A 230,686-nucleotide genomic window follows, 5' to 3' on the forward strand; every position below is an offset into this window, starting at 1 on the left:
TTGCAATAGGTTTCCCGAACTCCAATGGATTTTAAGAAAGACGATCACAATGTCATTTGTTCCGGTTGCCGCCGCCGTTCTGAATCAGTGGGTCCGCATTCTCGGTGCGCTCGAAAAGAAGATCAACCGGCAAAGCTTTGAAACATGGCTGAAGCCGACACGCTTCTCCCACATCACAGACCGCACGCTGTACGTGCGAATTCCCTCCGCCGAGTTTGAGCATGTCGGAGACCGCTATGCCGATCTCATCAGCGAAGCAGTCGACAATCTCGGGCTGGAGCTGGACCAGGTGATCTTTCAGGTTCCCCCTCCGGACCCTAACGCCGCGCGTCTGCGCGAAGATGGCGGATTCGCTCCGCAGCCCAGCCACAGCCTGAACGCTCCCCGCAGCCTGCGCAACGGCGCTCCCACCGGCAACGGTGTCGGGCCGGAGCAGTCACGCTTCGACTGGAACACTGCCGCACAGCTCAATCCGCGCTACCAGTTCGACAGCTTCGTGATCGGCAGCGGCAACCAGTTTGCCCATGCCGCTGCCCAGGCCGTCGCCGAGCGCCCCTCGAAGGCCTACAACCCGCTGTTCGTCTATGGCGGCGTGGGTATGGGCAAGACGCACCTGATGCAGGCCATCGGGCACCAGGTGAAGCTGCGCCAGCCGCATGCGGCAATCAGCTATGTCTCGGGTGAGAAGTTCACCAACGAGATGATCAACTCGGTCCGCTACGACAAGATGACCGGCTTCCGCGACAAATTCCGCACCGTGGATGTGCTGCTGATCGACGATATTCAGTTCCTCGCCGGCAAGGAGCGTACGCAGGAAGAGTTCTTCCATACGTTCAATGCGCTGCACGAGTCGATGAAGCAGATTGTGATCGCCTCGGACCGCCCTCCCAAAGAGCTGGCGGACTTTGAAGACCGTCTGCGCTCGCGCTTTGAGTGGGGCCTGGTGGTCGACATCCAGCCGCCCGACCTCGAGACCAAGGTTGCGATCCTGCAGAAGAAGGCGGAGCTCGAACAGACTGTTCTGCCGATGGATGTGGCTTTGTTCATCGCGGGTAACGTACGGACCAACGTGCGCGAGCTCGAAGGCGCCCTGGTACGTCTGATCGCGTGGTGCTCGCTGCATGGCGTGGAGATCACACTGCCGACGGCGCAGCAGTGCTTGAAGCAGTTCATCGACACGCAGGTACGCAAGATCACGATCGAAGCGATTCAGCGCGCTGTGGCTGAGAACTTCGGCATGCGCGTGGCGGAGCTGAAGCAGAAGAACAACTCGCGGCAGATCGTGGTGCCGCGGCAGATTGCGATGTACCTGGCCAAGCAGATGACGGAGGCCTCGCTGCCTGAGATCGGTCGTCAGTTCGGCGGCAAGCACCATACGACGGTGATGCACTCGATTGCGAAGATTGATGAGCAGCGCAGGAATGATAAGGATCTGAATCGTACGGTGAACAAGCTGATGGAGACGCTTGGGTAGTAGGAGATCGTCGAAGAGCAAAGGCCGCCCGGGTGGGCGGCCTTTGTGCGTTGTGGGGGCAGTTAGGTAGTGCGTGGCGTGGCGCGAAGCGCGTTCTGTGATGTTTCAGCATCACAGGGACGGAGGGAGCAGGGGCCTTCAGGCCCCTGAAATTAGAGGCCCAACGAGAATTGGCCTTTAGGCCCGGGCCTTCTTTCGGCTGCGAGCAAACGGCCCGGGGCTGAAGCCCAATTTTTGCCTGGCCCTTATTCCGTAGCCTAAAGGCTACGGCCCCTCCGTCTCTGCGACGCTGAAGCGTCACAGAACGCGCTTCGCGCCATTAAGTGACACTCCCCAAGTCTCAAATATTGCTCCATCTTTCTTTTCTTGATGCGTTCTGCTTTGCCTTAAAGCGATTGCCGTTATACCCAGCGCCACGCCTTGCCGCCCCCTCCAAGCCGCCTCCTCGAAAACCGTACCAGCTCTTCCACACTTCAACATTCGTATCCTAGCTTTCCACTTTTGCGCTGCCTGCGCGTTGGGGTGTGGGTAAAGTGGGTAGCGTTATCGCCTGTGTTGATGCGGTTCTGCGCGCGCTACGCACATTGCGTACGAGAGTCTTCCGGGGTGGCTCGACAGGGGTTGTGCAGAAAAGGGAAAACCATGGACCTAACCTCGGGGCTGTACCCGGTCGTCCGCATTGTTCGATTCCGGGTGGCTAGTTTTGGAAAGCTTGTGGACCCTGCAAGTGATGATCCTGAAACACTTCGCCCCGATATCCACTCTTCCACCCACAACGAGTACTACTACTAGTAATTCTTTCCCTTTCACCTAGTTTTGTAGAAGCGTTCTCGGCGAGCCTCCAGCAGGGTGGGTAGTTCGAACGAGAGCCACACCCTCGCCTCTTCCCCCTTGCGCCAGCATTCGTGGTCAAGGCACTAAACGAGAGTTCGGGCGGGCGTTTTTGGCCGATGTCCCGTCCCCCACAAAACGTCCCGGGATATTCACACCGAAAAGCGCTCGCACGAAGGGGCCCATTCGCCCTAGAATCAAGGGAACCCACGCACTCCGCGCGAAGGTGTAGCGAAAGCGGAGTTTGCAACTGGGTGAGTGCGCTATCAGCAAGGGAGAACCCTGACCGTGTCCACCGCCACCATCACGCCTGACGTCGCAGCGCCTACCGGCAATCTTGAGATCACCGTCTCGCGCGCGGAGTTGCTGCGCGAGCTTACTGCCGCGCAATCCGTCGTCGAGCGCAAGACGACGATCCCCATCCTCTCGAACTTCCTGTTCGAAGCCTCCGACGAAAAGCTCACGATCACCGCGACCGATCTCGACCAGTCGCTGAAGACGAGCTGCGTGGCGAAGGTGAAGAAGGCCGGCGCCTGCACGATCCCTGCCCGCAAGCTGTTCGATTACATCAAGCTGCTGCCCGAGGGCGACATCTCGATCAAGCTCATGGACAACCACTGGGTGCAGATCCGCGCAGGCCGCTCGAACACCAAGATGGTCGGCATGGCACGCGCGAACTTCCCCCAGGTGCCCGAGTTCCCCGAGGTCGGCGTGTTCAAGATCAACGCCGCCAGCCTGAAGAACATGATCGCGAAGACTATCTTTGCGATCTCGAACGAAGAGTCGCGCTACACGCTGAACGGTGCACTGCTGGTGCTGAAGGCCGAGTCGATGGCGATGGTAGCGACCGACGGTCATCGCCTGGCGCACATTGAGAAGCTTGGCGAGGCCCTGGAAGGCATCTCGGGCGAGAAGAAGACCCTCATCCCCCGCAAGGCTCTGGCGGAGCTCTCCGGGCTTCTGGGAGCGTCGGAGACGGACTTCGTGGAGTTCGCCGATGATGAGCAGTCGCTGTTCTTCCGCATTGGTGGACGCGTCCTGACCAGCCGCAAGCTGACCGGGCAGTTCCCCAACTACGAGGCCGTGCTGCCGCGCGACAACACGAAGTTCGTCATCGTGCGCTCGGAAGACCTGATGTCGTCGATTCAGCGCGTCGCCCAGTTTGCGGACGAGCGTTCGGGCGCGATCAAGATTCGCCTGGAGCAGAACGAGCTGAAGCTCTCGGCGCAGTCGACGGATGCGGGCGAGTCGGAAGACATCATCGAGACGCCGTACAACTACGATCCTCTTGTGGTCGGCTTCAACAGCTCGTACCTGGTGGACTTCCTGCGCGCGACCGGCGTGACCGGCGAAGTGCGGCTGGAGTTCAAGGATGCGCAGTCAGCCGGGCAGATGCGGCCGGAAGATGGCAACGAGGATGTGAAGTACCGCTACATCCTGATGCCGATGCGGATCTGAGCACTACGCGTGCTGCGAGACGCGCTTCGCGCAAAAAAGGCCCGCTCCAGGAGCGGGCCTTCGTATTTCTTCTACTGGATCTGCATCGTAGCAGGAGGACTCTCGCTATACAGCGGTTGGAGAATCCCGTTCGGCGATGTCTTCTTCGGGCTCCGCGAGATACAGGCGTTCTTCATCCGCGTCGTATTCGAAGAGGTGCGCGTAGCGGCCCCAGTCGATGAGCGTTTGAAACTGCTTCTCCGCTTCTTCATCCGAGAAGTGTTCATCCAGGATGTCCAACAGAAACTCTTTGCCGATACGCCCATCGCGCTTTTCTTCCAGCACTCGCAGGACGGTTGCGGTGAGAGGGACTCGGCTAAGAAGCTGTTCCTTGAAGATCTCATGGCTGCGGTGAACGCCGGCGGTAGCGAACTCTTTCCCTGTGTCCGTGAGGATCACATCGCCTTCCGCAACGCTGGCAAAGCCGAGGAGAGCCGACGCATCGACGGCCGGCAACAGGTCGTCGATCTCCAAGCGCAGATCATTTGCGAGTTGCGGCAGGTCCTCGCGTCCACCGCGATCATGGATGATCTCCAGCAAACCGCTGATGCCTCCCGAACGTGCATGCGGCAGCATCGGGAATCGCTTCGTTGGCTTCGCGGTTGCGGCGGGAATCTCTTCTACCGCGGCTTCGGGGTTCGTCATCACCGTATACACGTGATCCACCAACGCGCGAAAGCGAGGTCCGTTCTTATCTCTGGGGCGTGGAATGTCGACTCGGACTTCTCCGCGAATACGCCCCGGATTTGTGCCGAGGATCACGATTCGATCGGCGAGGAGGATGGCCTCCTCGATGTTGTGCGTGACCAGCAGAATGCTCTTGGAGGGGAACGAGCCCTTCTCCCATAGATCGCTGATTTCACCGCGAAGGTTCTCCGCGGTGAGGACGTCGAGGGCGCTGAAGGGTTCATCCATCATCAGCACATCCGGCTTCATGACGAACGCCCGGGCGAAACCCACACGCTGGCGCATTCCACCCGAAAGCTCCTTCGGATACGCGCCTTCAAACCCTTCTAGACCGACCATCTGCAGGGCGTGCATGGCTTCCTTCTCCGCGGTCTCTTTGGAGACTCCCCGGGCAGTCAACCCAAGCTCGGCATTTTCCTGGACGGTCAGCCAGGGGAGCAGTGCGAAGCTCTGAAAGACCATTGCGACGTCCGGGTTCGGTCCCCGCAGGAGAACGCCGTGACGCGTCACGGTACCAGTGCTCGGTTCAATGAGCCCCGCCAGGATACGCAGCAACGTGCTCTTGCCGGAGCCGCTGCGCCCCAGGAGCGCTACGACTTCACTGGGGGCAACGTTGAGCGAGACGGTCTCAAGAACTGTCTGCTCGCCTCCCGCAGAGAGAGGGAATGTCTTCGAGACCCGTTCGGCCGTCAACAGGGTTGTGGCTTGTGCCATGTTGCTTCTCCGATCAACTAAGTTGGAACCGCGTTTGAGCCAGACGATAGAGCGGCTTCCACAAAATACGATTCAAGGTGACGACGAACACGCTCATCAAGCTAACGCCGAGTACGATGCGCGGCCAGTCGCCGACCGAGGTTGCATCAGCGATGTAGGCGCCCAGGCCTGCGGCCCTCAGCGTCGTGTGTCCCCAGGAGACGATCTCGGCCACAATGCTCGCGTTCCAGGCTCCGCCTGAAGCGGTGATGGCGCCCGTGACCCAGGAGCCGAAGATGCTTGGGCCGATGAGGAACTTCCATTTGCGGAAGCCGCGAAGGCCGATGCTGGTGGCCATCTCGCGCAGATCGTTGGGGACGGACTGCGCTCCGCCAATGACATTGAACAGCAGATACCACTGCGCTCCAAGGGCCATCAACAACATGCTGCCCCAGTTCAAGTGGATACCCAAGCGGATAAAGATGAGCGTCGCAAACGGAAAGAGGAAGTTCGCTGGGAAGGAAGCGCAAATCTGTACCAGCGGCTGAGACAGGCGCGCGAGCCTGGGATTGAAGCCGATGGCAACGCCGATGGGGGTCCAGATAAGGGTGCTCAAGACCAGCAGCGCCAGCACCCTGGCTCCGGTTGCCAGCCCGAGCAGAGCGGCGTGGCCGACCTCGGCCATGCCGACGCTTGAAAGGATGAAGCGAACGGCGGCAACGATCATCCCCAGGGCCAGTAGCGAAACCACGACGTTGAAGACTCTATCCGCGGTCTTCGACGGGCTCGTGTGCCCCGGGTGCGGCTTCACTCTCGTGAGGTTGGAGAACAGCCGGTCCAGCCTGATCAAAGACGGGCCCAGGATGCATTCAAAGAGCGCAGGAAGGGATGCGGCGCGCCAAAGGTCAACGACCCAGAAGCGGCGTTCTTCGCCGGCACTCAATTCGAGCTTGTAACGATCGGCGATGGTGACCAGCGGCTTCCAGAAGAACTGGTCGATCAGCAGGACCAGAATGATCATCGTCACAACGGCCCAGGCGACCGCGTGCAGGTCGCGCGCGGCAATGGCGGAAGCCACATACGAACCCAGCCCGGGGAGCGTGTATTGCCGGTTCAACACGCTGATCGATTCGCTGGCAGCGAGGAAAAACCATCCGCCGCCGAAGCTCATCATGCCGTTCCAGACCAGGCCAATCACGGAAGAAGGCAGTTCCAGCCGCGTAAACCGCTCCCACTTGGAGAGGCCGTAGAGCGTTACCATCTCGTCCATCTCGGCCGGAACCGTGCGGAGGGACTGGTAGAACGAAAAGGCCATGTTCCAGGCCTGGCCTGTGAAGATGGCAAAGATGGAGGCGGCTTCGAGACCGAGCAGGCTGCCCCTGAACATCGCAATAAACAAGGTCACTGTGACGGAGAGGAAGCCGAGCACCGGGACGGACTGCAGGATATCCAGCAGCGGGATGAGGACCTTCTCCGCTCGCCGGCTTCGTGCGGCGGCATAGCCGTAGACGAAGGTGAAGAGGGTTGAGAATCCCAGCGCGATGAACATTCGTAGCGTAGAGCGAGCGGCGTAATTCGGAAGATTGCGCGGGTCCAGACTGATCGTTGGAATGACATCCGGCGGACTGAACTTGACGAGCGATTCAGCGCCTACTCGCGCGGCGACATACAGCAACACGAGTGTTCCGAGGCCAACGGCGATATCGGCGGCAGCGAAGGATGGTTGCGACTCTGATTCGGTCCGAAGGCCAAGGCCGAACTGCGGTATACGGGAAAACTTCACGGCCCTGTTGACCTTCCTCTCCAAATTTGCTCGGTGCGTCGGAAAAGGATACCAAAGCCATGTTGCGTTACCGCAAAACGGGTCTCACGCGAAAGAAGTGATACAAACTCTAGCCCCGCAGGGGCGGCCCCATCAAAGCCCAGGGTGAAACCCTGGGTTACAGAATCTCTATGAGGGATATAGCCCTGAAGGGGCGATCTATCGCGGGTGACTCGATAGGTCGCCCCTTCAGGGCTCAGCATCCTCTTAGCACCTTAACCCAGGGTTTCACCCTGGGCTTTGATGGAGCCGCCCCTGCGGGGCTAGAGTTTGTGCCGCTTCCTACTCTCTTTATCTCACTTGAAAATTGCTATTGCATCTCTACGGCACGCTAGTAAAGTCACGTGCTCTGAGCGGAGCACCTCACGCGAGGCGCTCCGCTCAGGATGACGATTTTGTGGGGGATGAAAGCAAGTGGCTAAAGAATATTGACGGCCCGCGCAGCCAGGAGAGCTACCGTCGTGAAGGAGATGAGCGCCTGGATCATCACCATGACCTTTGCCCAGGGTGACAGAACGGGAGTATCGGTGGGCGAAAAAGCCGTGCTGGTATTGAACGCCAGAAACAGGTAATCGATAAAACCGGGGCTCCAGCATTGCTCCCCCATGACTCGTTTCGACTTTTGATCGAGGGTCATCTGCGGAAACAGAAAGGCTCCATCGGTATGAACTCCGCGCAGTTCGCGTGCACGAGGCCCTCCCGCATCCAGACGCCAGTACCACGATGCGAAGACGAGAATGTTCGTGATCCATAGGGCAGCAGCGGAGATCAAAAGCTCTTTCGGCGTCTCCTTATGCGAGGGAAGGGCCAGCAGAAGAAGTCCCAGGGACCAAACCATGTCCACGGTCACGATGGAGACCATCAGATACCCCAGGACCTGGTTGAGACGGTTATCTCCATGAAGTCGTGCCAATACCGTGGGAATTGCAAGTACTGCCACGACAGGAATCAGTAGCCAGGCCGGCCCGATGGATAGAGACTCCGGCAGGGCCAGACGCAGGCCTCCGACAGCAAGAAGAGCTAGAATTGCGGGCCAGCGTGGCTCCAGATGGATAGAACGCGTTGTCATCAGGGTGTCTTCATCGATAGAACGTTTAAACCGGCCGGGACTGATCCTTCATCCCGGCACATGGGGAGAACTGAGTTCATCTTATTTGAGACAGGTGGGATTGAGACCGCGAAGCACATCGCTAAAAAAAGCCCTGTTCACGACGTTTTATCGTCATGAACAGGGCACCTAACTTGTAGGGAGCAGTTAGGAAACAGCGTTCTTCGCTATTACCTGCTTATAGAACTCCGCGCTTAACTTAGGCGTCCGCTGCTGCGTGGCGAAATCGACATAGATGATGCCGAAGCGCTTCTCGTATCCATCGGCCCACTCGTAGTTATCCAGCAGGCTCCAGAGGAAGTAGCCTTTGACCGGCACGCCCTCCGAGACTCCGCGCTGAAGCTGGGTGAGGTAGTTACGCAGGAACATGACGCGGTCCGTGTCGTAGACCTTGCCCTCAGGTGTGAGGTGGTCGCTCGACGAGGCGCCGTTCTCGGTGATGTACATCTCCTTCACCTTCCAGACCTCGTGGACCAGCTTCGGTCCCCAGTAGATGCCCTCAGGGCCGACGTTGAGCCAGGGGCTGAACATGTGGGGATAAGAGCTGGGAGGAGGCACGACGGCGTAGCCCTTCTCTGAGCTGTCCGCACGAACATACATGGGCTGATAGATGTTGATGCCCACGAAATCCAGCGGGCTGCGAATGATCTCCATCTCTTCCGCGGTGAACTTGGGAGCGTTTCCTCCAAGGCGCTTGAGGTAAAGGTCCGTGTAGCGTCCCTCCTGTACCACGGTGAGGAACGAAGCATTCTCTTCGCGCAGGGCCTTGTGTGCGGCTTCGATGTGTTCCGGCGATTCGACGACCGGCGTCGTCGCGGAGATATTCTCGGCGAGGCCGACCTTGGTGCCGGGCTTGACCGTCGCGCGAATCGCTCGCACGGCCAGGCCATGGCCCAGCACGACGTGGTGGTTCAACTGCGCGAGACGCTTGTCGTCGAGCTTGAGACCGGGCGCGTGCCTGCCTTCCCTGTTGCCTACGTCGACGAAGGTGCGCATCTCGTTCATGGTCATGAAGTGGTGGACATTATCCGAGAGCTTGCCTGCGGTGTAGCCGGCGTAGTCGGCAAAGGCCTTGGAGGTGTCATGGTTCTCCCAGCCGCCTTTGTCTTGCAGCGTCTGGGGGAGGTCCCAGTGATAGAGCGTGCAGAAGGGCTGAATTCCGGCTTCGAGAAGAGCGTCGGCCAGGTGATGGTAGAAGTCCAACCCCTGCGGATTAGGGGAGCCGGTGCCGGTGGGGAAGATGCGCGACCAGGAGACCGAGAAGCGGAAGGTCTTAAGCCCCAGACCCTTCATGATCTGGATATCTTCCTTGTAGCGGTGGAAAAAATCGTCGGCGACATCGCCGGTATCTCCGTTGTGGGTCTTGCCCGGAGTGTGCGAAAAGGTGTCCCAGATGGAGGGCCCGCGGCCAGCTTCGTGGACTGCGCCTTCTACCTGGTAGGAGGCGGTTGCCGAACCCCAGAGAAAGTCGCTGGGAAAGGTTCGGGTCGTCCCGGCGGAGTGCGTTGAGGGGGCTGGGGCGCCTTCGGTTGCGAATCCAACACGAGGTAAGGAGAGGGCTGCGGCGGAACCGCCCAGGATGCGGGCAAGGGTGCGGCGAGAGATGTTATTGAACACAGAAGCTCCAGGCTGCAAAATTCTTTAGTCAGTCAATCACAGCAATCAAGTGAAAAGCCAACGAGCCGCCGATCCGTGAAGGCTATCGGCGGCTCGCCGTGTTTCCAGTCAGTATTCGTCAGCTTAGAACTGTAGTTTCAAAGCGAACTGATACTGCCGGGGGGTGTAGTTCGGATCGGTTTGCGTAACGGTACCGAAGGCCGCATTGCCAAAGGCCTGGTTAGAACTGTTGTTATTCGCGATAAAGAAGTTCGGCGTGTTGGAGATGTTGAAGGTTTCGACACGGAACTGCACGTTCACAGCTCCCTTGATCGGAAAGTTTTTGAAGAGTGAGAGGTCTACGTGGCGGAAGTCGGGACCAAACAGCGAGTTGCGCTGCGTGCTTCCAACGGTTCCGAGGGCTTGAGGAGCGAAGGCTGTCGTGTCGAAGAACTGCGTCAGGGTCTTGTGGCTCAGACGGGCATCCTTGATCTGGTTGGGACGATCCGCTCCACCGCTGTTTTGCGGGACAGCGCGGTTGTTGAAGCCGTGCGGTACGCAGTGGTTTTGGAGGTCGCAGTCCGGAGGATTGTCGAGGCCGCTGCCGGATTCGGTGATCGAGAAGACCTTTCCGCTCTGCCATGCCGTGATGATATTGGTCTGCCAGCCGGAGACAAGGGCCTTCTTGATGCCGGTGAATTCCTTTCCGTACTGCAGTTCATAGTTGAGCGAGAGGGCGAAGCGGTTTTGGATATCGGTATCCGATTTGCCGTACTCGATCTGGCGAATGCGGGTCGGGTCAGCATGAGCCCAACCCTGGTCGCCTTGCTGGGAGAAGCTGCTGATGTCGGCCAGAGCCTTGGCCCAGGTGTAGTTTGCATCGAAGGCCAGTCCGTGGGTAAAGCGGCGCTGGAAGGAGGTCTGCAGGCCGTTGTAGTTTGAGACACCCTCGCTTTGGATAAAGCTCACACCGCCCAGATTGGGAAGCGTAGCATTCAGCGGACGATTTGCCCCGGCTGGATTGGTGAGGGGGTTGAAGGGCTTGGGCTGGTTGATGTTGTCGATCGACTCCGGCAGGTGCTGGCCGATGTTGCCGACATAGCCGATGGTGAAGACATTGGCGCCAACCTGCTGCTCAACCTGCAGATTGAACTGCTGGATGAGAGCCGATTTGAAGTTGGGGGCTTCGGCTACGAACCCGAGACCGGGAATCGTGGACAGGTTCGCGATCTGGGCTGCTGAGGGAGGTGCGGGAGACGGCAAACCCTCATTGATGGTTCCAGGCGCGTTTTGAAGTGCGCAATCGTCGTTTTGACCGGCAAATTGATTCTGGGCCTTTTCGATCTGGACGGCGAGGGTGGACTGGCAGGAGGGGCTGAAGACGGAGGTGAACGGGGCGTTCTTCAGATCGGCGTTCGAGGTGTAGTTGCCGGGGAAGAAGCTGAGACCGTAGCCTCCGCGAAGGACGAGTGAAGGCGTCATGGAATAAGCGAAGCCGAGGCGAGGAGCAACGTTGGAGTGATCGGTCGGAATATTTACCTGGGAGTTGACGCCATTGACACCGGCGATCTTCAAGGCACTGGATACGTTTCCGGCGCTCAGGGTGAGCGCCTCCGGGAAGTCGAAGTTCGAGATATGGTTATGCGCTTCGGTAAAGGGAGTAAAGACGTCGTAGCGAATGCCAAGGAGCAGCGTCAGCTTCGGGCTCACCTTCCAGCTATCCTGCGCGAAGCCGCTTGGCTCGTAGCTGCGGTAGTCGGGAGGGTTCAGGTTGAAGTTGCGGGTCTGGCTGTTGAAGGCGCCGACCAGGGTTGAAGCTAGCTGGTAGCCCTGCTGCGTCCTCTGGTCAGAGTTGGTGTCGCTGGGCAGATTGAACTGGTAAAAGCCGGCGGCAGAGGCACTCTGCACGTTACGGGCCTGTCTGCGAAGGAAGGCCGCGCCGAACTTGAAGTTGTGGTTTCCTTTGGTCCAGCTCAGTGTGCCGGAGTATTGGAAGGTGTTGTCGATGTCCTGTAGGGGAACATAGGCGCCGTCTCCAATATCGCCGAAGGGGCCGACGTTGATGGGGGTCAGGGAGTTGGCAAAGGGACTAAAGGCGGTCATGCTCGCATCAAAGCCAACGGTCTGGTCGGCATTCAGGCCGTAGTTGAGTGGGAGGGAGAGGTTGTTGATACGAGAGAAGGCTGCCCGGAGATCGAGCAGAAGATTCTGGCTAAAGATGTGCGTGTATCCGAAGGCATATTGCTGGGCTACATCGGTTGCCGGACCATCGAAGTTGTACCGGCCGCCGCTGATCTCAAGACCATTCACAGTTCCAAAGTTTGGAGGCGTGAAGGTATTGACCTTGTTATACGCAAAGCGCCCGAAGAACAGGTTCTTGTCGTTGAACCTATGGTCGACACGGGCATCGTACGTATTGGAGTTCTGCGTTTTGTTGGGGCTGATGATGTAGTTGTTGGCGAGTGAGCTGTTGGTGGGAGCTGGGAAGAGCTTAAGGTAGTTCAGAGTGATCGGATTGATGGGAAGGCCGGCCGTTCCGTTGGCTGCCGAGAGCAGCGACTCGGGGCTGTTGCCTGCGCCGATGCTATTGATGTCGTTGTACTCTTCGATCGTGGGCACCGTGCCGGAGTAGGTAACACCCGTAACCTGACGGAATCCTTCATAGTCGAAGTAGAAGAATGTTCTATCGTGGAAGATGGGACCGCCGATGCTGCCGCCATACTGATTCTGACGCAGTTCGGGCTTGCTTCCGGTGTTCTGAAAGAAGTTGCGGCCATCGAAGATGTCGTTGCGGAAGTATTCGTAGACCGAGCCGTGGAAGTGGTTCGTTCCAGAGCGGGTGACGATGTTGATAACGCCGCCTGCCGTACGGCCGACTTCTGCAGCGTAGCTGTTGGTCTGGATCGTGATCTCTTGAATACCTTCGACGTTCGGCTTGACGCCGATGGTGCCGATCACGCGTTCGTTGTCGTCGACGCCGTCAACGACCCAGTTGTTGAGTGCTTCGTCCTGTCCGTTCACGGAAAGGCCATCGGCATTGCTGCGGCGATCGTCCGGGCGGCCACCACTGCCGAGACCGTTGCCGGCACCTTCATTGGCACCCGGGACAAGATCTACGAGCTGAACGAAGTTGCGTCCGTTCAAGGGCAGATCCTGCACGGCTTTTGCTGTCACGGTCGAACTGACGGTGGCGCTGTCGGCCTGGAGCAGGGGAGTCTGGGCCTCCACGGTTACGGTCTCTGTTGTGCCGCCGGTTAATAGACGGACGTCGGCGCGGGCGCGATCACCGGCTTCCACAGCCAGGTTCGACGTCGTCGAGGTCTTGAAGCCGGATAACTTCACCGTTACGGAGTAGCGGCCGACCGGAAGCAGGGTGAATTGGAAGTCGCCGCTCGTATTAGTCACGTCCGTGCGCTGACTGTTAGTGTCGAGGTTCAACAGCGTGACGTTCGCGTTGGGAATGACCGCACCTGTGCTGTCGGTGACGGTTCCAAGGATGTCGGCGGTGGTCAACTGGGCATGCGCTGCCCCTGATCCGAAGAACAATCCGCCGATCAGGATCGTAAGAAGGATGAGCAGGCGTCCTGCCTGCCGGTGGAAGTTCTCGCACTGGCCTGTGCGGCGTTGCGTAAAGGTCGTATTTTCGATCATGTCGTTTCCTGTCTCGAAAGTCATGGGTCTCTGTTACTGAATTAGAGGCTGGAGGGTTAAATAGATGGGCGTTTCCCTTACGGGTTCGCGACATCCAAAGAGGGGCTTTTGGTTCGGCACGGATCATAGGACCCGTTTCTGTACCTGTATAGGGTTCATCTGGTATCTCACCGGAAGGTAAAGAGGTATTTGCCCGCAAACTCGCACTTTTTGAGGAAAGGTAAAGAAGAGGTAAAGAGAGCTATTGTCAGGGGTATAGGGGTTGGCCTATGCTGGGCAGCAACTTTCAAGAGGTATACCGATGAATCCTGTGGCCGACGAGACCAGCGTTTGGATCCCAAGGACGGAGGAAGACAAAGAGAAGGTCAGACAACAGATGAACCGTCTGTTGGAGACGAGCCATTTCAAAAACAGCAGGCGCTACCCTTTGTTATTCCGCTTCATCGTGGAGGAGACGCTGGAAGGCCGGGGCGAATTCCTGAAGGAGCGCCTCCTGGGTGTCCGCGTGTTCGAACGCCCGGCGGACTACGATACGGCGTCGGACCCCATCGTGCGGGTTACCATTGCCGAGATCCGAAAGAGGATCGCACAGTATTACCACGAAGAGGCGCATGAGTCGGAGATGCGCATCGAGTTGATGCCGGGCCGGTATGAACCTGAGTTCCGTCCCCGTAAAGAGGCCGGCTCCGACCAACATTCGATTGCCAGAGTGGCTGCCTTCCTCACAGACATCCAGGCTGCGGAAAACGCCGCTTCAGAGTCGCAGGCTGCTGCTGTAGCTACGGCGAGATCAGGCCGCAAACGCCTGGTGCTGTATGTCGTGGGAGTAGTGGCTGTACTTCTGGTTGCCCTGGGCGCCGGGTTTTTCTGGCGCGGGATGCACCCCTCCGCACTCGACGCTTTCTGGGGACCGCTGCTGGCCAATCGCCGGACGGTTGTCTTCTGCCTGCCGATGGAAGTTGAAAAGTCAGGCTCTCAGACCGCCGCCGCTGCCGGAATCCTGGTCCAGGACCCAGCAGCGACACCGAATCATCCCAACCCGCCGGTTGCTCCCGTGTCCGACACGCCTCTGACCTCCAGCTTTCTGGCACACGAGACCCTGGGAGAAAACATCGTCTTTTCGGATGCCCTGGCTACGCTGCGTATCTCTAATTTTCTGGCGGCGCACAATCGTGAATCCAACTACCGCCTGAACACGACGACGACGCTCGACGACCTGCGCCAGGGACCGGTGGTGCTGATCGGCGGCCTGGACAACCAGTGGACGCTGCGGGCGATCGCTCCGCTGCGTTACCGGTTCTCCGGAACGTACCAGGAGGAGTACTGGATCTCCGACGCAAAGAACCCTGAGATGAAGGACTGGGGTCTCGACCTGAAGATCCGACTCGCGGACGCGAAACGCGATTTTGCGATCGTCGCGCGTATCCATGATGAATCCACCGGACAGGTGGAGGTGATCGTGGCTGGAATCGGAATGAGCGGGACGGCCGCCGCCGGCGAGTTTCTGGTCGATCCACGACAGATGGAAGAGCTTCGCCGCCGTATCGGCCCAGGGTTTCAGGACCATGACTTTGAGGCGGTATTGAAAATGGATGTCGTGAATGGAATCGCGGGCTCGCCGAAGATTTTGACCGTGGCTGTCTGGTAGCGCGTTTTTGTTGTTTTTGTTTTTGCCTTTGCTGTTGTCTTTGCTTTTCTGGTTGTCATTCCGAGCGCAGCGAGTGAACCTACTGTCTCCCGTTCTTGGTTCGTACTGCCCAGAAAATAGGGGCGAAAACCACAGGGCTATAGCTTGCACTGACAGTAGTTAAAAACGGGAGGAAGCAGGTTCACTCGCTGCGCTCGGAATGACAACCAGAAAAGCAAGAACAAAGACACGCGATGAAACGGCATTGGCCTATAGTTCTTAGACTGGTTCCAGGAGAATCGCTCTAAGAACGCACACGATGGAGATCAAACATCTACGCTCATTTCTGGCCGTGGCGCAGGCGCTCAGCTTTACTGCTGCCGCGCGCAAGCTGCATCTGTCGCAGCCCGCGCTGAGTGCGCAGATCCAGGCTCTGGAGGCAGACGTTGGCGTGGCGTTGCTGGAACGCACGCGCCGCAGCGTGCGCCTGACTCCCTCCGGTGAGTTCTTCCTGCGCGATGCCGAAGCCATTCTGAAGATGGCGGAGGAGGCTCGCGCCAATGCCCAGCGCGTTGCCGCAGGTCAGGCCGGGCATCTGAAGATTGGGTTTGTCGCGTCGGCTGCGCTGGAGATCGTTCCTTCCATCGTGTTGGCCTTTCGGCGCAGCCATCCGCGCGTCACGCTCGACCTGCTGAACATTCGCACTACGGACCAGATCGCACTGCTCGAAGAGCGCAAGCTGGACGCAGGCTTCCTTCGTCTGCCCGCCGGCAGCAAGGGTCTCAGCATCACGCGCATTCACCGGGAGAGATTTGTGCTCGTCGTGCCGAAGGGCCATCGACTGGCAAACAGCAGGCCGTTCACGCTGAAGGAGCTGGAGCACGAACCCTTCGTCGCCTATGCCCGCAAGTGGGCGCCGGGGTTTTACGATCACTGGATAGGCATGTTCATCGCCGCAGGCTTCAGCCCCAGGGTCGTCTTCGAGGCGGGAGAGATGGAGACGATGCTGGCGATGGTCGGCGCGGGAGGCGGGATCGCCGTGGCTCCGCAGGGGCTGGTGCGACGCCAGGTGCGCAGCCTCGTCGTTCGTTCTCTGCCGCAGAAGGCCCCGCTCTCTGAGATCGGTCTGGCGATGCGTTCAGGCAACACCGATCCGCTCGCAGAGGAGCTGCTCCGCATCGCTATCAAACTCGATAAAAAGAGCGCCAGCGGCAGGTAGTCTGTGGAGCAGGATTGGTGCACTCATGGCTTTTGTTTTCCGTCTCCCCACAGAGGCGTCATCCTGAGCGAAGCGTCCCGGCTTTTGGGGACGCGGAGTCGAAGGACCCCGAGGGCTGCTATCTTGCCCAAGCCTTTTGAAGCTTTTCTATATCAAGCGTTCGCGCTCGGGCTTTCGTGGTGGGAAAGGTCCCGACGGCATGGGCGAGAGAAAGTCCCTCGGGGTCCTTCGACTGCGTACCTCGCAAAAGGCGCGAGGCGCTTCGCTCAGGATGACGATTCTGTGGGGGAAAAACAGAAGGCAAGCAGCCTAGTTCTCATAAATTTTGCTTATCTGTTTTTACTATCAATGTGAACCAAACATACGATTGGACAAATAACCAGGGTGAGCCTTGAATCAATTTCAAGGAGCATTCGACCATGCAAAACGAAACTGTAGCGATGAAAGAAAAAGAGCCCGTTAGCCGCCGTTCTTTTCTGGGCTCCGCAGCCGCCGCCATCAGCGCCGGAGCTGTTATCTCCGCGCCCTTCGCCTTCGCCCAGAGCAGGAGCGAGATCTTCAAGGGCGAACAGGATCATTCCGCCAGCAATCCCGGGCCGGTTAACAAAGCTATCGCCGGACAGAACGGCTCCTCCGAGCTGCCGCCCGACACCGACAAGGGCGACGTCAATCCCTTCTGGTACTCGTTCGATCTCTCGCATCGCCGCGTGCAGGACGGCGGCTGGACGCGCCAGGTAACGGAGAAAGACCTGCCCAGCTCCCGCGACCTCGCGGGTGTGAACATGCGGCTTACAGCCGGCGGCTATCGCGAGCTGCACTGGCACACCGCCAACGAGTGGGCGTTCATGATCTACGGCAACGCGCGCGTTACCGTGCTGAATCCCGACGGGACGATCTTTATCAACGATGTAACGGAAGGCGATCTCTGGTACTTTCCCGCAGGATTTCCACACTCGATCCAGGGCCTCGGGCCCGATGGCTGCGAGTTCCTGCTGGTGTTCGATGAAGGCACATTCTCCGAGTATCAAACCTTCCTGATCTCGGATTGGCTGGCGCATACGCCGCCCGAGGTGATCTCCAAGAACTTCGGTCTGCCGGAGTCCGCGGTGCGCAAGCTGCCGGACGATGAGTTGTACATCTTTCAGGGCGAGGTCCCCGGTTCTCTCGAGGACGATAAGAAGGCAGTGGGCGGCAAGGCTGTGGAGTCGAAGATCGACTACACCTTCCGCATGAAGGCGATGAAGCCCACGCTTGAAAATGCAAGCGGCGACGTAAGGATTGTGGACTCCAGCCTGTTTACGCCCTCGAAGGCGATCTCCGGCGCCCTGGTGCGCATCAAGCCAGGCGGAATGCGCGAACTGCACTGGCACCCGAACGCCTCCGAGTGGCAGTACTGGATTAGCGGCAGCGGCCGGATGACGGTCTTCGCCTCGTCGGGCAAGGCGCGCACGATGAACTTCAATCCGAATGATGTTGGCTTTGTACCGGCGGTGGCAGGCCACTATATCGAGAACACGGGGACGGAGGACCTTGTCTTCCTCGAGCTCTTCAGGAGCAGTTACTTCGCGGAGTTCTCGTTGAACCAGTGGATTCGCCGCCTGCCGCTACAGATGGCGGAGGACCACCTGCACCTGAGCGAAGGGGAGATCGAGAAGATTCCCAGTACGAAGCTCGATGTTTTAGGTAGATAAAGCTTTTCGTCGTTGTTTGTTTTTCGTCGTCATCCTGGGCGGTACGCGAAGGACCCCCGTATTGGCACGATGCCACTGGAGCGAACGCTGCTTGCTGGCTAGCATTGTTGGTCTGGGGCGGCCTAAACGGCTGTGCCCCTACCAATGCGGGGGTCCTTCGCCGATGGCTCAGGATGACGACGAGAAACAGACAACGGCAACAACCATGCCACTACAAATCACTTCCGAAGGCCGTTTCAAGCCTCTCGGATTCTGCCAAGCGTCTACACTAGAGATATGCCCGTCCCCGCCAAGTCCGGAGGCTCGATGCAGCGCATCCTCAAGTTTTCGCTTGCGCTGACCCTGCTCTATATTCTTGCAACACTGTTCTTCGGCCTGCGTGCGCATTCGCTCGCGCTGATCTCCGAAGCCGGGCACAACGTCTCCGACTTTCTTGCGCTCGCGCTCAGCTTCGTCGCGGTTTATCTGCAGACGCGGCCGGCAACCGATGAGCGTACCTTCGGCTACCAGCGTGCGGGCGTTCTGGCGGGCTTCGTTAACGCGCTCAGCCTCCTGGTGCTCGCCGTCTGGATCGCCGTTACGGCACTGCAGCGATTCTTTCATCCGGTCACCGTGGAGCCGCACCTGATGATGGCCGTCGCCGCTGCCGGCGTCGTCATGAACGGCGCGATCGCCGCGCTGCTCTGGAAGTTCTCCGGCGACGTCAACATCCGCAGCGTCTTCCTGCACATGCTGGGCGACACGCTTTCGACCGCTGCCGTCATTCTCGGCGGCCTGGCCATTCTGTTCACGCATCAGCAGTGGATCGATCCCCTGCTCTCGCTGATCATCGCGGCGATGATCCTGTGGAGCTCGTGGGGCATCGTGCGCGAGACACTGCACATCCTGCTCGAAGGTACGCCGCGCTCGCTCGACCTCGGAGAGATCCGCGCCGCCATGCAGGGTGTGGAGGGCGTCGTGAACGTGCATGATCTGCATGTCTGGAGTTTGACCTCGCAGTCGCATGCGCTCTCCAGCCACGTACAGGTCATCGAGATGCAGCTCGCCGAGAGCGAAGCCGTGCTGGAGCGGATCAATCACCAGCTACGCGATCACTTCGGCATTCATCACTCGACGATCCAGATCGAAGTGACCGACTGCCCCACGGTCGATGGCTGCGTCTCGCCGCCGGAGCCGGATGTGATCGACGGCCACTCGCACCATCATCATGGGCCGGGTGGGCATCATCATGGTCATGAGCATAGTCACGCGCATTGAGGCGATGTTTTTGTCTTTCGTCTTTCTCCGTCATCCTGAGCGGTACGCGAAGGACCCCCGCATTCTGCACCATGCCTGATCGAGCGAACGCTGCCTGCCAAGCTTCGGTTGTTTAGACCTGTGCCTGGCCGAGATGCAGTGGCGGACCCCAATGCGGGGGTCCTTCGCCGATGGCTCAGGATGAAGACGAAAAGCGGGTGGTGCTATTGCCCGGGCTTCAGCGTCCGCTCAAAAAACTTCGCCGCCGCTTCATAGCTCGCGAGCCAGTCGCGATGCAACAGAAAGTCATGCACCTCATCAGGCAGGATCAACTCTTCGACAGGCACACCGCGAGCGCGCAGGACATCGGCCAGCACCGGAGTCTCGGCGTAGGCGACTTCGGGGTCGTCATCCCCATGAATGAAGAGCACGGGCGAGCGCCACTGATCCGCCGCCGCAATCGGTGAGCTGCTGCGAGCCTTTAGAGAAATCGCATCTTTCTCTGCATTTGATCCGCGCAGCCACTTGGCAGCGTCGTCTTCGAGGTTCCAGTCGTGGACTCCGTGAAAGTCCACTCCTGCGGCGAACAGGTCGGAGTTACGCGCCAGTGCCAGGGCTGTCAGGTAGCCGCCATAGCTCCCACCCCACACGCCGATGCGCTTCACGTCGACATCGTCGCGAGAGCGCAGATAGGCAGCGGCAGCGAGCACGTCGTTGTATTCCTTCGCCCCGGCGGCTCCTGAGTCTTCGCACTGGCGAAAGTCCATTCCATAGCCGATGCCGCAGCGATAGTTCACCGAGAGCACGATGAATCCGCGCGAGACGAGGTACTGGTTCATGGCATAGGCGTTGGAGTAGTAGTCCATCGCCGGATAGCCAAGCAGCATCTGCCGCTCAGGGCCGCCGTGGAAGAAGACGATGGCGGGCCGTTTGCCTATCCTGCTCACCAACTCTGGTTTGAACAACTGCGCATGGAGAGCAATCCCATCCGTCGAGTGCAAGAGCACCTGCTGCGGCGTGACTAACGTAGCCGGATAGCTTTGCGGCAGAGCGCCAGCATGTAACGCCGCAAGTGTTCCATTCGTAGCCACCAGCACAGGGTGCGAAGGCGTACGCGCATCGGAAGCAATGGCCGCAATTTTGCCGGTGGAATCCATCTGAGGATGTGTCTCAATTCCGCTGCCGTGAGTAAGCGCCATCGGCTCTGCGTTCGCGTGAACAAGATCGATCTTCCAGAGATGACGGCGATCGGCATCGGTGGCGTTGGAGGTGTAGAGGATCGTTCGTCCACCAGAATCCAACGTGGCATCTTCCACCTCGAAGGCTCCAGGAGTAAGAAGACGCGGCTGCGAACCATGCTCGTCAAGTTTTGGCGACTTGTCTTTGCTAGTAATTTGTATCGAGTAAAGATGCACCCAGCCATCCGCTTCACTGAAGAAGAGCAGCTTGCTACCTACAGTCCAGAACACATGCGGGCCGCCGCTTGAGAGGTGAGGCAGAACACTCCCGCGCTCGTTGGGCTTCGGCGAGTAGAGAGTATGCGCTTCACCGCTGGCGCCATCCGCAAGCTGAATTGACCAGGGATACGCGGAGGTGCGGTTGGTCGCGAACTCCGGAACCTCTGTAAACGGCTTGCGCAGCCAGGCAATCTGTCTGCTGTCGGGGGAGAAACTCGGCGCGAGATCGCTGCCGGTCGAAGGCGCGAGAAAGCGGAGTGTGCGCGTGCCCAGATCGAAGAGGCCGATAAAGCTGTGGTCTTTACGGCGGCTGACGAAGGCCAGCAGCTTGCCATCCGGGGAGAGCGTGAGGGAGCTCGCGGAGCCACGGTCGAAGACAAGCTGATGTGCAGCAGTGGGAGCCGTGAGATCCGCGCTCCAGATCTGGCCTCCGCGCAGGAACAATACGCTTCGCCCATCGCGCGAAAACAGAGGGGCATGGCCTTCGCCAAGCAGCATGGGCTGCTGCCCTGCGGCGAGCGGTTGCACCCACACTTCGACCGGGGTGGGCCTCTGCAGGTGTGCCGGGTTTGCAGGCTTGCCGCCGGCACCGTTCTCCGCGCCGCGGTTGTAGGCAAGGCTGGTGCCGTCAGGGGACCAGGCGAGGCCGTCGATGTCCTGCCCATCGTCCTCGGTGTAGGTCGTGATCTGCCGCGCAGCCGCCTGCGGTCCGCCTACCCAGATATTGCGGCGTCCTTCGGCGTTTTCTATCCAGGCAAATTGCGTGCCGACTGGGGCTGCGGTAAGCGCGAGCGCATAGGGCGCGCTGAGAATCTGCTGTAGGGTAAAGACTTGTTGGGCTGGTGCCGGACTTGTGGCGGCCAGGCTTGTGGCGACAAGAATCAACGCAAGAGGAAACAAGCGGCGCATACGGGGAAGATTATCAGCGGATAGGCCGTCGTGCATCCAATTCATGTAAGGGGCGTATGCCATGTCGCAGAGCCATGTTCAGGACCACATCGAACTGATCGCGAAACATGAGCAGGAGTTTCTCTCGCAGCGGTCGCGCGCGGTGCGGGCCAGTGACGCCATTGCGGGATTTGTCGGCAGCCTCTCCTTCGTCGTGGGACATCTTTGCGTGTTTGCGTTGTGGATCGGGTACAACCTTCTGCCCCATACCCGGCACTTCGATCCGGCTCCGTTTTCTCTGCTGCAGACGTGTGTTGCGATGGAGTCGATCCTGGTGGCGAGCTTCATCCTGATGCGGCAGACCCGCCTGGGCCGCCGCTCGGATGAGCGCGACCACCTGATGCTGCAGATCCTGATGCTGACCGAGAAGGAGATCACTGCCGTGCTGGGCATGGATCGGCATATCGCCAACGAGATGGGCTTGAGCCGGGAGGCCAATACCAAAGAGGTGCGCGAACTGAGTCAGGACACGTCGATTGAAGATGTGGCGCAGACGATTCGAGAGAAGTTGCCGGAGAAGTGATGGGGTGACGTTTGCTATCTCAACCTACCCAAAACCTTGTCATCTCGACCGAAGCATGACGGCTCTATGTCATGCGGAGTGGAGAGACCTGCAGTTTGCCTGTGCGGGTGATATTGCCTCCATGGGCAAGCCTGCAGGTCTCTCCACTGCGGCGCAAAAGAGCGCCTTCGGTCGAGATGACAGCGTTTGGGGTGGTCTATTTAAAAGTAAAGAGCAGTCGTTTTAAACGACTGCTCTTTACTTCAATCTCTCCGCTGTGTAGACGCAAAGCCCAAATCAGGCAGCGACTTCTGCACGCAGCCGCTCCGCCGTGTAGTGTGCGATCAACGCGTCTACCGTCGGCTGCAGCAGGCCTTCCATCACCATCGCAAGCTGATGGTTCGTCAGCCCGATGCGGTGATCGGTCAAGCGGTTCTGAGGGAAGTTGTAGGTGCGGATCTTCTCGCTGCGATCGCCTGTGCCGACCTGTTGCTTGCGCTCCTTGGCCTGAAGCTGGTGAACACGCTCTGCCTCGACTTCATACAAGCGCGCGCGCAGAACGCGCATGGCCTTTTCGCGATTCTTGATCTGCGACTTCTCATCCTGGCAGCTCACGACCGTGTTGGTCGGCAGGTGCGTGATGCGGATCGCCGAGTAGGTCGTGTTTACCGACTGTCCGCCGGGGCCGGAGGAGCAGAAGGTGTCGATGCGCAGGTCCTTAGCCTCGACCTTCACGTCAACCTCTTCAGCCTCGGGCAACACGGCTACGGTGATGGCGGAGGTGTGTACGCGGCCCTGGGTCTCGGTCGCGGGAACGCGCTGCACGCGGTGCACGCCGGACTCGTACTTCATCTGCGAGTAGACCTTGTCGCCTTCGAATATGGCCGTCACGTCCTTCAGGCCGCCCACGTCGGAGTCGGTCTGGGAGAGTACTTCCACCTTCCACTTGTGCTGCTCGGCGAAGCGCAGGTACATGCGGAAGACTTCGGCGACGAACAGCGAGGCCTCGTCGCCGCCGGTGCCTGCGCGCAGTTCGACGATGACGTTCTTATCGTCGTTCGGGTCCTTGGGCAGCAGCAGTACCTTCAACTCTTCTTCCGTGGTGGCAAGCTTCGGCTCAAGTGTAAGGAGTTCGTCCTCGGCCATAGCGCGCATCTCGGCGTCACTCTCGGTGAGCATGGCTTTGGCTTCGGCGACGCCGTCGCGCAGCTTGCGGTACTCGCGGAACTTGTCCACCGTGGGTTCCAGGTCGCGATGCTGCTTGGCGACGGTCTGAAACTTCTTCTGGTCGGAGACCAGGGTGGGGTCGCCCAACTGGCGGCCGAGGTCTTCGTAGCGTTCTTCAATCTGGTCAAGGCGGTCGAACATAAGGCGGCTCCTCCTGCGAGGGCAGGGATTAGGGCACAGGGATTAGGGATTAGAAAACGAAACAGAGCGGGTGGGCGCAGCTAGGCAAAGTCGTGACGAGGAGGCGTCACGCGGGAGGTGCTCACCGAATTTGTGCCTGTGCGAAACATGTCTATTTAGATGATACAGCCGCCGTCAAGGGTGCGTAGACGTGGTATCGGTATCGGCTTTGAGGCCAGGACCTGCAAGGATCGTAGTTGCTGTTGCCTGTTTTTCGCCGTCATCCTTCGCGTACCGCTCAGGATGACGACAAAAAACAAACAACGGCGGAAAACAGGTAACAACGAAACCAGGCAAAGGCAAAAGGTTGCCCCGGAAGCTACTTTGACAATGTCTTTACAAATACATGACATCGCAAAACCCAACTCTCACGCTAGAATGGCAGTAGAGAAATGGCGATTAGCGAATTCCATTCGCCCGGCCTGACTTGCAAGTGCAGACCATCCTCTCCCGGAGACTAACTTTCTTGAATCTGCGCCTCCTTCCCGCATCGTTCTCCTTCCCTATACGCAAACTCGCGTTTGCTGGTTTTGCCCTCGCCGGTCTGCTCGGCCTGAGCCTTCCTGCCTCTGCTCGCAGCACACGAATGCACATGCACTCACGCGTACTGGCCTTCAGGCCGGTGGCCCTGCTTTCTCCTGGAACCCTGCCCGAGGACGGCGAAAGCCTGCCCACGGCCGGCCACAAGTACGAGTTGAAGCTCTACCATCTGCACACCGGCGAGAGCATCGACGTGGTCTATCGCATCGGCAATGTGTACATTCCTGCCGCGATGGAGAAGCTCAACCACTTTCTGCGCGACCACCGGACCGAGGATGAGAGCCACTACGATCCCCATGAGTTCGACCTGTTGCACAACCTGCTGGCCCGGCTAGGCCGCCCGCAGGGCATGATCGACGTCGTCTGCGGCTATCGCACCCCGGAGAGCAACGAGTACCTGCGCACGCTTAGCGCGGATACCGGCGTGGCCAAGCATTCGCAGCACATGGAGGCCAAGGCGATCGACATCCGCGTGCCCGGCATCCGTACCCGCCGCCTGCGCGATGCTGCGCTGAGCCTGCAGGCCGGGGGCGTCGGCTACTACCCGATCAGCCAGTTTGTGCATGTCGACGTGGGTCCAGTCCGCCACTGGACATTCTCCGGTCATGGCGACAGCTAGGCCCGATTGATCCAACCTTGCACCTGAGGCCATAATGCTTCATGACGACCTCTACCAGCTTCCTTCCGGCCTCTGAGTTAGTTTCAGCAGAGTCTGCGCAGGCCGTTCTCCCCCGCGGATGCACCTTTACCGAGTCCGACTGGCGGGCGCTTGCGCCATTCTGGTACCCGGTCGCCTTCTCGCACGAGGTCGGCAGCCAGCCCTACGCGGCGACTCTGCTTGATGAGCGCGTTGTGGTCTATCGCCTCTCCGACGGCAAGCTGGCCGCGGCACGGGATATCTGCCAGCATCGCGGCGTTCCGCTGAGCATGGGGCACGTCGAAGGCGACGAGATCATCTGCAAATATCACGGGCTGCGCTACGACCGCGAGGGCCGCTGTACCTGCATCCCCGCGCATCCCGGCGGAGCGATCTCGCCACGCCTGCGCCTCCAGATGTTTCAAGTGCAGGAGCGCTATGGCCTGGTGTGGGTGCGGCTGGTGGACAACGGACCGCTGGCATTGCCGGAGATGAACGAGTGGGACGACCCGGCTTACCTGACGGTACTGCCCAACAGCGTTCCGATTAAAGCCGCCGCAGGGCGCCAGATTGAGGGCTTCCTCGACGTCAGCCACTTCGCGTTCATCCACACGGAGAGCTTCGGCGAGGCAGACAACACGGTCGTGCCGGACTATCCCATCACGAAGACTCCGGCTGGGTTTGTGGCCGATTACATCAGCACGGTCAGCAACTACTCGCATGGGTACAAGCACCTGAACCCGCCGGACTTTCTCTGGCGCAGGCGGTTCGAGGTCTACTACCCCTTTACGGCAAAGCTCACGGTCTTCTTTCCGAACGACGGCCAGCTCCACATCATGAATGCGGCGTCGCCGGTCTCCGCGCGGCAGACGCAGCTCTTTGTGCCGATCTGCCGGAACTTCGATAAGGACGCTCCGCTGCAGGCGACGCTCGACTTCAACCACCAGGTGTTTGCGGAGGATATCGCGATCGTGGAGCGGCAGTGGCCGGAGGATCTGCCGATCGATCTCCAGGAAGAAGCGCATTTCCCGGCGGATCGCAGCTCGATTGCCTATAGAAAGGGACTTGCTGCTCTGGGTCTGGGGCGCAGTTATACGGCGTAGAAGGTGTTTGGTGTCACTCCTGCTGTTGTCTTTGCTTTTCTGGTTGTCATTCCGAGGCGTAGCCGAGGAACCTGCTGTCTGCTTGGATTGTCCATGACTTTCGCATGGCAAGAACGGAAGGGCACGGTTTCAACCGTGCCAATAGAAGCGCAACAGCACGAGGAGAGATAAAAGAACGGCTCTACGGCATGGCAGAAGCCATGCCCTTCCGTTCTTGCCTCACGAATAGCAGTGCACGCGACCAGCAACGGGCGATCCGTAGAGTACTTATGTAACCCCTCGGGCCCCGCAACAGTCCTATATCTGTACAACGACCCACGGAGGTCTCCATGTCCCGCTTCAACCTGCTGCGAAACTCGATGCTCGCTGTTCTGCTGGCTCTTTCACTCTGCGCTGGATGCAAGGCGGCCGACAGGCCCCCTGTTCCCGCTCCCACCACTGACGTTGCTCTCGCGACTACCGCAGGAAAGCAGAAGGCCATCTTTGCGGGCGGCTGCTTCTGGGGCACGCAGACCGTCTTTGAGCATGTGCGCGGCGTGCTGGCTACGACCGCCGGTTATGCGGGCGGCTCGGCCTCGACGGCAACCTACGACCAGGTAACGACGGAGACCACCGGCCATGCTGAATCCGTCGAGGTCGTCTACGACCCCTCGAAGATCACCTATGGCCGGCTGTTGCAGCTCTTCTTCTCGGTGGTGCATGATCCGACGCAGCTTAATCGCCAGGGGCCGGATGTAGGAACGTCCTACCGGTCGGCGATCTTCACGCTGAACGACGATCAGCGCCGCATCAGCCTGGCCTACATCGCGCAGCTCAACGCCGGGAAGATCTTCCCCAAGCCGATTGTGACGGAGGTTACGCCCTCGAAGGGCTTCTACCGCGGTGAGGACTACCACCAGGACTACGCGCTCAACAACCCGAACAACCCCTACATCCTGGTCTGCGACCGTCCCAAGCTCGAGGCTCTGAAGAAGGAGTTTCCCGAGCTGTACGTGCCTTACAAGGGCAAGTAATCAGATGGACGATGCTCATTTGAAATAGATGAGAGAGCAAGCACGAAACTAAGCCCGAAGGGGCGACGCTATACCAGCCCAGGGCGTAGCCCTGGGTAGAAGGCATCACGAAGAGCAGAGGGCTCAAGGCCCGACCTATCGGTAATACCACGATAGGTCGGACCTTCAGCCCTCTCTTTCTTGCTATGCACAAAACCCAGGGCTACGCCCTGGGCTGGTATGGCGTCGCCCCTTCGGGGCTTAGATTTGTGCCTATGTTGGATGAGTATGCTCTATAAGAACTTGCTCGCAACGTTAATTCACTTGTTTCTTCGGCAGCTTCCACGTAGGTTTAGGTGTCATTCATCCTTCACGTTAAGGCTCTTCCTATGCGGCGTCTGCTTGTGTCTTCTCTTGTAGTTCTTTCCGCCGTTGGCGGTCGTGCCGTTGGACAACAAACCACTGTTCCGGCAGCTTCAGTACCAGTAGCTTCAGCAATAAGCTCCCCTGTTGCCCCTGTGGCAGCACCGGTTCGAGTAGCAGACCCTACAGCTCCTGACGCCTCGGGCAGGTACATGCTTCGCGAGGGCGAAGATGTGAATCTACAGTTTGCGCAGGACCTGAGTTCCAAGACCTCATCCGAAGGCGACCCGGTAACACTGATTCTCGCCGACGACCTGAAGGTGGGCAACGTGGTGGTGGCGAAGGCCGGCGCGAAGGCGTTTGGCGAGGTAACCAAGGCGGAGAAGTCGGGCATGATGGGCAAGGCCGGCGAACTGAATCTGCGGCTCGATTACATGAAGGTAGGCGATACCAAGATCAGATTGCGCGGCACCAAGGGTAAAGAAGGTGAGAGCGGAACGACCAGCGCCGTCGTTCTGACGGTGCTCTTCGGGCCGATCGGCCTGATCAAACACGGCAAGAATGTAGAGATCAAGAAGGGCCAGGCATTGCACGCCTACATCGGAGATGATGTTGCGGTGTTTCCGGCGAGCTAAAACTGGCTCAAGGCAATAAGCCGTAAAGCTGAAAAGGCCGAAGACTGCGGCGAGGGTTTGTTTCCTCTCTCCGCGGTCTTCGGCCTTCTTTCGTGCAGGAGTTTCAGTTACTGCTTGCTGACAGACTTGGAGTGCGCATCGGCGGAGTGCTTGTGAGCCTCTGTCGAGTGCTCATGGGCCTTCTCCGAGTGCTCGTGAGCGGCCTTGTGATCGCCGCTTTCGTGGTGTTCCGCTGCCGCGTGGTGGGCCTTGGCCGCGTGCTCATGGTGTTCTGCTGCCTTCTTGTGCGCTTCGTGTGCCATGGTGTGAATCCTCCTGGGACCTCTGGAGAGTTGCCCCAGACCGTCTGAGTCGGATGCCCGGACCGGGGTTGTGCTGCCGGGCGAACGTTCACCGAGGATTCACTGCCTGTTCGCAAACGCAGAAAACCCCTCTTCTCGGGATTGCTAAGAAGAGGGGTTTTCAGGAAGTGACTGGATCTGGAGCGTTCAGGGATTAGCGATGACCGCCGCCACCACCACCGTGGAAGCCTCCGCCTCCACCGCCGCCATGGAAGCCGCCGCCACCGTAGCCGCCGTGGAATCCACCGCCGTAGCCGTAGCCACCACGGTATCCATAGCCGCCTCGGAAGCCGTAACCACCGTAGAAGCCATAGCCGAAGCCGTAGTACGGATAGCCCCAGCCCCAGTAATCATAGGGTCCAAAGCCGTAGCCATAGCCGTAGTAGGGGTAGCCGCCATAGCCATAGTCGCCACCATCGTCGCTACGATAGCGAGCGTAGTTAGGTACCGGCAGCAGGTCGGCGCGAGCCTGGTTGGGATCGTTTTCGACCGAGCGGATGGGCTGTGAGCCGAAGGAGACCTCGTGGTTCTCCTTCACCTTGACGCCCTTGTCGGTGGCGTTGGTCTGGTGGGAGTAGGCGCGGGCTTCACCCTTGAAGACGCGGACGGTGTTGGTGTCGGCGTTGAAGGTGTAGATGCCGTCCTTTACCAGCGCGGTCTGTCCGCCCGGCAGGTCGACGAGGATCTGGGCGCTGTCCGCGGGGTGGAAGACGCTGACGTTGGCGAGACCATGCTCCAGACGGAGCTCGGTGCCGCTGGCGTCGGCCGAGATGGTACGAACGGCGGTATTGGGTCCGACACGAACCAGAACGCCGGGCATGACGCGGGCGCTGGCGGTGCCGTCGGTGGTCTCAAGGGATTGGCCGCTGCCCAGGTTGTGGGCGCGGAAACCGTTGGGGACCGTGCGCTGGATGGGAGCCGCCTGGTTCTGCATGTAATTGGTAGGGGGTGGTGCAGGAGCACTATCGGGGTCAGCCGTACCCGTATTCTGCGCCAGCGACGTGGCGGCAGATGCGGAGAGCATCGCCAGGGCAAGCAGGAGAGTTGAGGACCTTTGCATCATAAAAACCTCTACTGAGTTAGATGCGGATTGGTTAAAAATGTTTCGGTACGCGCTGTTGCGGGTGCAGTATGGTTTGTCATTTGTTTGTCTATCGCGAGTGTTTTGTCGACTTTCCTACAAAATTGTCATCTCGACCGGAGGCGGCGTTCTTTGCCGCCGTCCATTCGACTTCGCTCAGGACGGAGAGACCTGCAGTTTGCTCATGCGGGCGATAGTGCCTCCATGGGCAAACTGCAGGTCTCTCCGCTACGTATGACATAAAGCCGTCATGCTCCGGTCGAGATGACAGCATTGGGGGAGATCCGAAAAACACCTACTTACCAACCCCAACCGAAAAGCAGTGTCGTCTCTACGACATCAAACCGCGCCACCCAGCCAACTTCAACCCGGCGCAAGGTAGGGAGAGTGCCATGAGAGTTCGTCTAGCTGTAAGCTTCTTCATTCTGGGACTGGCCCTTACACCGGCAGGAGCGCAGCAGCGGGGCGAGGCCACTCCTGCGGCGATGGCCGCGTGTGGCCCGTCGAGTGCCAGCTTTGAGGTGAAGTCCGACAAGTCCCAGCAGCCCGCGCCGCAGGTCCCTTCCGGCAAGGTCCTGGTGTACCTGTTCGAGAACATCGCGAGGGCTCCCCTGAGCGGTGCGCTGGTGAGAGTGGGGGTGGACGGCCAGTGGGTGGGCGCGACTCTGAACGAAACCTACCTGACCTTCCTGGTCGATCCCGGCATCCATCATCTGTGCGTGCGGGCCCAGGGAGCGGCTCCGTCTCTGGCGGAAGATGGAATAGCCCTGCGCCGGTTGAACGCCCAGCCGGGCGAGACGTATTCCTTCCGCGCCCAGGTCTTGCGCTCGGAGGGCTCCGGCATCACCCTGCTGGACCCGGTGGACGAAGACCAGGCCCAGTTCCTGCTCCAGACCTCATCCCGGGCGATTTCGCATCCGAAGTAGCGCGGGCAGGAAGTTGCAATAGGCAGCGTATTGCGGCGTTATCATAGGGGTGCGCCACCCGGGAGGGCATTGCATGGGAGAACTGAATCGCATCACGCAGAACCCCGCTGTTATGGGCGGCAAGGCCTGCATCCGTGGAATGCGCGTGACGGTCGGAATGGTAGTAGGGCTGATCGGCTCCGGGCGGAGCGTGGATGAGGTGCTCACAGCGTACCCATACCTTGAACGTGAAGATGTGCTCCAGGCCCTTCGGTATGCGGCCTGGCTTTCAGAAGCGCGTGAGGTCGTGCTAGCCGAGGCATGAAGCTGCTTATCGACATGAATATGTCTCGGCTTTGGGTGGAGATATTGAAAGACGCAGGCTTCGAAGCCGCGCATTGGTCGTCGCTCAGGATGGCGAACGCTCCAGATTCAGAGATTATGGCCTTTGCGAAAGCAAACGGTTATGTAGTCTTCACGCAGGATTTAGATTTCGGTCTCCTTCTAGCTACGACACTTGGCGAAAGGCCGAGCGTTGTTCAAGTTCGTGCACAGGATGTTTTACCGGACACGATCGGCAAACAGGTCATCGAGGCCTTGCAGCAGATGATGACTGAGCTGGCTGAGGGGGCGCTGGTTACCGTCGATCCGAAGAGAATGCGACTGCGGGTATTGCCTTTGCGGTCGAGAGACTAAAAGCCCTTTTGCTGACGCAGTCGTGCTTCGCCGATAGCTCGCATCTCAGAGTCGAGATGCAGGGCACTCAGCTGTCACGGGTATATTTTTGAACCGCTCCAATAAACTGGGGGAGCTGACGATCGAATACGGAGTTTTCTAATGAGGAATATCGGATTTTCAAGCGGCGCTTTGGCGAAGGGTGATTTTCAGGAGGCCTTGAGAATGCTTGCTCCTCACGATCCCCCCTGCCTGGAGCTTTCGGCGCTTCGGATGGAGGAGGTCGCTCCTCTCGTGGAAGCGTTGCCGACATTGGATCTGGCCCGGTATGCCTATCTGTCGTTTCACGCTCCAGGTCGATTTACAGAAGAAGAAGAAGAGGAAGGTCTGGCCGATCTTCTGTTTCAGCAAATCCCCACAGCCTGGCCGATCATCATGCACCCCGACGCGATCTTCGACTTCGGGCACTGGCGCGGCGCTTTGGGAAACATCTGGCCATCGAAAACATGGACCGACGGAAGCCCTGCGGCAGAAACGTAACGGAGCTAAAAGGCATCTTTGCTGAACTCCCAGAAGCCTCGCTCTGCTTCGACATCGGTCATGCCCGCCAATACGACTCTTCGATGACAGAGGCATTCCTCATCCTTTCAACCTTTGCGGAGCGACTGGTGCATGTGAGCGAGGTCAACAGCGAAAGCCAGTATGACCCCATCTCTTACGGAGCCAAACTCGCTTTCCAGCAGGTGGCAGAGTTGATCCCGCAGTAGATTCCAATCATCGTTGATGAGCCGCGTGCCGGAAGACAAGATAGTGAGCGAAATAGAAAGTGCCCGGGAAGCCCTCACCGTGGCAATCAAACGGAACGATCAAGAGGCCGATGGGATGTCTAAATCCATTTTGGGGACGCTTCAGGCAGCCTGAAGTGGCGGAAGATGGAATCGCCCTGCGCCGGTTGAACGCCCAGCCGGGCAAGACGTATTACTTCCGCGCCCAGGTCTTGCGGTCGGAGGGCTCCGGCATCACCCTGCTGGACACGGTGGACGAAGAACAGGCCCAGTTCCTGCTCCAGACGTCAACCCGGCCATTTCGCACCCGAAGTAGGGAAGCTGAATTCCGCAGACTTTAGACAGATGCATTACTCATGGCCGATGATCAACACCTCAAGCAGGGATGCCGGTTGGCGCACTCTTGCCCTCAACGATTTGGGTGGCAAGGAACCCGTGGCCACCCACTCATGTGCAAAGGACGTGCATGAATGGCACCCAGCAAATTGGATTGTGAGTCCAACGAAGCGATCCCACATATACTGAGCTCTAAGGAATGGTATGCCGACAGTCATCTCCGAAAAAGCAATTCAAACCCGAAAATACTGGATCAATGAAATTAAAAAGCTGAGCGGCGACTTTGGCGCGGATTCGACTCGTCTATTTAGCGAGCTCGAGTCAGAACTTGAGGTATCGGGTGGTCAGGGTCTCAGAAGCCATCTACGACTCTGTGGAGCCATTCCTGAAACCTACAACCATGATTCCAGTGAAGAGAAGTTGTATTCAAAGTACACTGACATATTAGCTAGTTTGGCGTTTACTCATCTTGGGGTTCGCTCTGTTGTTTTGGTGGAGCGTGGAGACGCTGCTGATGTTGAGTGTTTCGCCGATGACTATGAGTTTGTAGCCGATGCGAAGGCATTCCGTTTGAGCCGTACGGCTAAGAATGCGAAAGACTTTAAAGTCCCTTCCATGCATAAGTGGAAGTACCACCGTCAGCATGCAATGGTTATCTGCCCTTTGTATCAAATGCCCTCCAACTCAAGTCAGATATATCGACAAGCAATTAGTGATGACGTCTGTATCCTCTCTTTCTCCCATCTGTCGCTATTAACCGCATTCGCCGAAATCGCTTCACCAAACGAGGCAAGGCGGCTTTTAAAGCAGATCTTCAAGGTGATAGCAACTCTTCACCCTTCAAAGGATGCAAGCGCTTACTGGAGGGCCATAAACACGACGTTTCTTGATTTCGACGATCGTCTCAAGGATCTCTGGCGCGAGGAAAAGTTGGCATTCGTTGAAGCACTAGCAGACGCTAAGCAGGAAGCGTTAGCTTGTCTTTCCACCGAGCGCAGTCGAATTCTCAGGATGACTCATGCTGAAGCAATCCAGGCACTTGTTAAATTTCGCAAATTAGACGCCAGAGAGAAATTGATTAAGTCATTTTCAGACAATGGCTTAATGGAGATAGCATGAGCGTAACGTATAACACCATACTTGAGGGTGACTCGGTTTCTCTTTTAAAGGGAGTACATGATTCCAGTATCGATCTGATTTTGAGTGACATACCTTACGGGATTGGGGCCGATGACTGGGATGTGTTACATGACAATACTAATTCTGCCTATCTAGGCTCTAGTCCTGCGCAGGACAAGGCTGGGGCGATTTTTAAGAAGAGGGGAAAACCTCTGAATGGATGGTCGGAGGCAGATCGTGCAATCCCGAAACAATACTACGACTGGTGTCTGACATGGGCTCCTGATTGGTTGAGGGTTTTGAAACCGGGTGGGTCAGCGATTGTCTTTGCTGGAAGGCGTCTCTCACATCGCTGCGTTGCGGCTATGGAAGATTCCGGCTTTACATATAAAGACATGCTTGGTTGGCTTCGAGATCGTGCAGCTCACCGCGCACAGCGCTTGAGTGTAGTGTTTGAGCGTCGCGGGGACTTTGATAACCGAGACAAGTGGGAGGGGTGGAAGGTTGGGAATCTAAGACCTACTTTCGAGCCCATTCTGTGGTTTGTTAAGCCGTATCCTATCGGCAAGACCATTGCTGATAACGTGCTTAACCATGGCCTCGGTGCGTTCAACGAGCGAGCCTTGCTCAGATACCAAAGTCAGCCTAATAACGTGATTGTCTGCGGTATGGAATCAGGTGAAGGTGGACTACATCCGACGCAAAAGCCTGTGCGACTAATGCGAGCCTTAATAGAGCTAACCACGATAGAAGGCCAACTAGTTCTCGACCCATTTTGCGGGAGCGGCTCTACATTGGTTGCAGCACAAGCGAGTAATCGTCAATTTCTGGGTTTTGAGCAGGACGCCCATTTTTGCGAGATCGCGCGCGAAAGACTCGACGACGTTCCTTTATTCAGAGATGCGATAGCGTAATCGTAATATTGCTGCTATTACGAAAGGGCGCGAGCTTTAGCTCGCGCCCTTCTTGAAGCAGATTCCCTGCGGGAATGACAGAAAGAAAAACAAAGACGATTACTGCAGCAATGCCCCATTCTCTGTAGGGCTCTTCGGGTCTTCCGGTGGGATGACCATCGCTGCTGCTACCTTGTCGTCGGTGTCGAGGTCCAGGAGCTTGACGCCCATGGTGGCTCGTCCTGCGGCGCGGACGCTCTTGGTGTCGATGCGGATGATCTTGCCGAACTGGCTGATCACCATCATCTCCGTCGTGTCGTCCACCAGTTGAATGCTGGCGACCTTGCCGATTTTGGGCGTGGACTTCATGTTGATGACGCCCTTGCCGCCGCGGGATTGCAGGCGGTAAGAGTCGACGTCTGTACGCTTGCCGTAGCCGTTGTCCGAGACCGAAAGGATCAGGCAGGGCGTCAGGCCGAGCTTCTCGTCGAGCTGCTGCAGCTTGGCCGCTGCGGCCTCCGAGATCACCGGAGCACCCAGTTCGCCGGGTTCGGCGAGCTCCAGGGGCTGGGCTGCGGCGCTCTCGCCGGCTTCGTCGAGAACAGCTTCCACCTGGGCAGTGAGCCCGGTTTTGGCGGCCAGTTCGAGACGCTGCTTGTTGCGGGCCTCGTTCGAGGGCGTAACCGCCGCGCCGATCACGTAGTCGTTCTTCTTGAGCGTGATGCCGCGATTGCCGAAGGCCGGACGGCCCATCGGGCGCAGGTCCTGCTCGTTGAAGCGGATCGCCATGCCGTCGTGCGTCGCCAGGAAGATGACCTGCTCGCCGTCCGTGATGCGGGCGGTGATGAGCTCGTCTTCCTTGTCGATGCCGATGGCGATGATGCCGCGCGCCATGACGTTCGAGAAGTCCTTGAGCGCCGTCTTCTTCACCGTGCCGTTGCGCGTGGCGAAGAGCACGTACTTGCCCTCCTCCGCCAGGTCCTTGACCGGCAGAATCGTCACAACCTTCTCGCCCGGCTGCAGGTCGACCAGCGAGGCCATCGCCTTACCCTTGCCGGCGGCGCCGATGTCGGGAATCTCGTAGACCTTGAGCCAGTAGACGCGGCCCGAGTTCGTGAAGCAGAGCAGGTAGGCGTGCGTGGAGTCGATGATGAGCTGCGCGACAAAGTCTTCCTCGCGCGTCTTCATGCCCAGACGTCCCGTTCCGCCACGGCGCTGCTGGCGGTAGGTGGAGATAGGCGTGCGCTTCAGGTAGCCGGTGTTCGAGACCGTCACTGCCACCTGCTCATCGGCGATCAGGTCTTCGAGCGTGAGCTCGGTCGACTCGTCGAGGATGGTGGTGCGGCGGGCATCGCCGTACTTGTCGCGGATATCTTCGAGTTCCTTGATGATGACGCGACGGAGCTTCTTTTCCGACGCGAGAATCGATTCGTACTCGGAGATATTGTCGCGAACCGCGCGCAGCTCGTTCAGCAGTTCGTCGATCGAGAGCTGCGTGAGTCTGTAGAGCTGCAGTTCCAGGATTGCGTCGATCTGGCGGTAGCTGAGAATCAGTGTTCCAGCCGTATTGTTCGAAAGCTGTGCCGAGACCGAGCCGCCGGTCAGGTCGATGGCGTACTTTGCCGGATCGAGCGTGACGCCCTGCAGTTCGGTGCCGCGCAGGTTGATGCGGCGGTTCGAGAAGTAGCTGAACAGGTTCTCGCGGGCATCGGCGCGGCTGGAAGACTGCCGGATGATGCGGATGACCTGGTCGAGATGGTCGAGCGCGATCTGGTAGCCGAGCAGCACGTGCTCGCGCTCGCGGGCCTTGTTCAACAGGAACGCGGTGCGGCGGCGGACGACGTCGATGCGGTGCTCGATGAAGGCCCAGATGGCCTCGTTGAGCGGCAGCTCCTTCGGCTGGCCGTTGTGCACGGCCAGGAAGATCATGCTGAAGCTCTCCTGCATGGAGGTGTGCTTGTAGAGCTGGTTGAGCACGATCTCCTGCTGCGCGCCGCGCTTGAGCTCGATGACGATACGCATACCGTCGCGATCGCTCTCATCGCGCACGTCGGAGATGTCGTCGACGATCTTCTCAGTGACCAGCTCGGCGATGCGCTTGATCAGGTTCGACTTGTTGACCTGGTACGGGATCTCGGTGCAGATGATGGCCTGACGGCCGCCGGTGATCTGTTCCATGCCGCACTTGGCGCGCATCATGAAGCGGCCACGGCCGGTCTTGTAGGTCTGGACGAGGTTGCCGCGACCGTAGAGGAAGCCGCCGGTCGGGAAGTCCGGACCCTTGACGTGCTCGAGCACGATCTCGAGGTCGCTGCGGGTTTCGCCCTTCTCCTTCTGCAGGAGGGCGATGGTCGCGTTGAGGACCTCGGTGAGGTTGTGCGGCGGGATGTTGGTCGCCATGCCGACGGCGATACCGGTGCTCCCGTTGACGATCAGGTTCGGGATGCGCGCGGGCAGAACGGTCGGCTCGGAGGTCGATTCGTCGTAGTTTGGGGTGAAGTCGACGGTATCGGAGTCGATGTCGGCGAGCATTTCACCCGCCAGGCGGGTCATGCGCGACTCGGTGTAACGCATCGCGGCGGGTGGATCGCCGTCGACGGAGCCGAAGTTGCCCTGGCCGTCGATCAGAGGGTAGCGCAGCGAGAAGGGCTGGGCCAGGCGGACCATGGTGTCGTAGATGGCGGAGTCGCCGTGGGGGTGGTAGTTACCCATCACGTGTCCGACGACCTTGGCCGACTTGGTGTACTTCTTGTTGAACTGGAGACCCATCTCCTGCATTCCATAGAGGATGCGGCGATGAACTGGTTTAAGCCCGTCGCGGACGTCAGGCAAGGCGCGCCCGATGATGACCGACATCGAGTAGTCGAGATACGACCGGCGCATCTCCTCCTCGATGTTGATGGAGTTCATGAACAGCGCACCGGGTCCGGTGGGCGTGGTGGGACCGTCTCCGCCAGCACCGCCCGCAGGGGGAGGATTATTGGAGTTCGCATCCTGGGGGCTGGGAGGAGTTTGGTCGGGTCCTAAAGGCAATTGCGGGTTCTGATCGTCTGGCATGGGCAATCTCTATTATAGCTGGCTGGGCGGCCGAGAGAGGGGGCGGGGAGGATGCCCCGGAGATGCGCTGGATTGGCTTTTTCTGTGATTCCCTCAAAACCGTCATCCTGAGCGAAGTGTCTCGCGCTTTTGCGAGACACGAAGCCGAAGGACCCCGAGGGATTTGTCTTACCTCTGCTTTCCACACCTTTTCAACCGCGAATGCTGGGGTGCGGGTTCGAGGGTTGGAAAGGTGCGAAGAGCACCGGCAAGATAAACGGTTTCGGGGTCCTTCGACTCCGCAGCTCGCCAAGTGCGCGAGCTGCTTCGCTCAGGATGACGCTTTTGGGGGGACAACAGGGAAAGGTAAAAACAAAGACAGATCAACCGCATGACTTACCGCTTTTTCTCATGCGCAGGATGCATCGGGACGTTTACACTCACAAGCGATGCAGACACTGACCGAACTCAACGACCAATTTGGCATTCCCCATGTGCTCGTCTTCGCAGAGGGCAAGGGCGGACTGCTCTGTGCGCAGATCACGACCGAAGCCTGCACGGCGACGCTCTACCTGCAGGGCTCGCACCTGGTGCACTGGCAGCCCGCCGGGCAGAAGCCGGTGCTGTTTCTCAGCGACCGCTCGAACTACGCACCGGGCAAGGCGATTCGCGGCGGCGTGCCGGTGATCTTTCCGTGGTTCGGCGCACGCACGGGCGCTCGCACCGACGGCCCGATGCACGGCTTCGCCCGGACCCAGCTCTGGCAAGTAGCGTTCGCGGCTGTTTCGGGCAAAGACCTGCACCTGACCCTGACGCTCGGGCCTACCGACGAGAGCCGCGGGCTTGGCTACGACCACTTCCGCGTGGCTTATGAGCTGATCCTGGGCAGCACGCTGACGCTGCGGATCAGCGTCGTCAACCTGGACCCGGAGGAGCATGCCGGGACGCCGATGCACTTTGAAGAGGCTCTGCACTCCTACCTCGCGGTCGGCGAGCCGGAGCACCTGCGCATCTACGGCCTGGGCCAGACCGAGTTCCTGGACAAGACCGACGGCTTCAAGCGCAAGAAGCAGACCGATGACGTACTGACGCTGCATGAGCAGACGGATCGTCCGTATCTGAATACAACCGCGACGGTCACCGTGGAAGATCCGGACCTTGGCCGCCGCCTCGTCGTGGCCAAGCAGGGTTCGAAGACGACGGTGGTGTGGAACCCGTGGTCGGAGCTGGCGGCGAAGATGTCGGACTTTCCGGCCGAAGGCTGGCGCGGAATGACCTGCATCGAGACCGCGAACGCCGCCGAGAACGGCATCACCCTGAAGCCGAAGGAAGCGCATACGATGGAGGCGAAGATCTCGGTCGAGCCCTTCAGCGGCAGCGCGACGGAACGGACTCAGTAGGCGTGAAGATGAGACCACTGATTCTTGCCTCGGCCTCGCCGCGGCGGCGCGAGCTGCTGGCGCAGGCCGGCTTTACGTTCGAGGTGCGCGCGGCGGACATCGACGAGACACGCCACGCGGGCGAGCAGCCCATGGACTACGTGCGTCGCCTGGCGCTGGAGAAGGCCCAGGCGATTGCGGCGCGAAACCCCGGAGCTGTCGTGCTCGGCGCGGACACGACCGTCGTGCTGGAGGGCGAGGTGCTGAACAAGCCCGTCGACCGCGACGATGCCGAGCGCATGCTGCGGCTGCTTTCTGGCCGCACGCACCAGGTGCATACGGGGCTCGCGGTGGTAGGAGGCTCTGGGCACCAGTCGCACGTAGAGACAACCGATGTTGTCTTCCGCGCGATCGCGGAGGAGGAGCTGACGGCCTATCTGGCTTCGGGCGATCCCATGGACAAGGCGGGAGCCTATGGCATCCAGGGCTATGCCGCACGGTGGATTCCGCGGATCGAGGGCGACTACTTCAACGTCGTTGGATTGCCGCTGGCTGCGGTGGTACGGCTGTTAGGGACGGTCTCCTCAGAATACGGCGAAAGATGAACTTTTCCACATGGATATCCAGAGGTAGTCTTTTTGGAACATCCCCCGCAAAATTCAGCGGACTGCAACATTCATTCGATACGCTAACCTTTATGCGACTTAGCTTCGTCATACCGGCGTACAACGAAGAAGCCTACCTGCCAGCGTGTCTGGAATCCATTCTCGGTCAGATCCAGGGCCTCGAAGGCCATACCGAGATCATCGTCGTCAACAACGCCAGCACCGACGCCACGCGCGAAGTCGCGCTCCGCTATCCCGGCGTTACGGTCGTCGACGAACCCCGCAAGGGCCTTACCTTCGCCCGCCAGGCGGGCTTTGCCGCCAGCTCCGGTTCGCTGATCGCCAACGTCGATGCTGACTCGCGGCTCACACCCGGCTGGGTCTCCAACATCCTCGCCGCGTTCGATGCCGAGGTTCCTGCCGGCAAGCGTCCTCTGGCCGCCTTCTCCGGCCCGATCCTCTACTACGACCTCACACCCCGGCAGCGCGTTCTCGTACATGTCTTCTACATGACGGCGTGGATGACCTATGCGATGAACCGCTACATCCTGCGCGTGGGTTCGATGGTGCAGGGCGGCAACTTCGTCACCGCTCGCTGGGCGCTGGAGGCGATCGGCGGATTCAACCTCGCGATCAGCTTCTATGGCGAAGACACCGACATCGCGCGCCGCCTGAACGATGTGGGCGAAGTCCGCTTTACCTTTGCGCTGAAGATGTTCTCCTCGGCACGCCGCCTGAAGAAGGAAGGCATGCTGACGATGGCCGCGCGCTACTCGATCAACTACCTCTGGACGACCTTCTTCAAACGGCCTTATACGCATACACATATCGATATCCGGGAACAGCCGGAAGGGTAGGGTGGCCTTTTGGCCTCTTCCTTAGCTGTTGTCGCTTTTGCCGTTGCACTTGCTTTTGCCGTTGTCGTTGCTCTTGCTTTTCTGGTTGTCATTCCGAGCGTAGCGAGTGAACCTGCTTCCCGCCCGCTGAGGCTAAACTGTTCGCGATGCAAAATCGTGAGTATCAGTTCTACGTCTACATTTTGAGTAGCAGGTCGCGCGATCTCTACACCGGCATGACGAACAATCTTCGTCTCCGTATCAGCCAACACCGCGAGATGAGACCTGGAACCTACACTGCCCAATACAACATTCACCGCCTCGTATACTTCGAACGGTTTCAGTACGTCCGCAGCGCGATTGCTCGTGAAAAGGAGCTGAAGGACTGGACGCGCGAGAAGAAGATTGTGTTGATTGAGAAGGTCAATCCGACGTGGGAAGATCTTGCGGCGAGCTGGTGAAGCTGGCATTGTTGCTGCTCCGGGCGGGAAGCAGGTTCACTCGCTGCGCTCGGAATGACAACCAGAAAAGCAAGAGCAAAAATAACGACAAAAGCAAGAACGCGGGGCGTGGCAAACAATTGCAGAACGCAAAGTAAAAGCGGCCAGCAAGGGTCAACAACCCCTCACCAGCCGCTCTATTTCTCTTCCTGAAGCTAAACCAGTTCCAGTCCCTGCCGTAGATCGTTCACGCCGGGGAACGCGAGGCTTAGCGGAGCCGATACGCCGCGCTTGCCGAACAACCGCACCAGCTTGATCGCATTCGTGATCGCTGCCGGAGGCGCGCCGCCGACCCAGAGTTGGCTCAGTTGCCGCATCTCGCCGTTGGCATCCGGATGGAAGACCCGGTCGTCCCACTTCTGCCAGCCCGGGAGGAACTGCGGGAAGTCGGTAACTGCGTTCAACGTGGACTGCAGGATACGCTGCTCCCAGCGCTCCTGGTACTGATCCATGAAGTGAACGTGGCTGCGGCGCTCGACGCGGATCTCCTCGACGAAGTCGTTGAAGTTGGTCGCCGTCGTCAGGTTGATGTTGGCGTTCGGCTCCAGCCCGTGGCGGTCGCCGCCTGAGATCAGCAGGTAGCCCAGCTCGCGGCACATGCGGCCGACTTCGCGGTTCTCTTGAGCGTGGCGCAGACCGTTCAGCTCCAGCGCATGGATGCAGCCGCGCGCCTCGGAGAGAAACCGCTGGAGTTCCGTGACATGTACCGGGCCAACCTTGTGCAGATCCCACAGCGGATGGTTGCAGACGATCAGGACATGCGGTTGCTCGTGCAGCTCGCGAAGCATCTCGATCAGCTTGGCGTCGTTCGGCGCTGCCGTGTAAGCTTCGAGGCGGCTCATCCACTCCGTGCCGGTGCCGCTGGGCAGGTTGTGGATGCCGAGATGGAAGACCGTCTGGCCGTAGGGAGCGGACCACTCAACCGACATCGGAATGTGTCGCGACGAGGGTACGGCGCGCAGCAACAGCGTGCCTTCGAGCGTGTCATGGTCGGTGATCGATACCAGCGGATACAGGCCAAGGCGCTGAATCTGCTTGGCTTCCAGGTCATAGGCCATGCGGGGCTGCAAGGGCGGACGCCAGTTGGCACGGTCAAAATCCAGCTTGACGCTATATCTTTCGGAAGCTCTCTTTTCGTAGAACGAGAGAACGCTGCCCATGCCTGGCAACGCTACGCCCATCTTGTGGATAAAGCCCAATGTCTCCTCGGAGCAGCTGGTATGGCTGTGCAACGAGACGCCTGTTGTGAAGGCTGCTGTAGCTAGCGGCTGTTTCCAGTTGGTCGAGACTTTTGACTGAGCCTGCATGGTAGCTCCTGGCGGCTATGACATTTTTAGTGCTGTACCAAAGCTTGCCAGCGAAATGCGAATGCACCGTAATCAGAGCAATAACAGACGTTCAATTTGTCGAAATATGTGCCGAATTATGTACCTTTTAGCGCTGGCTCAGGGGTACCTTTTTATTCTTTTAGCAGACCCGCCGGGCTCAGGAGCGAATTCCGGGCGGTTATCAGTCTCCCGGGGTGGGTGCTGTCAGCTTCAATTCGCCTGTGTTTCGCTTTCCCGTAGGACAGATATCCAGCAGAGGACAGGCCTCGCATCGGGGTTCGGAGAACGTACAGAGCGTCTGCCCATGCAGCTTTACCAGCGAGTGGTGCTCATCGAGCATCTCTGCATCCCAGGTCTCGGGTACCAGGCGCATCAGGCGCTCTTCGGTGATCGCCGCGTCCGCGCGGGGAACGACACACAGCCTTTGGACTACCCTTAAGTGGTTGGCATCAATGGAGATCGCCCGTCGCCGCAGCGTGCTGAAGTTCACCACCGCCGCCGATACCTGCGGTCCCACGCCTTCGAACTGCTCCAGCCACGAACGAATCTTGTCGGTGCGATAGCGGGCGAGAAAGTCCAGGGTCAGGGAGCCGTAGCGCTCGGTGATGCCCATCAGCGCGGCCTTCAGGCGCGGGGCCTTCACTTCGGGAAAGGTGACGACTGCAATCGCGCGCTCAATCTCGGCGACCGTGGCGTCGCGGACTGACTCCCAGTTTCCGGGGCCAGCCTGAAAGTAGCGCTCGAGATCACGCATTACCTGGTGAGCCGAAGGAGTCTTGGTGCGTCCGGCCAGAAGAGAGTAGATGAACTGCGTCAGCGGATCCCACGGCTCGCGCGGCGCGGGCTGTCCGTAGTGGCCCAGCAGCAGACGGTGGATGTGGGGCAGACGGTCTGCCTCCTCGGGCGTAAGAGGCCGCCGCTGAGGGGTCGCCGGATCGGCTGGTTCGTTGAAGAGTTCTGCGATCACCCGTTCCTTGTAACCCCCAACTGATGTCCTTCGCTCGTCGCCAGCCCCCAGGCCATGCGCGGCGTGTTGTGTGCGAGGCCTACCGAGCCATCCGGTCCCATCAATATGATGCCGCCGTGTCCGCCGAGCCTCTTATAGAGATAGGAGATGGCGTCGGTCGCGGCCTGTTGCGGGGTCGATCCCGCGGCGACGCGGTCCACCGCCCACTTGCCCAGCACCAGCTTCATGATCGGCTCGCCCCAGCCGGTCAGGGAGACGGCGGCGCTCTCGTTGTCGGCATAGCAGCCGCAGCCGATCAGGGAACTGTCGCCGACGCGGCCCGGGGCCTTCGAGAGCGTTCCCCCGGTGGAGGTGCCCGCCGCGAGGTTGCCGTCCGCGTCGATCGCTACCGCGCCGACGGTGTCGTGCGAGTGGAGCGTTGGGTCGGTTACCTGGAACTCTTCCGGCAGTGCGCGTATGGCTGCGGTCATTGCATCGGTATCGACTGCAGCCTCGCCACTGAATGTTGTGTCCCGTCCGCCCGCGGCTTCGGCACGCTGAAAGGCCATCAGCCGCTCGCGCTCGCGAGGGACGATCAACTCGGTGTTGTCCACGAGCCGTATGCCATGCTGCGTCGCAAACCGTTCCGCTCCGGTGCCGACGAAGTACACGTGCGGCGATTGGTCCAGCACCAGCCGCGCTGCTTGGATCGGGTTCCGCAGGCGCTCTACGCAGGCTACGCCGCCGGTGCGCAGGTTGGCGCCGTTCATCAGCAGGGCGTCGAGCTGCACGCGACCATCGCGGGTCAGGAACGAGCCGCGCCCGGCGTCGAAGGTGTCGTCGTCTTCCATGATGGTAACGGCGGCTTCGACGGCATCGACGGAGCTGCCACCACGCGAGAGTGCATCCCATCCGGCACGCAGGGCGTCGCGAATGCCGTTTTCATGGGCGGCAATGGCATCGTCGGGCATAGCCCATGCGCCGCCGTGGATCAAAAGGATAGGAGAGCGTTTCGTCATCGCTCTGTGATTGTAATTTGGCGCGTGTGTGCAGCGTTTTTGTGGGGGCAGGTCCGGGGTAGAGATTGAAGGTCATGTATCTCGAGCCCAGACTGGGATAGAAGCGAGTCTTGATCTTTAGGGCCAAGGGCCCGTTTCATCCCAGCCTGGGGTGGAGCGGCGCAGCGAGCGGTTTTTAGCTCACTGCAAGCGTAGCCCCAGGTAAGGAGCCAAAGGGAAAGCAGAGGGCTGTAAGCCCGATTCATAGTGCCTGCACAAAAGATGAGTCGGGCTTACAGCCCTCAACTTTTACTCCTGCGCTAACCTGGGGCGTCGCTCCCCAGGCCACCACGCTGTCGCGTGTTGACCCTGGTTCGCTTTGCCCCAGGCTGGGATGAAACGGGCCCTTGGCCCTAAAGATTAAATTGGGACTTTTCTGCAGCCTGTTTAGTCCGGGCATGACAGGACAAATACGAATGGGCTTCAGCCCCTGGGACAAGTCTTCCTATCTTTTGGCATTTCTGCCTGTGGAGAGAAGAGCTTATCCCAGGGGCTGAAGCCCCATTGATCAGCTGCCTTGAATGTCCGGGATAAAGCCCGGACCTATCTCAGAAGCAAAGACAAAAATACTATCTCTGATTCGTCAGGCACTACCTAACAGAGCGTTTCGTCATCCTTTTCACTTACTCCTGAGGCTCAGTCGAAATATACCAGTCCTGAGTTTCCGGTCCGAGCGGCCCGTTCTCATTTGTGTAGCTACTTAGCGCTCCGATAAAGTTGGCACCCTTCGCGAGAACATCCAGCTCCGTCGTTGCTCCGCTCGGAAGGCTGGGTGGATCGTAGATAGTGCTCGTCAGCGCCGGTCCCCAATGGCCATTGAAAGATAGCCACTGAGCTGCTGTTGCGTTGTTGTCGAGTAGAACAAGCTGGCTGGTATTCTGCCACGGCGTCCAGATAACTCCGTTGGAATAAAAGTTTGTTGGCTTGTGGTACACGGTGAAGGTTCCAGTATTGGCCGTATTGTCTACTACCTTTACCCAACTTACCGGAGGCAGCCCAGGCGAGTTCAGAATGATGTCATTAACCTGAATGCCGGCAGTGGGGTAGTTCGCATGACTATCCCATCCCGAATAAACAATAGGATGAGTGCCATCAAGTGGCGGATCTGTCACCCACTGGTTTCCACTGTGCTGGCTGTAGAAGACACCGATAAGGCTGGATTGATCTTCTGTAATTCTTACCGTAACGTGCTCCCAGTCGCCATAGTGCAGCGCGAATCCTGCCCAATCCAGGTTGTACGGTTCGGTCTTGAAGTTGGTGATGACACCTACCTGAAACGGCTGAAACCCATTCCACGTATAGAACAGGAAATATTTGATGTCGATATAAGTGCCGAAATCAAGGACCTTGACGTAGACAGGGGAGTTTACCTGTCCCATATTCGCATTACTCGAGGCAACGGCTGCATCTCCGGACTCGAAGTCGTTGGTGGGCGTGGGATAAACGCCGTTGGAAGGTACAAGGTAGTTCGTAGAAGTAGTATTTGCCGCAAGGCTTGCCGGAGTAACTGCAGTCGTGATGACATTCCCATTGGAGTCCACCAGATTGGACTGGCTGAAGAAATTCTCAACCGACGTGGGATGGTTATTATCGTAAGCGTTGAGATAAATCGTAGGCGCGTATTGCTGAATGGTGCTTAGACTTACTGTCTGTGCATGGGTTTGTGTAGTAGCCACGACGGAGGCTGCGAGCGCTAGAAGGCGCAGGAATTGCTTTGACACACTTGACATAATCTTCTCCCGGAGTAGGTATCGAGTAGATCGAAACAAACTGTGCGTGCCGCTAATATTTTGTATTTTAGGAAGGGTATCGATAGCCCGGCATTAAGCCCGGCATGGATAGCTAGTGGATAGCTGATAACAACAGGTTTTATTGAGTTGGGGCTGAATCATCTCTGCGAGTCCCTCTTTCCTGTGATCCGAAGCTATTATTAGAGCGCTGCAGGGAAAGATATGTGAATACCTGGATAAAATCAGGCGCAGCATTTTATGCTCAATGAGAATGGTGTTTCAGTTAGAAACTGTCTGGCTGGTTACCCATGATAGTTAGTCGTGTTTTCCGGGTAACTGAGCAGTGACCATCGCCAGTCCTGCAAAACCGGTCTATCCTGCAATTCGATCTGTATACAGTGGCCAAAGGCGGTAATTAGGAATTAGGTAGTGTCTGACGAATTGGAGATAGCGGCTTTTGTCTTTGCTTCTGAGATAGGCCCGGGCTTTAGCCCGGGCCTATCTCAGAAGCAAAGACAAAAGCAAAGGCGTAGTCGTCGATTCATCAGACACTGACTATGCCTGTACCAGCTTCCACGCATTTCGAGACCAGCGATAAAACCTACTCTGCCTGGGCGATCATCCCGGCCAGCAGCGCGGTCCGTTCCACGAGGTGTGCCTTCACTACATGCTCGTGTGCCGCATGGGCTCCGGCTCCGACCGCGCCCATGCCGTCGAGTGTCGGCACACCGAGCGCCGCGGTAAAGTTGCCATCGGAACCGCCTCCGGTCGAGGCTTCGTCCAGCACAAAGCCCATCTCATCGGCCAGCTTCCTGGCGAGATGAAACAGCGCTTCGGTTCCCGCCTTGCGCTCCATGGGAGGCCGGTTGATTCCGCCCGTTACTGTCAGGCGGCAGGCCTCGTCCGTGACTGCTAATCCGCGGAAGAGCTTCTCCACGCGCGCTGCGTCGTCCGCCTTCGCGATGCGCACGTCCACCTCGGCGGTACACTCTGCGGCAATTACATTCGATCGCGTGCCTCCGGTGATGACTCCCGGGTTTACCGTCAGACCCTGGCTCAGGTCGGTAAATCCGGCGACCGTCTGTACCAGCCGCGCCATCTCCAGTACCGCAGAGTGTCCACGTTCGAAGTCCACGCCGCTGTGCGCCGCCACTCCCTGAACCTTCAGCTCGTAGTTTCCGACCCCTTTGCGCGCCGTCTTGTAGGCGAGTCCCTGCGCGGGCTCCAGCACGAACACCGCAGAGCACTCCTGAGCGATCTTTTCAGTAATGGCCCGCGAGATCGGGCTGCCGATCTCTTCGTCGCTGTTCAGCAGCAGCGTCACGGGTCGCTCCGCTCCGAGTGCCTTTACCGCCATCAGCGCCTCAAGAGCCATGACGACCCCGGCTTTCATGTCCACCACACCCGGCCCGAAGATCTTGCCGGCGTCTTCCTTCCAGGGCATCTTTGCCAGCGTCCCCATGGGCCAGACGGTGTCCAGATGTCCGAGCAGCAGGACGCGTCCGCGCTGACTCTTAGGAGTCGGCCCGAAGCGCAGCTCCAGCACATCGCCAAATCCCTCCTGTGGATGCCGCTGGATCTCGCCGCCCATCTCCGCCACCCAGGCTGAGACCAGCGCTCCGGCGCGATCCACCGCGGCCTTATCCTCGCTGGGAGACTCGACTTCAACCAGTTCCTGCAGCCGACGCAGCAACCGCTGCTCATCCGCCGCTACCACCTTCACTATGTCTGACATCGTCATAACTTCTACGCTATCGCGTTCAGGATGGTTTTGGATTGGATAGAGATCTCGGACCAAGACGATGGTCCAAGGCCACGAGCCCATAGCTGCAGACGAGGAAGGTAACAGCGATCGCAAGACTGCTGAGCATGGTTTGTTGCCAACCGACGAGACCGGGATCGAGGAATGGATAGGGATACTTGTTAGTTTGAGCCCCACGGATCAGGGAGTAAGCAAGGTACGCGAGCGGGTAGATTGCCCAGACGAGTGGATGTGACCACGTAAGCTGGCCTTTGGGCGTGAAAACAATCCAGAAAAGGGGAACCAGAACTGGAGTGGCCATGTGTAAGAGCACGTTAGCGACTGCGGAGCCGCCGGCGAGTTCCGTTTTACCGTGAAGGAGCAGGGCGTAGATGATGCCAACGAGCAGGATGGAGAGCATGGTGCCGGCGACGATCCAGGACGCCCGCATTTGAGTTCGGCTTGCGAGTCCGGCAAAGACGACGGCGACGAGCAGATTCGTGAGAATGGTGAAGTATGCGAAGACAATCCAGAGCGTGAGCGAAAAGGAGTGATTGATCTGGAAGGTGCTAACGAACTGGAAGGCGAGTCCGAGCGACGCGATTGTGGCAATGCATCCGGCGGCTGATCGACCTACGGTCCCAAAATGCATCGTGGCTATGCTCCGCGCATAGTGTAACTGCCCGCTATAGCCCGCCACGAGCCAATACAGAGGGGATGAAAGGGCTTTACCGGCACGGGCCTTCTCATGGAAAGGGTGCATGTGCAAGCCAGCAACCGGCCTTGTACCAAACTCCTCAACTGTGTCTAATTAGACACACCACAGCGCCCTGTTCCCGGATGTAGCCTGTGGTTCTGTTACAAGAATCAGGGAACCGCACCTGCCTAACGACGCCCAATTCGAACAGACCATCCATAGTCCACTGGATTTCAGCGGTATTGGCCTGCATTCCGGCGCGGAGGTCACGATGCGGCTCGTTCCCGCGCCTGCCGGTTCGGGCATCGTCTTCCGCCGCACCGACCTGGATAACTTCGAGATTCCCGCCACCGGCCGCAACGTCGCGAAGGTTAGCTATGCGACCTCACTGATGCGCCAGGGCGTGTTGATCTCGACGACCGAGCACCTGCTCTCCGCGTTGATAGGTCTTGGTGTCGATAACGTCATCGTTGAGGTCGACAACCTCGAAGTCCCGATTCTGGATGGCTCGGCCCGGCCTTACGTGGCCGCGATGCTCGGTGCGGGCCTCAAGCGTCAGCGCCGCAAGCGTGAATATCTCCGCATCCTGAAAGAGATCGAGGTTCGGGAGGGAAGCAAGTTCATCGGCGTCTATCCCGGTGAGGGCTACTCGATCCACTACACCATCGACTTCCCCGAGCCCATCGGGCACGAGACCTTTGTGGGGGATCTCGAAGCCGGGGACTATTGCAACCTGATCGCGCCCGCGCGCACCTTTGGCTTTCGCGAGGATGAGCCCATGCTGCGCGATATGGGTCTGATCCGCGGTGCCTCCGACGAGTGCGCCATTATCATCGGTGGCGGCGAGGTACAGAACGGCCCGCTGCGCTTTGGCGATGAGTTCGTACGGCATAAGGTCCTCGATCTGATCGGCGATCTCGCTCTTGCCGGCCGCCGCATCTGGGGACGCGTTGTCGCCGAACGTGCCGGCCATGCCATGCACACCGCGCTGGTGCAGCGCCTGCTGCGTGACCGTTCGGCCTGGGAGCTGGCGCATCGCTATGAAGAGCCGGTGGCTGCGGCCAAACCGGCTGTTATGCCTGTGGGCGCTACGCTGCAGCCTTCGCACGCCTGAGTCTTCCGCGGGGCTATTTCGCGGACGGCGGCTCATCAGCGCCAATCAGTTCCCAGATTCGAGCGAGATGATGATCGTCGTGCTCGGCGACAAAGTACAAATGATCTACGAGCCGCATCGGTGTCTTCAAGCGCGGGTGGGGAATGGCTTGGGTCAACAGCGAGGCATCCAGCTCTTCCACCCGCTTCAGCAGCCGTTTTCTGGCCGTGCGGAACTCCGTCAAAATCTCTTCCAGTGGGCGCGCGTTGTGATTCGCCTGGTCGGTCTTTCGGTTCTGCAGGTCGGTCACGGTAAGCTGCTCGCTGGCTGCGACGTAATCCTCCACGCGCGCCAGCCACAGGGGTTCGAGATCGACGAGGTGACCGGCGTGTTCCTGGGCCGACCACTTTTTCTGCGCCTTTTCGGTCAGGCTTTTGTGAGAGTGGCCACGAAGAGCCTCTTCCAGTCTGGCCGGGGTGCCACGCAGGCGGGCGCGCAGATTCGGATGCAGCTCGACGGGAAATGAAAACTCAAACTTGCGTTCAAACCAATCTGGCACTTGACTCATGGGCTCCACCGATCGAAGAGATAGCTCTCAGTAGATATCTTGCCACTTGGGACAAACGAAGGCAGGTTTGCCAGTGATCCAAAAGACACGTAGCGTCGAAGAGGTACCAGAACGGACAGGAACAACCGCATGACCGCCGCTATCGCGCTGGGCTCAAATCTGCCGTCTCCTTTCGGTGACCGCGCCGCTAACCTGCAGGAAGCCCTGCGCCGTCTCGAAGCCCTCGGCCGAGTTACGGCGGTCTCCAGCTTCCATGACACCGATCCCGTGGGTTACGAAGATCAGCCGCGTTTTCTGAACGCCGCAGCGCTGCTCGAAACCGAGCTCTCGCCGATCGATCTATTGCATGGGTTGCTAGCGATCGAACACGCCATGGGTCGCAACCGCGAGAATGCGCCGCCCAAAGGCCCGCGAGTCATCGATCTGGATCTGCTGTTGTCTGGCGATGTCGTTCTGCAGACGCCCGAGCTAACGCTGCCGCATCCGGCGATGCACGAGCGGCGCTTTGTTCTTGCGCCGTTGGCCGAGATTGCACCAGAGATGCAGCACCCTGAACGTCACCGAAATATTGCCGAGTTACTGGCAGACTTGCCCAGTCTCTGAGAATATTGACACTTTTCATTTTGAAAAGTATTTTCAAGGGAGTGACAGGTCTTTTGAAAGCAGCTCCATGCACATTGTTACCGAAAAGCACCTGAATGGAGCGTCAGAGCAATATTCAGAAGCTGCCAAAGAGGTTGCAGCTTGGCGCAAGATTGCCAAGGCGGCGCGGTGGCGGAATTTCCTTGAAGTCCGGCAGGTCTTTAAGGATGCAGACGATGTTGGTGGCTATGTGATCTTTAACATTCGCCAGAATCGTTATCGTCTGATCACGATCATTCACTACTCGCGAGAGAAAGATGGCAGATCCACAGAAGGGCATATTTACATCCGATCTTTCTTGACGCACAAGCAATATGACAATCGAGCGAACTGGGATAGAGGGGTTCCACGATGAGTACAGTACTGGCGAATCCGGCTGAAATGATTCGACAAGGGGCACCACACCTTATTCACTCGGATGAGGAACTCGCGGAATACACGGAGGCGCTCTTCGATCTCACGGCAAAGGCTGCTCCCTCCCCTGAAGAAGAAGAGGCAATCGAGCTTCTGACGCTTCTTATAGAACGCTACGAGATGGAGCGCTACCCTGTACCCGACGCTGGCCCTATCGATGTGCTGCGATTTCTTCTCGATCAGAACGGGCTTTCACAGCGAGACATCGCTGAAGATCTTGGCAGCGAAAGCACAGTATCGCTCGTTCTTTCAGGTAAGCGCCTTCTGAATCGCGATCACATTATGCGGCTCAGCCAGCGTTTTCATGTTTCACCGGCGGTTTTCTTTGGAACAACGTAGAAGAAAGCATGGCTACGCGTTCTGCCTTCGGTAACGGGCGCGAAGTCTGCTGTTACTTCTTCTCTTCGTGATATTCCTGCTCGGTATTGATGCCCCACACCGCAGCCTTGTCCACGTGTCCTGCCGCGATGCCGTCCACCACGGCCATCGCCGTCAGCATCGAGTGGTCCTGGTTGTTGTACTTGTGCATTCCATTGCGGCCCACCAGAAACAGGTTCTCGAAGCTGTCGGTAAACTCGCGCAGCTCGTTGAAGCGGTCGTAGGTTCCGAAGTACGCCGGGTAGGTCTTCGGCACGCGCACCACGTGCGAGTCTGTCACCTCGCTGGTCCGCAGGATTCCGATCTTCTCCAGCTCCTTTGCGGCAAAGCTCTTTAGTTCTTCGTCGGGCATCGACCACAGCGGATCGGTGTCGTAACAGAAGTACTCCAGCCCGATCCATACCTTCGTCGGGTCGGAGACCATGTAGGGTGACCAGTTGTTGAAGATCTGCAGCCGCCCCAGCAGAACGTCGGGCTCCTGGATGTAGATCCAGGTGTCCTTGATCAGCCCGCCATCGGGCTCGCGCACATCAAGCTTGTTCGCGAGCACACCCACCGTGATGAAGTCGCGATACTGTAGGCCGTCGCTGACCTCGCGCACGTTGGCGGGAACATCCACGCGCAACGCCTGCACCAGCTCGCGCATGGGCATGGTGGAGATAAAGTAATCGCCTTCGAACCGCTGCCGTTCGCCGGCATCGTTTACCGCCTCGATGGCGACGACACGTGAACCTTCGACGAGAATCGCGTCGACCTTCCACTGCATGTGGATCTCGCCGCCCATGGCGATGACCTTCTCGGCGACGTGCTCCCACAACTGGCCCGGGCCAAACTTCGGATACAGGAACCGCTCGATCAGCGAGGTGTCTGTGCCTTTTTGTGCGACATCGCTCTCCGCGCTCTTCGGCTGCGCGCTGAAGGCCTTCTTGACGAAGTGCTTCAGCGCCGTCGTCAGCGAGAGCCCCTTGATGCGCTGCGCTCCCCACTCGGCGGAGATCATGTTGCACGGCGTTCCCCATACCTTCTCGGTGTAGCTCTTGAAGAACGTGAGGTAGAGCTCCTTGCCGAAGCGGTTGATGAGAAAGTCTTCGAGGCTCTTCTCTTCCTTGATCGGGCTAACGCGGCTCATCACGTAGCTATAGCCGATCTTCACCATGCGTACCGGGCCGAGATTGGCGATCGTGTTGCCGGTGAGCTTGATGGGATAGTCGAAAAACTTGCGCAGGTAGTAGATGCGGCTCTTGCGCGGACGTACCAGCATGACTAGGTCGTCGGACTCGGGCGGCGGGGCGACGACGGTGGCTGCTACCTCTTCTTCGGTAGCGCTCTCTTCTTCTTCGTCATCGCTTTCTTCCATCTCAGAGTGCAGCGGTCCCATGCCGCGCAGAGGCGGTTCTTCCGGAAGATGTGCGGGAACGGCGACGGTACGTTGTTTGCCCTGGTAGCTGATATCGACGCCGGTAGGCGCGGCGTCGGCCAGATCGGGAGGCATCAGGTCCATCCACCACTGCATCACGCGGTCGCTCTTGGAGAAGAAGCGGTGCCCGCCGATATCCATGCGGTTGCCCTTGTAGCGAATGGTGCGCGAGATGCCGCCGATCTCGCCGCTGGCTTCCAGAATGACTGGCTTCACGTCGGTCTTGCGCAGAAGTTCCAGTGCCGCTGTAAGTCCTGCCGGCCCTGCTCCGATGATGATTGCCTTACGCGCCATGCGCTTTCTCTTGCTCCAAACACGCATTCCGCGTCGAATCAAGCTTATCGCATGGGTGCTGGGCTGGCGAAAAACAAGCAACGACAAAAGCTCTCGTGGAAGCAGAGCAAGGATGGGAATTCGGTACGGACCATGTGCCAAAGGCGCGACCCCCTATATATCAGGGTTCATTTCCCCATCCACAAAACCGTCATTCTGAGCGAAGTAGCTCGCGCACTTTGCGAGCTACGTAGTCGAAGAACCCCGAAACCTTACGCGTTTGCCCCAACCCTCCACACCTTTTCTACCCCGAACCCTCGTGCCCCAGCCTCTGTGGTCGGAACGATCCTAGCGGCAGAGGCGAGACAAACTCTTCGGGGTTCTTCGACTGCGCGTCTCGCAAAAGCGCGAGCCGCTACGCTCAGAATGACGATTTCGTGGAAGGGTAAAGACTTGGAGCAAGATCATTCCCGCATCGCACAATTCTGCCGTGCGATGCGGGAACTCCGCTTACGCCTCGCGGTTCTCCACCACGAACTCCAGCACGCCCTTCTTGTCCGCTTCGACCTTCACGCGGTCGCCGTGGAGCACGCGCCCGTCGAGGATCCGCATCGCCAGCGGGTCCTGTACCAGGCGCTGGATCGCCCGCTTCAGCGGCCTTGCTCCATAGGCGCGGTCGTAACCTGCCTTGAAGATCGCAGTGCGCGCCGCGTCCGTCAGGGTCAGCGTAATGCGGCGGTCTGCGAGCATCTTCTGCAGGTCCGCCAGCCGCAGGTCGACGATGTGCGTCAACTGGCTCTCGCCCAGCGGATGGAAGACAACCGTGTCGTCCACGCGGTTCAGGAACTCCGGACGGAAGTGCTTGCGCAGCTCTTCCATCACGCGGTTCTTCGCCTCTGCGAAGCCGTCCTCGCCCTCGGCCCAGGCGGTCGAAAGCTGCCCCGCGCCGAGGTTCGAGGTCATGATCAGCACCGTGTTCTTGAAGTCCACGGTACGGCCCTTGGAGTCGGTCAAACGCCCGTCGTCGAGCACCTGCAGCAGCACGTTGAAGACATCCGGGTGCGCCTTCTCGATCTCGTCGAACAGCACCACAGCATACGGCCTGCGCCGGATGGCCTCGGTCAGCTGTCCGCCCTCATCGAAGCCAACGTATCCCGGGGGCGCGCCGATCAGCCGTGCTACGGCGTGCTTCTCCATGTACTCCGACATGTCGATGCGTACCATCGCCTGCTCGTCGTCGAAGAGAAACTCCGCCAGCGCACGCGCCGTCTCGGTCTTGCCGACACCGGTAGGACCGAGGAAGATGAAGCTTCCGATCGGCCGCTTCGGATCGCTGAGACCCGCACGGGAGCGGCGAATCGCATTCGCGACCACTACCAGTGCCTCGTCCTGGCCGACCACACGCTCGCGCAGACGCTGCTCCATCTGCGTCAGCTTCTGGACCTCGCCTTCGAGCATCTTCGCGATAGGAATGCCCGTCCACTTAGAGACGATCTTCGCGATATCCTCCTCGTCAACCTCTTCTTTCAACAAGCGCGAGGCGCTGTCGCCCGACTTGGCGTCGGCAACACCGGCGTCCTGGGTGGCGGTCAACTCCTTCAGCTCACGTTCCAGCTTCGGAATCTCGCCGTACTGCAGCTCCGCCGCGCGTTGCAGATTGCCCTTGCGGGTGGCGTCTTCCGCCTCGAAGCGCAGGGCTTCCAGCTTCTGCTTCAACTCCGCCACCTGACCGATGGCGCCGCGCTCTTTCTGCCAGCGAGCGCGCAGACCGGAGGCCTTCTCCTGCACCTCGGCGAGCTCGCGCTCGACGTCGTGCAGACGCTCCTTCGAGTTCACGTCGTCCTCACGCTGCAGGGCTGCGCGCTCGATCTCGAGCGAGGTCGCCCGCCGTTCCAGGTCGTCGATCTCCACCGGCACGCTGCCGATCTGAATTGCCAGCGCTGCCGCGGCTTCATCGACGAGGTCGATGGCCTTGTCCGGCAGGAACCGGTCGCTGATGTAGCGATGCGACAGCTCCGCTGCGGCTACGATGGCCGAATCCTTGATCCGCACCTTGTGGTGCGTTTCGTATCTTTCCCTTAGCCCGCGCAGAATCGCAATCGTGTCTTCGACGTTCGGTTCTCCGACGAAGACGATCTGGAAGCGCCGTTCCAGCGCCGCATCCTTCTCGATGTACTTGCGATACTCGTTCAGCGTCGTCGCGCCGATGGCGCGCAGCTCGCCGCGTGCCAGCGCCGGCTTGAGCATGTTGCTCGCGTCGATGGAGCCCTCGGCGGCGCCCGCGCCTACCAGGGTATGCAGCTCGTCGATGAACAGGATGATCTGTCCGTTCGACTCCTCGATCTCCTTGAGCACAGCCTTCAGGCGGTCTTCGAACTCACCGCGAAACTTTGCGCCCGCCAGCATCGAGCCCAGGTCGAGCGAGATCACGCGCTTGTCGCGCAGGATCTCCGGCACGTCGCCCTGGAAGATGCGCCGCGCCAGACCTTCGACGATGGCTGTCTTTCCAACGCCGGGTTCGCCGATCAGGACGGGGTTGTTCTTCGTGCGCCGCGAGAGCACCTGGATCACACGCCGAATCTCCTCGTCGCGCCCGATCACGGGATCGAGCTTGCCGCGCCGCGCCTGCTCCGTGAGGTCCTTGGCATACTTCGCCAGAGCCTGGAACTTGCCCTCGGGATTCTGGTCGGTCACACGCTGCGAGCCGCGCACGGCCTGCAAGGCCTTCAGGATCGCCGTATGGTCCGCGCCAAACGCAGCCAGCGCGGTCTGCACCGGCTCACCTTTGCTCGCGCTTAGTGCGAGCAGGAGATGTTCTGTCGACACGTAGTCGTCCTTGAAGTTCTCCGCTTCCTTGAACGCGCCGTCCAAAACCTTCTGCATCGCACTGCCCAGCCCCGGCTGCGCCGCTCCCTGCACCTTCGGCAGCTTGTCGATGGCGGCATTCACCTGCGCGAGCAACTGCTGTGCTGGCACGCCGACTTTCTCGAGCACCGGCAACACCACTCCTTCTTTGTCTTCCAGCAGGGCCGCCATCAGGTGCAGCGGTAATACCTCAGGGTTGCCGTTTTCGGCGGCATGCCCCTGCGCTCCCTGGATCGCTTCCTGCGACTTCACTGTAAATTTGTCCCACTTGATAGCCATTTGCTCTTTCCTCCATCAATCTCTAGTAGCTCTCGAACTCTCAGCCCGCGAGCTCAACAAAACCTCTGTCATCCCATCCTTGGGCCGTATCCTACTCTCGACACATGCCCGAGCCGAACTCCCATCCCTCGCAACCCGAAACTCAATCCGACCGGGAACTTCGCGCTGCCGGGGAACTGCCTGTGGCTATGCTTCTGGCCTGTACCGGCGGCGGTCTCGATGCCTTCGTCTACCTCAACCACGGCCACGTCTTCGCTGCTGCCATGACGGGCAATGGCATCTTCCTTGGCGTCGCTGTACTGCAGCACAACTGGGCGCAGGCCGGTCGCCACCTGGTACTGCTCGCCTCCTTTGTCGTTGGCGTCTTCAGTTCCAAGGCGCTTGCCGGCACTCTCAAGCGGCACGCCATCGTCATCGGTCTGCTGGGCGAGATTGGCATGCTCTTTCTCGCCTCGTGGTTGCCGGGCTCGTTTCCCGACGGCGTCTTCGTGCCCATGCTCGCGGTGGTTGCCGCGTACCAGACGGCCAGTTTCAGAACCGCCGATACCTACTCTTACAACTCGACCTTCATGAGCGGCAATCTGCGCGCAGCCATCGAAGGCCTCTACGATGCCTTTACTCCCAGCCATCGCGAGACAGGCCTGCGCCAGTTCCGGAAGCTGGCGTTGATCGTCGCCAGCTTCCTGGCAGGGGCGATCATCGGAGCCATTCTGGCTCCACGCCTGTTCAACCACACGCTGTGGTTCTTCGACGTGCTGCTGCTCGTCGTGCTGGCGTTGGTGATACGCCACAGCCGGGATATTCGGGAAAACTCGTAAATTGCTCATTTAGCAAGAGAATCTAAAAGGTGTGAACCGAAGTCCACGCCGGCTCACGCATTCTTTAGACGCAACTATAGCACTATGGTTGCAGAAAATGTGATAGCAACTAACTCATGTTTGGATTAGCGCAAGTAGAAGCCTTCCATCCGTTCGGAGCTCCCAAACTCGCCGCTCATCCGCTGACTCACCCACTGGAGCACCTGGGTTCGACGTAAGGCAAGATTCGTAGCTAGTTGCACCTCTGAATCGCTGCACAGACTTACGATCTTTGTCCCCACCAGCAGGTCACTACTCTCTTTACCAGCAAGCTGACGCACATATTCTTTGGCTTCCTGCGCTTTCTCAACGGTCTCCGCAGCGTAGAGCCCGCGATGGACTCCCTCGGCCCAGAAGCGATAAAAGCATTGCTCGGCTACAGAGATAGCCATATTCAAATCATCGACGCCGATCAGTTTGTCGTTGCGAAACACCGTCTCCGGTTCCTTTACGGTCTCACCGGCGATCCTGTAATCGGCTGTCATCGTGTCACCGACGGTTGGCAGAAAGTCATCCACCCGCAGTACCCAGCGGAGCAGCCGCAAGGGTTCGAGAGATAGCCATACAGTGTTGATCTGTTCTATCGTCCAGTGCCCATCAGGCAGTAGCAGCAGATCGCGCTCGGTGTCGCCGAGGCGGTTGTAGAGTCCGTGCTCGCGCAGAGTCTGCAGATGTCGGTGACGTGCAGTAACCTCAATGCCTTCTGGGAGCTCTTTGGTCTGAAGAAAGACCTCATGACCGGCACGTTCGGTCAGTACCGCATGCAACAGGGCCAGTTCGGCGAACTCGCGTCGCAGTTCCGGACCTGATGGCAAGGGTTGGGGGTTGTTCTTCTTCTCCGGCGTTCGGGTGAGATAGCTGAGAAGCAGACCCATCAGCACAGCGGCAATCACGACAACGCTCACTCCTGCGCCCCCGGCACCCAGAAAGCCGAGATAGGCCACAAAAAAGAACAGCGGTAGTAGAAGCAGGACGAACTGCCTCAACTCCTTGCGTGCTCGTCGATCTTTGTGTGCGCGCCGCAGGGCAACCCTGCCGGAACGCCACGTCTCTCGGTGGAATAGCCGCCGCCAATAGTTGTTCGAAAACAATCGCAGAAAAAGGGACCGCATCGGATCTCAAGCATATCTGGACGTAGTTGGGGATGTCGTACACGTTCATGAACTGTGGCACGCACAAGCGCTTGAATGTACTCTAATTTTGCAACGCACTATCCCTTACCTACCTCATCTGCATAGGAAGTGTTGAAGTGCTGTTTGGCATGGCGAGGAGCATGATGGTTTCCAATCCTATGAATAAGTTCAGCCGGAGGCGTTTCTGCGCCGTTTCCGTAGCCGCCGCCCTTTCAAGCCAACACCTCGCGTGGGCCGCCACGAAGCAAAGCCCGTTTGCGATGGTGTCCGCGGCCGACCATGACCGCGTCCTGCGTCTCGCCGATCACTGGCTGCCGGAAGCTCCGCAAACGATTACGTCCTTTCATTCCTCCAGGAGCCCCGCTGGCCCGCACGACTTCTTCTCCGAGGCCGACTACTTCTGGCCCAACCCGGCAAATCCGGCTGGTCCCTACAAAGAGATCGACGGCAAGAGCAATCCGGACAACTTCCAGGACCATCGCCGTGCAATGATTCGCCTGAGCCAGGCGATGCCCGCGCTGACTGCCGGGTACGTCCTCACGAAGCGCAAGGACTACGCCCATGCGGCTGCGGCGCACCTGCTGGCATGGTTCGTTACGCCAGCCACGCGGATGAAGCCCAACCTCGAGTACTCGCAGGGCGTACGAAACGGAGGCCCAACGGGCCGCAGCTACGGCATCATCGACACGCTGCATCTGGTCGAGGTCGCCCGTGCCGCCGGCTTCCTGCGGAAGTTTTTCACCCCTGCGGAGTGGGCCGACCTGCGGAGTTGGTTCCGTGACTATCTCCTCTGGATGAAGACCAGCGAGAAGGGCATGCGCGAGCGAGATGCGACTAATAATCACGCCATCTGCTGGGCCCTGCAGGCGGCGGAGTTCGCCCACCTTGATGGCGACGAAGACACCCGCGCGGAGGTTCGCGAGCGCTTCGAGACGGTGCAACTGCCGATGCAGATGGCGCCTAATGGCAGCTTCCCCCGCGAACTCGCCCGCACCAAGCCCTACGGGTACTCCATCTTCAACTTCGACGCGGCGGCGGCGCTCTGCTGGTCGTTGGGCCAGCAGGAGATGGTTCGCTTCTCGCTCCCCGATGGACGTGGGATGTGCAAGGCCGCGGAGTTCCTGGAGCCGTACCTGGCGGACAAGGATAAGTGGCCCTACGCGCACGACGTGCAGCACTGGGAGAGTTGGCCGGTCCGCTCGCCGGGGTTGCTCTTCTGTGGCGTGGCGTGTGGACGCGAAGAGTACCTCGCTCTCTGGCGCAAGCTCGATCCCGATCCTACCGATCCCGAGATCATTCGCAACTATCCGATTCGCCAGCCGGTGCTGTGGGTGTAGCTATAACTTCTTCATTGGGTGATGAGATTGCTCACGGACAAAAGCGGGTACCCCTACCAATTTGGGGAGTAGGGGAATATTTGCGTTCCTTGTGGTTTCTATACCAAGAGCGGTCACAGGGGTAAGCGATATCTCGGTCGCCGAAGCTCTCTCTGCTTCCATTTTGCAGCTCTGCGGTTTCCGTTCGAAATGAATTCGCTACCTGTGTCGACATCGGGGCTACCCGTAATGAGCGGTTTTGTCGCACACAGGCCTGCCCTAAGAATCTGTCCAGGAGTGGAACACCACGATTATGTCTTTCGTTTCAAGAAGCTCGCGCTTCCTTTTAGCAGCAGGTCTCATCACCGTCTCCAGTTCACTCTTGCGGGCACAACAAAATGAGCCTCAAAAACCTGACAACAGTATTTTGTCGATGATTCAGCACTTTTCAGAAGATGCTCCCGGAGCGTGGACCGCAGACCAATTGACAACCATGGGCCGTATTCGCGATGCGGCGCTTACCGATCCCTATGCCTATAACGAACTCGACCACCTGGCCAACAACATTGGGCCGCGTCTGGTGGGCTCTGTCCAGGCGCAGGGGGCTGTCGACTGGGTGGCGGAAGAGTTGCGCACGCTTGGCGCGAAGGTCACGCTCGAAAAGACCATGGTTCCCCATTGGGTGCGTGGGGAAGAGCAGGCCTCTCTCACGTCATGGCCTGGAGGAGTTCCAGGTACACAACAAAAAATAGTGGTGACCGCCCTTGGAGGGAGTCCGCCTACGCCGAAAGAGGGGCTTACAGGCGAGGTCGTGGTCCTAAACAGTTTTGCCGAGCTAAAAGCTCTTCGTCCAGGCTCTCTGAAGGGTAAGATCCTCGTCTTCAATCGCCCCTTCGACAAGGAGCTTGCGGCAGCGGGGCAGGGAATCGCCGCCTATGAGCAAAGCGTCTTGTACCGAGCCCTGGGGCCCACCGCAGGCGGTGCTGCAGGCGCTGCTGCGGTACTAGTCCGGTCCGTCGGCAGTGCGGACTTCAGGCTGCCACACACAGGTGAGACTCTCTATGCGAAGAATGTGGTTCAGGTTCCGTCGGCAGCTCTGGCTGCTGAGGATGCCGACCTGATTGCTACCCTGGCAAAACAAGGACGACTTACCTTGCACCTGACCTTGACGACTCAGATCCTGCCGGATGTGCCAAGTTACAACGTCATTGCCGACTGGCCGGGAACCGAACATCCCGAACAGATCGTCATGGTTTCGGGCCATTTGGACTCCTGGGATCTGGGCACCGGAGCGATTGACGACGGAACCGGAATCGTCATGTCCATGCAGACGATTCACCTATTGGCGAAACTTGGAATCCACCCTCGCCGGACAGTGCGATTCGTTGCCTGGATGGGAGAGGAGTCGGGTGCACAAGGAGCGCTCACTTACGCCCACGATCATGAATCGGAGATCGGTTCGCACGTGGCTGTTCTGGAAGAGGATTTTGGAGCTGACCACCCCATTGGTTTGACGTTCAGCGGAGCAGCCGCCCTCAGAGGATATCTGGCGCCTCTCGCGAAGGTCTTAGACCCAATCGGTGCGAGCATGATCACTCCGGGCGATGAAATTGGCGAGGATGTCGCGCCGCTGATCAGTAAAGGCGTACCGGGATTCACTGCAGCCCGTGATCCACGTTTTTATTTCCAATATCACCACACGGCAGCCGACACCTTTGACAAGGTTGATCCCAAAAATCTGGCCGCAAGCGCAGCGGTTATGGCCGTTACCGCGTATGCGCTGGCGGATGCTGAGACCCCGGCACCTCGGTGAGGATTTGCCAAAGCGCCTCCAGGTCTTGTGCCCGGTCCTGTCAGAACCGGGCACAACAGGTTTTACGGCGTATGGCAGCTTACGGCACAGGGACTTGCAGCGAAGGGTTTACCACCAGCTCTTTGGGAACCTTGAATAGGGACGTCAAGATATCCTTAGTTGCATTCACGGAGACGCCATGGCCCGCTTCGCACGAATTTCTTCCGTCGCCCTCAGTTGCACGTTGCTTGCGTCTTCCTTTGCAGTTGCCCAGACGCCACCTGTAACCGCCCCACACGCGATGGTCGTCACGATTCACCATGACGCCACGGACGCCGGAGTCGAGATCCTGCGCGAGGGCGGCAATGCGATCGATGCGGCGGTTGCCGTCGGCTTTGCCCTGGCGGTGGTGCACCCGGCGGCCGGCAACATCGGTGGCGGAGGCTTCATGCTGATTCGCCCGGGCACCAAAGCTCTGGCTCACGGACAGCCGCACTTCCTCGACTACCGCGAGAAGGCCCCCGCCGCTGCCGGTACCAACATGTATCTCGACGCGCAGGGCAATGTTATTCCGAAGATGAGCACGGTCGGCTCCAAGGCCAGTGGTGTTCCCGGCACCGTCGCCGGTCTCACCTATGCGGAGAAGCAGTACGGCCGGCTGGGCCTCGCAAGGGTCATGCAGCCGGCCATCAAGCTCGCGCGTGACGGCTACGTGCTCACCGAAGAAGAGGCGCACACCCTGCACAGCGGCGTCCTCAGCCAGTTCCCGGCGTCGTACCGCATCTTTCAGCGGAACGGCAGGTTCTACGAAGCCGGAGAGCGCTTCCGGCAGCCCGAGCTCGCACATACTCTCGAACGCATTGCCACTGATCCGGAGGATTTCTACCGGGGCAAGATGGCCGCTGAGATAGCCGACTTCGAGAAGGCCAACAACGGCCTCATCACTGCGCAGGACCTCGCGATGTACCAGGTCAAGGAGCGTACCCCGCTGGTCGGCCACTATCACGGCTATGAGGTGCTGACCTCGCCTCCGCCCAGCTCCGGCGGCATCGTGCTGCTGGAGACGCTGAACATCCTCAGCGGCTACGACCTGCCCAAGGTCGGGCCGGACCGCAGCCCGGCGCAGATTCACCTCATCACGGAAGCCTTCCGCCGTGCCTACATGGATCGTGGCGACTACCTCGGAGACCCCGACTTCAACACCATGCCGCTCGCGCAGATGGCCGATCCGAAGTACGCCGAAGCCTGGCGCAAGACAATTGACCCGACCAAGCCTTCGCCTTCCGCAACGCTGGTGCGTCCTGCAGGCTTCATGCCTGAGCCGCCGCAACCCGAGGCGCAGCCGCATGAGTCGCCGCAGACTACGCACTTTTCTGTCGTCGATGCCGACGGCAACGCCGTGTCGAGCACCTACACGCTGAACTTCGGCTTTGGTTCGGGCGTCACCGTCGACGGCCTCGGATTCCTGCTCAACGACGAGATGGACGACTTCGCCTCAAAAATGGGCGTTCCCAACGGCTTCGGGCTGATCCAGGGGCCGGCCAACGCGATCGCGCCGGGCAAGCGCCCGCTCAGCTCCATGACACCGACCATCGTCAGCGAGCCTTCGAGCTACACCTATCACAAGCTCCTGGGCCACACGACTTCGTCCGTGGTGCGGCCCGGCAAGCTGCGGCTTGTGCTCGGCTCGCCCGGCGGTTCGACGATCATCACCACGGTCGCCAATGACCTTATCAGTGTGCTCGACAACGGCCTCGATGTTCAGGCCGGAGCAGATGCACCGCGCTTTCATCATCAATATCTGCCGGACGTGCTGCAGTTCGAGAAGACCTTTCCCCAGGCTCCTATCGCTGCTATGAAGGCCGCAGGCTATGTCACGAAGCGCGAGGCGGAGTTCGATGAGAAGAGCGCCGGCCAGTGGGGAGACAGTGAGCTGATCGCCGTCGATCCCAAGACCGGAGTGCTAATGGGTGGGCAGGACAAGCGGCATCATTTCGGCAAGGCTGCGGGGTATTAGGGCGACGACGTTTCGCTGTTGTCTTTCTTCCTTTCACAAGCTTTGTGGAAAGGCCGGAAAACCTAAATACCCACCCATGCCACCATAGACACAATGAGCTTCTTCAACCTCTTCGGAAAGTCCAAGTCCTCGACGCCCAAAGCGGAACCTACCCCCAAACCTACGCCACCGCCCGCGACCCAGGAGACCGTAACCCTTCCCGCAGGCTCCCTCCTTCAGCGAGCCCCGGAGGTCGCACCGGGAAAGCGCCCCGAAGACACCCCGGCCACCGTCCGCGCCTATGACGAGTTCGGCCGTGAGGTGCTTATTCCCGTCGAGGCCTGGCGTTCCAGCGTCCTGCCTGCCGCGCTCGAGAGAGTGAAGGACGATCCCAACCAGCTCTACAACCTTATCGTCGACGCCCTTCAGCTTCGCCTCGCCTCCGATATGCTTCCCGCCGCCGAGCGTCTCCATGAGATCGACCCTCTGCCCGAGCGCGGAACCACGATCTACGGAATCGTGTTGATGGAGAGCGGCGACCCGCTTGCCGCGAGCCGTCTCTTCGAAAGCTATCTCGCCGAGAAGGGTTCCAGCGGTGTGATCCTGACCAACCTCGCCAAGGCGCAGACCGCCCTCGGGCAGGAAGCGGAGGCCGAGGCGACGCTCTGGCGTGCGCTCGAAGCCGATCCTAACCAGGAGAACGGACTCGGCTGGTACACCGCGATGGCCCGCGATCGTGGCGGCGAGGAGGCTTATCTCGAGGCTATGCACCGCGCCGCCGACCTTCCCTCGGCGTGGCGTCCGCAGGTCTGGCTGGCGCGAGCCGCTCTGGAGCACAACGACGTGTCGCAGGCTATGACGTTCTACGGGCAGGCGCTCGAACGTGCCGGAAGACCGGCTCCACTGGTGCTGCTGCAATCGATGAGCGGCGACCTCGGCCAGACCGGACACCTCCGCGAAGCGCTGGCCCTCACGCGCCCTGCCTACGAGGCGAAGACCCACGGTCTCGCCGTCGGCAACAACCTCATCAAGGCTTCGCTGGACCTCGGTGAGATCGGCACGGCACGGGCCATGGTCGAAGAGCTCTACACATTGAACCATCCCGACTGGGCCGATAACCTCCACTTCTGGGAGATGGAGATTCGCCGCAGCGAACTCGCCCAAAATGGACTCCAGCCTGAATCCTTGCCCGAGCCCAGGGTGACGACCTACAGCATCGAGGGTCCGGTCTGGTTGCCAGGGAACGCACCCTCGCGCATTCTCTTCGCACTGCCCGCACCGCGCCGCGCCAAGGTGGTCTTCCTCGGTTCGAGCATCACCGGCCAGCAGCCGCAGCAGTTCTTCGCCGGCCAACTCCCGGATGCGCCCGGACGCCTCAGCCGTGCGCTTCCTCTCTTCCTCGCCGAGAGTACGTTCCTGCATCTCGGCCTCGACACGGACACAATCATTCCCTGGGTAGAGCGCGGCGGGTTCGCTGTTGTTTCCGCTCCGTGGGGCGAACAGGAGTCCGTAGAGTACGCACGCAAGACGAACTCCGATGCGGCGATCAGCGTCCACATCCACTGCGTCGAACAAACGGCAGAGGTGACGCTGCGCATCCTCCGTGCTCAGCCTGAATCCGCTGAGCCCGCAGTCTTCGCGGAGTTCACGGTACCCTTCAGCTTCGAACAGGCTGGCACCGGCGCGCTGGGAATCTGGTCGCAGTTGGCGAACAGGCTCGTGCAGCTCTTTGGGAACACGCCTGCGGCGGTCGAGCCTTCGCGCTACACGCTGCCCGCAAACAATGGCCTTGGGACCTATCTGCTGCGGCTGGAGCAACTGCTGGCCGTACGCTGCGCAGGCAGCGAGGATGAAACGATGAACTCCCTCAGCGGCCTTCGCGAGATCGTACGCGGCGAGCTGGATCTTGCGCTCAGCACTCCGCATAGCCTGCCCGCGCGTCTGATCCTGCACGAGACCTTGTTGCGGCTTCGCGATCTGCAGCCGCATATCGCGGCCGAGTTCCGTCAACCCACGGAGCTGTTGCAGCAGCGGTATTCGCTGCCGGACTCGCAGGCGAATGCGATTCTTGAGCGCCAGTTGCGGGCTATCTATGGAGATGGAGATACAAGCGAAGGCGTTTAGTTGTTGCCCGCTTTTGCCGTTGTTTGTTTTTCGTCGTTGTCGTTGCTTGTTTTTCGCCGTCATCCTGAGCCGTAGGCGAAGGACCCCCGAATTAGTAGCGGCACAGTCGCATGGGGAACACCCAGGCAAACGCTGCTGGGGCCAGGAAGCTGCGTTCGCTCAAATGGGCATCGTGCAAAATGCGGGGATCCTTCAGCTACGCTTCAGGATGACGACGAAAAACAAACAACCTCAACCATGGTGCGCGATATACGTCGCATGAATCTCGTTGCGCAGGCGTTCTGTCAGCGCCTCGGCATCACGTGTGGTCATGCCGATCGTAGAGATCGGCTCGCCGACGATCAGCTTCAACGGACGCGGACGTAGCGCATACACATGGATCGGCAATAGCTCATAGGTACCTACAAGCGTTAGCGGAACGAGCGGCACCTGGGCCTTGATGGCCAGCCACGCGGCGCCGGCGACCATCGTCTGCAGCTCACCCGTTGCGGCGCGGCCGCCTTCGGGAAAGATCACCAGCGGCATCCCGGCTTCCAGTGTCTTGACGCCGCGGCCGAGGCTCGTGATGGCCGAGCGCGCGGAGCTCTGGTCGATGGGCACCTGTCCTGAACGGTCGAGATACCAGCCGATGAATGGGATCTTCCATAGCGGAGCCTTCGCCAGGATGCGGAACTGGAACGGCAGCTTCGCGAAGAGCACGGGGGTGTCGTAGTAGCTGAGATGGTTGCTGGCGTAGACGGCGGTCTTGTGTGTCCGCAGCCGCTCGGCATTTTCGAGCGTAACCGGCGAGAGCGCGACCCGCAGCAACACGCGCGCCCACTGGCGGGCGATGAAGTGCTGCTGGCTGCCGTCCTTGTCCCACAGGCCGCAGGCGAGCGAGATCGTGCCGAAGAAGATCGTCGCAATCCCGACCAGCGGGATCAGCAGCAGGTACGAGAGCCAGCGCAGGGCGAAGGGCACGGGTGAACGCGGCGCGGGTTCGCGTTCCGTGTGTTCTTCAGGCTGAAGGGTTTCATTGGCTGCTGGCATCTATGGCTATGCTAAACCGGGTCGTCGTGATTACACCAAACCTCGCAGAAGGCCCGTGCTTTTGCTTTTCTGGCTTGTCATACCGAGGCGTAGCCGAGGAACCTGCTTCCTCCCGCTCTTAGCTCGTACTACCCAGAAAACATGGGCAAAAAAGCAAAGAGCATGGCCTGTGCCGACATCGTTAAAAACGGGAGGAAGCAGATTCGCTCCCCTCCGGCTACGCTCAGGGTCGGAATGACAACCAGAAAAGCAAAGACCAGAACGACAACTACTCCGCCAGCACCAATGCCCTCAACTCACCCACAAGAAACACCGACCCGGTGGCCACGATCACGCCCTCAGGCGGTGTAATCGCCTCGGCCTGGGCCAAAGCTCCAGGCAGATGCGGCGCGGCATGGGCGGGCACGTCGAGCCTGTGTGCTGCAGCGAGCAGATCGTCCACGCTGGCCGCGCGGGGATTCTGAATCGGCGCAAGAACCACGTGATCGCGCACCCGTGCCGGATCGCCTGAGGTGGAGTCGAAGAGTGGCAGCAGTACCTGTGCCATCTCATCGATCTGCTTGTCGGCGAGGCAGGAGAAGATCAGAGTGCGGGGCATGGCTTCAGGCAGCTGCGCGAGCGCGGCCCGCAGCGTCCACGCTCCGGCGGGATTGTGGGCGACATCAAGCAACAGCGGAGCGTGGCCCTTGCGGGAGGGAATCCACTCCAGCCGTCCCGGCCACTCGGTAGCGCGGACACCCTGCTCGATCGCCGCATTCGAGATCGCGAAGCCGTGGTTCGTCCGCAGCTCGATCGCCGTTGCCACAGCCAGCGCAAGGTTGCGCTGCTGATGCTGGCCTGCCAGTGGCGAGTCGATATGCAGGATCTCGCCATCGATGGAAAGATCGTAGCGATTGGGCGCCAGCGGCGAACTGAGTCCCCTGAACCCTGGGCCCTGAGCCCTATGCCCTGTCTCCAGTTCTCTCGGCGGCAGGCAGCGCGCGGCATCGACCCCGCGCACGTTTTTGGCAACCGCGATCTCGCCGATGACGGCATTGGCTTCGGGATGCTGGGAGAGCGTTACGAGCACGCCATTGTCGCGCAGGATGCCCGCCTTTTCCGTGGCGATCAGGGTGAGCGTATCGCCGAGGTAGTCGGTGTGGTCGATGCCGATATCGGTAATCACCGAGATCAGCGGCTCGACGATATTGGTCGCGTCGAGCCGGCCTCCGAGGCCTACCTCCAGGATTGCGAGCTCGACCTTCTGCTCGCTGAAGTAGAAGAAGGCAGCGGCGGTGAGGATCTCGAAGAAGCTGGGATAGTGCGGCAGCGAGCCAATTTCGACCAGAGCGTTGGCGGCATTGTCGACGCGCGTAAAGCTGTGGGCGAAATCGTCGTCCGCGATCTCGGCGAGTTTGTCCCCGGCGGAGAGGCGGATGCGTTCGTTCACACGCAGCAGGTGCGGCGAGGTATAGAGTCCCGTGCGCAGGCCTGCGGCATTCGAGATCGAGGCCAGCGTGGAGGCGGTCGAGCCCTTGCCGTTGGTGCCTGCGATCAGCACCGAGGCGAAGTTGCGCTGGGGATTACCAAGCGCTTCCAACAGCGCACCGATGTGGTCGAGTGAAAACTTGCGGGGCGGGCCGCCGGTCTTGTCCGTGCGCAGCTCAGGGCCCATGGAGGCTAATTGGTTCAGTGCTTCGGGGTAGGTCACAGTTTCTCCAGCCTTTTAGATGTCGTTCGGTAGCGTAGCGAAGTATTTGTTTTGTCGTTGGTCAGTGCCGCTGCCCGTGTGATTGCTGCTCTTGCTATTGTCGTTGCCCTTGCTTTTCTGGTTGTCATTCCGAGGCGCAGCCGAGGAACCTGCTTTCTCCCGCTTTTAACAGCCGTCTGCACAGGCCATGCTCTTTGAGCTTGCCCATATTTTTCTAGGTAGTACGAGCGAAGAACGGGAGGAAGCAGATTCGCTCGCTGCGCTCGGAATGACAAACTAGAAAAGCAAGAACAAAGGCAAACCTTACCCGCTCTGCGCCACGCACACCCGCCCGCCCTTACCACGCAGCAACAATCCATCGCTCCGCCCGCTGAAGTATCTAGCGGTCAGGGAGGTGCTATCGAGGTCTTCGACCACTCGCAATCCGGCCAGGGCGAGCTCCGTAGCCAGCGCCTCCGGCGTAAAGAATCGCTGAAACGGTTCACCCGACAACGCGACACGTTCGGACATCGAATCCAGCATCTGCTGCTCCACCGGAGGCAGGACCTCACGCGGCTGCGCGTAGTCGAAGATCACCTGGCTGCCTGCGGCAAAACTACCGAGCAACGTGGTCGTCGCACGAAAGGCCTCCAGCGTGAGGTACGGCACCACGCCGAGCCACGCGGTCACCGTCGGCAGGGTGCTGTCGAAGCCCGCGGCGTGCAGTTCTTCCGTCAACGACTGCCGCTCGAAGTCGACCGGGACAAACTGCATCGTCTCGGGAATCGCGATGCCCGCGGCAGCCAGGCACTCACGCTTCCAGGCCTGCGTCGCGGGGTGGTCGACCTCGAAGACCCGCACCTGAGGATGAGGATTGCGATAGGCAAAGGTGTCGAGCCCCGCCCCGAGAACGAGGTACTGTCGCGTGCCGTTGGCAGCAACGCTGTGGGAGAGCGTATCCTCCGCCAACCGCGCCCGCGCAACCATAAAGGCTCGCAACGCCGCCGAAAAGGGGCGCTTAATGCTGTTGGGAGTGCGGTTCAGCTCTTCGCGGTGCTCCGGCCCGAGGATGCGCACGGCGAGCGGGTCGTCAAAGACCAGCGGAGCGTCATCGTGGATCTGGTGTGCGGCGCGGCGCAGGGCTACGCGTAGTGCGGTGCGTGATGGCTGGGCTTCGTGCATGGCTTTGGTACTAAGCCGGAGGCTGCGTGTTGTTGCTCGCCGTCATCCAGTCCAGCGTCTTCGCCAGGTAACTCTTCAGCTCCTTGCGTGGCACGATCGCGTCCAGAAACCCGTGCTGCAGCAGGAACTCAGAGCGTTGGAAGCCCTCGGGGAGCTTCTGCCGGATCGTCTGTTCGATGACGCGCGGGCCTGCAAAGCCGATCAGCGCGCCCGGCTCGGCGATGTTCAGATCGCCCAGCATGGCAAAGCTCGCGGTCACGCCGCCGGTCGTGGGGTCGGTCATCAGAGAGATGTACGGAATCTTTTCGTCGTCCATTCTCGCCAGGCCTGACGACACCTTCGCCAACTGCATCAAGCTGGCGATGCCCTCCATCATGCGCGCTCCGCCGGAGGCCGAGATGATGATGAGCGGATGCCGCGTCGCCAGCGAACGGTCGACGGCACGGGCGATCGTCTCTCCTACCACCGCACCCATCGAGCCGCCGATAAAGCCGTATTCCATCACTGAGAGCACCACGTCCTGCTCGCCGATCCTGCCGACGGCGTTGATGATGGCGTCGTTCAGGCCGGTCTTCTTCTGGGCCTGCGCCAGGCGCTGCTTGTAGGGCTTGAGATCGGTGAAGTTCAGCGGATCGGTCGACCGCAGGTCAAGATCGACCAGCTCGTAACCGGGCTCGAGCAGGTTCTCAATGCGGGAGCGCGCGTCGAACTTGAAGTGGTAGCCGCAGTGCGGGCAGACCTGGAGATTGCTCTCCAACTCGGCCTTCCAGAGCGTCTTGCCGCAGTTGCCGCACTTGGTCCAGAGCCCCTGGGTGCGGACCTCGTGGTCCGGTGTGGGGACGATCTCATGGGTATCGCGCTTAAACCAACTCATCGGCGGGTGCGGCTCCTTCGTGGCTTCCAACCTACGATTGTATCGAAGCTGGCGTTTTTAACGCACAAGAGGCTGCGGTTTCATGGAGGTACGAGGGATTCCCGCTGCAATTCACATCCACTTACACTTCCATGCGGTAGCCTGTATAGCACATGAAACAGGGAATCTCGACTCACGTCTTTCTGGCGCAACGCCTCACGCCGGGGTTGCTCGATGCGCTCACGCGCGGTGGCGCCACCGCCGTGGAGGTCTTTGCCGCACGGCATCACTTCGATTACGCGGACCGCGGCGCCGTGCGTGAGTTGGCCAACTGGTTTCGCTCCAACAACGTCGACGCCTCGCTGCATATGCCGCTCTTCAGCAGCGACGAAGACTCCAACTGGAGCCGCCACACCGCACCTGTCATCAATCTCATCGACCTGAACAAGTCCACGCGCATCGAGGCCATGGACGAGGTCAAGCGCGCTCTCGAATCCGCCGAGCAGATACCGTTCCGCTCCTGCGTGATCCACCTCGGCCTCAAGGGCGACCGCTGGAACACGCGCGCGCTCGACGATTCGATGACCGCGATCGAACACCTCAAGGCCTTCTCCTCGCCGCTTGGCATGCAGTTGCTGCTCGAGAACCTGAACAACGAAGTCGCCACCCCGGCGCACCTGGTGGAGATCGTTCGCGCAGGCCACTTCGACAACGTAGGCTTCTGCCTCGACACCGGCCACGCGAACCTCGTGGAACCGCAGCCCGAAACCCGCGACCAAGAAGCGAAAGACGGCATCGCACAGGCCTTCGAGGACTTTGGCGACCGCATCACGGAGCTGCACCTGCACGACAACCTCGGCAACCGGCCCGAAAACGGCAAGGACGAGCACCTCTGGCCGGGGAGCGGAACGATTGACTGGGATAGCGTCGCGAAGCGGATTGCGGCACTCAAGCAGCCTCCTGTGGGCATCCTCGAGATCGCTCATGAGCTTGGCGAGGATATGAAGCAGATCGAGACGGAGTTCCGGGCGGCTTGGAAGAAGCTTGGGGTGGTGGCGCAGTAATAGCCGTTGTTTTTTTGTTTTTGCTCTTGCCTTTCTGGTTGTCATTCCGAGGCGCAGCGAGTGAACCTGCTTCCTCCCGTTCTTCGGTCGTATCACCAGAAAGCACGGGTATCACTAAAAGAGTGCAGCATTGCCGGAGCATTACGCATGTGCCGGCATGGGCAAAAAACGGGAGGAAGCAGGTTCGCTCGTTTCACTCGGAATGACAGCCAGAAAAGCAAAGGCAACGGCAAATACAAGCCACCGCGTAAACTAGACATCTCATGTCCACCGAAATAAACCCCGCTCCCGTCACGACCATCGCCACCCTCGGCCAGCACGAAGGCCAGACCATCACGCTCCGCGGCTGGCTCTACAACCTGCGCTCCTCGGGCAAGCTGCTCTTCCCGACCTTCCGCGACGGCTCCGGCACCATCCAGGGCATCGTCCCCAAGGCGGCGGTGGCGGAAGAGGTCTTCGAGACCCTCAAGAACCTCACGCTGGAGTCGAGTGTCGTCGTCACCGGCAAGGTCCGCGCCGATAGCCGCGCGCCCAGCGGCTTCGAACTCGACGTCGAGAATGTCACCGTGACGCAGCGCATCGCCGACGAGACACCCTACCCTATCTCGCTCAAGGAGCACGGCGTCGACTTCCTCATGGAGCACCGCCACCTCTGGCTGCGCACCCCGCGCCAGTCGGCGATCCTGCGCGTGCGCGCGACGATCATGCGGGCGGCGGCGGAGTACTTCGACACCAACGGCTTCATCCGCACCGATCCACCGATTCTCACGCCCAATGCCTGCGAAGGAACCAGCGAGCTGTTCGAGATGGACTACTTCGACGACGACAAGGCCTACCTCACGCAGAGCGGCCAGCTCTATATCGAAGCCACGGCGCTCGCGCTGGGCAAGGTCTACTCCTTCGGCCCGACCTTCCGCGCGGAGAAGTCCAAGACCCGCCGCCACCTCACGGAGTTCTGGATGATCGAACCCGAGGTCACCTACCTCGACCTCGACGGCCTGATGGGCCTGGCCGAGGGCTTCCTGACGCACATCGTCACGCGCGTGCTCGAAACCCATCGCGCCGACCTGAAGGTGATCGGCAAAGAGGTCTCCAAGCTGGAAGCCGTTGCCGCCCCGGGTGAGTTCCCGCGCCTCAGCTACGACGAAGCCCACCAGATGCTGGTCGAAGCCCACGCCAAGGGCCTGATCGAAAATGCGCACACCTACGGTGACGACTTCGGCTCGCCCGACGAGACCTATATCTCGAACCAGTTCGATAAGCCGGTGATGGTGCACCGCTACCCGGCCGAGGTAAAGGCCTTCTACATGCAGCCTGATCCCAACGACCCGACCAAGGCCCTCTGCGTGGACGTGCTCGCGCCCGAAGGCTACGGCGAGATCATCGGCGGCTCACAGCGCGTAGACAGCTACGACCTGCTCAAGTCCCGCATCGAGCAGCACAACCTGCCGCTCGCGGCCTTCCAGTGGTATCTCGACCTGCGCAAGTACGGCAGCGTTCCGCACTCGGGCTTCGGTATGGGCATTGAGCGTGCCGTTGCGTGGATCTGCGGGTTAGAGCATGTGCGTGAGACGATTCCGTTCGCAAGGACGCTGAACAGGATCTACCCATGATGAGTGACTACGCCAATCCACCCACTCCCGAAGTGCAACCATCGCATCGGGCAGTGGGCGGATGGCTGCTTTACTTCTGCATTGCGCTCACATTCCTCGGACCGTTCAAAATGGTCCAGATGTTTCAGACGTCAGAGGTCTGGTACATGATGATGATCTATGCCATTCTTGCGCTTACGAGCTTGGTGGCCGGTGTCCTGACTTGGTCCAGGTCAAACGCAGCTTTTCCGTGGCTTAGAATTCACTTGCTGGCACGCCTCTTCTATGGCTTCCTGCAGGTCTATTTCACCCTTCAATACTTCCAACATCCAAACCTCGGTCAGTCAAAAGCCATACAAGAAGCCTTCTACTCCATGATCAACATCTTGGCGTCGATTGCCATCTTCCTCTATTTCCGTATCTCTTCGCGCGTCGACGAAACCTTTGGCAGAAATATTTAGTTAGTGTTGCGGACCTGCAGGCTTATCGCGTTTTGCGACAAGCGCGCATTCATGTCACAGCTCAAGCCGCTCTCGCCTATTGTCTGTGTCTTGCATAAATCGGAAGGGCAGGGTTTCAACCCTGCCACAAATCCCGTGGCGAAGATATCTACCTCGCTGCCGCAGGCCAGAGTGAAGGCGAAGCCGGAACGACTAATCTGCTTTTTGTCGGGCGCTCACGGTGTATTCTGAGCGCCTATGATCCGCCGCTGCCTCCTCGCTGCCGCAATCGCTCTAACGGTTACTTGTACCCTCGCGTCAACGCAGCTCATCCCCACCACCCTGCATCTACCCGAGACTAACGTCAACATCTCCATCCACGTCACGCTCCAGCCCGGTTTCGACAAATCCTTTCACGCGATCCAGTTCCGCATAGACGGCCGCACCTACCGTCTCATCGCGAAGAGCGACCTCCAGTACCTCAGCAAGCCAGAGGGCCCAGGCCTGCAACCTGCCGATCCCATCCGTGGTCTCGTTCTCGATCGTTCACGTCTCTTCTTCCTCGCGCACTACACCTCTGAGGCCAAACCTCATACTCTCCTCTTCTTCATTGGAGACGCCGGGGCCAGCGATGCCGCGCCTGTTCTTGTCGTCGGCTTTCACGAAGATGGTTCGCCCTACAAAGTCCTCGAGCTCGATCAATTCGACACCTCGAACTTCACTCAACTCGAAGATGGTTCGCCAGTCATCATAGGTAAAGCCACTCTCTCGCAAGCCTACTCAGAGGCAAGCAAGGATTCTGTCTACGCCACCACCTACGATCCCTATGCGATTTACATCGTTCACCCGAACGAACCTGCCGAATACTCTCTTGTTGAATCCAAGCGCTATAACCAACTCCATTACGTTTGGGCGGGAACGAAATCGCGAGAAGACATCGCCGTAGTCTTCCACGATAAGAATCACCATCGGCCTTACATCGTCCCGGCGAAGGATCTCGGTAAGGTCTTTCCTAAAACGCAATAATCGTTCCATAAAATAAAACTAAATATTTCTATGAATTCACTTGCCTTTTTCCTGAGTAACTGGCAAAGTAACATCTGCGTAGGAGCAGCCCGATGAAATATCAATCGCACAACACGATGCGTAGGTCCCCAGAGAGAATAAGTCTCTGCGGCGATCGCCGGGCTTTTTTCTTAATCTGGTCCTAGCCCTCGGCGGACGATCCTACGCACAATCGCACGCATAACTAGATCTACCGGGTGGTGAAAGAGGACAGGTACTTCGACTGTCACTCGACCCATACCACTGTCTTCGCTGATTCCCCCGGTAGTCCTGTCAGTGGCGCACTTTATGGCTACTTCTGGCAAATCCGCAAGGATTGGGTTCGAATCCCATCTGCCATGACGGATTATTCCCTGACAGGAATGCGCTTCTCGCGCAGCCGCGGATCTGCGTCTGCACGAGAGTAAGTTCCAGTGGTGATAGAGACGAGTTACTTCCACACCTAACTACGCAGGCCCGGAAGGCCTGCCGGAGAGAAAGACACTGTGGAACGGAGGCGTTGCCTCGAAGCACAAGGTTCCGTAGTTGCACTTACTCCGAACTCGTCTCGGTAGTTCCCTGGAATACGCATCGTTTGCGATAGAGAAAAGTTTGGCCGGTGGCGCAGAGAACAGTTACTTCGCCTATGACGCAGATGGTCGCAGGTTCGAGCCCTGCCACGGGTGTAAGTCCGTGTAGCTCAGTGGGTAGAGCATCTAGTCTGTTCTCGATTTATTCCCCGGCCAATAACCCGTTCCAGCGAGAGGGCTGGTTAGAAAGAAGAGCTTTGTTATGGGCAAGGCCTATGTCAAAGGCGGCACACCGGTAGGTTCGGTGTCGCTATGCAGAACGTGTACGAGTGCGCAGATCATGACCGGCTATCGCGAGTCGGAGTTGATTACGATCTGCGACAACGTTCATCCCAACATCGTAGTTCCGTTCAATATCTATGAGTGCACGGGTTACTACGACAAGAATCGTCCCAGTTGGGACGAGATGAAGAAGCTCGCTATCAATGTGGCTCCCGGTCCTTTGAAACCCGTAGGTTTCAAAGTCGGCATCGGCTTCCGCGAAGCAGCGGTCACTGTCGGAGAACCCGATGAGGACGAGTACGACGATGACGATGATTAACACCTTCGCCGGTGGCGTAGGTAACAGCTCCTTCGGACTAAGGTGTTGCAGGTTCGAATCCTGCCACAAGCGCAAGCTCGTGTAGCTCAACTGGCAGAGCACTTGGCTATGCTGTTGCCACTTTGTTCCCCGGCGATTTTTGTAAGTGCACTTTATAAGGAGGTGCGTGATGAAACTGAACATCCTGAAGTTTGCCCATCTCGCTCGGCCCCGCACCCATGAGGGTGCGCCGGCTGTAGCCATCACCCCGGAGCTTGCGCTGCGGCGCAGCGTGCTCGCCTGCATGCTGTGGGAGAACGAGTTCTATGAGGACGGCGTCGCCATCGCGGGACGCATCCGCGAACTCGTGCCGAAGGTCGCGGCAGAAAAGGTTGCCGCGCTCGCGGTCGAGGCCCGCACGGCGATGAAGCTGCGCCATGCGCCGCTGCTGCTCGTCCGCGAGATGGCGCGCCACGCCACGCACCGCGCGTTTGTAGCGGAGACGCTGGCTCGCGTGATCCAGCGTGCCGACGAGCTCGCCGAGTTCGTCGCAATCTACTGGGCCGATGGCCGTGCACCTCTCTCGGGGCAGGTGAAGAAGGGTCTTGCAGCGGCGTTCCCGAAGTTCGACGAGTACGCGCTCGCGAAGTACGATCGCGCGGGCGTTGTTCGGCTTCGCGATGTGCTGTTCCTGTGCCACGCGAAGCCGCGAGATGCGGAGCAGGCTGCGGTCTGGAAGCGGCTGGTCGATGGTGAGCTTGCGACGCCCGATACCTGGGAGGTCGCACTCTCGGCCAGTGCGGGCGACAAGCGTGCGCACTGGGAGCGTCTGCTTGCAGAGAACAAGCTTGGCGCGCTCGCCCTGCTGCGCAACCTTCGCAACATGAAGGCTGCGGGAGTCGACGAGAAGCTGGTGGTCTCAGCTCTCGGCACGATGAAGACCGATCGCGTTCTGCCCTTCCGCTTTCTTGCTGCGGCGCGTTATGCCCCGCAGTGGGAGGAGGAGCTGGAGGCTGCGATGTTCCGCGCAGTCGCCGAGCGCGAAAAGCTTGTCGGTCACACGGTGCTGCTGGTCGACGTCTCAGGCAGCATGGTCGTGCCTCTCTCTCGCCGTTCGGAGATGCTGCGCACCGACGCGGCCTACGGTCTTGCGGTGCTGCTGCGCGAGATCGCGGAGAAGGTGAGCGTCTATACCTTCTCGGTTGGTGCTGTTCGGGTTCCGCCGCGGCGTGGCTTTGCACTGCGCGATGCGATGGAGGCGAGCCAGCCGCACGGAGGGACGAATCTCGGTGCGGCGCTGGAGGCGGTAAAGGAGAAGTACGACCGCATCCTCGTCATCACGGACGAACAGTCACACGATCGCGTACCCGCGCCGAAGGGCCGTGGCTATGTGATCAACGTAGCCAGCGCGCGCAACGGCGTAGGCTACGGAGCGTGGTCGCACATCGACGGCTGGAGCGAGGCCGTCATCGAGTACGTCCGTGAGTTGGAGCGGGCGGAATAACTAATGGAACCACAAAGCCTTGTGGTGCCTGTCTTAGGTGGGTTGCCTCACTCCTAAGATAGGCACCGGGCATGAATCACTGGCACGAATACACCAAAATATGCCATCCTTACACATCGGAGTCTTCATGCGAACCAACATCGAAATCGACGACCAACTGATGGCCGAGGCTTTGCGTTCGAGTGGTGAACCCACCAAGCGTGCCGCCGTCGAAGCGGCCTTGCGCCTGCTGATCCAAACCAAGGCGCAGGGCGGCATCCGCAAGCTTCGCGGCAAGATTCAATGGGAAGGCGATCTCGCGGAACTTCGCCGGAGCCGCGTTCGGGACTGATCATGGTTATCGTCGACACGACGGTCTGGATTGATTACCTCGCGGGCAGAACCAATGCGCAGACCGCCTGGTTGGATGCCCAGGTAGACCATCAGCGCCTTGGGCTTACGGATCTTATCCTGTGCGAGATTCTGCAGGTGATTCGCGCTGATGCCGATCTCAAAAAGGTTCGTCGCGAACTCTCGCGCTTCGAAGTCTTTTCTACGGGTGGGGAGACTCTTGCAGTAGCCTCGGCGCAGAACTATCGGGCACTGCGGCGTCGCGGTATCACCGTTCGCACGACGATCGACTGCCTCATCGCCACCTTCTGCCTCCGCGAGGGGCACTCGCTATTGCATCATGACCACGACTTCAATCCCTTCGAGAAGCATCTTGGATTGCGCGTGGTTCACCCGGTGACATAGGGCCGCACGATGACTAGTGCAGGCCCCGCGTAACCAGAAAAATAAACAAGGCTATAACGCCCCCGACCGTCCCAATCAGCCCTGTCGCGATAAAGATCGTCGCGCCGCGCTTTTTCTCAGGAGTGGGTGGGGTAATGCCTACCGTGATGATGAAGCCATCGACAATGCCCTGGATGAGACCCATCTTCGTGTACCTCAGTTAAAGAGATAACGGATCGCATCCTAAGCCATCGCTCCGATCTTGCTGCGGCTTGACGATTCTTGCGGGAACTATGATGGAGCAGGAGACAGCCAATGCCTCGGCCCGGGAAAATAGCGGACAGCAGGACGCGGCAGGACGCAGGCCCGCTTGCGTCTCCTTCTTCCGCAAAACCCGATCTCCCCTCCGCGAAACGGGTATCCGTGCTGGTCGGAACGAGGTCCGTACCGCTCCTTCCCGGCCGGCCGCTCATCGACAACTCGCGCTCGCCCTGGACCGGCCTGGTGATGGAGAAGCACCGTCTCGGTGCCGTCGCCATCCCCGTGCATGAGCACGATACCTTCTGCCTGCACCTGCAGACCAGCGGTCCGGTCGAGATGGACTGGAACTCCTCCGGGCGCAGCGGGCGGGTGCACTCGGGTGTGGGAAATCTCATCTTTCTCAGCCCCGGAACGCGCGACAGCATGCTTTGGCACGGCCCCTCGCAGCGCATCGTCACCTCCATCCAGCCGGCGCTGCTGCGGCAGGCCGCTGAGCAGATGGAGCTCAAAGGCCTGTACGACTTCGACAACCAGTGGTCGTTTCAGGACGAGCAACTGCAGCTTCTATTAACAGAAATGGATCGTGAGATGGCTGCGGGCTGGCCGATGGGTTCTCTCTACGGCGACCTGCTGGGGATGTCCCTGTCGATTGCGCTGATCCGCAAGTACGGACACACCTCGTCAGCGCTGGTTCCGCTGAAGGGCGGCCTCTCCCAGCCGCGCCTCAAGCATGTGCTTGCCTATATCGAAGAGAGCCTCGACCGCGATCTTCGTTTGCAGGATCTGGCGGAGCTGGCAGGCCTGAGCCCCTTCCACTTTGCGCGTTCCTTCCGGCAGAGCATCGGTGCGACGCCGCATCAGTACATCGTGCAGCGCAGGGTGCAGCGTGCGAAGGAACTTCTGCTGCGGCCGGAGTGGAGCATCGAACAGGTCGCCTCCGCCACGGGATTTGCAGGCGCGAGCCAGTTTTCGAGGGTCTTTCGGCAGAGCGCGGGCGTTACGCCGACGGAGTGGCGACGAAAGGTTTAGCTTTTGTTTTTCGTCGTCATCCTGAGCCGTAGGCGAAGGACCCCCGCATTGGGGTAGCCACGTATGCTCTAGGCAGGCAAAGAGCGCGACAGATGGTGCCTGCATAGGCCGTATTCGCTCTCTCCGGCATCGTGCAAAATGCGGGGGTCCTTCAGCTACGCTTCAGGATGACGACGAAAGGCAAGATTGTCGGTAGTACAAAACCTACGGCATCACCGCAGCCCGTTGCGCCAGCAGATACGCCGTACGCTCGTTCGGTGTAACACCCGCTTCTTCATCCACCTGCTTCAACGGCGAACCCTCATATCGCTGGTAGGTAAAGTGCTGGTCCGGAGCGATCGTCACATACTCGACCGACTTCGCCGCCGCCGGAATATTCCCGCCAAACCAGCGCGGATCTTCCTGCTGCGTCCACGTCACCACCGACAGTGCCGACCCGGCAGGATAGCCCGACTGCGCCCCCGTCCGGGCATATTGCACGGCAGTATCGTTGCCGTAGAGCGTCGACATCGTTCCGGCGTTCTTGTCGATCCACGAGGTAATGACGCGGTTCTGCAGGGGATTCGAGGGCAACTCACTGCCCAGCATCGCGTTGGTGTTCAGAGCCGTCACCACGCGCGGATTCGTTTTGGTGCAACCAGCAAGACCGCACATCAGAACTACACCGGGAGCTAACAGCATCAGTCGCACTCTCACTGTTGACCTCCCAGCGGCATCGTGTAGACGTAGTCGTTTGGACGTACCGGTTCATGGCAGCCGATGCACTCGTTGGTGAAGTCTGCGTTCTTGCCATAGGGTTTCAGGTCCATGCCGCGCCAGCGACCCCAACCCCAGCCTTTGCTTGAGGCGTACTTCTTGCTGTCGCGAATCATGAGCTCCACCTGGATGAAGGCGCCGGTCTGTACGGCTCCCTTGCCATCCGGCTGCTGGGCCCATGCGACCTTGGCGAAAGCTGTGCCATCCGGCCACGGATTGATGTGGTGCTCGGCGATGGCCTTGATCGCAACATCGTTGCCCAGGATCTCGCGCATCGTGTGGTTGTCGGGGCGATCGGTGCTGCTGATGGCCTTCCAGTTCTTATAGTCCGGCAGGAACTCGACGCCGTTGAACTCGGCCTGCACCTTCAACGGCGCGCCACTGGCTGTGATCCAGCCCTTGTACTGTGCATCAGCCGCACTGGTATCGGCTGCCGGAGCCGCACCCGCGGGCGGCATCAGATAGTCGCGCAGCACCTTCAGGTTCTCGGCCGAAACCGCGGCCCCCGGATGTACCCGCAGATACGACGGCAGCGGCATCGCGCCCATCTGAATCATGTTCACGGCTTCGAACAGCGCGCCCTTCTGCTGGGCGGCGGGGAGCTTGCCGATCTCGGAGAAGTTCAGGTGCGCCCGCGCCTCCTTTACGTCTTTGTTCACAAGCCAGTACGCGGGCACCACCTGGTCGAACCACGGCAGCTTCGTCTCATTGGAGTGGCAGCTATAGCAGGACTGCCGCAGCACAGCGCGAACCTCCGGCGGAGCCTGAAGCTCCGCCGTGACCGGAGGGTTGGTCAGCGTGGGGCGAACAAATTGCAGGCCAACAAAGACCAGGCCCGCAATCAGTGCGATCCAGAGAACAGCTCGAACTCGAGCCCCATACGCCGATGCCATGCCGAACCTCTCATCTGGTGAATCGTAGTCAGATCAAATAGACGGCTCGATCGCAGGAATAAGATGCTTAGCTGCCGCTACTTCTCGCTGCTCGGAGGGGTAAGTCCCTTCAGGCGCATATACAGCGCGAGGGTCGCGTACTGCTCATTGTCGTGCGACGCATTGCCCCAGAGAAGTCCTACGCGCGAACGACTCGCCTTGCCCAGCGTAAACATCTCGGCCAGGTTGGTATCGGTCGCCGACGCATAGGCCTTGTCGCACTCCGCAAACGAAGCCTTCAGTGCCTCGAGGATCGTTGCCTTGTCTGCCGTCTCGGCCGGGACCTTGAAGAGGTCGGCAGCAGCGGTGTGGTTGACCGCGCCACAGCTGCGCAACTGGGCTTCGGTAACGTGGTTCACGACCCGGGCAAAGGTGCGGATGTCGGGCTCCGGCTTGAAGGGATAGGCGTCGTCCGGCATCTCGGTGGCCGATTTAAGGATGTTGGCCTTTACACCGGCATAGTAATGCTGCACCTCAGCCGCTGGCCCTGTCGGGACATTGGCCTGGCCGCTGCCTGCGGGTGCTGTTGGGGGTGTGCCTGCATGGGCCTGCGCCATCGCCGCCCCGGTTGTAACCAATCCAGCCAAAATTGCCGTCGCACAGATCACTCGAACACGCTGCATCGTCTTCACCTCGCAACCAGCCTACAACATGGTCGTGGTTTTTAATGCAAAGAGATGCCGAGCTTTCGCGGAGGCCCCGATGGCTTCGGTGGCAGTTCTTGTGAGACGCCGGGAACTAATTTCGACCACATGTTTTTTCCAGTCCCCACGGAATCGTCATCCTGAGCGAAGCGCCTCGCGTTTTTTTGCGAGGTGCGAAGTCGAAGGACCCCGAGGGACTTGATCTTACCCATAGTGTCGGAACCTTCTCCAGCACGAACGTCCGGGCCTCAAGCGCTTGAGGTAGAAAAGGGGCAAAGGGCATGGGCAGGATTACAGCCTTCGGGGTCCTTCGACTCCGCGTCCCCAAAAGCCGGGACGCTTCGCTCAGGATGACGCTTTTGTGGCGAGATTGATAATCAACTACGGTCTTACCCATTCACCAACGGCCGCACCTGCGTCCCCAGCATCTCGATCGTGCGCAGCATCTTGGCATGCGGCAGCGGACCGCCGCTCAGCATCAGGGTAATGCGCGAGACGCCGCCCAGCACCTCATCGACATACCGCATCTTCTTCGCCACCGTCTCGGGGTCGCCGATAAAGTATGCCCCCTGCTCGCTGCGCTGGGCATCATAGGCCGCCCGCGTCGTCGGAGGCCAGCCGCGCTCGCGCCCGATCCGGGTAAAGGCCATCGAGAGATACGGCCACAGGTCATCCGCCGCCTGTTCCGTAGTATCGGCGACGAAGCCGATTCCATGGATGGCAACGTCCAGCGTCTCCGGCGCATGTCCCGCCCGCAGACCGGCCTGGCGATACAGGTCGATCATCGGGCGAAACCGGTGCGGCTCGCCGCCGATGATCGCCACCGTCAGGGGCAGACCCAGTATGCCTGCGCGGACAAACGACGCTGGTGTTCCACCCACGCCGAGCCGTATCGGCAACACGTCCTGGGCAGGCCTCGGCCAAACGCCCTGGCCCGTCAGCGAGGGGCGATGCTTGCCCTCCCACTGCACGCGGGTCTCTTCACGCAGCTTCAGCAGCAGGTCGAGTTTTTCGGCGAAGAGCTCGTCATAGTGCTGCAGGTCATACCCAAACAGCGGATAGGACTCGATGAACGAGCCGCGTCCCACAACGATCTCCGCCCGCCCCGCTGAGATCAGATCGACTGTGGCGAAGTCCTGGAAGACCCGCACGGGATCGTCGGAACTGAGCACCGTCACCGCGCTGGTCAGGCGGATGTTCTTCGTCCGCGCCGCCGCAGCGGCGAGCAGAATGGCGGGTGAGGAGGCGATGTACTCCTCGCGATGGTGTTCGCCGATTCCGTAGACATCCAGCCCGACGCGGTCCGCCAGCTCGACCTCTTCCAGCAGCTCGCGAACGCGCTGCACTCCCAGCTCGCCCTCCGGGCGGTTCGTGCCGGTCACTGTCTCCACAAAGCTATCGATACCGATCTGCATCATTCCTCTTTCCGCGTCTATTTTTGGCGCACTTGCCTCGTTATCAAGTATATTGATGTCAATATATATGAAAACGATGCAAAAGCCGGAAAAGGACAGGAAGTCTGACGGAGTGCATCTGTGGCTTGTCCTGATGAAGGCCTTCCAGTCGATCTCAGCGTACGCCATGCACACGCTGCGCGACAGCGGTCTCGGCGACTCTGACTTTCGGGTGCTGGAGGCCCTGCTGCACAAGGGGCCTCTGCCGGTGAACGTCCTGGGGCCCAAGGTCTTTCTGACCCCGGGGTCTATCAGCGTCGCGGTCGACCGGCTGCACAGCCGGGGGCTGGTAACGAGGATCGAAAGCGAGTCCGATCGCCGGGTGCGCATCGTCGATCTGACGCCCAAGGGCCGCACCCTGATCCAGCAGGTATTTGCGGCGCACACCAGGGAGATCGACGCACTGATGCAGGTCCTGGACCCGGAGGACCGCAGGAAGATGACGAAAGCCCTGAAAAAAATAGGCAAACACGCGGCGGAACGCCTGCAGCCTCCCACACCGTAAGCATCCTTAAAAAGCCTTGACGCAAAGAACGCCACCGTAGCCGTGGCGAAACTTGTCGCTCTTCCTTCGCGCACTTTGCGTCAAGGCTTTTGCTTGTTCCTGCCCCGCCCATGTTCCAATAGAAGAGAAGGAAACTGAACAGAATGCCCCTGAACTGCGGAATCGTAGGTCTGCCGAACGTCGGCAAGTCCACCATCTTCAACGCGCTGACGGCCTCCAAGGCCCAGGCTGCGAACTACCCCTTTTGCACCATCGACCCCAACGTCGGCATCGTGCCCGTGCCTGACGTGCGCATGGATCGTATCGTGACGATGGTCAAGCCTAATTCCATCGTTCCCACCACGATGGAGTTCGTCGACATCGCCGGCATCGTAGAAGGAGCCAGCAAGGGTGAAGGGCTGGGCAACCAGTTTCTCAGCCACATTCGCCAGACCGATGCCATCCTTCACGTTGTTCGCTGCTTCGCCGACCCGGAAGTCATCCACGTCGCGGGCGGTGTCAACCCTCAGCACGATATGGACATCATCAATACAGAGCTCCTGCTGGCGGATCTCGACACGGTTGAAAAGCGCCTGACGAAGGCGGAGAAGGCGGCGAAGTCTCAGTCTGCTACTGCTGCGCAGAAGTCGGAGCTCTCCACCATCCAGAAGCTCCTTGTCGTTCTGAACGCCGGCAAACCCGCACGTACCGCGGAGCTGGAAGACGATGAGAAGCTGGTGGCTCGCGACCTCTTCCTCATCACCATGAAGCCGCAACTCTACGTTGCCAACGTTGATGAAGACGGTATTGCCGCGGGTAACGAGTACACAAAGATCGTCGAGCAGCGCGCCGCCGAAGAGAACTCCGAAGTCGTCCGCATCTGCGGCGCGATGGAGGCTGAGATTGCACAGCTTGAGCCAGCCGAGCGGGCTGAGTTCCTCGAAGCTGCAGGACTGGAAGAGCCGGGCCTCAACCGCCTGATTCACGCCGCCTATCGCCTGCTGGGACTCATCACCTACTTCACCTCCGGCGTACAGGAGGTCCGTGCGTGGACGATCAAGCGCGGTACCAAGGCTCCCGGCGCTGCCGGCGTGATTCACTCGGACTTCGAGCGCGGCTTCATCAAGGCCGACTGCTACGCGTCGAGCGATCTGTTTGCGTTGGGCAGCGAGCAGGCCGTGAAGGAAAAAGGTCTGCTGCGGTCGGAAGGCAAGGAATATATCGTGAAGGACGGCGACATCCTGTTCTTCAAGTTCAACGTGTAGTTTGCCTTTGTTCTTGGTTTTCTTGCTTGTCATTCCGAGCGCAGCGAGCGAACCTGCTTTCTCCCGTTTTTTGATCGTGTCACCGCAAACCATTAGGTATCGGCACAAGCCATACTTTTCGAGTTTTCGCTCCCATCTTTAGTTGGGCAGTACGACCGAAGAACGGGAGGAAGCAGGTTCGCTCGCTGCGCTCGGAATGACAAACAGAAAGGCAAAAGCAAAAGCAAGAACCAACCCCGAGTACACACCCAGGTTCACCCCCTCGCATTGCCAACCCCCACAGCCCCACTCTGTCCGACACTTGAACTGACATGGCAAAGAAAAAACTACGCGTAGGCATTCTGTTTGGGGGCAAGAGCGGCGAGCACGAGATCTCGCTACGTTCCGCTCGCTCCATTCTCAAAGCAATCGACCGCAAAAAGTACGATGTGGTCGAGTTAGGCATCACCAAAGAAGGCCGCTGGCTGCAAAGCTCCGCCGCCCAGGCGCTGCTCGGCGGGGAATCGCAGCCGAGCGAAGACCTCAGCGGCGAAACCGGTCTCACCATCGCCGCGGCTGCGGCCGAACCCGCTGCGGGCACGGGCCTCGATGTGGTCTTCCCGGTGTTGCACGGTACCTTCGGCGAAGACGGCACCATTCAGGGTCTCTTCGAGCTAGCTGACATCGCCTATGTCGGTTCGGGCGTGCTCGGTTCGTCCGCAGGCATGGATAAGGACGCGATGAAGCGCATGTTCTTCGCCGCGGGCCTGCCCATGACGCCGCACGTCACCCTACTGCGCAGCGAGTGGCGCGCCGACGCGAAGAAGTCCACGCGCCTCATCGAAAAGACGTTGCAATACCCCGTCTTCGTAAAGCCCGCGAACCTGGGCAGCTCGGTCGGTATCAGCAAGGTGAAGTCGCGCGCGGACCTCGCCGTTGCGATGGACCTCGCCGCGAGCTTCGACCGCAAAATCGTCATCGAGCAGGGAGTCGGCGGCCCCGGAGTCAAGCCGCGTGAGCTCGAAGTCGCGGTGCTGGGTAATGACACGCCTGAGGCCTCGGTGGTGGGCGAAATCGTGCCTGCGAAGGAGTTCTACGACTACGAGGCCAAGTACGAGCTCAACGGCGCGGATGAGAGCGTCAGCATCATCCCGGCGAAACTCACGAAGGCCGAAGAGAAGAAGATTCGTGCGATGGCCATTGCGGCCTTCCGCGCCTGCGACTGCGCGGGGCTGGCACGTGTGGACTTTCTGATGGCTCCTGCCTCCAAGGGCAAGCCTGCGGAGATTGTGCTGAACGAGATCAATACGCTGCCGGGCTTTACCTCGATCAGCATGTATCCCAAGCTATGGGGGGCAAGCGGCGTTAACTATTCGAAGCTCATCGATCGCCTGATAGAGCTTGCGCTGGAACGCCATCGCGAGAAGCAGCAGACGCACTTCAGCCGGTAGCGAAGCTGCCTTTGTTGTTGTTCTTGTCTTTGCCTTTCTTGCTTGTCATTCCCGAAGGAAATCTGCTTTTGCTTTTGTCTTTGCCTTCGCTTTTCTGGCTTGTCATTCCGAGCGCAGCGAGCGAACCTGCTGTCTCCCGTTCTTTGCTCGCACCACCAGAAAAGCATGGGCAACAACTAAAGAGCATGACCTGTCTCCACAACTGTTAAAAGCGGGAGGAAGCAGATTCCCTCCGGGAATGACAAGCAAGAAAGGTAAAAGCAAAGACCACCACCCCGCCTCCCTTACAGCCCATCCCATAAAAGCACTACCATAGACGCAATGCCTTCCACGACTCCAGCTCTCACGCTCGCCGATACCCTCGCCGCCCGCGAACGCATCGGCAGTTCGATCTACCTCACGCCTGCAACCCGTTCCGAGATGCTCTCGCGCATTACCGGGCAGGAAGTCTTCCTGAAGCTCGAAAACCTGCAGATGACGGGCAGCTTCAAGGAGCGTGGCGCTCTGAACAAGATCGCCACGTTGACCCCCGAACAGGGCGCGCGCGGAGTCGTCGCCGCCAGTGCCGGCAATCACGCGCAGGGTGTGGCGTATCACGCGACGCGTCGCGGCATTCGTGCCGTCATCGTAATGCCGATCACCACACCGCTCGTCAAAGTCACGGCCACGCGCGGCTTCGGCGCGGAGGTCGTGCTGCACGGCGCAAACTATGACGAGGCCTGCGCAGAGGCCACCCGGCTGTGCGAGGCGCAGGGCATGACCTTCATCCACCCCTTCGATGACCCCCTCGTCATGGCGGGGCAGGGAACCATCGGGCTCGAGCTGCTGGAACAGATCGACAATCTTGAAGCGGTGATCGTGCCTATCGGCGGCGGCGGCCTCATCGGGGGTGTCGCCTGCGCGGTCAAAGAATTGAAGCCGGGCATCCGCGTCATCGGGGTGCAGACCTCGCGTCTCCCTTCGATGCAGACAGCCGTCCGCGACCACCATCCCACCACGCTCGATCCCGCGACCACCATCGCCGACGGTATCGCCGTGCGCCGCGCCGGCGAAGTCACTTTTCCCGTCGTCGACAAATATGTAGATGAGATCGTCACCGTCGACGAGGACGAGATCGCCAGCTCGATCCTGACCCTGCTCGAACGCGAGAAGACGCTCGCTGAAGGTGCCGGAGCCACCGCGCTGGCCGCTCTGTTGCAGCAGCGCACCTCGCTGCCGAAGGGCATGCGCACCGCGGTCCTCGTCAGTGGCGGCAACATCGACGTCACCCTGCTGAGCCGAATCATCGAGCGAGGCCTGGTGCAGGACGGCCGTATGATCCGCCTGCGCATCCACCTGCTCGACCGCCCCGGCGCCCTCACCGATCTCACGGTGATCATTGCCCGGCACCGCGCCAACATCGTCGATACGCTCTACAACCGTGCCTACTACGGGGTGAACCTGGGCGACACGACCATCGACATTACGATGGAGACCCGCGGTCGCGAGCAGGTCGAAGAGCTGCTCGCCGCTCTCACCGCCGAAGGCTATCGCCACAGCCGCGTCCTGTAAGTGCGGTTGTGGCAGAAAAGCCGTGCCAGAGTGTTTGGCTTACTTGAGGCTTTTGCGATTTCTTTAGAGCAGTTTCCTCATAGGTGTAGAGTTTTCCCAAAGTTACCCATACCTTGTCATCTCGACCGAAGCATGACGGCTTTATGTCATGCGCAGTGGAGAGACCTGCAGTTTGCTCGCGCAGGCAATATCGCTCGTACGAGCAAACTGCAGGTCTCTCCACTCCGGCGGCAAAGAACGCCGCCTCCGGTCGAGATGACAATTTGTAGAAAATCCGAAAAATAAACCCTCTACACCTATAGGGAAATTTGCTCTAGAGGCGTGAGGAGACCTGTGCCTTTACGACAAACACGTGAACGACGCATCGCACTGGAAATTTTGAGCGATTCGAAATAGTCAGGAATAAAGCGCTAAGAAGAGGTGTTAAGAGTGGTAACAGATACCGTTAGCAAGAAGACGGATACGCTGCCCTCGGAATCAAATGCAGCTCTCCCCGCCTGCGTTTCGATTTCAGCCTTCTTCCGGCACAGCGCCGTAGGAGGGGCCACGCACTATGTCTGCGGGCTTATGAGCAAATAGGAGCTTGTACGTGAAATCATTGTCTCGTCTCACTGTTTATACCGCATTATCGTTATCGATGGCAGCTACCGCTGCTTTCGGACAGCACTATACCCAGACGAATCTCGTCTCCAATGTCTCAGGAGTCGCTCCCATTACCGACCCGCAGCTGGTCAATCCCTGGGGACTCTCCCGCGGCTCCAGCGGCGATTGGTGGGTCTCCGATAATCTGACCGGTTTCAGCACTCTCTACAATGGTGCCGGAACCAAGAACTCTCTCATCGTTACCATTCCCCCTGCAGATCCGAATAACAAGAAGACTCCGATCGGTTCTCCCACGGGAACGATCTTCAACGCCAGCCCTACCGATTTCTTATTGCCCGGCGGTCTTGCTGCTGAATTTCTCTTCTGCACCATCGATGGCAGCCTCGTCGCCTGGAATGCAAATGTAGCTATCGCACCGGGAGCCGTGGCACCGTCGACCCATGCCATCACCGTAGCGAAAAACACAGACGGAACAAGCTACACGGGCTTGACCAGTGCCTTTATTGATAACCGGCGCTTCCTCTATGCGGCTAACTTTGGCAAAGGCCGTGTGGATGTTTATGACAACGCGTTTCATCGTGTGGAGCTGCGGGGAGGAAGAAATGCTTTCAGGGACGAGCTGTTGCCCCGTAACTTTGTGCCCTTCAACGTGCAGGCAATCGGCAACGATATCGTCGTAACCTATGTCCTTCACGAAGAGGGAAAACAGGTTGAAACCGATGGTCCAGGTCTTGGCCGTGTGGATATCTACACTTCAGAGGGCGTATTGCTGCAACGCCTGGAGAGTGGAGATTTTATGAACGCTCCCTGGGGCGTGGCTCTTGCCCCGCTCGATTTCGGGCGCTTCAGCCATGACTTGCTGGTTGCGCAATTTGCGGGCGGCGGCACGACAGAAAACAGCGGCGTAATTGCGGCTTTCGATCTTGTTACCGGAAGGTTCGATGGATTGTTGCAGGACGCTAAGGGCAAGACGCTGGTCGTTCCGGGCATCTGGGCCATCAGCCCCGGCAATGTGGCACCAGCGAACAGCGATCCTGCGGCTTCACCCGCAGCCCAGCTGTACTTCACGGCTGTTCCAATAAACGGCGGAGCCCCAGGTGGATTGTTCGGCTATCTGACGGCGATTTCATCTGAGCTTGTAGAAGGCGGCGGACAGTAAAAACAGCAGCACCTCTGTAGTGCTTTCTTAGCTGGGATGCCGCGAATGCTTATTCGCGGCATCCCAGTTAGAAGTTCGGAGATGATCCGAGGCTTTCAGAACCCAGTGCAAGCAATCCGGTGGTTGCCTCCCATCGTGGAGTTGAGATCAGCCGTGCGGCGCCGCACGGAACATCTGTCGACATCTCAATAGCTGTCTTACCAGATACAAGCCTCAGAGACAGGGGGACTGCCTACGATGTCCTGGGGGAAAACCGCAACTTATCCTTATATTTCGCATTTTACCTACTTAGCATGTCTGTCCGATTTCTATCCTGCTTGACAGGTCTTTGCTGGCCTCTCTACTATTTGCTCCGAACAGAATTCAGGTTGTTGGCACGTTGAAGCGAAGCCATTGAGATTCACGATTCGCATTTCATTGTTGTTTTTGACAGCCCATTTGGAGGAAAACCTATGGACGCGAATCGCATACGGCTGGGGCATCGCTGTGTTGAAAGAATGTCAGGCAAGGACCAGTTTCAGACCGCAGGTACGATGCGTGGCCATTGGTTGGTGGCTCTTTTTGCAGCCGCGATGCTCCTGTTTACCACTGCAGGCAGGGCTCAGATCGCCGGTACAGCCAGCATCCAGGGCACGGTAACGGATCCCAGCGGCGCTGTGATTCCGAATGCTCCCGTGACCATCGTTGAAGGCACGACGCAGGTGAAGCACACCACCGCCAGCGGCCAGAACGGACTCTACAGCTTTCCCAATATCAATATCGGCACTTATAACCTGACGGTTGCAGCGCCGGGCTTCAAGACTTATAACCAGCGCAATATCGTGCTGGAAGTCGGCAGCAGCATCGGCATCAATGTAACGATGCCGGTCGGCGAAGCCAGCCAGCAGGTAGAGGTCCAGGCCGACGGAATTGCTTTGCAGACGGAAGACTCTTCGTTCAAGCAGACCGTCGATCAGAAGACCCTCACGGAGCTACCCCTCAACGGCCGCCAGGTGACATCCCTGATCGGACTCTCCGGAGCGTCTGTCCCCGGTAACGCTCTTACACAGGGAAATAAGGGCTTCTTCAGCTCGGTCTCCCCGAACATCGCGGGCGGACAGGGCAATCAAACCGACTTCCGGTTGGACGGCGGCGACAACAACGACTACGAGTCCAACACCAGCTTTGCCTTCCCTTTCCCGGATGCTGTCGCGCAGTTCAGCGTCGAGACCACAGCGCTGGGTGCACAGAGCGGCTCTCACCCCGCCGGCCTGGTCAATGTGGTGACACGCTCCGGATCGAACCAGTGGCATGGAACGGCCTTCGAATTTATTCGCAACAACATCATTAACGCGAACAGCTTCTTTTCTCCTACCAAAGACTCACTGCATCAGAACCAGTTCGGCGGCACCGTCGGCGGCAAGGTCATCAAGGACAAGCTGTTTTTCTTTGCCGGCTACCAGCGTCTGAACTTCTCTCAGAACAGCGCCACCAATACAGCATTCGTTCCTACGGCCGCTAACCTGGCGGGTGATTTTTCCCATACGAACTCAAGTGCTTGCGTGACCAGCATCAAGGCCGGGCAGCAGATCCAGCTCTTCAACCCCATTACCGGGGCTCTGCTTAAGAACGACCAGATCAGCCCGATCAGCGCCGCGAATCCTAACGGGTTCTCACCCGCTGCACTGGCTTTGGACAAGTTTCTTCCTACAACCTCTGACCCTTGCGGCAAGGTGAGCTACTCCATCCCTTTCCTGCAGACAGAGAACCAGTTCATCACCCGTATCGATTCCACACTCACCCCGAAGCACAGCCTCTATGGCCGGTACTTTCTTGACGGGTACACCACTCCCGCATTCTTCTCGCCCACCAATATCCTCCTGACGGCTAACCCGGGTAACACCGAGCGCGCACAGACTCTCACCATCGGTGAGACCTGGGTCGCGAGTTCGAAGCTCGTCAATACGGTTCACCTCACAGCGACTCGGAGATCGAACGAGCGCGGCCCGGCTGCACAGGGAATCAATGCGACGGACCTGGGCATCGACGTCTTTCAACAGGTCCCGATCGGACTGCGTGTGCAGGGAGGCAAGTTCCTCACCTATTGCAGCACCTGCGCCACCGGCATCTTCAATGTCAACGCCTTCTCCGTTGCCGATGACGTCAACATGGTTCTGGGTAAGAACCAGCTTGTCTTCGGTGGAGAGTTCGTTCGCGCCGAGCTCAACGTCAACAATGCGTTCACGTCGAACGGCACCTTCAACTTCACCGGTATCTTCAGCCAGAAGGGCCCGGGTCAGAATCTCAAGTACACCGCTCCCGCGGGCGATACCACCGACGTTGCAGGTACGGATGCCAACCTCGACTTCCTGACCGGTGCGATGCCCACCTTCGCGCAGAGCAAGCCTCAACAGAACGCACTGCGTGCGCCGATCCCCAGCCTGTACATTCAGGATACCTATCACGCGACTCCCAAGCTGGTCATCTCCGCCGGCCTGCGCTGGGGGCCGGAATATGTTCCCACCGATTACTTCGGTCGCGGATCGACGTTCGACATGGCCAGCTTTCTGGCCAACAAGCACAGCACCGTATTTCCCAACGCTCCCGCCGGTAGCTTCTTCTACGGGGATCCGGGCGTGCCGAAAAATTTCACCCAGAACTCTCTCAACCAGTTCTCTCCGCGCTTCGGCATTACCTACGATCCCATCGGAGACGGCAAGACTGTCTTCCGCGCCGGCTCGTCGCTGGTCTATGACGAGACCAATCTGTTCAATGCCTCCGAAGTGCTGGCCAATCCGCCCTTCGCCACCCAGGTCACGAACAGCGCTACAGCTACAGGCCCTCTCAGCTTCGATCATCCATGGGTCGGGGGGACAACGCCGGGCAATCCTTTCCCGATGCCGTTTACTCCGCCCTCCACCACCACGTTCAGCAACCAGAGCCAGTACATCGTCTATCCGAAGCACTTCCAGTCGCCCTACGTGATTCAGTACACGGCTAGCCTGCAGCATGAGTTGCCGCGCGGATGGCAGTTCCAGCTCGACTACATCGGCAACAAAACCACGCATGCAGCCTATGGTTATCCTCTGAACCCGGCTGTCTATATCCCCGGTGTTTCGACCGGCGCCGGCTCGTGCGCTCCTCTGCCCACCGCGCCGGCTCCCGGTACTGCATGTTCCACCACGGGCAACCAGGCCAGCCGTTTTCTTCTCACGTTGGATAACCCCAGCCAGGGTGTGAAGTATCTGGGCGGCGGTGCCGGCACCGTGCTCATGGTTCCTGGCGCCACGGCTCACTACAACGCGCTGGTGGCTACGATCCAGCATCGTGCCTCCGCCAGCTTCGTCTTCCTCGCGAACTACACCTGGTCTCATTGCCTTGACATTCAGGACAATCCGGGAGCCTTCAACAGCACGGCTGTAGAGGATCCGAACAACATTCGCCGTGACATGGCGAACTGCGGATTTGATCGCCGCCACATCATCAACAGCTCTCTGGTAGCCGAGAGCCACTTCGGTCTTTCGGGCTGGCAGGGCTATGCCATCAATCACTGGGAGCTCGCACCGCTGCTCCGCATCACCAGCGGCGCGCCCTTCAATGTGACTTCGGGAACGGACAACTCGCTCACCGATATCGGCAACGATCGTCCTAATCTGGTTTCCATCTCGCCTTATACCAAGACGAAGACCCAACTGGCCCAGGGAACAAACTCGCTCTTTATTACATCGGCAGCCTTTACACAGAATGCGACGGGCACCTATGGAAATCTTGGCCGCAATGCCTTCTTCGGTCCCAGGCTCTTCCAGTTGGATGCGACCCTGAGCCGCACCTTCCCGCTCCACGACCGTTTGGCGATGGTCCTGCGTATTGAGAGCTTCAATGTGCTGAACCATCCGAACTTCAACAACCCCACCAGCACCAGCCTGCTCTCGTCTACCTTCGGACAGATTACTCAGTCCCAGGGCAACAACACGACGACAGGTCCGGGCGCTCCCAGAATCTTCCAGGGAGCGGTCAAGCTCACCTTCTAAGTCGAGTAGTTTCCGCGCAGTAAGAACAAGAACGGAACGAGGAAAGAGCAACTATGAATCATCCTGAGTGGGCGCGACGTACCTTCCTGAAGAGAGCCGGGCAAGGCCTGGCCTCTCTGCCCCTGCTGTCGGCTCTGCCTGCGATGCTTGAAGCGAAGACTCCAGCGAAGTCCTCTGCCAAGAACCACATTGAATCTGTTCTGCCCAAGCCTGTCGTCAAGCTGAACGTGCGTGACTTCGGCGCTGTAGGCGATGGCAAGACCAAGGACACCCTCGCCCTGCAGCAGACGCTGGATCGCTGCAGCCTGCTGGGCGGAGGAGAGGTCTTCGTCCCTGCGGGCGAGTATCTGACCGGCGCGCTCGTACTACGCTCCAACACGCTCCTGCGGCTCGATGGCGATGCCTCTCTCCTCGGCTCGCCGGACGTGGCCGACTATCCACTGACGCAGGTTCGCTGGGAAGGCCGCTGGATCAAGGGTTACATCGGCTTCATCTCCGCCATGGATGCCGAGAACATCGGCATCGTAGGAAAAGGCAAGATCGTCGGTAACACCGCCATCAAGGGCCGCGTCGAGCGCGCGACGCAGTTCCGCAACCCTGCGCTGCTGGAGTTCGTCAGCTGCAGGAACGTTCGCGTAGAAGATTGCTTCACCAGCCAGAACGACATGTGGTCGATCCACCCGACTTACTGCGAGAACATCACGTTCAAGAACGTGACGGTGCATAGCGGAGCGGACGGGATCGACGTCGACTCCTGCAAGCATGTCGTGATCGATGGCTGCGACTTCGACACCCATGACGACTGCATCTCGCTCAAGTCAGGCCGTGGTGAAGAGGGCTACACCATCCTTCGCCCGACCGAGGATGTGCAGATCTCCAATTGCACGTTCATGGATCACTTCTGGGCCTGCATCGGCATCGGCAGCGAGACCTCCGGCGGCATTCGCAACGTCCGTGTCAACCACTGCAAGTGTCTCGGTGCGAGAACCTTCGCGATCTACATCAAGAGCCGTCCGGGCCGCGGCGCGTTCATCGAAGATATCTCGATGAACGACCTCGAGGTCTCCGGCGCAAAGCAGGGCTTTCTGCGCTTTAACATTCTGGACAGCGGCAAGCAGGACGAGTTCCCGGTCCCCGGAGAGGAAGGTATTCCGACGATTCGGAACTTCCACTTCAGCAATATTCGCGTGACAGATATGCCGGTGTTGGTCGATGGCGTTGGAATCCATCCAAGCAAGCCGCTCGAAGGCTTCTCGCTGACGAATGTAACGGGCACCTGCGGCAAGGGAATCTCACTTGCGAATATCAAGCACGCGGTAGTGCGCGATATCAAAGTAACTGGATTTACCGGGCCTCTGCTCAGTGCCCATAACGTAACGGGAACCGGACTCAACGGTGCCGCTACTCTCGATGCAGCGAAGGTTCCCGAACCGGTTCCAGTACCGGCACAGCCTTACATGCTGCACTAAGCCTTTGCCTTTGCCGTTGTCTTTGCCTTTGTTGTTGTTCTTGCTTTTCTTGCTTGTCATTCCCGAAGGGAATCTGCTTCCTCCCGTTTTTAACCATGCCACCGTCGGCTGTATCTTCCGAACTACCTCCCGTCCTTCTCGTCGATACGACCGAAGAACGGGAGACAGCAGATTCCCTACGGGAATGACAACAAGAAAAGCAAAGACAAAAGACTTCCTCAGGCCAAGCATCACACTGCTTTAAAACCTCACAAGCATAGGTGAAGTGATGTATCGATTCTCTTCCGTGATCTTCCGTAGCTTCGCCACCACCGCTCTGCTCGGCACCCTAGCCTACGCCCAGGCTCCTGCCGCACCCGCAAAGATCGACCCCAACAGCCCCGCCAATATCGGCCGCGCGGAACTCGTCCAGTACCTCGACAGCATCGCAGCACAGGATACAGCCACTCGCCATGCTGCGGTCGCCGCACTCTCAAGCCGCGCAGAAGCAGAAGACCGCCAGGCCGTCGTTCGCAAGAAGATCCTCTCCCTCATCGGAGGCCTCCCCGAGCGCACGCCCCTCAACGCAAAGACTCTGGGAGTCACCCAGGCCAACGGCTTCCGCATCGAGAAAATTCTCTTCGAGAGCCAGCCCGGATTTCCCGTCACGGCTCTCCTCTATCTACCCGACGGCAAGCCTGCAGGAGAAAAGCTCTCCGCGGTCCTCATCGCTCCCGGTCACGGCCCGGCAGGCAAGGCGAGCGACTACTTTACCGCAGCCACCTTTGCGCGTAACGGCTTTGTCGTTCTCTCCTACGACCCAATCGGACAGGGCGAGCGCCTCCAGTATCCCGACCCCAGCAAGCCCGACGCCAGCCTCGCCTCGCGTCCCACCGGCGAACATGGCGAAGCTGGCCTGCAACCTTCGTTGATCGGCGATGCCATCTCCCGCTACTTCGTCTGGGACGCCATGCGCGGCATCGACTACCTCAGTCAGCGTCCCGAGGTTGACCCCAAACGCATCGGAGCCTTCGGCTGCTCCGGCGGCGGAGCCATGACCGCGCTTACAGGCGCACTCGACACCCGTGTGGCCGCCACTGCCGTCGCCTGCTACAACACCTCGTTCGATACGCTTCTCGCGTCCATCGGCCCGCAGGACGGCGAGCAATCCATTCCCGGCTTTATCGCCGCCGGTCTGGACTTCCCGGACTGGATCGAGCTCGTAGCTCCGCGTCCCTACGCCGCGGTCGCGACCTACTCCGACATGTTCCCCTTCGCCGGTGCACGTACAACGGTCTCGGAGGCACGCCGCTTCTACGCACTCTTCGATCCTGCAAGCGCGGGCATGCCCTCGGCCTCTGCGGCAGAGGCGGCAGCTCAGTCTCACCCCACGGCACCTGCTCTCAACATCGACACGCCCAACGCCGTGCCGCTGACAGCGCGCCTGCAGTTCATCACCGGCCCCGGCGGACATGGTGCCCTGAGCCCGATCATGGGCAACATCGTCGGCTTCTTTCTGCGCAACCTCCAGCCGGGCTCTGACGCCGATCACCCCTTGCTGCCGCCGCCCATCCCTCGCGGCGCACCCACCGGTCTGCCCAAGGATGCTCTACAAGTCACGAGCACCGGCCAGGTGGCGACGAGCTACCCGCACGCTGAAACCATCTTTACTCTCAATCTGAAACATGCGGCTCAGGCGATCCCTTCCAGCCGCCCCGTCCTCGCTGGAGAAAAGCTGGCCGTCGCCATTCGCGAAACCACCGGCGCGAAGGCCAAGCCCGGAGCCTCAAAGCAGGAGTCCGCCACACAGTCCACAAAGACCGGCGAATTCCAACTGGAGACCGCACCGAACGTAAATCTTCGTGGAACGCTGTCTGTTCCGCCGACTGCCGGACGGCATCCCGCCGTCCTGCTCTTGGCGCCGGAGTCCATCGATGCTGACAACCCCAGGGCGCAGGCGAACAAAGCGGAGTTTGAAAAGCTCACCGCCGCAGGAAACATAGTCCTGGCGGTTACGCCCTCTCCTTCACCTGCGGGAACGGATGACATGAAGTCGCCGATCCTTGGCCCCTTCTATCTGCTAAGCCTGCGTGCCGAGCTGGTAAAACACACCCTGGTAGGAATGCGTGTGGATGACGTGATCCGCCTCGTCGATGCCCTCGCGAGCCGTCCCGATGTCGATGCCAGCAGGATCACTGCGATCGGCAGCGGACATATGGGCCTCGTGCTGCTGCATGCCGCCGTTCTGGACGCACGTCTCAAGCACATCACGATCGACCACGTCCTCAGCAGCTACCACAGCCTGCTCGAAGCGCCGTTGCCCATCGGCGCGTCAGAGGACATCATCCCCGGCGTGCTGCTTCACTACGACATCCCCGACTTGGCTAAAGCTCTTGGCACCCGCCTGACGGAGACCGAACCACTCAAAGGCACCGACGATCTGAGCCAAACCTCAACGCCGCTGGAGACCCTGCGGAATCAGTAAAGCTGCAGAGTCAAACAGAAATCGGGGTTCTCGCAGAGGAAGGCAATTTGCTCCTGGGCAAGAACCCCGATTTGTTCGATAGTGTCTGATCAATCGGCACGATCTGCCTTTGTTTTTGCTGTTGCTCCTGAGTTCGCAAGCGACAAATCAATGTCCTAAAAAATTAGGTTGACAAGCGTCTTGGCTGAACCTAAACTCCTATTTGTTTAGGAGAACTCATGGTCGGTCGCAAAAAAGGTTCCACCGCCCTTACCCCTCTCGAACTGCAGATCATGCAGGTCCTTTGGGCCGAAGGACCAAGCAATGTTTTGCAGGTGCAGAAGAGCCTGTCGCCCAAGAATGATCTTGCCTACAACACGGTGCAGACCATGCTGAACGTTCTCCATCGCAAGGGGAGAGTCAAGCGCACGTTGATGGGGCGTGCCTATGTCTATCGCACGGTTGCCTCCAGGGAGGCCGTCCTCGGCCAGGCCGTCCGCGACCTCGTAGAACGCATGTTCGGCGGGTCTTCCGAAGATCTCGTCATGAGCCTGGTCAAGAACCGCCAGGTTGATCTGGAGCGGATTGCTGATCTGGGCCGAAAGATGGCACAGGAAAAAGGAGAACACGATGAGTAGCCTCCGCGTTTTTATGACATCGTATGTCGTCAACGCTATCTGGGAGGTCACATTGATTGCGGCGGCGGGATGGATGGTGAGCCGCCTGCTCAAGCGGCTTGGCCCTCAGGCCGAGCACGTCACCTGGGCTTCCACTCTGGCCCTTGCGATTCTTATGCCTGCGCTGCCTTTCTTTCGCTGGCTGATGGCCTTCCTTCGCGTTCCAGATAAAGTCATTGGAAATTCCTCGATTACGCTGGTTGCTGCTCAGGGCGGCGGCGCGCAGGTAGAAGGCATCTATGTGCTACCTGCGATTCTTGTACTGCCCTTACTGCTGCTCTATGCAGGCTCGTTGCTCTACTTTGCGGTGCGGCTCGTCTGCTCGTTGCATGGCACTGCAAGGCTGCTTCAGCAAGCCAGCCCCATCTCTCTCTCGCCGGAACAGGAAGAGATCTGGCGTGACTGCAAACGATCATTTTCCGTAGAGGATGCGCGCATCCTGAGCTCGTCGCGAGTTTCTGGCCCTGTCACGTTGGGGTTTCGAGAGCCTGTGCTCCTCGTCCCCGTGGGCTTTGTGGAGGGATGTACGCCGCAGGATTTTCTTGCTGCGCTGGCACACGAATGCGCACACATGAAGCGCCGTGACTTTCAGAAAAATATCTTCTATGAGGTCGTCGGCCTCCTGCTTGCCTTTCATCCTGTCCTCTGGATGCTCAAGTCTCACATCGCGCAGACGCGCGAGATGATCTGTGACGGCATGGCCACGGAAAGGCTTATTGATTCGCGCAGCTACACGCAATCCCTGTTACGACTCGCAACCAGAATCGCTATGGCCTCGCGAGTCTCCACTCTTCACGCCATCGGGATCTTCGATGCCAACATTCTGGAGAAGCGAGTCATGATGATGAACATCAAGAAGCAGCCTCTTAGCTCTGTGTTGAAATACGGTCTAATCATTCCCTCAACGCTCTTCCTGCTTTCCATCGCGGCTGGCGGAGCAGCCATGGCCGTCGTGATTGAACCGCAATCTTCTTCTCAAGCAGCCGATCAGGCACAACCGTATGGTCAGATCTATCAGGTCGGCAAAGACAAAGACGTAAGCGCGCCGCGCTTGATTTTTTCTAAAGACCCTGAATTTCCAAAGTCGGCTCTAGGGAAAAAGGATAAGTTCAATGGGTCTTGTGTCGTTACTCTCATCGTGGATTCGACAGGAGCCGTTCATGATGTTCGTGTCAAACGCTCTCTCAGCCCTGACTTCGACGCGAGTGCAATCAAAGCAGTACAGCAGTATCGCTTCAAGCCCGCCATGCGATCAGGCGAGCCGGTGGCTGTTGCACTTTACATGGAAATAAATTTCGAAAGGTTCTAAAAGATTCTTTCAAACTCGTGTGTAGCCTGAATATTTATGTTCTTGTTCATCCCCTAGAATCGTCATCCTGAGCGGAGCACCTCGCGTTTTTTTGCGAGGTGCGCAGTCGAAGGACCCCGATGGGTTTAATCTTGCTCATACTGTTGGGACCTTTTCTCGCACGGGGATCCAGGTTCGAACGCTTGAGGTAGAAAAGGTCCAAAGGGCATTGGAAGGACGCAACCCTCGGGGTCCTTCGACTCCGCGTCCCAAAGGCAGTGACGCTCCGCTCAGGATGACGATTCTGTGGCGACATAAAACACAAATCCCCCACATTTCCATCAATCGCTCTACAACCCGCGCGCAAGCACTTCCGCAAGATGCAGCGCACGCGTCTCGGAGTTCTGCGCGACCTGCTCGCGACAGCTGAAACCATCCGCAACCACAAGCGTCCCGGCCTTAGCACCACGCACTGCAGGCAGAAGAACACGCTCGGCCAGTGTCTGCGATACCTCGTACTTATCTTTCTCGAAGCCAAAGGGCCCAGCCATGCCGCAGCAGCCTGAGTCGAGCAACTGCACATCGGCTCCGGTGCTGCGCAGCAGTTGCATCTCATCGGTCATCTTCATCACGGCCTGGTGGTGGCAGTGGCCCTGCACGAGAATGGTGCCACCGATAGCAGGGGGCTTGTACTCGGGAGCGTACTTCACCAGGAACTGGCTCAGCAGATACGTCCGGTCGCGCAGTTTGCTTGCACGCGGATCGTTGGGGCGCAGGTTCATGAGCTCATCGCGAAACACCGTCGCGCAGCTGGGCTCGAGCACGACCACAGGCATCTCCGCATAGGGCGCCAGCGCGTCGAGCGTCTTGAGCAGGTATTTCTTCGCGGAGTCGAGCAATCCGAAGTCGTACAGCGGCCGCCCGCAACAGACGTGCTGTTGCAGCACGTGCACGCGGAAGCCGGCATCGACGAGCACCTTGTGTGCTGCCACCGCTGTGTCGGAGTGCAGATAGTTGTTGAACGTATCCGCCCACAGCAGGACATCGCCCTTCGGCTGTGCAGGTTGTCGCAGTGCCTTCGATCGCTTACGAAAGGTCTGGCTGGAGAACGAGGGCAGCGTCCGGTCGGGATGAATATGCAGCGCGGCCTTTGCGAGCCTGCTGGTCAGCGGCCAGCTCGTCATGAAGTTGGCGATGCCCGGAGCGAGAGAGGCGAGCCGCGCACCTTTGTCGACGAAGCCGAATGCATACGCTCCAAGCGGCCGCAGACGTCCTTCATAGTGGTGCGCCAGAAACTCTGCCTTGTATGTCGCCATGTCCACATTGACCGGGCACTCGGTCTTGCAGGCCTTGCACGCGAGGCACAGGCCGAGCGCCTCACGCACCTCTTCGCTGCGCCAGCCATCGCGCACCACGTCGCCCTGCATCATCTCCCACAGCAGGTGCGCGCGCCCGCGTGTGGAGTGCTTCTCCTCCTTGGTCGCCATGTAGCTCGGGCACATAGTCCCGGCTTCCTCCTTGCGGCAGGCACCCACGCCGACACAGCGCAGCGCGGCCTGCTCGAACGAGCCGCCATCCGACGCGAAGTGGAAGTGGGTCGAGGTTTGTATCGGAGCATGCGAGGTGTTCAGCCTCAGATAGTCATGCGGCTGGTAGGCATCGATCAGCTTGCCGGGATTCATGCGGGCCAGTGGATCCCACAGCCGTTTGAACTCGCGAAAGGCCTCCATCAGCTCCGCCCCGAACATCTTCTCCAGCAGCGCGCCGCGCGACTGGCCGTCGCCATGCTCGCCGGAGATCGAGCCGCCAAGGCTGACGACTAAATCCGTAGCCCGGTCGACGAACTCCCGATAGATCGCGATGCCGCGCTCGCTCTTGAAGTCGAAGTTGATACGCAGATGCACGCATCCGTGCCCGAAGTGGCCGTACATCGGCGAGCGGTAGCCGTACTCCTGCATCAGCGTACAGATGGCGCGCAGATACTCACCCAGCTCCTGCGGAGCGACCGCCGCATCCTCCCAGCCCTCCCATCCAACGGGTTCGCCGGGAACGAAGGCAGTAGCGCCCAGCGCGGACTCGCGCACGAACCAGACCTTGCGAGCCTCCTCCGCTGTGTAGAGGCGAACCGAAGGCCGTGCGGCAAACTGCTGTGCGGCTGCGACCAGCGTCTGGGCCTTTGCCTCAACTTCTTCCGCACTGTCCGCGCCCAACTCGGCCAGAAGATAGCCTTTGCCGTCGGGCAGCAGGCGCACCTCTTCGGTCGCAAGATTCTTGCGCTGCATAAACTCGACGAGCAGGCCGTCGAAGCCCTCCAGCGCAATGGGGTTGTGTTCGAGCACGAGTGGAACGTTGTCGGCTGCGATGAAGGCATCGGAGAAACCAATACCGACGAGGCGGCGAAACTGCGGGCTCTTCACCAGTCGCAGCTTCGCTTCGAGGATCGTGACACACGTGCCCTCACTACCTACAAGCGCACGCGCAACGTTGAAGCCCTGCTCCGGCAGAAGCTCATCGAGGTTGTAGCCGGAGACGCGGCGCGGGATGCGCGGAAAGCGTTGGCGGATAAGCGCGGCGTACTGGTCGCGAATCTTCTTTAGACCCGCATAGATCTCGCCCTGGCGTCCACCACCGGCGATGATCGCCTCAAGCTGCTCTTCGCTGGTGGGGCCAACGGTCATGCGCGTGCCGTCGTACAGCAGGATGTCGAGGGACTCGATGTTATCGACGGTCTTGCCGCCGAGCAGACTATGCGTGCCGCAAGAGTTGTTGCCGATCATGCCGCCCAGCGTGCAGCGGCTGTGCGTGGCGGGGTCTGGTGCAAAGGTCAGCTCATGCTCTTCCGCAGCTTCGCGAACGCGGTCAAGTACCACGCCAGGCTCAACGCGCGCTGTCCTGCTCTCGGGATCGACGGCGAGGACGCGACGCATGTACTTCGAGAAGTCGAGGATGACGGCCGTGTTGCAGCACTGTCCTGCAAGGCTGGTCGCCGCGCCACGAGCGAGGACGGGAGCGTTGAACTCTCTGCACGCGGCCAGTGTGGCTTCGATGTCCGCGCTGTCGAGCGGCAGCACCAGGCCGATGGGAATCTGCCGATAGTTCGAAGCGTCCGTTGCGTAGAGGGCGCGCGTGCCTTGATCGAAGCGCACCTCGCCGCGAACGGTGCGGCGGAGATGCGCTTCAAGATCGGTGGCTGCGGGAAAGGGATTGAACGGTGTCTTCGCCGCAGGGGCGCGGAGAATCGTCAGCGGCTGTGTAGACATTCGTCGACCTTTCCGTGGCGCTTAAATACGTCCTCTGAATGCGAGACGCCTTTGCTTTTGTACTTGTCTTTGCTTTTGTACTTGTCTTTGCTTTTGCACTTGCACTTGCTTTTCTGGTTGTCATTCCGAGCGCAGCGAGGAATCTGCTTCCTCCCGTTCTTCGTCCGCATCACCGAGAAAGCGCGGAGCAAGTTACGAAGAGTGTAGCTTTGCCACGCTTGGCGTTTGTGCCGGCATAGACAAAAAACGGGAGGAAGCAGGTTCCTCGTTCCACGCGGAATGACAACAAGAAAAGCAAAATCGTCGAACTAGCTTTTCTCTCCGGGATCGGCAACGACGAGCTGGTTCTGCTCCCCAAGCCCACCGATGCCCAGCCGGATCTTATTGCCAGCCCGCAGATACACCGGCGGCTTCTGGCCGAGGCCGACGCCGGGAGGCGTACCCGTCGAGATAATGTCGCCGGGCTGCAGGCTCATGAAGCGGCTGAGATAGCTGATGAGAAATTTGACGCCAAAGACCATCGTGCGGGTATTGCCGTCCTGGTAGCGATGACCATCGACCTCCAGCCACATATCAAGCGCCTGCGGATCGGGGACTTCGTCGGTTGTGACGAGCCACGGGCCGGTAGGACCGAAGGTATCGGCGCTCTTGCCTTTGACCCACTGGCCGGTGCCTTCGAGCTGGAAGGCGCGCTCCGAGACGTCGTTGATCAGGCAGTAGCCGGCAACATGCGAGAGCGCGTCCTCTTCCGACACGTACTTCGCGGTGGTCCCGATCACGACGCCGAGTTCCACCTCCCAGTCGGTCTTCAGCGAGCCCCTCGGAATAACGATGTTGTCGTCCGGTCCCGAGATCGAAGATCCAGCCTTCATAAAGAGCACGGGCTCGGCGGGCACGGCCATGCCGGACTCCGCTGCGTGGTCCGAGTAATTGAGGCCGATGCAGAGAAACTTGCCCGGCTGCACAACGCACGAGCCAAAGCGCGGATTGCCCTCGACGACGGGCAGGCCGTTCAGGTCAAGCTGGGCAATGGCTTTGAGCGAATCGGGAGAGAGGAACTTGCCGCTCAGGTCGGGAACAACCTTGGAAAGATCGCGGATGGTTCCATCGGGTGCGAGGATGCCGGGTTTCTCCTGGCCTGCGGGGCCGTAGCGTAACAGTTTCAAGTCGTTGCTCCTTTGCAATCGGTCGAATCAAATATGGCCCAGGGGAAGCCCCTGCGACCGGCCGGGAGTTCACAGGTTCCCGGCACTTCTATATCCAGCTTCATGATATCGCCGTCACGTTCGACCTTCGGAGCGGTGCCCTCAGGTGGTCTCGTTCAGGTCGAGTTCGCGTTCCAGTCTTCGCAGTACCGAGTCGCTGATGCGTCCCTCATCGCGCAGATGGACCAGGATCTTTCTCTGTACCTTCAGCAGCTCCAGTACGACCGCTTGCTGGCGTGCAAACTGCCTCGCATTCGTCCCGGTATCGCTGTGGCCCAGTACTGCGGCAAGACGCTCCCGATGGTGTTCGGCGAGGTCGTCATAGAGCCTCGCAAACTCCGGCAGATCATTTTCGCGAGCCTCTTCGATATGCTCCAGCGCTGTTTCCAGCATCAACCGTCGCGCCTCACCCTCTTCACGATCCGGTTCGCCGGCTCCGCCCAGTCCCAGTGCCCGGACGAGTGGCGGAAGCGTCAGCCCCTGCAGCACCAGCGTCACGAGAATCACGCTGAAGGTCAGAAAGATAATCAGGTTCCGGCTGGGAAACGGCTGGCCGTTCTTCAGCGTCTCGGGAATAGAGAGCGCCGCTGCCAGCGAGACCACGCCGCGCATGCCGGTCCATCCTGTGACGAAGATCTGCTTTGCCGGAAGCATCGGCTCGTCTTGTTTCAGCAGCCGTCTGCGGATGAAATAGGCCAGGTACGCCCCAGGATAGATCCACAGGAGCCGTAGCGCGATGACCAGCGCGCTGACTGCTGCCGCATCGACCATCAGGGTTACTTTGCTATAGCTGTGCAGCCCTGCAAGGACAAACGGCAACTGCAGCCCAATCAGGACGAACACCAGTCCGTTCAGCACAAAGTCGATAGCGTTCCACAGAGCATAGGCCTGCAGTCGCACGCCCGGCGAAAAGAAGCTCGCACTCTTCCGGCTCAGGTAGAGGCCGCAGGCGACCACCGCGAGAACACCGGAGGCATGGGCCTCTTCCGCTGCGATATAGGACGCATAGGCCGTGACGACTCCGAGCGTCATTTCAATTGGCCCGTCGTCGATGTGCAGCTCAAACCAGTGCACTACCCAGCCCACGGCTACGCCGATTCCAATGCCCGCTACTACCAGATAGATCAACCGCAGCGCCCCTGCGCCGAACGACGGAGTTGTGCCACTCACCACCATGGCTACGCCGAACTCCAGCGCCAGCAGGCCGGTGGCATCGTTGACCAGGCTCTCGCCCTCCAGGATGTCTGTGATCCGCTGCGGCAGTCCTACTCGTTTTGCAATGGACGTCGCGGCGATAGCGTCCGTGGGCGCGACGATCGCGCCTAGAACAAATCCCGTGCGCCAGTACAAAAGCGAGAACAGCCTCTCCCCAGCCAGCGCCACGCCGAGCACGGTAAAGCCGATGAGGCCGAACCCCATCAGAAAGATGGTCACGATGTTGTAGCGGAAATCGCGCCACGAGGTCTCCCAGGCGGCGTGAAACAGCAGCGGCGGCAGCACGGCGAGGAAGACCATGTCCGGGTTCAGGCTGATCTTCGGCAGGCCGGGGATAAAGCTGACCAGCAGCCCGGCGATGACCAGCACGATCGGATAGGCCACCTTCAACCTGCGGGCCAGATCGCCGAAGATCACCACAAAGAGCAGCAACAGCAGAAAGACTGTCTCTATCCCTCGTATTCCTTCGTGCATCGTGACCTCCGCGACGGACTGTCCTTTTGTCTTCAACAGACAACGAAGCTGTGCGTTCCAGTATCTCCTGTTGTTGCCGTTGTTTGTTTTCGCCGTCATTTGCAACTCCACTATTGCTTATGTATTCTCATTATTATGAGTGGAACCGTGAAGACCCTCCCTACCACCGTGCTCTCCGGCTTCCTCGGCGCCGGCAAAACGACTCTGCTCAATCACGTGCTGAACAATCGCGCTGGAATGCGCGTTGCGGTAATCGTGAACGACATGAGCGAGATCAACATCGACTCGCAGCTGATCGCCCAGAGCGGTGCAGGTCTGAGCCGCACCGAAGAGAAGCTCGTCGAGATGACCAACGGCTGCATCTGCTGCACGCTGCGCGACGACCTGCTGCAGGAGGTCTCGCGCCTCGCGCGCGAAGGCCGCTTCGACTATCTCCTGATCGAGTCAACCGGTATCTCCGAGCCCCTCCCCGTGGCCGCGACGTTCACCTTCATCGACGAGACCGGCAAGTCGCTCTCCGAGGTGGCCAAGCTCGACACGATGGTGACGGTGGTCGATGCCGCCAAGCTGTTGCAGGACATCCGCTCTATTGACGATCTTCGCGACCGTGACGTGGCCTTGAGCGAGGACGACGAGCGGTCGATCTCGGATCTGCTGATCGATCAGATCGAGTTCGCCAACGTGCTGGTCATCAACAAGACCGATCTTGTCAGCGAGGAAGAGCTGGCGCGGCTCGAAGCCATCCTTGAGCATCTGAACCCCGGCGCAGAGCAGATTCGTTCTGTGCGCGGCGAGGTTCCGCTCTACAGCATCCTGCACACCGGGCTCTTCGACATGGACGAGGCCGAGAGCTCCGCCGGCTGGATTCGCGAGTTGAACAACCGCCACACGCCCGAGACCGAAGAGTACGGCATCGCAAGCTTCGTCTACCGCGCGCGCCGGCCGTTTCATCCCGAGCGTCTTGAGCAGCTGACCAACGGTGGCTTCCCCAATGTGCTCCGCGCCAAGGGCTTCCTCTGGCTCGCCTCCTGCAACGACGACCTGATCCTCTTCTCGATCGCGGGCGCCACGCTTACGGTTGAGCCGCAGGCGCAGTGGCTCGCCGCGGGAGACCCCGACGAAGAGCATGATCCCGATACCAAGGAGTACATCGGCAGGGTATGGGAGCCGGAGTTCGGCGACCGCCGGCAGGAGGTTGTCTTCATCGGCGCCGATATGGATCGCGCCGCCCTTGAAGCGCAGATGGATGCCGCGCTGCTTACGCCTGAAGAGATGGCTGGCGGCCCGCAGGCATGGAAAAAACTCAACGATCCGTTTGCGGAGATGTTCCGCGATCGCGAACCGGCTGAAACGCCCGTAGAGGCATAGGAGAAGAAACATGGCAAAGGTATGTCCCATCACGGGCAAGCGAACGGTGACCGGTAATAACGTCTCGCACGCCAACAACAAGACGCGCCGCCGCTGGGAGCCGAACCTGCAGCTGAAGCGCATCTGGATTCCCAGCGAGAACCGCTTCGTTCGCATGCGCGTCAGCGCCCGCGGAATCCGCACGATCCAGAAGCTCGGGATAGAAGCAGCGCTGCTGAAGGCAGCGAAGAGAGGTTAGCAATGCGAACGATCATCAAGCTGGTCTCGACCGCAGGCACGGGGCACTTCTACACGACGACCAAGAATCCCAAGCTGCAGACCGGGAAGTTAGAGCTGCGCAAGTACGATCCGGTGGTCCGGAAGCATGTTCCTTATAGGGAATCGAAAGCTTAGGGGCGTCTCCTGCTGTAAGGAATCCGTTCAGCCGCATATCGTGTCAACTGCTACATATCGCGCAAAGCGCGACAACGCTGACGCTTTAGCGTCAGCGGACGGAGGGAGCCGTGGCCTTTAGGCCACGGAATTGAGACTTGGCAAAATGTGGCCTTTAGGCCCGGGCTCTCTTGCGGCTTCGCACAAAAGGCCCGGGGCTAAAGCCCAATTCCTGCTGACCTTTGATTCCGTGGCCTAAAGGCGATTGCCTCCCTTACCCTCCGTCCCGCGACGCTAAAGCGTCGCGGTGTGCGCTTCGCGCGATGAGAAACGTTGCCCTTAACGAAGCCACCACCAACGAAGCAACAAGAGCACTCCAAACAAATCCACAAATCTCCATCAGGTCCCCACCACATGCCCGTCAACCCACCGCCCAGGCAATATCTTTCGAACGCCATTCGAAAGCGTGGCAGCGCGCTCCTGCATCAGCAGTGCTGGCTCTGGGGACAGGACATCAAGCGTGCCGAAGGCAATCTGCTCCTGGCCCACGGCTTCGAACGCGCGCGTCCGCCGGATGGCGTCGCAGGCTCCAGCCAGTACACCCTCGCAGTAGCGGGCGATCTCAGTGTCAGGCTCTGGGGGTTCGGCATCTACTTCGGAGCGGGGATAGGAATCTTTCTGAACCGCTTTGAGTTCATCCCCCGCGAAGCCCGAAGGTCCGACCTGTGGCAGGCACGGGAGATGAGCGCTCTTCCCAGAGCCAAAGATTTTTCCCTGCTCGCGCAGACGCTGCGATGGATCGGAGCCTACGAGGCTTGGGTTCTCCGCACGCTGGGGCCGGAGCATCGAAAGGCATGCCTCGTCGGCTGGCCTGGTGCCGCTACGAGTCACTGCCTGATCGCCGAAGCCTGGAATGAGCTAGCTGCACAGGTCGAGAGATCACAGCCCATTCCAGGCGCCGCGGGTTGCCGCATCGCGCCTGCCAAGGCGCGGCTTACTTACAATCCGCACACACCCCGTAAAGAAAGAACTCATGGCCGGTCACGCGGAAGCCGCGCGGCAGCTTCGGTTTAACCGGCACGCCACAGCCCTGCATCTCGAACACCTTGCCGCACTCGTTGCAATGGAAGTGATGGTGGTGTTCCTTGCCGGCGACTTCATAGCGCGTTGACTCCCCAGGAATCTCCACCGGCGTGAGCCACTTGTCTTCCACCAGCGAACCGATGTTGCGATACACCGTAGCAATGCTGATGCCTTCGACCTCTTTTTGAGCATAAGAGAGCGTCTCGTCCGGCGAGAGGGGGCGGTCCGCATTAATGAAGGCCGCTCGAATCGCATCTTTTTGACGTGTTTTACGTGACTGTATAGGCATGACTCTCTCTCCTCCACTGAATTCAATTGGAGTGTTTCACCAGCTGATCGCGGTATAGCTGGTTCTATATTAACGCGAATCGACTCGCGGCTGGCCTCTCTTACTTTTCTTTCTGCCTTGGGGCATTCAACTCGATCTCGAAGATGTGCGGCCAAAGCTTGCCGGTGAGGAAGAGATGGTTGGTCTTCGCGTCATACGCAATGCCGTTCAACACCGCCTCCGGATCGGTCCTTTGATCGGGCGGCAGCAGCATGCTGAGATCGAGCCAGCCAACGACCTTTCCCGTCTGTGGTGAGATGCGGATGATGCGATCGGAGTGCCAGATATTCGCGAAGATCTCTCCGTGGATGTACTCCAGTTCATTCACGTTCTGAACGGGGACTCCGTTCTCCGTTACCTTCAAACGGCGAGTCTCTCGGAACGTGTGAGGATCGAAAAATCGCAGCGTGGGAGATCCATCGCTTCGTATAAGGCTCGTTCCATCCTGCGTCAGCCCCCATCCTTCGCCGTCGTAGTGAAAGGTGCGCAGCAGATGGAAGTTGGAGCGGTCATACACAAAGCCGGTCTGGGTCTGCCAGGTCAGTTGGATCACCTCGTTCTGCCAGACCGTAATCCCTTCGCCAAAGTAGGTGTCCGCAATATTGAGATTCCGCGTGATCGCGCCCGTCTTCGGATCGATGGCCCGCAGCGTGGAATGGCCCTTCAGGCCCGTGCTCTCGTACAGCGTGCCGTCCGCGTAGACGAACCCCTCGGTGAAGGCCCGCGGATCGTGCGGATAGACGTGGATGATGTGGAAGCTGTCCGCCTTCGTGGGAGCATCCGCTGGGAAAGCGTGCATCCGTGCGCAGGAAAGAAAGACAAGTTCGAGGGCTGCCAACCGCCGCCAAGCCCATCTCTTATGTTGGCGAGGCCTGCTGGAATCAGTGTGCTGCTTTGGTATCACGTTCAGTGCTCCAGGCGTCCGGGGAATCTTGTGCGGTCCTGCGGGCGCGCCATACTGCGAGCGCGATTCCGGCCACGATCATGGGGATCGTCAGCAACTGGCCCTTGCTCATCCAGCCCCAGAATACAGGCTGGCCCGCATCCGGCTCGCGCCAGAACTCGTCGATAAAACGGCCGATGCCATACAGCGCACACACCGCACTGGTCGTGAATCCCGGCCGTGGATGGCTGCGATAGATCCACCGCGCCAGCAGAAACAGCAGCAGGCCTTCGATCGCCGCGGCATAGAGCTGGCTGGGGTGGCGAGGCACCTCCATGCCATTGACCAGCGGCGATCGCGGAAAGATGACAGCCCACGGAACAGTCGTCGGACGTCCCCACAGCTCGCCGTTGATGAAGTTGGCGATCCGTCCCAGGCCGATCGCCAGCGGACCGGCAACGACGGCAGCATCCAGAAAGAGCCATGGATTGAGCTTCCGTTGCCAGGCAAAGATACAGATCCCCAGCACCATGCCGAGGATGCCGCCATGGCTGGACATGCCGCCGTTCCAGACGGCGAAGACCTCCAGGGGATGATGGCTGATCTCGTGAAAGTCGTAGAAGAGGCAGTAGCCCAGCCTGCCGCCGACGAGCAGCCCGGCCGCCCCATAGATAATCAGCGTGTCGACCTGGTGGAGCGAAACCGGAAGCCGTCCTTGGCGCGACCACCTCGAAAAAAGATACGCGGTAAGCAGAATTCCCAGGGCGTAGGCGATGCCATACCAGCGAATCCCAAGGCCACCCGAAAAGTGAATGATCCAGGGATCGAGATTGTCGACCCAGTACTGTCGTGGAGCGGCCATGGCGAGGGAAGAAAGACTCATCGAACAGGCCAGCCGAGTGCTTGCGCCGGAGTCGCGAGGGAGAAGTACAGCATGCCGGGAGTCGCCGCCGCGCCTGCGAACCTTTGCGAAAACGTGCGTCTAACGGTCGAAGACCTCATTCCAGCATCTTCCACCGGGAAGCAGGATATGTCAATGCGAATGAATTCTCATTTGCGTAAAGGCTGAAGAAGAGGCATGCTCCAGCGGCATTCCTGTTTCTATGGCGTTGATCTCGCCACCGTATAATCACGTTCTACCTTGAGAGCGGCAGGGCAGCAGACGCAGGGCTCCGAGGACGGGAGGAATGAATAGGTGAAGTCGTTGCATCGTGGAGTGGCAGCTGTTTTGGTAGGGCTTCTGGGATCTGGACCCATGTACGGGGCTGAAACGGTGCAGCCGAAGGATGCAATTCGGCACGTCGTCGTTATCTTTCAGGAAAACGTCTCCTTCGATCATTACTTCGCCACCTATCCTCATGCGTTGAACTCGCCGGGCGATCCCCAGTTCACGGCCCTGCCGGGAACCCCCAGGGTCGATGGCCTGACCGGCGATCTGCTGAGCAACAATCCGAACTCCCTGAACGAGCAGAATGGGCCGGGCAAGTCGAACCCCTTCCGTCTGCGGCACGACCAGGCCATCACGGCCGACCAGGACCACAACTACCAGGCCGAGCAGCTCGCCTATGACAACGGCAAGATGGACCTCTTTCCGAAGTCTGTCGGCAGCGCGGACGGCCCGCGTGTCCCCGGAGAAAAAGCGGGCGTGCCCTCCACCACCGGCCTGACGATGGGCTACTATGACGGCAATACCGTGACGGCGTACTGGAACTACGCGCAGCACTTCGCCATGAGCGACCGTCAGTTCGACACGAACTTTGGGCCGTCGACGCCGGGTGCGATCAACCTCATCTCAGGCCAGACGAACGGCGTGGTCAATGACCAGAACGCTGGCGGCGGCATCGTGCCGGACGGCAATGGCGGCTTCACCCTGATTGCCGACCCTCAGCCTTCGGGCGATGTCTGCTCCAGCACCTCCGATGCGCTGGTCCACATGACGGGCCGCAACGTCGGTGACATGTTGACGGAGTCGAAGATCTCCTGGGGCTTCTTTCAGGGCGGCTTCGATCTTACGGCTGTGAACTCGAATGGAACCACGGGCTGCCGTCGCAGCTCCGCCGCCGTGTCGGGCGCGCAGAAGCGGGACTATGTGCCGCACCACCAGCCGTTCCAGTACTACAAGTCGACGGCCAACCCCGAGCATGTTCGTCCCAAGTCCACGAAGACGATCGGCACCAACGACGATGGCGCGGCGAACCACCAGTACGATACGCATGACTTCGTCGACGCTCTCAAGTCCGGCAACTTTCCCGCGGTGAGCTTCCTGAAGGCTCCCGCCTATCAGGACGGCCACGCCGGCTACTCCGACCCGCTGGACGAGCAGAAGTTCGTGGTGGAGATGATCAACCTGATCCAGCAGCAGCCGGACTGGGACCATACGGTGGTCATCATCGCCTATGACGACTCAGACGGATGGTATGACCACGTCATGGGTCCGATCGCGAACGGCTCAGCGACGAAGGTGGACCAGCTAACCGGTCCCGGCAAGTGCGGCAACGGCGAGACGGCGCTGGCTGGCGTTGATTCGGCGACAAAGCACGCGCAGGGTCGTTGCGGCTTTGGTCCGCGTCTGCCCTTGCTGGTGATCTCCCCCTGGGCGAAGCCGAACTACGTGGACCACACGATCACGGACCAGACCTCGGTTCTGCGCTTCATTGAAGACTCGTTCCTGGCTGGCAAGCGGGTTGGCGGCGGCTCGTTCGACGCCCAGGCAGGCGGGCTGAACGGCATGCTGGACTTCAGCAGGAAGAAGCCGCAGAACGCGAAGCGAGTTCTCCTGGACCCGGAGACGGGACTGGTCGCAAAGTAAGCCTGATCGGTTTTTGCCTTTCTTGCTTGTCCTTGTTTTTCTTGCTTGTCATTCCCGAAGGGAATCTGCTTCCCGCCGGTATAGCCCAAACAGTCTTGCGAGGCAAGCACATCAGTCGTTGCAGTTGTCTTTGCCTCTCTGGTTTGTCATTCCGAGCGCAGCGAGCGAACCTGCTTTCTCCCGTTTTTTGCCAGTGCCGTCACACACGATAGGCATTAGCCCAAACTAGACATGGTCTATCTGGGTGCTACGCACGAAGAACGGGAGGAAGCAGGTTCACTCGCTACGCTCGGAATGACAACAAGAAAAGCAAAAACAACGGCAAAGACCATCGCATTGGCTCAGCCGAGCCGCTCTACTAATCTGTAAGAGATGCAGAAGAAGCCTTTGAAACCCTGGACCCGCAGACGACTCATCACCCAGGCCGGAATCGCGGCTGCGGGCAGCAGCCTGCTCGGGCACAAAGCCTGGGCCCTGCAACAGGGAAGCATGCACGGGATGAAGATGGGGAGCGCCGCACCCACCCATGGCCCTCACACCCTGGACGCGATGAAGCTGGAGTCCTTCGTCGACCCTCTGCCGCTCCCACAGCGGATGCATCCTGAAGGCCGCCGCTCTGAAGAATCTCTCAAGGCCGTCGACGCTCCCTACTATCGCGTGGATGTTCGCGAAGTCTCCTGCAAGATGCACCGCGACCTTCCTCCCTCGCGGATGTGGAGCTACGGCGAGAGCGCCGCTCCGGTGCTCTTCGAGACGCGCCGCGATCAAGGCGTGTTGATCGACTGGTGGAACCATCTCCCCCGAAAGCACTTCCTGCCCCTGGACACGCCCATGCAGGGAATGGAGAACGCGCCCGAGACCCGCACCATCGCACACGTGCACGGCGCGCGCGTTCCCACCAACAGCGACGGCTATCCCGAGGACTGGTTCGGCCCCGGCGAGAGCAAGCTGTGCTTCTACCCGAACCACCAGGACGCCACGGCGCTTTGGGTCCACGACCATGCGATGGGTGTGAACCGGCTCAATGTCTTTGCCGGGCTCATGGGTTGGTATCTCATCCGCGACGAAGTCGAGGACAAGCTGGGGCTGCCCTCCGGCAAGTACGAACTCCCGCTGCTGATCTACGACCGCAGCTTCGACCCGCAGGGCCAGCTCTACTACCCCAACCCCCCGGACGAAGGCGTCTGGTCCCAGGAGTATCTGGGCGATGCGATGGTGGTGAACGGCAAGGTGAGGCCGTATCACGAGGTCGAAGCGCGGCGCTATCGTCTGCGCGTCGCCAACACGGCCAACTCCCGCTTCTTCTCGCTGGCTCTGTCGAACGGCCAGAGCTTCCATGTGATCGGCTCCGACCAGGGACTTCTCTCAGCTCCCGTCGAGATGAAGCGCCTGGTGCTGGCTCCGGCCGAGCGCACCGACATCCTCGTGGACTTCAGCCAGGCACGTGGCGAGAACGTGGTGCTAATGAGCGATCGTCTGGAGCTGATGCAGTTCCGCGTGTCTAAAGAAAAGGCTTCGGATGTCGGTCTACTGCCGGAGGTCCTGCTGCCGGAGGTCCTGCGGCCCGTCGAGCGCATTCCCGAAAAGCAATCGACCCGCACGCGCGAGATGACGCTGAATGAGTTCGACGGCGACAACGGCGACGCCATGGTGATGCTACTGAACCGCAAGCACTGGGCCGAGCCGGTGACGGAGATCGTGAAGCTGGATTCGACCGAGATCTGGAGCCTCGTCAACCTGACCGAGGATACGCACCCGATCCATCTGCATCTGGTGCGCTTCCAGATCCTCGACCGCCAGAGCTTCGCCAGCTACGACTATCTGGCCGACGAAAAGCTGCGCGTCACCGGCGACGTCATGCTGCCGCAGGCCCACGAAGCGGGCTGGAAGGACGTCGTGCAGTGTCCGCCGGGTATGGTCACACGCATCATCGTCCCGTTCCACGGCTACGCAGGAAGATACCTGTGGCACTGCCACATCCTCGAGCACGAGGCGAACGATATGATGCGACCGTATGAAGTGATTGTGTAGTTAGGCAATCACTGCGCGTAGCGCTAACCGTGACGCTTTAGCGTCGCGGTACGGAGGGAGCCGTAGCCTTTAGGCTACGGAATAAAAGCAAGCAAGAATATGGCCTTAGGCCCGGGCCTTCTTTCGACTGCGCACAAAAGCTCTGGAGCTACGCCGCCTGTCCAATCCGCGCCCGCCAAACCGCACCCGCAATTGGATCAACTACTCCCGGCAGCAGCTCAATCGCAGGGAAGACCTTCCGCAGAGCCTCTTCCATCGCCCGCCGCACCGGCTCTACCTTCTCCATAATGCTTCCGGCAAGCGCAATCCGCGGAACCTCTGCCGGTTCGCTGCTGCCTTCCCGCCTCTGCACCTTGCGAATCACGTTCGCCACGGTAACCGCCAGCTCTTGCCCGGCCTGTTGCAGCGTCGCAATAGCGACGGCATCTCCCTGGCTCGCGCATGCGACGACCAACTCCGCCAGCTTGGAGAAATCGGGCGACGGCCTCTGGTTCGCATACTCGACCAGCGCAAACACGGAGTCGAGCTTCCAGAACTCCAGGATCTTTGCGAGCAGAGCGGTCTCGCGCTCCTCATCCAACGCGGTGAACACATTGCGCAGGCCCTCGTGCCCAATGCCGTGGCCTGATCCCTGATCAGCAAGCGCAGGGCCCCAGCCTCCGGCCGTGACGATTCGCCCATCCCTGGTTCTGGCGGCGGTATTAGAGCCGGTGCCCGAAAGCACCAGCACACCGCGCTTGCCGAAGAAGGCCGCGTCCAGCGCAATCTCCACATCGCCCACAAGGATCAGCTCTCCGCCGACATGCTCGTGAAAGGCCGCGCGAAGCCAGTCCACGACCAGCGGTACAGACTCTCCGGCGGTGCCGATGCAGGTACGCGTGATCTCGCGTGGGTTCACTCCGGTCTGTTTCGTCAGCTCGTCGAGCGCTGTGCGGAGGTTCTGTTCGGCGATATCGGCACTGGTCCGCATCCGCTTGATCGTGCCGGTGCGGACACGGCCGAGTTGCTGGGTTTCATCCGCGAGAACGAAGTCGGTCTTGGTCCCCCCGGCGTCGAGGGCAAGAAAATAAGCCATGGGTTCTGTTCACTAAAACTTTCTCTTGAATTACAGGTCGTCCAGTTTCTAAGAGTAAGTCTCCCCTATCGCGGAAGCAAATAGACCGGAAACTGTCTTGCGTTGAGTTGCGAGATACGAGTTGCGAGAGACAAGAGATCAACTCATCTCTCGACTCTCGTATCTCGCGACTCGGAGCATCTCCAGAGAGCTTCCGGCACCTGGTGAGACAGGTCGCGCCTTCAGCGCTCCGCCTCTTTATCGATAAACGGACACTTTTATCAATAACGTTCCCTTGGCCTGCCAGTGCGTTTACAAGGTGTTGAAAGTGACATGCTATGTTTCATCTCTTGCAACCCATTAATCCAATCTCCAATTAGGGTATAGATGCGTCACAGCAAACGATTTCTTCGTGTGTTTTTGGTTCCGGCTACATCCCTTGTACTCACGCTTTTGATAGCGCCTTTTCTGTCCGCGCAGATCGATCGCGCAGGCCTCAATGGAACGGTGAAGGACGCCGACGGCAGAAGCATCGCCGGCGCTAAGATCACCGCCCTGCAGATCGCTACGGGGCAGCAGCGTGACACGGTATCCTCCGCGACCGGAACCTACGATATCCCCGAGCTTCCCCTCGGTCTCTATCGCGTGACCTACGACGCCTCCGGATTCCACGAAAAGATCATCGACGGCATCCAGCAGACCGTGGGCCACACTCGCACGCTCAATGTCGTGATGTCCGTTGAGGGCATGACGCAGCAGGTCGAGGTCTCCGATGTCGGCACGCAACTGGACGAGACCTCCGCAGCCCTCGGAGCGCGTATCGCGCCGGAGCAGGTAAAGAACCTGCCGCTGAACGGACGCAACTGGTCCACCCTCACCGCGTTGGTTCCGGGCGCGGTCGATACCGGCGGAAGCAATCAGCGCAGCATCCGCTTTGCGGGCCGCGGCCTCGACGATAACAACTTCACCTACGACGGCATCGACGCCACCAACGTCGTAAACCAGGCCCAGCAGCCCTTCGTGCGCCTGGCGATCCCGACCGAGGCCATCCAGGAGTTCCGCATCGACACCATGCTCTTTACCGCGGAGAACGGCAGCACGCCCGGCGGTCAGATTGCCGTCGCCTCCAAGACCGGTACGAACAACCTGCACGGCAGCCTGTTTGAGTTTCTTCGCAACGACATCTTCGATGCGCGTCAGCCCATCGACACCCTGAATCCGAACAAACCTGCCTTCCGCCTCAACCAGTACGGCGGCAGCCTTGGCGGGCCCGTCCTTCGCGATAAGACCTTCTTTTACTTCGCCTACGAAGGTCTTCGGCAGACCCTGGGCCAGACGCTTCCGGGCCTCGTCCCCAGCGACTCCTTCCGGGCCGCGGTTGCGCAGCAGAGCCCCGCTCTGATTCCGATCCTGAACGCCTTCCCCAGGGGACAGTTTCCTTCGGGAACCAGCGCCAACGTCTCGGAGTCCATCGGCTCCGGCCGCCAGTTGGACCATGAAGACTCCGTCGTGCTGCGGCTCGACCACCACTTCTCGACTGCGGATTCTGTCTATCTCCGTTTCAACTTCGATGCCTCGTACAGCGATGTGCCTCTGATCGAGGGACAGACCTACTTGAACGATCGCCAGCTCGTGACCTCTCGTCCGGTCAACGGCGAGCTGGAGTCGCTGCACCTCTTCTCTCCGCGCCTGGTCAATGAGCTCAAGTTCGGCTTCAATCGCGGCAACGTCTACACCACCGACCAGAGCGTGCTGCAGACGCCCTATGCCATCTCCATCTCCGGCTTCACCACGCTTTCAGGCAACGAGTACAAGCCTGGCGTTGGCAACACCTACTCCTACATCGACAACCTCACCTGGATCAAAGGCGCCCACACGCTCAAGTTTGGCGTCGAGGTTCGGCGCATCCAGTTGAACCAGGGAAACACCGCCAACGGAACCATCACCTTCAGCTCCGCCGCCAACTTCCTGAACAACCTGGTCAGCTCCGCAACCTACGCCGCGGAGCTTCCTGTGAACGGTCTGCGCAAGACGGAGACCTACTCCTACGTCGAGGACGAGTGGAAGATTCGCGACAACCTCACCCTCAACGCGGGTGTGCGCTACACCTTCTACAACATCTTTCACGAGGTGCTCGGCCGCGCCAATCCCTTTGACTTCGCAACCTGCGGCCCGCAGGGTTACTGCGGCGTAGGCGCCAGCTTCGGCCAGCCGAACACGCTGGACATCGACCCGCGCCTCTCGATCACCTGGGCGCCCAATGCCGGTGGTGGCAAGACCGTCCTTCGCAGCGGCTTCGGTCTCTATCACGGCGACGGCCAGCTCGACGACCAGAACTTTCCCATCAGTAACGAGATCGCGCAATACTCGCTCAACTCGATTGCCAACCTCTCGTATCCCATCACGCCCTTTCTTAGCGATACTCCCGGCATCATCGCGCCGCGCGAAGCCGATCGAGATCGCAAGGATATGTACGTAGCCCAGTGGGGGCTGTCGGTCCAGCAGGCTCTGCCGCACGAGCTCGTCGGGACGCTGTCGTATGTGGGGAGCAAGGGAACCTACCTGCTCAACACCTCCTACATCAATCTCAAAGACCCCGTTACAGGCCTGCGCCCTTATCCCGCGTTTGGCCAGGTCCAGTCACGCGGCAATGAGAACAACAGCTCCTACCAGGGATTCGTAGCCAGCCTTCAGCGCACCTTTACGAATGGCCTCCTGCTCTCGGCGAACTACACCTACTCGCACGAGATCGACCAGGGCTCAGCCGGTGGTGGAGACTCGGACTTCCCCCAGAATCCCGCCTGCCCCTCCTGCGAGCGCTCCTCGGGAGACTTCGACGTTCGCCACGTCTTCAACTCGAACGCCGTATACGAGCTCCCGTTCGGGCCCGGCAAGACCTTCCTCTCCAACTCGGGAATTGCGAGCGAAGTATTCGGACGTTGGAGCGTGACCGCTATCGCTACCGCTCGCACCGGCCTGCCCGTCAACGTGACCGAGGATCGCTCCAGCTCTTCAGTGGCGACCGGGTATACCACCAGCCAGCGCCCGAACCGCGTCCCTGGCGTCTCTCTCACGCCACCCGGTGGACACAAGATCAATCAGTGGATCAACCCGGCAGCCTTCTCCCTGGTAACGGGCAGCGGCTATGGCGACTCTCCCCGCAACGTCGCCCGCGGCCCGGATCTCTGGCAGGCTGACTTCGGCCTGGCGAAACGCATTCCTCTGACCGAGAAGATGCAGCTCCAGTTCCGCACGGAGTTCTTCAACATCTTCAACCGGGCACAGTACGGATTGCCCCTCGCGGACCTGTCGTCTCCCACCACCTTTGGCCAGATCGTCGGCGCGGTCAACACGGGGCCGGTCGGAACGGGAACGCCGCGACAGATTCAATTCATGCTCCGCCTGGAGTTCTAAGCGTTGTTGCTTTTCTTGCTTGTCATTCCCGAAGGGAATCTGCTTCCTACCCGTAGTGGCAATACCGCTGCGGGCAACCGAAGCAACGAACACAAAGGACGCCACGGGTCGAATTCCGTCCAGTTGGAAGGCAACCTCAAGGCCTTTGTTTTCGTCCAAAGAATGCGTCAACTCATACCTGACAATAGAACGACCCGGATCGAAGTTTTCTCCGTCCATCTGTCTCAGGCACGCCCATCAAACGTCACCTTCCCCAACTCCTTCTGTCTCCGCGAAAGGTTTTAGCTCGATGGCCCAGCCAAACATTGCATCCGTTTCGATCGGCAGCAACTCATTCAACGCCATTGGTATTCACTTCGGCATGTCCAGCATGCATGGCGGTATGGGGATGCCCGTCATGGGCAGCCTGGCCTGTTCCATCGCTGTCGTCGTCAACCTCAACGACCAGGTCAACGTGCCCTTTGCTACCCTCAGCGCGCTCTTCCAACTCGCCTACGGCATCACCCGCGAAAAGGTGCAGGACATCATCCTCAGCTTCTGGGCCGACGACTCCAAGCAGAATGCCATCTGCACCTATACCTTCCGCGGCTGGATCAGCAACTACGTCACCTCGACCGGCTCTGGTCAGGGTGCCGGCCAGGAATCTGGCGCCACCAATCACATCCTCACCCTCACCTTGCAGCCCGAGCTCGATACCAAACAGTTCGTCAAAATTCAGATCGGCAACTAACCGGCAAAGACGCTTCATACTTCACCGATAGGAATGAAGAAACTATGGGCAGCATGCCGCAGTTCCTCAACGGGCGAGAGATCACCTATGGCGCGGACGGCCGTTGGTGGTGGGTTACCGAGCACCGGCCCGACGGCCCCTACGGCTACCCCATGTACAACCAGCCGTCCCACCACCACGCTGGGCATGGGCACCACGCCCAGCATCATCTTTCTGGCTCTGGAACTCGCAAGATCGACCGGTCTGGTGGAGGATGGAATTCTCCAAGCTATTTAGCAGCCCGCCCCACTCCTGGCGTGGACGACCCCTGGCAGGGAAACGACTATGCGCGCCAGCTCTTTCAGGGGCAGGGTGCAAACTACTTCATCGGCGCGGACCACCTCGTCACGGTGATGGCGGAGGTTTATACCGCCGCGTATACGGCAGCGTTCTTGGCCCCGGAGATTCTCGAAGTAACCGCTCCCGTTGTGAGAGTCGTTATTAGGCCGGGAGTAAGTATCACGGCACGCTTGTATGGCCGTTATCTGGCGACAGCTGTTGGCGGCACGGTGGCCGTTCTCGGACGCTACCCCGAATACATCGACGATGCCCGGGCGATGAGCGCCAACGTCTTCAGCATGTCGATGCGAACGTATAATTTTTTCGACTGGTTTGGAGAGACGTGGACTGCAAACCAGGCCTTTATCGATCAAGTGGTTACGACGGGACAGAAAATCTATCTGGCAACACCGCCACTCGGGCAGGAGGGAAGTATCTTCCAGGAAGAACTCTTCTATCTGCGCGGCATTGGCGTAGATCCCTTCTTCTGGCAGATGGTGAAGCGATGAGCAGCTCTCTCGGTATAGGAGATCGTGTCCTCCACATCGTGGGGAAGACCCTTTCCAGCATCATCTCGTTTTTTACCAGCGGCTCGGATGGGGCTCAATCGCAGGAGCTTGCCCGTTCTCTCTATCGCGAGATTAATTTGGACTGGGCTGCACTGCTGCGCAGGCATTCCGGGACAGTTCTCTTGCCCACTCCCCCCGCCCGCACCCACTTTGATTACGCACTCTGTACGGTAGAGTTCGAAGACTTTACCGTGCAGGTCACCGAAGGCAGAGCGGAGACCAGGGTACAAGTCAGGCCCTCCAGCGGCGGCGGATGGCAGGAGGTGCAGGAGGCCCTGCGGATTGCGACCGGCCGTCCCTCCACCTTGCGGCCTCAGGACAGCCTCGCTACCTTCGCTGACGCCATGGCGCAAGACTGGGAGAGCTTAGCTCGCCTGCTTGCATCAAATTCTTAGCTTCAGTCAGAAATCCAGGGTGTGTCATCACTTCGTTCCATGTTCTAGCCAGATTCCGGCTTTGAAAGAGCGAGGCTTCACAGTCTGCGGGAAAAATTCCATTTGATCTTTAGGGCCAAAGGCCCGTTTCATCCCAGCCTGGGGCAAAGCGAACCCTGGTCAACACGCGACAGCGTGGTGGCACGGGAGCGACGCCCCAGGTTAGTGCAGGAGAAGAAACAGAGGGCTGTAAGCCCGACTCATCCTTTGTGCAGGCACGATGAATCGGGCTTACAGCCCTCTGCTTTCGAGTTGATTCTGTACCTGGGGCTACGCTTGCAGCGAGCTAAAACCGCTCGCTGTTGCGCTCCACCCCAGGCTGGGATGAAACGGGCCCTTGGCCCTAAAGATCAAGACTCGTTTCCCAGCTAAGAGTTTTTCCGCAGCCGGTGAAGCCGTGCTGCTCGGATCTATCACCTGCCCTTGGCCGTCTTCTGTCCAGGAGCCTCACCACCCAGCGCAGCGGTAATCTCCGCCGTAGCCTTCTTCAGCGAGTCGATGACCTGGGTGACCGGCGTTGCCGTCCCGTTGTACTGAATGTAGGGAATCGTCAGCGCTCCAACCGCCGAACCTCTCTCGTCGAAGATCGGATAGCTGATATCGATGACGCCTTTGACCAGATAGCTCGCCCGCTTCTCATAGCCGGTCTTCTGAATGCGCGAGAGGTGTACGGCCAGATCGCGTGGCGGCTTCTTGCCTGTCTCGCGGCTCCACTCGGCGAGGGTGCGCTCGCGCTGTTCCTCGCTCTGGTGCGCCAGAATCACGTAGCCGCTGGCGGCCTCCATCAGGTCCACCGTCGAACCCAGCTTCACATAGAAGCCCAGGTTGGAGGGCGCATTCACCTGTGCCAGAATCGCGACCCGGCTGCCTTCGAGCACGCCCATATGGCAGGACTGCAGCGTCTCGTGCGCGAGCCGGTGCATGACCGGCAGCGCGTCGACGATCAGCCGTTCCGTGGGCGGGTGCTCCTGCACCAGCTTGAACAGCTTCAGCGTCAGAGAATAGCGATCCTCGGCGAGTTGCGCGATGTATCCCCGGCGTTCCAGGCAGAGCAGCATGCGAAAGATCTCTGAAACCGTCCGGTTCAGTTCGCGGGCCATCTGGCTCTTGGTCAGGCCGGCCGGTTGGTGGGCCAGCAACTCCAGAACATCCAACCCTTTTTCCAGGGCAGGGGTCGCATAGTTGAGAGTCTTCTCGTTGGTTACAGCAGCTTTTGCAGTTCGTTTCCCGGCCATTCTCAATTCCATCCGTTCCGTCGATCTCGAAACAGAGTACAGGATAGCGCCATCGCCCGGCCCGCAAGGCTAAATTCAATCAAAGGGGGAAGGCCGTGTCTGATGAATCGGAGTTTCGATGTTAGAGCGAAATCAGGATCGAGGCACGCATAGCTGTTTGTCTTACTGTTTTACGTTTCCCCACAGAATCGTCATCCTGAGCGTAGCGTCCCGGCCTTTGGGGACGCGGAGTCGAAGGACCCCGAGGGTTGACCTCTCGCCCAAACCTTTTGCACCTTTTCCACCTCAAGCGTTCGAGCCTGGACGTTTGTGCTGGAAAAGGTTCCAACACCATGGAAGAGATCAAACCCTTCAGGGTCCTTCGACTCCGCACCTCGCAAAATACGCGAGGTGCTTCGCTCAGGATGACGTTCATGTGGGAGAACAGAATATGTGATGAGTGGGTACTCCCCGATTCGTCGAGCGCCTTCGATTCCTCACCCCACTTGACCGATTGCTATTCACAAAAGTATGTTTTTGGTGGTAAAAATTCGAGACATAGAATAAGTCCTGAATGCGGCAGGTTGAGTCCCCTCTTCCTCTTCAACTGCAGGAGCGCCCGGCTTTCGGCCCTAGGTTTTGCAATATCGCCACACGAATTCAACCACGCACCCAACCCACGCAGCAGGAGAGATCAATGGCAACGAATGCAATGAATCTAAGCCGTCGCAACATGTTGTTAGGAACCGGAGCAGCCGTTGCGGCGCTCGGAGTAAGCCCTCTCGCACTGGCACAGAAGACGAAGTCGATGAGCGAGCGCAATCCGGAGCCCGTTCCTCCCACGCCCGACCAGATTCGCCGCATGAAGTGGTGGCATGAGGCCAAATTCGGCATGTTCATCCACTTCGGCCTGTACAGCCAGCACGCCCGCCACGAGTGGGCGATGGAAGACGAAGCGATCCCCTTCGACGAGTACACGCCTCTGTCAAAGGTCTTCGATCCTGCACCCGGCTCCGCGCGCGGCTGGGCGAAGCTCGCCAAGGCGGCCGGCATGAAGTACATGGTGCTGACCACCAAGCACCACGAAGGCTTTTGCAACTTCGACACCAAGCTCACCGACTACTGTGCGACGAAGCAGGGTCCGGGCCGCGATATCGTCCGCGAGTACGTCGACGCCGCGCGCGCCGAGGGTCTGCACGTTGGCTTCTACTACTCGCTGATGGACTGGCATCATCCCGACGGCGCCCGCTGCGCCACCGACGAGGCCGCCCGCAAGCGCTTCGTTGCGTACACCCACGGCCTCATCCGCGAGCTGCTCACCAACTACGGCAAGATCGATATTCTCTGGTACGACGTCGCCTGGCCGCTCGACGCCGATGGCTGGGAGTCCGAGCGTATGAACAAGATGGTCTTCGAGCTCCAACCCGACATCATCGTGAACAATCGCAACCAGCTCCTCGGCGACTTCTCCACCCCCGAACAACACATTGCCGCCGAAAACAACGGCCGCGCCTGGGAGAGCTGCATGACGCTCAACGACAGCTGGGGCTTTCAGCGCGCGGACGATAACTGGAAGACCTCCAAGACCATCGTCCGCAACCTGATCACCTGCGCGCGCGACGGCGGCAACTACCTGCTCAACATCGGGCCTCAACCCGACGGCGCCGTCCCCGAGGAGTCGGTCCGCGTCCTCACCGAGGTCGGGCAGTGGATGGCCGTCAACGGCGAGACGATCTACAAGTCCGACCCGTGCCAGCCGCGCCGCTCGGAGTATGCGAGCTTCACCCGCACCGGCAACACGCTCTACATGCACGTGAACTTCTGGCCCGGCGAGGACGTCGCGATCTCCGGTCTCAGGGTGAAGGTGAAGTCGGCGCGGCTGCTGAAGACCAACCAGGAGGTGAAGTTCTCCCAGGACCCCTACCGTGTGCACCTCACCGGTCTCCCCATGGACGCTCCCGATTCGCCGGTCACCACCATCGCGCTCGAATGCGATGGAGAACCCAGGCAGGACACCGACTTCGTCCGCAAGAACAAACCTCGCGGAGGCATGTAGAGCGGTTCGTTTTGGGTTGTTGTTGTTCTTGCTGTTGTTTTTCTGGTTGTCATTCCCGCAGGGAATCTGCTGTCTGTGGGCCCAGCACCAATATTTTGCGAGGCAGCGATAGAAGGGGCACGACACGTGCCCTTTCCACCGCTGCCTCCACGAAGAACTGCCATGGTACGAACAAACAGCAGATGCCTTGCGGGAATGACAACCAGAAAACAACCACAAAAGGCTGCTAAGCTGAACCGAAAGACTCACTCCTGTATTCGGGCCCTCAAGTAGTTTGGCAAGAATGATCCATGAGGAGATTTTGATGAAGCCCCGCTCCATTGCACGACGGCTTGCCGTTTGCGCCACCTTATTCGCAGGCCTTGCACAGGCCGCGTCCGCCGCTGAGATTCTCATCTCTGACGCGAAGTCCCAGCCAGAGAGCCTGACCATCGCCCCCGGCGGAATCCTCTTCGTCGGCAGCGCGAGCACACCCTTCGTCTACAAGGTGCGCCCCGGATCCACTGCTGCGGAAAAGTTCGTCGATGCCAGCGCAGAAGGTGCGGGCACCTTTTTCTTCGGGATGCTCGCCGATGCCGCCAACAACATGTTGTGGACGTGCCAGCTAACCCCGGTGCCGGACACCAAGCCGGTGCAGCGCCATACCGCACTGAGGGGCTTCGACCTCTCCTCCGGCGCGCCAAAGCTTCGTTGGAATCTGCCTGGCGATAACACCACGTGCAACGATCTCTCGGTCGGACCGGACAAGGCACTCTATCTAACGGACACCGCCAACGGCAAGATCTTCAAGCTGCCGGCCGGTGCTTCCGCCGCGGAACTCTTCCTGGAGCATCGTGTCCTGATGGGCGTCGATGGCATCACCTTCCTGGACGGCACGCTCTACGTGAACAACGTGGTCTTCAACAAGCTCTACCGCATCCCGGTGGACGCCTCCGGCAAGCCGGGGCAGCCTGTCGATATCTGGATGGACCAGCCCGTAAAAGGCCCGGATGGCATGCGTGCGGCCAATGGCAAGCTGTTCGTTGCCGAGAATGGCAGCGGCCAGATTGACGTCCTTACCATCAATGGCGATAAGGCCAGCGTCACTGTCCTCAAGGACGGACTCAAGACACCCACCGCAGTCGAGCCCGTAGGTGACACCCTCTGGATCGCCGAACGCGGCGCCGGCAAAGCCCTGTCGATTCCAATGCCGAAAAATACATCTCGCTAAGGGCACGTTCCTTTGGGGACGCGAAGTCGAGAACCTGTTTTTGTCTTTCTTGTTGTCATTCCCGCAGGGAATCTGCTGTCTGTCGGCACAGCACCAATATTTTGCGAGACGACTTCAGAAGGGCCATGCCTCGAATCACGCCCTTTCTAGCTCTGCCTCCACGGAAGAACTGTCATGGTACGAACAAGCAGCAGATTCCCTGCGGGAATGACAACAAGAAAGACAACAGCAAGAACAAAACATCCCCGCTCCAGATGAAGCCTTTGTGGGGTTGAACAAGGTATGTGATCAACCTCGGCGTCCGGATTCGTCAGACAGCCTCTTAGACCCCAACCTTGCCCGCACGCTTCGCAGACTTCTTCTCCGCCGACTTCTTCGCGCGGGCCTCGTCCTTTGACTGGATCCCATGCGCAACGAGAATCGCCCGTATCAATCCTGGGAAGCGCTCATCCACTTCCGTACATCGTGAGACATTCTGCATCTCCACGCCATGGCGCTCGCTGCGAATCAGCCCCGCCTCGCGCAGGATCTTGAAGTGCTGCGAGAGCGTGGACTTCGGAATCGCCCTATCGCTCACAACCAAAAAGTTAGAACAGTTCTGCGGACAGGCCTGCGCCACGATGTCGACGAACATCGACACCCGCACCGGGTCGGACAAGGCATGCAGAAGCCCCTCTACCGTAATGTCCTCGATCGATGGATGGAGCAGGGGCCGCATATCTCTATAGAGTAGACGCAGTCCCAAAACGGTTCAATAGTTCATAAATCCGGAACTAATGAATCTTTCCCGAATCTGCCTCCATCTACTCACCAGAACCAGGTGAGGAGCAGGCCCGCAAGGTAGCTCCCAAGAGATCTGAAATTCAACGCAGTACCGGAAAAGGGATAAAGATATGAGCAAGCTCACAGGCAAAGTAGCAGTCGTCACCGGCGCATCCAAGGGTATCGGAGCCGCCATCGCCAAATCGCTCGCCGCAGAAGGCGCTTCCGTCGTCGTGAACTACGCCTCCAGCAAGGCCGGCGCGGACACCGTCGTCGCGGCCATCACCAAGGCGGGCGGCAAGGCTGTAGCGGTGGGCGGAGACGTCTCCAAGGCCGCCGAAGCCCAGGGCATCATCGACGCCGCCATCAAGAACTACGGCCGCCTCGACATCCTCGTCAACAACTCCGGTGTGTATGAGTTCTCGCCCATCGAAGCCATCACCGAAGAGCATTATCACAAGATCTTCAACGTCAACGTACTCGGCCTTCTGCTCGTCACGCGTGCCGCTGTCGCTCATCTCGGTGAGGGCTCCAGCATCATCAACATCGGTTCGGTCGTCAGCAGCCTGACGCCTCCGGCCAGCGCGGTCTACACCGGCACCAAGGGCGCGGTCGATGCCATCACCGGCGTGCTCGCCAAGGAACTCGGCCCCAAGAAGATCCGTGTCAACGCCCTCAACCCCGGCATGGTCGACACCGAAGGCGTACAGACCGCGGGCTTCCTCGGCTCGGACATGGAGAAGAACATCGTTGCGCAGACCCCGCTTGGCCGCGTCGGCCAGGTCGATGACATCGCCTCCGTCGCTACCTTCCTCGCCTCTGACGACGCGAAGTGGGTTACCGGCGAACTCCTCCGCGTCGGCGGCGGTATCCACTAATCGCTAATTCCCGAACGCTAACAGGCCCCGCTGCCGCAGCAATACGGCAGCGGGCCCAACACCAAACCTCACACCTAAAGAGAGGAATCACATGGGTAAGCTCACAGGAAAAGTAGCAGTCATCACCGCCGCCACCTCCGGCATGGCACTCGCCACGGCGAAGCTCTTCGTCGAAGAGGGCGCCTACGTCTTCATCACGGGCCGCCGTAAGGACAAGCTCGATGAGGCCGTCAAGGCCATCGGCAAGAACGTCACAGGCGTCCAGGGCGACGCCTCCAACCTCGCCGACCTCGACCGTCTCTACGAGACCGTCAAACGCGAGAAGGGCAAGATCGACGTCCTCTTCGCCAGCGCCGGCCAGGGCGAGTTCGCCACGCTCGAACAGGTCACCGAAGAGCACTTCGACAAGACCTTCGACCTCAACGTGCGTGGAACACTGTTCACGGTACAGAAGGCGTTGCCGCTCTTCAACGACAACGGCTCCATCTTCCTGAACGGCTCGATCGCCAGCATCAAGGGCATCCCGTCCTTCGGCGTCTACAGTGCCAGCAAGGCCGCGGTCCGTTCCTTCGCACGCACCTGGCTGGTGGAGTTGAAGGAGCGTCGCATCCGCGTCAACATCCTGAGCCCCGGCACCATCGACACCCCCATCCTCGACCCGCTGGGCGATGAGGCGAAGGAAGGCTTCAAGAAGATGATTCCGCGCGGCGAAATGGGCCGTCCGGAAGAGATCGCCACGGTAGCTCTCTTCCTGGCCTCCAGCGACTCCAGCTTCGTCAACGGCATCGAGCTCTTCGTCGACGGCGGTACCGCCCAGATCTAACGACCGGCCTCCGTACTTCCGGAGCCCAACCCAACGGGACTCGCCCGGCAGCTACTCCACTAGCCGCCAGGCGAGTCTCGTTCTGTTTATGGTTTTGAAGGGGCGGGGCTAAAAGCCCCGCCCCTTCAAAACAAAACTTGATCTCTCATTTCATCCTCACTCGTAGCTTGGAGCTGTGAGTTTGATGGCCTGCCCTAGACTCACGCGGCCCTTAGAAAAGCTATACGCAACCGCCTTGTTCCTCCCCTGCGGATAAAATCAAACACGTGAAGCAGAATTTGAAGCTACTGGTATCAGGAGTGTTGTTCGGGATCGCTACAACACTCAGCGCGCAACAGTCACCGAACGTCTTTCAGAATCTGATCGCGGATTCAGCGCATCGGATCGCCATCGCCCATCAGGTAGCGCTGTCCAAATGGGACAGTAACGGTGTCGTCGAAGACTCGGCCCGCGAGGCCCAGGTGATTCAGAATGCGGTCGCAGCAGGACAGTCCAAGGGCCTTAGCGAAGCCTCTCTCACTTCGTTCTTTCGATCCCAGATTGAGGCCAACAAGCTCGTGCAGTACTCGCTCCTCGCGGATTGGCAAGTAGCCGGGAAGGCTCCGGAACACCAGAAGGTAAATCTTGCCACCGAGATCCGTCCGGAACTCGACCACCTTCAGTCTTCTTTGATCTCGGACCTTGTCCAAAGCGCCGAGGCTCGCTCTCGGCCCGACTGCTCGACTGCGCTGGCCGTCGCGATTCACAAGTATCTCGCCACGCAAGGTACCGCCGAGTCGACGTTGGATGCACTGGCCCTTAACCGTTCCCTGGCCACAGCCTGCGTTCGCTAAAGTAAATCTCCTGTAGGTGTATAGCGAAGCTACGACACTTATGGCCGTCACGGATGCAGCTTCTGCTCCAGATCCGGCACAAACAGCGGCTGCGCGTCGGCTTCCAATCGATGCGCCGCCGTCAGCGCCAGGGCATAGGCGGCTCGTGCACTGTCTTTGTCGCCTAATGCCGTCTGGGCGTCTCCCAAAGCCGTCTGCGCCAGCAAATTCTCCGGCTGCAAAGTGACAGCTTTCTCTGCCGCAACCAAAGCCTCTGCGGGCCTCTTCTCACTCAACAGGATCTTCGACTTTTGGACTGCTCCCAACGCCGCCGCTTCAGGCACATGGAAATCGCCACGGTACACAAACACGCTGTGATCGATCTGCTCCGCCATCGGCATCCACCGAAATCGCTCGAAGATATTCAACTGGTCGCTGGGCCAGTCACAGGCTTCCAGATCGTCTGCGCTTAACAAGAGGTTGCCATGGATGGTTTCTGGCACGTCGACCGGCAGGATCTCTCCTCCGGTGTGGGCCGTGGGCAGCGGGTGGCAGGGAATGCCGTAGGCTTGGGGACGAAGATCCGGATAAGCGGAATAGGCGAACCAGCACTCCTCGCCAGGATGGGCGTCAACCCATTGCTTGACGTGCGGCAGTTGTTGCGCCCAATCCACACTGGAGTCGCTCAGGTATTTGTGCGTATTCGCCGTGCCGCCCCAGGCTTCATTGGCGTACGCCATCTCTGCCGGAAACACTGCCAGGGCAGAAACGACATGACACGCCACCAATCCTCCACCGATCCAAATCCAGCGTCGGTTATGCTGCGCGAGCGCTGTCAGACCCGCTGCTGCCAGCAACGCGGCCAGAGGATACAGGAACAGAACATGCCGCGTGCCGATGTTCATACCGCTCAGGATCGCCACACCCAGATAGATAGCTCCCGGGACCGCAAGATACGCCAACTCTCTTCCTTGCCTGAGCCGCCTGCTGATCAGCGCAATACCTGCCAGCACTACCAGACCGATTAAGCCCAGAGTGGTCTTGATGGACAGCGCGACTGGAAAGTACCACCAGACGCCGTGAGGATAATCGTGCCCTAGCAGGAAGATGGGATACTGCTGCGCTGCATAGTGGATGTCAGTCATCCCCAGCAGGTAGGATTCCGGCAGCAACCGCCAGTGGGCGAGATGTCCTATCATCCAACTGTTTATCCCCTTGAGGGGTGCAGCGTATTCGCTCAGCGTCGGATTCATCACCAGCCCTGCCGGTCTGGCCGCATAGCGAAAACCGTAGAAAGCCCAGAGCACCACAACCGCGAGAACCACGATGGCAGCAAATCCGCCAAACAGTGTCCCAGCCGTCCGCTTGCGCCGTTCCGGCTCGGCACAGGCGATCTCTACCAGCGTCAATCCCAGCAGCATCGGAGCCAGCAAAATTCCGCTGTGCTTGGCCGCCAGCGTGAGTCCTGCGGCTAGGCCGGTCAGCAGCAGACGAAGCACAGAGGGCTGCCTTGCGTAACGGTAGAAGCAATAGATGGTGGCCAGAAAGAAGCAGGCGACGCCCATATCGGTCGTGACCAGATCACTGTTGGCCAACACATTGGGCTCGAAGACCACCAATAGCAAAGCCAGCAGACCAGCGGACTCGCCAAAGAACTTGCTCCCGATCAGAAACACCATCACGGAGAGGCCCACGGCGAAGACACCTGCTGCCAGGCGCATGCGGAAGAGCAGGCGATGTTTTGGGCCATCGTTACGTTCCAGAAAATCACGGCCATCCCGGTACGCCTCTGTCTTGAACATTCGCTGTTGCAGCGGAGGCACCCAAAGCTTCTCCTGCAGCAGAGGCAATGTCGCCACCAGCTTCACCAGCGGCGGATGCTCGGGATTCAGACCGTAGTCGCCGCTATGCCACATCATGTAGCCGGCGAAGATATGGTCGCCCTCATCGAAGGTGAGCGACTCGCCATGGACGATGATCGCCACCAGGATCATCTGCAAGATGATCAATCCGCCTGCTAAAGACCAGACGGGCATCTTCAATCTATTCATTGACCTTCCGCCCCCAACCGCTATACCCAATGATTCGCGCCCCCCATTTTATAGAGATTTTCACGAAGGACTTTTTCGGTGGAAGATGCATCAAACCCAGGCGTGGTGGGTCTAACGAGACAGACAGAAATCAGGGGGAAATCATGCAACTGCAACTGCTGCGAAATGCGACTCTGCGTTTGAACTATGCCGGACGAACGATTCTTGTCGATCCATGCCTCGGCGCAAAAGGGAGCCTGCCCACAGTAGCCGGTATCCAGGCCAATCCCACCGTAGATCTGCCGGTAACGGTAGAGAAGCTGCTGGAAGGGATCGAACTGACCGTGATCTCGCACCTCCATCCCGACCACTTCGACCCCGCAGGAATCTCGCATCTGCCGAAGACGATGCCGATCCTCTGCCACCCTGCCCATCTCAAGGAGATCGAGGAGCACGGGTTCACCGCGGCCAGGACTCTGACAGAAGAGGTCGCGGAGGGCGCTCTCACCATCGCACCCACCACAGGACAGCATGGGACGGGCGAAGTCCTTGCAAAGATGGGCACTGTGATGGGGTTCATCCTCAAGGCCGAGAATGAACCCACGGTGTACTGGGCCGGTGACACCGTGCTGACGCCGGAGGTGATCGAGATCGTCCACAAGACCGGGCCGGACGTGATCGTCACCCACTCCGGAGCTGCGACCATAGCGAACACGCTGCTGCTCATGGACGATGCACAAACCGTTGAGCTCTACCGCCATGCAGGCGAGGCCATCTTCATCGCGGTCCACATGGAGGCGTTTGACCACTGTGCCGTGACCCGCGACCGGCTGCGTGCCACCGCGAACCTCGCTGGCATCCCGAGCCATCGTCTACTCATCCCCGCCGATGGAGAGCAGATCGAGCTATAGACCCCTGCTTCAAAGAAGACGGCTTACCCGAAGGACTCTTGTGGGTAAACGCGAGATCGGTTTAGCACTGCTGGTTCCTGGCCGGTAAAAAGGCCAGGAGCCTTCTGGCATTCAGGTCATATATCCTTTGCCCATGCGATTTTCTGCCTTCGTTCCCGTCGCCGCCTTCCTCTGCGTGCTTCCGGCGTTCAGCCAGACCGCGCCTCCGCACCCCTCTCAAGCGGCCACATCGCAAGCCATCGCCACCGAAATCGACGAGGTAGAAACCGGTCTTCTCACCGTCGTAACCGTCGCCGGTGACCCTCATCCCACACGCTCCCTCACTGAAGAGATGCGCCGTCGCCATGTTCCCGCTGTCAGCATCGCCGTCATTCACAACGGCACCCTCCGCTGGGCCCACGCCTGGGGAACCCTCAACCCCGAAGGCGGCGCACCCGCCACAGCGGACAGCCTCTTTCAGGCTGCCTCTATCAGCAAATCTCTCGCCTCCATGGCCGCTCTCCACCTCGTCCAGCAAGGCAAGCTCTCGCTCGACGCTCCCGTCCAGACCGAGCTCAAAAGCTGGACGCTGCCTCAAAACAACTTCACCGCCCAGCAGCCCGTCACTCTCCGCGAGCTGCTCTCGCACACCGCCGGCATCAACGTCCACGGCTTCCCCGGCTATGCGACTACCGGTCCTGTCGCCACGCTTCAACAGGTCCTCGACGGCACTAAGCCGGCTAATACCGACGCCATCCGTGTCACCGCTCTCCCCGGCCAGGCCTTCAGCTACGCCGGCGGCGGGTACACGATCGCCCAGCAGATGATGATCGACGCCACCGGACAGCCCTTCCCGCAGATCATGCAGTCCCTGGTTCTCGGCCCCGTCGGCATGAGCCACAGCACCTACCAGCAGCCGCTCCCGCCCGCTCGCCTCAAAGAAGTCGCCCTGCCAGCCGACGATCAAGGCAAGCCCATCGCCGGAGGCCCCCACACCTATCCTGAGATGGCCGCCGCCGGTCTCTGGACCACCCCCTCCGACCTGGCTCTCTGGGTCATGGAGATGCAGCGCTCGCTGAAGGGTCAGGCCAATCACGTCCTCTCCCCCGAGATGACCCGTCTCATGCTCACGCCCATCAAAGAGCACTACGGCCTCGGCGTCACCGTCACGAAGGAGAATGGCCAGACGTCTTTCGCTCACAGCGGTGGCAACGCTGGCTATCGTACCTTCTACATCGGCTATGAAAACGGAGACGGTGCGGTCATCATGACCAGCAGCGACAGCGGCGGGCCTCTCTATCCCGACATCCTCCGCAGCATCTCCCGTGTCTACAACTGGTCCACCTGGAAGTCCACCGAGCGCACTGCGATCACCCTTGCTTCATCAGCTCTCACGGCTTACACCGGCAAGTTCAACACGCAGGCCCTCGGCCCCATAGAGGTCTCACTGGAATCCGGGCACCTGCAGGCCAGGCTCTCCTACTACGGCTCCAGCCCGCTCTTTCCGTCTGCTTCCAATATCTTCTTCGCTACCGACACGGAAGCCGAGCTCCACTTCGATTCCCCCGACTCCGGCAAGCTTCTTGTCGACAACCAGTCCATCTCCTTTACGCGTATCAAGGAAACACCGGCTCTCCCTCATTAATCACCATCGAGACGCAGGGTTCAGCGTTGCCCGAACTCCATGGGAAGCTTGAACGTTCTTCTCCCCGTCTACATTGTCAATTGCCGGTTAAACACGAGGCCTTTTCACCCGCCGGGCTTTTGCCTCGCAGCACGACCACCGATAGACCTAGTATTCTGATTGCACGATCATGGCATACCCCACAAACAATCTGAGGATTAAATCCACTAGAGTCGTTCTTCCTCCTATCTTCCTTGAGGAGGAGATGCCTGTTACCGATAACGCTTCGCGCACCGTCTTCGACGCGCGTCGCCAAATTGTAGACATCCTCAACGGATCGGATGATCGTCTGGTCGTCGTTGTAGGTCCTTGTTCCATCCACGATCCGGTTGCCGCCCGCGAGTACGCGGGCCTGCTGAAGGAGGCGATCGCAGAGCTCTCCAGCGACCTCATGATCGTGATGCGTGTTTACTTCGAGAAACCGCGCACCACCCTCGGCTGGAAGGGGCTTATCAACGACCCCTACTTCGATGAGTCCTTCCGCATCAACGACGGGCTGCGCATGGCGCGCCACCTCCTCCTCGATCTGGCCGAGATGGGAGTGCCCGCCGGCACCGAATACCTCGACATGATCTCGCCGCAGTACGTCTCCGACCTCGTAAGCTGGGGAGCCATCGGCGCGCGAACCACGGAGAGCCAGGTCCATCGCCAGCTCGCCTCCGGACTCTCCTGCCCGGTGGGCTTCAAGAACGGCACCTCCGGCAACGTACGCATTGCGGTGGAGGCCATCCTCTCGGCCAATCATCCCCACACCTTCCTGGGCACCTCTGAGACGGGACAGTCCGCCATCCTTCTCACGTCCGGCAACACGGACTGCCATATCATCCTGCGCGGCGGCCGGCAGACCACCAACTACGATGCCGCAGCCGTGGCTTCGACGGTGGAAGAGATGGAAAAGGCAGGCGTCAAACCCCGCATCATGATCGACTGCAGCCACGCAAACAGCGGCAAAGATCACCGCAAGCAGGCCGAGGTATGCCGCTCCGTGTCGGAGCAGGTTATTGCGAGCACGAACCGTAACATCATGGGCGTCATGATTGAAAGCAATCTCGTTGCCGGGGCGCAGCCTCTCATTGCTGGCAAAGAGCTGGTCTACGGGCAAAGCATCACCGACGCCTGCATCGACTGGCCCGAGACCCAAACGCTTCTGCGTGAACTCGCCAGCGCTGTCCGCGAGCGGCGAGCTCACCTCAAGGGTTAAACGGGGAGAGTTGTCTGGCCTTCTCCAGGACGGGGAGGCGCATCTGGGTCCAGCGTTGAACCGTCACCGTTGTCCATCGTGCGCGTCCCTGGTCTTCGTAGCTCACGGAGGCCGTTCCTGAAATCGCCAACGCTGTTCCGTTGTTGAAGTCCGGCAGAAGAAGGCCGACGCGGGCATCGATCTCAAGATTGCCCAGCGTATTGAAGAGGTTATTGCCCGCGTAGTCCGGGAAGCGGATAGTTCTGTCCGACGGGCTTACGACAAACCCCGGATTGCCCCCGCGATGCGAAGCATCCAGGCCGCGCTCCGGGTGCTGCGTTGCGATGAAGAAGACGTCGGTCTTCTCAAAGGCGTCACGCTGCTCCCGAGTCAACGATTCTCCCTCCAGCAACGCATGAGCCGGAGCGTCTTTTGACCACGCCAGCGCGCGCTGCGTGATGTACTTCGGGCAGTTGGGATAAGCCTCCGCGACGGACAGCACCATCAGCTTGTCTGATGGCTTCTCCAGCCGTCCATTGACGCGCAGACGGCGGCGGGTAGCAAAGTCGAGCACTACTCCGCCGACGAGTTGCCGATCTTCGGCAGCACGGAGAATCCGTTCGTCGACAGGATCGATCGTCTGCTCAAGATCCAGGTAGAGGGTGTCGCGGGAGGCAGCCATCCACCCCGCTTTGCCGGCGACGGGCAGGCACCACATCGCGCCCTTGTCGAGGACCGCAAGAACTAGAAGCGACTGCTGCTGCAGAAAGGGAATCGCTCCAGCCGGAATGTAAGGGGAGATCATGGGACTGTTCCGGTCCGCTTCCTCTGTCCCACCCACTCGCCGCTGAACACGGCGTTCGCCTTCGTGAAAAGGATCCATCGACATATCCGTCTCCGATCTCCTCTGTAAACCGTTCGGTCTACAACTATAAGATTAGACCGATCGGTATAATGATGCAAGCACGAGCATAAAAGGGATCAGATCAATGGCAAAGACCGAAACCGCAGAGGCAGAAAAAGTTCTTGGCTCGCTCATCTCCGTCTTTCGCGATCACGGCTTTGAGGGCGCGAGCCTGACCCGGTTCACGGAGTCTTCGGGGCTCATCAAGGCAAGCCTCTATCATCGCTTCCCACGCGGGAAGGAACAGATGGCCCTTGCGGCGCTCACCGAAGTGGACCGGATCTTTGCGACTCACGTGTTGGCTCCGATCGATTCGAAGGAAGACCCTCTTCGCCGCCTGAAGCTTGTAACAGAGCGATTGAACGAGTTCTACGAGGGTGGAACGCAGGCGTGTCTACTCGAGACCCTGAGCAGCGCGGGTACGCCCCCCAGTGTGCGGACCCACGTGAAGAATACGCTCGACTTCTGGATTGCAAAGTTCATGAAGTTGTCCAGGGATGGGGGTATTCCAGCGAAAGAGGCTCGGGTACGGGCCGAGGGTGCGGTCGCTGCCATCGAGGGCGCTCTGGTAATCTCCCGCGCCCAGGAAAACAATAAGGAGTTCAAGCGAAGCCTGGAATCTCTCCCTACCCGTCTCCTGAACCGGTAAAGATCGGTCCTGATCTCGTCGGGTTAACATACGGACATGCGAGACATCGTGATCGGCGGCAGAGAGAAGATCAACCTGGAGACATGGGAACGCCGCGCGAGCTTCCAGTTCTTCAAGAGTTTTACCGAGCCTTATCACGGCGTCTGCCTCCGTGTTGACTGCACGGAAACCTACCGCTACGCGAAGCAGCATCAACTCTCGGTCTTCCTGTCCTTGCTGCATCGCTCCCTCATCGCCGCGCACCAGGTGGAGAACTTCCGGACACGCATTGTCGATGGCGACGCCTGGCGCTACGAGCTGATCAATGGAGGCAGCGCCGTTGGCCGGGCCAACGGCACTATCGGCCTGGGGCACTATCAGTTCCGGCCGCAGATCGATGAGTTCGTGCGCGACGCTTCCGTCGAGCTGGATCGAGTGCGGCAGAGGAACGACATCGAGCGCTATCCGGACGTCAACCTGATTCGTTACTCCGTTCTTCCCTGGTTTGACTTCACATCCATCTCACATGCGCGCGACTTCGCCCACGAAGACTCCGCGCCCCGCATCACCTTCGGCAAGATCACGGAAGCGGCAGGCCGACGCACCATGCCGGTATCGATCCACGCACACCACGCCTTGGCCGACGGCTTGCATGTGGCACAGTTCGTAGAGCGCTTCCAGCATTCCCTGGAAGCACCCGACTTCCAGGGAATGTAGAGACTCGTCACCGGTCATACCTCGATCGGTGACGAGAGGTCGAAGTATAGCTACTCCTCTGAGCGGAGCGGTTGTCTCCAGCGGGACACTTAAGAGCTGCCCGCTTTAGGTAGTGCCTGCCGAATCGGAGCTACCGGCTTTTGTCCTTGTGGCTGCTTTTGTTGTCGCCTTTGCCCCGCCGATTGCCTTTGCTTTGAAGGGGCGGGACTTCAGTCCCGCCGTCTCTGCACTGTTGTTAGTGTGGCTTTAGCCACGGAGGGAATGCTCGCTTGGCAAAGAGCCTCTCCACGGCTAAAGCCCGAACCTATCTCAGAAGCAAAAACAACGACAAAGGCCGGTAGCTCCGATTCGTCAGACACTACCTAAACCTGCGCGAATCCACCATCGACAAAGAGCTCTGCCCCCGTAACGAAGCTGGACTCATCGCTGGCCAGGAACACCACTGCGCTGGCAATCTCTTCCGGCCTCCCCATACGACCGAGCGGGACACCGGCGGTGATGGCCTCACGGCGGGCCTGTCCAGTCTCACTGCTTCCCAGTAATCCCTCCAGCCCTTCTGTTTGGATCGGACCGGGGCTCACCACGTTGACCCGAATCTTTCGTTGCTTCAAATCCGTGGTCCATGTGCGCGCAAACGAGCGTATCGCAGCCTTGGTCGCGGCATAGATGCTGTTCGCGGGAAGACCCTTGCTGCCGACGATCGAACCGTTCAGGATGATACTGCCTCCATCCGGCATCAACGGCAGAGCCGCTTGTACGCCGAAGATGACACCCTTCACGTTCGTACCGAAGATTTTCTCGTACTGCTCCTCTTTGATCTGTCCGAAGACCCCGTACTCAGCAGTTCCCGCGTTAGCGAACACGATATCCACGCGGCCCTGTTCGGTCCGAATCCGGTCGTAGAGCGCCTCAATATCCTCTTGTTTGGCTGTGTCTCCAGCAACCGCGATGCATCCCTGGCCGATCTTGGCAGCGGCCGCTTCGAGTGCATCCTTGCGTCTGCCGGTGATATAAACCGTCGCGCCTTCATTCACGAACGCCTTCGCCGTTGCAAAGCCGATCCCGCTGCTGCCGCCGGTTACGACAGCGATCTTTCCATTGAGTCTTTTCATCGAACATCTCCTTGTATGCGCGAGAGACCGGACAAGTCCTCTCGCTGGTTGATGGGGCGATCCTCGGCAAGAACGCTGGACCCGGATTTTAATTGCGCTTGCAATCTAATTTACTTTGATGGCGTCCGCAATTAAAATTATTCAAAAGGATTCGAGGAATTTTCAGATGCGAGTTTCTAAGGAACAGGCTGAGACAAATCGAACCTCCCTGCTGCAGGCTGCCGGTCGTCTGTTTAATGAGAAAGGCTTCGACGGAGTGGGCGTGGCCGAAGTCGCGAAGGAGGCCCGACTGACGCACGGTGCGCTCTACGCGCACTTCCCCTCGAAAGACGCGCTCGCGGCAGAGTCCTTTTCCGATGGAATCGCCCACCGCCTGGTAGCGATGCGAGGCCTGAAGTTGACCTTTGAGGGATACCTCGATGCCATGTTCTCAACCAGGCACCGCGACAACCTGGCAAACGGTTGTCCGATGACAGCCTCCGCAAGTGAGATCTCCAGGCAGGGCCCCGCGCTCGCTACCAGCTTCGCGCAGGCGTTTGAGGAGACAGCGGCGGTACTCGAAGAATCGATTGAGGGCGACCTGTCAGCCTCTGAAAAACGGCATCTTGCCATCTCGGCCCTGGCCGCACAGATCGGCGCCATCGCTGTGGCCCGTGCGGTCGCCAAGGTCGACCCTTCACTTTCAAAAGAAGTACTTCGCGCCGTCCGTGAGACGGTGACACCTGCTCCTCCGGCCAAAGAAAAGAAAACCGGAAGGTCGCGTCACCCGCATCCCACAAGATCAGAGCGTACCTCCAGCTAACGGTTCGGCGGAGCGGGCCAGGATAGCTTTATCTGAACGTCCTCATCCACGCTTCCCAGAATCGTCATCCTGAGCGAAGCACCTCGCGCTTTTTGCGAGGTGCGCAGTCGAAGGACCCCGAGAGAGCCGATCTGACCCATGATTTTCAGATCTTCTCTAGCACAAAAGTTCGGGCTCGAGCGCTTGAGGTGGGAAAGGGGCGAAGGACACGGGCAAGATTACAACCCCCGGGGTCCTTCGGCTTCGTGTCTCGCAAAAAGCACGAGACACTTCGCTCAGGATGACGCCTTTGGAGTGAAATGAAAAACACTTTCAGCTTTGGCGTCCCACCCCTGCCCGCGTTTTATGCTTGTCCTGGCATCCCCAGGGGAATGGATCAGGCAGCGCTAGAATCAATTCAAATTTCCGCTTCCGGTGAGAACCCAAATGTCAGAAGAAGAAAAGCTAGTCGGCGGCAATGTTTCTGATTCGGTAGTCCGAATTGGATCTACCGTTCGCAAGCCCGCCACGGCGGCTACGCCTGCGGTACAGGCTCTTCTCACCCATTTACATTCCGTTGGCTTTGCCGGAGCCCCACAAGGTCTCGGATTGGATGAGCGTGGACGGCAGGTCTTTGAATTCATACCCGGTGCCATGTGGGACAGAAAGCAACAAAACACCTTGATCGATCTACGGAGAGTCGGCGTTCTGATCCGGTCATTGCACGATGCAACTGTTTCGTTCATCCCACCTGCATCTGCTGAATGGAACACTCTCTCCATTCCGGACGGGCACGACATCCTCTGCCACAATGATCTCGCTCCGTGGAACCTGGTCTGCGGTACCGATCGCTGGGTGTTTATCGATTGGGATAACGCCGCACCTGGAACTCGCCTGTGGGATCTGGCCTGGGCAACGATCTCCTTCCCACCTGTTGAACCGGATTGTGATCTTTCCGTAGCGGCAACAGCCATCCATGCGATTGCCGAGGGCTATCGCCTCCCGCCCTCCGAGTACGGCAAGCTGCTCCGCCTGATGGCCGCAAGAGCGCGTGCCGGTTCTGATCTGCTGGTGCAAGGTGCGAAGACCGGTCAACAGCCCTGGGCAAGACTCTATGCCGAAGGGCACGACAAATATTGGGGACCAGTCTCCGGCTACATCGACCGCTCTGCCTCGATTCTTGAAGGCATGCTGATCTCTTTAAGTGCTGGCTAATCCGGCTGGTTTTGAAAACGAGCTTCTCGTTCCAAGACCAGAACTCTTCTGTCTGCCGACAGACCGGAAGTCAACGAACATCGCGTCACGCGGTCCGCTGAACCCATTGGCTTCGCCAGGCCGGTGCCTCGAAGGGGTCCGCGAAATACTGTGTCTCGTGCACGACCTTGCCGTCACGGAACTCCATGATGCTCACGGTATAGGCTGGCCGCCCCTGGTAGGTGATGGTGTACTCCGTAACCCAGAGCTCCCCGGCTCCGGAGATCCGCCTGACATTGAAACCCGATGGCTTGCCCGGATGATGACTCCGCAAGGCCTGCAGATTCCTTCGCCCAAGGATTCGCTCGCCCGACTGCGGATAATCGCAGATAGCATCGTCATCGTAAATATCATGTTCCGCGTCTGCATCACCGGCTGCCGACGCCTGCCAATGCGCGTTCAAGGCTTCACGTATCTGTTCCTCATGCATGAATGGCTCCAGGTTCTGGTTGGCTTTCATGTTGGTCTACCTCATGGAAGGAAAGATATCCACGGGAAAGGACATTGCGGTCATCACCAACGGTGCATCAATGAGCCGCTCCGGCGCAAGCTGCGGTATGCAGGTGAGGACCATAGGGATATCCCCACAGCGCGGTCGTGTTGATCTTCCTGAAATTCGGTTACATCGTGACAATATTGAGACATTTCTCTGACATCGTTATGACAACTGGTCTTCTTTTCTAATCCAGACTGAATTGGTCGTAGTTAAGTAAGACCAACTAAGTCGCATTTAAAGAGATGCCGCTTCAAGGAAGATCATGTCGTCCCACCGCTTTAAGAGCAATCTGTTCGCCTGCATTGTTGTCATCCTTTCCACGCTCGCCGCCGCCGCACAATCCGCATCGCTTCACGGTACCGTTCTCGACCCTGTCGGAGCCTCCATCCATGGCGCTCATGTCTCGCTTACCGGCCACGGCAGTCGCCAAACCACAACCACCGACGTTACCGGAGCCTACGGCTTCACGGCGCTCCAGGGTGGCAGTTATACGCTGACTGTCGAAGCTGCCGGCTTCGGCCGCTATGAAAACTCCTCTATCCACGTCGCCGCTGACAAGTCGCTCGACTGGCGCGTTCAGTTGGGACTTGAGTCTGCCTCGCAGTCCATCACCGTGCAGGGTGACGTTGAAGCCCTGGAGCAGGTGCCTACCCTCGGCAAGACGGGCACCATTCTTCAGGACATTCCGCAGAGCGTCTCCGTCATCGGACACGGTCTCTCCGAACAGCAGGGCGATCTCGTTTTGCAAGACACCGTCCGCAATGCGAGCGGCGTAATTCAGGGCGGCACCGACGGCTTCGGGTTCGCCGACCGCTTCCAGATTCGTGGACTCGAAGCCCGCATCTTCAATGATGGCTTTTCCGACGGCGATGAGCGCAATGGTATTCCACACTCGCTCAATGGCGTTGAGCGAGTCGAGATCCTCGAAGGCCCCGGCTCCTCGCTCTTCGGCAGCGGACCTCCGGGAGGGACGATCAACCTCGTTCATTACACGCCGTCGCCGAAGTTTGGTACAGGCGCACAGTTTCAGGCGGGATCGTTTGGACTCTTCTCGGGAACAGCGTATCTTACCGGCGGCACTGGTCTGCAGGGACTGGACTACCGCATCGACGGCATGGCGGAACACCAGGACGGCTTCCGTTCCCTCGCCGCTGCCGACTACGAGCTTCGTCCCGTGCTGGGTCTGACCAGTAGCCACAACGTTCTTTTGTTGGCCTTCGATGGTCGCGACCTGCAGGCTACTCCCGATCCCGCGGGCCTTCTCTACGTCAATCACACGCCTATCACCACCGTCGGACGCGATGCGAAATACTCTACGCCCTTCAGCTTCGGGGACCAGACGATTGGCCGCTTCACCGGATCGGATGTATGGCAGGCCGCACCCTTCGTTACGGTGAATAATCGTCTCTCCTACATGTACCGGAACCTCGCGATCCTGCGAAACGGCGACGGCGGCACCATCGTGGGAACAGCCCTCACCGGTCGCCAGCTACGCACCCAGCACGATACGCTCAACGACTTTGACTATGAGGCCGAGCCGGTCTTCAGCTTTCATATCGGCTCCGTGCACAATACGTTGCTTACCGGTTTTGAGGCGCAGCACCAGAGCGTTGTTGCCAACCGCGCGACAGCCGATCTGCCTAACATCGTCAACATCTTTGCGCCGGTCATTCCGGAGACATCTCGCAATAGCCTCACCTTCCTGCGGGATGCGACGCACTCCGGTTTTCTCGATCATCTCAACGCAACCTACGAGGGCCTGTATGCAACGGATCAACTCGATCTCACCAGCCGCTGGAAGCTACGCATCGGCGGCCGGCAGGATTGGTGGCAGACAGCACTCTCACCGCAGGTCAACGTGGCGGGGCGCAGCCTCGGCAATGGCCAACTCATCGAGCCTCCCAACACCTACACGCGCAATGACACGCCGTTTAGCTGGAACGTCGGCACCGTCTATCGCATCCTGCCTGGCGTCTCGCCCTTCTTCGGCGTAGCGCACAGCAACCTCGTCAACTTCAACTCAGAAGCCACGCAAAACGGCGTGGAGGCACCCGAGAACGGAACGCAGTATGAAGCCGGCGTGAAGGTCGCAGCGCTCAATGATCGCATCCTGGTTACTGCTGCCGCCTTCCACGTCATGCGCAACAATGTCTTCTCGCTGGTGAGTGACATCCCCGTCTTCAACGACCAACTGACCCAGGGTGGAGAAGGCAATGTAGAACTCGCGCTTTCGCACCATTGGAAGCTGAATGCAAACGCAACGGGGATGCATGCCTCACTGACGGATAACCCCTCGAACCCCGCAGCTACAGGTCGTCGCCCGCAAGGGGTGCCAGATCGCATCGTCAATCTATGGACCAGCTATGAGCTTCCACTGGGCGGACAGGACACAATCACGCTCGCTGGCGGCTTCACCAATCGCAGCAGCATGTTTGCGGACCTGCTCAACACCAATTCCATTCCGTCCTACACCACCGCGGACGTCGTCGCGAACTTCCACGTACACGGTTGGACCGGTGCCTTCGGGGTGCGTAACCTTACCGATACGCGCTACTTCACTGCGGCGAATGGCGCGGGCGGCTTCGTCGGGGAATCACGCTCTTACTTCGGCAAGGTGCAGTTCCGCTTCGGGGCGGGAAGGTAACGTACTGCTTCGAAGCGGAACTGGATCTCCATAAACACAAGGGGGGCCGAGCCTCTGCTCGCCGGCCCCTCGCGTGTTCTTCAGGACTTTGCACGATCACCGAGCAAGCATTGCTGCCCAACTACTTTTGCTTTTCTGGCTTGTCATTCCGACCCTGAGCGAAGCCGAAGGGGAGCGAATCTGATTTCTCCCGTTCTTTGTTCGTACTACCCAGAAGACGTAGGCGCAAAAGCCGAGGGTCTGTTCCTATTCAATCGCCCACAAGCCATCTTCCAGGCCACATTTTGATAAATGGCGAGAAGACGACTTTACGTTACCGATTTCTTCAATCCCTATCTTGGGATCTTTGCCGCGAGTTCATTCACCCGCGAAAGGAACAACTTTAATACGGGAGAGGGATTTGCCTTACGATAGCCGACCGATAAATCGATCTTCGGTCCCACGCCTTCAAGTGGACGAGTGGTCACAGTATCCGGAAGAAAGGTCTTTGCATAAAGTGGCAGGAGAGCGATGCCACCCGTGGAGGCGATGAGGGACATGACGCCACCCAAATTGTCTACCTCGTGGCTCGGTCTGATCTCGATGCCATTGTCATTCAGAAACCTGTCGATCGCCCGGCGTAACGCCGGCTGTTTGCCTGAGATGCTGAGGGCCGTTCCGGAGACGCTGATGAATGTTTCCCCGGCAATCTCTTGAAGAGAGATCGTCTTCCTCGCAGCGAACGGATGATTCGAAGGCATGAAGACCTCGAAAGGCTCTTCGACAAGAGTCCTGAAATCCAGATCGCTGCTACCGTCTTCTCTGCGAAGGAAGGCCACATCGATCCCCCCATGCAATAGAGCGGCGGCAAGTTGGGGAGAGTTCTGCGTAGAAATCACGACGTGGATATTGGGCAATTCGTCGCGAAGAAGCTTTAGAGCTTCAGGAAGCCATGTCGTGTCATGGCCGATCATGAAACCCAAAGCGAACGAAGGCTTCGTCGGGTAAGCGATCTGCCGAGCGGATTGTACGGCCGCCTCCGCCTGAGAAAGCATGATGCGCGCGTGGTCCAGGAACACCCGGCCTGCGGGCGTCAACTCGACCCCCTTCGCTCCTCTTACAAAGAGCGGCGTACCCACTTCGTCTTCAAGGTCACGGATCTGGCGGCTCAGTGACGGTTGCGTTGTGTGCAACTTTTCTTCCGCCGCAAGCTTGAGGCTACGCGCTTCAGCGACCGCGACGAAGTAACGAAGATGCCTGAGCTCCAAATGCCACCTCTGCCTGAAAAGCATACCCCCTCAGCCAATAAAGCAATTTTATTGGCGACGTTTCGAGGTTATGCTCGGGAAACTGTTCATTCGACTGCGAAGGTATCACTAGAGAGCGAAGGCCGCATCCCTACGCTGGCCCCTGGACCTCTCTTCGCTCAATCGAGGGACATCATTCGTCTGTAGAAAGGTGGAAACACATGTCGTACTCGTTGAAGGGAAAAGTCGCGCTGGTAACAGGCGGATCGCGTGGGATTGGCGCAGCAATCGCAAAACGCCTCGCTGCAAATGGAGCGAGCGTGGCTATCACCTATGCAAAGGATGCCAGCTCAGCTTCTGCCGTGGTCACGGCGATCGAAGCGGCGGGCGGAACAGCAGTTGCCATCCAGGCAGATGCGGTCGATCCCGAAGCGATTCGCTCTTCGGTGGAGAAGGTCGTCGGCGCCCTGGGCAGACTGGATGTTCTTGTGAACAATGCCGGCACCGCCATTCCAAAGCTGTTTGAAGACACGACTCTGGAAGAGATGGACCACGTCATCAATCTCAACATTCGCGGCGTATTCGTCACGACACAGGCAGCCCTGAAGCACATGAATGATAACGGCCGAATCATCATGATCGGTTCATGCGTTGGCGAGCGCAATCTGACACCGGGGTTGGCGGCCTATGCGGCGACCAAGGGTGCCGTGAAGATGTTTGCCCAGAGTTTGTCCAGAGAGGTCGGGCGCCGGGGCATCACGGTGAACAACGTGCAGCCGGGTCCGATTGATACCGACCTCAATCCTGCTGCTGGAGAGTGGGCCACTCCTCAAAAAGCAGTCACGGCGCTCAACCGCTATGGACTTGTTGATGAGGTCGCGGCACTGGTCGCATTTGTCGCCAGTCCGGAGTCCGCCTACATCACTGGGGCGAACCTGACCGTCGATGGTGGAACAAACGCCTGAGCAGAGCGGTCTCCTCATCCAACAGGACTGAGGAGACCGCACTCCCGTCATCCCGCAACAAGCTCAAGCCGATGCGCACGCGCAACTTCTTCTCCGCTATCAGAAGAAGAAGCCAAACTCCGCCCACGGCTATATTGCCGCGGCGAGCAGCCCATGACTCTCTTGAAGGCTGTGCTGAAGGCGCTTTCAGATTCGTACCCAAGTGACGGCGCGATCTCCGAGATGGGATCGCTGGAGTTCACCAGCCTGTCCCCGGCCAGCAGCATGCGCCAGCGTGTCAGGTACTCCATGGCGGAGGTCCCGACCGTCTGCTTGAACCTCAGCGCAAAGATCGATCGCGACATCCCCGCTAGTCCGGCCAGTTCCTGCAACGTCCAGCGATGCATCGGATCGGAGTGCATCGCACTGATCGCTGCGCTGATCTGTTTGTCTGCGAGAGCGAAGAGCCATCCCACGCCGCCACTCAACCCCTCCGCCAGATGCAGCCGCAACGCCTGCACCAGAATCATGTTGGCGAGTTGTTGTGCGACCAGAAAGCCGCCCGGCTGCGGCTCGCGCAACTCCTGCCCCATCCGCTCCAGGGACCAGCGCAGCGTTGCCCTGTCCGACTCCTTCCGGAGATGCACAATGGGCGGCAGCACTCCCAGCAGGATGTCGGCATGCTTGCCGCCAAGCGTGAAGTGGCCGCCGACACTAAAGCAATCCCCGCCGCCATTGACCGTGCGGATGGCCCCATTCAGAGGAAATTGAAAGAGCGAGAAAGCATCGACCGGCGTTAGCGCCGGATCGCTTGCCAGGATGAAAGGCCGCCCGCGCGGCAACAGGAAGCAGTCGCCCGGCTCCAGCCTCACCGGCTCGGGAACGCCCTCCACGGACAGCCAGCAATGGCCCGAGACCAACGCATAGCATTTGATCCCTTCATGCTGGCCGAACCGGATCGACCACTCTCCGCCCATGTCGACGCCGCCGGACATGTAATTGCGTGGTTTCAGCAGCGACAGCACATCGGAGAGCGGATCCATAAAACCCCGGACGATTGCAAAGATAATACGGACTCTACAGCATAGATTGTACGGCCTTCATCCCTTACCTTGTCATAACGGGGCTGCAAATGCGGCCACGAGCAGCAGGGGTTCACGAACCAAAAGGAGAAGTCGTTATGCGTGTTTTCGTTACTGGCGCCACTGGATTTATCGGCTCTGCCCTCATTCCGGAATTGAGGAACGCGGGTCATCACGTACTCGGATTGACGCGCTCGGAAGAGGGAGCGAAGTCCTTGATCGCCGCAGGCGCCGAGGCGCACCGAGGCGATCTTGAAGACCTGGAAAGTCTGCGCAGCGGAGCGGCCCTGGCAGACGGCGTGATTCACTGCGGCTTCAACCACGACTTCTCGAAGTACGTAGCTAACTGCGAGATGGACAGGCGAGTCATCGAGACCCTCGGCTCCGTGCTCGCCGGCTCGGACCGGCCCCTGGTGATCACGTCCGGGGCCAGCACGGCGATCACTCCGGGACGCGCTTCGACCGAAGAAGATGCGCCCAACTCTCCCATTCCCCGCGTGGCTTCGGAGATGGCGGCAGCAGCCGTGGCAGCGCAAGGCGTCCATGTTTCGGTCATGCGCCTTCCGCAGGTGCATGACACTGTCAAGCAGGGCCTCGTCTCTTACCTGATCGAAGTCGCCCGCAGGAAGGGTGTCTCCGCGTATGTCGGCGACGGCCTCAATCGCTGGCCTGCGGTCCACGTGCTCGACGCTGTTCGTCTCTACCGGCTCGCGCTGGAGAAGGGCATTGCGGGAGCACGCTACAACGCGGTGGGAGAAGAGGGTATTCCGCTTCGAGAGATCGCTGAGACGATCGGTCGCGGCCTGAAGCAGCCGGTGGTGTCCCTGTCCCCTGAGCAGGCAGCCGAGCACTTTGGCTGGCTGGCGGGATTTGCAGGGTTCGACGGAACGGCTTCGAGCGCCCTCACGCAGCAGCGGCTGGGCTGGCGCCCCACAGGCCCGGGCCTGATCACCGATCTCAACAACATGCGCTTCGAAGCCTGACAGAGTATGTACCTGCGGCGCAAAGTGCCGCAGGTACATTCCTCATCGCAGGGCTTATCAAACTGCGCATGATTGAAGTCGAACGGTGCAAACAGTTTGTTGAGGCAAGGAATCGGAAGGGCATGGCTTCAGCCATGCCGCAAGCCCAGCGTCGAAGACGCATACCTCGCTGCCGCAGGCCGGAGTGAAGCCCGCAGGGCGTAACGACCGAAATTGCCTTCTTCGGTCGAGGCAAGACAAGTCGCTCCAACCACAGATAGATCCTTGGTTATTCCGAGACCTCACCGCTCCGCTAGCAGCCTCTTGATGTTCGCTTCAACATTGTCCTTGTTGATGACAACGCCCACATAGGCCACCGCGATTCTTCCCGACTTATCGATCAGGTACGTGGCAGGAAACGCACTCAACTTGTAGGCCTTGGAAATCGCATCGTCCCCCATTGCGATCGGGTAATTGATCCCCTTCTGCGCGACGAACGGCCTCACCCGGCCCCAGGCTTCGTCAGCGTCCTTCAGGCTCTCATAAGAGATATCCATCGAAACGCCAACAGCGGTAAATCCCTGGTCTTTGTATGCCTTCTCAAGTGCAATGAACGAGGGGATCTCGAGCACGCAGCCGCCGCAATCCGTCGCCCAGAAGTTGAGCAGAAGAACCTTACCCCGGTAGTCGGAAACGTGGATCTTCCTGCCATCCTGCCCAACCACTTCAAAGGCCGGCGCTGGTTTCCGCTCTGCTGTTGGTGTGAGCGACGCATGGGCGTCCTGTTGTCCGTGCAGAGCAGGCACAAGGCACATTCCTATAAGCCCGAGAACACAAGCAACAGCTCTGAGTCCCATCTGTCGCACTGCTGGTTTCCTCTCCATACTTTCCTCCGTATCCCTGCAGGCTCGCCACAATTCATCGACAGTCAGCCCTATAACCTCTACAATGTAACACTAATGATAGGCGAGTTCGAATACCTGCTGATTGCTGCCACCCTCCGCCTCGGCGAAGAGGCCTACGGTGCTTCCATTCGCCGCGAGGTCGAAGAGGCAACGGAGAGGCCCTGTTCGATAGGCTCTCTCTACACAACGCTGGATCGTCTGGAAGCCAAAGGCCTGGTGACGACGTGGATGGGAGAGGCAACGGCGCAGCGCGGAGGGCGTGCAAAGCGCATGGTCTCCGTAACGGCCAAGGGCGTCGAATCAGCCTCCGCTTTTTATCGCGCCATCTCGAGAGTCAGCCGCGATATCTCATGGGAGGCGAGATGACCTTTGTCTCAAGACTAGAGCCCATGATGGCCTTCCTGTTGAAGGGGCTGCTGAGTGCGCTCGACGAAGAGGAAAGAGAAGCCGTCGCCGGAGACTTACTGGAAGCGCACGAGTCTCCCCTGGCATCGGTGCTTCAGGTCCTTGGCCTGGTACTCAGAAGACAGCTCAATCACTGGGCGCGATGGCAACCCTGGCTTGTCTTCATCGCCGTCGTAACTCCATTGGCCGTTGTGCTTTCTCAAACGGCAAGAGAGTTTGCAGGCTGGGCCGCAGTTTATAGCTGGATGTTAATCAACAATACCGATGCCACTCTCCTGCGCACTCCCGGATTCTGGCATGGTGCGCTGGAGTACGGCGGGGCCATCGTTAAATTTGGCCTGGTACTGTTTTGCTGCTCGTGGGTCTGCGGACGCTTGATTGCAAAGCTATCTCGCCATACCCGCCTCTCGATGGGACTGCTGTTGTTGGTCATCTCTTTGCTCGTGAACATCATCGGCATCCCGTCCCATGCACGAGCGTTTCTGATCCATGCCAATGACAGATATTTTCCGAACGGACCCGTCTTCGCACTCGCGTTCTATCGAACATGGTTTCCACTGATCCTCTTCGTCCTCACCGTGCTGATCCCTTTCTTGCTGGCCATGATTCCAACAAAGACAAGCATCCGGGAGTCTAAACCGGTCAGCATCCTTCTGAGTTGTTCCACTGTCTTCGTGACTGTTGGGCTGATGGAACAACCCTGGCTATTGAGGGAGATCTGGAGCTGGCAAATCATTCCTGCACCCTGGGTGCATCTTCCCTATCTCTTGCCCTTCGCTTCCATAGGGCCAGCTTGTTACCTGCTTTGGAGATTCGGCCAACGCAGTTGCAACAACTTCAGTCCGCGCGCGCGGCGGCTTCCAAAGCGGGCAGGTCCAGCTTGATCATCCCCATCATGGCCTCCATCGCTTTGGGGTGACTGACCAACTCGCTGATATTACGCGGCACAATCTGCCAGCAGAGGCTGAAGCGATCCGTGAGCCAGCCGCACGCCATCGATTTGCCGCCTTCGATCAACTTGTCCCAGTAGCTGTCGATCTCTTTCTGGGAGTCGCAGCGGACAAAGAAGGAGAAGGCAGGGGTGAGCGGTTGTCCGGGGCCGCCGTTGAGAAACACCATCTCCTGGCCTTCGAGCTCAATCGTGATCGTGGCAATCTTGCCCACGGGCCAGGGACCGACGCCTTTGGAGCGCAGCTCATCGAGTTTGCGCGCGTGGGGGAAGACGCTCAGGTAAAACTCAGCGGCTTCTTCAGCGTTGTCATTGAACCAGAGGAACGGAGCAAGGTTATTCATGGCAGGGATAGTACCAGACAGCAGGGCACGGTCGGCAAGCTGGCTGATTAGGACCGGTGTAGCCCGTTCAGCGCAGCTTCACGAGCAGAGAACATGCATGTAGCAATGTAGCCTTCGTCTCGTCCTCTTCCTCGCGTCAGGGCTTCAGCACCTCACCCAGGAGATCGAAGACCTTTTTATTCGCGCACTGGGCTACGTTGAAACGCATGAAGTGATTTGCGGTCTGCGACACGCTGAAGACATTGCCGGGCGCTAATACGAGACCCCGCTCCAACGCGCGGATCGCGATATCTGCGGAATCTAACTGATCGGGCAACTGCGCCCAAAGAAATACACCGCACTCTGGCCGTATCCAGAGCTCGAAGCCGAGATGTTCAAGCTGTTCGATAGTAAAGGCCATCGCTCGTGCGAGCCGCGGACGAAGAGCCTCAAGATGGCCCCTGTAGCTGCCGTCGAGTAATAGGCGGTGTGTGGCCTGCGCTGTCAGATCATTGGTGCCGAAGCTGGTAGCCAGTGCCAGATCCGTAAGTCCCTCGATCCAGTCATTGCGTGCAACGATGAAGCCGCAACGCGCCGCCCCGGTAAGTGTCTTGGAAAAACTTCCGGCCAGGATGACCCTCTCAAAGCCATCAAGCGCCGCAAGGCCAGGCGATGAACGGCTTTCGAGATCGGCATAGATGGTGTCTTCAACGAGAACGAGGTCATGAACTTCAGCGAGCTTAAGCAGTCGATGCGCCGTACTGAGACTGATATTTGCGCCGGTCGGATTATGCAGGACTGCTGTTGTCAGGTAGAGCTTTGGGCGGTGTTCCACACAGGCTGCAGCGAACTGTTCAAGGTCTGGACCATTCGGTGTATAGCGAATCCCTATTGTCTGAACTCGTTGTGCCTGCAGCATGTATTGAAAGTTGAAGTAGCACGGGTCGTCGATCAAGACGGCATCGCCGGGCTGTAGAAGGAAACGGCAAATAATGTCGATCGCACGCGTTGCGGAATCCGTGAGAAAGATATTGTTGGGCTCCGCGGCGATGTTTCGGGCGTTGAGGCGCCGGGCCAATTGTTTCCGAAGAGGCAGATAGCCTTGTAAAGATCCGTAGGCAGTAAGGTTTGCTTGTTCATCACGGCTGATTCCCCGTAAGACGCGGCGAAGCATGTCTCCAGCCAGCCAGTCATCCGGCAGCCATCCACTCCCGGGCTGAAAGGTTGCATTCGACGTAAGCGCTTGACGCATGATCCATAGCGGATCGATAGCCCGATCGAGTTGGAACCCTGGATCTTTCAACCTGAATGGGCGCAATCGTGCTGCTGCGAAAAAGCCCGATCCTCGCTTCGCTTCCACAGCTCCTTCGGAGACCAGGCGATCGTACGCCTCCACGATCGTTGATTTCGATACGCGCAGATTCTCTGCAAGCTGGCGGATGGAGGGAAGTCTCGTCCCAGGCGCCAGGGCGATCCGCTCACGTATCGCCTCCATCGCGAACTCTACTCGACTGACTGATTGGGTCTTGGCCACAATCCGTACCTCTCTGATATGCCATACAGTTGCGTCCCTTGCTGGGAGCGATCTCCCAAAGAATAGCCATTACAGCAGCTGAAGAAGAATTAGACAACCAGCAAACTGTACTCTCCATTCCCCCAGTACAGTTTGCGTGAACTGTAGCTTCCTTCTGTGCGTTGCCATCGAGATGATGGAAATGAAGCATCACGGAACATCAGTGTTCGCCGGCCGCATAGAGGTGTCGAAGAATGATCTACGAGAACGTGACGTGCACTGTCGGACGCACACCGATCGTTGAACTCGCAAGGCTCTCAGAGGGCATGCACGCTCGTCTGCTTGCCAAGCTTGAAATGCGCAATCCGTGTGGAAGTGTGAAAGATCGGGTTGCACTGGCGATGATTGAGGCTGCTGAGGCACGCGGTGCGATTGTTCCCGGCGCAACTCTCATTGAGGCGACCGCAGGAAATACAGGAATCGGGCTGGCCTGCGCAGCAGCCGTCAAAGGCTACCGGTTGATCCTTGTGATGCCCGAGGCAATGTCCGAAGAGCGAGCGAAGTTATTGCGCCATCTTGGTGCGGACATTCGACTGACGCCGGGCATCCTTGTCGCGGATGCCGTTGTGTTGGCAAAGCATTTACATCGACAGATTCCGGGCGCGTTTCTTGTAGATCAATTCAACAATCCGGCGAACATCGCCGTGCATCGCCGCACAACAGCCGAGGAGATCTGGACAGATACTGGCGGCGTCGTGGACGTCTTCGTTGCGGCCGTCGGAACGGCGGGAACACTCATGGGGGTGGCAGGTGTTCTGAAGGAACGCAAACCCGGTGTCCGCATCGTCGCTGTTGAGCCTGCAGCATCCGCTGTGCTCTCGGGAGGGGTAGCAGGGCAGCACCGGATACCGGGCATTGGCGTGGGTTTCGTTCCGCCGCTGTACGACCAAAGTTTGGTGGATGAGGTCATTGCAGTTTCCAACGAAGACGCCTTCGCCACCGCCAGATTGCTTGCAAAACGTGAAGGGATCTCTTCCGGCGTCTCGGCCGGTGCGGCACTCCATGCCTCTCTGCAAGTGATGAGGCGACCTGAGCTTGCGGGGAGAACCGTTGTCACGATACTGCCGGATACGGGCGACCGATATGCCAGTTCCGGCCTTTTCGAAGATTGATCCGCCATGATTCATGGCGAGACAGGAGAAGTCATCAAGAGATGAGCAAAGAACAATTGCAACACGAGCCTTGCCGAATCGAACTCACCGAGCGCGATCTGCATAACTCTCGATCGGGGGTCTTCTTGCAGGACGAAGGGGGAGGGGAAGCATCGCTGAAGGAAAGTCGTCAGATTGGCGTGGTCTCTCGCGATGTATTGCTGGCGGAAGATGGCATGTCCTTCGTGACCGGGATGCAGAATGGCCGCCATCCCTCTGCACCGTACTCCGACACAACGGGCATTGAGCTTGTAGAGGTTGAGGAAGGTCGTGTCGTCTTTATCGGTAGGCCTGGCGCACGCTACCTCAATCCTGTGGGTACGATTCACGGGGGCTGGGCGGCGACGATCCTGGATGCTGCCATGGCCTATTGCGTCCATTCGACATTGAAGGCGGGTGAAAACTACACGACCCTCGAGATGAAGATCAACTATATTCGTCCGGTGCTCCCGTCGCTGGGCCGCGTGCGTTGCGAAGGCAAAGTGATCCATCGTGGTAGCAGGACGGCGACAAGTGAAGGCCGCCTCTTTGATGAACGGGGAAAGCTGCTTGCTCATGGCAGCGAAACCTGCATGATCTTCCCGCTGAGCCCCTGTGAGAAAGGATCGTGATTTCTGCAAAGAGTCTTCGATCTCCACACCAGGCCAGGAAGAGATGTTGCAGCGTATGATTGCCGACCGAAGTTTCCGCACGACCTCACGATTTTCGAATGCCATAAGGAGAGAGTCGATGAATCCAATTCCTCAACAGCTATTGATCTACGGTACTGTCCTGTTTCTGGTTAGCTTGCTGATCGGCTTTGCTATGCCGATCTTCGCGAATCCCCGTATGGGCGTATCGGCGCATGTCGCCGGATTGCAAAGCGGAATGATGCTTTGGGCGATGGGACTGATGTGGCAGCGCCTGAACCTTTCGGCCTTTGCCGAGCGGCTCCTGCAGGTACTGGCGATTGCAGGCCTTTATGCAATCTTCGTAAGCCTGTTCCTCGCCGCATTGTGGGGAACCAGCCGTGCCACGCCCATCGCTGGAGCCGGTCACCAGGCAAGCCGACTGCGCGAAGTTGTCGTCACCGTGGTGCTGACGAGCGGATCTCTCGCGAGTGCAGTTTCTGCGACGTTATTGTTGTGGGGCCTGTGTCGCTGGAAGTACTGAAAGTCTTTACCAGGTGCAAGATGGCACAAGCTGAATCAGAAGAGCCATGGTTTTTTAAAACGTCACTGCGAGTGGAAACAGGTAAATTTTCAAACTCCCGTTTCCTCCGAGGTATAAACTGCGCCCATGCGATTTTACGCACAAGACCGTTTGGCCAGAATTTCGCTGCCTTTGTTGAACCTTGCGCTCTGTGCCTTGCAAATTTGGTCGGCGGTTCGCCACCCATCCACGGAACATACGTTGATGGCCATAGTCTGGGGCTTCATTACCTTCCTCAACACCATCAACTTTTGGGGTACGTATTGGGAGGTCACGCCACAAGGCCTGTTTGAAAGCCGAGGATTGTTTGTGCGCCGCGTAATCCCCTACAACCTCATTCAGGATGTCAGCCCGGATGATTCACCTCGTGGGAAACAGGACAATAGTCGGATTAGAGTTTCCATCCTCCGCAGCGAGCCGCTACTGGCGCGTCCGGTTGAGTACGAGCGCTTCGTCTCTGCGTTGGAGCAGCACCTTGACCCTGTCCTGATCCATGTCTAAGACGCAGCGTCAACAAACGCTCGCTCGACCAATCCTGGAAAACGCTTTTCTCGTCAGCAAGGATCAGTAACGTGATGCTGACTTGTTATTACTGATTCTCGAACCGTAGCTCCGCGAAAACAGGGTTTTGAGAAAGTTCCCCAGTGCGAACTTGCCGCAAACCGCCACGTTTCGCGGGACTTGCAGACTACGTCACCGCGGATCACGGACGTTCGAACCACGTTCAAGGAGCCAGAGACGATTGCGGCGATCGAGCGGCCAGAGGGCAGGTGGATTGACACGCCCCAGTCTCATTTCAAGTCAACACGCGGTCTCACAGCTCAACGCGTGTTACCTTCAGGGACAAAGAGCACAATGGATGCAAGCGCGTTCCACGTTCCACGACCACGTTGACTGAATTGATCCCCGCCTGCGGTATAAATAGTGGCGGTCACGTTTTGCCGGAGACCACCCATGCTCGCCTCAGTGAAAGACCCGTTTCAGCAGATTTCTTCCTCGACCAACGACATCTCAACGAAGCGGTTTGAGCCCCTCGGCAAAGAGGTTAAGGCCTTGATGGTCTGGCCCCGCTTTCCTCCCTCATTCTGGGGATTCGAGGGCGTGCTTGAGATGGTGCCTGAGAAGTCGGTGATGCCTCCTCTTGGTTTGATCACCGTCGCTGCGCTATGTCCGTCCTCGTGGAGTATTCGATTGCTGGACCTGTCCTTCGAGGAATTGCGAGAGGAGGACCTGCTTTGGGCCGACCTGGTGATGGTGAGTTCCATGCAGGCGCAACGTGCCGACACGCTGGACGTCCTGTCCCGTGCCCGCGGTCTGGGCCGTAGGACCTTCATCGGCGGCCCATGGGCAAGCAGCGAACCCGAGTTCCTGACGACGCAGGCCGACCATGTATTCGTCGGTGAGGCGGAAGAGGTCTTCGGAGAGATTGCGCATCAACTCGAGCATGGCGCGGCACAGGCCGTCTACAAGGTCATCGACAAGCCTGATATGTCGGTGAGTCCCATGCCCCGCTTTGATCTTCTGCACATGAACCAGTACACCTCGATGTCGGTCCAGTTCTCTCGCGGTTGCCCTTTCCAATGTGAGTTTTGCGACATCATCACGATCTATGGAAGGCGTCCGCGGGCCAAGCCGCCGGAGAAGCTCATCGCGGAGCTGGACGCTCTGCTTGCACTGGGTTGGCGCAACGAGGTCTTCATTGTTGACGACAACTTCATTGGCAACCACAAGCTTGCCCTGCAACTCACCCATTCGCTCGCGACCTGGCAGGAACGGAACAAGCGTGTCATCTCGTTCTACACCGAGGCATCCATCGATCTGGCGGACAAGCCCGAGTTACTCGCCTCCATGGTCGAGGCGAACTTCATGTACGTGTTTCTCGGTATTGAAACACCCTCGGCCGAGGCGTTGAAAGGATCGTCGAAGTTCCAGAATCTTCGCGGTGATCTGGTGACCCAGGTGAGCAAAATCCGCGAGAGCGGATTGTGGGTGTTGGCTGGCTTCATCGTTGGCTTCGACTCGGATGACGAGACGATCTTCGAACGACAGCTGCAATTCATCGATAAGACTGCGATCACCTGGGCGATGGCCGGAGTCTTGCAGGCGCCTCCCACAACGGCGCTGTTCGATCGTATGAAGCGTGAGGGAAGGCTGATTGAAGACAGTACGGCCACGACCAACTTCAGCGCGCCAAACTTCAAAACAGTTCTGCCACTTCCGATTCTGCTGCGCGGATTGAGCACTCTGCTGAAAGGCTTATACACGCCGGCAAATTACTTCGGCCGGGCAATGCGTTCGCTCGAATCCTGGCAGCCACGTCCCGCACAAAAGCCCCCAGAGCTACCTCTGCTCTATAACCTCCGTGTCTTTGTTCAGTCGATGTGGCAGCAGGGCGTCTGTTCAAACTACCGTCTGGCCTACTGGCGGTTTCTCCTCACGGCGATTCGGCGATGGGCACTTCAGCCGGCCAAGATGTGGCTCGCCTTCATGGTCCTGCTTTCGGCAAATCACTTCTTGAAGTATGCAAGAGAGGTCGCAGAGGATTTGGAGGAGCAATGCCAGGCGCTCGAAGACTCAAAGCTTTACTCTCAGACATTGGCTGTAGGCGTAGAGAGCCGGGGTTGAGAAGTATCGGGAAACATGTTTCACGATACTGATCCGCAGTCTTGGATCAATCCCATGGATTCCTCATCTCGGTGAGAATCGCTCTCACTACTCAGCCGTTGATCCGCAAGTAGCTCCAGTGAAAAATTGGAGCTACTTGCCTGTGTCGAGATGAAAGGCTTTTCCGTACGGCTCGACCGGAAAGCCACTTGCCTTCCATGCCTCCAGTCCGCCTCGGAGAAATTTAGTCCGTAAAAAACCCATGGCGAGAACTCGATGCAGGATGGCACGACTGGTTCTGTCACTCGGGCACGTGCAATAAACGATCGAATCTTTGTCTTTCGGGATGAGCGATGGATTCTCCATCACTTCACTTGGCGCAAGCCGCTTTGCGCCTGGAATAATCTCGGAATAGGCTAACAAGTCGAGCGGAAGGCGCACATCGAAGAGAAGCACTTCCTGATGTGAAGCAAACAAGGCCTGCAGATCTTCCGGCGTGATGCTGTACTGTTCTATTTCATGACGGGCTTTCGACCGTCTGCTCCATACAACGAGAACGATCAACAGGCACACGGCGCAAATAGTCATTAAAATCGCAGCCATCTTCGTTTCTCCCCCATCCCACCTCAGATTCACGAAAGACCTGAGAGGATGCAGCAGGATGGATTACGGCAATCTGGAAGCTGACTGACGAGAGGCCGGCCTAACGGCACTAGGCAGTGTCTGAGGAATCGGAGCTACGGCTTTTGTCCTTGTGGCTGCTTTTGTTGTCGCCTTTGCCCCGCCGATGGCCTTTGCGCCGATGCCTTTGCTTTGAAGGGGCGGGACTTCAGTCCCGCCGTCTATGCACCGTTGTTAGTGTGGCTTTAGCCACTGAGGGAATGCTCGCCTTGCCCGTTGCAAAGCTCTCCGGGAGCGGAACACTCAGTTAGAACGGCGGAAGTCGGTTGCGAATAGTTTGTGCTTTGACAATTGAGGTGTTCAACTCGGCGGAACGAGATATCCGGTCGAGGATTTGATCAAGCTGACTAATCGTGAAGACGTGCAATCTAGCGATAAAGCAATCGTTCCCCGTGACCTTGGAGCATTCGGAAAACTCGGGAGTATCTTCAATCAGTTTTTGCACGACCTGGAGTTTGCCGGGGAGTGGTTTTATTCGCACAAGGGCTTGAAGGTCGTATCCAAGGCTTGCCGGATCAACCTCAATGGTGAAACGTCGAATCACGCCTCGCTCCTGCAGGCGTTCGACTCGTTCGGAGACGCTTGGCGCTGAAAGCTTCACTTTGTTAGCCAGGTCCTTCATCGAGATGCGTGCATCGTGAAGGAGAACTTCGATGATCTCTCTGTCTACACTATCGAGTGCGAATGATTTAAGGGTGCGTGGCATGATTGCCCTCTCTTTCTGAGGATAAATCAACAGAATGCCTCTGTTTATTCATATACGAGCCACGTTTACTCTTTTAGGCTTATTAGAGGCTTCATTGAAAGCTGTGACTACCGGGCAGATATTCCCGACGAGAGGTCGAGCTGAGGTTGCCCCAATGACACGTGTTGGATTCCGCTCACCGACGCGTTAGTCCAGGCACCGCGCTCGCATTGATGGCGGTTAACTTACGCAGCAGCGCCAACTTTCGATACGGGAGTTGCTCCGAGAAAGGGACACAGCGGGTCGGATACTCTCACACCGAACTCATCATTCCCGGCTGATCTCCAGGTAAGCTCATGACACCCTCTTCGCAACACTCGAATCAATCCAATGTACCTACTCGTTCCAATCGCAAGACACCCCCGCCGGCATTTATCATCGTCGCCTTCGCCTGTGTCTATTTCTTCTGGGGCTCAACCTACACTGCGATACGCATTGGAGCGGCCCAACTCCCTCCCTTCGTCCTCACCGGTGTACGTTTCTGCGTCGCCGGTGCAATCCTGTTATTCTGCTGCCGTCTTCGCGGTCTCCGTATCCTTTTGCCGCTGCGCACTCTCATAACGCTCTCTATGATTGGACTGCTGCTGCTAGCCGCCGGCAACACCAGCCTGGTCTATGCGGAAAAATACATTCCTAGCGGCCTCGCATCACTTATCTTCGCCGCTACGCCTCTCTTTATCGCCCTGATTGAGATGGCGCTGCCTCACGGCGAACCGCTGAATCTGCGCGGTTGGATCGGAATTCTCCTGGGCTTTCTCGGTATGGTCACCCTGCTTGGACCCACCCTACACGAGGTATTCACGGTCGGGCTCTTCACAAATACGACTCGGCTCATAGCCATTCTCGCTTGTCTCGGGGGAGCACTGAGCTGGGCCATCGGTAGCCTTTACTCTCGCCATCAACGGCTAAACGTCAATAGCTTCGTCTCATCGGCCTGGCAAATGATCTTCGCAGGCTTTTTTAATTTGCTTCTGGCCACCATGTTCGGCCAGTGGCCGCAGGCTCACTGGAACGTTTCCACCTTCGGATCGCTCGCGTGGCTCATCACTGGCGGATCGCTCATCGGCTATTCCAGCTATGTCTACCTGCTCGAGCACGTGCCGGTCGCCAAGGTTGCTACGTACGCGTACATAAACCCCATCGTCGCCGTCCTTCTCGGGCTCCTTCTCCTTCATGAACGCATGCAAGCAGCAGAATTCGTCGGTATGGCTTTGATCATTCTCGCGGTAGCGTTGCTCACTTCAACGACGATCAAACTCAAAAGTGTTAGCGGTAAGGCACAACAAGAAACGATGTCCGACGAATAGCTTCATGCCGATGTTGAGAACAGACCTTAGCGCTCACCGACGTTGGTTTGCCCCCACAAATAGATAAGCAACGGTAAACGTACCTCTCGTCACCAACAGTCACTGACGACAAGCGGCCTTATGATTACCGGTTTGTGTCGGAAAGCTGGAGCGCGGAATCGTTGTGCTGATGAACGACGCCATAAGCGGATTGGTCTCGCATTACACGTAGCAGCACTCCGGATGATCGTGGGCGATCATTTCGCTACGATATGGATGCCGGTGAGGTGTTCGCCGTCCTTCACGACGACGATGTCCTGTGGAGAGGCGTCGCTAGGCGCCAACCCTGTCTCGCGGACAGGAACTCGCCCAAAATCTCGAAAGATGACCTGATACTCTCCAGCCTTTACGAAGTGGAGGGTGAACTGCCCACTGGCATCCGGGAACTGGCCACTGGGATCCACTGGCTCGTCGTGGGGTTCGCCGGGTCTTCGCAGGGAGACGATCCCAGACGTGCTTACCGGCTTCCCCGTGGCATCCACGATCTGCCCCGAGATAGTTCCTGAGGGGAGAGCTGTCGCATCTGCGTGGCAGCCTGCACTTCCGCTCCTGGGGATCTTGATCATCTGTGGATGTCCCATCGCGTCTTCGTAGGTGACGAGGTCGGGCGGAAGATCGTAGTTGACGTGATACTCGGCAGCCGGCAGATCGAGTACGGTGTAGACCCCCTCGGCGTCGGTGACGGCAGTATAGGCATTTCCATTGGCCGGGATGAGATGAACGGTGACACCCGCGAGCGGTCTTGGTGGAGTGCTGCTGTAGAGGGAGTCCCGTCTAGAGACGACTCCAGATAGATCGGGCAGGCGCTGATGCGCGAGGATGGCACGAATCTCTCGGAGCAGGCCGTCGGCCATCCCCTGAGGCTGCGTGGCGCTGCAAATACCGGTGCTGAGGCGTTCGTTCTCGCCGTAGTGGCCTGCGTCTACGAGATAGCTTTGTCCGATTTCGAAGCTGTAACCGCAGTCACCGCCGCCCATGCCGGTCTCGATCTCGATGACGTCAGATGTATGAGGCGCTCCAGTAAGTGCCTCGGAGACTTCGAAGCGATAGACGCGGCGGCGAACGGGAAACGATATGCCGGTGATCTTGCTCTCAACGATCCGGACGGAGAGGGCTTTGCCAACGAAGAGCGTGTCGCGGATTTGAAATGAGCCGCATCCTGCTCTGCTGACGCAGCTGCACGCGCGGGCAAGCGGAGCCAGCAGGACGGTTGCGATCACGAATAGCCAAAGGTATCGCCGCTTCATGGAAGATAGATTGCCATGCCGCGACAGAGATAGCATAGGAAAATCGCGATCTACGGCATAGCCGGGCATCTCCGTTCCATCGACGCTCAGCCCGCCGGCGCGATGTCACCGAGTCGGGCACAATCCGCGCAGCTCCCTCCCAGGCGCGGAAATTTTATCGTTAGTGGTAGAAATCGGCGCATCCTATTCGACGTATGAATAGAACAGCCAGCGTTGGCTTTAATAAGCCGGCCAATATTGACTGGAATCGATGATGAAGGAGAGATTCATGCGCTTCATGATGATGGTGATTCCCAAAGGGTATGAAACGGCAACCGCGGACGCAGCCCCCAGCGCGGAGGCGGTGGCCAGGATGATGGAGTACAACAAGAGCCTGCAGAAAGCAGGCGTACTGCTCGGGCTCGATGGGCTTTTTCCCCCTTCGACCGGAGCACGTATTTCCTACACAGACGGCAAGGCAACGGTCACGGATGGGCCGTTCGCTGAGGCCAAAGAGACTATCGGAGGCTACTGGATCATTCAGGTGCGCTCGCGGGAAGAGGCGATCGAATGGGCCAGGCGAGCACCGATGGCCAACAACGAGATCATCGAAGTGCGCCAGATCCATGAGATGGGCGATTTCCCCGCGGACGTGCAGAAAGCAGCCGAAGGCTTCGAGGAGCTTCGAAAGGCATGAGCGACATCCACAAAGCGATTGAGGCCGTGTGGAAGATCGAGTCCACACGGCTCATCGCCGGGATTGCGCGCGTCACCCGCGACATCGGCATTGCGGAGGAACTCGCTCAGGACGCGCTCGTTGCGGCCCTTGAGCGGTGGCCGGAAGAAGGCATTCCGGAGAAGCCCGCGGCGTGGCTGATGACAGCGGCTAAGCGCCGCGCCATCGACTCTCTGCGCCGTGGCCGGATGCTCGAACAAAAGCATGGAGAGATCGCGCGAGAGCTCGAATTCCAACAGCAGCGACTCGGTGAAGCGATGGATCAGGCTCTGGATCAGGTCATCGATGATGACGTCCTCCGCCTCATCTTTACCGCCTGCCATCCAGTCCTCACGGTGGAAGGGCGCATCGCTCTTACATTGCGTCTCATTGGCGGCCTCACGACCGCTGAAATTGCTCGTGCCTTCCTTGTACCGGAGAAGACCATGGGCCAGCGAATCTTTCGGGCTAAAAAGACTCTCGCTGAAGCCCATGTTCCCTTCGAGATCCCGCGTGGAGACGAGCTGCGTCGCAGACTTGAGTCCGCACTCTCGGTGGTCTACCTGATCTTCAACGAAGGCTATACGGCGACGTCCGGAGACACGTGGATGCGGGAAGAACTCTGCAATGACGCGCTGCGCCTCGGGCGCATCCTCGCGTCGCTTCTTCCCGGTGAATCGGAGGTCCATGGCCTGCTGGCCTTGATGGAACTCCAGGCATCGCGCACGGCGGCACGCAAGGGGCAAAACGGAAAAGCCGTTTTGTTGCTGGAGCAAGACCGGTCTCTGTGGGATCACATTCAGATACAGCGAGGCATGGCCGCACTTCATTCCGCACAGAAGCTGGGTGGCGGAGCGAGTAGCTACACGTTGCAGGCGGCAATCGTCGCCTGTCATGCCCGCGCGCGCACCGCCGCGGATACTGACTGGGAGCGGATCGTTCTTCTCTACGACGCTCTTCTCCAGATCCGCCCCTCTCCCATCGTTGGACTGAATCGAGCGGTAGCCGTCGGGATGGCACAAGGCCCCACCGCCGGACTTGCTACGCTGGACGCTCTCGACCCCGACCCTGCCCTGACGGGCTATCACCTGCTGCCCAGCGTTCGAGGAGACCTGCTCCTCAAGCTCGGCAGATTCTCCGAAGCGCGCGAAGAGATTCAGCGCGCCATTGCCATGACGGAAAACAGGCGGGAGCAGGAGTTGCTGTCAGAAAAACTAAAACAGATACCGGAAACAAAGCAGGATGCTTGAGCTGGCTTCTGGAGCGAAATCGAACGGTGCAAACGGTTTGTTGAGGCACGGAGCGGAAGGGCACGGATTCACAGGTTGCGGAAAAACTCTTAGCTGGGAAGAGAGTCTTGATCTTTAGGGCCAAAGGCCCGTTTCACACCAGCCTGGGGTGGAGCGCAGCAGCGAGCGTTTTTAGCTCGCTGCAAGCGTAGCCCCAGGTACAGAGCCAATAAGAAAGCAGAGGGCTGTAAGCCCGATTCATCGTTCCTGCACGATGAGTCGGGCTTACAGCCCTCAACTCTACTCCTGCGCCTAACCTGGGGCGTTGCTCCTCGAGCCACCACGCTGTCGCGTGCTGGCTCGAATCGGTCAACGCAGTAAACCGCGTAGGAGGCAAACTTTCCAGGGACGATTTGTCGAAGTCCACTCAAGCCGTTCGTCGTTATAGTGAAGGCAAGCCAAACGGCCCGCCCGAAGACGCTACAGAATGAAGGAGAAGTTATGCCACATTATTTGGTTGCGATTCACCTCCCTGACAACTACGACCCGTCCGCAGAGGGCGAAGCGATGGTCCGCGATATCGACGCGCTCAATGAAGAGATGGAAGCTGTTGGCGCCAGGTTCTTCGCCGGTGGCCTCGGCGCACCCAGCAGCGCGAAGTCGCTGCGCCGTCAGCCGGAGGGGGAAGTGGTCGTCACCGACGGGCCGTATCTCGAAGCCAAGGAGCACGTAGGCGGTTTTTGGATTCTGAAAGCTGCTGGCATGAACGAGGCACTGGCCTGGGGTCGCAAGGCCGTCATCGCCTGCCGGGCGCCGGTCGAGGTACGCGAGTTCGGCCGGAGCAGTGCACAGAAGCTGCTCTAGGATGCACTTGGAGTGTGGTTGAACTGTGCAGCCAGTTTGTTTAGTCCCGATCCTATACGGCCTGGCTGAAGCCAGGCCCTTCCGACCCCGCCTCGGCACCGATACGTAAGTCCCAACAACAAAGCGATAGTGCAAGAGCCTTCAGCTCGTCGCACTATCGCTTGGTGGTTATACGTTATGTTTTGGATCACTCGGACGTTACCGAGTGAATCCCGTTAGCCGGTGATGCCCTTGTTGACGACGATGGTTACGACCACGCGCCGGTTCTGTGCGTGTGCGCTCCGTGTGTGATCCTCGGAGACTGGGTTGGTGGTTCCCATTGCGGCAGGCGCGAGAATTCTCGTCATGGGAACAACGCCTGTCTGTTGAATGATAGCCAGCACTGCGTCGGCCCGTTCACTGCTCAACCTCTGATTCAGCGCTGCTGAACCAACGGCAGAAGCGTAGCCCTGCACTTCGATCATGTAGCCCGGGGTATTCGCAGCCGACTTCACGAAGTCAGTGAGCTGGTCCTTGTCCTTCTTGCTCACCGTAGCTTTTCCATTGGCGAAGTTAACGGTGATGCTTCCCTTGTCCTCGTATTGGTCCAGCGTGGTGAAGCGCTGATTAGCCTGGCCGATGGCTTGCTTATTCGTTGCGGTATCGGCGGTAGTTACTGCCAGACCTTGCTTGGTTGTGTCGATATCCTGCGAGTTCTTCGCAGTGTCCTGTTGGTTCTGTTCGATGTCCTTGCGATCGCTCTTGAGCTGATCCTGTGCAGCCGCAACCTGCTGGTTTACAGGATGCAGACCCGCGTCAATCTGCCGTGCCGTGTTCATTGCGGTGCGCGAGAACGTGACCTTCTTTGCAACCAGCTGGTGATCGCCATCGTAGGAACCCTCAACCTTCACAGCGAGACCCGGGACCAAGTCGGCGATGGCGGGGTGCTGTCTGCTGAGACCAAGGAAGCCGCCCTTTTCTGTCGCCCTCGTGCTGTCCGAGAGAAGCACAGTGAGTCTGGGGCTGTCTGCGGTCTTCACTGACATCGCAGGGCCGCTCCTTCCGATGACCAACCCTTCAACAGTCGCTTCTTGCGCAACTGCTGTAACACCTAGTGATGTAAACATCGCCAGAGATAGTGCCAAGCCACAGGTTGTTGTAAGTCGACCCTGATTATTCATGTATTTGTTACTCCCTTTTCTTTTTTGGCTATCTGGTCAGCGGCTTCCGGAGCCTCGTTATATCGCGACCGTACGCCCCGCCACAAAGCCCAGATAGGAGCCGCAGCGGGAACTCAATAACCTTGGATGCATAAATGCGGAAAAGAGAGGTAAACGAAAAGGTACATCGTTCTATCTTGTTGGAAGGAAAAGGCTTGAGGTTGGCATTTTTGGTGCTGATACGCAAACGAACTACCTTAAATGCGTTGATTGTGACCGGCATCCACGATGTGCCGAACACTCTTGATTGAGCTCCCCGGAAGCGTAAGGTAATCAAGAAGGTAATTCTTCTATGATCGGAAATTATCCAGCGATATCCAGGAGTTATCAGTGGAGCTAAGGCATCTTCGCTACTTTGTGGCTGTAGTTCAGCAGAAAGGATTTCGGGAGGCATCCCGCTTCCTGCACGTCTCGCAGCCTGCGATCAGCAAGACACTGACTCAGTTGGAAGAGGAGTTGGGCACCAGACTCTTTGCGCGTTCCGGCAGGACAGTACGATTGACGCCGCAGGGAGAGGTCTTCTATCAGGAGACACTGAAAACGTTGAAGCAGTCTGACCATGCGGCTGAGGCTGCTCAACGCGCCGCTCGCGGAGAGATTGGAACCCTGACACTTGGCTTCTGCAGCGTGGCTACGGCAGGATTCCTCCCCGGCATCGTGAGGCAGTACAAAGAGCTTCTGCCAGGCGTAAGACTCCTCTTTCGAGAGCTGAATCCCCCTCAACAAGAGGCGGCATTCGCGCAGGGCGAGATCGACATAGGTATCACACGGCCACCCTTCGCGAAGAAACTGGCGAGCGAACTCCACGTGAAGACGATCCTCCGTGAACCGCTCCTTGTTGCCGTGCCTTCGAATCATCCCTTCACAGGTAGGAAGATAAAGATCGAGAGTCTTTCAGAAGAGCCGTTTATTCTCTTTCACCGCGACGGCGCGCCCACCGTCTTCGACGCGATCCTTGGCATGTGCCAGAAGCGTGACTTCGCGCCGAAGGTGGAGTATGAGTCCGACATGATGCAGACGACGTTTACCCTGGTTGCCGGAGGTCAGGGAGTTGCGATCGTTCCGATGTGCACCCTGAACCTTCGCCCCGAGGGTGTGCGGTTTTTACGCCTGCAACCCGACGAGTACAAGGCCGATCTTGTGCTGGCATGGCCTAAGAACACGCAGTCAACAGTGCTTCATCCTTTTGTAGATCTGATGGAGCGCGAACGCAAAGAGATCGGGAGCCAGGCGCGCCGCATGCTGGAGGCGGCGTCTCATACGACTGGCTGACGTGCGGGTAGTTTTCTACTTTATGCCTCTCCATCAAATCGTCATCTTGAGCGTAGCGTCCCGGCATTTGGGGACGCGGAGTCGAAGGACCCCGAGGATTGCCATCTCGCCCAAACCTCTTGCACCTTTTCGACCTCGAGCGTTCGAACCCGGAATCTCGTGCTGGAAAAGGTTTCCGACATCCTGGGTGAGATAAAGTCCGTCGGGGGCCTTCGACTCCTCACCTCCCACTAGGCGTTCCAGCCGCCATCTACGGTGAGGTTCTCGCCATTGATGAAAGCTGACTCGGGGTTGGCCAGGAAGGCCACGGCCGAAGCAATCTCCTCGGCCTTGCCGAACCGGCCAACGCTCGTGAGCTTCTTCATCGTCTGCGCCGCCGGACCGTTGTCGTCAGGACTGAGCTCGGTGTCGATCGGTCCCGGCTGGACACCGTTGACGGTCACGCCGGTCGAACCCAACTCGCGCGAAAGGGCACGCGTAAATCCATGAACGGCGAACTTGGTGGCGATATACAGCGTCACGCCTGGAAGGGGCGCTGCTTCGCCGAACGCGGAGCCGATGTTGATGATGCGGCCCCAGCCGGTCTTCGTCATGCGCTTCGCAGCATCCTTGGAGAGCTCGATGAGCGAGCGAACGTTCAGGTTGAAGTGCTTGTCATAGGACTGGTCCGAGGACTCGAGGAACGGTCCGAACTCCACGGTCCCGGCGTTGTTGACGAGAATATCGAGGCGGCCCTCAAACTTGCCCCCGAAGGCCTTGTCGATGGCAGCGATGAGCGTCTTTGGACCCTCCGTGCTTCCAAGATCAGCCTGAACAGCTTCAGCGTGGCCTCCGGCCTTCGCGATCTCTGCCACTACCGCTTCAGCACGAGCGGGGCTTGCGGCATAGTTGACGATCACCGAAGCGCCTTCGGCGGCGAGACGAACTGCAATTGCGGCTCCAATGCCGCGAGATGATCCGGTGACAAGAGCGAGTTTGTTCTCTAAAGACTTCGACATGCGGAATACTCCTTTTGATTAGGTCGCGGATTCGATGATGAGTTCCTTGAATCGCGCTACAGAGATTCGATCAGCAAAGCCCTGTCCTGATTCGTGGCAAGTTCTTATCGCACTGATAACCAAAAAGAATCAGACAGTTTTATGAAGATGAGGAACGACTGGCTGGCTTTGCCGGTAATCTCGCCGAAAGTGATAGCTTGTGATTGCAGAGTTGCTTCACGCCTTCACCATGCGCCTATTCCGACTCCACACCCTCGCCGCTCTTGCCTTTGCGTTCGTTCTTGCCGCACCGCAGCACGAAATCGCTGCTCAGGCTATCTCCGGCACTTCTCCCCAGAATGCACCGCAGAACGCGCAGATTCGCAGCTACATCGCCAATGGCTGGGAGACACTCTCTCGCTCCATGTCCGACTGCAGTTCAGTGGTCGATGCCAAGGTAAAGACGGTGCCTGTGATGTACCTGCCGGCAGACATGCCGATTCCCGCTGCTGTCGCTGCCATGCAGCAGAAGTGCCATGTTGAAGTGCATCATCTTCCGCGAGCCATTCACCATATCGGAGAGGTTCGCCCCGCGGAGCTGCCCGTCGAAGGCCTGCTCTATCTGCCCAATCGCTACGTCGTGCCGGGCGGCCGCTTCAATGAGATGTATGGCTGGGACAGTTACTTCATCCTGCTCGGCCTGCTTCACGATGGCCACAACGATCTCGCGCGCGGCATGGTGGAGAACTTCTTCTTCGAGATCGAAAACTACGGCGCGATCCTCAACGCCAATCGCACCTACTTCTTCACGCGCTCACAGCCGCCGTTTCTTTCGTCGATGATTCGCGAAGTCTATGAACATCCAGCATCTGGCACCGCACCCGATCTCAAGTGGCTGGCTCGCGCCTACAGTTTTGCGCAACGCGATTACGCACTGTGGACTTCGCCACAACATCAGGCCGGGACTACAGGTCTGGCACGTTATCACGATCTCGGCGAAGGCCCCGTGCCCGAGATGTCGGATGACTCCAGCTACTATCCCGATGTGATTCGCTGGCTGCTCGCGCACCCGAAAGATCATCCCGAGTACCTTGTGGACGGTGCGGAAAACCCAACGCCGGCCCAGGCCGCAACCCTGGCTCGTATCAGTTGCGATGTCCACATCTCACATGTCTGCGCGCAGGCTGTTGTCGCAGGGCATCGTCTCTCGGCAGACTTCTATCGTGGCGACCGCGCGATGCGCGAGTCCGGCTTCGATAGCTCTTTCCGCTTCGGCCCGTTCTCCGGCTCGGCCGCCCACATCGCGCCGGTCTGCCTGAACAGCCTGCTCTTTCGCTACGAGCAGGACATGGCCCACTTCGCCACGCTCCTCGGCCGCTCGCGCGAAGCCGCCGAATGGACACGCCGTGCCAACGCGCGCCATCACGCCATCGACCGCTATCTGTGGGACGCCAATGCGGGCCTGTACTTCGACTACGACTACACCACCCGCCAGCGGTCGAGCTATCACTACATCTCCACCTTCTATCCGCTGTGGGCAGGAGCGGCGAGCCCCACGCAGGCTACGGCAGTGCATCTGCACCTTGGTCTCTTTGAGCATCCGGGTGGACTGGCAATGAGCGACTCCGCTTCGGGTGTGCAGTGGGACCTGCCCTTCGGCTGGGCCCCGACGACGTGGCTCGCCGTCTCCGGCCTGGAGCGCAACGGCTTCCACGAAGACGCGCGCCGCATCGCCCAGAGTTTTTCTACAACGGTGCTCGACAACTTTCTGCATGACGGCACCATTCGCGAGAAGTACAACGTGGTGAGCGGCTCGGCCAACGTCAAGGTTGCGGCGGGCTACAAGAGCAACGTCATCGGTTTCGGATGGACGAACGGCGTCTATCTGGAGCTGCAGGATCTGCTGGCTGCGTCGAACCATTAGAGCTCTTGCCTTTCTTGTTGTCATTCCCGCAGGGAATCTGCTTCTTGCTATTGCCACCCCGAAAGGCACGGCTCACTAGACAACCGCTTGTTCATAAAAGCATCATGGACTCCCACCACTTCTGGAGGTCTTACTCTGTGTTGAATCGCCGTCTGTGTACGCTGCTGCTTAGCGCCGTCGCCTTATTTCCCCTTGCCAGCCGAGCTCAGTACGCACACACCCAGGGAGAACAGGTGATTGGCCGCGATGGCAAACCCCTGTTGCTGCGTGGAACCAATCTCGGCAACTGGATGGTTCCCGAAGGCTACATGTGGCAGTTCGGAGGCCACGTCCAATCCTCGCGAGAGATCGAGGCGCTCGTCGCGGAGCTGATCGGCCCGGAGCGCAGCAAGACCTTCTGGCAACAGTGGCGCGACAACTACGTGACACAGAGCGACATTCACCTGATTCACCAGGCGGGCTTCAACTCCATTCGCGTCCCCATGCACTACCGCTTCTTCCAGAGCGACGACGCGGAAGGCTTTCGCCTGCTCGATCGGCTCGTGAAGTGGAGCCGCGCCGAGGGTATCTACCTAGTACTGGACATGCACGCCGCGCCGGGCGGACAGACCGGAACCAACATCGACGACAGCGACGGCTATCCCTGGCTCTTCACGGACCAGTCTTCACAGCAGCAGCTTCTGGACACCTGGCAGCGCATCGCGCGTCACTATCGCAACGAGCCAGTGATCCTTGGCTACGATCTGCTGAACGAACCCATTCCCACCTACCCTAAGCTGCACGGATTGAATCCGCTGCTGGAGCCGCTCTACAAGCGCACGGCTGCCGTTATCCGCAAGGAAGACAAGCACCATATCCTCATCCTCGGCGGCGCGCAGTGGGACAACAACTTCGACGTCTTCGGCCCGCCCTTCGACTCGAATGTCATCTACGAGTGGCACAAGTACAAGGTTCTTGTACCGGATCAAAACCTGGTCCAGCGCTATGTCGACTTCCGTACGAAGAACCACGTTCCTATCTGGCTGGGAGAGTCTGGGGAGAACAAGGACGAGTGGCTTGCCACCTTCCGTACTGTGCTGGAGAAGAACAATATCGGCTGGGCCTTCTGGCCGTACAAGAAGCTGGCAAACCCCACCGCCGTGGAGACCGTTACGCCGCCGGCGGATTGGCCGAACATCGTCGCCTACGCAAAGCTGCCCAACGGCGTTGGCCTCACATCCGAGCGCCTGAAGGATCGGCCTGAGCAGGAGGTGATCGATCGCGCCTTCGCCCAGCTGATTGAGAACATCAAGCTCTCTCATTGCACGACGAACCTCGGGTATGTCCGTGCGCTGCTGCCTGAGACAACGCTGACCTCTGCTGCGAATCAATAAGAAATATCTGCTGATGGATGAGGCAAAGAAAAGGGCCGGAGAGAATTCTCTCCGGCCCTCACTCATGCGATGAGTGAATGGGTTAGAAGGTATACCGCAGGGAAGCCTGAGCGCGTCGTGCGTTCGTGCCGTCCGGGAAGCCGCTGGCGGCTGTCCCCTGACCTGCGCCACTCACTGCCTTAATGGTGCCGGTGTTCGTCGCTGCGTTCCAACTGGAGGTATAGGCCGTCTGGTTCACAGATGTGTAGTGAATGTGATTCAGAGCGTTGATGGCTTCAAAGCTGAGTTGAATGCTCTGAGACTTGGGAAGCGCAAAGCTCTTCGTGAGACGGCCATCGAGCTGGACCGTCTGGCCCAGCGGTAGGTTGGCCGTTGGAACGAAGGGAGCACGAATGCCTCCCGGAGCCTCCGCTCCGATACCGCTCAGGGTTGGGGACGGAACATAGAGACGGGAGTCGCTGCTGGTTACCGTCAGATTGGAATCGACATACTGCGGCGTGGCAAAGGTGAAGATCGGAGCCAGTTGCCAGCCGCTCAGTGCTTCCCTCGTCCACTTCGAACCGTAGTCGGCCTTGGGGTAAGAGATCAGGGCCGTCATGACGAGACGGTGGCGCTGATCCTCAAGCGAGCGGCCTTTCTCAAAGGAGTAACCACTGCGTCCATTGAAGGAGGAGGAGCCGTTGAAGTAGGTGTCTCCCTGGTCGGTGAAGTAGTAGTTGCTGGTTGCCGTCCCCTGTCCCAGGTCCTCGGAGTGCGACCAGGTATAGGCGATGGTGCTCTGGATGTACTTGTTCTCGCGCTGATGGAACTCAGCGACCAGGCCGTCATACCAGAGGCGTCCGCCGTTATCGATCTGGAGGATCTTGCCGAAGTTCGAGTTATAGGTCGTATTGCCATTGGCCGCGTTGAGATAGACCGGCGTGCTGTACGAGCCTGTCTGGTGACCGTTGACGTCGAAGACATTGTAGAAGTCCTGTCCCGTCGGCTGGCCGGCGTTCAGGTCGGAGCGCTGCAGGAACTTGATGCCGCGCGAACCCACGTAGGAGACGCTGAAGCTCATGTCCTTCGTAAGCTCCTGCTCCACGCCCAGGCTCCACTCCTGCACATAAGGAGTAGCCAGGCCAGGGATCGCAAAACCGGTGTTGATCGAGCTGGGGCTGATGAAGGAGTTTACCTGCGAAAGGCTGGTGAAGACTTGTGCGAAGGGCAGCATGGCCGCAAACTGCGCGGGATTGTTGTCGCTCAGCGTGAAGGACTTGCGAACGATTCCGCCAAGCTGTTGCAGGCGCGTGATGGAGGCGCCGGGAAGGCGGTTGTAGAAGATGCCGTAGTTGCCGCGCAGCACGGTCGTGTTGTTGTTCATCGAGTAGGTGAAGCCAACACGCGGGGCAAAGTTCGTCTTCGGCTGGTTGATGGGACCGACTGCGGAATTGACGCTGGCATACGAAGGAGCGGGCGGCTGCGTAAAGGTGGAGTACTCATAGCGCAGACCGAGGTTGAGGAGCAACGTCTTGGTGATCTGGTACTGGTCCTGGGCAAAGAAGTCGTAGTCGCGGATAGTAATGCCGGTGATGGGGTGACCGATCGCCTGCGCAAACGTGGAGTAGTGTTTGCTGGGACCTGTCAGGGGACTCGCTGGATTCGAGTTGACCGGATCGCCAGGCAGCGGGGTCAGGTCATAGGCAAAGGCTGTGAAGGTGTTGTAGGTGAAAGAGCCTGGGCCGCTGAACACAGCGTTTTCAACGCTACGCAGATAGGCGAGGTCGGCTCCGTACTTGAGCTGGTGCTTGCCCGCGCTCTGCGAGAAGGTGTCGGCCAGGATGAAGCGCTTCTCCGTCGGCTGGATATTGGGGAGCTGGTTGATCGAGACACCCAGGTTGCCCTGACCGGCGACGGTCACGCTGGAGAGAATATTGTCCGGCGGAAGCAGGTCGGTGGGCAGGCCCTGAAAGCGGCGCTCTGCGTTGAAGCCAAAGCGGAACTCGTTCACCATCGACGGCGAGACGATGTAGGTGTTGGACAGGCGCGCATTACGCACGTGGGTCCCGATGTTGTAGTTCGAGCCCGAGGCGCCGCTGCCGTCCGTGGGAGCAACCGCAGAGACGCCGTCATGCGTGGCGAAGTAGTTCATCAGGTTAAAGTTCGCGGTGTAGGTGCTCTTCTCGTTCGGACGATAGTCCAGCCGAAGGAAGCCGTCGTTCTGGTGCAGGTTGCGGTTCACGGTGCGGAAGAAGCTGTTGATGTACTTCTGTACGGCCGCGCACTGGATCGCCGCTGCCGTGCACTGGCCGGGAAGCAGCTGGCCGTTGCCATCGAGGATCGACGAGTTGATGATCGAGCTCACGAGCGGAAAGTTGCGGGTGGTTCCCTCATAGGCTCCGAAGAAGAAGAGCTTGTCTTTGATGATGGGCCCGCCAACGTTGGCGCCATACTGGTGGCGATACTCCGGAGCGTTATAGGGCTGGCCGTTCAGCTTGGAGAACGGGTCGATGGCATTCAACGTGCGGTTGCGGAAGAACCAGAAGGCATTGCCGTGAAACTCGTTGGAGCCGCTCTTGGTAAGCGAGTTGACGACGCCGCCGGAGCCGCGACCGAACTCCGCGGAGTAGCCGAAGATCTCGGTGCGGAACTCCTGGATGGCGTCCATGCTGATGTTGGAGAGCGCCGATCCGCCGCCGCCCGCATTCGATACGGACCACTGCTGGGTGATGTCGATACCGTCCTGAAGGAACTCGTTGCCGGAGGGGACGCCGTGGAAGGAGAGTTCGCCGCTGGTGCCGTCCTGCACGACGCCGGGCGTCAGGAGCGCGAACTGATCGACGCGGCGTCCATTGATCGGGAGGTTCGTGATCTGTTCCTGGTTGACCAGGGCTGAGACCTCTGTCTTGGCCAGGTCGAGGATCGGCTGCGTGTTCTCGGAGACGGAGACTGTCTGGGTCGTGCTGGCGCTTCCGAGCTGGACTGGAACGGCGACCTGTTCGCCGACGTGGACGACGATGCCGTCGGTCTTTGCTACGCCGAAACCCGGAACGGTAACAATCACGGAGTAACCGGGATCTGGCGGCAGCGAAGGCGCAAAGAAGAGTCCGGCGTCGGTCGACTTCAACTTACGGTCGATGCCGAGGCTCTTGTTGACGATCTCTACGTCTGCATTGGGAACGACGGCTCCGGAGGGATCATGTACCGTGCCGCTCAACGCGCCCAGGCCGGCCAGCGATTGGGCCGAGGCCATGCTGGCGCTGCCGAGCAAGAACAGGATCAGAAGAGCGAAACACGCCGGAACTCGGCCGAGCAAGCCGATACGCGTGCGAGAGTTGGGGGAATTACATATTCCAGGCAACATGATGTGGACCTCTCAAAAGATGAATCAAGTTCGTGAAAGCCCGGCGTCAGTTAGGGCGCGGGGCGAAAGTTGATGGAATACAACCTCGCCAGGGGAATTAAAGATCTCTTCCGGTGGTCGAGCGGTATGAGTTTGTTGGGTGAAGCATGCAACTGAAAGCTCTGAACGTCTCTGCGGAGCTGTAGTCCTCCGTCGCGAGGGAATTTCCCATCGGACTGAAGAAAATACACTGCTGGAACTACCTGGTTGAGGCAGAAAGACGGTATAGATTGCGAGTCAGGGTCGAGCGAAGCTTTGATAAAGCCTGGGTTGAAACGATTCAAACACGGTTCTGGTGTGCCGTCCAATTGCTTTTTGCGAATGGTTGATTTGTTCTGGAAATCGTAGTTAGGGTCATGAAGTGGATGAAAGGAGTGTTGACTTGTTGTCAATAATATGACATTTTCATTACAAATGGGCCTTTAATTCGCTCTGGAGGCCCCTTCCTGAAACTGAAAATCTCATAGCTTTGTGTCCGTGGCCTGGAAGACGAGTTTCGTCCAGGCAGCGACGCGGCTTTCTGTCCTCGCAGTTGTGCTGCAGCGGCTTGCTAAATCCTGGAGCAGCCACGCATCGCGTAGGCTTATCGATATACATCTACAAACTGAGGTGCGGATTGTTCTGTCTCTCTTTGCGAAATCGGCTCCTTCCAGCGCTCTTTGGAATGGTTTTGATCGCGGCCTGTGCCAGTGGCGCTTCCGCGCAGCGCTATGTGATTGCCGACCAGGACGCCTCCGGCCCCGGAGGGTCGGACATGATGTCGCTGCTGGTCTTTCTGCAATCGCCCGACGTGCATCTGTTGGGCATTACGGTGGTGACCGGCGACTCGTGGCGCGATGAAGAGGTGGCCCATGCCCTGCGGTTGGTGGAGTCGGTAGGCCGCACCGACGTCAAGGTCTATCCCGGTGCGCCGTTTCCGTTGGTGCGCACGCTCGAGTGGACGCGTCTCGCAAACAAGATGTATGGAGCGGCCACCTTCGAGGGCGCGTTCTCTGACAAACGCATGGAGAAGCCCTGGGATGCGATTCCGCCTATGCGAGAGGGGCTCCCGTCGACAAAACCTGCGGATGAAGATGCGGCGCACTTCATGGTGCGGATGGTCCACAAGTATCCGCACAAGGTAACGATCTATGCAGCGGGACCGCTGACCAATGTGGCACTGGCGATTCGCCTCGACCCGCACTTTGCGGAGCTGGCGCAGGAGCTTGTGGTGATGGGTGGCAGCATTAACCCGAACACGCAGGCGGCGGAGTGGGTCAACAGTCCGCGCCATGAGTTCAACTTCTGGTTCGATCCTGAAGCCGCCAGCATTGCGCTGGAAGCGCCGTGGGCGAAGATCACGACGACGACCATCGATGTCTCGCTCAAGACGCGTCCTGAGCCTGAGGTTCTCGATGGAGTTGCGAAGGCGCATAGCCCTGCGGCGGAGTATGTCACGAAATATTTTCAGCGGCCCGTCTTCATCAACTATCTGTGGGACGAGCTTGCTGCCGCGGCGTGGATCGATCCGACACTGATCAAAGAAGAGCGCTATGTCTATATGGACGTCGATACGGTGCGAGGCCCGACCTATGGAGACACGTTGACCTGGAATGAGCAGACCAAGCCTGCGCTGCCGCTGCATAAGGTCCACGCACAGATGGATGTCGATCTGGCGCGTCTGCAGAAGTTTCTCGTTGACGTGCTCTCGCAGCCGACGCCGAAGGTTGTGCCTTCGACGGATGAGTTAACGAAGTAAATGTGGTTTGAGAAAACCAGACGTGCGTCGTTGCAGGAGAAGAACACCATGAAGTTCCAAGGTCGGAGCGCATTGCTGGCCCTCGCGCTGTTCGTCACGCCGGTCCGTGCTTTTAGCGCAACGCCGCCCGAGATCAGGAAGGTCATCTATGACCAGGACACGGACGGCATCATCGGCGGCAACGAAGATCCTCTGGTCATGCTCCTGCAGTCGCCGAATATTCAGGTGCTGGGAGTTACGGTAGTTACCGGCAACGGCTGGCTCAAGCAGGAGACGGCCGATGTGCTGAAGCTGCTCGAAGATATCCATCGCACGGATATTCCGGTCTATCAAGGGTCGGAGTTTCCCCTTGTGCAATCGCGCTATACACCGGTCCGTCTGATCAAGCTCTATGGCGGAACGCGCACCGATCCCTTCCTTGGCGCGTATGGCGAGTTCAGTCCGGGGCCGGAGGTCGTCGAGCCGCCGCCCGGTGGTCTGGCGAAGACGAAGCCCGCAGCCGGTCATGCAGCGGAGTTCATCATCCAGCAGGTGCATAAGTATCCGCACGAGGTGACGCTCTACTGTGGCGGCCCACTGACGAACGTGGCCTTGGCGATCAGCCTCGACCCCGGCATCGTCGCGCTGACGAAGGAGATCGTGTTCATGGGCACGAGCCCTTCGATGCAGCCGAAGACGGTCAACGTGGTCTACGATCCTGAGTCCGCGCAGATTGCGCTGCACGCGCCATGGCCCAAGCTTACGATTGTCACCGTCGATGTCGCGGAGAAGTTGCATCGTACGCCGGAGATGGCTGAAGCTATCGCGCATGGCCAGAACACGGCCGAGGCGCAGCTCTATGAAGAGCTTGTGTTGAAACCCTATCGCGAGCACAAGCCGCAGCAATGGTTTCGCATGCCGGATGAGCTGATGGCGGCGTACCTGATCGATCCGAGTTTGATCACAGAGACGCGCCGGTACTATATCGACATCGATACGATGCAGGGCATGAGCTATGGCTCGTCGATCTACTGGGATGAGACGCCGCGCGGCTACGCCGGCATCCCGTGGCCGGACACGCCGGAGCCGAAGCGTCAAAAGCCTGTCCCGCCGGTCGATGCACGCGTCGCCGATGTCGTGTGGGACTTCGATACCGCCCGCTTTACCGCGCTCTTTCTCAAGCTGATGACCGCGCCGATGAATCACTAACCAGAAGGAATGGATGACCCGCATGTCCGAACAGAAGCCGCAGAACTACCAGAGCAAAGACGTATGGAGCCGCACCACCAGCATCCACGGATATCCCATCGACGAGCTGCGATCGGTGTTGCAGAAGAGCATTCGCCGTGGACGCGTGGAAGAGGCCGCGCTGGCTGCGTATGAGTTCTTCGCCTCCGGGTCGGAGACCGAAGAGGTGCTCTGGCGCAGGCTGGAGATCATCGCGACGGAAGATGTCGGCCTGGGTATGCCTACGGCTCCATCGATCATCAACGCGCTGTACCTGCAGGCCGGCCGCATGGCCGACTCCGGCGATCGCTGGATCTACTGTGCCCATGCGGTTCGCCTTCTCGCGACCGCGCCGAAGGACAATCTGTCGATGGAGCTCTCCGGCTGGACGAAAGAAGTCGTCGAACGCGGCGAGCGGAAGGTGGAGGTCGAGGATTTCATGGTCGATCTGCACACCCGTCGCGGTACAGAGATGGGCCGCACCGTCGCTCATTGGTGGAACGAAGGCGCAAAGCTTGAGAACCGCATCGAAGGTTACGACCCCAAGTGGGGCGACTATCTGCGCAAGCTCGCAGGAGCGAAGGTGGAGTAGTAACGGTCCTGAACGAATGGTCACGATCGGGTGCCCCATCCTCGACGCGCGGTTCTATCGCGCGACAGGGTGGGGTATCGTTTGCGGTAGCAAACGACCGCTCTCTTTCATTTGGTCACAGCCGCTATTAAAGCTGAAAACGGTCGATCTTGCGGACGATATCCTGACGCAGAGCGCGATGCCAATGTTTATAGCGCGCTTGGAGTCCATATCCCACCCTGCAGCGAGCCAAGAACTGCGCGGCGGGGTAGAGCATCTGCTTAAACGTTATTGGTCAATCCAGGAGCGGCCCCGCACGAAGACCGGTAAAATCCAGACAAGAACTGCATCTTCCACCTGCTGCCTATGAGCCATCTGAGTCCAGTCATCTATGGTCGTCAATTCCGGAGCGGTTTCACTGTGTTGCCACGGCACCGGCATGGTGACAGCTATCTCGCCCTGGTCTTGTCGGGCGGTTACGAGGAAGCTGGCGATGGGGGACGTCATCGTGTCCGTCCCGGCCAGGTGGTGATGCACGGGGCGTTTGAGGCTCACTTGAACCGCTACGATGCCAAGGGTTCCGAAGTACTGGATCTGGCATTGCCCTCCTGGATGGAACTCTCCACCGCCTTGATGCAGGCTCCTGATCCCGATACGGCTGTCCGTTTGGCGGAGCGTGATCCGAACGAAGCGCTTGCATTTTTGCTCGCGACCATGAAGCCGCAGTCTCCGCAGTTCATCGATTGGCCGGACGAGCTGGCACATGCCATGGTGCGCGATCCCCATCTGCGGCTGCAGGATTGGGCCCGGGAACGGCAGCTCGCCGATGCAACCATCTCGCGCGGATTCCGTCAGGTCTTTGGCATCGCTCCTTCCGCCTACCGCGCGCAACTAAAAGGCAGGCTCGCCTGGCGGCAGGCAGCTGGAGGTCGCGAGACCCTGTCTTCCATCGCAGCCTGTGCAGGATTCTGCGACCAGGCGCATATGACCCATACCGTTCGTGCCGTCACAGGCCGGACTCCAGGTGCCTGGCGCAGGCACGTCAAATAGATACAAGACAGGTTTCGCCAGATTCGTGCATGCTGGCTGCATGTCCAGAAACATTGCCACGATCGCGCTCCTGCCCCTGCTGCTTTCGTTTTCCTGCCTGCCTGCGCAGGTGACGAAGAGCAAAAAAGTACAGGCCCCCACAGCATCCCAGCCGCATGGATATGACTACGAACATCCAGAGGCTCAGCCCGCGGTGGAAGCTCTGGATCTCGACATGTATGCCCGCATTCGCAAAGAGGGCCTCGATCACTCTCACATCATGGAGTACGCCAGCGGACTGTTTGACGGCATCGGCCCGCGTCTGACCGGTTCGCCCAATATGGCAAAGGCGAATGCGTGGACGCGTGACCAGCTTGCAGCGATGGGCTGCACGAATGCGCACCTGGAGAGTTGGGGCGACTTCGGGCTGGGCTGGCGTCAGATCAGCACCTCCGTCGACATGGCCACGCCAGACACGGCTGTCTTCATCGCGCAGGCCACACCCTGGTCGCCGGCAACTCACGGCGCCGTTACGGCGGACGTGATCGCCATGCCTTTCCCCAAAGACGAAAAGGCCTTCGATGAGTGGAAGGGGAAGCTGGCCGGGAAGGTCGTTCTGTTGGGAAAAGCGCCCACGATCCATCCGGACCCTGAGCCGATGCTGCAGCATTACGACGAGAAGAAACTTGAACAGATCTACGACTACCCGCTCGACGGCGACATGCAGGAGCAGCATGTGTACACGGACGATCCTCAATTCTGGGCGCAGGTCTTCAAGCAGGTAAATGCCAAAGAGAAGATCTCACGATTTCTCGCGGACGAACATGCCGTGGCTATCTTGCTCTCGAGTTACGGCGGCGATGGCGGCATCATCAAGGACGACAATAACGAAGCGATGGGCCAGCGTGTGTTCATGCCGGATCACAAGCAGCCGATTCCTTCCGTCGTCCTGGCCAACGAGGCCTTTGGCCGTCTCTCGCGGCTGCTTGAAAATCATGTGCCTGTACAGGTGGCGGTCAACGTCAACACCCAGTTCACCGGAGACCACCAGCAGGGCTACGACACCATCGCTGAGATCCCTGGCACTGATCCGTCGTTGAAAGACGAGGTTGTCATGGTCGGCGGCCATCTCGATAGCTGGATCGCCGGCACAGGGGCTACCGATAACGGCGCGGGTACGATCATCGCCATGGAGGTGATGCGTATCCTGACGGCGCTGCATGTACAACCGAGACGGACGATCCGGATCGGCTTGTGGAGCGGCGAAGAGCAGGGGTATATGGGATCGCTTGGCTATGTGGCGAACCACTTCGGTACGGTGGGGCTATCGACCAGTCCGGAGCAACTGGAGGTGCCGGAGTTCCTGCGCCAACAGGTAGGCCCGCTCAAGCTCAAGCCGGAGCAGGGGCTTATCTCCGGCTACTTCAATCTGGACAACGGCGGCGGGAAACTGCTCGGCATCTTCGCGCAGGAGAACGCAGCCATTGTGCCGATCTTTCAGCAATGGATGGCGCCTCTCAAAGATCTGGGGGTGACCACGATCAGCATGCGCAGGACCTCCGGCACCGATCATGATGTCTTCGATGAAGTGGGTGTTCCAGGCTTTCAATTTATCCAGGACCCTCGCGACTATGAGACGCGCAGCGTTCACACCAATCAGGATGTCTATGAGCGTCTATCACCTTCCGATCTCAAGCAGGCGGCAGTAGTCGAAGCGATCTTCGTCTACAACACCGCCATGCGAGACCAGATGCTACCCCGCAAGCCGCTGCCCCATCCGGAGAACTTTGATCGCGAGCGCCAGCCTTTGAAGGATGTAATGCCCGGCGCGGTAACAAAGTGATAGGGCGCAAGGCAACTACTGTGGAACTTAGATGTCGTAGAAGAGGACTTTGCCGTAGGGAGCCAACTGCATGAGCAAGTCGAAGTCGGACAGGTTTCGTGTCAGAACGGTGAGACCGGCCTTCTCCGCTGATAGAAAGATCAACGCATCGTTGAGGGCCTGCCGCTGCTCGGCTTTGCCATATTGCTGCACTCTCGCCAGAAGCCCGGCAAGGATTCCAGCGTCCCGCCACACTTCGCGATCCGGATTCACGATGCGGTGATTCGGCCTCCGTTCGATCGAAGCAAGCACCTGGTTGATGGTGTGCGGTGTGTCGGGATGATTGGGGTTGAGAAGGCCTGCAAGTGCCGATAGCTCGCACTCTGTGACCGTGGAGTGCCATAAACTCGCGGCATCGATCATCCGCGCAACGTCAGGAGGCAGCTTGCCTTGTAACTCGTCGATGTAAACCGTTGTATCGAGAAGAAGCTTTGGAACGGATTGTGCTTTAACGAAGACCGGCAGTTCTGACCGCTGGCGGTAACGAAGCGCCGTCCGGTGACCGGACAGCTTCAGGCACCGTAGAGTGCGTCGTAGGCCAGAATCAGAACTCAAGATCGACGTCCGGATTGATCGTTCCACATTGTGAATGAAGCCACTGCCAGTAGTCGTCGGCTACGGCGAGGTTCGCCAGAGCAGCCTCGAGCAGCTTCGAGTCGGATGTGATTCCGGACTTTCGCTTCGCTTGTTCGACCAGACTGGCTGGCATCCGTCCGCGCAGAACGTGGGTTCTGGTTCCTGAAAGGAGGCCATGCTCTTTAGCGACGGCCAGTACCTCGTTAAGACGGCCAGTCGAAGGGGCAGTCCGCACTGTGGACCTCGTCAGCTTGACCGTGCTGCGGGATGTCGGGTTTGCTGCGGCTCTTGCCATGATTCACCTTCCAGCTCAATGTAGCACAGTAGACTATTGTTCGTGCTACAAAATACTTCAAGCGAAACGCAGCCGAACCCTCTTCTCCAACCCACTGCTGACCTCATACAGCGCCGTTGACAACGCCATCGCAATCACGCTGGCTCCGAGCGCGCGGTGCAGGTTGAACTGCTGCATCGTGACGGCGAACATGTCTCCCAGCCCGCCGGTCTGCATCAGGAACTCGGCTACTACCGTCACCAGGATGCTGTAGGCGGTGCCCACGCGAAGTGCGACTGCGAGTTCGGGTATGGCAGCGGGAAGGGCCAGCAGCACGAGCCGCTTCCATCGCGAAGCATGCAGGGCGTGGAAGAGTTCCGGCGAACGCGGCGGCAGACGGCGCAGGCCCGAGCCGGCATAGACGAAGCTAGGAAAGAACGTCATGATCGCTACTGTCAGAAGCTCGGTCCGGCTCTGGTAGCCGAAGAGCCGGGCAAGGATCGGGATCAGGCAGACGATCGGCGTCGCCGTCAGCAGCAGTGCTGAAGATTGCAGCAGGCCGGACAGAAGTTTGGAGGTCCAGCAGATGATCGCCAGCCCTAGCCCTGCCAGCATTCCCAGCAGCAAGCCGCTCAGCGCAAAACCTGTGGTCCACAGTGCAGGAAGGATATAGACCGAGGCGTGCAGCGTGAGGTCCTGAAGGACGGACAGCGGGGAGACGACCACAATGCTGTTGTAGTTCGAGGTCATCACTCCAATCTGCCACAGCAGCAGGAGCAGAATCACGGCCCACGACTTTTTCAGGAAGCGGAGAATCATGACATCCTCCGTTCGACAATACGTTCCACCCATCCGATCAGAGCATAGCCGGTCAGCGAGATGCCGGCCACGACCAGCACAGCGGCCCACATCAGTGGAATCTGAAAGTTCTGCATCGTGTTCAGAATCACGATGCCCAGACCGGTAGGTGCGCCGAACCACTCGCCCACGACCGCGCCGATCATGGCGGTGGTCACGGCGAGCTTCATGCCGTTCAGCAGCGCAGGCAGCGCGGAGATGGCGTCAAGATAGCGGAAGCGAGTGCCACAGCTTGCACCGCTGGCTTGGAAGAACTGTCCCAGCCGCCGGTCGGCGGAGCGCAGCCCCGAGGTTGCGGCCACATAGATCAGAAAGAAAACAGGAATCGCCGCGAGCAGTGCGGGTGTCGCTTCTCTGCCTGCGGTGATGACCAGCACCGGCCCCAGCGCGATAGCAGGCAACGCATTGACTACAACGGCCAGCCGGTCGAGCCCCGGTTCAAGAGCAGGCAATAGTTGCGCCGTAAAAGCCGTAAGGCAGCCGAGCGTCGCACCCAGCAGCAAGCCGATGCCTGCGGAGGAGACCGTAGCCGCGGCAGCACGCAGCAGCAATGCGCGTCGCCAGCCTATGGTGTATACGCGAAAAACGTCGGTGAGCGCGGGCAGCGTCTTGCCTCCGATGCCTGTCTTGCCCGCGATCTGCCAGGCGGCGAGCAGCAGCAGAAATCCGCACACCTGGTAGAGCGCGCGTTGTATGCCTCCGTCTTGTTGCTCGGCTCTTTGCATTACGGTTCCTTATATTCCGGTTCCAGACTCAAGGTAAGGTCATCGACGAGTTGGTGAAACAGCTCCTGCCGCATGGTCTCCACGGTGCGCGGACGCGGAAAGGGAACCTGCACCTCACGCACGATCCGGCCGGGGCGTCCGCTCATCACCAGCACGCGGTCCGCGAGAAAGAGTGCCTCCTCTACCGTGTGGGTTACGAGGATTGTGGTGATCTGCTTCTCCTGCCAGATGCGCTGCAGCTCAAGGTTCATGGAGCGCCGCGTTACGGCATCGAGAGCGCCGAACGGTTCGTCGAGCAACAGCAGCTTGGGGGCCAGGCACAAGGCACGGGCGATCGACACGCGCTGCCGCATGCCGCCGGAGAGCTGGCTTGGCCGAGCGGACTCGAAGCCTTTGAGCCCGACGAGTTCGATGAGGCCTGCAATGTGTTCGCGGTCCGGCTTGCGTCCTGCGATCTGGAAGGGTAGCTCCAGATTTCCTTCGACGCTTCGCCAGGGCAGAAGCGCATGTTCCTGAAATGCGATGCCGAGCTGCTGTTTGGTCTGCAACTGTCGAGGCGGAAGGCCGTCCACGGTAACTGTTCCGGTGGAGGGCTCATCCAGGCCTGCGACAAGATTCAGAATCGTGCTCTTCCCGCAGCCAGAGGGGCCGAGGAGCGCGATGAACTCGCCCTCGCGGATGGTCAGGTCCATCGCGCCGAGAGCCAGCACGCTGCGCTCCCGGTTGATGCGGAACTCTTTGCTTACGCCCTTCAGTTCAATCGTCGCCAAGTCTTATCCGATCGCGCGGTCTGGAGAGGAAGGGCTCCAGCCACGACATCCAAATCACTTCAAACTGCGGTACGCCTCTTCGAGCAGGCTCAGGTCGATGAATCGCTCCGCGGGCGGCAGGTTGGTTCTGCCGGTTGCGGCAGCCGCGGCATACATCGTCTGGATGCTCTGCTTTTGAAACCAGAAGGGAATGGTGGCACCGGGCTCTACCTGGAGTGACATCTGCAGCCGGTTGAGCGTGGTCTGCTGATGCAGGTCCAGTCCCAGGTCGCCTCCATACTTTTCGACAGCCAACCTGGCGGCAATCGCTGGATCGCGAAGACTGTCTGCACGGGCCCGCAACATGCCTTTTAGAAATCCTACGACCTGCTGTCGCTTTGTGGTCAACGTCGTGCGGTCTACAAAGAGCAGGGAAGAGGGGACCTTGTAGCCGAGGTCGTAGATCTTCGTCACGAAGAAGTCCTTGCCCTGGCGCAGCCCCATGTTTTCGAGCATCGTCGGTTGATTGGTTACGTAGCAGAAGTAGGCATCGCCTTCTCCGTTGAGCAGGGCCTCCGGGGAGAAACCGACGGGGATCAGCTTGTAGTCCATGGGTAGGTGATTGAGGCGGAAGGTCGCTTCCAGCTCATTGCGCTCGCTGGGGCCTTGTACGAGAAACCGTCCGCCGACAAGATCGGCGGGTTTCAGCATCGGCCTCTTCGGCAGGGTGATGAGGCCGGTCGGCATGATGGGAAACTGCGCGGCCACGACGACGAAGTCATTTCCCTGCGCTACGACATCGAGGATCGGGAGCAGCTCTCCATCGCCGATCGAAGCCTGTTGCGCGGCGACCTCGACGACCGGCTGCGGCGCATTGGGGCCACCGGGAAGGTAGGACATCCGAACCCCTTCCTGCCGAAAGTAGCCCTTGTCCATGGCCACCCAGAGATTTCCGTATTCCACGTCAGGGAGCCAGCCGAGGGCCCACACGAGCCCATCGGGGCGTGACCTGCGGCAGCCTGAGAGGCCGGCCATACCGGCCAATCCTCCCAACTGTAGAAAACGCCTTCGATCCCATGGAAAGGGACCTCCTGGCCTTTGTGCCCTGGCTCGCATGGTTTTGAGCATAGCGTGACAAGGCCCATCCGGTGAACGGAGGGGCCTCTGGCTGCTGCGATCCCTCGTGCTGGAGGTGCAGGAAGTGGGGATTACATTCGTCCGACAAAACAATGACAAACTCAAGACTCCATGGTTGCAACAGTCGTATCGCCCTTAGTGCATCCTATGTAGGCACTAAGGTAACCGGAGGCTTCGTGACCCAGGCATACATCAACCGCATCGCCACTGCAGTACCCGACGACGATGTACATGACGCGTTCGTCGCGTTTGCAGACCAGATGCTCGAAGATCCACGGGTGCAGCCGGTGTTTCGGCGCATGGCGTCGCGATCGGGCATCGAGCACCGGTACTCCGTGCTCACGCCGGGGTACAGCATCGGACCTGAGGGGCCGAGCACCGAGTTCACCGTGAACGCGCACGAGTTCTATACGCGCGGTAGCTTTCCCGATACGGCGCAGCGGATGAAGATCTTTGAGCGCTTTGCGCCGCGACTGGCACAGCGTACGCTCGACAAGCTCGCGCTCAGCGACGAGGAGCGCAACGGGGTGACGCACGTCATCGTGACCTCCTGTACCGGGCTGTATGCGCCGGGGCTCGACTTCGACATCGTCGATCACCTCGGGCTCGACACGACGGTAGAGCGCACCATGATTGGCTTCATGGGTTGCTATGCGGCGATCAACGGGCTCAAGCAGGCGCGCCATATCGTGCGGTCTGAACCGGAATCCAAAGTGTTGATGCTGAACCTCGAGCTCTGCACCCTCCATCTGCAGGAGACGCAGGAGCTGGAACAGGTTCTCTCGTTCCTGGTCTTTGGCGATGGCTGTTCGGCGGCGCTCATCACATCCGAGCCGACGGGGTTTGCCATGGACAGCTTCCGCTCAGTACTGATCCCCGAAACCCGCGACCTGATTACCTGGCGCATTCGTGGCGTGGGGTTCGACATGCTGCTCTCAGGCAAGGTGCCGGGAGAGATCGGCAAGGCGCTGCTCACGACCGGCGGCGAGGTGCTCGCGCAGCACAGCAAGGACGATATCGATCTGTGGGGCGTGCATCCCGGCGGCAAATCGGTGCTCGATGCCGTACAGCGCGGGCTTGGTTTGAAGGAATGCGCTCTGAATGCCTCGCGTGAGGTGCTGGAGCGCTTCGGGAATATGTCGTCGGCGACGGTGATGTTTGTGCTCGAACGGTTGATGCAGAGCGCAGAGCCTGGACAAAAGGGCTGCGCCATGTCGTTCGGTCCCGGACTCACAGCGGAGACGATGTTGTTCCATGCGGTCTAATGAAGAGGCTGTTGTTTTGAAGGGGCGGAGCGCCAACTCCGTTGTGAAGCCGTACCCTTCAAAATCGAGACCCTCTATGACATCAGTTTCATTGCCGATCGATTTTACACATCGCACTGCACCGGAGGACCTTCCGGAGTTGATGGATGAGCCGTGTTCGTACGAGGATTTTCGCGCCTGTCTCTCCGATCTTGCACAGGTGAACCGGCTCACGCTGGCGCATCGGCCGACGCTGCAGTTCCTGGAGCGGCTGATCGAAGCCAAGCCCCTGTCACGGCCGCTGCGCATCGTTGATGTGGGGTGCGGCGGCGGCGATATGCTGCGCCATATCGCGGTATGGGCGAAGCGTCGTGGGGTGGCGGTTACTCTGACAGGCATCGACCTCAATCCCTATGCAGCGCAGGCGGCGCGAGAGTTCTCCGGTAAAGATCGCAGCAGTCAGTGGGACATTGAATGGGTTACAGGCGATGCCTTCTCTTACGCCCCACCCGATGGAGTTGATGTAGTGCTGAGTTCGCTCTTCACGCATCATCTGCCGGAGCCGGAGATCGTGCGTTTTCTGGCGTGGATGGAATCGACTGCGCGGCTCGGGTGGTTCGTCAACGATCTCTGCCGCGAGCGCACGCCGCATCGACTCTTCCAACTGCTTGCAGGCGTGATGCGGTGGCATTATTTCGTGCAGTACGACGGCCCGGTCTCGATTCGCCGCAGCTTTCGCGAAGAGGATTGGCAGCGCATGATCGCCGCGTCTGGAATCGATCTTGACGTTGCGCAAATAGCGCGCAGTTTTCCTGCCCGGCTCTGTGTAGGCAGGTTGAAGTGAAGTCCCCGGATATTGTGATCGTGGGAGGCGGAGTCGCAGGCTCCGCTGCCGCGATTACGCTCGCCCAGGCCGGTCGCAGCGTCGTTCTCATCGAGAAAGAGTCGCGGCCGCAGCATAAGGTTTGCGGTGAGTTTCTCAGCCGGGAGGCGCTCGTGTATCTGCGCTCGCTCGGGTTTGAGGTGTCGGCGTTTGGAGCGTTGCCGATCAGCGCGGTGCGGCTGGCGGGACGGTTGGGTGTGAGTGAAGCTCCGCTACCGTTCACGGCGATGTCGCTGACGCGGCGGCGGCTCGATGAAGAGCTGCTGCAATTTGCTGAAACCAGCGGTGTGACGGTTTTGCGTGGGCGACGTGTGTTGTCGCTCGATCGCGACAACGCAGGCTGGCGTGTGTTGCTCGACGATGAGACCACCCTTGCGGCAGAGGCGGCGTTTCTCGCGACCGGAAAGCACGATCTGCGCGAGAGGCCGAGACCTGCAGGCAAGCAGGGCGATCTGATCGCCTTCAAGATGTACTGGCGGCTCGCTCCGGCGCAGGCGGCGTTGTTGGAAGGCCATGTGGAGTTGAATCTCTATCGCAGCGGCTATGCGGGCCTGCAGCCGGTCGAAGAGGGCGCGGCAAACCTGTGCTGCCTGATCAGGCGCGAGGAGTATCTGCGCATAGGGGCGCGGTGGGAGAAGTTGCTCATCGCGATGCAGGAAGACTGCCCGCATCTGCGGCAGCGGCTGCAGGGCGCGGAGCCCCTGTTGGCAAAGCCGGTAGCCGTTGCCGCGATTCCTTATGGCTTCGTGCGGGAGCATTCCGATGGCGTGTGGGCGCTGGGCGACCAGGCAGCGGTGATTCCTTCGTTCACCGGCGACGGCATGTCGATCGCGCTGCACAGTGGACAGCTTGCCGCTGCGATGTATCTGCGGGGTGAGACGGCCGAGAGCTTTCAACCGCGGCTGCAGGGTGAGCTGTCGCGGCAGGTATCGCTGGCAACGGCGCTATCGCAGGCGATGGTGAGCCAGCGTCGGCGGATGTTGGTAGAGGCCGCCGTGCGGCTGTGGCCGGGAGTTCTGCGGCAGGTAGCCGTGCGGACGAGGATTCGTCCTGGGGTAATGCTGAACTGTTCTTAAAAGGTGCTGAGGGCATCGCACTTCTCATTTACCATTCCGTCCATGCCCACTGTGAATGCAGCCGTCGACGCCTATATTGCGAAGTCCGCTCCCTTCGCGCAACCGATTCTGACGCATCTGCGTGAGGTGATGCATGAAGCCGCGCCCGAATTGGAGGAAGCGATGAAGTGGTCGCGGCCCTTCTTTATGTATCGCGGCGTGATCCTGGGCAATCTCTCGGCGTTCAAAGAGCACTGCAGCTTCGGGCTCTGGGGCACGGAGATTGCGGAGATCCTGCACGCCGACGGCATCGCGTCGAGCGAAGGAATGGGAACGTTCGGACGTATTACTTCGGTGGAAGACCTGCCGCCGCGCAAGAAGCTGGTGGGCTATGCGAAGCAGGCAGCAAAGATGATCGCCGAGGGCACGCGCACCAAGTCGCTGCCGTCGCGTCCTCGGGTCGCCAAGGCTACGGTGGAGGTCCCCGAGGCCCTGGCTGCGGCGCTCAAGAAGAACAAGGCTGCCGCGAAGCACTTTGAGGCCCTGAGCCCAAGCTGCCGCCGCGAGTACTCCGAGTGGATCGCCGACGCCAAACGCGAGGAGACGCGCGACAAACGAGTGGCCACGGCGCTGGAGTGGATCGCCGAGGGTAAATCGAGAAACTGGAAGTACGAGAAGGGGTAGGTGGTGTCTGGCGAACTGGGAACGTCAATTTAGGCACATGTCTTGTCCAAAGCCCCACCGAATCGTCATCCTGAGCGGAGCGCCTCGCGCTTTTGCGAGGTGCGGAGTCGAAGGACCCCGAGGGGTTTGATCTCGACTATGCTGTCGGGATCGTTTCCAGCACGAAAGTCCAGGCTCGAACGCTTGAGGTAGAAAAGGGGTAAAGGGTATGGGCAGGATTGAGACCTTCGGGGTCCTTCGACTCCGCGTCTCCAACAGCCGGGACGCTACGCTCAGGATGACGTTTCGGTGGTGAGATTAAAGACGCTATGGATGCTCCATCTTGAAAGACACGGTCTAGCGCCTAAGTCATCCACCCGTAAGACGGCGTTCATGAACAGGCGCGTACTCCTGAGGTAATCTTTGTGAATCTGGGCGAAAGTTTGTAGGCGTAAAGAAGGCATCTTCTTCCGCAACCTGTGAAACCACGTCCTCCGGTTCGCACTCGCCTGGCGCGTGGAACCGGGGGATCGTGTCTCACGTATAGGACTTCGGAGACGTGTGTTCCCCCACTTCCCGACGCGCACGGTAGACTGAGAGCGGTTCCGCTATGGAGACAAAAGAAGCATTACGGATAGCGCTGCAGTCGCTATGGGCTAACAAGCTGCGTACGATCCTGACGCTGCTGGGCGTGGTCATCGGTGTGGCGTCGGTGATCGCGGTAGTTACGCTGGTCAACGGCGCGAATGTCTACGTCGCTACAAAGGTCAACGGCTATGGCGCAGATGTCTTCACCCTTTCCAAGCAGCCGGCGTTTACCGACAGCTACGCCGACTTTCTGACCTACGAGAAACGCAAGATCATCGGGATGGAAGACTATCACGCGGTCCAGAACGATTGCCGGCATTGCCTGCAAGTCGGCGCGATGCAGTCGAGCCTCGGCAAGATCGTCTTCGGCCCGCAGTCCAGCTCCGATACAACCATCCGTGGCTATACCTCCCTGATGGCGGAGATGCAGAACCTCAACATCGTCGAAGGTCGCGACATTACGCAGGCCGACGAGGACCACGCGGCGCATGTCGCGCTGATCGGCTCCGACATCGAAGAGAACCTGCTAAAGGGCGACGACCCCCTCGGCAAGGAGATTCGTGTCGACGGAGTGCCCTACACGATCATCGGACTGAGCGAAAAGCAGGGTAAGACACTGGGGCAGAGTCAGGACAACTGGGTTGCCGTACCCCTGACCGCGTTCGATAAGACCTATGGCTCGTCGAAGACGTTGACGATCTACTCCAAGGCCGGCAACGCGCCGGGAGCGATGGAGGCAGCCACGGACGAAGCACGGCAGTTACTGCGGCTTCGGCGGCACGACCTGCCCGGCGCACCGGACAGTTTCACCCTCGAAACCAGCGATACCCTGGTCGGTCTATGGACCCAGATCAGCGGCAGCTTTGAGGCTGTGGCCGTGGCGATTGCAGCTATCTCGCTGATCGTCGGCGGTATCGTCATCATGAACATCATGCTGGTGAGCGTGACCGAGCGCACCCGCGAGATCGGCGTGCGGAAGGCCCTGGGCGCCCGCCGCAGCGATATCATGCTGCAGTTCCTGCTGGAGTCGGGAACGATGTCGTTGCTTGGTGGAGCGATTGGCGTGATTGGCGGCGTGGGCGTAGCGCAACTCATCACCCTCTTGCTGGGTTTCCCCGCGTCTATTGCGCTATGGAGCATCTTTGCGGGCCTGGCTGTGGCGGCATCCGTGGGCCTGTTCTTTGGCGTCTACCCGGCACGCAAGGCGGCTGAACTGGATCCGATCGTTGCCCTAAGGAGCGAGTTCTAATGCGAGCGAGCGATCAACGCGAATCCGTAAAGATGGCGCTAGACACCCTGCGCGCGAACAAGCTGCGTTCCGGCTTGACGATCCTCGGTATCGTCATCGGAGTGATGACGGTGATCGCGATCTCGTCGGTCATCAATGGGCTGAACTCATCGGTCTCCGGCATGGTTGAGGCGATGGGAACCAACGTGCTGTGGGTCTTTCGCTTTCCCGTCATCGGCGTTCGCCCGACGACGGAGATGCTCGCACGCAAGCAGCTCACCTTTGATGACGAGGAGGCGATCGCCGCGCTGCCGCATGTGTCCTCGGCCTCGGCCTCCCTGCGCTACCAGAACTTCCAGTTCGGCGCGGGCTCGGCGACCGCGAAGTTCCGCCAACGGAAGGTGGAAAATGTTTCGCTGGAAGGCGATACGATCTCCTCGCAGGCGGTCTATGACTGGGATATCCACGAGGGCCGTTACTTCACGCAGACCGACCAGGACCGTGCCACCGATGTGACCGTGCTGGGTCACGATACCGCGGAGGACCTGTTCGGAAACGTCGACCCTATCGGCCAGGAGATTACCGTCGAGGGACGTACCTTTACCGTGGTGGGCACACTGGACAAGCAGAAACAAGCCTTTGGCGGCGGTAAAAATCCCGCCGACAGCTTTGCCTACTTTCCAATTACGACCTTTCACAAGCTGCATCCCGAGGTGCTCGACTACTGGTTGAGCGCGAAGTTCGACGACCAGAAGAACAAGCCCCTCGTCGAGGATGAGATTCGCGACCTGCTGCGCCGCCGGCGCAAGGTGCACAACGAGGCCGCGGACAACTTCGCCATCTTCGGTTCGGACGCGATTACGCGTCTATGGACGGAGGTCACCGGCAGCCTCTTTCTGCTGATGTTCGGCCTGAGCGCGGTGGGCCTGATGGTGGGCGGAGTCGGCGTGATGAACGTGATGCTGGTCAGCGTAACCGAGCGCACACGCGAGATCGGCGTGCGCAAGGCCATCGGCGCGACGAGAAATATCATTCTGCTGCAGTTCACGCTGGAGGCTATCGTGCTCTGCGCCGTGGGCGGACTCATTGGGATTACACTCGGCTCGATCGTCGCCTTCGGACTGCACTATCTGTTGTCGAGCGAAGTAAGCGTGCTGTGGATCCTGGCGTCGTTCCTGTCCTCATGCGCCATCGGCTTGATCTTCGGAATCTATCCGGCATGGAAGGCTGCGAATCTCGATCCAATCGACGCCCTTAGGTACGAGTAAAGCAGGGATTAGGGCACAGGGATTAGGGATTAGGAAACAGCCTGGAAGAGCAAGCCGTCGCTGAAGCCGCTATTTTCTAATCCCTAATCCCCAATCCCTAATCACTGCTCTTCTACACTAGCCAGATGGAAACTCTTTCGCTCACAGTTGAGATTGTTGCGGCGCTGTTGACTGCGAGCGGCATTGCCTATGGTCTGTTGGCGCTGTTCGGAGCGCGGGCGTTTGAGCATGACGCGCGTGCCGCTGCGAAGCTGGGTGCAGAAGGATTCGCTCCGGGCGTTTCAGTTCTCAAGCCTGTGAAGGGCGTTGATTCGCGCATGTATGCGGGCTTTGTGAGCCACTGTGTACAGCAGTATGCGGGCGAGTTCGAACTGCTGTTCGGCGTCAGCTCGCTGGACGATCCCGCAGTCGCCGAGATTGCTCGATTGCGCATCGAGTATCCGCAGCTCAACATCCGGCTGGTGGAGTGCCCGGAGCGTCTGGGGTCGAATGGCAAGGTCTCGAACCTCGCGCAGATGCTTCCGCATGCACGCTTTGAACACATCGTCGTGAATGACAGCGACATTCTCGTCTCACCGCGGTATTTGAGCCGGGTTCTCACGCCTTTTGCCCAGGAGAAGACAGGCCTAGTGACTGTGCCCTACGTCGGTCAGGCAGAGGGAACTCTCTGGTCACGGTTGGAGGCCCTGGGGATCTCGACGGATTTCATGGCGGGTGTGCTGACGGCACGCAAGCTAGAAGGCGGCATTCACTTCGGATTGGGTTCAACCCTGGCGACGACGAAGACAGCGCTTGCCGCCATCGGTGGCTTTGAAGCCCTGGTCGAGCAGCTTGCCGACGACTATGAGATGGGTGTGCGGCTATCGCGTGCGGGCTATCGTGTGGAGCTGGTGCATGAGGTCGTGGCGACCACGGTGCCTGCCTATACGCTGCGCGGCTTCTGCGAACATCAGTTGCGCTGGTCGCGGTCCACACGCGACTCTCGCCGCGCAGGCTATATCGGGCTGGGCGTGACGTATGTGCTGCCGTGGTCGCTGGCGGCGGTACTGGCCAGCGGTGGTTCGCTGTGGAGCTTCTCGTTGTTCAGTCTCGCGCTGCTGGTGCGCGTGGCCGTGGCGCTGACGGTGGGTGTCGGCATTCTGCGCGATGGGCAGGTACTGCGCGATCTCATCCTGTTGCCGCTGCGCGATTGCTTTGGGTTGTTCTTCTGGGCATGGAGCTACGCGTCGGATGTCGTGGTGTGGCGCGGAGAGCACTTTCGGCTGAAGCGTGGGCGGCTGGAACGGGTTTAGTTACCGAAGGTTCCAGCCTCTTGTCACGCATCTATGCGATTCACTCTAGCTCCGCAGGTCATCCTCACGCCTTGATTCGTTCGGTCCCCGCAGATGCTCTTCGATGTCGCCGAGCTTGTCGGCGAGGAAGTGGATCTTGCGGGAGAGCGCCTGGATCTCGGTCTCCGCGCGGCGGTTGACCTCGAAGTCCAGTTCGCTGCGCAGACGGTCTTTGGTGTCCTGGCGGTTCTGGCTCATCATGATGACCGGTGCCTGGATCGATGCAAGCATCGAGAGGAACAGGTTGAGCAGGATGAAGGGGTACGGGTCCCAGGCCTTGCCCTTGAGATGGATATTGATCAATGTATAGACCGTCAGCACGGTTCCGAAGAGAATGATGAAGGTCCACGAGCCGCCAAAACTGGCGACGACGTCCGCGAGGCGCTCGCCGAAGGTCTCCTGCTCGTCGATCAGTTCATTTGCATTGCGCATGGCGCGGTTGCGGATGACACCTTGTGCCGTGTGAATATCGCGCGCGAGCACGGTCATCATGTCCAGGCCGGCCATGGGCTTCTTCAGGAGCAACGCTTCGATATCGTTGCGGTCGATCTCCAGGCAGGTGGTGGGCTCGGTCGTAGTCGCCGAGGTCTGGTGCGTCGTGTTTTCGAGCATAGAGGCAAAGCCGAAGAAGTCGCCATGGCGTGGCTCAGAGAAGAGGACCTCCTGGCCATCTTCGTCGATGAGCGTGACCTCGACGGCGCCGGAGAGCATGACGAAGGCGCGTGTGCTGGGCTCGCCAACCTTGTAGATGCGCTGCTTGGCCGCGAAGTCGCGGAGTTCAACCTGCTGGGAGAGCACGGCGATCTCATCGTCGTCGAGCAGGGAAAAGAGCGGAACGTGGCGGAGTTCTTCGGGGAGACAAGCCATAAGGAAAAGATAAATGTAGTAGTGAGTAAAGATTACCTGTTTGGCTGGTTGCTGACGATCTCCTTGCCTCCATTTTTCACGAGAATGTAAACCGGCCCGGGAAGTGCAGGCAAGTTTCGAGGCTCGTCGGTGAGCGACTGCCAGAGGAAGATACGCTGCGACCCCGTCCATTTCTGCGCGATGGACCGCGGCGTCTCAAAGATCGGTGGAGCGTCAGGAAAGAAGCTGCCGTACCAGAGATTCGAGCTGCGGCCTTCGAGGATGTGGATGTCGTTGCGGTGCAGGTAGAAACCAAGGGTCGAGCCGGACTCGTATTCTCCGTGGATCGCTATGATGTCTTGCGGCTGCACCTGGGGGGCGATGGCCCTGGCCAGTTCAGCCGATCCAATGACGGGGGCGAAGATCTGCAGGCCGAGATGCGCCGCCAGCAGAAAGCCGAAGGCACCAGCCGCGAGCGCGAGGTTAGCGAAATGAGCTTTCACTCCGTAGCGACGTAAGGGGCTCCGCAGCAGGAATGCCCACAGGGGACCACCCAGGAGACTCAACGCGGCTAGTGCCAGCGGTACGCGGAAGAGCCCGAGGGCCTGTGCGTTGAGGTCGAGAAAGTGGCCCATGCTCAGGGCATAGTCGCCTGGGTTCTGCTGTAGAAGCTGCGCAAGATCGGTGTTGGGTGCGGGGGCCTTGGTGTGGAGCAAGAAATAGACACTGGCTGAAGCGAAGACTGCCCCAAGAAGCAGAAGAACTCCAATGCAACGGCGTGCTGCTCGCCGATGTCTCTGGGCCTCCGGTTTCGTCGGCGCTTGATAGGCAAGCCAGCCCGCAATGAGTATCGCGATTGCCGGAAGAGCGGGCAGCACGTAGTACTCCTGTCGTGTGGAGAGCGAGAAAAAGAGCAGTACAAAAGCCGCCCACACGACGCAGAGCAAAAGTCCCCGATCCTTTAGTCCTAAGGCATGCTGCGAAAGTTGAGTTCGCCATTGACGGTTGCGCCAGGGGAGTGCCCCTCCGACGGCTTTGAATACGAACGCCGACCAGGGCATCATCCACACGAAACACAACCCCCAGAAGAGCCACAGGGGAGCGGTATCGTAGTCGTGCGGCACGCGCAGGTTCAGATAGCGCAGCACGTGCTCGTTCATGAAGTAGAACCAGAACCAGCCGCGCACATTGCCGTCCGTGGGTAGCGGCACGATCCAATGTCCCTGAACGAAGTGAAACGGCGTCGGGTGTCCCTGTGTCGGGTTCGCGAGGCCTGCCAGAATGTGCCACGGTGCCGCGAGGAGCAGAAAGACTCCGAGCGAAGTCCACGGGTACAACTCGCCCAGACGTCGCCAGGTCCCGCGCAGCCCGCGCGTCAGCAGCCGGTAGGCGAGCACGATGCCGACAGGAAAGACGATACCGATCAAGCCCTTGGTCAGAACGTTGAGAGCGCAGGCCGCGGCGAAGCCTCCGCAGTAGAGGCGAAGATGCGTCTTTACGCCTTCAGTTTCGAGTTTCGAGTCTCGAGTTGTGAGATCTGCCTCTCGAATCTCGGAACTCGTGTCTCGTGTCTGATCGCTGTCGCTTTGGGGCGGGCTATTGAGCTCTTCGGTACGCCAGAAGCAGTAGAGCGCGAGCGAGATCCAAAGGCACACCCCGACATCGGGAATGGTGATGCGCGTGAAGATGAAGAGGCCGAAGCTCGAGAGCAGAATCAGGGCCGCATACAGTCCTGCTCGCGTGCTGCGAAACAGGCGTCGTGTGAAGGCTTCAATGACCAGCGCCAGGGCCAGCACGGCGAATGCCAGCGGCAATCGCGCGGCTGCCGCTGAAGTCCCGAACAGCTTCATGCTCGCCGCCATCGACCAGTAGAGCAGGGGTGCTTTTTCGAGATACCGGATCCCATTCGCGTAGAGCGTCACATAGTCGTGGCGCAGCAGCATCTCCCGTGCGACTTCGGAGTGGACAGAGTCCGCGTCATCCAGCAGCGGCGGAGCGAACAGGGTGAAGCTGGCGTAGAAAGCCAGCCACAGCAACAACACGCTGAGCGGGGTGGATCGCGGTCGAGAGGGCACCTGGGGCATCGCCTCAAGTGTAAGCTGTGGGCCGAAGTCGGATAGACTGAGGCCCGATGGGTAATATGAGGCCAATTCGTGCGGGACAGGAATTAGTACAGCTTACGGGCACTTCGGCAAAGGACGGCCCACCCGCCGAACTCATCTTTGGCGACTGGTATCCCGCGCTGCGGGCAAGCTCGCTCAAGCGCAAAGACACGGCAGTGACTACGCTGCTGGGCATTCCGATGCTGCTCGGCCGCAAGAGCGATGGCGCGCTCTTCGCCATGCGCGATCTCTGCCCGCACCGCGGCATCCCGCTTTCAGCGGGCTGGTTCGATGGCGAGACGGTGCAGTGCAAGTATCACGGCTGGCGCTTCGAGCCCTGCAGTGGACAGTGCCAGGAGATCCCCTCTCTTACCTCGCACGATTCGCTCGAACCGACGAAGATCTACGCGAACTCGTTCCCGGTGGTGGAGCGCGACGGTTATGCCTGGGTGTACGTGCCGGAGGCGGGAGCAGGCCGGGTAACCGAGGAAGCCACGCTGCCCCCTGTGCCGGAGCTTCCGAAGTTCGGCTCTCGTTTTCGCAGCGCGCACCTGCAGGCCGAGCTGCCCTGCAATGTGGATCACGGCATCATCGGCCTGATGGACCCGGCGCATGGGCCGTTCGTGCATCGTGCGTGGTGGTGGCGCAGCGCGGCGAGCATCCACGAGAAGACCAAGAAGTTCGAGCCAATAGAAGACCTCGAGCATGACGGATTTAACGCTGGTTTTCGCATGTCTCCGCATGCACCGTCTTCCAACAGCGCACCATATCGCCTGTTGGGCAGGCCGGTGACGATGATCGACTTCGTTCTGCCGAATCGCCGTTACGAGACGATCCTGGCGGAGAACGCGCGCGGCAAGAAGCGCTGGTTCTCCTCGTTGACGACAGTGACCCCGGTTACAGCGTCCACCTGCCGCATCGACGTGATCGCGGCGTGGGATATCGCGTATCACGTACCCTTTGTCACTCCGATAGCCCGTTACTTTGGGGCAAAGTTCGTTCAGCAGGATCAGCAGACGATGATCGAGCAGGCCCGCGGCCTGCGCTCCAACCCCGGCCTCATGCTGATCGACGATGCCGACAAGCCCGCCAAGTGGTACTTTGCGCTCAAGCAGCGCAGGCTGAAGGGGATTGGAGAGCATCCGCTGAGTGAGCCGGTGGAACTCCACTGGCGGAGCTGAAGCGCTGATCGGCCGCCATCGAGAGATGGATTTATACTTTGGAAATTATTCTAAAAAAGTCGCTGGAATCGTCTTGTACGGAATAGACTTGGGGCCATCTTCAGATTCTTATATTTCTTATTGCTGCAAGTGAATCAACGAACAGCGATAAATCCAAAGGATGTCTCCCGTGGCCTCTTTCAGGACTCTTCTCGGCACTTTTGCACTGTCTGGTCTTCTAATTTTCGCGGGATGCTCCGGGCATCCGTACCAAGCGTCTGTTCGACCGGCGGTGGCCGGAATCAGCGGGCAGGTTCACGGGGGACAGCAGCCGGTCGTGGGTGCGACGATCCAGCTCTATACGGTTGGGACAAGCGGTGTCGGCTCTGCCTCTACCCCCCTGCTTACTCAGACTGTAACCACGGACGCCGGCGGAAACTTCAGTATTGCAAATCTCTTCTCCTGCACCGATGCGACGCTGGTCTATATCACCGCCACCGGCGGCAATCCGGGCGTGTCGAGCAATAATCCGAATATTGCTCTCATGACGGCCCTTGGACCCTGTTCTTCTCTCGGCAGCAATATCCAGTTTATTTCTATCAACGAACTGACGACCGTGGCGGCTGTCGCGGCTCTGGCGCCGTTTATGCAGTCACCGACGGCTATCGGCTCGGGAGCGCTCAATGTCTCCACCCTTACCGCAGCGTTTACGCTGGCCGCGCAGCTTGTCGATCCATCGCAAGGCATGTCTCCCGGGCTAAATATTCCTGCGGGACAGCTCGCGCCCGTGAACGAAATTAATACTCTTGGGAATATCATTGCGAGCTGCGTGAATTCGGTGGGAGGAGCCGCGGGAGACTCTTCGTCGTGTGGGCAGCTCTTCTTGCTTACGACTCCTCCGGGCGGTACGCCACCGACAGACACGATCGCGGCATTACAGGTCCTTGCGCTCAATCCCGCGCTGAATACCTCGCAACTGTTCGTCCTTTCGACCTCGTCCGGGCCGTTTCAGCCGCAGCTTACCGTCGCTCCGTCGAACTTCCGTATCCAGCTCGTCCCCGCCGGTCTTACGGTCCTGCAGATAAGCCCTTCGTCTCTCTCGTTTCCGACGACAGCGGTTGGATTTCCTGCGACTGCTCTTCCGATCATGATCCGGAACAGTGGATCGACTTCGGTTGCCATCAGTTCCATCGCGATCACAGGCGCCAACGCAGCGGATTTTGCACAGACGAACAATTGTGTTTCGAGCCTTTTTCCTTCAGGGACCTGCACCGTGCAGGTAACCGCAACCCCATCGGCAACCGGCACGCGCAACGCCTCCCTTGTGATTACGTCGAACAGTCCCGACTCTCCCCAATTTGCTGCGCTTTCCGTTGTGGGCGAAGCTCCAGGCGCCGGACCGGTGACGATCAGTCCCACGACCCTTAGTTACACCCTTGGCGGCACGGTCCAGGATGTCACCTTGTCGAATCTTGGCTCCACGCCGCTCGCGATCAAGAGCATTACCGAGACAGACACCAACTCGCCGCCAAGGCCTGCTTTCTCCATCGTCGGCAATAACTGTGGCACCAGCCTACCTGCGCAATCGGTCTGCACGATTTCAGTAGCCTCTCTTCTGACGCAGCTTAATAGCACTGAGCAGCCATTCGTATATACCGGTACGCTTACCGTGGTGGACGATGCGGAAACCGGGCCGCAGACGGCTGCGCTTACCTCTGCCAATACGGGCCTCTTCCAGGGAACTACCGTGAATGGCGTCGTTTCTTTTCCGGCAAACCAGAACGGTTATCAGCAGACGGTAACGGGCGTCCTTTACGAGTCGCCCAGTTACTACACCACCGCCCCACCTGTCTCATTGGCCCTGGCAGGACAGGACCCGGGCGATTTCTCGGACACCGTGGCGCAGGTCGGTCCCTCTGAACCGGGCTGCAATCCCTCGATAAGTGGAAACCCGTGCCTTCTTTTCACGTTCAATTTCACACCCACGGCAGCAGGGATACGGACGGCAAAGGCCATCATCAATCAAGGGAACCAGTATTTGCTGTTGACCGGTACAGGCGTCGGTCCGGGGCCTTCGTTTACCCTCGGATCGCCCTCGATCTCCCTGAGCAGCGCCTTGCCCAGCGCTCCTGATCCTCACGGCAATGATTCGGCATCGGTTCCGCTGACTATCACCAATACGGGAACGACTACCTTCAGCTTTTCGGCAAGCTTTTCCGGGGCCAATGCTTCCTTGATGACCGTCAGCGCCGGGAACTGCACCTCTGTAGCTCCCCAGGCTTCCTGCACCGCGACCGTCGGATTCAACTCGGCCACCGTGGGAACATTCACAGCATCGCTGACCGTAAAAGATGCGAACTCCACCTTCTCCCGCAGCATTCCCATCACGGCTAATGCGTCGTATTGGCCGGTGGCCGTCTCTCCGAGTTTTCTGCAGTTTGATCTGCAGGCTTTAAATACGACCAGTGCCGCGAAGACGTTCACGCTGGGCGATCTGAACGGCTATCCTCTGGGGCACGCACTCACTGTTGCCCTGGCCTCTCCCAGCAACTTTGTCCTGACACAGGGCTCCACCTGCCCGGCAAGCCTGACGCAGGCCTGCACCCTGGCTGTCGCCTTCAGTCCTATCCAGGCAGGCAATATCTCTGAGTTTGCACTCATTACCGATCAGGTGAGCGGGTACACGACCAAACTGCAGCTTATCGGGAGCGCGGGTTCTTCGGCAGTCTCCCTCTCTAGTTCCTTCCTTCAGTTTCCTTTGAGAGCGACTGGAACAACCTCCATCCCGATGAGCGTTATCGTGACCAATACAGGAGTGGCTAATCTGATCATCAGCAGTATCGGTCTTCAGGGCGCGATCAATGGCAATTTCACCCAGACCAACAACTGTACAGCCGCGACGATCCCCGTCAATGGGACTTGCACGATCAACGTAACCTTCGCACCCACGGCAACGGGTATGCAAACGGGGCAAATCAACATATTGAGTAACACTCTCAGCGGTATGGACTTCATTGCGCTGTCAGGCACCGCTAACTAGAGCAAATTTCCTGTAGGTGTATAGCGAAACCGCGACATTTATGGCCGTTTTTCCCCAGAAAAACGGTACTGCACGCCCGATTCAACTTCCCAGTAACAGGAAATTTGCTCTAGAGCTCCGTTCTGGGTTAGCTGCCGGCTTCCTGCAGTGCCGCTTCGAGCAGCTCGCGGCCGCCTTCAACAATGCGTCCGTGGCCGGCGGCAACGCGATGAAAGGGGGCCTCGAGGGGCATCGTATCCAGCAGCTGCCGTATGCTGGCTTTCATCGTCGGAGCGTTCCAGGATGCCCAGCCGGGGAGCAGAAAGTACCACGGCCCGACGCCGGGAATATGGACATTGCCGCCTACGGTGACCAGGGAATCGCCCGCATAGAGCGTCCCGTCACGCTCGTCGTAGAAGCTGAAGTGGCCTGGGGTATGTCCCGGCGTCGCGAGGCACCGCAAGGAGCCGAAGAGCTCAAAGTTGGACACGAGATGCGTTGGCACGGTGCTGGCTCCCGGAAGGCTGCCTTTGATCTTGCTCTGCGGCTCGCCGGGGTCGAGTGAGAGGTCCTGCGCGGGTTTCTTCGGGAGCAGGCGTGCGTCACGGTGGCTGATGGCGACATCGATCCTGCCGAGCCGTTGCGACAGTTCATCCAGCGAACCGATGTGGTCGCCATGCGCGTGCGTGAGCAGGATGCGGTTGATTGGCCCGCCAAGACTCTTTGCCGCGTTAAGGAAGTCATCCGTGGAACCTGGCAGCCCGGTATCGATCAGCGTGAAGCCATCGTTCTCTCGTACAAGATACGAGTTGACCAGGCCGAAGCGTGTGAGCTGCCATGCATTGCTGGAGAGTGGTGTGACCTTCACGGAGAAAGCTCCTTGAGTTTGCAGGTGCCGGCAAACTGCCTCTCATTGGATGCAGAAGGAGGCGCTTCGGTGGGCATTGGGAGGCCGAAGGTGTCCTCCCCATTCTCTCGCGTAGAGTGCAAATATTTGATGTGGCAAGAATCGGAAGGGAATGGCTTCAGCCATGCCCTTACACACTGCCACCATGGGATGGCAGTCCCTAAAACGCCCGCACACCCTCTTCCACGACCAGGTTATCGACCGCGATGTTCAGCGCGAGACCCAGTTTGCGGAAGCCATCGCGCCACTCGCGTGTCCAGTAGTTGCTGTCGCTGCGGCGCAGCAGGTCGTTCCAGATATTCTGTGCCTGCCAAAGGTTGATATCCATCGGCAGGGTTCGCAGGCTTTCGGCGATTGCCACAGTCTCGTTCAGGACCGCAGCCGTCTGTTGCTCGGCCGCGCCCTCCAAACGGATCATGGTGCGCTTCATGCGCTTGTCGGCAGTAAAGCCGAGCAACTGCGAGTCGAGGGTCACGCCATCCAGCTCGGCGCTGCGCAGCAGGCGTGCGACTTCGGCTGCATCGTAGCTCTCGGCTTCGAGCGCGCGCCGCAGCCCCGCGTTGATGGCGAAGCCCGCAGTCAATGCCAGAGCGGGTGGTGCAGCCACGTTCGACTCCGCGAGGAAGTGCAACAGCGTCGCGTGTTCTTCGTAGATGCGGGTCAGCGAGCTCTCTACCTCCGAGAGCGTCTGGTCGAGAATGCTCTTGAGAATGCGGTGCTGCTCGTCCGCAAACAGCGAGGTCAACGAGTAAAGTGTGCCGCCGAAGAAGCCGTCGATCAGACGGACCAGCTCCGGCAGGTTGGCTCGCTGGATGGTCGTGCTTGCCTCTTCGACGAACGTCGCCCATGCCTCTTCAATCTCGGGCGTATAACGCTTCACCGCGGCGGAGAGGTTCTGATCGCCGAGATGCAGCACGGCAAAACAGATCTCCTCGGTCTCTTCGGTAATTCTGGAACGCAGCGCCGCGCGACCCAGGGCCACGCGGCCTCGGCCTGAGGTCAGCAGGTCGTAGTTATGGCGATGTACGTCGAAGCAGAACAGTTCGCCTGCATCGGGATAGTTCCGGAACATCGAGCTGATGGCGTAATGTGCTCCGACGTGTTCTAAATCGAGCCGTGAGCCGATGACGAAACGGATATAGATCTCTGCGGCGTCACCGATCTCAGCTACATTGCTCTTGGCGCGTGTAAGGATCGCGAGGAACTCGGCTTCGAGCTCCGCGGCGGCCGCGCCAAACAGTTGATTGGCAAGCTGAATGACCCGCCCCGCGTAAGCGATGATCTGGACCGTCTCGATGCCCGAGATCTCGTCGAAGAACCAGCCGCAACTGGTGTACATGAGCTGGGTGTGGCGTTCGAGCTCGAGCAGCTCCAGAGCTGTGACGCGTTCGGCAGGCGTCAATTCATGGGTTGCATGTTCGCTGAAGAACCAGTCGATATTGACCGTGCTGCGGTCGAGCACGACCTGGATGTAGGCATCGCGGGCGGCCCACAGGTCTTTGAGCAGCGGTTGTGCAACGGCCTCGGCCAGCGGCGCGGTCTTGTCGCGCAGCAGATCGAGGGCTTCGCGGAGCGGGCCGCGCCACTGCTGATTCCAGCCCTGCCTGCCGCCGTTACAGCCGCAGTTGGAGCGCCAGCGCTCCACGCCATGCGCACAGCTCCAGGAGGTGTTGTCGACGACCTCGGCCTCCCACTGCGGCGGAAACTTCGCGAGGAACTCGCCGTAGTTGGTGAGGGTTGCGAGCTTGTTTTCCTCGATCCAGTGCAGCGCATAGCTCAGGGCCATCTCGCCATGTTTGTGGTGGTGGCCGTAGCTCTCTCCATCGGTGGCGACGTGCGCCAGCTGTGGTTCGTTGGGAGCCTTATCGGCACGGAGACCGCCAACCAGCCGGCGTCCGAAGTCTTCGCCGGAGTTCAACAGGCCCTCAAAGGCAATCGCTCGCGAGCCTGGGCCGTCGTAGAAGAACACCGCAATGGAGCGGCCTTCATTTAGCCGGATCCGGTATGGATGCGTGGGATCGACGATGGCGTTGGGCGTTTCGGTCCAGGCTGGTTCGCTAGCCTTGGGAGAGGTTGCGGACTCTGCTTTGGACGCTGCGGCCTTCGGAGTCTCTGTCTGAATTTTGCGTACCCGCGCGCACTGGTGGGGCGCGAGGATGGTGTACTTGATGCCCTCCTGCGCCATCAGGTCGAGCACGGAACTCGAGACGGCGGTCTCAGCCAGCCACATGCCTTCGGGCTTGCGGCCGAAGCGGTGTTCGAAGTCGGCGATGCCCCAGCGGATCTGGGTGCGGGCGTCGCGCTCGCTCGCCAGCGGCATGATGATGTGGTTGTAAACCTGCGCCAGGGCGGACCCATGGCCGGAGTAATGCTCGGCACTGGCCCTGTCCGCGTCCTGGATCATCCGGTAGGTGCGTGGCGCAAAGTCAGCTAGCCAGCTCAGCAGCGTGGGGCCGAAGTTGAAGCTCATCCGGGCGTAGTTGTTCAGGATGCGGACGATCTCCCGCTCTTGATTGGTGATGCGCGAGGCGCCGTTCGGGGCATAGCACTCGCTGGTAATGCGTTCATTCCAATCGTGATACGGTGCCGCGGAGTCCTGTACCTCGACGGTCTCGAGCCAGGGGTTTTCGCGCGGTGGCTGGTAGAAGTGACCGTGTACGCAGATGTAATGCGGCGGCGGTGAGACTGCCTGGTCCTTGAGTTCAGCGGAGCTGGCGGGATTTTGAATACGAGCCTTCAGCTTGGTCATGGCTCTCCCAAGGATATAGCCGGAGACCCTGTGATTTGCATAGTCGTCAGCATGAATCGTCGATCGTTTTTGGCTGCCGAGCCTGCATTGGTTGCCTCGTTCGAGAAACGTTTTCACAAATGAATCCGGCAAAGGCCGTAACCCTTCTGATATCGCTATTTGGAGCGACGCAGACTGGTCGGTACAGGTTCCTGTTGGGTTACTGGTTCGTTCGGCTATCGAAACAGGCTGTGACTGCAATTGCCAGCCAGTAGGCCACGATATCCCGCAGCGAGAAGATACGGCCCAGCAGGAGCTGGCCGGCAAGCGTATGGCGGAAGGCGTTAAGTCCGGGCGAATGATACAGCTTGAAGCACTCGACCGCTACCGCAACCATGCCGGCAACGATGGCCAGGGTCTGAGGTTTCTTCTTTGGCAGAAAGAACGCAACGAGCCAATAGACCATGATGGCCCACAGGATGGAGCCACCGTATTTGACGAGGACGGCAACCAGGCCAAGCGGTACCAATCTCCAGACCAGACCGCCGGCGAGGGTGATGAGCGCAAGGGTAGCGCAGGCGATTCGACGATTCGATCTCACTTCTGGTTTGACCCCTACTCCGGCTGCACGGTTTTGCCGGCGGCAAGATCGCAGGCTCGCCACATGTACCAGCTTGCGACCGAGCACCACGGCGCCCATTTCTTTGCGCGTTTTGCGATCTGTTCGTGGGTGGCCAGAAGGTCGGGGGTGACTTTTTCCGTGGGCTTGAGGCCCAGATAGGTCAGGGCAAAGCCCTTGCGAATGCCGTAATCGCTGCTAGGCAGGACGTTCGGACGCCCGAGGCGGAAGATCAGCATCATCTCGACGGTCCACTTGCCGATGCCGCGCACCTGTGTCAGGTGCTCGATGATGTCGTCGTCGCTCATGCGACGGATGCGGGCTATCGTAGGCACGGTGCCGTCGAGCGTCTTGGCGGCCAGGTCGCGCAGAGCCAGTGCCTTGTTGTGTGAGAGCCCGGCGGCGCGAAGCTGTTCGTTCGGGCAGTCGAGCAGATCTTGTGGCTCAGGATGGTTGCCGATACCGCAGGCATCCGCGAACGATGCCAGCAGCCGCGCATGGATGGTGGCGGCGGCCTTGCCATGGAGTTGCTGGTAGATGATGGACTGTGTGAGCGCCTCGAAGGGCGACTGTTGCGCAGGCAGCCGCACCGTAAACGGCCCAGCCTTGGCGATCAGCTTCGCAAGTTTGGGATCGGCGGCTGAGAGCGCGTCGGTAGCTTCTGTGGGATCGTACGGCAGCTTTCGGGTAGAGCCGGAGCGTGGGCGAGGCATGAAGAGAGTTTGCCATAGAGCGCTGTAGTTTCACCTGTTTCGCGGAGCTGTCCTGTCTCTTGTTCATGCGGCTGTCTGACTTACTGGAGGGGCAATCGATATCTGTAGTTTCCGCAGGTAGAATTCGCACATGATCGCTCGAGTACAGGAAACTACAGAAGGATTCGTGATCGTTATTCCCCCTGCTGAGGCCAAGGCGTGGGGACTGAGGGAGAACTTTCCTCTGGAAGTACATCGTGTGGGTTCAACTTCCGAAGACGATGCTCCGGAACTCATCCAGGCGCGCCATCAGGAAGTGCTCAAGGTCGCCGAACAAGTCATAGAGGAGCACGCCGCAGCTTTTCGTGAGCTGGCTAAAGGCCCCGAAGGTCCTGGTCCGTACGGCGATGTGTAGCCAAAGAAATCCTCAGGCGAACTCGGACTAATGTGGACGGGATTTAGAAAAATGGTTCTTTCCTGTAAAACATTTTTATAGCGAATTTGCCGCATCACCAGCGGGGAATCATCGTTTGATGTAAATAGAAACCGCTCGTTTTCCCGGTCGATAATCGCTGGTCGTTTCGACTATCGAACATTAGGGCCCTAAAGCCAACGTTGGTGTAACAATTCGGCTGCTATACTCGATTTTTCACAGGGCTTGTTTTCAAACCTTTGGAAACACCTATCACGGTATCTTTGTGAGTAGGTTCACTTTCCGAAGGCGCAGCACTCTCAGGTAGTTGGTTATTCGGTTCAAAACTCCACAGGTTTTTTTGATGCAGAGGAAGCAGGAACGCACTCATGGCGCAAGTATTTGACCGCAGTTCGAACGCACTGGCTCGCGCGAGCCTGGTGCTGACGGGCTTGATCGTCATCGCGCTCGGTGTGGCGCTGAACTCATTGCAGCGGTCGCCGTGGGTGACCAAGCAAGGGCAGCGGCCGGACCAGCCCGTCCCTTTCAGCCACAAGCACCACGTCGAGGGCCTCGGGCTCCAGTGCCAGTACTGCCACGTATCCGTGGAGAAGAGCTCGTACGCGGGTATTCCGCCGACTAAGACTTGTATGAACTGTCACTCCCAGATCTGGACCGACGCTCAGTTGCTCGAGCCGGTGCGGCAGAGCTGGGCGACCGGTAAGTCGATCAACTGGATTCGCGTCCACGATCTGCCGGACTACGTGTACTTCAATCACGAGATCCACGTGAACAAGGGCATCGGCTGCGCAAGCTGTCACGGCCGTGTTGACGAGATGCCGTTGATGTACCAGGAAAACACGCTGCAGATGGAGTGGTGTTTGAACTGCCATCGCAACCCTGCAGTGAACCTGCGGCCCGCCAGCGAGGTCTACAACATGGCGTGGGCAGGCCCCTCGACCGACAAGCCCGTCTGGTGCACCACGACCGGCAAGGGTGGACCCACGGCACAGGGCGTATCCTGCGTGACCAAGGATCCAGGCAACCAGAACCCCGAGTTGGCGCAGTTGACCAAGCCCGAGGCTCCGGCAGCTTCGCAGTCGGGAACGAATCTCCAGCCGCATCCGTTGACGGGTGAGGGCCAGACGGTCTCCGATATGCCGCAGATTGCAATGCCTGCCAGCTATCAGAAGTTCACCAGCCAGATGGATCTCGGTCGCTACCTGACAGCGCAATACCACATCCGCTCAGCCAACGAGCTGTCGAGCTGCGAGGTGTGCCACCGATGAAAAATTCAGTTGGAACCACACGCATGGGAACCGAGCCTACGATGGCAGTAGAAACGCAACAGGCAGTCGTGAAGGCGCAGGTCGTCAATACGATTGCTCCTGCAAAGATGACGCTCGCCGAAGTCCGCACAAAGCTGGAAGGCAAGACCGGCAAGCGCTTCTGGAAGAATCTGGATGAACTCTCTGACTCGCCTCAGTTTCAGGAGTTGATGCAGGAGGAGTTTCCGCGCCAGGCAGGTGCGGGCGAGTGGGTTGACTCCGTCAGCCGCCGCGGCTTCCTCAAAGTCATGGGCGCAAGCTTTGCGCTGGCCGGCCTGGCCGGTTGCACCAAGCAGCCCGATGAGCCGATCTTTCCGTACGTAAAACAGCCCGAGGACTTGATCCTTGGCAAGCCGATGTACTTTGCAACGGCACACCCTTTCCCGACCGGTGCAGTTCCTGTGCTGATCAAGTCGGACGCATTCCGTCCCATCAAGGTGGAAGGCAATCCCGAACACCCGATGTCGAAGGGTAAGTCAGATGCCTACACCCAGGCGACGCTGCTTGACCTGTACGATCCCGATCGCTCGGTGCAGCCGAAGTTCCGCGGAGAGGCTGCCTCATGGGGCCAGTTCCAGCAGGATTTTGCCAAGGCTGTTGCGGGCACCAAGACCGGCCAGGGCGTTTACTTCCTGAGCGAGACCATCACCTCTCCGACGCTTGCCTCCCAGTGGAAGCAGGTTTCGGCGAAGTATCCGCAGGCCAAGCTGGTGCAGTATGACGCGGTGAACAATGACCGTGCTCGCGCCTCCTCGAAGGCTGCGTTCGGCGATTACCTCGACGTGCAGTACAAGCTCGAAGACGCGGACGTCATCCTCGCGCTCGATGCTGATTTCCTGGGTGGAATTGCCTTCCCGGGCTTCCTGCCTCTGTCGGCGGCGTATGCCGAGCGGCATCGCTTTGAAGCCGGCAAGACGATGAACCGGATGTACGTCGTCGAGACCATGCCGACGGTAACCGGATATAAAGCTGACCATCGCCTGGCTCTGAAGCCGAGCGAGATCGAAGCCTTCTCGGTAGCTCTCGCTGGTGGCAATGGTTCGGCGCTGACCAACCCTGATGCTCAGAAGTTCCTTACCGCAGTCCTTGCCGATCTGAAGAAGTCGGGCGGCAAGTGTGTGGTGATGGTTGGACCGCAGAGCCCAGCGGCTGCCCATGCGGCGGCGCACGCGTTGAACGCGAGCCTGGGCGCAGTGGGCAAGACGGTTCTCTATACCGAGTCCATCGCTCCGATTCCCAGCGAGCAGGGTGCGGATCTCAAGTCGCTCGTTGCGGACATGTACGACGGCAAGGTGCAGTGGCTGGTGATGCTCGGCGTCAACCCGCTGTACAACGCTCCTTCCGATCTTGAGTTCACGACAGCCTTCAATAAGGTGCCGAACACGGTGCATCTCGGGTCGCACGTCGATGAGACGGGTTTCTACTCAACCTGGCACGTCAATAAGACTCATTACCTGGAGAGCTGGTCGGATGCGCGTGCCTACGATGGCACCATCTCGATCGTTCAGCCAATGATCGATCCGCTTTACGGCGGCAAGAGCGCGCACGATGTTCTGCAGGCGCTTCTCGATCCTTCCATCAGTGCTTATGACGCAGTCGTAGCAAATGCCCGGACTTACATTACCGGCGACTTTGCGACAGGCTGGAAGAAGGCTCTACATGATGGCTGGGTAGAGGGAACAGCATTCTCGCCGAAGCTGGCTGGCCAGCCCAAGGCGGTCACTCCAGTTGCCTTGAATACGCCCGCTGCGGGAGCCATTGAAATCAGCTTCCGTCACGATCCTTCGGTCTACGACGGTCGCTACGGTAACAACGGCTGGTTGCAGGAGCTGCCGAAACAGATCACGAATCTCTCGTGGGACAATGCCGCGCTGATGAGCATGGACCTGATGTCCAAGCTCAAGATTGAAGAAAACGAAGCGATCGAGCTCAATCTGAACGGTCGCAAGGTGATTGCACCGGTGCTGATGGCTCCGGGCCATCCGGACGACGCTGTAACCGTGCATCTCGGCTTTGGCCGCCGTGCGGAATCGGGCCGTGTGGGTGCGGGCGTCGGGTTCGATGCCTACTCGCTGCGGACCTCCGATGCTCCTCTCTCCGCTTCGGGTCTGAAGGTTGCCGGCGGCAAGGGCATCTATGACATCTGCGTGACCAAGGTTCACAACATCGAGCATCGCGGCGCCTACGCGCAGCGTGATCTTGAGCATCCGTTGTCGGACAAGGAAGGCACGTACTCGTTGGCTGGGCATGAGGCGATGGAGCGTTCGATCATTCGCTACGCCACAGTCGCCGAGGCTACCGCCAATCCGAAGTATGCAGAAGAAGGCGCAAGCGGCACCTGGGTCAACAAGGTGGGTTACAACCCGCAGGGCGAAAAGCCTGGTGCGGATGAGACCTTCTTCCCTGACGCCTGGCACTACAACCACACCGCTGTCGTGGGTGCTGGCCAGAAGGTCCTTCAGAACTCTTGGGGTATGTCGGTCGATCTGAACTCCTGCATTGGTTGCAATGCCTGCATCGTAAGCTGCTACGCGGAGAACAATATCCCTGTCGTCGGCCGTGAGCAGGTGAAGATTGGCCGCAACATGCAGTGGATGCGTATCGACACCTACTTCGAGGGCGATCTGCATGCTCCGAAGGCGCACTTCCAGCCGATGATGTGCCAGCACTGCGAGAACGCCGGTTGCGAGCAGGTCTGCCCGGTTGGCGCAACCGTTCACACTCCGGAAGGCCTCAATACGATGGTCTACAACCGTTGCGTGGGCACTCGTTACTGCTCCAACAACTGCATGTACAAAGTTCGCCGCTTCAACTTCCTTCTGTACGCGGACTTCGATACTGAGAGCCTCAAGTTCATGCGCAACCCGGATGTCTCGGTTCGTTCGCGTGGCGTCATGGAGAAGTGCAGCTATTGCATCCAGCGTATCGAAGCCGTCAAGATCGAAGCGGATAAGAACAATCGTGCGATCGCCGATGGCGAGATCGTAACGGCCTGCCAGCAGGCTTGCCCGACCGATGCGATTATCTTTGGCAACATCAACGATCCGAACAGCCGTGTCGCGAAGAAAAAGAAGGAAGAGCGCGACTATCAGGTGCTGGCGGATCTGAACTACCGCCCCCGCACGACATACACGGCAGGCGTTATCAACCCGAACCCGGAGCTTGCATAAGATGGCAACCCAAGGTCCTATCCATGATCCGAATGCGGCGCTCGATCCTATGATCGACCCGCAGACGGGTGAGTACGCGGTCATCGCGCCGGGCCACAACTTCAAGAGTGTGACGCAGAAGATCGCGGGTATCGTGCTTACCGCCGACACACCCTGGGCGTGGACGGGCGGTCTGTTCCTGGCCGCAACCGTAGCGTTGGGCGTAGTCATCGGTGTTACCTGGCTCGTCCTCAAGGGCGTCGGCATCTGGGGTGTCACTATCCCTGGCGCGTGGGGCTTTGCCATCATCAACTTCGTTTGGTGGATCGGTATCGGCCACGCCGGAACGCTGATCTCGGCCATTCTGCTGCTCTTCAAGCAGACTTGGCGCAACTCGATCAATCGATTTGCCGAAGCGATGACCATCTTTGCCGTCTGCTGCGCGGGCCTCTTCCCGCTGCTGCACGTCGGTCGTCCGTGGCTTGGTTACTGGCTGTTGCCGTACCCGAACACGATGAACCTCTGGCCGCAGTTCCGCTCGCCGCTGGCCTGGGACGTCTTCGCCGTCTCGACTTACGCGACGATCTCGGTGGTCTTCTGGTACATCGGTATGATCCCGGATTTCGGTACGCTGCGCGATCGCGCGAAGCTGCCGCTGGCCAAGGCCTTCTACGGCATGCTCTCGCTGGGCTGGCGTGGATCGACTCGCCACTGGATTCGCTACGAGTCGGCTTCGCTGCTGCTCGCCGGTCTCTCGACGCCTCTGGTGCTCTCGGTGCACACCACCATCAGCTTCGACTTCGCGGTCGCGGCTATGGCAGGCTGGCATACGACGATCTTCCCGCCGTACTTCGTCGCCGGCGCCGTTTACTCAGGGTTCGCGATGGTGCTTACGCTCGCCATCCCAATCCGCAAGTTCTATCACCTGGAAGACCTGGTTACGCTTCGCCACCTCGATAACATGGCGAAGGTGATGTTGACGACCGGTTCGATCGTTGCCTATGGCTACGGTATGGAAGTCTTCATGAGCTGGTACTCAGCCAGCCACTGGGAGTTCTTCATGATGTGGAACCGTATGTTCGGGCCGATGGGCTGGGCATACTGGATACTCATCCTGACCAACATTGCGATTCCGCTGACCACGCTCTGGTCGCGTAAGCTGCGCGTCAATGTCGGCTACCTGTTCTTCCTGTCCTTCGTGGTGAACATCGGTATGTGGTTCGAGCGTTTCGTCATCGTCGTGACGTCTCTCTACCGCGACTATCTGCCGTCGAGCTGGGGAACCTATCGCGCGACCAAGTGGGACTATATTCTGTTCCTCGGAACGTGGGGAATGTTTACCTTCCTGTTCCTGCTGTTTGCGCGCTTCGCTCCCATGATTCCGATGTCGGAGATCCGCATGATGCTGCCGCAGACCAAGGTTCATCACCCTGGTGCAGATGCTGAAGTTGTTACCCAGGAGGCCCTCTAATGCCGGTACACGAGGGAGTTTACGGTCTGATCGCTGAGTTCAATACTCCCAGCGAGTTGGTGAATGCGACTGAGATGGCGCACCGCGCCGGTTACCGCCGCATGGAGTGCTACACCCCCTATCCCGTGGAAGAGGCAGCCGAAGCGCTGCGTTTCCATAAGACAGGCGTGCCGCTGATGTGTCTTCTGGGCGGTCTCATGGGTCTCGTTACCGGCTATGGGATGGAAGTCTGGGTCAATACGTTGGGCTATCCGCTCAACATTGCAGGACGCCCGCTGTTCAGCTGGCCGGCGTTCGTGATCCCAGGCTATGAGTGGACGATTCTGTTCGCTGGTCTGTCGGCGGCGTTCGGCATGCTGGCTCAGAACGGCCTGCCGCAGCTTTACCACCCGTTGTTCAACGCACCTAACTTCCGCGACGGTGCAACGACGGACAAGTTCTTCCTCTGCCTCGAAGCACACGATCCGAAGTTTTCGGTGACCGAGACCAGGGCGTTTCTCGAAGGGTTCTCTCCTGTCTCCGTTGTGGAGGTGGACCACTAATGCAAGGAAACAGGAAACAGGAAACGGCGATGCGAGTAGCGCGTGCAGTGACGGGGCTTTCGGCGATGGCGGCGATGCTGGTTTTGGCCGGCTGCCGTCAGGACATGCACGATCAGCCGAAGTTCTTTCCGCAGCGCGGAACCTCGTTCTACGCCGATGGCCGCTCCGTGCGTCCGCAGGTGGAGAACACCGTGGCGCGCAACCAGCTCCATCAGGATGCGTACTTCTTTACCGGTCTGCAGAACGGCAAAGAGGGCGAGGGTCTCCCGATCCAGTTGACCCCCGCGGTCATGGAACGCGGCCAGGAGCGCTTCAATGTCTACTGCACGCCCTGCCACTCTCGTGTAGGCAATGGTGACGGCATGATCGTGCAGCGCGGCTACCGCCCGGCAGGCGACTTCCACACGGACCGCCTCCGCAATGCTCCGCTTGGCCACTTCTTCAATGTCATGACCAACGGCTTCGGCTCTATGCCGGATTATGCCGCGCAGTTGACGCCGGAAGATCGTTGGGCGGTTGCGGCTTACATTCGCGCACTGCAACTCAGCCAGAATGCGAAGCAGTCCGATGTGGCTGCGGGGCAGCATGTGCAGAGCCTGCACGATATTGCAAAGGATGAAGGCCTGCCTCCGGGATTTGCGGAACCATGGGGTCTGCCCTCGACGGCGATCTATGGAACGCCGAACAATCAGGACAACGGTATTCCGGGACAGAATTTGGGCACGGCTCCTGCGGCAGCGGCAAAGAGTGCGCAGCCAGCAGCACAGCCGGCCGAGACAAAGCAGTAAGAACAGATTTCGAAACTTCTGGAACTTGAAGGCGACTGACGAATGTCACTTGAACACGAACATCACGGAGCGGATTTGACGCACGGGAACGCAGGGCATCACGGCCCGAAGATGCTGCCCAGCGTGCTGACGGCACCTGCCGTCGTAGGCGCCTGGCGCACCCGCGCCGCCATCGTCGCGGTCATCTTCGCGGTGGTTTCTCTGGCCTTTTTCTTCGTCCCAGGCGGCAAGTCGCATCTCCTGCGTGCCTACCTGATGGGCTACATGACATGCTTCAACTTCTGCGGCGGCGCTCTTGCCTTCCTGATGGTGCAGTATGTTTCGGGCGGTAAGTGGGGCCAGATTCTGCGCCGTCCGCTGGAAGCCATGACCCGCACGATCTGGGTTGTCTTTGCGATGTTCCTGCCTGTGATGTTCCTGCTGAAGCATCTCTACATCTGGGCTGCTTACCCAAACAAGGCTGCTCTTCTGGATGCCTACAAGACGGGTCATATCACGCAGGAGCAGCAGCTCACGGCTTCCTCCAAGCTCACCATGTTGAGCCCGACGAGCGCCTGGGTCGAGTATCTGCTGGTGCTGGGCTTTATGGCGCTGGTCATCACGCTGCTCAATAAGTGGTCTGTACAGCGCGACAACGACCCTCAGGCTGGAACGCTGGCCAGCTTCGACAAGTGGCGCGTCAAGTTCGAGAACCTCTCCGGTCCGTCGATCCTGTTCTACGTCATCCTGATGTCGGCCTTCGTCATCGTCTTCGTCAAGTCGCTGGATGTTACCTGGTACTCGTCGGTGTATGGCCTGCAGTTCCTCGTCGCGCAGGGATACGGCGTACTCGCACTGGGTATCCTGAGTCTCATCCTGCTCTCCCGTTATGAGCCGATGAAGACGATGTTCCGCACGACCGAGCAGCACGACATGGGCAAGCTCACCTTCGCCTTCGTCATGCTGAATATCTACCTGACCTTTGCGGAGTTCCTGATCATCTGGTCGGGCAACCTGCCGGATGAGATTCCCTGGTACCTGCACCGCATCCATGGCGGCTGGTGGTATGTCTGCTCGGCTGACGTCATCTGCCACTGGCTCATCCCGTTCTGCATCCTGCTCTCGCGCGATATCAAGCGCTCCAAGAGCAAGATGATCTGGGTGACCGTATTCATGATCTTCGCCCGCTTCATCGATATGTTCTGGCTCATCGAGCCGAACTTCAAAGATGCCGCCGGCAACCTGCACCTCGCGGGTAACTTTGGAATCCTGGCCTACATTACAGTGCCTGTCGCCGTCGTCGCGTTCTGGATGTTCTTCTACCTGACCGAACTGATGAAGCGTCCGCTGATCAATGTGAACGACCCGCACACGCAAGAGCTTTTGGAGCCTGAGCATGCACACTGAAGGACACGACGCAGGTCGCCCGGAGGGCACCACCCCGCATCCGCCGCATCAGCGTGATTCGGAACATCCCGGCTATGAAGTACAGGACGTGAACGCGGGCGGTATCGCCACATTCCTCGCGGGACTGTTCGGCACGGTATTGATCTTCTTCGTCTTCTGCTTCTTTATGGGCAAGGCGATCAACACGATGATGGTCACGCACGACGAGAAACCCAACAAGTGGCAGGCGGATCTTTCGCAGCCCGGCGCTACACCTCGCGGCAATAAGCGTGAAGATTTGACCTCGGCTGCAGAGATGCAGCAGCGGCAGCTGCAGAGCATGACGCAGGCCTTCCCGACGCCTCGGCTCGAGACGGACGACGGCAATCAGGATGTCGCCGATCTGCACGCTCGCGAAGATCTGCTGTTGGATCACTACAGCTCATCGACCGATCTGCCTCAGGGCGCGGTTCGCATTCCTATCGACCGTGCGATGCAGTTGGTCGTACAGCGCGGTCTGGGAGCGGCTCCCGCAGCTCAGACACCGCAGGCCGTGATGGCCGGCGAAAGCGCACCAGCGGTTCAGGCTCCGTTGACCGATGGCTTTGCGCGCACCGGCTACGAGCTCGAGACGATTCAAGCCCGCAACGAGAAGAACGACTTCAATCGGGCAGAAGCAAAAAAAGACTAAGCACGGCTAGCAGGACACAGGAAGCGATAGAGATCTGACGATGACAGCAGGACGCACAATTCGGATGGCAACAGCGGCGGGACGGGGACTCCTCGGCCTTGCGCTGGTGCTCGGTTGTGCGGCTCCAGTCTTCGCACAGGTTTCGAGCTACGGCGATAAGGCTACCGGCGATAACACCGGAGACCAGCTTCCGCAGATTCTGCAAAAGGTGCAGGTAACCCAGCACCTCAATGCGCAGCTTCCTCTGGACGCAAAGTTCACCGACGACAAGGGCGCGCCCGTTTCGTTGGGCCAGTACTTTGACGGCAAGCATCCGGTTCTTCTCTCGACGGTGTACTACAACTGCCCGATGCTGTGTTCGGAAGAGATGGACGGGGTCGTCAGCTCGTTGCTGATGGTTCACCTGGTTCCGGGCAAGGACTTCCAGATCGTTGTGGTCAGCATTGATCCGACCGAGACGGCGGATCTTGCGGCTCGCTACAAGGCGCGTTACGTGAAGCGCTATGGGCATCCCGAGACGGCTGACGGTTGGCACTTTCTTACCGGACAGAAGCCGGCGATCGATGCTGTGACCAATGCCGTTGGGTTTGGTTACACGCGGGTCCCTGGACCGGATGGCACGCTCTCGCAGTTTGCGCATGCCAGTTCTATCGAAATTGCCACTCCGCAGGGCAGGCTGGCACAGTATTACCTTGGCGTCGAATACTCGCCCAAAGACATTCTTCTGGGGCTGATCGATGCCTCAGGCAACAAAATTGGTTCGCCTGTAGCAAACATTCTCACCTACTGCTATCACTACGATCCGCAGATCAATAAGCACTCCTTGATCGTGGCGCGGGTCGTTCAGTTGGGCGGTATGGCGACGGTGGCGGGCCTTGGCGGTTTCATGTTTCTGATGTTCCGTCGCGACCTGCGGCTGGGGCGCGACCACGATTTACCTCAACCGGATGACGACAACCGGCGGAACGGATAAAGGCTAACGATGGGAATTAGTCCAGTACTGTGGCAATTTTTGGTGAAGTGGCTGCATGCCTCGGCCCTGTTTCCGGCTGAGGCGTCCACGATCTCGCCTTACACTGACGCGCTCTATTTCTTCCTGCTGGCGATGACGCTGGTTGGCCTGCTGCTGGTAGGCGTTCTCGTCTTCGGCTTCTCGATTCGCTATCGCCGCGAGAAGAACCCCGTCGCCACGCAGGTCGAAGGCTCGACGCTGCTTGAGGCGACGTGGACGATCATCCCGCTGGCGATCTTCCTGGTCACCTTCGTATGGGGCGCTCTGCTGTACTTCCGCATCTACGATCCGCCAGCCAATGCGATGAACATCTACGTCGTCGGCAAGCAGTGGATGTGGAAGGCCGAGCATCCTGGCGGGCAGCACGAGATCAACGCGCTGCACGTACCGGCGGGTCGCCCTGTGCAGCTCACGATGATCTCGCAGGATGTGTTCCACAGCTTCTCGATCCCCGACTTCCGCGTCAAGCGCGAAGTGATTCCGGGTCGCTACACGACGATCTGGTTCCAGGCGACTACCCCCGGCACGTACCACATCTTCTGCACCCAGTATTGCGGAACGCAGCACTCCGGCATGATCGGTGAGGTCACCGTTCTCTCGCCGGATGACTACCAGAAGTGGACGCAGCAATCGACCAGCGGCATGAGTCTGGCTCAGAACGGAGAGCGGCTATTTGCCAGCATGGGTTGCAACGCCTGCCACAGCGGCAACGCCGCGGCACGTGGTCCGAACCTTGCTGGTGTCTATGGCTCCAAGTTGACGCTTACCAATGGCAGCCAGGTGTTGGTAAACGACGCGTACCTCCGCGATGCGATCCTGAATCCCTCGCAGCACATTACCGCGGGATACGCGCCCATCATGCCGACGTACCAGGGGCAGATCAGCGAAGACGGCCTGATCGACCTGGTTGAGTACATCAAGAACATGCAATCGAACTTCCGGGTGCAGCAGACTCTGATGACATCGGAGTCTAATCAGGCAGCGCCCACAACGCCCACCGAGGGCACAACGTCTGAAACGGTGAAGCCATGAGCACCAGCGTCCCCAATTTGCACACCATCGTCTCTCTGCCCGATCAGAGCACGGCTAAGCTGCCGAAGCGGCACTACATCAACAACGAACACGGATTGTTGAGCTGGCTGCTGACGGGAGATCATAAGCGCATCGCGATCCTGTATCTGATCTCGATCACGTTCTTCTTCTTTATCGGCGGAGCGTTCGCAGGTCTCATCCGGCTGGAGCTGCTGACACCGCAGTCCGATCTCGTCGCGGCGGATACGTACAACAAGTTCTTCACCATGCACGGCATCATCATGATCTTCCTGTTCCTGGTACCGTCGGTACCGGCGACTCTCGGGAACTTCCTGATCCCGATCATGCTGGGCGCGAAGGACCTTGCGTTCCCCAAGATCAACCTGCTGTCCTGGTACCTCTATCTCGCAGGCGGCACACTCACGCTGGCCGCGCTGGTGCTGGGTGGCGTTGATACCGGCTGGACCTTTACCACGCCGCTCTCGACGCACTACCTGAACACGCATGTCATCACGGCGGCGACGGCTATCTTCATCGCTGGATTCAGCTCGATCTTCACCGGTCTGAACTTCATCGTGACGATCCACCGTATGCGCGCTCCGGGCATGACCTGGTTCCGTATGCCGTTGTTCGTATGGTCGAACTACGCTGCTTCGATCCTGATGGTTCTCGGAACCCCGGTTCTGGCTATCGCGATCGTGCTGGTTGCGCTCGAACGGCTCGTGGGTATCGGCGTCTTCGACCCGGCCAAGGGCGGCGATCCGCTGCTGTTCCAACATCTTTTCTGGTTCTACTCGCATCCGGCCGTGTACATCATGATTCTGCCGGGTATGGGCGTCATCTCCGAGGTCATCTCGACCTTCAGCCGCAAGCGCGTCTTCGGCTACACGGCGGTCGCGTTCAGCTCGGTAGCCATCGCGCTCTTCGGCTTCTTCGTGTGGGCGCACCATATGTTCATCATGGGTGTGTCGAACTACTCGGCGCTGGTCTTCTCGCTACTGACGATGCTCGTCGCTGTACCTTCGGCGATCAAGATCTTCAACTGGGCGTTCACGCTGCAGAAGGGTTCTATCACCTTCGAGACCCCGATGCTCTACGCCTTCGGCTTCATGGGCCTGTTCACCATCGGCGGTCTGACGGGCGTGTTCCTCGGTTCGCTGGGTATGGACATCCATCTCACCGAGACCTACTTCATCGTGGCGCACTTCCACTTTGTCATGGTCGGCGGCATGTTGATGGCGTTCCTCGCGGGCATCCACTTCTGGTGGCCCAAGATGACCGGCCGCATGTATCCCGAGTCGCTGTCCAAGCTGGCTGCGGTGGTTACGTTCATCGGCTTCAACCTGACCTTCCTGCCGCAGTTCATCCTCGGCTACCTCGGCATGCCGCGTCGCTACGCTGCGTATCCGCCGGAGTTCCAGGTACTGAATGTGCTTTCAACCGCAGGCGCAACGGTGCTGGGCGTGGGTTATATGCTGCCGCTGCTGTACCTCGGCTGGTCGCTGAAGTACGGCGCGATTGCGGGTGACAACCCGTGGCAGGCAACAGGTCTTGAGTGGCAGATTCAGTCGCCGCCATTGACCGAAAACTTCCTCGAAGTGCCGATCGTAGACTATGAAGCCTACGACTACGAGTGGCTCGAGAAAAAGCAGAGAGAACAGGTGACGACGGTTGGATAACATGATCGCATCTACGAATCCGGCTATGCATCCGCATACGCACGAGACTGTGGACCACGCCGAGCACGAGCACGTCGTGCTGCCGCAGCATCGCCATCACTTTGAGACGGAAGAGCAGCAGCGCGAGGCTGGAAGCTTCGGCATGTGGCTCTTCCTGCTGACCGAAATCATGTTCTTCGGCGGCATGTTCTTCGCCTACCTGCTTTACCGCAACTGGTACTATCCGGCCTTTACGGTCGCTTCGAACCAGTTGAACGTGCCGGAAGGCGCGATTAACACAGTCATCCTCATTACCTCCGGCTTCTTCATGGCGTTGGGTGTGTGGGCGGCCGAGGTTCGCAAAAAGGGTCTGCTGGTCATCATGCTCATTCTCACGACGGTCTTCGGCCTCGCCTTTCTGGGCGTCAAGGCCGACGAGTATCACGAGAAATATGAGCTACATCACATTCCAGGCGCCAGCTTCAGCACTGCGATGTTTACTAATCCTGCAGCCTTTGGCTTGAAGGAAGAGCCGCTTGCTCCAGACATGGCGCAGCACACGGAGATCTTCTTCTTCCTATACTTTGCGATGACCGGTATGCACGCTCTGCATATGATCATCGGTATCGTCATCCTGTTCTGGCTGACATGGCGGGCACATCGCGGAGAGTTCAGTTCCGGATATGTAGCCCCGATTGAAAACTTCGGCTTGTACTGGCATTTCGTTGATATTGTGTGGCTGTTCCTGTTCCCGCTGCTCTATCTGATCAACCGTCACCCGCTGAGCTAAACATCCAGCCCTATTGAAGGAAACACGATGGCACACGAGACCTATCACGATCCATCCAACGTCACGAACCCGGAGCACGCCGATCACCACATCGTGTCGCCGCTGCAGTACTGCATGGTCTTCGGCACGCTGCTGCTCGGCACCGCTATCACCGTGCTGGCGGCCTATAAGGATATGGGCTGGCTGAATCCGGTGATTGCCCTTGGCATCGCCAGCTTCAAGGCGGTAGTGGTCATCCTGTTCTTCATGCACGTGAAGTATCAGTCGAAGCTCATCAAGATGACTGTCGCCGCTGGATTCTTCACCTTTATCGTGTTGATTACCATGACCCTGAGCGACTACATGAGCCGCGCCTGGGGCATGTGGTAAACACTTAAGAATCGCATTATCAAAGCGGTTCCATTGTTGCTGTCTTCGAAGCGAAAGATGTTTGCACGGTTTCTTCCAGAGAAACATGTTGCAAGATTTTTGCGGGATTACAGTAACGGTGGAACCGCTTTTATCGTTCTACGCCGGGTGCTGACATTCATTGAACTGTCTGTTGCGCAGAGCGCATGAGATCACCGCCTACTGGACGTCCCGATGATCTTCAACGGCTTTACCTACTATGTGCTCTTTCTGCTCCCGGCCGCGATGCTGTATCGCTGTGCCGGCGCGCGCAGCCGGCCATGGGTCATTGCAGCCTCGGGCGGCCTCTTCTTTCTTTATTTTTCGTATGCTCTCGCGGGTGTTCCAGGCATGCTTTGCCTCGGCATCTTTTTGTGGGAAGCACTTACCAGCCGTCTTTATAAACCAGGATCGCGCTGGTGCATGGCTGGAATTCTGCAAAGCCTGGTCTTTCTGGGAATCTTCAAGTATTGGAACTTCTTCAGCGGCATCCTCTTCTGGAGGCACTCCAACCCGCTTCTCTGGCGGGGAGCGTTCCTTCCGCTCGGCATCTCGTTTTTCACGTTCGAGTTCTATCACTACGCCTTCGATCGCCGGTCTGGCCGAAGTGAAAAGGGAACCCTCGGCGAGTACCTCGCCTTCATTCTTTTCTTTCCCACGATGGTCGCCGGGCCTATCAAGCGATTTCAGGACTTTCTCCCCAAGCTCCGCGCGACACCCGCGAACTGGGAGCATGACTGGGAGCGCGGCCTCACCCGAATCCTAACCGGGCTCGCCAAGAAGTTCGCCATTGCCGACCTGATGACGGCCTGGACCGTACACCTGAACCGGCACGACATCCTTGTGGCCGATCGCCGAGTGCTGCCGCTCTGGCTGCTCGCGTATGGCATCAGGATTTACGCCGACTTCTCGGCCTACTCGGATATCGCCATCGGCTCGGCCCGGCTCTTCGGCATTGGTGTGCCCGAAAACTTCAACTGGCCCTACGGACGCCGCAACATCCAGACCTTCTGGCGAAGCTGGCACATGTCTTTGACGCGCTGGCTCATCGACTACATCTTCATCCCTCTGGGAGGGTCGCGCGTTTCCTTGCCACGAGAATGCTTCAACATTCTGGCTGTGATGTTGATCTGCGGGCTCTGGCACGGAGCGGGTTGGAACTTCCTCGCCTGGGGCCTGTGGCACGGCATTCTGCTCGTGGTTCATCGGCTCTGGCGAAGGGTTCGCGGCGCTCCCAGTACGCGCGCCATTCCGGTGTTGGCCAGCCGGGTGCTTACCTTTGTGGCTGTGAATGCCGGATGGGCGTTCTTCTGCATGAATTTGCCCGATGCTATGCTCTTCTACAGAAAGCTGCTGGCTGGCTAATGCTTACGAATCTTCGTAAAACCGTCGAATACCTTGCCGGCCAGCGTGACGAACCGGGACCCTGGCTTGTGCACACGCCAGGATGGATCACCGGTTCCATCGTCTGGCTTCTCGCCCTCGTCTTGATCTACTGTTTCTGCGGTCAGACGAATGAATTCACGTACATCAATTTTTGACGATGAGCTCACGCCCGTTGCTTCGCATCCTCGCTGTTTGCCTCGTCTTGCTGGCCGCAGGAAACCTTCTGCTGTCGAGGTGGAGTCGTAGCCTTTCCTCTCATAGGGCGATCGACAATCTTCAGCAGGCGCCGGATTCGGACTTGCTGTTCGTAGGCAATTCGCTGCTGGATGGCCGCGTCGACAGCGCAGCTTTGAATCAAGGCGCAGCTTCCGCGGGCCGCACCTTCAGGCCGCTGAATGCCGCCCTCAGCGCGACTGATCCGCATGACCAGACGTTTCTCGCGCAGTATGCCCTCTGGACGCAGCCGCACCTGCACACCCTCGTCGTAGGTTTCTATGACTACCAGCTCACTGAGGAGACCCGCGTCACTCCGGCGGACCTGCTTGGCAATCACGGCATCGCGCTTGACGAGCGTTTTCCTGTCCGTGTAGTGGCCTCTATCGACCACTTCAGCACCGCTCAGACTGGCGAATTGCTTCTTCTGCGGGCTCTTCCCATGGCAGCCAATCGCGTGAGCTTCTGGAAGTATGCCGAGAGGCTGCGCTATTCGATGAGCCGGATGGGCATGCCGCCCGAGCCACCCATCACCATGATCCGTCCGTGGTCGTACTACAACGGTGAGCCGCGAAAGTTTTTAGAAGACCCCTCGCATTTCAACTCCAGCTACGAGTACGTCTTCGGCCAGGCAGCCAAAGAGAGGATGCAGGTCGTTCTCGTTCTCATGCCGATGTCGCCTCTTCACAGTAAGGTCTTTTACACGCGACAACTCTGGCAGGATTACCTGGTAAAGCTACGGGACCTTGCCCAACAACGCGGGTTTACCTTTGTGGACGCCTCAGCCTGGATGCCGGAGGACGTGCAATTTGAAGACGCTCTGCATATGACCAAACCTGCGGCTACGACCTTTTCCTTCCGGCTGGGAGCCGAACTGGCGGCGGCACAGGGGAGCGCGAAGGCGGGCAATTAAAGACTGCTACTGCTGGTCTCCGTTTTCCCGCCACAAGATCTGCCGCAGGATTCCCATCCAGGTCATGGCCTCGCGATGGCTCTCGCCAAGCTGCTGGACGAGTTGCCGCACGATCGGCTCACTGGCATTGGCCGGAAAGCGACGCGAGTAGCCGGTGGCATGCAGCACGTCGAGCAGAAGCTGGGTGAGGCGCTCACGGTCCTCGGCGGTCGCTGTGGCTTCATGCAGGACAGGCAGTTCCTTGGAGCCCTCGAAGCCCTCGCGCGTCAGTTCGTAGAGGCAGACGGCAACAGACTGGCCCAGGTTCATCGAGAGGTGCCGCGCAGCCTCAGGAGCGAACATGGGGATCGTCGTGAGCAGTGAGCAGTGGCTCAACTGTTCGTTGGTGAGGCCGGTCTTCTCCGAGCCGAAGAGCAGCGCTACCTGTTGCGGATGATCGGCAGCGGTCAGTGTGCGTAGTTGACCGAGCATGGTGGGCGCGGCCTGTTGCAGGGCCACGACCTCGCGCCGCACGTCGCGTTCGCCGATGGCAGTGGTCCCGACGATGAGCGTGCAGTCGGCGATGGCTTCTGCGAGGCTCGAGTACCTTCGAGCTTCTGCCATGACGGAGGCCGCGCCCACGGCAGATTTCACATTCTGTTGTGAGTCCTCAAGCTGTGCGGCTTCGAAGGGCGCGGCATAGTCATTGACGATACGGAGATCGCGGAAGCCGAAGTCCTGCATGGCTCGCGCAGCGGCTCCGATGTTGCTGGGGTTGCGTGCGCCGACGAGGACGACGGTCAGATGGGCTCGCTCGGCGGCGGTCAGCATGAGGTTCATTGTATCGGCGGCCAGTGGGCCTTCGCAGGGCTGCAAAAGCAAACGACCGGCTTGAGGGCCGGTCGTCTGTTTAGCGGTGCGGAGAGGTTAACGTTTCTCCCCGTGCGCCTGGTTATTGGCATGGGGCGCGGCGTGTGACTGCGTGTTCGCGGCAGGCTGAGTGCGCGCCTGGGCTTGTGTGTGTTGGGTGGCCTCAGGTTGAGTCCGTGCTTCAGGCGTGGGATGTGCCAGAGCGGTATTGTTGTGGACGCCGGCATTGTTCTGGTTTCCGCCGAAGTGGGAAGCACCCGTCGGATTGGCGTGGAAGGCCGCTGGCGACGCTGCCGCCGATACGCCGGGGCGTCCGTGGTTTACGCTGGCGAACTGCGAACGGTTCTGCGCGGCGAAGTTCTGGTGCTCAGCCTGTTCGTGTGTTGCCTCGACGTGCTGCTCGTGCGCGAACTGCGCCTCCTGCGCCGAAGGCCGTGCTTCGATGCCGCCATGGCCGCCGTTGAACGCCACGTTCGAGTGGTTGACGATGGTGACATTGCGAACATAGACGTTAGTCACACGAACGCCGCCGAGGTTGGCCACCGAGCGGTTGTAGAAGAACGCGCCGTGGTTCCAGTAGCCGCCTTCAAAGCCGACGCCGCCATAGCCGAAGCCGTAGTTGATGCCGCCATAGAAGCCGACGTGCGGGCCCCAATAGCCGCCATGGAAGAGGTAAGCGCCGTTCTCCCAGCCCCAGTAGGCAGGGGTCCAGAGATAGCCCACGGTAGGCGGCTGCACCCAGACGCCGGGGACCCAGTAGTAGCCGCCGTCCTCGTTGTAGGCCCAGTAGCCGGGTGTCCAGATGTAGCCATCACCGGGGCAGAGGGGCTGTGCATAGACCGGCAAGACCGGGGGAGCGAAACCGACCGAGATAAAGACCCCGGCATGAGCCTGTGCGGTTGGCAGCAGTGCAACCGGAACGGCCAGAACCGCGGCGATGAGCAGGCGGCGAATTGTTTTGAAGGAAGCCATTCTTATTCTCCTTTGTGCCCAGAGGCTGAAAGCCATAGCCAGAAACCTGCCGGGTGCCCGAACTTTGGGGCTCGATTAGGTGAAACCCAGGTGGAAGACGCTTGTTGCTGTATGTTTTTCACCTGAAGTAAGTAAAAACAGGCTCCCTGATTTATTCCCGCTACCGTCGATTTATTTTCGCTACCGTCTGTTGTGGGAGTCCGTAACAATCTGCAATCGGCGGAGACGCCTTCCGGCTGCCCGGGCTACCCCCTACACTAGAAAGAGACCGTTATGGCCGACAACTTCGCCCAGACCGTAAAGCAGCAGACCGACATCGTTCGTATCGTCGGCGAGTACATCAAGCTGCGTAAGTCCGGGGCGAACTGGTCGGCGCTATGCCCGTTCCACAAGGAAAAATCGGGCTCGTTCTATCTCTATCCTGCAACGACGAGTTATTACTGCTTCGGTTGCCACGAGCATGGCGATGTCTTTACCTTCGTCATGAAGATGGAGAACCTCAGCTTTCCCGAGGCCGTGCGTTCGGTGGCGACGAAGATGGGCATTCCGCTGCCGCAACGCGAGTTCAACTCGCCGCAGGAGGCGCAAGCCGCTGGGCTACGTAAGCAGTTGATCGACGCCCACGAGGCCGCAACGCAGTACTTCCAGCAGAACCTGCACTCTCCGGAGGCCGCCCGGGCTCGTGAGTACATGACAGGCCGCGGCATCACGCCGGAGACGATCACGAAGTTCCGTCTTGGCTACGCGCCGGACAACTTCAACGACATGCGCGAGCGGCTGAGCAAGTTCTTCTCCGAAGAGGTGCTGCGCGCCAGCGGGCTGTTCAGTTGGAAGGAGCAGGAAGACGGCTCGCCCGGTCCGATGTACGCCCGCTTCCGCAAGCGCATCACGTTTCCGATCATGAACGAGCAGGGCAAACCCATTGCCTTTACGGCTCGTGCGCTCGATTCCGTCGACGTCGACCCCAAGGCCGGCGCAAAGTACATGAACTCGCCCGAGACGCCGCTCTATACGAAGGGGCAGGTGCTCTTCAATCTCGATAAGGCCAAGGCCGCCATCAAGAGCAAGGACGCGGCACTGCTGGTCGAAGGGCAGATGGATTGCATCTCGCTCTTCATGAACGGTGTCGACAACGTGATTGCCACCAGCGGCACCGCCTTTACCGAACACCAGTTGCGCATGCTGGGACGATTCACCAAACGCGTGTGGTTGAACTTCGACCCGGACCAGGCCGGGGCTAACGCCGCGGAGAAGACTCTTGGCCTGCTGGTGGAGGAAGATTTCGATGTGCGCGTAATCACGCTGGATGGTGGGCTCGATCCCGATCGCTTCGTGCGCGAGCGCGGCGTGGCGGAGTACGCGACGGCGGTGCGCAATGCCTCTCGCTATCAGGACTTCCTGATCGAGCGCGCGCGCCTGCAGTTTCCTGCGCGAACGGCAGAGGCGAAGGTGAAGGCCATGAACTTTTTGCTGCCGCACATTCGCCGCATTCCAAACCTGATCTCTCGCAATGACTTTGCCGAAAACGCCGCGCAGAAGCTGGGCATCGAGAGCTCATTGATGCGGCAGGAGCTGAAGCAGGCCGCACAGCAGCGGCTCGAAAGCGTACGCGCGCCGCAGCCGAAGGGCGTATCGGAGATCGAGCGCATTCTACTGTGCGCGCTCATCCTGCCGGATGCCGATTCGTCCCGCATGCTGGCGGCAGAGCAGCTGGCGGCGAACCCGGAGTGGTGTACGGAACTATCAGCAGCCACTCTGATCGATGTGCTGGCGAACGGCCCGTCGCCGGACAATCCCCTCGAGGCCGCGCCGGACGCCGCTTCGCGCCTGCTGCTGGCGAGTGTGCTGCATCACTCGTCGGGAGAGAGCGAAGCCTCGCGCGAGACGCTGCACGAGCAGGTACAGAATGCGTTGCATACGCTGCACCAACGCCGTCTGGATCGACGCCTTCGTGAGGTTCGGACACTGATCGCCGAAGCGACGCGCCACGGCAATCAGGAGGTGGTGATGCAGTTGGCGCACGAGAAGGTGCAGCTGGACGCTGAGCTGAAGCGCATGGATGGCTAAGTGATGCTTGTAGTTCGAGCGATCACATTTGTTCTTATCTCAATCGCCTCAACATCGTCATCCTGAGCGAAGTAGCTCGCGCATTTTGCGAGCTACGCAGTCGAAGGACCCCGAAGAGCTATAAGTCGCCGATACATTTCATACCTTCTCAACCACGAGCTCCCTCACCACGGAGTCTTCGGTTGAAAAGGTTCGATGAGTAGAGATAAGAAGAATTCTTCGGGGTCCTTCGACTCCGCGTCTCGCAAATGCGCGAGACACTCCGCTCAGGATGACGATGTTGGGGTCGGTGAAAAGAAGAATATTTGAACTGTTCGCTAACACCAGAACGAACTCGCTTTACCCCAGCCGCAACTGCGGCGTAGGTTCCATCGTTTCGGGTGCGAACTGCCCGGCGCGCAGCTTGGGCCAGGCGGCTGCGGCGATCATCGCGGCGTTGTCGGTGGATAACGCAATCGAAGGAAACGCAACCGGCAGACGCCGCCGTGCGGCCTCGGCAGAGATGCGCTGGCGCAGCTCGCTGTTAGCGGCCACGCCTCCGCTGACCAGCAAGCCGCGTGCGCCGAAGTGCTCGGTTGCAGCGAACACGGTGCGCGTGAGATATCCCGTTACCGACGCCTGAAAGCTGGCGATGAGATTAAGCGTTTCGGGTTCGAAGTACGCCAGTGCGCGTGTGAGTGTAGCCGGGTCGCTGGGCTTGCCCTTCGCGAGACCGGATTCCTGTAAGGCCCGCGCCCGTGCGTCGATACGTTCCCGCATGGCGTGCAGCTCGACGTAGCGCCGCACCGCCGTCTTGATGCCGCTGAAGGAGAGATCGAACCGCCGCGTCTGGTCGTCTGCTTCGCGAGCGAGCTTGGGGGCGGTGTTGCCGGTGGCCTTCGTCTTGATCTGCGCGAAGCTGAAGGGCACGGCCTTCGGGTCTCCGTGCTTCGCGAGCGCGTCCATCCAGGGCCCGCCGGGGTAGGGCAGGCCGAGCAGCTTGGCGACCTTGTCGTAGGCCTCGCCCGCGGCGTCGTCGAGCGTCTTGCCCACGTTGCGATAGTGCCAGGTATTTTCCGGGGTCTTCGTCGCGAGATAGAGATGCGTATGCCCGCCGCTGACGACCAGCGCGAGCAGGGGAGAGGCCTCGGCGAATGACTCTTCGGAGTGCATCAGCACCGCGTGGATGTGTCCCTCAAGATGATTCACGCCGATCAACGGAAGCTCTGTGCCGAAGGCCAGCGCCTTGGCGAAGGTAAGCCCTACAAGCAGCGCGCCGGCGAGTCCGGGGCCTGCGGTTACGGCGATGGCTTCGAGATCGCTGTAGGCCACGCCAGCCTGCTGCATCGCCTGCTGTACGACGGGGACTATGGCCCGCAGATGCTCACGCGAGGCCAGCTCGGGCACAACGCCGCCGTAGTCGCCATGGATCAGTTGCGAGGCAACGACGTTGGACAGCGCCTCACGACCGCCGCGAACGACCGCCGCGGAGGTTTCGTCGCAGGAGCTTTCAATGCCGAGGATGAGACCGGAGTGCACTCGTTCTATCTTAGAACCTGTCGAAATTTGCCGTTGTATTTGCTGTTGTTTGTTTTTCGTCGTCATCCTTCGCGTACCGCTCAGGATGACGGCGAAAAACAAGCAACCGCAATCGCACCCTTAGACGGATACTAGAAATCTATGGCAAGGCTGAACAACTCGCACTACGAAGCAGCGCTCACAATTGCACGGCGGCTGCGCGAACTCGGACACGCCGCGTACTTCGCGGGCGGATGCGTGCGCGACCTCCTGCTCGGCGTCGATCCCCACGACTTTGATGTAGCGACCTCCGCAACGCCGGATCAGGTGCAGGCCGCCTTTCCTCGTACGGAGTCCGTAGGCGCGCACTTCGGCGTGGTGCTGGTGATCGAACTTGTTCACGGCGAACGCACGGCCACCGAAGTCGCTACGTTTCGCAATGACGGAGCTTACAGCGACGGGCGCCGCCCCGACGCGGTGCGGTTCTCGCTCGATCCGCGCGAAGACGTGTTGCGCCGTGACTTCACGATCAACGGCCTGTTGCTCGACGTCATCGACTACGAAGAAGGCGATCGCCTGCAGGATTGCGTGCGCGACTTCGTTGGCGGGCAGATTGATCTGGAGTGGAAGCTGGTGCGCGCCATCGGCAATGCCGCCACGCGCTTTGCCGAGGACAAGCTGCGCATGCTGCGCGCGATTCGCTTTGCCGCCCGGCTCGACTTTGCCATCGAGTCCCGCACGATGGCAGCGATCCAGGAGCAGGCCGTGACCACCACGCAGGTCTCCGCCGAACGTGTGCGCGACGAGCTGACAAAGATCCTGACAGAAGGCGGCGCGCGGCGCGGCTTCGAGCTGCTGGAGGAGAGCGGCTTACTCCGTGAGGTGCTGCCGGAGGTTGCTCGCATGAAGGGTGTCGCGCAGCCGCCGCAGTATCACCCTGAAGGCGATGTGTGGACGCACACCCTGATGCTGCTGGGCCATCTGCCAAAGGCCGCAAGCCCGACGCTGGCCTGGGGCATGCTGCTCCACGATGTCGGCAAGCCTGCGACGTTTACGCCTCCCGATCCCGCCAGGCCTGGCGATCGTATTCGCTTCAACGGCCACGTGGAGATAGGCGTTGCCGTCGCTCGCACGATCCTCCTTCGTCTGCGCTTCAGCAACGACGACATGGAGCAGATCCTCGCCCTGATCAAACACCACATGCAGTTCGGCGATGTAATGAAGATGAAGCAGTCCACGCTGAAGCGCTTTCTGCGCCTGCCGAAGTTCGACGAACACCTGGCTCTGCATCGCGCCGACAGCCTCAGCTCGCACGGCGCTCTCGGCATGTACGACTTCGCGAAACAGCACTTCGACGAGATGGGAGAAGAGCAAATCAAGCCCCGGCTCCTGCTCGACGGGGAAGCCTTGATCGCCGCAGGCTATAAGCCGGGGCCGGGTTTTCGCGAGATGCTGGTGGCGGCGGAGGATGCGCAACTGGAAGGTGTTGTGACCACCCCTGAAGCTGCCCTGAGATTCGTGGAAGATCGATTCGGCGCACCGAAATAACGAAGCTGAGTGGGAGTTCCGGTAAGATTCGAACAATGCTTAATGGCGTACTATCCGACCGATCGCTTACCCGTCTTCGCTGGATCGCAAGCGCCGTCTTCGTCGGTCTGTTCGCCTATTATGTGGCGCGCTCGGTGCATTGGCCCATGGTGTGGGACACCCCCATCATGCACTACGTCAACTTCCTGATGAGCCGCGGCCTGCGCCCCTACTCCGATATCACGGACATGAACCTGCCCGGGTGCTACCTCACAGAACGTTGGGGCATGGCGGTCTTCGGCGGGGGAGATCTCGCGTGGCGCGTGTATGAGTTCTTTCTCATGGCCGTGCTCACCGTCAGCGGCATGGTGATCGGTGGCTCGCGCCGCTGGTTCGCCGGCATCTATGCGGCGACGTTCTTCATCCTGATGCACTGCGCCGAGGGACCCATCCTCGCTACGGAGCGCGATGAGTTGATGATGGTGCTGCTGATCGCCGCCACGGCCCTGCTGTTCCTCTCGATCCGCCACCGCATACCCTTGTTGATGCTGGCCTTCGGTCTGCTGTCGGGGCTGGCGATGTCTCTGAAACCCAGCGCGCTGCTGCTGGACGTAGCGCTGCTGGCGCTGGCCTTTGCCGTCCTCCGGCGGAGCGGCGAGCCTGCAGGCAGATACCTGCTGTGGGGGCTGGCGGGAAATATCGCTGTTGGGGCACTCATGCTTGAGTTCCTGATCCAGCATCAGGCCCTGCAGGCGTTTCTGTTCATCTGCCTCAAGATTGTGCCTTCGTACGGGCACCTCAATGGACGTAGTCCTGTCTACATGGTGAGGCATCTCATGCCGTTACCATTGGTGCTTCCCATCGTGTTTGGAGCGCTGGCGGCTGCCTTAGGCACTCGGCGCATGGGATGGCAGCGCTGGGCGCTCTTCTTCGCAACGGCCATGGGCGCACTCTCGTACTTCGCGCAGGGCAAGGGATATCTCTACCACCGCTATATGTTCATCATGGCCATTCTGCTCTGGGCGGGGTGGGAGATTGCCGAGGCGATGCATCGCGAGGACACCCGTTCCCGTCTGGCAGGTGTGGCAGGCGTGGCTGCCATGTTCCTGGTCGTTGTGCCGTATTACGGAAGAATCATCCACCGCTCCCCGACAGTTGGCCAGGATGCGGGCGAGCTTCCCTTCGCGCTGCAGAAGGACCTTACGCAATTGGGCGGCGATAGCCTGCAGCAACAGGTGCAGTGCATGGACCTGATCAACGGCTGCATCGGCGCTCTCTACCGGATGCGACTGGTCCAGAACACCGGAACGACCGGCGATCTCCTCCTGTTTTCTCCTACGGACAGCCCGGCGGTCGAGTACTACAGAAACTGGTTTCTGGACCGTGACCGCAAGCATCCGGCCAACGTAGTGGTGGTGGGAAATGAGTGGTTCCAGCACGGCACCGTGAGCTTCGATAAGGTGGACGCGTGGCCTCTGTATGCGGCCTATCTGCGTTCCACGTACGTTCAGGTTGTAGAGAGGCACTTCGGCGACGACAGTGCACCGGCCTACCGCATCTATCTCCGCAAGGGCAGCGCGGTACTGGCCCAGGAAGAGATTCACCCACTCCACTGATTTCGAGAGGCTGACTGCCTATGTTGAAGGCTGAGCACACCACCCCGGATTACGCCGCGATGCTGCGGGTCGCGATCGAAGAGGCCCGCGCAGGACTGGCAGAGGGCGGCATCCCCATTGGCGCCGCCATCTTTCGTGCCGACGGCTCATTGGTCAGCCGTGGGCACAACCGCCGCGTACAGCAGGACGATCCCTCCATTCACGGCGAGACGGACGCCTTTCGCCGCGCCGGGCGGCAGAAGAGCTATCGCGATCTCATCATGGTCACCACGCTGGCGCCGTGTTTTTACTGCAGCGGGCTGGTGCGCCAGTTTGGCTTTCAAACGGTCGTTGTTGGAGAGTCGCGAACGTTTCAGGGTGGTATCGAAGAGCTGCGCGAACAGGGCATCAACGTGATCGATCTCGACTCCGCCGAGTGTGTCGAGATGCTTACGGGTTATATCTCTGCCAGGCCTGAAGTGTGGAATGAAGACATCGACGTGGCCGAGTAGGTGCAACCTAACCCCGTGTCAATTTCGCAATCGACTCAGCCTCGTTAGGCCACTTCGCGATCAGCTCTTCGCGTGGCGCTGACTGGTAGTCCGCGAACTCGAAGCCGGGACTGACGGTGCACCCCAGCAGGGCAAAGCCTTCCGCCTGCAGTAGTCGTGAGCCCTGCCAGACGCCACGCGGGACGAGCACCTGCGGGCGCTGGCCCGCTGCGAGGTCCGGGCCGATGAGGATCGTCTCGCTGCGGCCGTCCGGATGAAGCTGCAGCATCTCCACCGCACCTCCCAGGTAATGGTGAAACACTTCATCGCTGGCGAGGCAGTGCATCTCGCTGAAGGTGTCCGGTTCGAGCAGGTAGTAGATCGCCGTCGAGGTGCTGCGTGGGCCGTTATAACGGTTGTCGCCAAACTGGCCTGCGGCGATCGTCTCGGTAGCGGCATAGGTCTGGACGAACCAACCGCCTTCGCCCTGAAGGGGCTCCAGGTTGAGGATCTCTTTTACTTTTTTTGCGCTAAGCGAACTCATGGGGAAGCCTCGAACATCTCTCACGCTATTCTGAAGACCAACAGTCTTTTCTCGCAAATCTGATCCACGAAGGGAACCCAGCAGCCTCAATGCGCAGCCGCCTGGAGCACTACTTTCGTTTTGCCGAGCACTCCACCAACTGGCGCACCGAGGTGCTCGCCGGACTGACCACGTTCATTACGATGGCGTACATCATCTTCGTGAACCCGTCGATCCTTTCCCAGACCGGGATGCCGCTGGCCGCCGTGACTACTTCCACCTGCCTCTGCGCGGCCTTCGGGTCGATCCTGATGGGTGCGCTCGCGAACTATCCGCTGGCTCTGGCGCCGGGCATGGGGCTGAATGCGTACTTCACCTATACCGTCGTCAAGGGGATGGGAGTGCCGTGGCAGACGGCGCTGGGCGCGGTGTTTCTCTCCGGGGTGGTCTTTCTGCTGCTGACCTTCGGCGGCATTCGGCAGCGGCTCATCAGCGCGATTCCGTATCAACTGCATGCGGCGGTTGCGGGCGGCATCGGCTTGTTCATCGCCTTCATCGGTCTGCGCAACT

General features: G+C 59.3%; 196 protein-coding genes (1 of these 196 cut by a window edge). 126 read left to right on the forward strand and 70 right to left on the reverse strand.

Features of this window, described 5'->3' with window-relative positions; translation table 11 throughout:
* The first annotated feature begins 49 nt into the window (after window positions 1–49).
* The 3 genes from dnaA to dnaN all read left to right on the forward strand — a co-directional run bounded on the left by dnaA (window position 50) and on the right by dnaN (window position 3,763).
* Window positions 50–1,474, forward strand: a complete 1,425-nt coding sequence (dnaA, locus tag ACIX8_RS00010) for a chromosomal replication initiator protein DnaA (protein WP_014263246.1) — start codon at window positions 50–52, stop codon at window positions 1,472–1,474.
* 642 nt (window positions 1,475–2,116) lie between these two features.
* Entirely contained in the window at window positions 2,117–2,266 is a 150-nt protein-coding gene (locus ACIX8_RS25785) for a hypothetical protein (protein ID WP_014263247.1), read from the forward strand.
* Between the two features lie 327 nt (window positions 2,267–2,593).
* Window positions 2,594–3,763, forward strand: coding sequence for a DNA polymerase III subunit beta (dnaN, locus tag ACIX8_RS00020; protein ID WP_014263248.1), 1,170 nt, complete (start codon window positions 2,594–2,596; stop codon window positions 3,761–3,763).
* 105 nt (window positions 3,764–3,868) lie between these two features.
* Here the strand turns inward: dnaN and ACIX8_RS00025 are convergent, their stop codons facing one another.
* The 5 genes from ACIX8_RS00025 to ACIX8_RS00045 all read right to left on the reverse strand — a co-directional run bounded on the left by ACIX8_RS00025 (window position 3,869) and on the right by ACIX8_RS00045 (window position 13,359).
* Complete coding sequence (locus tag ACIX8_RS00025; RefSeq protein ID WP_014263249.1) at window positions 3,869–5,203, reverse strand: ABC transporter ATP-binding protein; 1,335 nt, start codon at window positions 5,201–5,203, stop codon at window positions 3,869–3,871.
* Between the two features lie 13 nt (window positions 5,204–5,216).
* Window positions 5,217–6,965 carry an ABC transporter permease gene (locus ACIX8_RS00030; protein WP_223295432.1) on the reverse strand — a complete coding sequence of 583 codons (1,749 nt, stop codon included), beginning with the start codon at window positions 6,963–6,965 and terminating at the stop codon, window positions 5,217–5,219.
* Window positions 6,966–7,422: 457 nt separating this feature from the next.
* Window positions 7,423–8,073 carry a hypothetical protein gene (locus ACIX8_RS00035; protein WP_014263251.1) on the reverse strand — a complete coding sequence of 217 codons (651 nt, stop codon included), beginning with the start codon at window positions 8,071–8,073 and terminating at the stop codon, window positions 7,423–7,425.
* A gap of 186 nt (window positions 8,074–8,259) precedes the next feature.
* Window positions 8,260–9,729, reverse strand: a complete 1,470-nt coding sequence (locus ACIX8_RS00040) for a GH1 family beta-glucosidase (RefSeq protein WP_014263252.1) — start codon at window positions 9,727–9,729, stop codon at window positions 8,260–8,262.
* 123 nt (window positions 9,730–9,852) lie between these two features.
* A complete protein-coding gene (locus tag ACIX8_RS00045) occupies window positions 9,853–13,359 on the reverse strand; it encodes a TonB-dependent receptor (protein WP_014263253.1) in 3,507 nt (1,168 codons plus the stop codon).
* A gap of 376 nt (window positions 13,360–13,735) precedes the next feature.
* On the opposite strand from ACIX8_RS00045, the gene ACIX8_RS00050 reads away from it, so the two are divergent.
* From ACIX8_RS00050 to ACIX8_RS00065, 4 genes are all read left to right on the forward strand, one after another.
* The gene (locus tag ACIX8_RS00050; RefSeq protein WP_223295433.1) at window positions 13,736–15,007 is read left to right on the forward strand and encodes a hypothetical protein; all 1,272 of its coding nucleotides are present in this window, start codon (window positions 13,736–13,738) and stop codon (window positions 15,005–15,007) included.
* A 298-nt stretch (window positions 15,008–15,305) separates the two neighbouring features.
* Window positions 15,306–16,205 carry a LysR family transcriptional regulator gene (locus ACIX8_RS00055; protein WP_014263255.1) on the forward strand — a complete coding sequence of 300 codons (900 nt, stop codon included), beginning with the start codon at window positions 15,306–15,308 and terminating at the stop codon, window positions 16,203–16,205.
* Window positions 16,206–16,624: 419 nt separating this feature from the next.
* Window positions 16,625–17,896, forward strand: coding sequence for a cupin domain-containing protein (locus ACIX8_RS00060; RefSeq protein WP_014263256.1), 1,272 nt, complete (start codon window positions 16,625–16,627; stop codon window positions 17,894–17,896).
* Window positions 17,897–18,172: 276 nt separating this feature from the next.
* Window positions 18,173–19,153, forward strand: coding sequence for a cation diffusion facilitator family transporter (locus tag ACIX8_RS00065; protein WP_044175882.1), 981 nt, complete (start codon window positions 18,173–18,175; stop codon window positions 19,151–19,153).
* A gap of 203 nt (window positions 19,154–19,356) precedes the next feature.
* On the opposite strand, the gene ACIX8_RS00070 is transcribed toward ACIX8_RS00065, so the two are convergent.
* Complete coding sequence (locus ACIX8_RS00070; RefSeq protein WP_044177473.1) at window positions 19,357–21,498, reverse strand: alpha/beta fold hydrolase; 2,142 nt, start codon at window positions 21,496–21,498, stop codon at window positions 19,357–19,359.
* A gap of 61 nt (window positions 21,499–21,559) precedes the next feature.
* Between ACIX8_RS00070 and ACIX8_RS00075 the strand changes: the two genes are divergently transcribed.
* On the forward strand, window positions 21,560–22,060 hold the full coding sequence (locus ACIX8_RS00075; protein WP_014263259.1) for a DUF1003 domain-containing protein: 501 nt from the start codon (window positions 21,560–21,562) through the stop codon (window positions 22,058–22,060).
* Window positions 22,061–22,336: 276 nt separating this feature from the next.
* Here ACIX8_RS00075 and prfA read toward each other — a convergent pair whose 3' ends face one another.
* Window positions 22,337–23,407, reverse strand: coding sequence for a peptide chain release factor 1 (prfA, locus tag ACIX8_RS00080; protein WP_014263260.1), 1,071 nt, complete (start codon window positions 23,405–23,407; stop codon window positions 22,337–22,339).
* Window positions 23,408–23,912: 505 nt separating this feature from the next.
* On the opposite strand from prfA, the gene ACIX8_RS00085 reads away from it, so the two are divergent.
* The 4 genes from ACIX8_RS00085 to ACIX8_RS00100 all read left to right on the forward strand — a co-directional run bounded on the left by ACIX8_RS00085 (window position 23,913) and on the right by ACIX8_RS00100 (window position 27,716).
* Window positions 23,913–24,605 carry a YcbK family protein gene (locus ACIX8_RS00085; protein WP_014263261.1) on the forward strand — a complete coding sequence of 231 codons (693 nt, stop codon included), beginning with the start codon at window positions 23,913–23,915 and terminating at the stop codon, window positions 24,603–24,605.
* 41 nt (window positions 24,606–24,646) lie between these two features.
* Window positions 24,647–25,726: an aromatic ring-hydroxylating oxygenase subunit alpha gene (locus ACIX8_RS00090; RefSeq protein WP_014263262.1), complete on the forward strand. Its 1,080-nt coding sequence runs from the start codon at window positions 24,647–24,649 to the stop codon at window positions 25,724–25,726.
* 329 nt (window positions 25,727–26,055) lie between these two features.
* Window positions 26,056–26,739 (forward strand): peptide-methionine (S)-S-oxide reductase MsrA, encoded by a 684-nt coding sequence (msrA, locus tag ACIX8_RS00095; protein ID WP_014263263.1) that lies wholly within the window; start codon window positions 26,056–26,058, stop codon window positions 26,737–26,739.
* 368 nt (window positions 26,740–27,107) lie between these two features.
* Complete coding sequence (locus tag ACIX8_RS00100; protein WP_044175884.1) at window positions 27,108–27,716, forward strand: hypothetical protein; 609 nt, start codon at window positions 27,108–27,110, stop codon at window positions 27,714–27,716.
* 107 nt (window positions 27,717–27,823) lie between these two features.
* On the opposite strand, the gene ACIX8_RS00105 is transcribed toward ACIX8_RS00100, so the two are convergent.
* A complete protein-coding gene (locus tag ACIX8_RS00105; RefSeq protein WP_014263265.1) occupies window positions 27,824–28,018 on the reverse strand; it encodes a hypothetical protein in 195 nt (64 codons plus the stop codon).
* Between the two features lie 193 nt (window positions 28,019–28,211).
* Window positions 28,212–29,120, reverse strand: coding sequence for a hypothetical protein (locus tag ACIX8_RS25790; RefSeq protein ID WP_014263266.1), 909 nt, complete (start codon window positions 29,118–29,120; stop codon window positions 28,212–28,214).
* A 410-nt stretch (window positions 29,121–29,530) separates the two neighbouring features.
* Here ACIX8_RS25790 and ACIX8_RS00115 point away from each other — a divergent pair, with 410 nt between their 5' ends.
* From ACIX8_RS00115 to ACIX8_RS00145, 8 genes are all read left to right on the forward strand, one after another.
* Window positions 29,531–30,064, forward strand: coding sequence for a hypothetical protein (locus tag ACIX8_RS00115; RefSeq protein WP_014263267.1), 534 nt, complete (start codon window positions 29,531–29,533; stop codon window positions 30,062–30,064).
* Window positions 30,065–30,137: 73 nt separating this feature from the next.
* Entirely contained in the window at window positions 30,138–30,368 is a 231-nt protein-coding gene (locus ACIX8_RS00120; protein WP_014263268.1) for a DUF433 domain-containing protein, read from the forward strand.
* The gene (locus tag ACIX8_RS00125; protein ID WP_014263269.1) at window positions 30,365–30,739 is read left to right on the forward strand and encodes a DUF5615 family PIN-like protein; all 375 of its coding nucleotides are present in this window, start codon (window positions 30,365–30,367) and stop codon (window positions 30,737–30,739) included. Before ACIX8_RS00120 ends, ACIX8_RS00125 begins: the two co-directional genes overlap by 4 nt.
* 204 nt (window positions 30,740–30,943) lie before the next feature.
* On the forward strand, window positions 30,944–31,258 hold the full coding sequence (locus ACIX8_RS24255) for a hypothetical protein (protein WP_052310533.1): 315 nt from the start codon (window positions 30,944–30,946) through the stop codon (window positions 31,256–31,258).
* Window positions 31,259–31,341: 83 nt separating this feature from the next.
* The gene (locus tag ACIX8_RS25795; RefSeq protein WP_190273728.1) at window positions 31,342–31,485 is read left to right on the forward strand and encodes a hypothetical protein; all 144 of its coding nucleotides are present in this window, start codon (window positions 31,342–31,344) and stop codon (window positions 31,483–31,485) included.
* 110 nt (window positions 31,486–31,595) lie between these two features.
* Window positions 31,596–31,844, forward strand: a complete 249-nt coding sequence (locus ACIX8_RS00135) for a hypothetical protein (RefSeq protein WP_014263270.1) — start codon at window positions 31,596–31,598, stop codon at window positions 31,842–31,844.
* A 199-nt stretch (window positions 31,845–32,043) separates the two neighbouring features.
* Window positions 32,044–32,958, forward strand: a complete 915-nt coding sequence (locus tag ACIX8_RS00140) for a HindIII family type II restriction endonuclease (protein ID WP_014263271.1) — start codon at window positions 32,044–32,046, stop codon at window positions 32,956–32,958.
* Window positions 32,955–33,872: a DNA-methyltransferase gene (locus tag ACIX8_RS00145; RefSeq protein WP_014263272.1), complete on the forward strand. Its 918-nt coding sequence runs from the start codon at window positions 32,955–32,957 to the stop codon at window positions 33,870–33,872. Before ACIX8_RS00140 ends, ACIX8_RS00145 begins: the two co-directional genes overlap by 4 nt.
* Before the next feature lie 99 nt (window positions 33,873–33,971).
* Here the strand turns inward: ACIX8_RS00145 and gyrA are convergent, their stop codons facing one another.
* Window positions 33,972–36,908 (reverse strand): DNA gyrase subunit A, encoded by a 2,937-nt coding sequence (gene gyrA / locus ACIX8_RS00150; protein ID WP_014263273.1) that lies wholly within the window; start codon window positions 36,906–36,908, stop codon window positions 33,972–33,974.
* A gap of 428 nt (window positions 36,909–37,336) precedes the next feature.
* On the opposite strand from gyrA, the gene ACIX8_RS00155 reads away from it, so the two are divergent.
* The 4 genes from ACIX8_RS00155 (at window position 37,337) to ACIX8_RS00170 (ending at window position 40,168) form a co-directional block, all read left to right on the forward strand.
* Window positions 37,337–38,287 (forward strand): D-hexose-6-phosphate mutarotase, encoded by a 951-nt coding sequence (locus tag ACIX8_RS00155; protein ID WP_014263274.1) that lies wholly within the window; start codon window positions 37,337–37,339, stop codon window positions 38,285–38,287.
* 8 nt (window positions 38,288–38,295) lie between these two features.
* Window positions 38,296–38,871: a Maf family protein gene (locus ACIX8_RS00160; protein ID WP_014263275.1), complete on the forward strand. Its 576-nt coding sequence runs from the start codon at window positions 38,296–38,298 to the stop codon at window positions 38,869–38,871.
* 92 nt (window positions 38,872–38,963) lie between these two features.
* Window positions 38,964–39,728 carry a glycosyltransferase family 2 protein gene (locus tag ACIX8_RS00165; protein WP_044175893.1) on the forward strand — a complete coding sequence of 255 codons (765 nt, stop codon included), beginning with the start codon at window positions 38,964–38,966 and terminating at the stop codon, window positions 39,726–39,728.
* 146 nt (window positions 39,729–39,874) lie between these two features.
* Window positions 39,875–40,168: a GIY-YIG nuclease family protein gene (locus ACIX8_RS00170; protein WP_014263277.1), complete on the forward strand. Its 294-nt coding sequence runs from the start codon at window positions 39,875–39,877 to the stop codon at window positions 40,166–40,168.
* A gap of 194 nt (window positions 40,169–40,362) precedes the next feature.
* On the opposite strand, the gene ACIX8_RS00175 is transcribed toward ACIX8_RS00170, so the two are convergent.
* The 6 genes from ACIX8_RS00175 to ACIX8_RS00200 form a co-directional block, all read right to left on the reverse strand.
* A complete protein-coding gene (locus ACIX8_RS00175) occupies window positions 40,363–41,514 on the reverse strand; it encodes a PHP domain-containing protein (RefSeq protein ID WP_014263278.1) in 1,152 nt (383 codons plus the stop codon).
* A gap of 202 nt (window positions 41,515–41,716) precedes the next feature.
* Window positions 41,717–42,502, reverse strand: a complete 786-nt coding sequence (locus tag ACIX8_RS00180; protein WP_014263279.1) for an endonuclease III domain-containing protein — start codon at window positions 42,500–42,502, stop codon at window positions 41,717–41,719.
* Window positions 42,499–43,500: an isoaspartyl peptidase/L-asparaginase gene (locus tag ACIX8_RS00185; protein WP_014263280.1), complete on the reverse strand. Its 1,002-nt coding sequence runs from the start codon at window positions 43,498–43,500 to the stop codon at window positions 42,499–42,501. Before ACIX8_RS00185 ends, ACIX8_RS00180 begins: the two co-directional genes overlap by 4 nt.
* Window positions 43,501–44,162: 662 nt before the next feature.
* Window positions 44,163–45,260 (reverse strand): Vps62-related protein, encoded by a 1,098-nt coding sequence (locus ACIX8_RS00190; RefSeq protein WP_190273729.1) that lies wholly within the window; start codon window positions 45,258–45,260, stop codon window positions 44,163–44,165.
* A 610-nt stretch (window positions 45,261–45,870) separates the two neighbouring features.
* Complete coding sequence (locus ACIX8_RS00195; protein ID WP_014263282.1) at window positions 45,871–47,004, reverse strand: M20 family metallopeptidase; 1,134 nt, start codon at window positions 47,002–47,004, stop codon at window positions 45,871–45,873.
* Window positions 47,005–47,029: 25 nt separating this feature from the next.
* On the reverse strand, window positions 47,030–47,662 hold the full coding sequence (locus ACIX8_RS00200) for a Pr6Pr family membrane protein (protein ID WP_044175895.1): 633 nt from the start codon (window positions 47,660–47,662) through the stop codon (window positions 47,030–47,032).
* Window positions 47,663–47,891: 229 nt separating this feature from the next.
* On the opposite strand from ACIX8_RS00200, the gene lpxC reads away from it, so the two are divergent.
* On the forward strand, window positions 47,892–48,821 hold the full coding sequence (gene lpxC, locus ACIX8_RS00205; RefSeq protein WP_014263284.1) for a UDP-3-O-acyl-N-acetylglucosamine deacetylase: 930 nt from the start codon (window positions 47,892–47,894) through the stop codon (window positions 48,819–48,821).
* 13 nt (window positions 48,822–48,834) lie between these two features.
* On the opposite strand, the gene ACIX8_RS00210 is transcribed toward lpxC, so the two are convergent.
* Window positions 48,835–49,368, reverse strand: a complete 534-nt coding sequence (locus ACIX8_RS00210) for a DinB family protein (protein ID WP_014263285.1) — start codon at window positions 49,366–49,368, stop codon at window positions 48,835–48,837.
* Between the two features lie 129 nt (window positions 49,369–49,497).
* Between ACIX8_RS00210 and folK the strand changes: the two genes are divergently transcribed.
* The 3 genes from folK (at window position 49,498) to ACIX8_RS00225 (ending at window position 50,763) form a co-directional block, all read left to right on the forward strand.
* Entirely contained in the window at window positions 49,498–49,971 is a 474-nt protein-coding gene (folK, locus tag ACIX8_RS00215) for a 2-amino-4-hydroxy-6-hydroxymethyldihydropteridine diphosphokinase (protein ID WP_014263286.1), read from the forward strand.
* Between the two features lie 67 nt (window positions 49,972–50,038).
* Window positions 50,039–50,365, forward strand: a complete 327-nt coding sequence (locus ACIX8_RS00220; RefSeq protein ID WP_014263287.1) for a type II toxin-antitoxin system HigB family toxin — start codon at window positions 50,039–50,041, stop codon at window positions 50,363–50,365.
* Window positions 50,362–50,763: a helix-turn-helix domain-containing protein gene (locus ACIX8_RS00225; protein ID WP_014263288.1), complete on the forward strand. Its 402-nt coding sequence runs from the start codon at window positions 50,362–50,364 to the stop codon at window positions 50,761–50,763. The genes ACIX8_RS00220 and ACIX8_RS00225 overlap by 4 nt, the downstream gene beginning before the upstream one ends.
* A gap of 52 nt (window positions 50,764–50,815) precedes the next feature.
* Here the strand turns inward: ACIX8_RS00225 and ACIX8_RS00230 are convergent, their stop codons facing one another.
* Both ACIX8_RS00230 and clpB read right to left on the reverse strand, forming a co-directional pair.
* Window positions 50,816–52,513, reverse strand: a complete 1,698-nt coding sequence (locus ACIX8_RS00230) for an NAD(P)/FAD-dependent oxidoreductase (protein WP_014263289.1) — start codon at window positions 52,511–52,513, stop codon at window positions 50,816–50,818.
* A gap of 489 nt (window positions 52,514–53,002) precedes the next feature.
* Window positions 53,003–55,636 (reverse strand): ATP-dependent chaperone ClpB, encoded by a 2,634-nt coding sequence (gene clpB, locus ACIX8_RS00235; RefSeq protein WP_014263290.1) that lies wholly within the window; start codon window positions 55,634–55,636, stop codon window positions 53,003–53,005.
* A gap of 188 nt (window positions 55,637–55,824) precedes the next feature.
* Here clpB and ACIX8_RS00240 point away from each other — a divergent pair, with 188 nt between their 5' ends.
* Entirely contained in the window at window positions 55,825–56,454 is a 630-nt protein-coding gene (locus tag ACIX8_RS00240) for a YoaK family protein (protein ID WP_052310535.1), read from the forward strand.
* A gap of 125 nt (window positions 56,455–56,579) precedes the next feature.
* Here the strand turns inward: ACIX8_RS00240 and ACIX8_RS00245 are convergent, their stop codons facing one another.
* Complete coding sequence (locus tag ACIX8_RS00245) at window positions 56,580–57,605, reverse strand: hypothetical protein (protein ID WP_014263292.1); 1,026 nt, start codon at window positions 57,603–57,605, stop codon at window positions 56,580–56,582.
* A gap of 161 nt (window positions 57,606–57,766) precedes the next feature.
* Between ACIX8_RS00245 and ACIX8_RS00250 the strand changes: the two genes are divergently transcribed.
* The 4 genes from ACIX8_RS00250 to ACIX8_RS24265 all read left to right on the forward strand — a co-directional run bounded on the left by ACIX8_RS00250 (window position 57,767) and on the right by ACIX8_RS24265 (window position 64,854).
* On the forward strand, window positions 57,767–58,963 hold the full coding sequence (locus ACIX8_RS00250) for an alginate lyase family protein (RefSeq protein WP_223295434.1): 1,197 nt from the start codon (window positions 57,767–57,769) through the stop codon (window positions 58,961–58,963).
* A gap of 412 nt (window positions 58,964–59,375) precedes the next feature.
* Window positions 59,376–60,755 (forward strand): M20/M25/M40 family metallo-hydrolase, encoded by a 1,380-nt coding sequence (locus ACIX8_RS00255; RefSeq protein WP_014263294.1) that lies wholly within the window; start codon window positions 59,376–59,378, stop codon window positions 60,753–60,755.
* Between the two features lie 178 nt (window positions 60,756–60,933).
* Window positions 60,934–62,751: a gamma-glutamyltransferase gene (ggt, locus tag ACIX8_RS00260; RefSeq protein ID WP_014263295.1), complete on the forward strand. Its 1,818-nt coding sequence runs from the start codon at window positions 60,934–60,936 to the stop codon at window positions 62,749–62,751.
* A 93-nt stretch (window positions 62,752–62,844) separates the two neighbouring features.
* Window positions 62,845–64,854 (forward strand): tetratricopeptide repeat protein, encoded by a 2,010-nt coding sequence (locus ACIX8_RS24265; RefSeq protein WP_014263296.1) that lies wholly within the window; start codon window positions 62,845–62,847, stop codon window positions 64,852–64,854.
* Between the two features lie 231 nt (window positions 64,855–65,085).
* Here ACIX8_RS24265 and ACIX8_RS00270 read toward each other — a convergent pair whose 3' ends face one another.
* The 4 genes from ACIX8_RS00270 to accD all read right to left on the reverse strand — a co-directional run bounded on the left by ACIX8_RS00270 (window position 65,086) and on the right by accD (window position 69,608).
* Window positions 65,086–65,883 carry a lysophospholipid acyltransferase family protein gene (locus tag ACIX8_RS00270; RefSeq protein ID WP_014263297.1) on the reverse strand — a complete coding sequence of 266 codons (798 nt, stop codon included), beginning with the start codon at window positions 65,881–65,883 and terminating at the stop codon, window positions 65,086–65,088.
* Between the two features lie 268 nt (window positions 65,884–66,151).
* Window positions 66,152–67,573, reverse strand: a complete 1,422-nt coding sequence (locus tag ACIX8_RS00275) for a bifunctional folylpolyglutamate synthase/dihydrofolate synthase (protein WP_014263298.1) — start codon at window positions 67,571–67,573, stop codon at window positions 66,152–66,154.
* Between the two features lie 303 nt (window positions 67,574–67,876).
* Window positions 67,877–68,734, reverse strand: coding sequence for a class I SAM-dependent methyltransferase (locus tag ACIX8_RS00280; protein ID WP_014263299.1), 858 nt, complete (start codon window positions 68,732–68,734; stop codon window positions 67,877–67,879).
* A 10-nt stretch (window positions 68,735–68,744) separates the two neighbouring features.
* Entirely contained in the window at window positions 68,745–69,608 is an 864-nt protein-coding gene (gene accD, locus ACIX8_RS00285) for an acetyl-CoA carboxylase, carboxyltransferase subunit beta (RefSeq protein ID WP_014263300.1), read from the reverse strand.
* A 152-nt stretch (window positions 69,609–69,760) separates the two neighbouring features.
* Here accD and ACIX8_RS00290 point away from each other — a divergent pair, with 152 nt between their 5' ends.
* From ACIX8_RS00290 to vapC, 8 genes are all read left to right on the forward strand, one after another.
* Entirely contained in the window at window positions 69,761–70,651 is an 891-nt protein-coding gene (locus tag ACIX8_RS00290; RefSeq protein WP_014263301.1) for a sugar phosphate isomerase/epimerase family protein, read from the forward strand.
* A 263-nt stretch (window positions 70,652–70,914) separates the two neighbouring features.
* Entirely contained in the window at window positions 70,915–72,264 is a 1,350-nt protein-coding gene (asnS, locus tag ACIX8_RS00295) for an asparagine--tRNA ligase (protein WP_014263302.1), read from the forward strand.
* A complete protein-coding gene (locus tag ACIX8_RS00300) occupies window positions 72,261–72,704 on the forward strand; it encodes a hypothetical protein (protein ID WP_014263303.1) in 444 nt (147 codons plus the stop codon). The genes asnS and ACIX8_RS00300 overlap by 4 nt, the downstream gene beginning before the upstream one ends.
* A gap of 237 nt (window positions 72,705–72,941) precedes the next feature.
* Complete coding sequence (locus ACIX8_RS00305) at window positions 72,942–73,709, forward strand: hypothetical protein (protein ID WP_014263304.1); 768 nt, start codon at window positions 72,942–72,944, stop codon at window positions 73,707–73,709.
* Window positions 73,710–74,519: 810 nt separating this feature from the next.
* On the forward strand, window positions 74,520–74,858 hold the full coding sequence (locus ACIX8_RS00310) for a hypothetical protein (protein WP_014263305.1): 339 nt from the start codon (window positions 74,520–74,522) through the stop codon (window positions 74,856–74,858).
* 169 nt (window positions 74,859–75,027) lie between these two features.
* On the forward strand, window positions 75,028–76,341 hold the full coding sequence (locus tag ACIX8_RS00315; protein WP_014263306.1) for a TROVE domain-containing protein: 1,314 nt from the start codon (window positions 75,028–75,030) through the stop codon (window positions 76,339–76,341).
* A gap of 127 nt (window positions 76,342–76,468) precedes the next feature.
* Window positions 76,469–76,672: a type II toxin-antitoxin system VapB family antitoxin gene (locus ACIX8_RS00320; protein ID WP_014263307.1), complete on the forward strand. Its 204-nt coding sequence runs from the start codon at window positions 76,469–76,471 to the stop codon at window positions 76,670–76,672.
* Between the two features lie 2 nt (window positions 76,673–76,674).
* On the forward strand, window positions 76,675–77,076 hold the full coding sequence (gene vapC, locus ACIX8_RS00325; RefSeq protein ID WP_014263308.1) for a type II toxin-antitoxin system VapC family toxin: 402 nt from the start codon (window positions 76,675–76,677) through the stop codon (window positions 77,074–77,076).
* Between the two features lie 13 nt (window positions 77,077–77,089).
* On the opposite strand, the gene ACIX8_RS25800 is transcribed toward vapC, so the two are convergent.
* Window positions 77,090–77,260: a hypothetical protein gene (locus ACIX8_RS25800; protein ID WP_014263309.1), complete on the reverse strand. Its 171-nt coding sequence runs from the start codon at window positions 77,258–77,260 to the stop codon at window positions 77,090–77,092.
* 110 nt (window positions 77,261–77,370) lie between these two features.
* Here ACIX8_RS25800 and ACIX8_RS24270 point away from each other — a divergent pair, with 110 nt between their 5' ends.
* A complete protein-coding gene (locus ACIX8_RS24270) occupies window positions 77,371–78,345 on the forward strand; it encodes a helix-turn-helix domain-containing protein (RefSeq protein ID WP_014263310.1) in 975 nt (324 codons plus the stop codon).
* A 204-nt stretch (window positions 78,346–78,549) separates the two neighbouring features.
* Here ACIX8_RS24270 and ACIX8_RS00335 read toward each other — a convergent pair whose 3' ends face one another.
* From ACIX8_RS00335 to ACIX8_RS00350, 4 genes are all read right to left on the reverse strand, one after another.
* Window positions 78,550–79,041 (reverse strand): cytochrome P460 family protein, encoded by a 492-nt coding sequence (locus tag ACIX8_RS00335; protein ID WP_150110434.1) that lies wholly within the window; start codon window positions 79,039–79,041, stop codon window positions 78,550–78,552.
* The gene (locus ACIX8_RS00340) at window positions 79,038–79,994 is read right to left on the reverse strand and encodes a heme-binding domain-containing protein (RefSeq protein ID WP_044175902.1); all 957 of its coding nucleotides are present in this window, start codon (window positions 79,992–79,994) and stop codon (window positions 79,038–79,040) included. Before ACIX8_RS00340 ends, ACIX8_RS00335 begins: the two co-directional genes overlap by 4 nt.
* Window positions 79,995–80,071: 77 nt before the next feature.
* Window positions 80,072–80,656, reverse strand: a complete 585-nt coding sequence (locus ACIX8_RS00345) for a DinB family protein (protein WP_014263311.1) — start codon at window positions 80,654–80,656, stop codon at window positions 80,072–80,074.
* Between the two features lie 410 nt (window positions 80,657–81,066).
* Window positions 81,067–82,095 (reverse strand): LLM class flavin-dependent oxidoreductase, encoded by a 1,029-nt coding sequence (locus ACIX8_RS00350; RefSeq protein ID WP_014263312.1) that lies wholly within the window; start codon window positions 82,093–82,095, stop codon window positions 81,067–81,069.
* Between the two features lie 73 nt (window positions 82,096–82,168).
* Here ACIX8_RS00350 and ACIX8_RS00355 point away from each other — a divergent pair, with 73 nt between their 5' ends.
* The 3 genes from ACIX8_RS00355 to ACIX8_RS00365 all read left to right on the forward strand — a co-directional run bounded on the left by ACIX8_RS00355 (window position 82,169) and on the right by ACIX8_RS00365 (window position 85,310).
* Entirely contained in the window at window positions 82,169–82,636 is a 468-nt protein-coding gene (locus ACIX8_RS00355) for a MarR family winged helix-turn-helix transcriptional regulator (protein ID WP_150110435.1), read from the forward strand.
* A gap of 143 nt (window positions 82,637–82,779) precedes the next feature.
* Window positions 82,780–83,880: a redox-regulated ATPase YchF gene (gene ychF, locus ACIX8_RS00360; RefSeq protein WP_014263314.1), complete on the forward strand. Its 1,101-nt coding sequence runs from the start codon at window positions 82,780–82,782 to the stop codon at window positions 83,878–83,880.
* A gap of 311 nt (window positions 83,881–84,191) precedes the next feature.
* Window positions 84,192–85,310 (forward strand): D-alanine--D-alanine ligase family protein, encoded by a 1,119-nt coding sequence (locus ACIX8_RS00365; protein WP_014263315.1) that lies wholly within the window; start codon window positions 84,192–84,194, stop codon window positions 85,308–85,310.
* Here the strand turns inward: ACIX8_RS00365 and ACIX8_RS00370 are convergent.
* A complete protein-coding gene (locus tag ACIX8_RS00370) occupies window positions 85,300–85,497 on the reverse strand; it encodes a hypothetical protein (protein WP_014263316.1) in 198 nt (65 codons plus the stop codon). The genes ACIX8_RS00365 and ACIX8_RS00370 overlap by 11 nt on opposite strands.
* A gap of 134 nt (window positions 85,498–85,631) precedes the next feature.
* Here ACIX8_RS00370 and ilvA point away from each other — a divergent pair, with 134 nt between their 5' ends.
* From ilvA to ACIX8_RS00405, 7 genes are all read left to right on the forward strand, one after another.
* Window positions 85,632–86,861 (forward strand): threonine ammonia-lyase, encoded by a 1,230-nt coding sequence (ilvA, locus tag ACIX8_RS00375; RefSeq protein ID WP_014263317.1) that lies wholly within the window; start codon window positions 85,632–85,634, stop codon window positions 86,859–86,861.
* 589 nt (window positions 86,862–87,450) lie between these two features.
* A complete protein-coding gene (locus ACIX8_RS00380) occupies window positions 87,451–88,623 on the forward strand; it encodes a TIGR03118 family protein (RefSeq protein WP_014263318.1) in 1,173 nt (390 codons plus the stop codon).
* Between the two features lie 452 nt (window positions 88,624–89,075).
* Window positions 89,076–92,633 carry a carboxypeptidase regulatory-like domain-containing protein gene (locus tag ACIX8_RS00385; protein ID WP_014263319.1) on the forward strand — a complete coding sequence of 1,186 codons (3,558 nt, stop codon included), beginning with the start codon at window positions 89,076–89,078 and terminating at the stop codon, window positions 92,631–92,633.
* A 53-nt stretch (window positions 92,634–92,686) separates the two neighbouring features.
* A complete protein-coding gene (locus tag ACIX8_RS00390) occupies window positions 92,687–94,102 on the forward strand; it encodes a glycoside hydrolase family 28 protein (RefSeq protein ID WP_014263320.1) in 1,416 nt (471 codons plus the stop codon).
* Between the two features lie 268 nt (window positions 94,103–94,370).
* On the forward strand, window positions 94,371–96,566 hold the full coding sequence (locus tag ACIX8_RS00395; protein WP_014263321.1) for an alpha/beta hydrolase family protein: 2,196 nt from the start codon (window positions 94,371–94,373) through the stop codon (window positions 96,564–96,566).
* A gap of 218 nt (window positions 96,567–96,784) precedes the next feature.
* A complete protein-coding gene (locus tag ACIX8_RS00400; protein ID WP_014263322.1) occupies window positions 96,785–97,183 on the forward strand; it encodes a BlaI/MecI/CopY family transcriptional regulator in 399 nt (132 codons plus the stop codon).
* On the forward strand, window positions 97,176–98,531 hold the full coding sequence (locus ACIX8_RS00405) for a M56 family metallopeptidase (protein WP_014263323.1): 1,356 nt from the start codon (window positions 97,176–97,178) through the stop codon (window positions 98,529–98,531). The genes ACIX8_RS00400 and ACIX8_RS00405 overlap by 8 nt, the downstream gene beginning before the upstream one ends.
* A gap of 329 nt (window positions 98,532–98,860) precedes the next feature.
* Here ACIX8_RS00405 and ACIX8_RS00410 read toward each other — a convergent pair whose 3' ends face one another.
* The 3 genes from ACIX8_RS00410 to ACIX8_RS00425 all read right to left on the reverse strand — a co-directional run bounded on the left by ACIX8_RS00410 (window position 98,861) and on the right by ACIX8_RS00425 (window position 104,763).
* The gene (locus ACIX8_RS00410) at window positions 98,861–101,770 is read right to left on the reverse strand and encodes an FAD-binding and (Fe-S)-binding domain-containing protein (protein ID WP_014263324.1); all 2,910 of its coding nucleotides are present in this window, start codon (window positions 101,768–101,770) and stop codon (window positions 98,861–98,863) included.
* A 308-nt stretch (window positions 101,771–102,078) separates the two neighbouring features.
* A complete protein-coding gene (locus ACIX8_RS00420; protein WP_014263325.1) occupies window positions 102,079–102,936 on the reverse strand; it encodes a fumarylacetoacetate hydrolase family protein in 858 nt (285 codons plus the stop codon).
* A gap of 141 nt (window positions 102,937–103,077) precedes the next feature.
* Window positions 103,078–104,763, reverse strand: coding sequence for a Na+/H+ antiporter (locus ACIX8_RS00425; protein WP_014263326.1), 1,686 nt, complete (start codon window positions 104,761–104,763; stop codon window positions 103,078–103,080).
* Between the two features lie 48 nt (window positions 104,764–104,811).
* Between ACIX8_RS00425 and ACIX8_RS00430 the strand changes: the two genes are divergently transcribed.
* The 4 genes from ACIX8_RS00430 to ACIX8_RS25485 all read left to right on the forward strand — a co-directional run bounded on the left by ACIX8_RS00430 (window position 104,812) and on the right by ACIX8_RS25485 (window position 107,478).
* On the forward strand, window positions 104,812–106,032 hold the full coding sequence (locus ACIX8_RS00430) for a GTP-binding protein (protein ID WP_223295435.1): 1,221 nt from the start codon (window positions 104,812–104,814) through the stop codon (window positions 106,030–106,032).
* 10 nt (window positions 106,033–106,042) lie between these two features.
* Window positions 106,043–106,270 carry a 50S ribosomal protein L28 gene (gene rpmB, locus ACIX8_RS00435; protein WP_014263328.1) on the forward strand — a complete coding sequence of 76 codons (228 nt, stop codon included), beginning with the start codon at window positions 106,043–106,045 and terminating at the stop codon, window positions 106,268–106,270.
* Between the two features lie 2 nt (window positions 106,271–106,272).
* The gene (gene rpmG / locus ACIX8_RS00440) at window positions 106,273–106,425 is read left to right on the forward strand and encodes a 50S ribosomal protein L33 (RefSeq protein WP_014263329.1); all 153 of its coding nucleotides are present in this window, start codon (window positions 106,273–106,275) and stop codon (window positions 106,423–106,425) included.
* Between the two features lie 393 nt (window positions 106,426–106,818).
* The gene (locus tag ACIX8_RS25485; protein WP_014263330.1) at window positions 106,819–107,478 is read left to right on the forward strand and encodes a hypothetical protein; all 660 of its coding nucleotides are present in this window, start codon (window positions 106,819–106,821) and stop codon (window positions 107,476–107,478) included.
* On the opposite strand, the gene ACIX8_RS00450 is transcribed toward ACIX8_RS25485, so the two are convergent.
* From ACIX8_RS00450 to lgt, 3 genes are all read right to left on the reverse strand, one after another.
* Entirely contained in the window at window positions 107,399–107,776 is a 378-nt protein-coding gene (locus tag ACIX8_RS00450) for a Fur family transcriptional regulator (RefSeq protein WP_014263331.1), read from the reverse strand. The genes ACIX8_RS25485 and ACIX8_RS00450 overlap by 80 nt on opposite strands.
* 100 nt (window positions 107,777–107,876) lie before the next feature.
* A complete protein-coding gene (locus tag ACIX8_RS00455) occupies window positions 107,877–108,719 on the reverse strand; it encodes a glutaminyl-peptide cyclotransferase (protein ID WP_263053382.1) in 843 nt (280 codons plus the stop codon).
* Window positions 108,697–109,581, reverse strand: a complete 885-nt coding sequence (gene lgt, locus ACIX8_RS00460; RefSeq protein ID WP_014263333.1) for a prolipoprotein diacylglyceryl transferase — start codon at window positions 109,579–109,581, stop codon at window positions 108,697–108,699. The genes ACIX8_RS00455 and lgt overlap by 23 nt, the downstream gene beginning before the upstream one ends.
* Window positions 109,582–109,953: 372 nt before the next feature.
* On the opposite strand from lgt, the gene ACIX8_RS00465 reads away from it, so the two are divergent.
* Both ACIX8_RS00465 and ACIX8_RS00470 read left to right on the forward strand, forming a co-directional pair.
* On the forward strand, window positions 109,954–111,507 hold the full coding sequence (locus ACIX8_RS00465; protein WP_014263334.1) for a phospholipase C: 1,554 nt from the start codon (window positions 109,954–109,956) through the stop codon (window positions 111,505–111,507).
* Between the two features lie 387 nt (window positions 111,508–111,894).
* Entirely contained in the window at window positions 111,895–113,538 is a 1,644-nt protein-coding gene (locus tag ACIX8_RS00470) for a multicopper oxidase family protein (protein ID WP_223295436.1), read from the forward strand.
* Between the two features lie 148 nt (window positions 113,539–113,686).
* Here the strand turns inward: ACIX8_RS00470 and ACIX8_RS00475 are convergent, their stop codons facing one another.
* Window positions 113,687–114,613: an N-acetylglucosamine kinase gene (locus ACIX8_RS00475; RefSeq protein WP_014263336.1), complete on the reverse strand. Its 927-nt coding sequence runs from the start codon at window positions 114,611–114,613 to the stop codon at window positions 113,687–113,689.
* Window positions 114,614–114,979: 366 nt separating this feature from the next.
* Between ACIX8_RS00475 and ACIX8_RS00480 the strand changes: the two genes are divergently transcribed.
* The 4 genes from ACIX8_RS00480 to ACIX8_RS00495 all read left to right on the forward strand — a co-directional run bounded on the left by ACIX8_RS00480 (window position 114,980) and on the right by ACIX8_RS00495 (window position 120,018).
* On the forward strand, window positions 114,980–118,006 hold the full coding sequence (locus ACIX8_RS00480; RefSeq protein WP_014263337.1) for a TonB-dependent receptor: 3,027 nt from the start codon (window positions 114,980–114,982) through the stop codon (window positions 118,004–118,006).
* Between the two features lie 289 nt (window positions 118,007–118,295).
* Window positions 118,296–118,736, forward strand: coding sequence for a hypothetical protein (locus tag ACIX8_RS00485; RefSeq protein WP_014263339.1), 441 nt, complete (start codon window positions 118,296–118,298; stop codon window positions 118,734–118,736).
* A 53-nt stretch (window positions 118,737–118,789) separates the two neighbouring features.
* Complete coding sequence (locus ACIX8_RS00490; RefSeq protein WP_150110436.1) at window positions 118,790–119,563, forward strand: hypothetical protein; 774 nt, start codon at window positions 118,790–118,792, stop codon at window positions 119,561–119,563.
* Window positions 119,560–120,018: a hypothetical protein gene (locus ACIX8_RS00495; protein WP_014263341.1), complete on the forward strand. Its 459-nt coding sequence runs from the start codon at window positions 119,560–119,562 to the stop codon at window positions 120,016–120,018. Before ACIX8_RS00490 ends, ACIX8_RS00495 begins: the two co-directional genes overlap by 4 nt.
* A gap of 452 nt (window positions 120,019–120,470) precedes the next feature.
* On the opposite strand, the gene ACIX8_RS00500 is transcribed toward ACIX8_RS00495, so the two are convergent.
* A complete protein-coding gene (locus tag ACIX8_RS00500) occupies window positions 120,471–121,292 on the reverse strand; it encodes an IclR family transcriptional regulator (protein WP_014263342.1) in 822 nt (273 codons plus the stop codon).
* Between the two features lie 676 nt (window positions 121,293–121,968).
* Between ACIX8_RS00500 and ACIX8_RS00505 the strand changes: the two genes are divergently transcribed.
* Together ACIX8_RS00505 and ACIX8_RS00515 are read left to right on the forward strand one after the other, a co-directional pair.
* Window positions 121,969–123,327, forward strand: coding sequence for an alpha-L-fucosidase (locus ACIX8_RS00505; protein ID WP_014263343.1), 1,359 nt, complete (start codon window positions 121,969–121,971; stop codon window positions 123,325–123,327).
* Window positions 123,328–123,631: 304 nt separating this feature from the next.
* Window positions 123,632–124,537: an SMP-30/gluconolactonase/LRE family protein gene (locus ACIX8_RS00515; protein ID WP_014263344.1), complete on the forward strand. Its 906-nt coding sequence runs from the start codon at window positions 123,632–123,634 to the stop codon at window positions 124,535–124,537.
* Between the two features lie 322 nt (window positions 124,538–124,859).
* Here the strand turns inward: ACIX8_RS00515 and ACIX8_RS00520 are convergent, their stop codons facing one another.
* Window positions 124,860–125,255, reverse strand: coding sequence for an ArsR family transcriptional regulator (locus ACIX8_RS00520; protein WP_014263346.1), 396 nt, complete (start codon window positions 125,253–125,255; stop codon window positions 124,860–124,862).
* Between the two features lie 175 nt (window positions 125,256–125,430).
* On the opposite strand from ACIX8_RS00520, the gene ACIX8_RS00525 reads away from it, so the two are divergent.
* The 3 genes from ACIX8_RS00525 (at window position 125,431) to ACIX8_RS00535 (ending at window position 127,833) form a co-directional block, all read left to right on the forward strand.
* Window positions 125,431–126,177 carry a glucose 1-dehydrogenase gene (locus ACIX8_RS00525; RefSeq protein WP_014263347.1) on the forward strand — a complete coding sequence of 249 codons (747 nt, stop codon included), beginning with the start codon at window positions 125,431–125,433 and terminating at the stop codon, window positions 126,175–126,177.
* Window positions 126,178–126,268: 91 nt separating this feature from the next.
* Window positions 126,269–127,000: an SDR family NAD(P)-dependent oxidoreductase gene (locus ACIX8_RS00530; protein WP_014263348.1), complete on the forward strand. Its 732-nt coding sequence runs from the start codon at window positions 126,269–126,271 to the stop codon at window positions 126,998–127,000.
* Between the two features lie 266 nt (window positions 127,001–127,266).
* Window positions 127,267–127,833, forward strand: coding sequence for a chorismate mutase (locus tag ACIX8_RS00535; RefSeq protein WP_014263349.1), 567 nt, complete (start codon window positions 127,267–127,269; stop codon window positions 127,831–127,833).
* Between the two features lie 47 nt (window positions 127,834–127,880).
* Here the strand turns inward: ACIX8_RS00535 and ACIX8_RS00540 are convergent, their stop codons facing one another.
* Window positions 127,881–129,863: a phospholipid carrier-dependent glycosyltransferase gene (locus tag ACIX8_RS00540; RefSeq protein ID WP_014263350.1), complete on the reverse strand. Its 1,983-nt coding sequence runs from the start codon at window positions 129,861–129,863 to the stop codon at window positions 127,881–127,883.
* A 143-nt stretch (window positions 129,864–130,006) separates the two neighbouring features.
* Here ACIX8_RS00540 and ACIX8_RS00545 point away from each other — a divergent pair, with 143 nt between their 5' ends.
* From ACIX8_RS00545 to ACIX8_RS00555, 3 genes are all read left to right on the forward strand, one after another.
* Window positions 130,007–130,753: an MBL fold metallo-hydrolase gene (locus ACIX8_RS00545; RefSeq protein WP_014263351.1), complete on the forward strand. Its 747-nt coding sequence runs from the start codon at window positions 130,007–130,009 to the stop codon at window positions 130,751–130,753.
* A 133-nt stretch (window positions 130,754–130,886) separates the two neighbouring features.
* On the forward strand, window positions 130,887–132,377 hold the full coding sequence (locus ACIX8_RS00550) for a serine hydrolase (protein ID WP_014263352.1): 1,491 nt from the start codon (window positions 130,887–130,889) through the stop codon (window positions 132,375–132,377).
* 169 nt (window positions 132,378–132,546) lie between these two features.
* Complete coding sequence (locus ACIX8_RS00555) at window positions 132,547–133,617, forward strand: 3-deoxy-7-phosphoheptulonate synthase (protein ID WP_014263353.1); 1,071 nt, start codon at window positions 132,547–132,549, stop codon at window positions 133,615–133,617.
* Here the strand turns inward: ACIX8_RS00555 and ACIX8_RS00560 are convergent.
* Entirely contained in the window at window positions 133,607–134,485 is an 879-nt protein-coding gene (locus ACIX8_RS00560; protein WP_014263354.1) for a pyridoxamine 5'-phosphate oxidase family protein, read from the reverse strand. The two genes, ACIX8_RS00555 and ACIX8_RS00560, sit on opposite strands and share 11 nt — an antisense overlap.
* Before the next feature lie 100 nt (window positions 134,486–134,585).
* Between ACIX8_RS00560 and ACIX8_RS00565 the strand changes: the two genes are divergently transcribed.
* Together ACIX8_RS00565 and ACIX8_RS00570 are read left to right on the forward strand one after the other, a co-directional pair.
* Complete coding sequence (locus ACIX8_RS00565) at window positions 134,586–135,149, forward strand: TetR/AcrR family transcriptional regulator (RefSeq protein ID WP_014263355.1); 564 nt, start codon at window positions 134,586–134,588, stop codon at window positions 135,147–135,149.
* Window positions 135,150–135,185: 36 nt separating this feature from the next.
* Window positions 135,186–135,845: a CatA-like O-acetyltransferase gene (locus ACIX8_RS00570; protein WP_014263356.1), complete on the forward strand. Its 660-nt coding sequence runs from the start codon at window positions 135,186–135,188 to the stop codon at window positions 135,843–135,845.
* 362 nt (window positions 135,846–136,207) lie between these two features.
* On the opposite strand, the gene ACIX8_RS00575 is transcribed toward ACIX8_RS00570, so the two are convergent.
* A complete protein-coding gene (locus ACIX8_RS00575) occupies window positions 136,208–136,957 on the reverse strand; it encodes an SDR family NAD(P)-dependent oxidoreductase (RefSeq protein ID WP_014263357.1) in 750 nt (249 codons plus the stop codon).
* 166 nt (window positions 136,958–137,123) lie between these two features.
* Here ACIX8_RS00575 and ACIX8_RS00580 point away from each other — a divergent pair, with 166 nt between their 5' ends.
* Together ACIX8_RS00580 and ACIX8_RS00585 are read left to right on the forward strand one after the other, a co-directional pair.
* The gene (locus ACIX8_RS00580; protein WP_014263358.1) at window positions 137,124–137,759 is read left to right on the forward strand and encodes a TetR/AcrR family transcriptional regulator; all 636 of its coding nucleotides are present in this window, start codon (window positions 137,124–137,126) and stop codon (window positions 137,757–137,759) included.
* A gap of 426 nt (window positions 137,760–138,185) precedes the next feature.
* Window positions 138,186–138,953 carry a phosphotransferase enzyme family protein gene (locus ACIX8_RS00585; RefSeq protein ID WP_014263359.1) on the forward strand — a complete coding sequence of 256 codons (768 nt, stop codon included), beginning with the start codon at window positions 138,186–138,188 and terminating at the stop codon, window positions 138,951–138,953.
* An 85-nt stretch (window positions 138,954–139,038) separates the two neighbouring features.
* On the opposite strand, the gene ACIX8_RS00590 is transcribed toward ACIX8_RS00585, so the two are convergent.
* Window positions 139,039–139,452 (reverse strand): nuclear transport factor 2 family protein, encoded by a 414-nt coding sequence (locus ACIX8_RS00590; protein ID WP_014263360.1) that lies wholly within the window; start codon window positions 139,450–139,452, stop codon window positions 139,039–139,041.
* Between the two features lie 298 nt (window positions 139,453–139,750).
* Here ACIX8_RS00590 and ACIX8_RS00595 point away from each other — a divergent pair, with 298 nt between their 5' ends.
* A complete protein-coding gene (locus ACIX8_RS00595; protein ID WP_014263362.1) occupies window positions 139,751–142,132 on the forward strand; it encodes a TonB-dependent receptor in 2,382 nt (793 codons plus the stop codon).
* A gap of 332 nt (window positions 142,133–142,464) precedes the next feature.
* Here the strand turns inward: ACIX8_RS00595 and ACIX8_RS00600 are convergent, their stop codons facing one another.
* Entirely contained in the window at window positions 142,465–143,403 is a 939-nt protein-coding gene (locus ACIX8_RS00600) for a LysR family transcriptional regulator (RefSeq protein WP_014263363.1), read from the reverse strand.
* A 176-nt stretch (window positions 143,404–143,579) separates the two neighbouring features.
* Between ACIX8_RS00600 and ACIX8_RS00605 the strand changes: the two genes are divergently transcribed.
* Window positions 143,580–144,323 carry an SDR family NAD(P)-dependent oxidoreductase gene (locus tag ACIX8_RS00605; RefSeq protein WP_014263364.1) on the forward strand — a complete coding sequence of 248 codons (744 nt, stop codon included), beginning with the start codon at window positions 143,580–143,582 and terminating at the stop codon, window positions 144,321–144,323.
* Window positions 144,324–144,370: 47 nt separating this feature from the next.
* Here the strand turns inward: ACIX8_RS00605 and ACIX8_RS00610 are convergent, their stop codons facing one another.
* A complete protein-coding gene (locus ACIX8_RS00610) occupies window positions 144,371–145,345 on the reverse strand; it encodes an AraC family transcriptional regulator (RefSeq protein WP_014263365.1) in 975 nt (324 codons plus the stop codon).
* A gap of 137 nt (window positions 145,346–145,482) precedes the next feature.
* On the opposite strand from ACIX8_RS00610, the gene ACIX8_RS00615 reads away from it, so the two are divergent.
* Complete coding sequence (locus tag ACIX8_RS00615; protein WP_014263366.1) at window positions 145,483–146,367, forward strand: SDR family oxidoreductase; 885 nt, start codon at window positions 145,483–145,485, stop codon at window positions 146,365–146,367.
* A 281-nt stretch (window positions 146,368–146,648) separates the two neighbouring features.
* On the opposite strand, the gene ACIX8_RS00620 is transcribed toward ACIX8_RS00615, so the two are convergent.
* On the reverse strand, window positions 146,649–147,152 hold the full coding sequence (locus tag ACIX8_RS00620) for a peroxiredoxin family protein (RefSeq protein WP_190273731.1): 504 nt from the start codon (window positions 147,150–147,152) through the stop codon (window positions 146,649–146,651).
* Window positions 147,153–147,305: 153 nt separating this feature from the next.
* Here ACIX8_RS00620 and ACIX8_RS00625 point away from each other — a divergent pair, with 153 nt between their 5' ends.
* Window positions 147,306–147,617: a PadR family transcriptional regulator gene (locus tag ACIX8_RS00625; RefSeq protein WP_014263368.1), complete on the forward strand. Its 312-nt coding sequence runs from the start codon at window positions 147,306–147,308 to the stop codon at window positions 147,615–147,617.
* Window positions 147,614–148,540, forward strand: a complete 927-nt coding sequence (locus ACIX8_RS00630) for a hypothetical protein (RefSeq protein ID WP_014263369.1) — start codon at window positions 147,614–147,616, stop codon at window positions 148,538–148,540. The genes ACIX8_RS00625 and ACIX8_RS00630 overlap by 4 nt, the downstream gene beginning before the upstream one ends.
* Here the strand turns inward: ACIX8_RS00630 and ACIX8_RS00635 are convergent.
* Both ACIX8_RS00635 and ACIX8_RS00640 read right to left on the reverse strand, forming a co-directional pair.
* On the reverse strand, window positions 148,494–148,949 hold the full coding sequence (locus ACIX8_RS00635; RefSeq protein ID WP_014263370.1) for a VOC family protein: 456 nt from the start codon (window positions 148,947–148,949) through the stop codon (window positions 148,494–148,496). The two genes, ACIX8_RS00630 and ACIX8_RS00635, sit on opposite strands and share 47 nt — an antisense overlap.
* A gap of 136 nt (window positions 148,950–149,085) precedes the next feature.
* Window positions 149,086–150,423, reverse strand: a complete 1,338-nt coding sequence (locus ACIX8_RS00640) for an aminotransferase-like domain-containing protein (protein ID WP_052310540.1) — start codon at window positions 150,421–150,423, stop codon at window positions 149,086–149,088.
* Between the two features lie 272 nt (window positions 150,424–150,695).
* Here ACIX8_RS00640 and cysK point away from each other — a divergent pair, with 272 nt between their 5' ends.
* The 5 genes from cysK (at window position 150,696) to ACIX8_RS00665 (ending at window position 155,468) form a co-directional block, all read left to right on the forward strand.
* The gene (gene cysK / locus ACIX8_RS00645; RefSeq protein WP_014263372.1) at window positions 150,696–151,613 is read left to right on the forward strand and encodes a cysteine synthase A; all 918 of its coding nucleotides are present in this window, start codon (window positions 150,696–150,698) and stop codon (window positions 151,611–151,613) included.
* Window positions 151,614–151,654: 41 nt separating this feature from the next.
* Window positions 151,655–152,263 (forward strand): PaaI family thioesterase, encoded by a 609-nt coding sequence (locus ACIX8_RS00650; protein WP_014263373.1) that lies wholly within the window; start codon window positions 151,655–151,657, stop codon window positions 152,261–152,263.
* Window positions 152,264–152,381: 118 nt separating this feature from the next.
* Window positions 152,382–152,804 (forward strand): hypothetical protein, encoded by a 423-nt coding sequence (locus tag ACIX8_RS00655; RefSeq protein ID WP_014263374.1) that lies wholly within the window; start codon window positions 152,382–152,384, stop codon window positions 152,802–152,804.
* 243 nt (window positions 152,805–153,047) lie between these two features.
* Window positions 153,048–153,344: a PH domain-containing protein gene (locus ACIX8_RS00660; RefSeq protein WP_014263375.1), complete on the forward strand. Its 297-nt coding sequence runs from the start codon at window positions 153,048–153,050 to the stop codon at window positions 153,342–153,344.
* A 453-nt stretch (window positions 153,345–153,797) separates the two neighbouring features.
* Window positions 153,798–155,468 carry a B12-binding domain-containing radical SAM protein gene (locus tag ACIX8_RS00665; protein ID WP_014263376.1) on the forward strand — a complete coding sequence of 557 codons (1,671 nt, stop codon included), beginning with the start codon at window positions 153,798–153,800 and terminating at the stop codon, window positions 155,466–155,468.
* A 132-nt stretch (window positions 155,469–155,600) separates the two neighbouring features.
* On the opposite strand, the gene ACIX8_RS00670 is transcribed toward ACIX8_RS00665, so the two are convergent.
* A complete protein-coding gene (locus ACIX8_RS00670) occupies window positions 155,601–156,050 on the reverse strand; it encodes a rhodanese-like domain-containing protein (protein WP_014263377.1) in 450 nt (149 codons plus the stop codon).
* Window positions 156,051–156,375: 325 nt separating this feature from the next.
* A complete protein-coding gene (locus tag ACIX8_RS00675; RefSeq protein ID WP_014263378.1) occupies window positions 156,376–156,834 on the reverse strand; it encodes an Lrp/AsnC family transcriptional regulator in 459 nt (152 codons plus the stop codon).
* A gap of 335 nt (window positions 156,835–157,169) precedes the next feature.
* On the opposite strand from ACIX8_RS00675, the gene ACIX8_RS00680 reads away from it, so the two are divergent.
* Window positions 157,170–158,180, forward strand: a complete 1,011-nt coding sequence (locus ACIX8_RS00680) for an EamA family transporter (RefSeq protein WP_014263379.1) — start codon at window positions 157,170–157,172, stop codon at window positions 158,178–158,180.
* Between the two features lie 236 nt (window positions 158,181–158,416).
* On the opposite strand, the gene ACIX8_RS24275 is transcribed toward ACIX8_RS00680, so the two are convergent.
* Window positions 158,417–159,466: a hypothetical protein gene (locus ACIX8_RS24275; RefSeq protein ID WP_150110438.1), complete on the reverse strand. Its 1,050-nt coding sequence runs from the start codon at window positions 159,464–159,466 to the stop codon at window positions 158,417–158,419.
* Window positions 159,467–159,734: 268 nt separating this feature from the next.
* On the opposite strand from ACIX8_RS24275, the gene ACIX8_RS00690 reads away from it, so the two are divergent.
* The 3 genes from ACIX8_RS00690 to ACIX8_RS00700 all read left to right on the forward strand — a co-directional run bounded on the left by ACIX8_RS00690 (window position 159,735) and on the right by ACIX8_RS00700 (window position 162,253).
* Window positions 159,735–160,142, forward strand: coding sequence for a YciI family protein (locus ACIX8_RS00690; protein ID WP_014263381.1), 408 nt, complete (start codon window positions 159,735–159,737; stop codon window positions 160,140–160,142).
* Window positions 160,139–161,410 (forward strand): RNA polymerase sigma factor, encoded by a 1,272-nt coding sequence (locus tag ACIX8_RS00695; protein ID WP_014263382.1) that lies wholly within the window; start codon window positions 160,139–160,141, stop codon window positions 161,408–161,410. The genes ACIX8_RS00690 and ACIX8_RS00695 overlap by 4 nt, the downstream gene beginning before the upstream one ends.
* Before the next feature lie 480 nt (window positions 161,411–161,890).
* Window positions 161,891–162,253 (forward strand): YciI family protein, encoded by a 363-nt coding sequence (locus ACIX8_RS00700; RefSeq protein WP_014263383.1) that lies wholly within the window; start codon window positions 161,891–161,893, stop codon window positions 162,251–162,253.
* A 215-nt stretch (window positions 162,254–162,468) separates the two neighbouring features.
* Here the strand turns inward: ACIX8_RS00700 and ACIX8_RS00705 are convergent, their stop codons facing one another.
* Window positions 162,469–163,278 carry an OmpA family protein gene (locus tag ACIX8_RS00705; RefSeq protein ID WP_014263384.1) on the reverse strand — a complete coding sequence of 270 codons (810 nt, stop codon included), beginning with the start codon at window positions 163,276–163,278 and terminating at the stop codon, window positions 162,469–162,471.
* 504 nt (window positions 163,279–163,782) lie between these two features.
* Between ACIX8_RS00705 and ACIX8_RS00710 the strand changes: the two genes are divergently transcribed.
* Window positions 163,783–164,724, forward strand: coding sequence for a LysR family transcriptional regulator (locus ACIX8_RS00710; RefSeq protein ID WP_014263385.1), 942 nt, complete (start codon window positions 163,783–163,785; stop codon window positions 164,722–164,724).
* Between the two features lie 230 nt (window positions 164,725–164,954).
* Here the strand turns inward: ACIX8_RS00710 and ACIX8_RS00720 are convergent, their stop codons facing one another.
* The gene (locus tag ACIX8_RS00720) at window positions 164,955–165,722 is read right to left on the reverse strand and encodes an SDR family NAD(P)-dependent oxidoreductase (protein ID WP_014263386.1); all 768 of its coding nucleotides are present in this window, start codon (window positions 165,720–165,722) and stop codon (window positions 164,955–164,957) included.
* Window positions 165,723–165,921: 199 nt separating this feature from the next.
* Here ACIX8_RS00720 and ACIX8_RS00725 point away from each other — a divergent pair, with 199 nt between their 5' ends.
* Both ACIX8_RS00725 and ACIX8_RS00730 read left to right on the forward strand, forming a co-directional pair.
* Entirely contained in the window at window positions 165,922–167,625 is a 1,704-nt protein-coding gene (locus ACIX8_RS00725) for a trehalase family glycosidase (protein WP_223295437.1), read from the forward strand.
* A 137-nt stretch (window positions 167,626–167,762) separates the two neighbouring features.
* A complete protein-coding gene (locus ACIX8_RS00730) occupies window positions 167,763–168,998 on the forward strand; it encodes a glycoside hydrolase family 5 protein (protein WP_014263388.1) in 1,236 nt (411 codons plus the stop codon).
* Window positions 168,999–169,080: 82 nt separating this feature from the next.
* Here ACIX8_RS00730 and ACIX8_RS00735 read toward each other — a convergent pair whose 3' ends face one another.
* Complete coding sequence (locus tag ACIX8_RS00735; RefSeq protein WP_190273732.1) at window positions 169,081–172,230, reverse strand: TonB-dependent receptor; 3,150 nt, start codon at window positions 172,228–172,230, stop codon at window positions 169,081–169,083.
* Window positions 172,231–173,044: 814 nt separating this feature from the next.
* Here ACIX8_RS00735 and ACIX8_RS00740 point away from each other — a divergent pair.
* From ACIX8_RS00740 to ACIX8_RS00765, 5 genes are all read left to right on the forward strand, one after another.
* Window positions 173,045–174,118, forward strand: coding sequence for a nucleoside hydrolase (locus ACIX8_RS00740; protein WP_044175929.1), 1,074 nt, complete (start codon window positions 173,045–173,047; stop codon window positions 174,116–174,118).
* 48 nt (window positions 174,119–174,166) lie between these two features.
* A complete protein-coding gene (locus ACIX8_RS00745; protein WP_014263391.1) occupies window positions 174,167–175,306 on the forward strand; it encodes a nucleoside hydrolase in 1,140 nt (379 codons plus the stop codon).
* Window positions 175,307–175,328: 22 nt separating this feature from the next.
* Window positions 175,329–175,916: an AAA family ATPase gene (locus ACIX8_RS00750; protein WP_150110440.1), complete on the forward strand. Its 588-nt coding sequence runs from the start codon at window positions 175,329–175,331 to the stop codon at window positions 175,914–175,916.
* A 399-nt stretch (window positions 175,917–176,315) separates the two neighbouring features.
* On the forward strand, window positions 176,316–176,945 hold the full coding sequence (locus tag ACIX8_RS00760; protein ID WP_190273733.1) for a helix-turn-helix domain-containing protein: 630 nt from the start codon (window positions 176,316–176,318) through the stop codon (window positions 176,943–176,945).
* A 40-nt stretch (window positions 176,946–176,985) separates the two neighbouring features.
* On the forward strand, window positions 176,986–178,767 hold the full coding sequence (locus ACIX8_RS00765; protein WP_014263394.1) for a M28 family peptidase: 1,782 nt from the start codon (window positions 176,986–176,988) through the stop codon (window positions 178,765–178,767).
* A 27-nt stretch (window positions 178,768–178,794) separates the two neighbouring features.
* Here the strand turns inward: ACIX8_RS00765 and ACIX8_RS00770 are convergent, their stop codons facing one another.
* The 6 genes from ACIX8_RS00770 to ACIX8_RS00795 are packed head-to-tail and all read right to left on the reverse strand — an operon-like array spanning window position 178,795 to window position 183,023.
* A complete protein-coding gene (locus ACIX8_RS00770) occupies window positions 178,795–179,361 on the reverse strand; it encodes a type II toxin-antitoxin system VapC family toxin (protein ID WP_014263395.1) in 567 nt (188 codons plus the stop codon).
* A complete protein-coding gene (locus ACIX8_RS00775; protein WP_014263396.1) occupies window positions 179,351–179,677 on the reverse strand; it encodes a hypothetical protein in 327 nt (108 codons plus the stop codon). The genes ACIX8_RS00770 and ACIX8_RS00775 overlap by 11 nt, the downstream gene beginning before the upstream one ends.
* A gap of 57 nt (window positions 179,678–179,734) precedes the next feature.
* Window positions 179,735–180,475 (reverse strand): ABC transporter permease, encoded by a 741-nt coding sequence (locus tag ACIX8_RS00780; protein ID WP_014263397.1) that lies wholly within the window; start codon window positions 180,473–180,475, stop codon window positions 179,735–179,737.
* Window positions 180,472–181,239, reverse strand: a complete 768-nt coding sequence (locus ACIX8_RS00785; protein WP_014263398.1) for an ABC transporter permease — start codon at window positions 181,237–181,239, stop codon at window positions 180,472–180,474. Before ACIX8_RS00785 ends, ACIX8_RS00780 begins: the two co-directional genes overlap by 4 nt.
* Window positions 181,239–182,009 carry an ABC transporter ATP-binding protein gene (locus ACIX8_RS00790; protein ID WP_014263399.1) on the reverse strand — a complete coding sequence of 257 codons (771 nt, stop codon included), beginning with the start codon at window positions 182,007–182,009 and terminating at the stop codon, window positions 181,239–181,241. The genes ACIX8_RS00785 and ACIX8_RS00790 overlap by 1 nt, the downstream gene beginning before the upstream one ends.
* Before the next feature lie 54 nt (window positions 182,010–182,063).
* Window positions 182,064–183,023 carry an ABC transporter substrate-binding protein gene (locus tag ACIX8_RS00795; RefSeq protein WP_014263400.1) on the reverse strand — a complete coding sequence of 320 codons (960 nt, stop codon included), beginning with the start codon at window positions 183,021–183,023 and terminating at the stop codon, window positions 182,064–182,066.
* Window positions 183,024–183,301: 278 nt separating this feature from the next.
* On the opposite strand from ACIX8_RS00795, the gene ACIX8_RS00800 reads away from it, so the two are divergent.
* From ACIX8_RS00800 to hpnI, 7 genes are all read left to right on the forward strand, one after another.
* Complete coding sequence (locus ACIX8_RS00800) at window positions 183,302–184,390, forward strand: type III polyketide synthase (RefSeq protein WP_014263401.1); 1,089 nt, start codon at window positions 183,302–183,304, stop codon at window positions 184,388–184,390.
* Window positions 184,391–184,466: 76 nt separating this feature from the next.
* Window positions 184,467–185,213 (forward strand): methyltransferase domain-containing protein, encoded by a 747-nt coding sequence (locus ACIX8_RS00805; protein ID WP_014263402.1) that lies wholly within the window; start codon window positions 184,467–184,469, stop codon window positions 185,211–185,213.
* Window positions 185,210–186,328 (forward strand): NAD(P)/FAD-dependent oxidoreductase, encoded by a 1,119-nt coding sequence (locus ACIX8_RS00810; RefSeq protein WP_014263403.1) that lies wholly within the window; start codon window positions 185,210–185,212, stop codon window positions 186,326–186,328. The genes ACIX8_RS00805 and ACIX8_RS00810 overlap by 4 nt, the downstream gene beginning before the upstream one ends.
* A 42-nt stretch (window positions 186,329–186,370) precedes the next feature.
* On the forward strand, window positions 186,371–186,991 hold the full coding sequence (locus tag ACIX8_RS00815) for a YdeI/OmpD-associated family protein (protein ID WP_014263404.1): 621 nt from the start codon (window positions 186,371–186,373) through the stop codon (window positions 186,989–186,991).
* Window positions 186,992–187,580: 589 nt separating this feature from the next.
* Window positions 187,581–188,807: an ABC transporter permease gene (locus ACIX8_RS00820; RefSeq protein WP_014263405.1), complete on the forward strand. Its 1,227-nt coding sequence runs from the start codon at window positions 187,581–187,583 to the stop codon at window positions 188,805–188,807.
* Entirely contained in the window at window positions 188,807–190,054 is a 1,248-nt protein-coding gene (locus ACIX8_RS00825) for an ABC transporter permease (protein WP_014263406.1), read from the forward strand. Before ACIX8_RS00820 ends, ACIX8_RS00825 begins: the two co-directional genes overlap by 1 nt.
* A gap of 125 nt (window positions 190,055–190,179) precedes the next feature.
* Entirely contained in the window at window positions 190,180–191,346 is a 1,167-nt protein-coding gene (hpnI, locus tag ACIX8_RS00830) for a bacteriohopanetetrol glucosamine biosynthesis glycosyltransferase HpnI (protein WP_014263407.1), read from the forward strand.
* A 45-nt stretch (window positions 191,347–191,391) separates the two neighbouring features.
* On the opposite strand, the gene ACIX8_RS00835 is transcribed toward hpnI, so the two are convergent.
* A complete protein-coding gene (locus ACIX8_RS00835; protein ID WP_014263408.1) occupies window positions 191,392–192,252 on the reverse strand; it encodes a DUF1003 domain-containing protein in 861 nt (286 codons plus the stop codon).
* A 32-nt stretch (window positions 192,253–192,284) separates the two neighbouring features.
* Window positions 192,285–194,315, reverse strand: coding sequence for a phospholipid carrier-dependent glycosyltransferase (locus ACIX8_RS00840; RefSeq protein WP_014263409.1), 2,031 nt, complete (start codon window positions 194,313–194,315; stop codon window positions 192,285–192,287).
* Between the two features lie 56 nt (window positions 194,316–194,371).
* Here ACIX8_RS00840 and ACIX8_RS00845 point away from each other — a divergent pair, with 56 nt between their 5' ends.
* Window positions 194,372–195,514 carry a Rieske 2Fe-2S domain-containing protein gene (locus ACIX8_RS00845; protein WP_052310695.1) on the forward strand — a complete coding sequence of 381 codons (1,143 nt, stop codon included), beginning with the start codon at window positions 194,372–194,374 and terminating at the stop codon, window positions 195,512–195,514.
* A 169-nt stretch (window positions 195,515–195,683) separates the two neighbouring features.
* A complete protein-coding gene (locus ACIX8_RS00850) occupies window positions 195,684–198,533 on the forward strand; it encodes a choice-of-anchor D domain-containing protein (protein WP_014263411.1) in 2,850 nt (949 codons plus the stop codon).
* Between the two features lie 127 nt (window positions 198,534–198,660).
* Here the strand turns inward: ACIX8_RS00850 and ACIX8_RS00855 are convergent, their stop codons facing one another.
* The 4 genes from ACIX8_RS00855 to ACIX8_RS00870 form a co-directional block, all read right to left on the reverse strand.
* Entirely contained in the window at window positions 198,661–199,380 is a 720-nt protein-coding gene (locus ACIX8_RS00855) for an MBL fold metallo-hydrolase (RefSeq protein WP_014263412.1), read from the reverse strand.
* 199 nt (window positions 199,381–199,579) lie between these two features.
* A complete protein-coding gene (locus ACIX8_RS00860) occupies window positions 199,580–202,168 on the reverse strand; it encodes a DUF3536 domain-containing protein (protein ID WP_014263413.1) in 2,589 nt (862 codons plus the stop codon).
* 199 nt (window positions 202,169–202,367) lie between these two features.
* Entirely contained in the window at window positions 202,368–202,748 is a 381-nt protein-coding gene (locus ACIX8_RS00865; protein ID WP_014263414.1) for a ribosomal maturation YjgA family protein, read from the reverse strand.
* Between the two features lie 14 nt (window positions 202,749–202,762).
* On the reverse strand, window positions 202,763–203,479 hold the full coding sequence (locus ACIX8_RS00870; RefSeq protein WP_014263415.1) for a DNA-3-methyladenine glycosylase family protein: 717 nt from the start codon (window positions 203,477–203,479) through the stop codon (window positions 202,763–202,765).
* Window positions 203,480–203,645: 166 nt separating this feature from the next.
* Here ACIX8_RS00870 and ACIX8_RS00875 point away from each other — a divergent pair, with 166 nt between their 5' ends.
* From ACIX8_RS00875 to ACIX8_RS00945, 16 genes are all read left to right on the forward strand, one after another.
* Window positions 203,646–203,873: a tRNA modification GTPase TrmE gene (locus tag ACIX8_RS00875; RefSeq protein ID WP_014263416.1), complete on the forward strand. Its 228-nt coding sequence runs from the start codon at window positions 203,646–203,648 to the stop codon at window positions 203,871–203,873.
* 386 nt (window positions 203,874–204,259) lie between these two features.
* On the forward strand, window positions 204,260–205,159 hold the full coding sequence (locus ACIX8_RS00880) for a cytochrome c3 family protein (RefSeq protein WP_014263417.1): 900 nt from the start codon (window positions 204,260–204,262) through the stop codon (window positions 205,157–205,159).
* Window positions 205,156–208,368 (forward strand): TAT-variant-translocated molybdopterin oxidoreductase, encoded by a 3,213-nt coding sequence (locus ACIX8_RS00885; protein ID WP_014263418.1) that lies wholly within the window; start codon window positions 205,156–205,158, stop codon window positions 208,366–208,368. Before ACIX8_RS00880 ends, ACIX8_RS00885 begins: the two co-directional genes overlap by 4 nt.
* Window position 208,369: 1 nt before the next feature.
* Window positions 208,370–209,818, forward strand: a complete 1,449-nt coding sequence (gene nrfD / locus ACIX8_RS00890; protein WP_014263419.1) for an NrfD/PsrC family molybdoenzyme membrane anchor subunit — start codon at window positions 208,370–208,372, stop codon at window positions 209,816–209,818.
* Complete coding sequence (locus ACIX8_RS00895) at window positions 209,818–210,360, forward strand: DUF3341 domain-containing protein (protein WP_014263420.1); 543 nt, start codon at window positions 209,818–209,820, stop codon at window positions 210,358–210,360. Before nrfD ends, ACIX8_RS00895 begins: the two co-directional genes overlap by 1 nt.
* 29 nt (window positions 210,361–210,389) lie before the next feature.
* Entirely contained in the window at window positions 210,390–211,148 is a 759-nt protein-coding gene (locus ACIX8_RS00900; protein WP_223295438.1) for a c-type cytochrome, read from the forward strand.
* A 42-nt stretch (window positions 211,149–211,190) separates the two neighbouring features.
* A complete protein-coding gene (locus ACIX8_RS00905; protein WP_014263422.1) occupies window positions 211,191–212,534 on the forward strand; it encodes a hypothetical protein in 1,344 nt (447 codons plus the stop codon).
* Window positions 212,524–213,204 carry a hypothetical protein gene (locus ACIX8_RS00910; protein ID WP_014263423.1) on the forward strand — a complete coding sequence of 227 codons (681 nt, stop codon included), beginning with the start codon at window positions 212,524–212,526 and terminating at the stop codon, window positions 213,202–213,204. Before ACIX8_RS00905 ends, ACIX8_RS00910 begins: the two co-directional genes overlap by 11 nt.
* 40 nt (window positions 213,205–213,244) lie before the next feature.
* Window positions 213,245–214,177, forward strand: a complete 933-nt coding sequence (locus ACIX8_RS00915; RefSeq protein ID WP_223295439.1) for an SCO family protein — start codon at window positions 213,245–213,247, stop codon at window positions 214,175–214,177.
* A 9-nt stretch (window positions 214,178–214,186) separates the two neighbouring features.
* On the forward strand, window positions 214,187–215,248 hold the full coding sequence (coxB, locus tag ACIX8_RS00920) for a cytochrome c oxidase subunit II (RefSeq protein WP_014263425.1): 1,062 nt from the start codon (window positions 214,187–214,189) through the stop codon (window positions 215,246–215,248).
* The gene (gene ctaD / locus ACIX8_RS00925; protein WP_014263426.1) at window positions 215,245–216,927 is read left to right on the forward strand and encodes a cytochrome c oxidase subunit I; all 1,683 of its coding nucleotides are present in this window, start codon (window positions 215,245–215,247) and stop codon (window positions 216,925–216,927) included. The genes coxB and ctaD overlap by 4 nt, the downstream gene beginning before the upstream one ends.
* 1 nt (window position 216,928) lies before the next feature.
* Window positions 216,929–217,696 (forward strand): cytochrome c oxidase subunit 3 family protein, encoded by a 768-nt coding sequence (locus ACIX8_RS00930; protein WP_317623993.1) that lies wholly within the window; start codon window positions 216,929–216,931, stop codon window positions 217,694–217,696.
* A 27-nt stretch (window positions 217,697–217,723) separates the two neighbouring features.
* Window positions 217,724–218,065 carry a cytochrome C oxidase subunit IV family protein gene (locus tag ACIX8_RS00935; protein WP_014263428.1) on the forward strand — a complete coding sequence of 114 codons (342 nt, stop codon included), beginning with the start codon at window positions 217,724–217,726 and terminating at the stop codon, window positions 218,063–218,065.
* Between the two features lie 213 nt (window positions 218,066–218,278).
* On the forward strand, window positions 218,279–219,448 hold the full coding sequence (locus tag ACIX8_RS00940) for an MBOAT family O-acyltransferase (RefSeq protein ID WP_014263429.1): 1,170 nt from the start codon (window positions 218,279–218,281) through the stop codon (window positions 219,446–219,448).
* Window positions 219,448–219,624: a hypothetical protein gene (locus ACIX8_RS25805; protein WP_014263430.1), complete on the forward strand. Its 177-nt coding sequence runs from the start codon at window positions 219,448–219,450 to the stop codon at window positions 219,622–219,624. Before ACIX8_RS00940 ends, ACIX8_RS25805 begins: the two co-directional genes overlap by 1 nt.
* Before the next feature lie 143 nt (window positions 219,625–219,767).
* Window positions 219,768–220,595 carry a hypothetical protein gene (locus ACIX8_RS00945; protein ID WP_150110442.1) on the forward strand — a complete coding sequence of 276 codons (828 nt, stop codon included), beginning with the start codon at window positions 219,768–219,770 and terminating at the stop codon, window positions 220,593–220,595.
* Between the two features lie 6 nt (window positions 220,596–220,601).
* Here ACIX8_RS00945 and ACIX8_RS00950 read toward each other — a convergent pair whose 3' ends face one another.
* Together ACIX8_RS00950 and ACIX8_RS00955 are read right to left on the reverse strand one after the other, a co-directional pair.
* Window positions 220,602–221,405: an RNA methyltransferase gene (locus ACIX8_RS00950; protein ID WP_083836759.1), complete on the reverse strand. Its 804-nt coding sequence runs from the start codon at window positions 221,403–221,405 to the stop codon at window positions 220,602–220,604.
* Window positions 221,406–221,501: 96 nt separating this feature from the next.
* Window positions 221,502–222,416, reverse strand: a complete 915-nt coding sequence (locus tag ACIX8_RS00955) for a YXWGXW repeat-containing protein (protein ID WP_014263433.1) — start codon at window positions 222,414–222,416, stop codon at window positions 221,502–221,504.
* Between the two features lie 273 nt (window positions 222,417–222,689).
* On the opposite strand from ACIX8_RS00955, the gene dnaG reads away from it, so the two are divergent.
* Entirely contained in the window at window positions 222,690–224,483 is a 1,794-nt protein-coding gene (gene dnaG / locus ACIX8_RS00960) for a DNA primase (protein WP_014263434.1), read from the forward strand.
* Window positions 224,484–224,822: 339 nt separating this feature from the next.
* Here dnaG and ACIX8_RS00965 read toward each other — a convergent pair whose 3' ends face one another.
* Complete coding sequence (locus tag ACIX8_RS00965) at window positions 224,823–226,001, reverse strand: tRNA (adenosine(37)-N6)-threonylcarbamoyltransferase complex transferase subunit TsaD (RefSeq protein WP_044175945.1); 1,179 nt, start codon at window positions 225,999–226,001, stop codon at window positions 224,823–224,825.
* Between the two features lie 141 nt (window positions 226,002–226,142).
* Here ACIX8_RS00965 and ACIX8_RS00970 point away from each other — a divergent pair, with 141 nt between their 5' ends.
* Genes ACIX8_RS00970 through ACIX8_RS00980 form a run of 3 tightly spaced genes read left to right on the forward strand, consistent with a single transcriptional unit; the run spans window position 226,143 to window position 229,614 of the window.
* Window positions 226,143–227,528 carry a CCA tRNA nucleotidyltransferase gene (locus tag ACIX8_RS00970; protein WP_014263436.1) on the forward strand — a complete coding sequence of 462 codons (1,386 nt, stop codon included), beginning with the start codon at window positions 226,143–226,145 and terminating at the stop codon, window positions 227,526–227,528.
* 35 nt (window positions 227,529–227,563) lie between these two features.
* A complete protein-coding gene (locus tag ACIX8_RS00975; protein WP_014263437.1) occupies window positions 227,564–229,123 on the forward strand; it encodes a hypothetical protein in 1,560 nt (519 codons plus the stop codon).
* A 20-nt stretch (window positions 229,124–229,143) separates the two neighbouring features.
* Entirely contained in the window at window positions 229,144–229,614 is a 471-nt protein-coding gene (locus ACIX8_RS00980; RefSeq protein WP_014263438.1) for a nucleoside deaminase, read from the forward strand.
* 7 nt (window positions 229,615–229,621) lie between these two features.
* On the opposite strand, the gene ACIX8_RS00985 is transcribed toward ACIX8_RS00980, so the two are convergent.
* Complete coding sequence (locus ACIX8_RS00985; protein ID WP_014263439.1) at window positions 229,622–230,137, reverse strand: cupin domain-containing protein; 516 nt, start codon at window positions 230,135–230,137, stop codon at window positions 229,622–229,624.
* Window positions 230,138–230,226: 89 nt separating this feature from the next.
* Between ACIX8_RS00985 and ACIX8_RS00990 the strand changes: the two genes are divergently transcribed.
* Window positions 230,227–230,686 carry the beginning of an NCS2 family permease gene (locus tag ACIX8_RS00990; RefSeq protein WP_014263440.1) on the forward strand. It continues 848 nt past the right edge of the window, so only the first 460 of its 1,308 coding nucleotides appear in the window; its start codon is at window positions 230,227–230,229; its stop codon lies off the right edge, out of view.

Origin of the sequence: Granulicella mallensis MP5ACTX8 (assembly GCF_000178955.2) — a bacterium.
Lineage (GTDB): Bacteria > Acidobacteriota > Terriglobia > Terriglobales > Acidobacteriaceae > Granulicella > Granulicella mallensis.

Coding starts and splice junctions, on each gene's coding strand:
- ACIX8_RS00140 (WP_014263271.1), top strand. CDS start 32,044: ATGCCGACAGTCATCTCCGAAAAAGCAATTCAAACCCGAAAATACTGG.
- ACIX8_RS00160 (WP_014263275.1), top strand. CDS start 38,296: ATGAGACCACTGATTCTTGCCTCGGCCTCGCCGCGGCGGCGCGAGCTG.
- ACIX8_RS00935 (WP_014263428.1), top strand. CDS start 217,724: ATGGCACACGAGACCTATCACGATCCATCCAACGTCACGAACCCGGAG.
- ACIX8_RS00735 (WP_190273732.1), bottom strand. CDS start 172,230: ATGGCCTCGGCCCAATCGCTGGCCGGCCTGGGCGCGTTGAGCGGCACG.
- ACIX8_RS24255 (WP_052310533.1), top strand. CDS start 30,944: ATGCTTGCTCCTCACGATCCCCCCTGCCTGGAGCTTTCGGCGCTTCGG.
- ACIX8_RS00025 (WP_014263249.1), bottom strand. CDS start 5,203: ATGGCACAAGCCACAACCCTGTTGACGGCCGAACGGGTCTCGAAGACA.
- ACIX8_RS00615 (WP_014263366.1), top strand. CDS start 145,483: ATGCGTGTTTTCGTTACTGGCGCCACTGGATTTATCGGCTCTGCCCTC.
- ACIX8_RS25790 (WP_014263266.1), bottom strand. CDS start 29,120: ATGATGCAAAGGTCCTCAACTCTCCTGCTTGCCCTGGCGATGCTCTCC.
- ACIX8_RS00805 (WP_014263402.1), top strand. CDS start 184,467: ATGACATCAGTTTCATTGCCGATCGATTTTACACATCGCACTGCACCG.
- ACIX8_RS00100 (WP_044175884.1), top strand. CDS start 27,108: ATGCGGCGTCTGCTTGTGTCTTCTCTTGTAGTTCTTTCCGCCGTTGGC.
- ACIX8_RS00475 (WP_014263336.1), bottom strand. CDS start 114,613: ATGGCTTATTTTCTTGCCCTCGACGCCGGGGGGACCAAGACCGACTTC.
- ACIX8_RS00900 (WP_223295438.1), top strand. CDS start 210,390: ATGCGAGTAGCGCGTGCAGTGACGGGGCTTTCGGCGATGGCGGCGATG.
- ACIX8_RS00155 (WP_014263274.1), top strand. CDS start 37,337: ATGCAGACACTGACCGAACTCAACGACCAATTTGGCATTCCCCATGTG.
- ACIX8_RS00075 (WP_014263259.1), top strand. CDS start 21,560: ATGTCGCAGAGCCATGTTCAGGACCACATCGAACTGATCGCGAAACAT.
- ACIX8_RS00395 (WP_014263321.1), top strand. CDS start 94,371: ATGTATCGATTCTCTTCCGTGATCTTCCGTAGCTTCGCCACCACCGCT.
- ACIX8_RS00785 (WP_014263398.1), bottom strand. CDS start 181,239: ATGCAAAGAGCCGAGCAACAAGACGGAGGCATACAACGCGCGCTCTAC.
- ACIX8_RS00370 (WP_014263316.1), bottom strand. CDS start 85,497: ATGCTCTTTAGTTGTTGCCCATGCTTTTCTGGTGGTGCGAGCAAAGAA.
- accD (WP_014263300.1), bottom strand. CDS start 69,608: ATGAGTTGGTTTAAGCGCGATACCCATGAGATCGTCCCCACACCGGAC.
- ACIX8_RS00930 (WP_317623993.1), top strand. CDS start 216,929: ATGATCGCATCTACGAATCCGGCTATGCATCCGCATACGCACGAGACT.
- prfA (WP_014263260.1), bottom strand. CDS start 23,407: ATGTTCGACCGCCTTGACCAGATTGAAGAACGCTACGAAGACCTCGGC.
- ACIX8_RS00240 (WP_052310535.1), top strand. CDS start 55,825: ATGCTTCTGGCCTGTACCGGCGGCGGTCTCGATGCCTTCGTCTACCTC.
- ctaD (WP_014263426.1), top strand. CDS start 215,245: ATGAGCACCAGCGTCCCCAATTTGCACACCATCGTCTCTCTGCCCGAT.
- ACIX8_RS00300 (WP_014263303.1), top strand. CDS start 72,261: ATGATGAGTGACTACGCCAATCCACCCACTCCCGAAGTGCAACCATCG.
- ACIX8_RS00450 (WP_014263331.1), bottom strand. CDS start 107,776: ATGCCTATACAGTCACGTAAAACACGTCAAAAAGATGCGATTCGAGCG.
- ACIX8_RS00625 (WP_014263368.1), top strand. CDS start 147,306: ATGATAGGCGAGTTCGAATACCTGCTGATTGCTGCCACCCTCCGCCTC.
- ACIX8_RS00405 (WP_014263323.1), top strand. CDS start 97,176: ATGAGTAGCCTCCGCGTTTTTATGACATCGTATGTCGTCAACGCTATC.
- ACIX8_RS00035 (WP_014263251.1), bottom strand. CDS start 8,073: ATGACAACGCGTTCTATCCATCTGGAGCCACGCTGGCCCGCAATTCTA.
- ACIX8_RS00680 (WP_014263379.1), top strand. CDS start 157,170: ATGACACCCTCTTCGCAACACTCGAATCAATCCAATGTACCTACTCGT.
- ACIX8_RS25805 (WP_014263430.1), top strand. CDS start 219,448: ATGCTTACGAATCTTCGTAAAACCGTCGAATACCTTGCCGGCCAGCGT.
- ACIX8_RS00055 (WP_014263255.1), top strand. CDS start 15,306: ATGGAGATCAAACATCTACGCTCATTTCTGGCCGTGGCGCAGGCGCTC.
- lgt (WP_014263333.1), bottom strand. CDS start 109,581: ATGAGTCTTTCTTCCCTCGCCATGGCCGCTCCACGACAGTACTGGGTC.
- ACIX8_RS00070 (WP_044177473.1), bottom strand. CDS start 21,498: ATGCGCCGCTTGTTTCCTCTTGCGTTGATTCTTGTCGCCACAAGCCTG.
- ACIX8_RS00400 (WP_014263322.1), top strand. CDS start 96,785: ATGGTCGGTCGCAAAAAAGGTTCCACCGCCCTTACCCCTCTCGAACTG.
- ACIX8_RS00610 (WP_014263365.1), bottom strand. CDS start 145,345: ATGGATCCGCTCTCCGATGTGCTGTCGCTGCTGAAACCACGCAATTAC.
- ACIX8_RS00505 (WP_014263343.1), top strand. CDS start 121,969: ATGGCAACGAATGCAATGAATCTAAGCCGTCGCAACATGTTGTTAGGA.
- msrA (WP_014263263.1), top strand. CDS start 26,056: ATGTCCCGCTTCAACCTGCTGCGAAACTCGATGCTCGCTGTTCTGCTG.
- hpnI (WP_014263407.1), top strand. CDS start 190,180: ATGGAAACTCTTTCGCTCACAGTTGAGATTGTTGCGGCGCTGTTGACT.
- ggt (WP_014263295.1), top strand. CDS start 60,934: ATGGCCCGCTTCGCACGAATTTCTTCCGTCGCCCTCAGTTGCACGTTG.
- ACIX8_RS00655 (WP_014263374.1), top strand. CDS start 152,382: ATGAATCCAATTCCTCAACAGCTATTGATCTACGGTACTGTCCTGTTT.
- ACIX8_RS00515 (WP_014263344.1), top strand. CDS start 123,632: ATGAAGCCCCGCTCCATTGCACGACGGCTTGCCGTTTGCGCCACCTTA.
- ACIX8_RS00315 (WP_014263306.1), top strand. CDS start 75,028: ATGAAACTGAACATCCTGAAGTTTGCCCATCTCGCTCGGCCCCGCACC.
- ACIX8_RS00480 (WP_014263337.1), top strand. CDS start 114,980: ATGCGTCACAGCAAACGATTTCTTCGTGTGTTTTTGGTTCCGGCTACA.
- ACIX8_RS00485 (WP_014263339.1), top strand. CDS start 118,296: ATGGCCCAGCCAAACATTGCATCCGTTTCGATCGGCAGCAACTCATTC.
- cysK (WP_014263372.1), top strand. CDS start 150,696: ATGATCTACGAGAACGTGACGTGCACTGTCGGACGCACACCGATCGTT.
- ACIX8_RS00385 (WP_014263319.1), top strand. CDS start 89,076: ATGGACGCGAATCGCATACGGCTGGGGCATCGCTGTGTTGAAAGAATG.
- ACIX8_RS00840 (WP_014263409.1), bottom strand. CDS start 194,315: ATGCCCCAGGTGCCCTCTCGACCGCGATCCACCCCGCTCAGCGTGTTG.
- ACIX8_RS00970 (WP_014263436.1), top strand. CDS start 226,143: ATGGCAAGGCTGAACAACTCGCACTACGAAGCAGCGCTCACAATTGCA.
- dnaG (WP_014263434.1), top strand. CDS start 222,690: ATGGCCGACAACTTCGCCCAGACCGTAAAGCAGCAGACCGACATCGTT.
- ACIX8_RS00365 (WP_014263315.1), top strand. CDS start 84,192: ATGGCAAAGAAAAAACTACGCGTAGGCATTCTGTTTGGGGGCAAGAGC.
- ACIX8_RS00255 (WP_014263294.1), top strand. CDS start 59,376: ATGATTCAGCACTTTTCAGAAGATGCTCCCGGAGCGTGGACCGCAGAC.
- ACIX8_RS00600 (WP_014263363.1), bottom strand. CDS start 143,403: ATGCTTTTCAGGCAGAGGTGGCATTTGGAGCTCAGGCATCTTCGTTAC.
- ACIX8_RS00410 (WP_014263324.1), bottom strand. CDS start 101,770: ATGTCTACACAGCCGCTGACGATTCTCCGCGCCCCTGCGGCGAAGACA.
- ACIX8_RS00120 (WP_014263268.1), top strand. CDS start 30,138: ATGGGAGAACTGAATCGCATCACGCAGAACCCCGCTGTTATGGGCGGC.
- ACIX8_RS00580 (WP_014263358.1), top strand. CDS start 137,124: ATGCGAGTTTCTAAGGAACAGGCTGAGACAAATCGAACCTCCCTGCTG.
- ACIX8_RS00700 (WP_014263383.1), top strand. CDS start 161,891: ATGCCACATTATTTGGTTGCGATTCACCTCCCTGACAACTACGACCCG.
- ACIX8_RS00630 (WP_014263369.1), top strand. CDS start 147,614: ATGACCTTTGTCTCAAGACTAGAGCCCATGATGGCCTTCCTGTTGAAG.
- ACIX8_RS00540 (WP_014263350.1), bottom strand. CDS start 129,863: ATGAATAGATTGAAGATGCCCGTCTGGTCTTTAGCAGGCGGATTGATC.
- ACIX8_RS00545 (WP_014263351.1), top strand. CDS start 130,007: ATGCAACTGCAACTGCTGCGAAATGCGACTCTGCGTTTGAACTATGCC.
- ACIX8_RS00835 (WP_014263408.1), bottom strand. CDS start 192,252: ATGGCTTGTCTCCCCGAAGAACTCCGCCACGTTCCGCTCTTTTCCCTG.
- ACIX8_RS00985 (WP_014263439.1), bottom strand. CDS start 230,137: ATGAGTTCGCTTAGCGCAAAAAAAGTAAAAGAGATCCTCAACCTGGAG.
- ACIX8_RS00525 (WP_014263347.1), top strand. CDS start 125,431: ATGAGCAAGCTCACAGGCAAAGTAGCAGTCGTCACCGGCGCATCCAAG.
- ACIX8_RS00345 (WP_014263311.1), bottom strand. CDS start 80,656: ATGCAGCGTGTTCGAGTGATCTGTGCGACGGCAATTTTGGCTGGATTG.
- ACIX8_RS00550 (WP_014263352.1), top strand. CDS start 130,887: ATGCGATTTTCTGCCTTCGTTCCCGTCGCCGCCTTCCTCTGCGTGCTT.
- ACIX8_RS00135 (WP_014263270.1), top strand. CDS start 31,596: ATGGGATGTCTAAATCCATTTTGGGGACGCTTCAGGCAGCCTGAAGTG.
- ACIX8_RS00640 (WP_052310540.1), bottom strand. CDS start 150,423: ATGGAGGCGATACGTGAGCGGATCGCCCTGGCGCCTGGGACGAGACTT.
- ACIX8_RS00340 (WP_044175902.1), bottom strand. CDS start 79,994: ATGGCATCGGCGTATGGGGCTCGAGTTCGAGCTGTTCTCTGGATCGCA.
- ACIX8_RS00495 (WP_014263341.1), top strand. CDS start 119,560: ATGAGCAGCTCTCTCGGTATAGGAGATCGTGTCCTCCACATCGTGGGG.
- ACIX8_RS00290 (WP_014263301.1), top strand. CDS start 69,761: ATGAAACAGGGAATCTCGACTCACGTCTTTCTGGCGCAACGCCTCACG.
- ACIX8_RS00390 (WP_014263320.1), top strand. CDS start 92,687: ATGAATCATCCTGAGTGGGCGCGACGTACCTTCCTGAAGAGAGCCGGG.
- ACIX8_RS00050 (WP_223295433.1), top strand. CDS start 13,736: ATGAACCGTCTGTTGGAGACGAGCCATTTCAAAAACAGCAGGCGCTAC.
- ACIX8_RS00720 (WP_014263386.1), bottom strand. CDS start 165,722: ATGTCGAAGTCTTTAGAGAACAAACTCGCTCTTGTCACCGGATCATCT.
- ACIX8_RS00210 (WP_014263285.1), bottom strand. CDS start 49,368: ATGAGTCAAGTGCCAGATTGGTTTGAACGCAAGTTTGAGTTTTCATTT.
- ACIX8_RS00590 (WP_014263360.1), bottom strand. CDS start 139,452: ATGAAAGCCAACCAGAACCTGGAGCCATTCATGCATGAGGAACAGATA.
- ACIX8_RS00795 (WP_014263400.1), bottom strand. CDS start 183,023: ATGGCCGGCCTCTCAGGCTGCCGCAGGTCACGCCCCGATGGGCTCGTG.
- ACIX8_RS00750 (WP_150110440.1), top strand. CDS start 175,329: ATGTCCGAACAGAAGCCGCAGAACTACCAGAGCAAAGACGTATGGAGC.
- ACIX8_RS00195 (WP_014263282.1), bottom strand. CDS start 47,004: ATGTCAGACATAGTGAAGGTGGTAGCGGCGGATGAGCAGCGGTTGCTG.
- ACIX8_RS00245 (WP_014263292.1), bottom strand. CDS start 57,605: ATGCGGTCCCTTTTTCTGCGATTGTTTTCGAACAACTATTGGCGGCGG.
- gyrA (WP_014263273.1), bottom strand. CDS start 36,908: ATGCCAGACGATCAGAACCCGCAATTGCCTTTAGGACCCGACCAAACT.
- ACIX8_RS00530 (WP_014263348.1), top strand. CDS start 126,269: ATGGGTAAGCTCACAGGAAAAGTAGCAGTCATCACCGCCGCCACCTCC.
- ACIX8_RS00675 (WP_014263378.1), bottom strand. CDS start 156,834: ATGCCACGCACCCTTAAATCATTCGCACTCGATAGTGTAGACAGAGAG.
- ACIX8_RS00065 (WP_044175882.1), top strand. CDS start 18,173: ATGCCCGTCCCCGCCAAGTCCGGAGGCTCGATGCAGCGCATCCTCAAG.
- ACIX8_RS00705 (WP_014263384.1), bottom strand. CDS start 163,278: ATGTCAGTGAAGACCGCAGACAGCCCCAGACTCACTGTGCTTCTCTCG.
- ACIX8_RS00695 (WP_014263382.1), top strand. CDS start 160,139: ATGAGCGACATCCACAAAGCGATTGAGGCCGTGTGGAAGATCGAGTCC.
- ACIX8_RS00585 (WP_014263359.1), top strand. CDS start 138,186: ATGTCAGAAGAAGAAAAGCTAGTCGGCGGCAATGTTTCTGATTCGGTA.
- ACIX8_RS00220 (WP_014263287.1), top strand. CDS start 50,039: ATGCACATTGTTACCGAAAAGCACCTGAATGGAGCGTCAGAGCAATAT.
- ACIX8_RS00355 (WP_150110435.1), top strand. CDS start 82,169: ATGCAAAAGCCGGAAAAGGACAGGAAGTCTGACGGAGTGCATCTGTGG.
- ACIX8_RS00670 (WP_014263377.1), bottom strand. CDS start 156,050: ATGGCTGCGATTTTAATGACTATTTGCGCCGTGTGCCTGTTGATCGTT.
- ACIX8_RS00060 (WP_014263256.1), top strand. CDS start 16,625: ATGCAAAACGAAACTGTAGCGATGAAAGAAAAAGAGCCCGTTAGCCGC.
- ACIX8_RS00165 (WP_044175893.1), top strand. CDS start 38,964: ATGCGACTTAGCTTCGTCATACCGGCGTACAACGAAGAAGCCTACCTG.
- ACIX8_RS00690 (WP_014263381.1), top strand. CDS start 159,735: ATGCGCTTCATGATGATGGTGATTCCCAAAGGGTATGAAACGGCAACC.
- ACIX8_RS00660 (WP_014263375.1), top strand. CDS start 153,048: ATGGCCATAGTCTGGGGCTTCATTACCTTCCTCAACACCATCAACTTT.
- ACIX8_RS00635 (WP_014263370.1), bottom strand. CDS start 148,949: ATGAATAACCTTGCTCCGTTCCTCTGGTTCAATGACAACGCTGAAGAA.
- ACIX8_RS00910 (WP_014263423.1), top strand. CDS start 212,524: ATGCACACTGAAGGACACGACGCAGGTCGCCCGGAGGGCACCACCCCG.
- ACIX8_RS00915 (WP_223295439.1), top strand. CDS start 213,245: ATGACAGCAGGACGCACAATTCGGATGGCAACAGCGGCGGGACGGGGA.
- ACIX8_RS00650 (WP_014263373.1), top strand. CDS start 151,655: ATGAGCAAAGAACAATTGCAACACGAGCCTTGCCGAATCGAACTCACC.
- rpmB (WP_014263328.1), top strand. CDS start 106,043: ATGGCAAAGGTATGTCCCATCACGGGCAAGCGAACGGTGACCGGTAAT.
- ACIX8_RS00270 (WP_014263297.1), bottom strand. CDS start 65,883: ATGCCAGCAGCCAATGAAACCCTTCAGCCTGAAGAACACACGGAACGC.
- ACIX8_RS00250 (WP_223295434.1), top strand. CDS start 57,767: ATGATGGTTTCCAATCCTATGAATAAGTTCAGCCGGAGGCGTTTCTGC.
- ACIX8_RS00320 (WP_014263307.1), top strand. CDS start 76,469: ATGCGAACCAACATCGAAATCGACGACCAACTGATGGCCGAGGCTTTG.
- ACIX8_RS00570 (WP_014263356.1), top strand. CDS start 135,186: ATGCGAGACATCGTGATCGGCGGCAGAGAGAAGATCAACCTGGAGACA.
- ACIX8_RS24270 (WP_014263310.1), top strand. CDS start 77,371: ATGCCTCGGCCCGGGAAAATAGCGGACAGCAGGACGCGGCAGGACGCA.
- ACIX8_RS00975 (WP_014263437.1), top strand. CDS start 227,564: ATGCTTAATGGCGTACTATCCGACCGATCGCTTACCCGTCTTCGCTGG.
- ACIX8_RS00780 (WP_014263397.1), bottom strand. CDS start 180,475: ATGATTCTCCGCTTCCTGAAAAAGTCGTGGGCCGTGATTCTGCTCCTG.
- ilvA (WP_014263317.1), top strand. CDS start 85,632: ATGCCTTCCACGACTCCAGCTCTCACGCTCGCCGATACCCTCGCCGCC.
- ACIX8_RS00175 (WP_014263278.1), bottom strand. CDS start 41,514: ATGCAGGCTCAGTCAAAAGTCTCGACCAACTGGAAACAGCCGCTAGCT.
- ACIX8_RS00090 (WP_014263262.1), top strand. CDS start 24,647: ATGACGACCTCTACCAGCTTCCTTCCGGCCTCTGAGTTAGTTTCAGCA.
- ACIX8_RS00820 (WP_014263405.1), top strand. CDS start 187,581: ATGGAGACAAAAGAAGCATTACGGATAGCGCTGCAGTCGCTATGGGCT.
- ACIX8_RS00225 (WP_014263288.1), top strand. CDS start 50,362: ATGAGTACAGTACTGGCGAATCCGGCTGAAATGATTCGACAAGGGGCA.
- ACIX8_RS00765 (WP_014263394.1), top strand. CDS start 176,986: ATGTCCAGAAACATTGCCACGATCGCGCTCCTGCCCCTGCTGCTTTCG.
- ACIX8_RS00555 (WP_014263353.1), top strand. CDS start 132,547: ATGGCATACCCCACAAACAATCTGAGGATTAAATCCACTAGAGTCGTT.
- ACIX8_RS00170 (WP_014263277.1), top strand. CDS start 39,875: ATGCAAAATCGTGAGTATCAGTTCTACGTCTACATTTTGAGTAGCAGG.
- ACIX8_RS00665 (WP_014263376.1), top strand. CDS start 153,798: ATGCTCGCCTCAGTGAAAGACCCGTTTCAGCAGATTTCTTCCTCGACC.
- ACIX8_RS25795 (WP_190273728.1), top strand. CDS start 31,342: ATGACAGAGGCATTCCTCATCCTTTCAACCTTTGCGGAGCGACTGGTG.
- ACIX8_RS00955 (WP_014263433.1), bottom strand. CDS start 222,416: ATGGCTTCCTTCAAAACAATTCGCCGCCTGCTCATCGCCGCGGTTCTG.
- asnS (WP_014263302.1), top strand. CDS start 70,915: ATGTCCACCGAAATAAACCCCGCTCCCGTCACGACCATCGCCACCCTC.
- ACIX8_RS00885 (WP_014263418.1), top strand. CDS start 205,156: ATGAAAAATTCAGTTGGAACCACACGCATGGGAACCGAGCCTACGATG.
- ACIX8_RS24275 (WP_150110438.1), bottom strand. CDS start 159,466: ATGAAGCGGCGATACCTTTGGCTATTCGTGATCGCAACCGTCCTGCTG.
- ACIX8_RS00895 (WP_014263420.1), top strand. CDS start 209,818: ATGCCGGTACACGAGGGAGTTTACGGTCTGATCGCTGAGTTCAATACT.
- ACIX8_RS00115 (WP_014263267.1), top strand. CDS start 29,531: ATGAGAGTTCGTCTAGCTGTAAGCTTCTTCATTCTGGGACTGGCCCTT.
- ACIX8_RS00575 (WP_014263357.1), bottom strand. CDS start 136,957: ATGAAAAGACTCAATGGAAAGATCGCTGTCGTAACCGGCGGCAGCAGC.
- ACIX8_RS00870 (WP_014263415.1), bottom strand. CDS start 203,479: ATGCCTCGCCCACGCTCCGGCTCTACCCGAAAGCTGCCGTACGATCCC.
- ACIX8_RS00565 (WP_014263355.1), top strand. CDS start 134,586: ATGGCAAAGACCGAAACCGCAGAGGCAGAAAAAGTTCTTGGCTCGCTC.
- ACIX8_RS00595 (WP_014263362.1), top strand. CDS start 139,751: ATGTCGTCCCACCGCTTTAAGAGCAATCTGTTCGCCTGCATTGTTGTC.
- ACIX8_RS00860 (WP_014263413.1), bottom strand. CDS start 202,168: ATGACCAAGCTGAAGGCTCGTATTCAAAATCCCGCCAGCTCCGCTGAA.
- ACIX8_RS00200 (WP_044175895.1), bottom strand. CDS start 47,662: ATGCATTTTGGGACCGTAGGTCGATCAGCCGCCGGATGCATTGCCACA.
- ACIX8_RS25800 (WP_014263309.1), bottom strand. CDS start 77,260: ATGGGTCTCATCCAGGGCATTGTCGATGGCTTCATCATCACGGTAGGC.
- ACIX8_RS00950 (WP_083836759.1), bottom strand. CDS start 221,405: ATGCTGACCGCCGCCGAGCGAGCCCATCTGACCGTCGTCCTCGTCGGC.
- ACIX8_RS00845 (WP_052310695.1), top strand. CDS start 194,372: ATGAGGCCAATTCGTGCGGGACAGGAATTAGTACAGCTTACGGGCACT.
- ACIX8_RS00425 (WP_014263326.1), bottom strand. CDS start 104,763: ATGACGGCGAAAACAAACAACGGCAACAACAGGAGATACTGGAACGCA.
- ACIX8_RS00125 (WP_014263269.1), top strand. CDS start 30,365: ATGAAGCTGCTTATCGACATGAATATGTCTCGGCTTTGGGTGGAGATA.
- ACIX8_RS00905 (WP_014263422.1), top strand. CDS start 211,191: ATGTCACTTGAACACGAACATCACGGAGCGGATTTGACGCACGGGAAC.
- clpB (WP_014263290.1), bottom strand. CDS start 55,636: ATGGCTATCAAGTGGGACAAATTTACAGTGAAGTCGCAGGAAGCGATC.
- ACIX8_RS00980 (WP_014263438.1), top strand. CDS start 229,144: ATGTTGAAGGCTGAGCACACCACCCCGGATTACGCCGCGATGCTGCGG.
- ACIX8_RS00305 (WP_014263304.1), top strand. CDS start 72,942: ATGATCCGCCGCTGCCTCCTCGCTGCCGCAATCGCTCTAACGGTTACT.
- ACIX8_RS00230 (WP_014263289.1), bottom strand. CDS start 52,513: ATGGCGCGTAAGGCAATCATCATCGGAGCAGGGCCGGCAGGACTTACA.
- ACIX8_RS00815 (WP_014263404.1), top strand. CDS start 186,371: ATGCCCACTGTGAATGCAGCCGTCGACGCCTATATTGCGAAGTCCGCT.
- ACIX8_RS00740 (WP_044175929.1), top strand. CDS start 173,045: ATGGTTTTGATCGCGGCCTGTGCCAGTGGCGCTTCCGCGCAGCGCTAT.
- ACIX8_RS00280 (WP_014263299.1), bottom strand. CDS start 68,734: ATGCACGAAGCCCAGCCATCACGCACCGCACTACGCGTAGCCCTGCGC.
- ACIX8_RS00825 (WP_014263406.1), top strand. CDS start 188,807: ATGCGAGCGAGCGATCAACGCGAATCCGTAAAGATGGCGCTAGACACC.
- coxB (WP_014263425.1), top strand. CDS start 214,187: ATGGGAATTAGTCCAGTACTGTGGCAATTTTTGGTGAAGTGGCTGCAT.
- ychF (WP_014263314.1), top strand. CDS start 82,780: ATGCCCCTGAACTGCGGAATCGTAGGTCTGCCGAACGTCGGCAAGTCC.
- ACIX8_RS00775 (WP_014263396.1), bottom strand. CDS start 179,677: ATGGCAAGAGCCGCAGCAAACCCGACATCCCGCAGCACGGTCAAGCTG.
- ACIX8_RS00310 (WP_014263305.1), top strand. CDS start 74,520: ATGGGCAAGGCCTATGTCAAAGGCGGCACACCGGTAGGTTCGGTGTCG.
- ACIX8_RS00500 (WP_014263342.1), bottom strand. CDS start 121,292: ATGGCCGGGAAACGAACTGCAAAAGCTGCTGTAACCAACGAGAAGACT.
- dnaA (WP_014263246.1), top strand. CDS start 50: ATGTCATTTGTTCCGGTTGCCGCCGCCGTTCTGAATCAGTGGGTCCGC.
- ACIX8_RS24265 (WP_014263296.1), top strand. CDS start 62,845: ATGAGCTTCTTCAACCTCTTCGGAAAGTCCAAGTCCTCGACGCCCAAA.
- ACIX8_RS00520 (WP_014263346.1), bottom strand. CDS start 125,255: ATGCGGCCCCTGCTCCATCCATCGATCGAGGACATTACGGTAGAGGGG.
- ACIX8_RS00490 (WP_150110436.1), top strand. CDS start 118,790: ATGCCGCAGTTCCTCAACGGGCGAGAGATCACCTATGGCGCGGACGGC.
- ACIX8_RS00465 (WP_014263334.1), top strand. CDS start 109,954: ATGTACGGGGCTGAAACGGTGCAGCCGAAGGATGCAATTCGGCACGTC.
- ACIX8_RS25785 (WP_014263247.1), top strand. CDS start 2,117: ATGGACCTAACCTCGGGGCTGTACCCGGTCGTCCGCATTGTTCGATTC.
- ACIX8_RS00560 (WP_014263354.1), bottom strand. CDS start 134,485: ATGTCGATGGATCCTTTTCACGAAGGCGAACGCCGTGTTCAGCGGCGA.
- ACIX8_RS00185 (WP_014263280.1), bottom strand. CDS start 43,500: ATGACGAAACGCTCTCCTATCCTTTTGATCCACGGCGGCGCATGGGCT.
- ACIX8_RS00350 (WP_014263312.1), bottom strand. CDS start 82,095: ATGATGCAGATCGGTATCGATAGCTTTGTGGAGACAGTGACCGGCACG.
- ACIX8_RS00145 (WP_014263272.1), top strand. CDS start 32,955: ATGAGCGTAACGTATAACACCATACTTGAGGGTGACTCGGTTTCTCTT.
- ACIX8_RS00105 (WP_014263265.1), bottom strand. CDS start 28,018: ATGGCACACGAAGCGCACAAGAAGGCAGCAGAACACCATGAGCACGCG.
- ACIX8_RS00045 (WP_014263253.1), bottom strand. CDS start 13,359: ATGATCGAAAATACGACCTTTACGCAACGCCGCACAGGCCAGTGCGAG.
- ACIX8_RS00880 (WP_014263417.1), top strand. CDS start 204,260: ATGGCGCAAGTATTTGACCGCAGTTCGAACGCACTGGCTCGCGCGAGC.
- ACIX8_RS00605 (WP_014263364.1), top strand. CDS start 143,580: ATGTCGTACTCGTTGAAGGGAAAAGTCGCGCTGGTAACAGGCGGATCG.
- ACIX8_RS00745 (WP_014263391.1), top strand. CDS start 174,167: ATGAAGTTCCAAGGTCGGAGCGCATTGCTGGCCCTCGCGCTGTTCGTC.
- nrfD (WP_014263419.1), top strand. CDS start 208,370: ATGGCAACCCAAGGTCCTATCCATGATCCGAATGCGGCGCTCGATCCT.
- vapC (WP_014263308.1), top strand. CDS start 76,675: ATGGTTATCGTCGACACGACGGTCTGGATTGATTACCTCGCGGGCAGA.
- folK (WP_014263286.1), top strand. CDS start 49,498: ATGACCGCCGCTATCGCGCTGGGCTCAAATCTGCCGTCTCCTTTCGGT.
- ACIX8_RS00940 (WP_014263429.1), top strand. CDS start 218,279: ATGATCTTCAACGGCTTTACCTACTATGTGCTCTTTCTGCTCCCGGCC.
- rpmG (WP_014263329.1), top strand. CDS start 106,273: ATGCGAACGATCATCAAGCTGGTCTCGACCGCAGGCACGGGGCACTTC.
- ACIX8_RS25485 (WP_014263330.1), top strand. CDS start 106,819: ATGCCCGTCAACCCACCGCCCAGGCAATATCTTTCGAACGCCATTCGA.